The 230,686-nt window shown below is 37.1% G+C and carries 233 protein-coding genes, 3 tRNA genes and 3 pseudogenes (1 of these 239 cut by a window edge); 54 read left to right on the top strand and 185 right to left on the bottom strand.

Features of this window, described 5'->3' with window-relative positions:
- The 3 genes in view from CVS84_RS01185 to CVS84_RS01175 are tightly spaced (each overlapping or abutting the next) and all read right to left on the bottom strand, a layout consistent with a single transcriptional unit that may run on beyond the window.
- On the bottom strand, positions 1-377 hold the 5' end (the start) of the coding sequence (locus tag CVS84_RS01185) for a sodium-dependent transporter (protein WP_107690833.1). 976 nt of this gene lie to the left of the window's left edge; 377 of the gene's 1,353 nt are visible here — the first part of the coding sequence; it begins with the start codon at positions 375-377; the stop codon falls past the left edge of the window.
- The gene (locus tag CVS84_RS01180) at positions 377-1,708 is read right to left on the bottom strand and encodes a sodium-dependent transporter (RefSeq protein ID WP_107690832.1); all 1,332 of its coding nucleotides are present in this window, start codon (positions 1,706-1,708) and stop codon (positions 377-379) included. Before CVS84_RS01180 ends, CVS84_RS01185 begins: the two co-directional genes overlap by 1 nt.
- Positions 1,705-3,051 (bottom strand): sodium-dependent transporter, encoded by a 1,347-nt coding sequence (locus CVS84_RS01175; protein WP_107690831.1) that lies wholly within the window; start codon positions 3,049-3,051, stop codon positions 1,705-1,707. Before CVS84_RS01175 ends, CVS84_RS01180 begins: the two co-directional genes overlap by 4 nt.
- A 205-nt stretch (positions 3,052-3,256) precedes the next feature.
- Between CVS84_RS01175 and CVS84_RS01170 the strand changes: the two genes are divergently transcribed.
- From CVS84_RS01170 to CVS84_RS01160, 3 genes are all read left to right on the top strand, one after another.
- Positions 3,257-3,559, top strand: a complete 303-nt coding sequence (locus CVS84_RS01170) for a F0F1 ATP synthase subunit C (protein ID WP_004317263.1) — start codon at positions 3,257-3,259, stop codon at positions 3,557-3,559.
- A gap of 45 nt (positions 3,560-3,604) precedes the next feature.
- Positions 3,605-3,689 (top strand) — tRNA-Leu (locus CVS84_RS01165).
- Between the two features lie 54 nt (positions 3,690-3,743).
- A complete protein-coding gene (locus CVS84_RS01160; protein WP_107690830.1) occupies positions 3,744-4,607 on the top strand; it encodes a VIT1/CCC1 transporter family protein in 864 nt (287 codons plus the stop codon).
- Here the strand turns inward: CVS84_RS01160 and ribD are convergent.
- From ribD to CVS84_RS01100, 12 genes are all read right to left on the bottom strand, one after another.
- On the bottom strand, positions 4,604-5,665 hold the full coding sequence (ribD, locus tag CVS84_RS01155; protein WP_107690829.1) for a bifunctional diaminohydroxyphosphoribosylaminopyrimidine deaminase/5-amino-6-(5-phosphoribosylamino)uracil reductase RibD: 1,062 nt from the start codon (positions 5,663-5,665) through the stop codon (positions 4,604-4,606). The two genes, CVS84_RS01160 and ribD, sit on opposite strands and share 4 nt — an antisense overlap.
- 15 nt (positions 5,666-5,680) lie before the next feature.
- A complete protein-coding gene (locus CVS84_RS01150; protein WP_107690828.1) occupies positions 5,681-6,232 on the bottom strand; it encodes a hypothetical protein in 552 nt (183 codons plus the stop codon).
- 11 nt (positions 6,233-6,243) lie between these two features.
- Positions 6,244-7,893, bottom strand: a complete 1,650-nt coding sequence (locus tag CVS84_RS01145) for a formate--tetrahydrofolate ligase (RefSeq protein WP_107690827.1) — start codon at positions 7,891-7,893, stop codon at positions 6,244-6,246.
- Position 7,894: 1 nt separating this feature from the next.
- On the bottom strand, positions 7,895-8,311 hold the full coding sequence (gene rimP, locus CVS84_RS01140) for a ribosome maturation factor RimP (RefSeq protein ID WP_107690826.1): 417 nt from the start codon (positions 8,309-8,311) through the stop codon (positions 7,895-7,897).
- Positions 8,304-8,669 carry a 30S ribosome-binding factor RbfA gene (gene rbfA, locus CVS84_RS01135; protein ID WP_107690825.1) on the bottom strand — a complete coding sequence of 122 codons (366 nt, stop codon included), beginning with the start codon at positions 8,667-8,669 and terminating at the stop codon, positions 8,304-8,306. The genes rimP and rbfA overlap by 8 nt, the downstream gene beginning before the upstream one ends.
- Positions 8,666-11,314 (bottom strand): translation initiation factor IF-2, encoded by a 2,649-nt coding sequence (infB, locus tag CVS84_RS01130; RefSeq protein ID WP_107690824.1) that lies wholly within the window; start codon positions 11,312-11,314, stop codon positions 8,666-8,668. Before infB ends, rbfA begins: the two co-directional genes overlap by 4 nt.
- Positions 11,301-11,555, bottom strand: a complete 255-nt coding sequence (locus tag CVS84_RS01125) for a hypothetical protein (RefSeq protein ID WP_087578467.1) — start codon at positions 11,553-11,555, stop codon at positions 11,301-11,303. The genes infB and CVS84_RS01125 overlap by 14 nt, the downstream gene beginning before the upstream one ends.
- A 21-nt stretch (positions 11,556-11,576) precedes the next feature.
- Positions 11,577-12,461, bottom strand: coding sequence for a homoserine kinase (gene thrB / locus CVS84_RS01120; protein ID WP_107690823.1), 885 nt, complete (start codon positions 12,459-12,461; stop codon positions 11,577-11,579).
- Between the two features lie 8 nt (positions 12,462-12,469).
- The gene (locus tag CVS84_RS01115; RefSeq protein ID WP_107690822.1) at positions 12,470-12,832 is read right to left on the bottom strand and encodes a glycoprotease; all 363 of its coding nucleotides are present in this window, start codon (positions 12,830-12,832) and stop codon (positions 12,470-12,472) included.
- An 80-nt stretch (positions 12,833-12,912) separates the two neighbouring features.
- On the bottom strand, positions 12,913-13,797 hold the full coding sequence (gene lpxC, locus CVS84_RS01110) for a UDP-3-O-acyl-N-acetylglucosamine deacetylase (protein WP_107690821.1): 885 nt from the start codon (positions 13,795-13,797) through the stop codon (positions 12,913-12,915).
- Positions 13,798-13,859: 62 nt separating this feature from the next.
- Positions 13,860-15,230: a M23 family metallopeptidase gene (locus CVS84_RS01105; protein WP_107690820.1), complete on the bottom strand. Its 1,371-nt coding sequence runs from the start codon at positions 15,228-15,230 to the stop codon at positions 13,860-13,862.
- A gap of 61 nt (positions 15,231-15,291) precedes the next feature.
- Positions 15,292-16,122 (bottom strand): prephenate dehydrogenase, encoded by an 831-nt coding sequence (locus CVS84_RS01100; protein WP_087576682.1) that lies wholly within the window; start codon positions 16,120-16,122, stop codon positions 15,292-15,294.
- 89 nt (positions 16,123-16,211) lie between these two features.
- Here CVS84_RS01100 and bamA point away from each other — a divergent pair, with 89 nt between their 5' ends.
- The 7 genes from bamA (at position 16,212) to recO (ending at position 22,879) form a co-directional block, all read left to right on the top strand.
- Positions 16,212-18,467: an outer membrane protein assembly factor BamA gene (gene bamA, locus CVS84_RS01095; protein WP_107690819.1), complete on the top strand. Its 2,256-nt coding sequence runs from the start codon at positions 16,212-16,214 to the stop codon at positions 18,465-18,467.
- Positions 18,468-18,596: 129 nt separating this feature from the next.
- Positions 18,597-19,511 (top strand): acetyl-CoA carboxylase, carboxyltransferase subunit beta, encoded by a 915-nt coding sequence (gene accD / locus CVS84_RS01090; RefSeq protein ID WP_107690979.1) that lies wholly within the window; start codon positions 18,597-18,599, stop codon positions 19,509-19,511.
- A 2-nt stretch (positions 19,512-19,513) separates the two neighbouring features.
- On the top strand, positions 19,514-19,969 hold the full coding sequence (locus CVS84_RS01085) for a 23S rRNA (pseudouridine(1915)-N(3))-methyltransferase RlmH (protein ID WP_107690818.1): 456 nt from the start codon (positions 19,514-19,516) through the stop codon (positions 19,967-19,969).
- 10 nt (positions 19,970-19,979) lie between these two features.
- Positions 19,980-20,336, top strand: coding sequence for an RNA polymerase-binding protein DksA (gene dksA / locus CVS84_RS01080; RefSeq protein ID WP_035167251.1), 357 nt, complete (start codon positions 19,980-19,982; stop codon positions 20,334-20,336).
- 9 nt (positions 20,337-20,345) lie between these two features.
- Positions 20,346-21,344, top strand: a complete 999-nt coding sequence (locus CVS84_RS01075) for a uroporphyrinogen III synthase HEM4 (protein WP_107690817.1) — start codon at positions 20,346-20,348, stop codon at positions 21,342-21,344.
- Positions 21,341-22,264, top strand: a complete 924-nt coding sequence (locus CVS84_RS01070; RefSeq protein ID WP_107690816.1) for a tRNA dihydrouridine synthase — start codon at positions 21,341-21,343, stop codon at positions 22,262-22,264. Before CVS84_RS01075 ends, CVS84_RS01070 begins: the two co-directional genes overlap by 4 nt.
- Positions 22,265-22,879 (top strand): recombination protein RecO, encoded by a 615-nt coding sequence (gene recO / locus CVS84_RS01065; RefSeq protein ID WP_103573423.1) that lies wholly within the window; start codon positions 22,265-22,267, stop codon positions 22,877-22,879.
- A 269-nt stretch (positions 22,880-23,148) separates the two neighbouring features.
- On the opposite strand, the gene CVS84_RS01060 is transcribed toward recO, so the two are convergent.
- The 27 genes from CVS84_RS01060 to CVS84_RS00930 form a co-directional block, all read right to left on the bottom strand.
- Complete coding sequence (locus tag CVS84_RS01060; protein ID WP_107690815.1) at positions 23,149-23,907, bottom strand: tRNA 2-thiocytidine biosynthesis TtcA family protein; 759 nt, start codon at positions 23,905-23,907, stop codon at positions 23,149-23,151.
- On the bottom strand, positions 23,904-24,587 hold the full coding sequence (locus CVS84_RS01055) for a 5'-methylthioadenosine/adenosylhomocysteine nucleosidase (RefSeq protein ID WP_107690814.1): 684 nt from the start codon (positions 24,585-24,587) through the stop codon (positions 23,904-23,906). The genes CVS84_RS01060 and CVS84_RS01055 overlap by 4 nt, the downstream gene beginning before the upstream one ends.
- Positions 24,584-25,513 (bottom strand): ACP S-malonyltransferase, encoded by a 930-nt coding sequence (fabD, locus tag CVS84_RS01050; protein ID WP_107690813.1) that lies wholly within the window; start codon positions 25,511-25,513, stop codon positions 24,584-24,586. Before fabD ends, CVS84_RS01055 begins: the two co-directional genes overlap by 4 nt.
- Before the next feature lie 9 nt (positions 25,514-25,522).
- Positions 25,523-26,125, bottom strand: a complete 603-nt coding sequence (locus CVS84_RS01045) for an FKBP-type peptidyl-prolyl cis-trans isomerase (RefSeq protein WP_223154487.1) — start codon at positions 26,123-26,125, stop codon at positions 25,523-25,525.
- A gap of 56 nt (positions 26,126-26,181) precedes the next feature.
- Positions 26,182-27,024, bottom strand: coding sequence for a tetratricopeptide repeat protein (locus CVS84_RS01040; RefSeq protein WP_107690812.1), 843 nt, complete (start codon positions 27,022-27,024; stop codon positions 26,182-26,184).
- Positions 27,025-27,041: 17 nt separating this feature from the next.
- A complete protein-coding gene (locus CVS84_RS01035; RefSeq protein WP_021090913.1) occupies positions 27,042-27,548 on the bottom strand; it encodes an OmpA family protein in 507 nt (168 codons plus the stop codon).
- 64 nt (positions 27,549-27,612) lie between these two features.
- Positions 27,613-28,869, bottom strand: a complete 1,257-nt coding sequence (tolB, locus tag CVS84_RS01030) for a Tol-Pal system protein TolB (protein WP_107690811.1) — start codon at positions 28,867-28,869, stop codon at positions 27,613-27,615.
- A 15-nt stretch (positions 28,870-28,884) separates the two neighbouring features.
- Entirely contained in the window at positions 28,885-29,841 is a 957-nt protein-coding gene (locus tag CVS84_RS01025) for a TonB C-terminal domain-containing protein (protein ID WP_107690810.1), read from the bottom strand.
- A 1-nt stretch (position 29,842) separates the two neighbouring features.
- Positions 29,843-30,241: a biopolymer transporter ExbD gene (locus CVS84_RS01020; protein ID WP_021090535.1), complete on the bottom strand. Its 399-nt coding sequence runs from the start codon at positions 30,239-30,241 to the stop codon at positions 29,843-29,845.
- On the bottom strand, positions 30,242-30,826 hold the full coding sequence (locus CVS84_RS01015) for a MotA/TolQ/ExbB proton channel family protein (RefSeq protein ID WP_051288435.1): 585 nt from the start codon (positions 30,824-30,826) through the stop codon (positions 30,242-30,244).
- Positions 30,827-31,216 carry an ATP synthase F1 subunit epsilon gene (gene atpC / locus CVS84_RS01010; protein ID WP_021090667.1) on the bottom strand — a complete coding sequence of 130 codons (390 nt, stop codon included), beginning with the start codon at positions 31,214-31,216 and terminating at the stop codon, positions 30,827-30,829.
- Positions 31,217-31,234: 18 nt separating this feature from the next.
- Complete coding sequence (gene atpD, locus CVS84_RS01005; RefSeq protein ID WP_107690809.1) at positions 31,235-32,632, bottom strand: F0F1 ATP synthase subunit beta; 1,398 nt, start codon at positions 32,630-32,632, stop codon at positions 31,235-31,237.
- Positions 32,633-32,643: 11 nt separating this feature from the next.
- Positions 32,644-33,531, bottom strand: a complete 888-nt coding sequence (gene atpG, locus CVS84_RS01000; RefSeq protein ID WP_072593822.1) for an ATP synthase F1 subunit gamma — start codon at positions 33,529-33,531, stop codon at positions 32,644-32,646.
- A 9-nt stretch (positions 33,532-33,540) separates the two neighbouring features.
- Positions 33,541-35,058 carry a F0F1 ATP synthase subunit alpha gene (gene atpA / locus CVS84_RS00995; RefSeq protein WP_087584640.1) on the bottom strand — a complete coding sequence of 506 codons (1,518 nt, stop codon included), beginning with the start codon at positions 35,056-35,058 and terminating at the stop codon, positions 33,541-33,543.
- Positions 35,059-35,072: 14 nt separating this feature from the next.
- Complete coding sequence (locus tag CVS84_RS00990) at positions 35,073-35,603, bottom strand: F0F1 ATP synthase subunit delta (protein WP_107690808.1); 531 nt, start codon at positions 35,601-35,603, stop codon at positions 35,073-35,075.
- Positions 35,603-36,115: a F0F1 ATP synthase subunit B gene (locus tag CVS84_RS00985; protein WP_087584638.1), complete on the bottom strand. Its 513-nt coding sequence runs from the start codon at positions 36,113-36,115 to the stop codon at positions 35,603-35,605. Before CVS84_RS00985 ends, CVS84_RS00990 begins: the two co-directional genes overlap by 1 nt.
- A gap of 9 nt (positions 36,116-36,124) precedes the next feature.
- The gene (locus CVS84_RS00980) at positions 36,125-36,547 is read right to left on the bottom strand and encodes a FoF1 ATP synthase subunit B' (protein ID WP_107690807.1); all 423 of its coding nucleotides are present in this window, start codon (positions 36,545-36,547) and stop codon (positions 36,125-36,127) included.
- Positions 36,548-36,642: 95 nt separating this feature from the next.
- A complete protein-coding gene (locus tag CVS84_RS00975) occupies positions 36,643-37,503 on the bottom strand; it encodes a ParB/RepB/Spo0J family partition protein (RefSeq protein ID WP_107690806.1) in 861 nt (286 codons plus the stop codon).
- A gap of 15 nt (positions 37,504-37,518) precedes the next feature.
- Positions 37,519-38,301 (bottom strand): ParA family protein, encoded by a 783-nt coding sequence (locus CVS84_RS00970; RefSeq protein ID WP_107690805.1) that lies wholly within the window; start codon positions 38,299-38,301, stop codon positions 37,519-37,521.
- Positions 38,298-38,933, bottom strand: a complete 636-nt coding sequence (locus CVS84_RS00965; RefSeq protein ID WP_107690804.1) for a biotin--[acetyl-CoA-carboxylase] ligase — start codon at positions 38,931-38,933, stop codon at positions 38,298-38,300. The genes CVS84_RS00970 and CVS84_RS00965 overlap by 4 nt, the downstream gene beginning before the upstream one ends.
- Position 38,934: 1 nt before the next feature.
- Positions 38,935-39,723, bottom strand: coding sequence for a bifunctional hydroxymethylpyrimidine kinase/phosphomethylpyrimidine kinase (gene thiD, locus CVS84_RS00960; RefSeq protein WP_107690803.1), 789 nt, complete (start codon positions 39,721-39,723; stop codon positions 38,935-38,937).
- Between the two features lie 23 nt (positions 39,724-39,746).
- Positions 39,747-40,652 (bottom strand): methionyl-tRNA formyltransferase, encoded by a 906-nt coding sequence (gene fmt / locus CVS84_RS00955; RefSeq protein WP_107690802.1) that lies wholly within the window; start codon positions 40,650-40,652, stop codon positions 39,747-39,749.
- A gap of 16 nt (positions 40,653-40,668) precedes the next feature.
- A complete protein-coding gene (locus CVS84_RS00950) occupies positions 40,669-41,004 on the bottom strand; it encodes a GDP-mannose dehydrogenase (protein WP_107690801.1) in 336 nt (111 codons plus the stop codon).
- Positions 41,005-41,050: 46 nt separating this feature from the next.
- Positions 41,051-42,109 carry a GTPase ObgE gene (gene obgE, locus CVS84_RS00945; protein WP_107690800.1) on the bottom strand — a complete coding sequence of 353 codons (1,059 nt, stop codon included), beginning with the start codon at positions 42,107-42,109 and terminating at the stop codon, positions 41,051-41,053.
- 225 nt (positions 42,110-42,334) lie between these two features.
- Positions 42,335-42,592, bottom strand: coding sequence for a 50S ribosomal protein L27 (gene rpmA / locus CVS84_RS00940; RefSeq protein WP_002942569.1), 258 nt, complete (start codon positions 42,590-42,592; stop codon positions 42,335-42,337).
- Between the two features lie 11 nt (positions 42,593-42,603).
- Positions 42,604-42,918, bottom strand: a complete 315-nt coding sequence (rplU, locus tag CVS84_RS00935) for a 50S ribosomal protein L21 (RefSeq protein ID WP_021090648.1) — start codon at positions 42,916-42,918, stop codon at positions 42,604-42,606.
- Between the two features lie 107 nt (positions 42,919-43,025).
- Positions 43,026-43,988 carry a hypothetical protein gene (locus tag CVS84_RS00930; RefSeq protein WP_107690799.1) on the bottom strand — a complete coding sequence of 321 codons (963 nt, stop codon included), beginning with the start codon at positions 43,986-43,988 and terminating at the stop codon, positions 43,026-43,028.
- A gap of 132 nt (positions 43,989-44,120) precedes the next feature.
- On the opposite strand from CVS84_RS00930, the gene flhB reads away from it, so the two are divergent.
- A complete protein-coding gene (gene flhB, locus CVS84_RS00925; protein ID WP_107690978.1) occupies positions 44,121-45,194 on the top strand; it encodes a flagellar biosynthesis protein FlhB in 1,074 nt (357 codons plus the stop codon).
- 51 nt (positions 45,195-45,245) lie between these two features.
- Here flhB and CVS84_RS00920 read toward each other — a convergent pair whose 3' ends face one another.
- The 7 genes from CVS84_RS00920 to CVS84_RS00890 form a co-directional block, all read right to left on the bottom strand.
- Positions 45,246-46,913, bottom strand: coding sequence for an anaerobic C4-dicarboxylate transporter (locus CVS84_RS00920; protein ID WP_087585498.1), 1,668 nt, complete (start codon positions 46,911-46,913; stop codon positions 45,246-45,248).
- 342 nt (positions 46,914-47,255) lie between these two features.
- Positions 47,256-47,331, bottom strand: a tRNA-Phe gene (locus CVS84_RS00915).
- Positions 47,332-47,493: 162 nt separating this feature from the next.
- Positions 47,494-48,264, bottom strand: a complete 771-nt coding sequence (locus CVS84_RS00910; RefSeq protein ID WP_107690798.1) for an energy transducer TonB — start codon at positions 48,262-48,264, stop codon at positions 47,494-47,496.
- The gene (gene exbD / locus CVS84_RS00905) at positions 48,239-48,622 is read right to left on the bottom strand and encodes a TonB system transport protein ExbD (protein ID WP_107690797.1); all 384 of its coding nucleotides are present in this window, start codon (positions 48,620-48,622) and stop codon (positions 48,239-48,241) included. The genes CVS84_RS00910 and exbD overlap by 26 nt, the downstream gene beginning before the upstream one ends.
- Positions 48,609-49,037, bottom strand: coding sequence for a TonB-system energizer ExbB (gene exbB / locus CVS84_RS00900; RefSeq protein WP_021090579.1), 429 nt, complete (start codon positions 49,035-49,037; stop codon positions 48,609-48,611). Before exbB ends, exbD begins: the two co-directional genes overlap by 14 nt.
- A gap of 134 nt (positions 49,038-49,171) precedes the next feature.
- The gene (gene waaF / locus CVS84_RS00895; RefSeq protein ID WP_107690796.1) at positions 49,172-50,116 is read right to left on the bottom strand and encodes a lipopolysaccharide heptosyltransferase II; all 945 of its coding nucleotides are present in this window, start codon (positions 50,114-50,116) and stop codon (positions 49,172-49,174) included.
- On the bottom strand, positions 50,113-51,156 hold the full coding sequence (locus tag CVS84_RS00890) for a glycosyltransferase family 4 protein (protein ID WP_107690795.1): 1,044 nt from the start codon (positions 51,154-51,156) through the stop codon (positions 50,113-50,115). Before CVS84_RS00890 ends, waaF begins: the two co-directional genes overlap by 4 nt.
- Before the next feature lie 119 nt (positions 51,157-51,275).
- Between CVS84_RS00890 and polA the strand changes: the two genes are divergently transcribed.
- Positions 51,276-53,912, top strand: a complete 2,637-nt coding sequence (gene polA / locus CVS84_RS00885) for a DNA polymerase I (RefSeq protein WP_107690794.1) — start codon at positions 51,276-51,278, stop codon at positions 53,910-53,912.
- A 75-nt stretch (positions 53,913-53,987) separates the two neighbouring features.
- Here polA and CVS84_RS00880 read toward each other — a convergent pair whose 3' ends face one another.
- The 14 genes from CVS84_RS00880 to ileS all read right to left on the bottom strand — a co-directional run bounded on the left by CVS84_RS00880 (position 53,988) and on the right by ileS (position 70,285).
- On the bottom strand, positions 53,988-54,386 hold the full coding sequence (locus CVS84_RS00880; RefSeq protein ID WP_234411877.1) for a DUF2809 domain-containing protein: 399 nt from the start codon (positions 54,384-54,386) through the stop codon (positions 53,988-53,990).
- A gap of 379 nt (positions 54,387-54,765) precedes the next feature.
- Positions 54,766-55,854 (bottom strand): succinyl-diaminopimelate desuccinylase, encoded by a 1,089-nt coding sequence (gene dapE, locus CVS84_RS00875; RefSeq protein WP_107690793.1) that lies wholly within the window; start codon positions 55,852-55,854, stop codon positions 54,766-54,768.
- An 8-nt stretch (positions 55,855-55,862) separates the two neighbouring features.
- Positions 55,863-57,602 carry an EAL domain-containing protein gene (locus CVS84_RS00870; protein ID WP_234411876.1) on the bottom strand — a complete coding sequence of 580 codons (1,740 nt, stop codon included), beginning with the start codon at positions 57,600-57,602 and terminating at the stop codon, positions 55,863-55,865.
- A 249-nt stretch (positions 57,603-57,851) separates the two neighbouring features.
- The gene (locus CVS84_RS00865) at positions 57,852-60,056 is read right to left on the bottom strand and encodes an endonuclease MutS2 (protein WP_107690791.1); all 2,205 of its coding nucleotides are present in this window, start codon (positions 60,054-60,056) and stop codon (positions 57,852-57,854) included.
- Complete coding sequence (locus CVS84_RS00860) at positions 60,053-60,397, bottom strand: hypothetical protein (RefSeq protein WP_107690790.1); 345 nt, start codon at positions 60,395-60,397, stop codon at positions 60,053-60,055. Before CVS84_RS00860 ends, CVS84_RS00865 begins: the two co-directional genes overlap by 4 nt.
- Positions 60,391-60,708, bottom strand: a complete 318-nt coding sequence (locus CVS84_RS00855; protein WP_107690789.1) for a hypothetical protein — start codon at positions 60,706-60,708, stop codon at positions 60,391-60,393. The genes CVS84_RS00860 and CVS84_RS00855 overlap by 7 nt, the downstream gene beginning before the upstream one ends.
- Entirely contained in the window at positions 60,708-62,015 is a 1,308-nt protein-coding gene (gene murC / locus CVS84_RS00850) for a UDP-N-acetylmuramate--L-alanine ligase (protein ID WP_107690976.1), read from the bottom strand. Before murC ends, CVS84_RS00855 begins: the two co-directional genes overlap by 1 nt.
- Before the next feature lie 86 nt (positions 62,016-62,101).
- Positions 62,102-62,455 (bottom strand): MmcQ/YjbR family DNA-binding protein, encoded by a 354-nt coding sequence (locus tag CVS84_RS00845; RefSeq protein ID WP_107690788.1) that lies wholly within the window; start codon positions 62,453-62,455, stop codon positions 62,102-62,104.
- Between the two features lie 74 nt (positions 62,456-62,529).
- Positions 62,530-63,324: a carbon-nitrogen hydrolase family protein gene (locus CVS84_RS00840; RefSeq protein WP_107690975.1), complete on the bottom strand. Its 795-nt coding sequence runs from the start codon at positions 63,322-63,324 to the stop codon at positions 62,530-62,532.
- Positions 63,317-63,508: an exodeoxyribonuclease VII small subunit gene (gene xseB, locus CVS84_RS00835; RefSeq protein WP_004317712.1), complete on the bottom strand. Its 192-nt coding sequence runs from the start codon at positions 63,506-63,508 to the stop codon at positions 63,317-63,319. The genes CVS84_RS00840 and xseB overlap by 8 nt, the downstream gene beginning before the upstream one ends.
- A 3-nt stretch (positions 63,509-63,511) precedes the next feature.
- Complete coding sequence (gene metX / locus CVS84_RS00830) at positions 63,512-64,618, bottom strand: homoserine O-acetyltransferase MetX (RefSeq protein ID WP_107690787.1); 1,107 nt, start codon at positions 64,616-64,618, stop codon at positions 63,512-63,514.
- Positions 64,618-66,066: an IMP dehydrogenase gene (gene guaB, locus CVS84_RS00825; RefSeq protein WP_107690786.1), complete on the bottom strand. Its 1,449-nt coding sequence runs from the start codon at positions 66,064-66,066 to the stop codon at positions 64,618-64,620. The genes metX and guaB overlap by 1 nt, the downstream gene beginning before the upstream one ends.
- A 4-nt stretch (positions 66,067-66,070) precedes the next feature.
- A complete protein-coding gene (gene gatA, locus CVS84_RS00820; protein WP_107690785.1) occupies positions 66,071-67,429 on the bottom strand; it encodes an Asp-tRNA(Asn)/Glu-tRNA(Gln) amidotransferase subunit GatA in 1,359 nt (452 codons plus the stop codon).
- Between the two features lie 99 nt (positions 67,430-67,528).
- Positions 67,529-70,285, bottom strand: a complete 2,757-nt coding sequence (ileS, locus tag CVS84_RS00815; RefSeq protein ID WP_107690784.1) for an isoleucine--tRNA ligase — start codon at positions 70,283-70,285, stop codon at positions 67,529-67,531.
- A 95-nt stretch (positions 70,286-70,380) separates the two neighbouring features.
- On the opposite strand from ileS, the gene CVS84_RS00810 reads away from it, so the two are divergent.
- The 3 genes from CVS84_RS00810 to CVS84_RS09425 all read left to right on the top strand — a co-directional run bounded on the left by CVS84_RS00810 (position 70,381) and on the right by CVS84_RS09425 (position 72,156).
- Positions 70,381-71,478: a CinA family protein gene (locus CVS84_RS00810; protein ID WP_107690783.1), complete on the top strand. Its 1,098-nt coding sequence runs from the start codon at positions 70,381-70,383 to the stop codon at positions 71,476-71,478.
- Positions 71,479-71,801: 323 nt separating this feature from the next.
- Positions 71,802-72,011: a hypothetical protein gene (locus tag CVS84_RS09580; protein ID WP_234400086.1), complete on the top strand. Its 210-nt coding sequence runs from the start codon at positions 71,802-71,804 to the stop codon at positions 72,009-72,011.
- Complete coding sequence (locus CVS84_RS09425) at positions 71,995-72,156, top strand: hypothetical protein (RefSeq protein ID WP_159070058.1); 162 nt, start codon at positions 71,995-71,997, stop codon at positions 72,154-72,156. Before CVS84_RS09580 ends, CVS84_RS09425 begins: the two co-directional genes overlap by 17 nt.
- A 49-nt stretch (positions 72,157-72,205) precedes the next feature.
- Here the strand turns inward: CVS84_RS09425 and CVS84_RS00800 are convergent, their stop codons facing one another.
- The 18 genes from CVS84_RS00800 to CVS84_RS00715 form a co-directional block, all read right to left on the bottom strand.
- Positions 72,206-72,781, bottom strand: a complete 576-nt coding sequence (locus CVS84_RS00800; RefSeq protein ID WP_199906089.1) for a hypothetical protein — start codon at positions 72,779-72,781, stop codon at positions 72,206-72,208.
- An 11-nt stretch (positions 72,782-72,792) separates the two neighbouring features.
- Positions 72,793-73,056 (bottom strand): hypothetical protein, encoded by a 264-nt coding sequence (locus CVS84_RS00795; protein WP_107690782.1) that lies wholly within the window; start codon positions 73,054-73,056, stop codon positions 72,793-72,795.
- Positions 73,037-73,717 carry an ABC transporter substrate-binding protein gene (locus tag CVS84_RS00790; RefSeq protein ID WP_107690781.1) on the bottom strand — a complete coding sequence of 227 codons (681 nt, stop codon included), beginning with the start codon at positions 73,715-73,717 and terminating at the stop codon, positions 73,037-73,039. The genes CVS84_RS00795 and CVS84_RS00790 overlap by 20 nt, the downstream gene beginning before the upstream one ends.
- Positions 73,718-73,783: 66 nt before the next feature.
- A complete protein-coding gene (locus tag CVS84_RS00785; protein WP_159070057.1) occupies positions 73,784-74,638 on the bottom strand; it encodes a TPM domain-containing protein in 855 nt (284 codons plus the stop codon).
- Positions 74,638-75,231 carry a LemA family protein gene (locus CVS84_RS00780; RefSeq protein WP_107690779.1) on the bottom strand — a complete coding sequence of 198 codons (594 nt, stop codon included), beginning with the start codon at positions 75,229-75,231 and terminating at the stop codon, positions 74,638-74,640. Before CVS84_RS00780 ends, CVS84_RS00785 begins: the two co-directional genes overlap by 1 nt.
- Before the next feature lie 100 nt (positions 75,232-75,331).
- Positions 75,332-80,380, bottom strand: coding sequence for a retention module-containing protein (locus tag CVS84_RS00775; protein ID WP_107690778.1), 5,049 nt, complete (start codon positions 80,378-80,380; stop codon positions 75,332-75,334).
- Positions 80,381-80,814: 434 nt separating this feature from the next.
- Positions 80,815-80,905, bottom strand: a tRNA-Ser gene (locus tag CVS84_RS00770).
- A 116-nt stretch (positions 80,906-81,021) separates the two neighbouring features.
- Positions 81,022-81,261 (bottom strand): helix-hairpin-helix domain-containing protein, encoded by a 240-nt coding sequence (locus CVS84_RS00765; protein ID WP_107690777.1) that lies wholly within the window; start codon positions 81,259-81,261, stop codon positions 81,022-81,024.
- An 88-nt stretch (positions 81,262-81,349) separates the two neighbouring features.
- The gene (pyrF, locus tag CVS84_RS00760; protein WP_107690776.1) at positions 81,350-82,030 is read right to left on the bottom strand and encodes an orotidine-5'-phosphate decarboxylase; all 681 of its coding nucleotides are present in this window, start codon (positions 82,028-82,030) and stop codon (positions 81,350-81,352) included.
- On the bottom strand, positions 82,027-82,422 hold the full coding sequence (gene nusB, locus CVS84_RS00755) for a transcription antitermination factor NusB (protein ID WP_021090843.1): 396 nt from the start codon (positions 82,420-82,422) through the stop codon (positions 82,027-82,029). The genes pyrF and nusB overlap by 4 nt, the downstream gene beginning before the upstream one ends.
- 1 nt (position 82,423) lies before the next feature.
- Entirely contained in the window at positions 82,424-82,894 is a 471-nt protein-coding gene (gene ribH, locus CVS84_RS00750) for a 6,7-dimethyl-8-ribityllumazine synthase (protein WP_107690775.1), read from the bottom strand.
- Between the two features lie 50 nt (positions 82,895-82,944).
- Positions 82,945-84,081, bottom strand: coding sequence for a DUF262 domain-containing protein (locus CVS84_RS00745; RefSeq protein ID WP_107690774.1), 1,137 nt, complete (start codon positions 84,079-84,081; stop codon positions 82,945-82,947).
- Positions 84,078-84,929 carry an adenine-specific methyltransferase EcoRI family protein gene (locus CVS84_RS00740; RefSeq protein ID WP_265094305.1) on the bottom strand — a complete coding sequence of 284 codons (852 nt, stop codon included), beginning with the start codon at positions 84,927-84,929 and terminating at the stop codon, positions 84,078-84,080. The genes CVS84_RS00745 and CVS84_RS00740 overlap by 4 nt, the downstream gene beginning before the upstream one ends.
- Positions 84,905-85,300: an adenine-specific methyltransferase EcoRI family protein gene (locus tag CVS84_RS09705; RefSeq protein WP_107690772.1), complete on the bottom strand. Its 396-nt coding sequence runs from the start codon at positions 85,298-85,300 to the stop codon at positions 84,905-84,907. The genes CVS84_RS00740 and CVS84_RS09705 overlap by 25 nt, the downstream gene beginning before the upstream one ends.
- Before the next feature lie 36 nt (positions 85,301-85,336).
- Entirely contained in the window at positions 85,337-85,660 is a 324-nt protein-coding gene (locus tag CVS84_RS00730) for a DMT family transporter (RefSeq protein WP_107690771.1), read from the bottom strand.
- The gene (locus CVS84_RS00725; RefSeq protein WP_107690770.1) at positions 85,657-85,986 is read right to left on the bottom strand and encodes a DMT family transporter; all 330 of its coding nucleotides are present in this window, start codon (positions 85,984-85,986) and stop codon (positions 85,657-85,659) included. Before CVS84_RS00725 ends, CVS84_RS00730 begins: the two co-directional genes overlap by 4 nt.
- On the bottom strand, positions 85,976-86,782 hold the full coding sequence (gene kdsA / locus CVS84_RS00720) for a 3-deoxy-8-phosphooctulonate synthase (protein WP_107690769.1): 807 nt from the start codon (positions 86,780-86,782) through the stop codon (positions 85,976-85,978). The genes CVS84_RS00725 and kdsA overlap by 11 nt, the downstream gene beginning before the upstream one ends.
- A gap of 10 nt (positions 86,783-86,792) precedes the next feature.
- Positions 86,793-87,683: a DMT family transporter gene (locus CVS84_RS00715; protein WP_107690768.1), complete on the bottom strand. Its 891-nt coding sequence runs from the start codon at positions 87,681-87,683 to the stop codon at positions 86,793-86,795.
- Positions 87,684-87,835: 152 nt separating this feature from the next.
- Here CVS84_RS00715 and der point away from each other — a divergent pair, with 152 nt between their 5' ends.
- The 6 genes from der to CVS84_RS00685 all read left to right on the top strand — a co-directional run bounded on the left by der (position 87,836) and on the right by CVS84_RS00685 (position 95,299).
- Positions 87,836-89,224 (top strand): ribosome biogenesis GTPase Der, encoded by a 1,389-nt coding sequence (der, locus tag CVS84_RS00710; RefSeq protein WP_107690767.1) that lies wholly within the window; start codon positions 87,836-87,838, stop codon positions 89,222-89,224.
- On the top strand, positions 89,205-89,726 hold the full coding sequence (locus CVS84_RS00705; RefSeq protein WP_107690766.1) for a shikimate kinase: 522 nt from the start codon (positions 89,205-89,207) through the stop codon (positions 89,724-89,726). Before der ends, CVS84_RS00705 begins: the two co-directional genes overlap by 20 nt.
- A gap of 531 nt (positions 89,727-90,257) precedes the next feature.
- Positions 90,258-91,220, top strand: coding sequence for a tryptophan--tRNA ligase (trpS, locus tag CVS84_RS00700; RefSeq protein ID WP_107690765.1), 963 nt, complete (start codon positions 90,258-90,260; stop codon positions 91,218-91,220).
- Positions 91,221-91,232: 12 nt separating this feature from the next.
- Positions 91,233-91,673 carry a copper resistance protein CopD gene (locus tag CVS84_RS00695; protein ID WP_107690764.1) on the top strand — a complete coding sequence of 147 codons (441 nt, stop codon included), beginning with the start codon at positions 91,233-91,235 and terminating at the stop codon, positions 91,671-91,673.
- Positions 91,674-91,682: 9 nt separating this feature from the next.
- The gene (gene serS, locus CVS84_RS00690) at positions 91,683-92,927 is read left to right on the top strand and encodes a serine--tRNA ligase (protein ID WP_107690763.1); all 1,245 of its coding nucleotides are present in this window, start codon (positions 91,683-91,685) and stop codon (positions 92,925-92,927) included.
- Entirely contained in the window at positions 92,927-95,299 is a 2,373-nt protein-coding gene (locus CVS84_RS00685) for a tetratricopeptide repeat protein (RefSeq protein WP_107690762.1), read from the top strand. The genes serS and CVS84_RS00685 overlap by 1 nt, the downstream gene beginning before the upstream one ends.
- Positions 95,300-95,332: 33 nt before the next feature.
- Here CVS84_RS00685 and CVS84_RS00680 read toward each other — a convergent pair.
- The 16 genes and pseudogenes from CVS84_RS00680 to selA all read right to left on the bottom strand — a co-directional run bounded on the left by CVS84_RS00680 (position 95,333) and on the right by selA (position 112,951).
- A pseudogene (locus CVS84_RS00680) lies at positions 95,333-96,582 on the bottom strand (DUF2920 family protein).
- A 29-nt stretch (positions 96,583-96,611) separates the two neighbouring features.
- On the bottom strand, positions 96,612-97,190 hold the full coding sequence (locus tag CVS84_RS00675; RefSeq protein ID WP_107690761.1) for a hypothetical protein: 579 nt from the start codon (positions 97,188-97,190) through the stop codon (positions 96,612-96,614).
- Between the two features lie 8 nt (positions 97,191-97,198).
- Entirely contained in the window at positions 97,199-97,693 is a 495-nt protein-coding gene (locus CVS84_RS00670; RefSeq protein WP_021090806.1) for a TlpA family protein disulfide reductase, read from the bottom strand.
- On the bottom strand, positions 97,683-98,372 hold the full coding sequence (locus CVS84_RS00665; protein WP_054196145.1) for an ABC transporter ATP-binding protein: 690 nt from the start codon (positions 98,370-98,372) through the stop codon (positions 97,683-97,685). Before CVS84_RS00665 ends, CVS84_RS00670 begins: the two co-directional genes overlap by 11 nt.
- Before the next feature lies 1 nt (position 98,373).
- Positions 98,374-99,516 (bottom strand): ABC transporter permease, encoded by a 1,143-nt coding sequence (locus CVS84_RS00660; RefSeq protein ID WP_107690760.1) that lies wholly within the window; start codon positions 99,514-99,516, stop codon positions 98,374-98,376.
- Positions 99,503-100,795: an ABC transporter permease gene (locus CVS84_RS00655; RefSeq protein WP_107690759.1), complete on the bottom strand. Its 1,293-nt coding sequence runs from the start codon at positions 100,793-100,795 to the stop codon at positions 99,503-99,505. Before CVS84_RS00655 ends, CVS84_RS00660 begins: the two co-directional genes overlap by 14 nt.
- On the bottom strand, positions 100,792-102,171 hold the full coding sequence (locus tag CVS84_RS00650) for a Fe-S-containing protein (RefSeq protein ID WP_107690758.1): 1,380 nt from the start codon (positions 102,169-102,171) through the stop codon (positions 100,792-100,794). Before CVS84_RS00650 ends, CVS84_RS00655 begins: the two co-directional genes overlap by 4 nt.
- Before the next feature lie 50 nt (positions 102,172-102,221).
- Positions 102,222-102,743, bottom strand: coding sequence for an iron transporter (locus CVS84_RS00645; RefSeq protein WP_084041674.1), 522 nt, complete (start codon positions 102,741-102,743; stop codon positions 102,222-102,224).
- A gap of 20 nt (positions 102,744-102,763) precedes the next feature.
- Positions 102,764-104,704, bottom strand: coding sequence for an FTR1 family iron permease (locus CVS84_RS00640; RefSeq protein WP_107690757.1), 1,941 nt, complete (start codon positions 104,702-104,704; stop codon positions 102,764-102,766).
- A 260-nt stretch (positions 104,705-104,964) separates the two neighbouring features.
- Positions 104,965-105,525 (bottom strand): formate dehydrogenase FDH3 subunit beta, encoded by a 561-nt coding sequence (gene fdh3B, locus CVS84_RS00635; RefSeq protein ID WP_087579576.1) that lies wholly within the window; start codon positions 105,523-105,525, stop codon positions 104,965-104,967.
- 11 nt (positions 105,526-105,536) lie between these two features.
- A complete protein-coding gene (locus CVS84_RS00630; RefSeq protein WP_234411885.1) occupies positions 105,537-108,191 on the bottom strand; it encodes a formate dehydrogenase subunit alpha in 2,655 nt (884 codons plus the stop codon).
- Positions 108,192-108,251: 60 nt separating this feature from the next.
- Positions 108,252-108,446: pseudogene (locus CVS84_RS09755) on the bottom strand (hypothetical protein); the annotation flags it as partial.
- A 77-nt stretch (positions 108,447-108,523) separates the two neighbouring features.
- Entirely contained in the window at positions 108,524-108,730 is a 207-nt protein-coding gene (locus CVS84_RS00620; protein WP_107690755.1) for a twin-arginine translocation signal domain-containing protein, read from the bottom strand.
- Between the two features lie 284 nt (positions 108,731-109,014).
- Positions 109,015-109,755: a thioredoxin domain-containing protein gene (locus tag CVS84_RS00615; RefSeq protein WP_107690754.1), complete on the bottom strand. Its 741-nt coding sequence runs from the start codon at positions 109,753-109,755 to the stop codon at positions 109,015-109,017.
- 53 nt (positions 109,756-109,808) lie between these two features.
- A complete protein-coding gene (selB, locus tag CVS84_RS00610) occupies positions 109,809-111,629 on the bottom strand; it encodes a selenocysteine-specific translation elongation factor (protein WP_107690753.1) in 1,821 nt (606 codons plus the stop codon).
- Positions 111,626-112,951 carry an L-seryl-tRNA(Sec) selenium transferase gene (gene selA / locus CVS84_RS00605; RefSeq protein WP_107690752.1) on the bottom strand — a complete coding sequence of 442 codons (1,326 nt, stop codon included), beginning with the start codon at positions 112,949-112,951 and terminating at the stop codon, positions 111,626-111,628. Before selA ends, selB begins: the two co-directional genes overlap by 4 nt.
- A 154-nt stretch (positions 112,952-113,105) precedes the next feature.
- Between selA and CVS84_RS00600 the strand changes: the two genes are divergently transcribed.
- The 3 genes from CVS84_RS00600 (at position 113,106) to CVS84_RS00590 (ending at position 116,216) form a co-directional block, all read left to right on the top strand.
- Positions 113,106-114,779, top strand: a complete 1,674-nt coding sequence (locus CVS84_RS00600) for a 4Fe-4S binding protein (RefSeq protein WP_107690751.1) — start codon at positions 113,106-113,108, stop codon at positions 114,777-114,779.
- Positions 114,772-115,485, top strand: coding sequence for a molecular chaperone (locus tag CVS84_RS00595; protein WP_107690750.1), 714 nt, complete (start codon positions 114,772-114,774; stop codon positions 115,483-115,485). Before CVS84_RS00600 ends, CVS84_RS00595 begins: the two co-directional genes overlap by 8 nt.
- Before the next feature lie 131 nt (positions 115,486-115,616).
- Complete coding sequence (locus CVS84_RS00590; protein ID WP_107690749.1) at positions 115,617-116,216, top strand: DUF6803 family protein; 600 nt, start codon at positions 115,617-115,619, stop codon at positions 116,214-116,216.
- A 39-nt stretch (positions 116,217-116,255) separates the two neighbouring features.
- Here the strand turns inward: CVS84_RS00590 and CVS84_RS00585 are convergent, their stop codons facing one another.
- From CVS84_RS00585 to gltX, 6 genes are all read right to left on the bottom strand, one after another.
- Positions 116,256-116,936 carry an MqnA/MqnD/SBP family protein gene (locus CVS84_RS00585; protein ID WP_107690748.1) on the bottom strand — a complete coding sequence of 227 codons (681 nt, stop codon included), beginning with the start codon at positions 116,934-116,936 and terminating at the stop codon, positions 116,256-116,258.
- Positions 116,933-117,205: a barstar family protein gene (locus CVS84_RS00580; protein ID WP_107690747.1), complete on the bottom strand. Its 273-nt coding sequence runs from the start codon at positions 117,203-117,205 to the stop codon at positions 116,933-116,935. The genes CVS84_RS00585 and CVS84_RS00580 overlap by 4 nt, the downstream gene beginning before the upstream one ends.
- Complete coding sequence (locus tag CVS84_RS00575; protein WP_107690746.1) at positions 117,202-117,708, bottom strand: ribonuclease domain-containing protein; 507 nt, start codon at positions 117,706-117,708, stop codon at positions 117,202-117,204. The genes CVS84_RS00580 and CVS84_RS00575 overlap by 4 nt, the downstream gene beginning before the upstream one ends.
- 9 nt (positions 117,709-117,717) lie before the next feature.
- On the bottom strand, positions 117,718-118,344 hold the full coding sequence (gene upp / locus CVS84_RS00570; RefSeq protein ID WP_107690745.1) for a uracil phosphoribosyltransferase: 627 nt from the start codon (positions 118,342-118,344) through the stop codon (positions 117,718-117,720).
- Between the two features lie 84 nt (positions 118,345-118,428).
- Positions 118,429-119,682, bottom strand: a complete 1,254-nt coding sequence (locus CVS84_RS00565) for a malic enzyme-like NAD(P)-binding protein (RefSeq protein ID WP_021090804.1) — start codon at positions 119,680-119,682, stop codon at positions 118,429-118,431.
- Positions 119,679-121,058, bottom strand: coding sequence for a glutamate--tRNA ligase (gene gltX, locus CVS84_RS00560; protein ID WP_107690974.1), 1,380 nt, complete (start codon positions 121,056-121,058; stop codon positions 119,679-119,681). The genes CVS84_RS00565 and gltX overlap by 4 nt, the downstream gene beginning before the upstream one ends.
- Positions 121,059-121,128: 70 nt before the next feature.
- On the opposite strand from gltX, the gene CVS84_RS00555 reads away from it, so the two are divergent.
- Entirely contained in the window at positions 121,129-121,959 is an 831-nt protein-coding gene (locus CVS84_RS00555; protein ID WP_103644339.1) for a peptidylprolyl isomerase, read from the top strand.
- Between the two features lie 92 nt (positions 121,960-122,051).
- Here the strand turns inward: CVS84_RS00555 and CVS84_RS00550 are convergent, their stop codons facing one another.
- Together CVS84_RS00550 and yedE are read right to left on the bottom strand one after the other, a co-directional pair.
- On the bottom strand, positions 122,052-124,148 hold the full coding sequence (locus CVS84_RS00550; protein ID WP_107690744.1) for a TonB-dependent receptor: 2,097 nt from the start codon (positions 124,146-124,148) through the stop codon (positions 122,052-122,054).
- Positions 124,149-124,456: 308 nt separating this feature from the next.
- Positions 124,457-125,515, bottom strand: a complete 1,059-nt coding sequence (gene yedE, locus CVS84_RS00545; RefSeq protein ID WP_107690743.1) for a YedE family putative selenium transporter — start codon at positions 125,513-125,515, stop codon at positions 124,457-124,459.
- 135 nt (positions 125,516-125,650) lie between these two features.
- On the opposite strand from yedE, the gene CVS84_RS00540 reads away from it, so the two are divergent.
- A complete protein-coding gene (locus CVS84_RS00540) occupies positions 125,651-126,850 on the top strand; it encodes a molybdopterin molybdotransferase MoeA (RefSeq protein ID WP_107690742.1) in 1,200 nt (399 codons plus the stop codon).
- Positions 126,851-126,867: 17 nt separating this feature from the next.
- Positions 126,868-127,869, top strand: a complete 1,002-nt coding sequence (locus tag CVS84_RS00535; protein WP_107690741.1) for a TerC/Alx family metal homeostasis membrane protein — start codon at positions 126,868-126,870, stop codon at positions 127,867-127,869.
- Between the two features lie 120 nt (positions 127,870-127,989).
- Here CVS84_RS00535 and CVS84_RS00530 read toward each other — a convergent pair whose 3' ends face one another.
- The 9 genes and pseudogenes from CVS84_RS00530 to CVS84_RS00490 form a co-directional block, all read right to left on the bottom strand.
- Positions 127,990-128,553 (bottom strand): MotE family protein, encoded by a 564-nt coding sequence (locus CVS84_RS00530; protein ID WP_107690740.1) that lies wholly within the window; start codon positions 128,551-128,553, stop codon positions 127,990-127,992.
- Entirely contained in the window at positions 128,553-128,975 is a 423-nt protein-coding gene (locus CVS84_RS00525; protein ID WP_107690739.1) for a flagellar export protein FliJ, read from the bottom strand. The genes CVS84_RS00530 and CVS84_RS00525 overlap by 1 nt, the downstream gene beginning before the upstream one ends.
- The gene (locus CVS84_RS00520) at positions 128,972-130,222 is read right to left on the bottom strand and encodes an adenylosuccinate synthase (RefSeq protein WP_107690738.1); all 1,251 of its coding nucleotides are present in this window, start codon (positions 130,220-130,222) and stop codon (positions 128,972-128,974) included. The genes CVS84_RS00525 and CVS84_RS00520 overlap by 4 nt, the downstream gene beginning before the upstream one ends.
- Before the next feature lie 2 nt (positions 130,223-130,224).
- On the bottom strand, positions 130,225-131,091 hold the full coding sequence (locus CVS84_RS00515; RefSeq protein WP_021090725.1) for an ATP phosphoribosyltransferase regulatory subunit: 867 nt from the start codon (positions 131,089-131,091) through the stop codon (positions 130,225-130,227).
- Complete coding sequence (locus tag CVS84_RS00510; protein ID WP_107690737.1) at positions 131,091-135,185, bottom strand: diguanylate cyclase domain-containing protein; 4,095 nt, start codon at positions 135,183-135,185, stop codon at positions 131,091-131,093. The genes CVS84_RS00515 and CVS84_RS00510 overlap by 1 nt, the downstream gene beginning before the upstream one ends.
- A gap of 146 nt (positions 135,186-135,331) precedes the next feature.
- Positions 135,332-135,960: pseudogene (locus CVS84_RS00505) on the bottom strand (NAD(P)H-dependent oxidoreductase).
- A 94-nt stretch (positions 135,961-136,054) separates the two neighbouring features.
- Complete coding sequence (gene selD, locus CVS84_RS00500; RefSeq protein ID WP_413784316.1) at positions 136,055-137,077, bottom strand: selenide, water dikinase SelD; 1,023 nt, start codon at positions 137,075-137,077, stop codon at positions 136,055-136,057.
- Entirely contained in the window at positions 137,074-137,673 is a 600-nt protein-coding gene (gene yedF / locus CVS84_RS00495; RefSeq protein ID WP_107690736.1) for a sulfurtransferase-like selenium metabolism protein YedF, read from the bottom strand. Before yedF ends, selD begins: the two co-directional genes overlap by 4 nt.
- A 151-nt stretch (positions 137,674-137,824) precedes the next feature.
- Positions 137,825-138,772, bottom strand: a complete 948-nt coding sequence (locus CVS84_RS00490) for a formate dehydrogenase subunit gamma (RefSeq protein WP_107690735.1) — start codon at positions 138,770-138,772, stop codon at positions 137,825-137,827.
- Positions 138,773-139,113: 341 nt separating this feature from the next.
- Between CVS84_RS00490 and CVS84_RS00485 the strand changes: the two genes are divergently transcribed.
- A complete protein-coding gene (locus CVS84_RS00485; RefSeq protein WP_107690734.1) occupies positions 139,114-139,710 on the top strand; it encodes a DJ-1/PfpI family protein in 597 nt (198 codons plus the stop codon).
- A 78-nt stretch (positions 139,711-139,788) separates the two neighbouring features.
- Here CVS84_RS00485 and nspC read toward each other — a convergent pair whose 3' ends face one another.
- Positions 139,789-140,928, bottom strand: a complete 1,140-nt coding sequence (gene nspC / locus CVS84_RS00480; protein ID WP_107690733.1) for a carboxynorspermidine decarboxylase — start codon at positions 140,926-140,928, stop codon at positions 139,789-139,791.
- An 83-nt stretch (positions 140,929-141,011) separates the two neighbouring features.
- Between nspC and CVS84_RS00475 the strand changes: the two genes are divergently transcribed.
- The 9 genes from CVS84_RS00475 to CVS84_RS00435 all read left to right on the top strand — a co-directional run bounded on the left by CVS84_RS00475 (position 141,012) and on the right by CVS84_RS00435 (position 148,450).
- Positions 141,012-141,233 (top strand): MoaD/ThiS family protein, encoded by a 222-nt coding sequence (locus CVS84_RS00475; protein WP_087585430.1) that lies wholly within the window; start codon positions 141,012-141,014, stop codon positions 141,231-141,233.
- A gap of 1 nt (position 141,234) precedes the next feature.
- Positions 141,235-141,669, top strand: a complete 435-nt coding sequence (locus CVS84_RS00470) for a molybdopterin synthase catalytic subunit (RefSeq protein ID WP_103579706.1) — start codon at positions 141,235-141,237, stop codon at positions 141,667-141,669.
- A gap of 11 nt (positions 141,670-141,680) precedes the next feature.
- Positions 141,681-142,142, top strand: a complete 462-nt coding sequence (locus CVS84_RS00465) for a molybdate transport repressor (protein ID WP_087576576.1) — start codon at positions 141,681-141,683, stop codon at positions 142,140-142,142.
- A 241-nt stretch (positions 142,143-142,383) separates the two neighbouring features.
- On the top strand, positions 142,384-144,234 hold the full coding sequence (locus CVS84_RS00460; RefSeq protein WP_107690732.1) for a TonB-dependent receptor domain-containing protein: 1,851 nt from the start codon (positions 142,384-142,386) through the stop codon (positions 144,232-144,234).
- Between the two features lie 11 nt (positions 144,235-144,245).
- The gene (locus CVS84_RS00455; RefSeq protein ID WP_103579709.1) at positions 144,246-145,211 is read left to right on the top strand and encodes an ABC transporter substrate-binding protein; all 966 of its coding nucleotides are present in this window, start codon (positions 144,246-144,248) and stop codon (positions 145,209-145,211) included.
- On the top strand, positions 145,208-146,005 hold the full coding sequence (locus CVS84_RS00450) for an ABC transporter permease (RefSeq protein WP_107690731.1): 798 nt from the start codon (positions 145,208-145,210) through the stop codon (positions 146,003-146,005). The genes CVS84_RS00455 and CVS84_RS00450 overlap by 4 nt, the downstream gene beginning before the upstream one ends.
- Positions 146,005-146,694 (top strand): ABC transporter ATP-binding protein, encoded by a 690-nt coding sequence (locus CVS84_RS00445; RefSeq protein ID WP_103587321.1) that lies wholly within the window; start codon positions 146,005-146,007, stop codon positions 146,692-146,694. Before CVS84_RS00450 ends, CVS84_RS00445 begins: the two co-directional genes overlap by 1 nt.
- A complete protein-coding gene (locus CVS84_RS00440; RefSeq protein WP_107690972.1) occupies positions 146,687-147,793 on the top strand; it encodes an NnrS family protein in 1,107 nt (368 codons plus the stop codon). The genes CVS84_RS00445 and CVS84_RS00440 overlap by 8 nt, the downstream gene beginning before the upstream one ends.
- Positions 147,794-147,904: 111 nt before the next feature.
- A complete protein-coding gene (locus CVS84_RS00435) occupies positions 147,905-148,450 on the top strand; it encodes a YceI family protein (protein WP_107690730.1) in 546 nt (181 codons plus the stop codon).
- Positions 148,451-148,753: 303 nt separating this feature from the next.
- On the opposite strand, the gene CVS84_RS00425 is transcribed toward CVS84_RS00435, so the two are convergent.
- The 4 genes from CVS84_RS00425 to CVS84_RS00415 form a co-directional block, all read right to left on the bottom strand.
- Positions 148,754-149,173, bottom strand: coding sequence for an NTF2 fold immunity protein (locus CVS84_RS00425; protein WP_107690729.1), 420 nt, complete (start codon positions 149,171-149,173; stop codon positions 148,754-148,756).
- Between the two features lie 27 nt (positions 149,174-149,200).
- The gene (locus tag CVS84_RS00420; RefSeq protein ID WP_107690728.1) at positions 149,201-149,584 is read right to left on the bottom strand and encodes a hypothetical protein; all 384 of its coding nucleotides are present in this window, start codon (positions 149,582-149,584) and stop codon (positions 149,201-149,203) included.
- Positions 149,585-150,142: 558 nt separating this feature from the next.
- Positions 150,143-150,400, bottom strand: coding sequence for a hypothetical protein (locus CVS84_RS09420; RefSeq protein WP_159070056.1), 258 nt, complete (start codon positions 150,398-150,400; stop codon positions 150,143-150,145).
- A 29-nt stretch (positions 150,401-150,429) separates the two neighbouring features.
- On the bottom strand, positions 150,430-151,641 hold the full coding sequence (locus CVS84_RS00415) for a saccharopine dehydrogenase family protein (protein ID WP_107690727.1): 1,212 nt from the start codon (positions 151,639-151,641) through the stop codon (positions 150,430-150,432).
- Positions 151,642-152,085: 444 nt separating this feature from the next.
- On the opposite strand from CVS84_RS00415, the gene CVS84_RS09500 reads away from it, so the two are divergent.
- The 3 genes from CVS84_RS09500 (at position 152,086) to CVS84_RS00405 (ending at position 153,529) form a co-directional block, all read left to right on the top strand.
- Positions 152,086-152,361 carry a hypothetical protein gene (locus tag CVS84_RS09500; protein ID WP_199906088.1) on the top strand — a complete coding sequence of 92 codons (276 nt, stop codon included), beginning with the start codon at positions 152,086-152,088 and terminating at the stop codon, positions 152,359-152,361.
- Positions 152,339-152,743: a hypothetical protein gene (locus CVS84_RS09495; protein ID WP_199906087.1), complete on the top strand. Its 405-nt coding sequence runs from the start codon at positions 152,339-152,341 to the stop codon at positions 152,741-152,743. Before CVS84_RS09500 ends, CVS84_RS09495 begins: the two co-directional genes overlap by 23 nt.
- Before the next feature lie 63 nt (positions 152,744-152,806).
- Positions 152,807-153,529 carry a tetratricopeptide repeat protein gene (locus CVS84_RS00405; RefSeq protein WP_107690726.1) on the top strand — a complete coding sequence of 241 codons (723 nt, stop codon included), beginning with the start codon at positions 152,807-152,809 and terminating at the stop codon, positions 153,527-153,529.
- Here the strand turns inward: CVS84_RS00405 and CVS84_RS00400 are convergent.
- On the bottom strand, positions 153,522-154,163 hold the full coding sequence (locus CVS84_RS00400) for a non-canonical purine NTP pyrophosphatase (RefSeq protein ID WP_107690725.1): 642 nt from the start codon (positions 154,161-154,163) through the stop codon (positions 153,522-153,524). The two genes, CVS84_RS00405 and CVS84_RS00400, sit on opposite strands and share 8 nt — an antisense overlap.
- Positions 154,164-154,276: 113 nt before the next feature.
- On the opposite strand from CVS84_RS00400, the gene CVS84_RS00395 reads away from it, so the two are divergent.
- Both CVS84_RS00395 and CVS84_RS00390 read left to right on the top strand, forming a co-directional pair.
- Entirely contained in the window at positions 154,277-155,578 is a 1,302-nt protein-coding gene (locus CVS84_RS00395; protein WP_107690724.1) for an MFS transporter, read from the top strand.
- A complete protein-coding gene (locus tag CVS84_RS00390) occupies positions 155,575-156,711 on the top strand; it encodes an NAD(P)/FAD-dependent oxidoreductase (protein WP_107690723.1) in 1,137 nt (378 codons plus the stop codon). The genes CVS84_RS00395 and CVS84_RS00390 overlap by 4 nt, the downstream gene beginning before the upstream one ends.
- A 212-nt stretch (positions 156,712-156,923) precedes the next feature.
- Here the strand turns inward: CVS84_RS00390 and CVS84_RS00385 are convergent, their stop codons facing one another.
- The 6 genes from CVS84_RS00385 to CVS84_RS00360 form a co-directional block, all read right to left on the bottom strand.
- Entirely contained in the window at positions 156,924-157,562 is a 639-nt protein-coding gene (locus CVS84_RS00385; protein WP_107690722.1) for an HAD family hydrolase, read from the bottom strand.
- Positions 157,563-157,636: 74 nt separating this feature from the next.
- A complete protein-coding gene (locus tag CVS84_RS00380; RefSeq protein ID WP_107690721.1) occupies positions 157,637-158,653 on the bottom strand; it encodes an OmpA family protein in 1,017 nt (338 codons plus the stop codon).
- Between the two features lie 153 nt (positions 158,654-158,806).
- The gene (gene rpsI, locus CVS84_RS00375; protein ID WP_021084780.1) at positions 158,807-159,196 is read right to left on the bottom strand and encodes a 30S ribosomal protein S9; all 390 of its coding nucleotides are present in this window, start codon (positions 159,194-159,196) and stop codon (positions 158,807-158,809) included.
- A gap of 2 nt (positions 159,197-159,198) precedes the next feature.
- A complete protein-coding gene (rplM, locus tag CVS84_RS00370; protein ID WP_002939292.1) occupies positions 159,199-159,627 on the bottom strand; it encodes a 50S ribosomal protein L13 in 429 nt (142 codons plus the stop codon).
- Between the two features lie 80 nt (positions 159,628-159,707).
- Entirely contained in the window at positions 159,708-162,527 is a 2,820-nt protein-coding gene (locus CVS84_RS00365; protein WP_107690720.1) for a RecB-like helicase, read from the bottom strand.
- On the bottom strand, positions 162,524-164,869 hold the full coding sequence (locus CVS84_RS00360) for a PD-(D/E)XK nuclease family protein (protein ID WP_107690719.1): 2,346 nt from the start codon (positions 164,867-164,869) through the stop codon (positions 162,524-162,526). Before CVS84_RS00360 ends, CVS84_RS00365 begins: the two co-directional genes overlap by 4 nt.
- A gap of 150 nt (positions 164,870-165,019) precedes the next feature.
- Between CVS84_RS00360 and CVS84_RS00355 the strand changes: the two genes are divergently transcribed.
- Positions 165,020-165,607, top strand: coding sequence for a flavin reductase (locus CVS84_RS00355; RefSeq protein ID WP_085657824.1), 588 nt, complete (start codon positions 165,020-165,022; stop codon positions 165,605-165,607).
- Positions 165,608-165,730: 123 nt separating this feature from the next.
- Here CVS84_RS00355 and CVS84_RS00350 read toward each other — a convergent pair whose 3' ends face one another.
- The 26 genes from CVS84_RS00350 to CVS84_RS00225 all read right to left on the bottom strand — a co-directional run bounded on the left by CVS84_RS00350 (position 165,731) and on the right by CVS84_RS00225 (position 189,088).
- Positions 165,731-166,201 carry a FixH family protein gene (locus CVS84_RS00350; RefSeq protein ID WP_107690718.1) on the bottom strand — a complete coding sequence of 157 codons (471 nt, stop codon included), beginning with the start codon at positions 166,199-166,201 and terminating at the stop codon, positions 165,731-165,733.
- Positions 166,194-166,763: a hypothetical protein gene (locus CVS84_RS00345; protein ID WP_107690717.1), complete on the bottom strand. Its 570-nt coding sequence runs from the start codon at positions 166,761-166,763 to the stop codon at positions 166,194-166,196. Before CVS84_RS00345 ends, CVS84_RS00350 begins: the two co-directional genes overlap by 8 nt.
- A gap of 106 nt (positions 166,764-166,869) precedes the next feature.
- The gene (locus CVS84_RS00340) at positions 166,870-167,082 is read right to left on the bottom strand and encodes a DUF4006 family protein (protein ID WP_103579726.1); all 213 of its coding nucleotides are present in this window, start codon (positions 167,080-167,082) and stop codon (positions 166,870-166,872) included.
- Positions 167,082-167,945 carry a cbb3-type cytochrome c oxidase N-terminal domain-containing protein gene (locus CVS84_RS00335; protein ID WP_103576747.1) on the bottom strand — a complete coding sequence of 288 codons (864 nt, stop codon included), beginning with the start codon at positions 167,943-167,945 and terminating at the stop codon, positions 167,082-167,084. Before CVS84_RS00335 ends, CVS84_RS00340 begins: the two co-directional genes overlap by 1 nt.
- Positions 167,933-168,145 (bottom strand): cytochrome c oxidase, cbb3-type, CcoQ subunit, encoded by a 213-nt coding sequence (locus CVS84_RS00330; protein ID WP_081004420.1) that lies wholly within the window; start codon positions 168,143-168,145, stop codon positions 167,933-167,935. Before CVS84_RS00330 ends, CVS84_RS00335 begins: the two co-directional genes overlap by 13 nt.
- Positions 168,146-168,151: 6 nt before the next feature.
- Positions 168,152-168,817: a cytochrome-c oxidase, cbb3-type subunit II gene (ccoO, locus tag CVS84_RS00325; protein ID WP_054196092.1), complete on the bottom strand. Its 666-nt coding sequence runs from the start codon at positions 168,815-168,817 to the stop codon at positions 168,152-168,154.
- Positions 168,817-170,304, bottom strand: a complete 1,488-nt coding sequence (gene ccoN / locus CVS84_RS00320) for a cytochrome-c oxidase, cbb3-type subunit I (protein ID WP_035167282.1) — start codon at positions 170,302-170,304, stop codon at positions 168,817-168,819. The genes ccoO and ccoN overlap by 1 nt, the downstream gene beginning before the upstream one ends.
- Positions 170,305-170,396: 92 nt before the next feature.
- Entirely contained in the window at positions 170,397-171,080 is a 684-nt protein-coding gene (locus CVS84_RS00315) for a response regulator transcription factor (protein ID WP_084041627.1), read from the bottom strand.
- A gap of 78 nt (positions 171,081-171,158) precedes the next feature.
- Positions 171,159-171,824, bottom strand: a complete 666-nt coding sequence (locus tag CVS84_RS00310) for a sulfite exporter TauE/SafE family protein (protein WP_234411875.1) — start codon at positions 171,822-171,824, stop codon at positions 171,159-171,161.
- A gap of 1 nt (position 171,825) precedes the next feature.
- Positions 171,826-172,944, bottom strand: a complete 1,119-nt coding sequence (gene carA, locus CVS84_RS00305; protein WP_107690716.1) for a glutamine-hydrolyzing carbamoyl-phosphate synthase small subunit — start codon at positions 172,942-172,944, stop codon at positions 171,826-171,828.
- Positions 172,944-173,495, bottom strand: coding sequence for a DUF507 family protein (locus CVS84_RS00300; RefSeq protein ID WP_107690715.1), 552 nt, complete (start codon positions 173,493-173,495; stop codon positions 172,944-172,946). The genes carA and CVS84_RS00300 overlap by 1 nt, the downstream gene beginning before the upstream one ends.
- Before the next feature lie 49 nt (positions 173,496-173,544).
- On the bottom strand, positions 173,545-173,985 hold the full coding sequence (locus CVS84_RS00295) for an isoleucyl-tRNA synthetase (protein WP_107690714.1): 441 nt from the start codon (positions 173,983-173,985) through the stop codon (positions 173,545-173,547).
- Between the two features lie 287 nt (positions 173,986-174,272).
- Entirely contained in the window at positions 174,273-175,076 is an 804-nt protein-coding gene (locus tag CVS84_RS00290) for a DNA-methyltransferase (protein ID WP_107690713.1), read from the bottom strand.
- A complete protein-coding gene (locus CVS84_RS00285) occupies positions 175,073-175,594 on the bottom strand; it encodes a PD-(D/E)XK nuclease superfamily protein (protein ID WP_107690712.1) in 522 nt (173 codons plus the stop codon). Before CVS84_RS00285 ends, CVS84_RS00290 begins: the two co-directional genes overlap by 4 nt.
- Entirely contained in the window at positions 175,591-178,854 is a 3,264-nt protein-coding gene (carB, locus tag CVS84_RS00280) for a carbamoyl-phosphate synthase large subunit (protein WP_107690711.1), read from the bottom strand. The genes CVS84_RS00285 and carB overlap by 4 nt, the downstream gene beginning before the upstream one ends.
- Positions 178,854-179,609 (bottom strand): rod shape-determining protein MreC, encoded by a 756-nt coding sequence (gene mreC / locus CVS84_RS00275; protein WP_107690710.1) that lies wholly within the window; start codon positions 179,607-179,609, stop codon positions 178,854-178,856. Before mreC ends, carB begins: the two co-directional genes overlap by 1 nt.
- Positions 179,599-180,636: a rod shape-determining protein gene (locus tag CVS84_RS00270; protein ID WP_021090637.1), complete on the bottom strand. Its 1,038-nt coding sequence runs from the start codon at positions 180,634-180,636 to the stop codon at positions 179,599-179,601. The genes mreC and CVS84_RS00270 overlap by 11 nt, the downstream gene beginning before the upstream one ends.
- Positions 180,637-180,645: 9 nt before the next feature.
- The gene (gene clpX / locus CVS84_RS00265; RefSeq protein WP_107690709.1) at positions 180,646-181,878 is read right to left on the bottom strand and encodes an ATP-dependent Clp protease ATP-binding subunit ClpX; all 1,233 of its coding nucleotides are present in this window, start codon (positions 181,876-181,878) and stop codon (positions 180,646-180,648) included.
- Positions 181,878-182,666 (bottom strand): acyl-ACP--UDP-N-acetylglucosamine O-acyltransferase, encoded by a 789-nt coding sequence (gene lpxA / locus CVS84_RS00260; protein ID WP_107690708.1) that lies wholly within the window; start codon positions 182,664-182,666, stop codon positions 181,878-181,880. Before lpxA ends, clpX begins: the two co-directional genes overlap by 1 nt.
- A 21-nt stretch (positions 182,667-182,687) precedes the next feature.
- Positions 182,688-183,134, bottom strand: a complete 447-nt coding sequence (fabZ, locus tag CVS84_RS00255) for a 3-hydroxyacyl-ACP dehydratase FabZ (RefSeq protein ID WP_004317884.1) — start codon at positions 183,132-183,134, stop codon at positions 182,688-182,690.
- Positions 183,135-183,284: 150 nt separating this feature from the next.
- The gene (locus tag CVS84_RS00250) at positions 183,285-184,358 is read right to left on the bottom strand and encodes an epoxyqueuosine reductase QueH (protein WP_107690707.1); all 1,074 of its coding nucleotides are present in this window, start codon (positions 184,356-184,358) and stop codon (positions 183,285-183,287) included.
- Between the two features lie 26 nt (positions 184,359-184,384).
- A complete protein-coding gene (locus CVS84_RS00245) occupies positions 184,385-185,134 on the bottom strand; it encodes an ATP-binding cassette domain-containing protein (RefSeq protein WP_107690706.1) in 750 nt (249 codons plus the stop codon).
- A complete protein-coding gene (locus CVS84_RS00240; protein ID WP_107690705.1) occupies positions 185,131-185,811 on the bottom strand; it encodes an ATP-binding cassette domain-containing protein in 681 nt (226 codons plus the stop codon). The genes CVS84_RS00245 and CVS84_RS00240 overlap by 4 nt, the downstream gene beginning before the upstream one ends.
- Positions 185,808-186,608 (bottom strand): ABC transporter permease, encoded by an 801-nt coding sequence (locus CVS84_RS00235; protein ID WP_107690704.1) that lies wholly within the window; start codon positions 186,606-186,608, stop codon positions 185,808-185,810. The genes CVS84_RS00240 and CVS84_RS00235 overlap by 4 nt, the downstream gene beginning before the upstream one ends.
- Positions 186,605-187,543 (bottom strand): ABC transporter permease, encoded by a 939-nt coding sequence (locus CVS84_RS00230; RefSeq protein WP_107690703.1) that lies wholly within the window; start codon positions 187,541-187,543, stop codon positions 186,605-186,607. Before CVS84_RS00230 ends, CVS84_RS00235 begins: the two co-directional genes overlap by 4 nt.
- Positions 187,544-187,555: 12 nt before the next feature.
- Positions 187,556-189,088: an ABC transporter substrate-binding protein gene (locus tag CVS84_RS00225; RefSeq protein WP_107690702.1), complete on the bottom strand. Its 1,533-nt coding sequence runs from the start codon at positions 189,086-189,088 to the stop codon at positions 187,556-187,558.
- A 175-nt stretch (positions 189,089-189,263) separates the two neighbouring features.
- On the opposite strand from CVS84_RS00225, the gene CVS84_RS00220 reads away from it, so the two are divergent.
- Entirely contained in the window at positions 189,264-192,572 is a 3,309-nt protein-coding gene (locus tag CVS84_RS00220; RefSeq protein WP_107690701.1) for a DUF748 domain-containing protein, read from the top strand.
- Here CVS84_RS00220 and CVS84_RS00215 read toward each other — a convergent pair.
- Positions 192,569-192,973 (bottom strand): hypothetical protein, encoded by a 405-nt coding sequence (locus tag CVS84_RS00215; RefSeq protein WP_103583286.1) that lies wholly within the window; start codon positions 192,971-192,973, stop codon positions 192,569-192,571. The genes CVS84_RS00220 and CVS84_RS00215 overlap by 4 nt on opposite strands.
- Positions 192,974-193,087: 114 nt before the next feature.
- Here CVS84_RS00215 and CVS84_RS00210 point away from each other — a divergent pair, with 114 nt between their 5' ends.
- The 8 genes from CVS84_RS00210 (at position 193,088) to CVS84_RS00175 (ending at position 198,387) form a co-directional block, all read left to right on the top strand.
- Positions 193,088-193,291, top strand: coding sequence for a tautomerase family protein (locus tag CVS84_RS00210; RefSeq protein WP_107690700.1), 204 nt, complete (start codon positions 193,088-193,090; stop codon positions 193,289-193,291).
- The gene (bcp, locus tag CVS84_RS00205; RefSeq protein WP_107690699.1) at positions 193,288-193,773 is read left to right on the top strand and encodes a thioredoxin-dependent thiol peroxidase; all 486 of its coding nucleotides are present in this window, start codon (positions 193,288-193,290) and stop codon (positions 193,771-193,773) included. The genes CVS84_RS00210 and bcp overlap by 4 nt, the downstream gene beginning before the upstream one ends.
- A 9-nt stretch (positions 193,774-193,782) precedes the next feature.
- Entirely contained in the window at positions 193,783-194,424 is a 642-nt protein-coding gene (locus tag CVS84_RS00200; protein WP_107690698.1) for a thiol:disulfide interchange protein DsbA/DsbL, read from the top strand.
- 104 nt (positions 194,425-194,528) lie between these two features.
- Positions 194,529-195,443 (top strand): branched-chain amino acid transaminase, encoded by a 915-nt coding sequence (locus CVS84_RS00195; RefSeq protein WP_054196075.1) that lies wholly within the window; start codon positions 194,529-194,531, stop codon positions 195,441-195,443.
- A 17-nt stretch (positions 195,444-195,460) separates the two neighbouring features.
- The gene (locus tag CVS84_RS00190; protein WP_107690697.1) at positions 195,461-196,579 is read left to right on the top strand and encodes a prohibitin family protein; all 1,119 of its coding nucleotides are present in this window, start codon (positions 195,461-195,463) and stop codon (positions 196,577-196,579) included.
- Between the two features lie 2 nt (positions 196,580-196,581).
- A complete protein-coding gene (hisIE, locus tag CVS84_RS00185) occupies positions 196,582-197,316 on the top strand; it encodes a bifunctional phosphoribosyl-AMP cyclohydrolase/phosphoribosyl-ATP diphosphatase HisIE (RefSeq protein WP_107690696.1) in 735 nt (244 codons plus the stop codon).
- Complete coding sequence (locus CVS84_RS00180) at positions 197,306-197,836, top strand: DUF2393 family protein (protein WP_107690695.1); 531 nt, start codon at positions 197,306-197,308, stop codon at positions 197,834-197,836. The genes hisIE and CVS84_RS00180 overlap by 11 nt, the downstream gene beginning before the upstream one ends.
- A complete protein-coding gene (locus CVS84_RS00175) occupies positions 197,836-198,387 on the top strand; it encodes a DUF2393 family protein (protein WP_021090969.1) in 552 nt (183 codons plus the stop codon). Before CVS84_RS00180 ends, CVS84_RS00175 begins: the two co-directional genes overlap by 1 nt.
- 121 nt (positions 198,388-198,508) lie before the next feature.
- On the opposite strand, the gene CVS84_RS00170 is transcribed toward CVS84_RS00175, so the two are convergent.
- The 24 genes from CVS84_RS00170 to mqnP all read right to left on the bottom strand — a co-directional run bounded on the left by CVS84_RS00170 (position 198,509) and on the right by mqnP (position 215,531).
- Positions 198,509-199,171, bottom strand: a complete 663-nt coding sequence (locus tag CVS84_RS00170; protein WP_107690694.1) for a hypothetical protein — start codon at positions 199,169-199,171, stop codon at positions 198,509-198,511.
- Positions 199,168-200,505: an amidophosphoribosyltransferase gene (purF, locus tag CVS84_RS00165; RefSeq protein WP_107690693.1), complete on the bottom strand. Its 1,338-nt coding sequence runs from the start codon at positions 200,503-200,505 to the stop codon at positions 199,168-199,170. The genes CVS84_RS00170 and purF overlap by 4 nt, the downstream gene beginning before the upstream one ends.
- Positions 200,506-200,627: 122 nt before the next feature.
- The gene (locus CVS84_RS00160; RefSeq protein WP_107690692.1) at positions 200,628-200,822 is read right to left on the bottom strand and encodes a hypothetical protein; all 195 of its coding nucleotides are present in this window, start codon (positions 200,820-200,822) and stop codon (positions 200,628-200,630) included.
- Positions 200,815-201,585 carry a 4-hydroxy-tetrahydrodipicolinate reductase gene (dapB, locus tag CVS84_RS00155; protein WP_107690691.1) on the bottom strand — a complete coding sequence of 257 codons (771 nt, stop codon included), beginning with the start codon at positions 201,583-201,585 and terminating at the stop codon, positions 200,815-200,817. The genes CVS84_RS00160 and dapB overlap by 8 nt, the downstream gene beginning before the upstream one ends.
- Positions 201,586-201,730: 145 nt before the next feature.
- Complete coding sequence (locus tag CVS84_RS00150; RefSeq protein WP_107690690.1) at positions 201,731-202,669, bottom strand: NAD(P)/FAD-dependent oxidoreductase; 939 nt, start codon at positions 202,667-202,669, stop codon at positions 201,731-201,733.
- A gap of 9 nt (positions 202,670-202,678) precedes the next feature.
- Positions 202,679-203,125 carry a hypothetical protein gene (locus tag CVS84_RS00145; protein ID WP_107690689.1) on the bottom strand — a complete coding sequence of 149 codons (447 nt, stop codon included), beginning with the start codon at positions 203,123-203,125 and terminating at the stop codon, positions 202,679-202,681.
- A complete protein-coding gene (gene trxA / locus CVS84_RS00140) occupies positions 203,125-203,439 on the bottom strand; it encodes a thioredoxin (RefSeq protein WP_012001054.1) in 315 nt (104 codons plus the stop codon). The genes CVS84_RS00145 and trxA overlap by 1 nt, the downstream gene beginning before the upstream one ends.
- 72 nt (positions 203,440-203,511) lie before the next feature.
- Complete coding sequence (locus CVS84_RS00135) at positions 203,512-203,853, bottom strand: YraN family protein (RefSeq protein ID WP_107690688.1); 342 nt, start codon at positions 203,851-203,853, stop codon at positions 203,512-203,514.
- 1 nt (position 203,854) lies between these two features.
- Positions 203,855-205,117, bottom strand: a complete 1,263-nt coding sequence (locus CVS84_RS00130) for a homoserine dehydrogenase (protein WP_107690687.1) — start codon at positions 205,115-205,117, stop codon at positions 203,855-203,857.
- Entirely contained in the window at positions 205,114-206,322 is a 1,209-nt protein-coding gene (locus CVS84_RS00125) for an LL-diaminopimelate aminotransferase (RefSeq protein WP_107690686.1), read from the bottom strand. Before CVS84_RS00125 ends, CVS84_RS00130 begins: the two co-directional genes overlap by 4 nt.
- A 9-nt stretch (positions 206,323-206,331) precedes the next feature.
- Positions 206,332-207,114 carry a hypothetical protein gene (locus CVS84_RS00120; protein WP_107690685.1) on the bottom strand — a complete coding sequence of 261 codons (783 nt, stop codon included), beginning with the start codon at positions 207,112-207,114 and terminating at the stop codon, positions 206,332-206,334.
- A complete protein-coding gene (locus CVS84_RS00115; protein WP_107690684.1) occupies positions 207,108-208,049 on the bottom strand; it encodes a phosphatidylglycerophosphate synthase in 942 nt (313 codons plus the stop codon). The genes CVS84_RS00120 and CVS84_RS00115 overlap by 7 nt, the downstream gene beginning before the upstream one ends.
- Positions 208,042-208,722, bottom strand: a complete 681-nt coding sequence (rlmB, locus tag CVS84_RS00110; protein WP_107690683.1) for a 23S rRNA (guanosine(2251)-2'-O)-methyltransferase RlmB — start codon at positions 208,720-208,722, stop codon at positions 208,042-208,044. Before rlmB ends, CVS84_RS00115 begins: the two co-directional genes overlap by 8 nt.
- 110 nt (positions 208,723-208,832) lie before the next feature.
- Positions 208,833-209,648 (bottom strand): 16S rRNA (cytidine(1402)-2'-O)-methyltransferase, encoded by an 816-nt coding sequence (rsmI, locus tag CVS84_RS00105; RefSeq protein WP_107690682.1) that lies wholly within the window; start codon positions 209,646-209,648, stop codon positions 208,833-208,835.
- A 3-nt stretch (positions 209,649-209,651) separates the two neighbouring features.
- On the bottom strand, positions 209,652-209,852 hold the full coding sequence (rpmE, locus tag CVS84_RS00100) for a 50S ribosomal protein L31 (RefSeq protein WP_002942443.1): 201 nt from the start codon (positions 209,850-209,852) through the stop codon (positions 209,652-209,654).
- Positions 209,853-209,935: 83 nt separating this feature from the next.
- Complete coding sequence (locus tag CVS84_RS00095; RefSeq protein WP_107690681.1) at positions 209,936-210,592, bottom strand: 16S rRNA (uracil(1498)-N(3))-methyltransferase; 657 nt, start codon at positions 210,590-210,592, stop codon at positions 209,936-209,938.
- Positions 210,593-210,994 carry a hypothetical protein gene (locus CVS84_RS00090; RefSeq protein WP_107690680.1) on the bottom strand — a complete coding sequence of 134 codons (402 nt, stop codon included), beginning with the start codon at positions 210,992-210,994 and terminating at the stop codon, positions 210,593-210,595. It lies immediately after the preceding gene.
- Positions 210,991-211,194, bottom strand: coding sequence for a hypothetical protein (locus CVS84_RS00085; RefSeq protein WP_087576526.1), 204 nt, complete (start codon positions 211,192-211,194; stop codon positions 210,991-210,993). The genes CVS84_RS00090 and CVS84_RS00085 overlap by 4 nt, the downstream gene beginning before the upstream one ends.
- Positions 211,194-211,775: a 6-pyruvoyl trahydropterin synthase family protein gene (locus CVS84_RS00080; RefSeq protein ID WP_107690970.1), complete on the bottom strand. Its 582-nt coding sequence runs from the start codon at positions 211,773-211,775 to the stop codon at positions 211,194-211,196. Before CVS84_RS00080 ends, CVS84_RS00085 begins: the two co-directional genes overlap by 1 nt.
- On the bottom strand, positions 211,775-212,530 hold the full coding sequence (locus tag CVS84_RS00075; protein ID WP_107690679.1) for a 7-carboxy-7-deazaguanine synthase QueE: 756 nt from the start codon (positions 212,528-212,530) through the stop codon (positions 211,775-211,777). The genes CVS84_RS00080 and CVS84_RS00075 overlap by 1 nt, the downstream gene beginning before the upstream one ends.
- Complete coding sequence (gene moaA / locus CVS84_RS00070; RefSeq protein ID WP_072593973.1) at positions 212,530-213,498, bottom strand: GTP 3',8-cyclase MoaA; 969 nt, start codon at positions 213,496-213,498, stop codon at positions 212,530-212,532. The genes CVS84_RS00075 and moaA overlap by 1 nt, the downstream gene beginning before the upstream one ends.
- Positions 213,499-213,636: 138 nt before the next feature.
- Positions 213,637-214,143 carry a DUF6115 domain-containing protein gene (locus CVS84_RS00065; protein ID WP_107690678.1) on the bottom strand — a complete coding sequence of 169 codons (507 nt, stop codon included), beginning with the start codon at positions 214,141-214,143 and terminating at the stop codon, positions 213,637-213,639.
- Positions 214,144-214,152: 9 nt separating this feature from the next.
- Positions 214,153-214,674 carry a hypothetical protein gene (locus CVS84_RS00060; RefSeq protein ID WP_107690677.1) on the bottom strand — a complete coding sequence of 174 codons (522 nt, stop codon included), beginning with the start codon at positions 214,672-214,674 and terminating at the stop codon, positions 214,153-214,155.
- A complete protein-coding gene (gene mqnP, locus CVS84_RS00055; protein ID WP_107690676.1) occupies positions 214,671-215,531 on the bottom strand; it encodes a menaquinone biosynthesis prenyltransferase MqnP in 861 nt (286 codons plus the stop codon). Before mqnP ends, CVS84_RS00060 begins: the two co-directional genes overlap by 4 nt.
- A gap of 105 nt (positions 215,532-215,636) precedes the next feature.
- On the opposite strand from mqnP, the gene CVS84_RS00050 reads away from it, so the two are divergent.
- Together CVS84_RS00050 and miaA are read left to right on the top strand one after the other, a co-directional pair.
- A complete protein-coding gene (locus tag CVS84_RS00050) occupies positions 215,637-216,851 on the top strand; it encodes an FAD-dependent oxidoreductase (protein ID WP_107690675.1) in 1,215 nt (404 codons plus the stop codon).
- Between the two features lie 2 nt (positions 216,852-216,853).
- Positions 216,854-217,729, top strand: coding sequence for a tRNA (adenosine(37)-N6)-dimethylallyltransferase MiaA (miaA, locus tag CVS84_RS00045; RefSeq protein ID WP_107690674.1), 876 nt, complete (start codon positions 216,854-216,856; stop codon positions 217,727-217,729).
- Positions 217,730-217,758: 29 nt separating this feature from the next.
- Here miaA and CVS84_RS00040 read toward each other — a convergent pair whose 3' ends face one another.
- From CVS84_RS00040 to CVS84_RS00005, 8 genes are all read right to left on the bottom strand, one after another.
- The gene (locus CVS84_RS00040; protein WP_054196048.1) at positions 217,759-218,751 is read right to left on the bottom strand and encodes an iron-sulfur cluster assembly scaffold protein NifU; all 993 of its coding nucleotides are present in this window, start codon (positions 218,749-218,751) and stop codon (positions 217,759-217,761) included.
- 17 nt (positions 218,752-218,768) lie between these two features.
- The gene (locus CVS84_RS00035) at positions 218,769-219,959 is read right to left on the bottom strand and encodes a NifS family cysteine desulfurase (RefSeq protein ID WP_107690673.1); all 1,191 of its coding nucleotides are present in this window, start codon (positions 219,957-219,959) and stop codon (positions 218,769-218,771) included.
- 414 nt (positions 219,960-220,373) lie between these two features.
- A complete protein-coding gene (locus CVS84_RS00030) occupies positions 220,374-221,732 on the bottom strand; it encodes a thioredoxin reductase (RefSeq protein ID WP_107690672.1) in 1,359 nt (452 codons plus the stop codon).
- A gap of 3 nt (positions 221,733-221,735) precedes the next feature.
- Positions 221,736-225,407, bottom strand: a complete 3,672-nt coding sequence (locus tag CVS84_RS09490; protein WP_199906086.1) for a hypothetical protein — start codon at positions 225,405-225,407, stop codon at positions 221,736-221,738.
- Positions 225,408-225,431: 24 nt separating this feature from the next.
- Positions 225,432-228,983 carry an Mbeg1-like protein gene (locus CVS84_RS00020; protein WP_159070055.1) on the bottom strand — a complete coding sequence of 1,184 codons (3,552 nt, stop codon included), beginning with the start codon at positions 228,981-228,983 and terminating at the stop codon, positions 225,432-225,434.
- Complete coding sequence (locus CVS84_RS00015; RefSeq protein ID WP_107690671.1) at positions 228,984-229,610, bottom strand: tRNA 2-selenouridine synthase; 627 nt, start codon at positions 229,608-229,610, stop codon at positions 228,984-228,986. It abuts the gene before it with no gap.
- Between the two features lie 147 nt (positions 229,611-229,757).
- Complete coding sequence (locus CVS84_RS00010) at positions 229,758-229,895, bottom strand: diadenosine tetraphosphate hydrolase (protein ID WP_107690670.1); 138 nt, start codon at positions 229,893-229,895, stop codon at positions 229,758-229,760.
- Positions 229,896-230,519 (bottom strand): tRNA 2-selenouridine synthase, encoded by a 624-nt coding sequence (locus CVS84_RS00005; RefSeq protein ID WP_107690669.1) that lies wholly within the window; start codon positions 230,517-230,519, stop codon positions 229,896-229,898.
- Between the last annotated feature and the right edge of the window lie 167 nt (positions 230,520-230,686).

Raw genomic sequence — 230,686 nt, 5'->3', positions numbered from 1 at the left:
TCTATATCAGCTGGAAGACCGCTAAATGAGAGTGTAAAGTACTTAAATACCCAGCCAATGATAACTATATAGTAAGATGAGATGATGGCTGCTGTCACCATAGCTAAAATTCCTACTATCTGCCATAAATTTTTATTTTTTGGAGCGAGTTTTCTAAAAGCATTTACACTGTCGCTTTCGCTAAGCTTGCCAATACTAAGCTCCGCCATAAAGATAGGCACACCTACTAGAAAAGTTATCAAAAGATACAAGATAATAAACGCTGAACCGCCATTTTCACCGACCATATATGGAAATTTCCACGCATTGCCAAGTCCAACAGCTGATCCTGCAACTGCTAAAACATAACCTATTTTAGAAAACTGTTCTTTTGCCATTATGCAATCTCCCTTACTAGCACCACAAAAACTAGAACTGGTGCTACAAACCTTATTAAAAAATACCAAATTTTAAAAACAATCTCACCCATATAAGGCAAGAATAGCTCTTTTAAAAGCTCAAATTTCATAAAGTATCCAACAAAAATGGCAAATATAATGCCACCAAGTGGGAGCATAATGTTTGAGCTAAGATAATCAAGCAAATCAAAAAAACTCTTACCAAAAAATGTAAGTGCTTCTTTAAAAACGCCAATACCGCTTAACGCACATAAAATTCCCAAAAGATAAACTACGGCACCGACAATGATAATTGATCTATTTCTACTAAATCCCAAGCTTTTATTTAAGAAAAATATAAATGGCTCGACTAGCGAAATAACCGATGTTATACCAGCAAAAAATAAAGATGTAAAAAATGCAAAAGCTAAGAAATTTCCAAGCAAACCAAGCTTTGCAAAAAGCGTTGGAAGCGAGATAAATGCTAACCCTGCACCCTTTGATGGCTCTGAGCCAAATTCATAGGTGAATGTAAAAACTATAAGTCCTATAATTACGCTAATAATTATATTTGCAAAGACTACATAAAGCGATGAAGTAAATAAATTTGTATCATTGCCTAGGTTTGATGAGTAGGTTAAAATGCAGCCAATGCCAATACACATCGTAAAAAAAGCTAAGCCAAGAGCATTTAAAATAGCGCCTTGATCTATCTTTGAAAAATCAGGTACTAGTAAAAATTTAGCCGCCTCATCAAATCCATTCATGCCAAAAGAGTAGCCAAGCATAAGCAAAAGCAAAATAAAAAGTGCTGGAATAAGATATACATTTATACGTTCTATTCCACTTTTTATACCTTTTGTAAGTATAAAAAAGTAGGCAAAAAAAGCGATGCTAAAATATAAAATTTGCTCCTCTATGCCCTTTGAAGTAAAATTTACAAAAAGCGCTTCTGAGCTTGCCATATCTTTTGGAAGCTCACCAAGACTTAAGATAACGTATTTTAAAACCCAGCCGATAATGAGCGTATAAAAAGATGCGATGAATATCCCGGTCACCATCACAACACCAGCAAATTTCCAAGAATTTGCCCCCTTTGTAGCTAGACTCTTAAATGCCCCAACCGTATCAAGGCGTGAAATTTTGCCCATTGCCATCTCAGCAAAAAATATACTAAGGCCAACAACAAAAGCAAAAAATAGATATATAAGAATAAATGCTGAACCGCCATTACTACCGACCATATATGGAAATTTCCATGCATTACCAAGGCCAATAGCCGCTCCAATGATAGAAAGAACAAAACCAACTTTACTAAATCTATCCATCATTTACCTGCTATTTGATAGATCATGATGGCACAAATTGCGATTGGTACGATGTATCTTAAAGCAAAATACCAAATTTCAAAAAATACTTTTCCCATAAATTCGCCAAAGAGTAGATGTAGGCTCTCTTTTTTAAGTTTATAGCCAACAAAAAAACTAAAAATTATAGCACCTATTGGCATCATTATATTTGAAGTAAGAAAATCAAGTGCATCAAAGACTGGCTTACCAAAAATACTAAAGATATTAGCCGTCTGCGCATAATATGAAAAAATACAAAAAAGGCCTAAAATATAGACAAAAATTCCAATATAAACAAGAGCCATTTTGCGTGAAATTTCAAATTTTCTAACCAAATAATAAGCAAATGGTTCTATCATCGAAACAGCACTCGTGATACCTGCAAACAAAAGCGATATAAAAAATGCAACCGCCATAACGTTGCCAACGAAGCCAAGCTTTGCAAAAAGCGTGACAAGCGAGATAAAGATAAGACCCGGCCCACTTGCCGTGCTATCAGCTCCATAAGCAAATATAAATGTAAAGACCACAAGTCCCATCATAATGCCTATTAAAATATTTATAAATATTATAGAAAGCGTTGATTTTATAAGATTTGTCTGCTCTGGTAAATTTGCAGCGTATGTCGGTATGACGCCAACACCCATAGATAGCGAAAAAAACGCAAGTCCAAGAGCCTGTAAAATCACATCTGGTGTGATCGCACTAAAATTTGGTACAAATAAAAATTTAGCCGCTTTCACAAAGCCATCGCCCATGCTAAGCGCGTAAAAAAGCATACAAACAAGTAAAACAAAAAGGCTTGGCATCATCCATATATTTAGCTTTTCTATGCCACTTTTTACGCCTTTTGAAACGGCAAAAAATACCATTAAAAAGACTAAACTAAAGCAAAGCACACTACTAGTTAAGTCATTTACTAAAAGGGTATTAAACTGCGCTGCTGCTTCTTTAGTATCAGCCAAAAGCGGCGAAAAACTAAGATAGATATACTTTAAAATCCAGCCAATAACTACCATATAAAACGAAGCTATAAGGATCGCACCAATCATGAAAAAGCCAGAGAGTGACCACGCTTTTTTATGCTTTGGAGCAAGCTTATAAATAGAGCTTACGACGTCGCTTTCACCAAGCTTTCCTATACTAAGCTCCGCTAAAAACGCCACAAATGCGATAGCAAATGTAAGGAGCAAATATAAAATTATAAATGCTGAGCCGCCATTGTTTCCTACCATTGTAGGGAATTTCCAGGCATTGCCAAGACCCACAGCAGAACCAGCCATCGCAAGAACAAAGCCTATTTTTGAAAATTTTTCATTTATCATTGATTGCCTGAGATTAAGAATAAATTAAATTTTTCAAAGATAGCATAAAAAAACTTTTATTTTTCTAAGCCAAGAATTTTTTATGGGCAATTTAAATTTTTAGTGTTTTTATTTGAAACAAAGTTTTGTTTTTGTAATATTACGGCTCATAAAGTTTAAGTAGGGGACAGATCCGAAAGAGCTTTAAAATTTTAAAGGAGCAACGATGAAAAAGATCGTGTTTTTAATTCTTGGTCTTGCTGCATTTGCATTTGGCGCTGATGGCGAGATGATTAGATCATATTCAGTTATCGCTGGTGGTATTGGCCTTGGCCTTGCAGCTCTTGGTGGTGCTATTGGTATGGGTAACACAGCTGCTGCGACTATCAGCGGAACAGCTAGAAACCCAGGCGTTGGTAGCAAACTTATGACTACAATGTTTATCGCTCTTGCGATGATCGAAGCACAAGTTATCTACGCACTTGTTATTACACTTATCGTTCTTTACGCAAACCCAATGCTTGGCTAAGCGTAAAGCTTAAATTTAGCCCCTCTTTGGGGCTTTACTCTTTTTGCGATCATGGTGGAATTGGTAGACACGCTATCTTGAGGGGGTAGTGCCGCTAGGTGTGCGAGTTCAAGTCTCGCTGATCGCACCATCTAATCTTACACTTCAAAGTCCAAAATCTTACAAAATTTAAAAAGGGGAATTTATGCTAGATAAAAAGCGTGCTTTAAAACAGCTACAAAATGAAGCAGATGATACCGCTATCTATACATTACTCGAAGCTAGTGAAAAAAGTGAAGAAAATAAAAAAATACTTCGTAAATTAATCACTGAAGAAAAACGACATTATGCTTTTTGTCAAAAGATAACAGGTGAGAGCAGAACTGCAAATTTATTCAAAGTTATCTTCTATACGATACTTGTTAAAATTTTTGGTACATCTTTTACTTTAAAATTTATGGAATCACGTGAAGAAGACGCAGAGCAATTTTATCTTGATATCGTTGATGAGTATCCTGAAGCTAAAGATATTTATGATGAAGAAGTAAATCATGAAAATAATTTAATTTCTATGCTAAAAGATACAAAACTAGTCAATGCTGGCGGCATTGTTCTTGGTATGAATGACGCATTAGTTGAGCTAACTGGCACGCTAAGTGGCATCGCTCTAGCTTTTTCAAATACAAAATCAGTTGGTGCGACGGGCCTTATCATGGGCATTGCAGCTGCTCTTTCCATGGCTGGCTCAGCATATCTTGAGTCAAAAGAAAATCCAAGTGACGAGATCAAACCGCTTACCTATTCGCTCTATACAGGTGGTTCGTACATTATAACAACAGCGTTTTTAATACTTCCATTTTTTATCTTTTCAAGTAGTATTTACGCTGTCTTGTCGATGTTTTTCTTTGCCTTTGTTGCCATTATCACTTACAACTTTTACATAAGCGTAGCAAAAGAGCTTAAATTTTTGCCAAGAGTGATTGAGATGTGCGTGATAACTTTTGGTGTTGCGATCATTTCATTTGGCATTGGCTTTTTAGTCAAGCACTATTTTGGCCTAGATATTTAATCCAAAATTTCATACCAAGTGTAGATATCGTCTCCAAACTTCCCACTAAATAGTGGTTTTAAATTTAGATCAAGGCTCAAGTTTTTACCATCCTTAAAATTTGAGCTTTGATAGATAAGCAGCCATTTCACGTTTGCCAGTTTGCCATCTTTTGCAAGCTTTAAAAACTCGCCAGCTCCTTCAAACATGCAAAGTCCTTTTAGATTAAGCTCTTTTTGAATGCTAACTTTGCGCCCTAGCACATTAAAAAGTGGTATTGTCTTATCAAATTTATTACTTCTTGAGTAGATTATGACATCTGGGTTTTTGCCGCCACTTACTAGCCTACTATCAAGCTTTGGGCGATCAACTCGCACTGTGTTGCCGCCGATCACTAGCGTATCTATGACGCTTCTTAGTTTATGGACGTGCGTGCGGCTAAGCTCATTTGTGATGATGCCGCCACTCGCCACGCCGTTTTTACTGAGAGCGATTTTTAAAAACCTAAAGCCACCATTTTGATAGGCCAAAAATGGCTCAAGTAGCTTATCACAACGCTCTTTTAAAACGCCAAATTTAACTTTTATACCAGCGCTTTTAAGCAAATTACCACCGCCACTTGCTACCTTATTTTCATCGTAGCTACCTATTATCACCTCGCTAAAGCCAAGCTCTTTTAGCAAATTTGCACAAGGTGGCGTTTTACCATGATGCGAGCAAGGCTCAAGAGTGACGTAGGCTTTTGCATTTTTTAGTAAATTTGAGTGGTTATTTAGTAGAAATTCGTAGGTAAATTTTGGCTCTAAAAGGTCAAATTCGCCCTCTTTTTTATTAGAGCTAAATTTATCATTATACGCTTTTATAAAATCATCTTTAAATTTTTCACTTTTTTTACAAAGTGCAAAGAGTATCGCTGTGGGTTCAGCATGTAAATATCCAGCCTTTTCATGAGCCTTGCAAGATAAAATTTGCCCATTTTCATCAAGAATAAGACATCCAACGGCTGGATTTGGATAGGTCAGGATCTGAAATTTCCAAGCCTCGCTCAAAGCAAGATCCATGTAAAATTCGTCGTTCATCTTAGCAGACTATTTTTATTTTCCTATATCTTTTATCTCATCAACAAGAGTTTTTGAGATCAAGTCGATATCGGTCGGCTCATCCTCCGCATCCCACCTAAATGCAGCAATCTCTGCCAAAACAGCGATCTCTTTAAAATAGCTATATTTCGTTGTAGAGAGTGGTACAGCGTAAGAGACCAAAAGCCTATCAGCGTTATCATAAATTTTCACGCTGTAGCGAAAGTGTGGCTTGTTTAACGCTTTACCACCCCAGTTAAACCATCTTTCATAGTCCATTTGTATTTTTATCTTGAAGCTATTTTCGTCCCCTAAAATACCCTGCTCTTTTAAATGTTTGTTTATAAATTCCACAAACTCATCACGAAGTTCGCTTTCATTTTTATAGTTAGTGTTGTGCTCATATCTAGTTGGTTGATTTGTCAATGTTAGGTTAAAATCACTAACAATGTATTTAGCCAGGCCTTTTTGTATCGGCGTTGGCTCAACATTATATTTATATCTTCCCCCACATCCAACGAAGAAAACACTTAAAACTATTAAAAAGAGTATTTTTACAAATTTCATATTTTCTAAATTTACGACAAGCCGTCGATCTTACCGTCTGCGTCTATCTTCATATTGACAGCGGCTGGTACTTTTGGAAGTCCTGGCATCAGCATGATCTTACCGCAAACTGCGACGATAAAGCCAGCTCCCGTTCTAATATCAAGGTCTTTTACGCTAAATGTAAAGCCCTTTGCTCTACCCAAAAGCTTCGCATCGTCACTAAATGAATACTGAGTTTTTGCGATACAAACTGGCAAATGGCTCAAATTTAGCTCTTTTATCATCTCCAGCTTTTTAAGAGCGGCCTCTTCAAAGACCACCTCACTAGCTCCGTAAATTTCCTTGGCAACCTTTTCTATTTTAGTTTTCGTATCATCGCTCATCTCGTATGTGAAATTTATCTTGCTTGGCTTATCGCATGCTTTTAAAACCAGCTCAGCAAGCTCAAGTGCGCCTTTGCCACCTTTTAAGAAATTCTCACAAACTGCCACTTCTACACCAAGCTCACGGCAGTAATCTTTTACGAATTTTATCTCTTCTTCAGTATCAAAGCCAAATTTATTAAGCGCCACGACTACATTTTGCCCAAATTTGCCTTTTAAATTTCCGATATGCCCGCCAAGGTTTTCGATACCTTTTCTAAGAGCACTCATATCTGGTTTTGTTATCTCGTCTTTATTTGCTTCGCCGTTATATTTTAGCGATCTGATCGTACTTACAAGTACTACAGCACTTGGCTTAATGTCTGCGATCCTGCACTTTATATCTAAAAATTTCTCCGCGCCAAGCTCCGAGCCAAAGCCAGCTTCTGTGATGACGTAGTCAGCTAAATTTAGAGCTGTTTTTGTCGCGATGACGGAATTGCAGCCGTGTGCGATGTTTGCAAATGGGCCGCCATGCACGAGCGTAGGTGTGTGCTCAAGTGTTTGAAATAAATTTGGCTTGATCGCATCTTTTAAGAGTATGCAAACAGCGTCTTCACAGCCTAGATCACGCACGTAGATAGGCTTTTTATCGCTATCATAGGCGACCATTATGTTTGCCACGCGCTCTTTTAGATCTGATAGGCTTGTTGCTAGACAAAGCACAGCCATGATCTCGCTTGCAGCGGTGATGTTAAAGCCATCTTCTCTTGGCACGCCGTCTGTTCTGCCGCCCTGACCCACGGTAATAAATCTTAGCGCGCGGTCGTTCATATCCATGCAACGCTTCCATAAAATTTTTTCGATTTTTAGTGGGTTTTCTTGATAAAGACTATTGTCTATCATCGCCGAGATAAGATTATTTGCCGATGTTATAGCATGAAAATCGCCAGTGAAGTGTAAATTTAGATCTTCCATCGGCGCAAGCTGCGAGTAGCCGCCACCTGCCGCTCCACCCTTTATGCCAAAAACTGGTCCAAGAGATGGCTCACGAAGTGCTAAACAAACCTTTTTATTAAGTGAATTTAGTGCGTCGGCTAGACCGATCGACATAGTCGTTTTGCCCTCACCGTATGGGGTTGGGTTAGTAGCGGTAACCAAGATGAGCTTTGAGTTTGATGGCTCAAGTCTAGGGGAAATTTTAGCCTTAAATTTTCCGTAAAGCTCGAGCTCGTCTTCGCTTAAGCCTAACTTTGCGGCAACTTTACTGATGTGTTCTAGCTTTGTTTGGTGAGTTATCTCGATGTCGCTTAGCATTTTACCACTCCAAATATGTTTTTGCTTTTTTTATCTCACTGATGTTTATCTCAAAAATTCCCTCTTCGTTTTCAACTGCAATGTTCTCTTCATCTGCTTTTATGAGTCTTCCTGTAAATTTATCAGCCTCGGTTTGAACTTTCACAAGCTCGCCAACACTCGCTTTAAAATGAGACGGCTTACTAAGTTTTCTTTCAAGACCGGGTGAGCTAACCTCTAGGTTGTAGTCTCCACTAACTGGCGGGGTCACGTCAAAAATAGGTGAGAGCAGACGGCTCACTTTTTCGCAGTCATCAAGACTCACTCCGCCATTTTTTGTGATGTAAACTCTAAAAATAGCCCTGCCGTTTTCATTTGCGATCTCGCTGTCGTAAAGCTCTACGCCGCATTCGCGTACTAGTTTGTCTAAATTATCCATTTTTGTTTAAATCCTTTGAAATTTTATCAAACAACTTATCCATATGGTTTTGATACTCTAATCTATCGTCAAATTTAAAGTGAAAATTTGGGCATCTATACCAGCCCTCAGCTGCCATGCAGTGGTTTTGCAAATGTCTACAAACTCGCTTTAAATGCCCCAAGATATACTCTTGTTCACGCTCGTCAAATGCCATTTTGTCAAGATATACAAAGGCGTCATATCTGCCCTTTTTGCACTCGACATCAGTGACACAAAGTCCTTTTAAAATGTTATCTTCTAGAGTAGCTAGAGCCTCTGGTATGAGCTCTTTTAGCACGCTCTCTGTTCTCATACGCTTTATTTCGTTAGCGTTCATAGAGTAGCTTTCTCCTTGACTTCTTTGAAGCTTTCGATATAGTCGTTTTCTCTAATATCGTTGAAATTTTCGATACCAACGCCACATTCATAACCTTTAGCAACCTCTTTGATGTCATCTTTGAAGCGTTTTAATGAGCTTACCAAGCCCTCGTAAACGACTACACCTTCTCTAATAAGGCGAATTTTTGCCCCTCTGTTTATAGTACCCTCAGTGACGATACATCCAGCGATAGTGCCAACTTTTGGCACATGGATCACTTGGCGAACCTGCGCTTGACCAAGCTGCTCTTCTCTAATTATCGGTGACATTAGTCCGCCCAAGATCGCTTTCACATCGTCAATTAGATTATAAATAACGTTGTAAGTTTTAATCTCAACGCCGCTCTCTTTTGCCTTTTCTTTTATCTCGCCAGTTGGTCTTATGTTAAAACCAAGGATTATACAGTCTTCGCTCGCACTAGCAAGTGCTACGTCGCTTTGCGTGATGCCGCCAACACCAGAGTGGATGACATTTACTCTGATCTCATCATTTGCAAGTTTTTCTAAGCTTGCTTTTAGTGCCTCAAGTGAGCCACCAACGTCAGCTTTGATGATGACTGGGAGCGTCTTTAACTCACCTTCAGCGATCTTAGCACTAAGCTCGTCAATACTAACTTTTGTGCTCTTGCTAAGCTCTTTTTGGCGGATATATTCAGCCTTTTTCTGTGCGTATTCACGAGCCTCTTTATCAGTTTTTACACCTATTAGCGTCTCGCCAGCCTCTGCTATCTCGCTAAGACCTACTATAACACCGCATTCACCTGGTTTTATATCTTGCAAAGGTTTACCTTGGTCATCAAGTAAGCTTCTTATCTTTCCATATGCAACGCCAGCTACGACAGTATCTCCAACATGAAGTGTACCATTTTCAACGATAATAGTAGCTACTGAACCACGGCCTTTTTGAAGTGAGCTCTCGATAACAGTTGCTTTTGCATTTGCCTTTGGATTTGCTTTTAGTTCTAAAAGGTCAGCTTGTAAAAGTACGATCTCAAGTAGATCATCTATACCCATGCCTGTTTTTGCAGAGATTGGCACAAATTCATACTTTCCGCCCCACTCTGTTGGCATGACATCAAGCTCAGCAAGACCAGTCTTTACTAGGTCAGGATTTGCCGACTCTTTATCCATTTTATTTATAGCGATGATTATTGGCACACCAGCGGCTTTTGCGTGGCTAACCGCCTCTTTTGTTTGTGGTTTTACACCATCATCTGCCGCAACAACGATGATAACTATATCAGTTACGCCAGCACCCCTTGCACGCATAGCAGTAAACGCTTCGTGACCTGGAGTGTCGATAAATGTGATATTTTTGCCGTTTTTGTTTACCATGTAAGCACCGACATGCTGAGTGATACCACCAGCCTCTCCTGCTGCTACGCGTGATTTTCTTATATAATCAAGCAATGAAGTTTTACCATGATCAACGTGACCCATGATGGTTATGACTGGTGCTCTTGGCTGGAGATTTTCATCGTCTTTTATCTCTTCTTCATAGGCTGCTACGTAGTCAAATTCTTTTTGATCATCGATGATATTAACCTCTACATTAAACTCATCAGCCAAAATTTCGATCGCATCTTCATCCAAAAAGTCATTTTTTGTTGTCATCATGCCAAGCATGAAAAGCTTACCAATAATCTCGCTTGGCTGTTTGTTTAGCTTTTCAGCAAATTCATAAACACGAATTTCTTTTGGAATATTTATAGATGTCACAGCTTCATTGTTTTGTTTATTTTCAGGCTTTTTGTGTTTTTTTCTAGCTCTTCTTTGAATGCCGCCTTCGCCAAATGAATTTATCGTATTGTTGACCGTAGTTCTCATAACATTTGGCTGTTTTGTCTTTTGAGCTGGTGCTGGTGTTGGGGTTTTAAAACTAAAATCAGGAAGAACAACTACATCTTCATCTTCTAACACGATGTCACCAAAGTCACTTCCGCCAAGCAGATCCATCTTCTGGGCGCTATCCTTTTTACTTGCGACAACTACTTTTTTATCTTTTTTCTTTTTCTTAGCTAAATTTTCATCATTTGCTGAAAACATACTTTTAAAATCGCTTATGTTAGCTATGCTTGGTTCAGGCTTTTTCTCTTCTTTTGTATCAATTGGCGCTTCATAGTCTTTTTTCTTTTTTACTATCACAAGGCCACGTCTTTTTTGAGTCACATCAGCCAAGCTCTCTTTTGGTCTTGGAGCTTCGACTTGTTTTTGCTCTACTTTGATTTCTTCTTTTTTAGGCTCAATTTTTTGTTTTTCTTCTAAAATTTGTGCCTCTTTCTTAGGCTCAGCTTTTACCGACTTTGACTCAGTTTTAGTAGTAGCTTTTTTAGGTTCACTTTTTTGTTTTTCTTCTTTTTTTACTGACTCTTTTTCTACTTCTTTTTTAGGCTCTTTTTTTGGCTTAGGTTCACTCTTTTTCTTTTTAAATTTATCTGGTATCACGCCAGTTTGAACATATTCATATATAGCTTCGGCCTCTTCAAGGCTAACTGCATTTGAGTGAGTTTTGACTTTCAATCCTAACTCTTGAGCTTTTTCTACTATCTCTTTACTTGGATAGCCAAGCTCGTTTGCGATCTCTGAAATCCTAACATTGCTCATTTAAGAGTATCTCCTTTAACTTCGGTGTATCACAAATAAAAGCACCTTTAGTTTGTTTATCAATTATTTTTTTTAAAATTTTTATATCTTTTTGCATACATTTGTCGCACAGATAAAAGCTACGACCATTTCCCTTGCCATGCTCTAAATTTTTACCTACCAAGCGGTATCTTTTTAGCAAGCTCTGAGAAATTTTAATTTTACAAGCGACACATGTCCTTACAGGATTATTTTTGTTCATTATATCTTTTTAAACTTGTTTTTAGCTTTGCGTAATTTCGTATCCATCGTTATCAAATGAAAAAACCTCAACCCTAAAATCACTAAATTTACTCTTTAAAATATCTTGTAAATTTTTAGCATCATCTTTGTAAGCGATATTTAAAAAGCTTGAGCCTGAGCCTGAAAGCGTGCTCATTAAAGCACCATTTTCATAAGCTACTTTTCTAACTTCAAAAAGCTCTTCTAAAGCATGCATTCTACGCTCTTCATGCATCAAATCTTTGCTTGCTATTTTTAAGAGATCATACTTTTTCTCATAAAAACAAGATGTTAAAAAAGCAGCATGAGATAAGTTATTTACACACTCTTTCATCGTATAGTTCTTTGGTAAAATTTGTCTTGACGAGGATGTACTCATTGGCTTATTTGGGATAACAACTACTGCCTTTATCTCGTCGCTTAAACTTATTTTATTTGCGTAAACATTGCCATTTTTTACGATCGCGCTGATAAATCCACCGTGAACCGCTGGCGAGATATTATCAGGATGGGTTTCGTAGATGATGGCTTTATTTAAAACTATCTCTTTGCTTGCCTTAAAGCCAGCCATTTCGTATGCTGAAGCAATGGCTCCAACGATCACAGCGGAGCTACTGCCAAGTCCCCTTGAAAATGGGATATTATTTTCAAAAACGACTCTAAAATTTTCATTTTTACCAGTTAGCTCAAAAAAAATTTCATTAAAAATACTTAGGAATATGTTATTTCTCTTTAAATTTACACTTCCACTGCCTTCGCCGTTTATCGACACTGAGCTAAATTTTGCTGACTCGATTTTCACGCTATTAAAAAGCTTTAAACTAAGCCCCAAAGCATCAAAACCAGGGCCCAAATTCGCACTTGTTGCAGGCACTAAGATATTCAAAATTTCTCCTAAACTGCTTGGATGATATAATCTGGAAGTGTATCTGAATTTAGTTTTAATTCATCTAAATTTAAAGGCAACCTAAATCCTACTGGCTCTACTTTTTCAAGTAAAATTTTGCCATCTTTTAAAACAAAGCTTAAATTTTTATTTGCTCTGATCGCTTGGCTGCCATTTAAGCTAAAGCCGCTAACCGCATAAAATTCGCAACCCTTTGCCAAAGAGAAAGTCTTTAAAATAACATAGGCCACCTTTAACCCCATAAAGCTTCCAGGCGTATTTGCATAGATAATTTTTGTGATATTAAATTTAGACGATAAATTTTCTAAGATTTTTATCAAAGCTTCACTGACATGTTCATCAGTCGTAATTTCATCAAATTTTACGCCGTCTTTATATACTCCAACTAAAAGCGGAGTAGATAAAGAGACAACTAAAATTTCAATATTTTCTATGCAAATACCTTTTGATACTCTTTTAGAAGTTCACCATTTAGAGTTGCGATCTCGTAGTTTTTCTCATCGGACATCAAAGCAAGAGTTAATTTGTGATTTAGATCGTGGCTTCCAGCAAATGCTGTATAATCGCCCAATAAAGGTGCTCCAAGCAAACTTAAATCACCAATCGCATCTAAAATTTTGTGCCTTACAAACTCATTTTCAAATCTCAAACCTTCTGGATTTAGGATATGTGTATCATCGATTGCCACAGCATTATCAAGCGATGCACCAAGAGCTAGATTTTGAGCTTGTAAACGTTGTAAATCTTTCAAAAAGCCAAAAGTCCTAGCACGAGCTATATTTTTTATAAAAGAGCTTTTACTAAAATCAAAAACATATCTTTGTTCACCAATAACTGGATGATCAAATTTTATCGTATAGTCAATTTTTGGACTTCTTGAAGGTGAAGTTCGTACAAATTTAGAACCCTCAACGACTTCAACTTCACGTCTAACAAGAATTACTTTTTTACCGGCATCAAGATATCTTATGCCAGCCTCATCAAGTAGCATGCAAAAGCTTATCGCACTGCCATCCATGACTGGAATTTCATTTGCATCAACAGAGATTCTAATATTATCAATGCCATAACCATTTATGGCTGACATTAGATGCTCAATCGTACTAATAAAGCCCTTTTCATTGCCAACAACGGTTGCCATCTGCGTATTTATCACATTTTTAGGTTCGGCTTTAAAACTAATACCAAGATCTTCGCGGTGCAAAATAATACCAGAATTTGCATCAAGAGGTTCTAGTATAAGTCTTATCGGCTCACCTTTATGAAGCCCTATACCAATGGTCTCAACGCGTCTTGCGATAGTAGTTTGTTTCAAGAATTTTCCTTATATTTTTAATCCGCTTATGATAGCACTAAAAAATCAATTTTGCAAATTTTTTAGTTCTTGTCTATCATCGCTTTTGCAGCATCTAAGACACTTGTTATATTGTCTTTTATCCACTTTTTATCCATCCATTGTTGAGGTCTTACCTCTTCACCTTGGACTAAAATTCCAAAGTGAAGGTGATCACCAAGTGCAAGACCGCTAGTTCCAGTAGTACCTATTTGATCACCAGCCACCACCATATCGCCCTCTTTTACTCTAGCGCTTGAGCAGTGTCCATAAAGCGAATAAAGCCCAAATCCATGATCGATCACAATATTTAATCCATAAATTCCATTTTCAGATGCAAGTACGACACGGCCGGCATTGCTAGCTATTATAGGAGCTGCAGCCACACTTGCAAAGTCTATTCCCATATGCCATGATTCGCTTACTTGCTCGTTATTATATGTATAGTATCGGTGATCGGCGAAGTCAGCCACTTTTTTACCATTTCTTAGTGGATAAAATGGTGTCACACTAAAGCCAGTTAACATCTCATCGCCAGGATTTGTAGTAAGTGCTGTTATTTTTTCTTCGTTTGAATTTCTAAGCGTTTCATTGACAAATCTCATTTTCTCAAGTCTTGAAAGTGCGCTTGGATCTTTTGCATATTGATCTGTTAAATCAACTATCTTACCATCTAAAAATCTATCATTTAATGCAATAGTTGAAGTTTTATACTTTACATTTTCGTAAAAATACCTAACATGTGACTTGCTTTCATTGCCTGCAAAGTCTCTTGCAATGACCTCTGCGCTAAAATTTTCAACCTGAACTGGCCAAGCAACTAGTGCTGCATAAAAGCCCTCTTTATAAAATGGTACAGCTTTAAATTTCTTACCAAAATTTGTCTGTACATAAACCTCTTTTAGCTGATTATCAGTTGCTCTAAAGACCACAACCGCGCTACCACCTTTTGAGATAGAATAAGACTGCGAAAGCACGTAAAGATCAGGTTTTGAAGTATCAAGCACCACTTCAACCTTTTTACTAGCTTTGTTGCCAGTAAAAAAGCTCCATTTACTAGTATCTACAGCTTCGATATTCATCTCATAGGTATCTTTTTGAGCAAAAAAGCCAGTCTTTGGAAAGGTTAAATTTACATCAAGCTCGGTACTTGGATTTTGTATGATTTGATTTAATAAATTTAGATCATTTTTCCCATCATTCATACTAATTCGTACAAATTTTATACCGCTATCGTCTTTAAATTTGATATTCATTGGGGTTCTAAGATTCCAATAAACCTTATCAGCAACACCGATTATCGGCTCATTTCGCTCAAAATCTTTTGACATCAAAGCATAGCCAAAACCACCGGCTAAAATTAAAATTAGCAAAAGCACAACAATACCAAAACCACCAATTCCACGTCTATACATATATTTTTACCTTAAATTTTATTTGCGAAATTTTACATTTAATCAATAAATTTTTAGTTAATTACAAAATTTCTCTTACAGCCCTAGCGTCGCTCATCCAGGCAAAAAGTTCATCCCAGCGTTCATCCTTGATGAGATCTTTGCACAAATTTAGCTCTTTTTCAAACATATTTATAGCTTCAACAACATTATTTTTATTTTGCTTAAAGATATCGCTCCACATAAAAGGCGAACTCTTTGCGACACGTATCATACCCTTAAATGTAGGTCCGCCAAGCGCTACGATGTGCCTTTTATCCTCTTCTTTTAAAATCCCACTTGCAAGAGAAAATGCAATCGCATGAGGCAAATGCGAAATAAGACCCACGTGATGATCATGTTCTTTCGCACTCATAAAAATGATCTTCATACCAAGGCAAGAAAATAACTCCACGCTTCTTTTTACATGTTTTTCTGCGCTCTCAGCAAAGTCACAAACGATAACAGTTGCTCCTGTGTAAAGTGATTTAAAAGCAGCCTCTGGACCAGAATACTCAGTACCTGCCATCGGGTGAGCTGGGATGAAATTTTTACGAATTTTTTCTGGCACAGCCTCGATTATCTTTTGTTTAGTTGAGCCAAAATCAATAATAGTTGTATCTTCGCTAATGTCAGCTAAATTTTGCACGATGCTCACGATAGCCTCGACTGGCACAGCCAAAAAGATGATGTCACACTTCTTTTTCATCTCGTCAATGCTTAAAATTTCATGTACCAAGCCAAGCTCTAAAGCCTTTTTGCTATGATTTTCATCTTTGTCGTATCCGCTAACACAAGAGATTAATTTTTCATCTTTTAATGCTAGCCCAAGTGAGCCACCCATAAGACCAAGTCCGATGATACCTATTTTCATAAAAAACCTTCAAAATTATAAAATTTAAATTTATTAAAAATAAAATATGATATTATACGCACTTATACTAAAACCCTAGGTTAAATTTAATGAAAAAGAAATTATTTTTATTAGCATTAGCTTTCAGTGGCCTAAGCGCACAAACAATCCAGTCAATAAATTTTAAAGGCCTAATTCACCTTTCGCCTGAAGTAGCAAGCCAAATAATGGGCCTAAAAGTCGGTCAGGATCTGACTCCAAAGCTTAGCGATAAGGCGATCACAAATTTATATAAACAAAATTATTTCGACGATATCTACATAGAAGATACAGGCAATGGCAATCTTCTAGTAGCTGTAAAAGAGAAACCAAGTGTTGCTAGAGTCGATCTAAAAGGCGTCGTAACAAATGACAAAACTGCCATAGAGTCGTTAATCAATATCAAACCAGGCAATATGTACGATGAGCTTACAATAGAAAAAACTAAAGAGAGAATTCGTCAGTATTATGAGTCAAAGGGTTATTTTGATACCGTTGTAGACGTAGAAAAACAACCAGTTGCAGACAACGACAGCTCACTTTTCATAACACTCAACATAAACCGCGGCGAAAATATGATAATCAAAAATGTAAATTTAGTCGGTGCAAAAGAGTTTGATTATGACGACATTGAGCCAGTAGTTGCAAACAAAAGTAGAGAATTTATGGGTTGGCTTTGGGGTAGAAATGACGGTAAAGTTAAACTTTTTGAGCTTGAAAATGATCCAGCAAGAATACAAGACAAATATTTCCAAAAAGGCTATTTGGACGCGACTATTTCGTCACCTTATTTAAATTCATCGTTTGATAACTACACAGCTGATCTTACTTATTATGTTCATGAGGGTGAGCCTTATAAGGTTTCAAATGTAAGTATTACAGCACCTGAAGAGCTAGATCTTGACACTAAAAAGATTATAGATGACTTTAGGCTTGAGGCTGGTGATACGATGAACTCAGCAAGACTTCGCCAAGATATGAAAAAGCTCGATGATATGGTAGCTGACAAGGGTTATGCGTTTGTAAAAGTCTATCCAAAGACTGATAAATTTGATGAAAATAAAACTGTCGATATTGACTATGAAGTCGATCCTGGCGAAAAAGTATATATAAGAAATGTTCAAATTTCAGGAAACGACAGAACTGTTGATCGCGTTGTAAGACGTGAACTTTATCTAACTGAAGGAAATTTATATAGTAGAACCGACCTTCAAGACTCAAAAGATGCACTAAAAAGAACAAGCTACTTTGATGATGTTGAGATAGAAGAAGATCCGGTTGATAAAAATACAGTTGATCTAAAAGTAAAAGTAAAAGAAGCCTCAACTGGCTCAATAAGTGGTGGTATCGGATACGGCAGTAGTGACGGACTATTATTAAATGCAGCACTTTCTGACACAAATATCTTTGGTTCTGGTCTTCAAGGGCAAATAAGCGTAGATAAGAGCGACAGAGAGCTTTCAGGTCAGATAAGTCTTACAAACCCAAGAATTTTCGATTCAGAGTATAGCCTTGGCGGAACACTCTATGCAAATGACTATGACTGGAGAACATATAAAGAGAGAAGCTATGGTTTTAGCACAACACTAGGTAGAAAACTAACTAGAAATTTAAGCGCATCACTTACTTACAACATTGAGCAAAGCAAAATTACTTTAAAAGATGATGAGCTAAGAGATATCAACACAAAAACCAAAAAAGAAATTTATAGAGAAGGTAAAGCTATAAAAAGCGCCATAACTCCAGCTTTAACATATAATAGCACCGACGATTATTACTTGCCAAGACGTGGCATCATAGCTAGCACATCATTTGAGATAGCTGGGCTTGGTGGCGATATAGACTTTATCAAAAATCGTACAAATTTTAACTACTACCTAGGCCTTAGAGAGTACATCGACTACGATCTTATCTTAAGATATAAAGCCAGCTTTGGCAAAATTTGGGAAAGAGGATATACTCCGATCAACGAAAGACTTTACCTTGGTGGTATAAGAAGCTTACGTGGTTACGAAAGCAGAACCGTATCTCCAAAGGTAAAATATAATGGCGACTACTACGAATATGGCGGCGAAACTTCGTTTAATAATTCAGCTGAAATAAGCTTCCCTATAATAGATCGTGTCAAAATGCGTGGTGTTGTATTTTATGACTACGGCATAATCGGTGAGAATAGCCTAAATGAGATAAAAAGATCATCAGTTGGCACTGGCATTGAGTGGATAACTCCTATCGGACCACTTCAACTAATCTTTGCAAAAGCTCTTAAACCTAAAGAGGGCGATGATACAAATACATTTGAGTTTACTATCGGAAGACGCTTCTAATAAGATACTTTGAAGGGGCTAACTTACCCCTTCAAACCTCTACAAATAAACAAACTTTAAGTCATATAAGAAAAAGCAAGGCTAACATTAGATATAATCCCACAATTTTTAATATAAGTGGGTAAAAAGATGAATTTCTCAGACATTTTTTCAAAGATAAGAAAAGCTCAACCTCGTCCAGAAGAAGCACCTACGCACTGGGTAAAATGCGATAATTGTCACTCACTGATGTACTACAAAGAAGTTGAAGCTTGTTTTAATGTATGCCCAAAATGCGGCTATCATATGAGATTAAAAGCCACTGATCGCATAAATTTGATCTGCGACGAAGGTAGCTTTGTAGAATTTGACGCAAATTTAAAACCGGTAGATCCATTAAATTTTGTTGATAAAAAATCATACAAAAAAAGAATCACAGAAAATAAAGAAAAAACAGGACACACAAGCTCAGTGATATGTGGCGAAGGCAAATGCGATGGGCAAGAAATCCAGCTAGTTGTTTTTGACTTTGGCTTCATGGGTGGTTCGCTAGCTTCAGTTGAGGGTGAAAAGATAGTAAGAGCGATAAAACGAGCGATAGAAAAACGCCAAGCTTTAGTCATAGTGAGTGCTTCAGGTGGAGCTAGAATGCAAGAGAGCACATTTTCTTTGATGCAAATGTCAAAGACATCAGCCGCTTTAAAACTACTTGATGAAGCAAAGCTGCCTTATATCTCAATACTTACTGATCCGACAATGGGTGGCGTTAGTGCTTCTTTTGCTTGGCTTGGAGATCTAATAATCGCCGAACCTGGCGCATTAATAGGCTTTGCTGGTCAAAGGGTCATCAAACAAACCATTGGTGCTGATTTACCAGAGGGATTTCAAAGAGCTGAATTTTTGTTAGAACATGGCTTAATCGATGCTATTGTGCCAAGAAGCGAACATAAAAAATATATAAGCAATATGGTTAAATTTCTCACAAACAATAAGACAATACATCAAAAAGATAACCAAGATGAGAGTGGAAGCAACTTTGAACTAAAACTAAAAACCAAAGGCTAAATTTGGAAATTTCAGTTTTTAGCATTCAAAAATCATCACGTGATAACTTTGAAAACGAGATACAAGAATATATAAAAATGAGTGCAAAATTTGCCAAGATAAATGATAAAGTCTTTTTCAATGAAAAAATAGCAAAAGCTCAAAGTGCTGGAAAAAGCGAAGCATTAAGAGCCTATGATGAAATTTATGAGCCAAATTTAAAAGGCTTTTGCGTAATGCTTGATGAAAATGGCTTGCAACTTGATAGCCAAGAATTTGCACAAATTTTAAACTCAAATTCACAAATTAACTTTTTCATAGGTGGAGCTTATGGCCTTAGCCAAAATTTAAAGAATAAAGCACAAAAAATCGTAAGTTTGAGCAAGATGACGATGGCACATAAGATTGCCAAGCTTATACTTTTTGAGCAAATTTTTAGAGCACTTTGCATAAATGCAAACCACCCATATCACAAATAAAGGAATATAAATGACACAAACTGAGCTAAATTTTTTTAAAAAATTACTTGAAGAAAGAAAATTACAGATCAAAAAAAATATCTATGATTCATCTGTTGAAGTAAATGGCTTAAGAGATAGTGGCGTAAGCGATGAGTTTGATATAGCCTCAGTAAATACAGACCAGCTAATAGAGCATTCGATCTCGACACAACAAAGAGCGGAGCTATCAGAAATAGATGAAGCACTAGAGAAGATAGCAAATAAAACTTATGGAATTTGTGATATGTGTGAAGAGGAGATCAGTATACCGCGACTAAAAGTAAAACCACATGCAAAATACTGCATAACTTGCCGTGAAATAATCGAAAAAACAGCAAAAAACTAAGGAGAAAACATGAAAACTAGAAAATTTCTCGTCTATTGCATAATCTACATAGTAGTTGTTGCAGGACTCACTTATTCTCTTAATAGTTCTGATTACACATTTGAGCTTTTAGGCCAAACTATAACTTTGCCAATTGCTATTTGGGTCGCTCTTCCAGTAGCTGTTTTAGCACTTCTTGCTCTACTTCATATCGCTTATCATGGATATGCTTTTTATAGATATAAAAAATGGATCAAAAAAGATAGCCAGCTTTATAAAGACTTAGCTAAAGAGACGCTTCTTGGCTTTGAGAGCAATAAAGACTTCAAAACCGACACTTACAAGATCGCCTCACAGCTTACTCGCTCTATCTCACCAGTAGGCGAGCTTAAAGATGTCGGTGTAGATGATGCTGAGATAAACAATATCTTACAAACTATAAAAAGTATAAAAAATAAAGAGATCGTCGATCTAAAGAAATTTAGACTAGCAAAAGATAGCAAGTTAAATATCCTAAATGAGCTAAATAAAATCGAGCAACTACCTACTTACTATCTTGACATACTTAAAAACCAAGATCAAAATGAGAGCCTTAAAAAAGCTGCATTTGATAAACTCATAAAAGTAGCTTCTTTTAGCGAGATCAAAAGATTAAATTTTGAACTAGCAAGTGAAGATATAATGCTTATTATTACCCGCTTTGTAAATGACGAGATTGATCTAAGCAGTGATGAAATTTTTGATCTTTTAAACAACGCAAAAGTGACAAAAGCTCAATACGATAAAGCCGCTGTAATGCTTAAAAATAAACTAAAACCAGATGCATTTATTGGCATCTTTGAAAAACTAAAAAGCATCCATGCTGACGCTGATGAGGCTTACGTATATGCACTGTTTGAGCTTCAAATGCTTGATAAAGTAAGAGAAGCTATCGAAGGTAGCGATCCAGATGAGTTTAAAGAGATAAAGGTCTTGCTGTTTTTACGAGATAACGGCAAAATGGTGCCTAGCTCGCTATTTTTTAAATGATAGACTTTAGCAAAAAGCCACTTTTCTTAGCGCCACTTGCTGGCTTTTCTGACTTGCCACTAAGAAGCGTAGTTAAGAAATTTGGCTGTGATGTCACTGTTAGCGAAATGATCAGTGCAAACGCTCTAGTATATGAGAGTAGTGACAAAACGCTTGAAATGATTAAAAAATCCCCAAATGAAGAGCCTTACGTCGTTCAGATAGCTGGTAATGACACAGAAAATATAAAAAAAGCTGTGCAAATCATCAATAAATTTGATGGAATTTATGGGCTCGATCTAAACTGTGGCTGCCCCGTACCAAAGGTCGTTAGACAAGGAGCAGGCTCAGCCTTACTAAATGATCTTGATAAGCTTCAAAATATAATCTCAGCCATAAAAAGCGTCTCAAACAAAGAGAGTCTGAGTGTTAAATTTAGACTTGGCTTTAACGATAAAAATGAAGAGAAAATCGCAAAAGTCTGCGAAGAAGCCGGTGCAGACTACATCGCGGTGCATGGGCGTACAAGAGCTGGCGGATACAGTGCAAAGGTTGATTACGAAGCGATCGCTAGAGTAAAGGCGAGTGTAAAAATTCCAGTCGTTGCAAATGGCGATATAAATGCACAAAATGCAGATGAAATTTTAAACCTTACAAAGTGTGACGCCCTAATGATCGGTAGAGCAAGCATCGGTAGCCCTTGGATATTTCACGAGATAAAGACCAAAACTAGCGTAGATAAGACACTAAAACAAAAGATCATACTAGCTCACTTTGATGCGATGATCGAGCACTACGGCGAGCACGGACTTTGCATATTTAGAAAGCATTTGCACCAATACAGCAAAGGCATAGATGGCGCAACAACATTTAGAAACGATGTAAATTTCATCAAAGACGCGACAGCGATGAGAGAGCGCATAAGGGAGTTTTTTGCCTAGATGCAAGGCTATATCCTGCGCGTGCAAAAGGTCAGAGACGAGGACCTTTTAGTCTTTGTCCTAACGCCAAATTTGCTTGTAAAGTCATATAGATTTTTTGGTGCTCGCCACTCAAACATCATGACTGGCTACAAGATCGACTTTGAGCTAGAGCAAGAGGCAAAATTTCTACCAAAGCTTAGAAGCATACTTCATCTTGGCTTTAAATGGCTGTTAGAGCGTGATAAACTCATCATTTGGCAGCAGTTCATGCGCCTACTTTATGATCATCTAAAAGAGGTCGAGCAGCTTGATGAAATTTATTTTAATGAGCTTGATCGCTGCGCCAAACAGATGCAGCTACAAAATCCAAAACGCCTTATCATCGAAAGCTACGTCAAAATTTTAGAGTATGAAGGCAGGCTTCACAGCGAGCTTGAGTGCTTTATCTGCGATGAGGAGATAGAAAGCGAGCTTTGCCTAACTCGTGGCTTTTTACCCTCTCACAAGCACTGCCTTGATAGGAGCGAATTTGACGCTAGCAAGATCAAAAATTTCTTTGATACAAAAAGTACGATCGAGCTAAATGACGATGAGATAAACCGACTTTATAAAATTTTACTTGACGGACTTTAAGCTATAGCTTGCTATTTTAAATAGCTATTTCTTAATGTTTAAAACACATGACTATTTTTTAAGCTTCAATTTTCTAAGTTATAAAATTATAACCAGTAGTTTTTGCACTAAATGCTTTTGTATTTGCTGTATATGATAGTTTTGATTTATGTATAAGTACAAGAATTTCATCTATTCATACATTTTTTATTTATTTTGACAGAAGCCAATTAAAATAGAAAAATTTATAGCTTACTTCTTGGGATTAGTCCCAAAAAGCAAGTAAAATTTTACTCTTCACTACTGCTATTGAGAGCAAAAAAAGTATCAGTATGAATATTTTCAAATGCTGCTTTTAACGAAGTAAAAAGTTTTGGATTTTCTTTTTCTAAGGTTGCTAAAAGCTGTTTGGTTTCATATCTAGCATGCGGCATCTTTACGTCAAATCTCATCGCAGGACATGCTTCATCACCGATGACTCTCAATTCGTTTTTGATAGCATTTTCGCGAAGCTGTCTCTCGCGAACGAAGATAAATGGCCTAATAACCGTGATTCCATTTTTTGCAGTATATTTTGGAGCAAGCGTCCTTAGTGCACCATTATATATAAAGTTCATAAAAAAGCTCTCCGCTGCATCGTCTAAATGATGAGCAATCGCGAGTTTATTAAAACCATGCTTTAAGGCGTAAGTATAAAGATAACCTCTTCTCATACGAGAAAAGAAACTACAAAAACTAGAATTCTTACGGATTTTCTCTTTTGAAATTTCAAAGATTGAGCTATCTATCACTTCATGCTCTATTCCGTGCTCATTGCAATGCTTCGTAAGATAAGCGTAGTCCTCACCCATGCCGTAGCTTAGTGTTACTGCTTTAAACTCAAATTTCTCAGGTGTAACGTTTTGGATATGCTTTAGTACGTGAGCTAGTGCGAGGCTATCTTTACCACCGCTAAGACCAAGCAAGATCTTATCTCCGCTCTCTATCATCTTGTATCTGGCATTTGTCTGACCAACTTGCCTAAGAAGCCTTTTACTAAGCTCTATCATAAATTTTCTACCATTTCAAGTATAAATTTTGCACTAACATTTGCTGAATCTTGCAAAAATTTATCAAAGTCAAACTCTGCTGCATCACCAGCTCCATCGCTGATAGCTCTTAGTATAAAAAATGGCACACCAAGTGTTTCGCAAACTAGTGCAACGCTAGCACCTTCCATCTCGGTAGCGCTCGCATTAAATATCTTTTTTATCCAATTTTTCTTTTCATTATCGCAGATAAACTGATCTCCAGTCGCAATAATACCAGCGCTTAAGCTCATATCTTTTTTATCAGCTATCTTTTTTGCCAGTTCGTTTAGCCCTTCATCGCTTTTGACAAAGATACTCGTGCCTGGCACATAGCCATAAGGATGGCCAAAAGCCGTAATATCAAGATCATGTTGCACTAAGCTAGTAGCATAAAGCATATCGCCTATTTTTAAACTCTCATCAAGTGAGCCAGCTACACCAGTAAAGAGTAACTTTGAGGCCTTAAATTTTTCTACCATTAAAGTTGCCGTTATGGCTGCATTTACTTTGCCTATCTTTGAATAGGCAATGACTAGCTCTTTTCCTTTATAGTTTGCTAAGTAAAATTTATTATTTGCATATTGAATAGTTTTATATTCACCAACCATTTCAAGGATCGGCGTTATCTCTTCTTGCATAGCTCCTAGTATCGCTATCATCTCTCCTCCAAAATTTTCACAACTTCTTCAAGACTTGCCATATCGGTAATACTATAAGTTGGCTTTTCGGTAATTTTTTTATTAATGCCCTTTAGCGTAGTAGCGCCAAGCTCGATAAAACAATCAACATTATTTTCATAGTTTTTAATGCTTTGTTTATAGCAAACTGGTTTTATTAGCTGCTCTTTTAGTAGGACTAGCGCTTCACTTTTATCGGTATAAATTTTAGCATTTACATTTGAGACAACTGGAGAAAATTTGGTAGCCAAAGTACTCTCAAGCTCGCTTGCCAGTCTAACACTAGCAGGCTCAAGTATCGGGCAATGGCTCGCTACTGACATATTTAAAAGCATTGCTCTTTTTGCGCCAGCTTCTTTAAATTTTGCTTCATAGCTAGCAAGATCAGCTCTTACACCAGCGACAACGATTTGTCCATCGCAGTTGTAGTTTGCAGCATAAATTTGTAAGCCTTCTTCTCTTGCTTTTTTACAAATTTCTTCAACCATTTCATCACTAAGTCCAAGAACTACCATCATGCCGGCATCTTTACCAACACAAGCTTCTTGCATAAATTTACCACGTAAATTTACAAGCCTAATCGCATCAATAAAGTTAAATGCTCCACTAACTGCAAGAGCGGTAAATTCTCCAAGTGAGTGCCCAAGACTAAATTCTGGTTTTTCTTTAATAAAATTTGAAAAAGCCAAATAAGTCATTAACGAGTTTAAAACAATAGCTGGCTGAGTAAATTCTGTTTTATCCAACTTATCGTTTTGTGTAAATAAAAGCTCTTTGTAATCAATGCCAGTGTCATTACAAGCATCATTTAAAAGTAGTTTAGCAGTAGAAAAATTTTCGTAAAAGTCTTTTCCCATACCAATACTTTGCGAGCCTTGGCCCGCAAAAACAAAAGCAATTTTTTTCATTTTAGCTTCTTAATGATGGTGATGTCCGTGTCCACCGCAACCGCAACCACCATCCTCGTGTCCGTGTCCATGCCCATGTCCATGACCCCCGCAGCACTCATGTTCATGCTCATGATCGTGACCACCGCAACCGCAAGTATGAGCCCCGGCTACCATACCTGTTGCTTTTTCATCTTCTGTCGCATCTCTGACTTCTAAAACTTCAACATTAAATAACAAATCTTTACCAGCATATGGGTGATTAAAATCAACTGTTACTTCGTCATCTTTGATCTCTTTAACAATAACACGAACGCTTGAGCCATCCTCATTTTGACCAAAAAGTTCCATTCCTTCATGCAAATCTATACCAGCAAATTGCTCTTTTGGTAACGACTGAATGGCTTCATTATTATATTCACCACAACCCTCTGCTGCCTTTACGCTTATAGTTGCTCTTTCGCCTGATTTTAATTTGCTTACTTCTTCTTCAAGCTTTTCTATAATATGGCCATGCCCTGTTATAAATGAAATTTGGCCACCTTCTTGCATGTTTGACTCTAAAATTTCACCAGTGTTAGCATCTTTTAGTTCGTAAAACATAGTTATAACTTGATCTTTACTCACAATAATCTCCTTAGATTTGGTTTTTTGATTAATGTGGGATTATATCTAAAAAAGATTAAAATTTAGTTTCTATTGGGAGAGGCTTTGGCTTCTTTGCTATCTGGATAACCGACTTTTAAAGCCTTATAAAATCTATTTGCACTTTGCGTATCACCTATCTTATCAAAGCTTATAGCTGTGTGATATAGAAGTTTTGGTGTATAGTCAGCCTTATCTTCGTCCTGTATACTTTTTTTGTAGTATTGTATAGCTGTGCTGTATGATTTTTGACTGTAAGCAACTTCACCTAAATAATAATTTGTTGCCCCAGTTTTATAGCCTTTTTTATTTAAATATTCAAAATATTCAGCTGCTTCTGTGCTATTGCCAGAATTTAAAAGTTTAATGCCATCAGCCAAAATATCTTTATCGCTTTTTCCACTAAAATTTGAAGTTGGCTTATTTTGTTGTTTTGGATTTGTATTTTGCTTTGGTTGGGCAGTATTTTTATCCATTATTGCACCTAATTTATTTAAGGCAGCAGTAATATTCTTGTAGTTTTTGTCTTGTATATCTCTAGTTTCATCAACATAAGCCTTCAGTGATGTCAAACTTACACCAGAATCACTTATGCCCCCATTTACCTTCGTCTCTATATCATTTATTCTCTGCTCAAGCTTATTCATTCTAGCACTCATGCTCTCAATCAAGCTTTGCAAACCTTGAAGTTGTTCTAAAACACTATTCATATTCTCTTCAATATTTTGAACACTTCGCTTATTATTTAGGGTAGCTTTTTCATTGTCAGTTAGACCATATGGATTCGCACTATCCATATTGCCTGCATCAAAAGCTGAAATTTCTTGGCCGGAGGTAATAGAGATAGTGGCTCCAATTAGAGCCACTACAATTATTTTTTTATTCATTATTATTTAATTATAAATTATGGAAGTACTTTGAAATCTGCACGTCTATTTTGAGCATCGCAAGCTTTTGTTTTGTCTGTACAAACTGGATTGCTTTCTCCAAAGCTAACTACAGCGATTCTATCAGCACTAACGCCATTTCTTACAAGAGCATCTTTAGCACTTTTAGCACGTTTTAAACCAAGAGCATAGTTATACTCATCTGTACCCCACTCATCGCAGTTACCTTCTACTTTTATAGAAAGAGCTTGAGCGTCAGCTTGGTTGAATACTGATGCATTTGAGCTAACAACACCTTGTTGATCAGCTTTGATATTAAATTTATCAAAGTCAAAGTATACACTTTTAACTTGACTCTCGATATTAGCAATAAGAGCTGCTAATCTATCAGCATCACTCATGCTACCTGAATTGTCTGCAGATTGATTTGAATTTGAATTCATATCAACTTCAGGGTTTTTTGAGCTACAACCGCTCAACAATAAAGTTGCAACTGCAACACTTGCTAGAACTACTTTTTTCATTCCTTATCCTTTTTTAGAAATTTGGTCGAATTATATCACAAAAATTTTAAATTTTATCAGAATCTTACCAATCTATAGACTGAATTTTTCCTACTTTTAAAGGAAACTGAAAACTTCTGTTTTCATTTAACCTAACAACCCCTAGTGAACTTTGACCGCCAAGCTCTTTTATAAAGACGACACTTTGCCCATCGCTTGAGAATCTTGGATAGTTATTTTTGCCATTTGCTGTAAGCTGGCGTATAAAATCCGTTTGAGTTGAAATTAGATATATATTAAAACTACCGCTTGCTTCTCTACTTGAATAAACAACATAATTTTCAAATGTGCTTACAGAGTTGTTATTCTTACCATGAAATACCATTTGTTCAACGCTTCCACCAGAAATCGCTGGGGTTGCAAAAACGTTAGGATAACCAAGCCTATCTGATACAAAAACTATCTTACTGTCATTATCTACAAAATTTCCATTTACATCTATACCTGGATAATTAGTAATCTGCGTCAAATTTTTACTATTTGTATTATAGATAAAGATGTCTGGTTGATCTTTTGGTGCCATAGTTAATAAAATTTTACTTCCATCCTTACTAACATCTGAGGCTATAAGCATGCCAATGCTATCAATTATCTTTGTTTTTGTACCAGAATTTAGATCATATCTAAATAAAGTTGGCTTATTATTCACATAAGATGTATAGTAAAATTTACTTTGATCGGCGCCTGCCCATTTTGGGAAAATGTTTAGTCCGCCACTTACTATAGTCTTTTGATATGTAAGTGTATAATCAGCAACTATGATAGAGCTTTGGCGAGCTGAAGTATATTTTGAAAGAATAATAAATTTTTCCATCCAGCCAACTGGTGGTAAATTTAGCTCATTAGTAAGCTCAACTATACTTTTATGCGCCAAAAACGGATACTTTGCACCGTCTGGCATAGTGTAAACTTTCTCATACCTTGTGGTTGCTGTTTTAGCATTTATCAGTTTTACTCTTAAAGTAAGAGGCGAGCCCATAGAGCCTTCAAGAGCATATCTAAAGATAAGCTCGACGCCTTTATCACTCATTGTATTAGTAGTCGCATCTCCTTCATAGGTAGAAAGCACATGATCTTCGATTACTTCAAAATCGGAACTAACCTTTAGATCTCCTAGCATGATTTTAAAGAATTTATCTTTAAAACCCATATCGCTAACAGCAGTTGTTGCATCTTGCAAAGCTATCTTTGGCAAGGCAATACCTTGATTTACAACAGATATGGTTGCATCAGCAGCATAAAGCCCTAGAGCAACACATAAAAAAAGAAAAATTTTCTTCATCTCTACTCCATAATTTTATAAATTTTGATCTATTTTATCTTCTAAATTTAAATTAAAAGTAGTGCTTTTGTCTGGATTGAATGGAAATTTCTCCGTTGTAAGTTTTTCTAAGCACTCTCTTACTTTTGCGTTAAATTCTTCATTATATGATAGCTCTAAAATTTCATAGCTAAAATTTCCGCTCTGATCTATCATAACTTTAACTTTAGCTAAATTTGCAGAATCGGCCTTATAGCTTTGCCATCTTCTTTGAATTTGTTTTGTTATTGCACCCATTAGTGGATCGTAAGTACCAGTAGATTGTGATTTTGGAGCAGTTGGATTTTGATCTATCTTTAAACTCTTTATTATATCACTAGCTTCTTTTGCGGCTTTTGAACTAGAAGCTTCGCTTTTTTTACGGCTTTGCACTTTATTTTCGGCCTTTTTTATACCATCATCTTTTTTGAGTTTTGTAGGGTCTATGTCACTAAAGAGGTCTTTTATATTTGGCTCTTTTGGTTTTGGCTTTTCAACTGGCTTTGGTGTAGGCTTAGGCTCAGGTTTTGGCTCTGGCTTAATATCTTCTTTGGGTTCTTCACTTGGTTTTAAAATTTCTGGTTTTGGTTCTGGTTTTTTAGGCTCAGGCTTTGGCTCTTCTTTTGGAGGAGTTGGTAAGCTTGGGGTAGGTAATGGTTCATCTGGTACAACAGGCTTATTTGTAGTCTCTTGTTTATCTTCTTCAGATTCCTTTTTAGGTTCAGGCTTTGGCTCTTTAACTACTTCATCTGCTTGTTTTGGAGCTTTAATGGTTTGATCAACTTCTCTATCAACCATAACCACATCCATAATAGCATCTTTATCATCGGTATATTTTTTAGGAGGTTCTGCAAAAAAAGTAAGCTTTATAAACAAAACAAGTATAATAATAACGTAAATACAAGATGCTACAAGAAACGAACTAAGCGTTGGAAATTTAACTTTATTTGACATTTTAACCGTTTGTCTCTAAAGCTACTTTATTAAAACCAGCACCTTTCAAAGTCTTTAATACAAACATAACATCATCGTATTTTAAATTTTTATCAGCTTTTATATAGATAGGCGAGGTTTTATCGTATTTTGTACTCATTAATGCGATATTATCGGGAAACTCAGCAAGGCTCATAGTGCTTTGATCAACTCTAACTTGTCCTTGCGAATTTATAGATACTATAAGGTCTTTTTGCTTAGATGTTGAAGTTTTCGCCTTTGAACCATCCGGAAGAGTAATATCCTCTTGATATGTTATGGTTGGCATAGTAACCATTAAAATGGCTAGTAAAACAAGCATAATATCAACAAGAGGAGTTATATTTAGCTCTGGTGTCTCATCGGTAAATTTAACGGCCATTTATAGTATCTCATCATCTTTTTTAAGTGCTATCATTACATCAGCCTGACGCTCAATAACACTCATTAATTCATAAGCTTTTCTTTTTATGAGTAAGTTAAATGTATATGCTGGGATGGCAACAAAAATTCCGCAACCAGTTGCAACAAGTGCCTCTGAAATAGCTGGAGCGATAATACCAAGTGATGAACCTCCACCATTTCCAAGCTGTGAAAATGTCTCTAAAATAGAAACAACGGTTCCAAAAAGACCGATAAAAGGCGAAGTAGATGCTATTACACTTAGCCACGTTAGCCCACTTGTAGCATTTTTCTCGGCTATACTTATACATACGTTTAGTTTTTCTCTTGAGATCCTTCCATTTGCACATTTTCTCAAAGACGAATCATTTGGAATATTTTTAGCACCCATGAGCAATGCTTCAAGTGCATTTTGCTCACGTTTTTGCCAAGCTCCAATACCAGCCATTCTTGAAAAAAGAATTGTGAAACTAACTATAAAATATATTGACAGCCAAGTTAAAACAATAATTGTAATAAAACTGCTTCTTTGAATGTAATTTAAAAATAAATCTATACCGCCCACTTATCTAGTTCTCACTACATTTTCCATTTTAGATATAGTTGCTGCAAAAGCATTTGTATCACTACTCATGCTCTCTATCAAATTTCTAGCAGCTTCCAATGAATTTGCAAGCTCACTTTCACTATCACCAGAGACGTAAACCGCACCGTCAGCAAGTATTACTACCTTACCTTCGTCAATCTTTGCATAGCCCCAGTTAATCGCAACAACATCATGTTTTTTATTTTTATGTTCTATATCTATAATACCTGCTTTTAAAAGAGATATTAATGAGGCATGGTTTGGTAAAACACCAAACTCACCCTCGCTACCTGGAAGCACTACACTGCTCACGTCATCATTAAATATCTGACCTTGAGGAGTTACGATCTCTAAATGTAATTTATCCATTACGCTTCCTTTTTAAATTTAAGCCTTAAGTTTCTCAGCTTTAGCTAAAGCCTCATCTATATTTCCAACCATATAAAATGCTGCTTCTGGTAAATGGTCATATTTACCCTCTAAAATTCCCTTAAAGCCAGCAATATTTTCGTCAAGACTTACATATTTACCAGGGCTACCTGTAAATACTTCAGCAACAAAGAATGGCTGAGATAAAAATCTCTCGATCTTTCTTGCTCTATCAACTGTTAACTTATCTTCTTCGCTAAGTTCGTCCATACCAAGGATCGCAATGATATCTTGAAGATCTTTATATTTTTGGAGCACAGCTTGAACGCCGCGAGCTACCTTATAGTGATCTGCTCCTAAAATTTGAGGATCGAGCATTCTTGATGTTGAATCAAGCGGATCAACAGCTGGATAGATACCTTTCTCTGCGATCGATCTGTTAAGAACTGTTGTAGCATCAAGGTGAGCAAAAACAGTTGCAGGAGCTGGATCCGTAAGGTCATCAGCTGGAACGTAAACAGCTTGAACGGATGTAATTGAACCTTTTTTAGTTGATGTAATTCTCTCTTGGAATTTACCCATCTCACTTGCAAGAGTTGGCTGATAACCAACAGCTGATGGGATACGTCCAAGTAGAGCTGACATTTCTGCGCCTGATTGAGAAAAACGGAAGATATTATCGATAAACATCAAAACATCAAGCCCCATCTCATCACGGAAGTACTCAGCCATTGTAAGACCAGTTAGTGCGATACGGTTTCTTGCTCCTGGTGGCTCATTCATTTGACCATAGCACAAGGCAACTTTATCCAAAACATTACTTTCTTTCATTTCGTGATAAAGGTCATTTCCTTCACGAGTTCTCTCACCAACGCCTGCAAATACAGAATAACCGCTGTGTTTAAACGCAACGTTGTGGATAAGCTCCATAATAATAACCGTTTTACCAACACCAGCACCACCAAATAGACCTACTTTACCGCCCTTTGCGTAAGGAGCTAGAAGGTCGACTACCTTGATACCAGTTTCAAAAATTTCACTTTTTGTGCTTTGCTCTTCAAATGGAGGAGGATCGCGGTGGATAGACCAGTGCTTATCAAAATTGATACCCTCACCCTCGTCGATCAAATCGCCAACTACGTTAAAAATTCTACCCAAAACTTTTTCACCAACTGGCACACTTATAGGTGCACCAAGCGATTTAGCCTCTAAGCCACGAGTCAGACCCTCACTCATATCCATAGCTATCGTTCTAACTCTATTATCACCTAGGTGAGCAGCAACTTCTAATATTAGTTTATGTTTCTTGCCCTCAACCTCAAAGAAAACTTCGATAGCTTCATTGATCTTTGGCAAGTAGTCATTAAAGTCAACATCGACCACAGGGCCCATGACTTGACTAATAACACCCTTCATTCATACTCCTTTTATTTCATTGATTCAACACCACTGATGATCTCAATAAGCTCAGTGGTAATAGACTCTTGTCTTGCTTTATTGTAAGCAAGATTTAACTGTTTGACGCGTTGTTTAGCATTGTTTGTTGCATTATCCATAGCTTGCATTCTAGCGCTGTGCTCAGCCGCCAAAGAATCAACCAAAGCATAATACATACTATACTCAAAATACTTATTAAGCAACTCGTCCATAATCTTAGTATAGTTGTCTTCTGGTTCAAATTCCATCAAAGAATTTGTCTCAACCGCAACTATTTTAGACGGCTCAATAGGCACAATATCATTTACTCTAATCTCTTGAGAAATCATATTTTTATAGCCATTGTGTATTAGTACGACCTTATCTGTTATGCCGTTTGTAAAGTCATCAATGGCATCTTTTATGATATTTTGAGCTTTTTCATATGTAGGAGAAGAGCTAGCTCCGACGTAAGTCTCAAGTAGTTCAACGCCTTGAAAATTGAAAAATTCTATGCCTTTTTTACCAACAGCTCTTAGTCTTACTTTGATCTTTTTGGCTTTTAGCTCATCAATCATGCGCCTAACTGTCTTTATAGTCTGGACGTTAAAGCCACCGCAAAGTCCTTTATCAGCCGTCACAAATATAATATCAACCTTCTCTACACTTTTCGTTGTATTAAAGAATTTACTCTCAGTCATAACTGAAGCGTATTGATTGATCTTATAAGCTATCTCTGATAAAACCTCATTGATCTTAAGTGCGTAAACTCTAGAGTAGCGTGCAGCCTCTTCAGCTTTGCGAAGCTTGGCTGTAGAGACAAGCTTCATCGCACGTGTCGTCTTTTGAGTGTTCTGGACGCTCTTGATCTTTCGTTTTATATCTTTTAAATTTGACATATCTTAGCCCTAGTTAGCGGCAAAAGTTGCTTTAAAATCTTTCAACGCTTTATGTAAAATTTCTTCTACTTCTTTATCAAGAACCTTTTTAGTTCTGATTTGCTCGAAAATTTCAGGGTATTTTGCCTCGATATATGGATATAGCTCAGCTTCAAATTTTGTTACATTTGCAGTTGCAACGTCATCCAAATAACCCTTAGCGCCAGCAAATATGATAACTACTTGATTCTCAACTGGGAGCGGAGAGTATGGAGGTTGTTTTAGTACTTCAACCATCTTTTGACCACGCTCTAGTTGTTTTCTTGAGCTTTCATCAAGGTCACTTGCAAACTGAGCAAATGCTTGTAGTTCGCGGTACTGAGCAAGGTCTAGTCTTAGTGTACCAGAAACTTGTTTGATAGCTTTGATCTGAGCTGCACCACCGACACGAGATACAGAAAGACCAACGTTGATCGCTGGGCGGATACCTGAGTTAAATAGGTCACTCTCAAGGAAAATTTGACCATCTGTAATAGAAATAACGTTTGTTGGAATATAAGCTGAAACGTCGCCCGCTTGTGTCTCGATAATAGGTAGAGCTGTCAAAGATCCAGCGCCTAGTGCGTCATTTAGCTTACTTGCTCTTTCTAGAAGTCTTGAGTGAAGGTAGAAAACGTCGCCTGGATAAGCTTCACGACCTGGTGGTCTTCTTAGGATCAAAGACATTTCACGGTAAGCAACCGCGTGTTTTGATAAGTCATCATAGATGATTAGCGCATGGCGAGAGTTGTCTCTAAAATATTCACCCATTGTTACGCCAGCATATGGAGCAAGGTATTGAAGCGCAGCTGCATCGCCAGCACCAGCATTTACAACTATCGTGTAGTCCATAGCACCGTACTCTTCAAGTTTTTTAACGACTTGAGCAACGGTTGATTGTTTTTGACCGATAGCTACGTAGATACAAATGACATCTTGACCTTTTTGGTTGATGATAGTATCTATCGCAACTGTTGTTTTACCAGTTTGGCGGTCGCCGATGATTAGTTCTCTTTGACCTCTACCGATTGGCACAAGTGCATCAATCGCTTTGATACCTGTTTGAAGTGGCTCATGAACGCTCTTTCTAGCCATAATACCTTTTGCTTTTTCTTCAACAAAGCGAGATTCGGTAGCTTCAATTGGACCTTTTGCGTCGATTGGCTCACCTAGTGAATTTACAACACGGCCGATCAATGCGTCGCCAACTGGCACACGTAGAAGTTTTTTTAGTCTTTTTACAGAGCTTCCTTCTGTGATACCGCTAGTTTTTCCAAGGATAACTATACCAACACTGCTCTCTTCAAGGTTAAGAGCCATGCCCTTTTCGCCACTTTCAAACTCAACCATCTCACCAGCCATAACGTTTTTCAAACCATAAACGTTAGCAACGCCATCAGCGACTGAGATGACTTTACCAGTCTCTTCTACATCAACACTTAAATCAAAATTTTCAATACGCTCTTTGATTATCGTGCTAATTTCGTCAGCTTTAATTTTTGCACTCACGCTTTCACTCCTTTTTAAATTGCTTTTAATATATATTCACTCATTTGACTTTTTAGTCTATCGATAGAGAAATTTACCTCGACACCTAAATCACCTAACTCAATTTTTACGCCGTTGTAATCGCTCTTTGAGCCATCAAGCTTGATCCTAGAGTTAAATTTCTTAGAGAAATTCTCTTCTAGAGCTTTTAACTGATCAGCGCTTAGATCAAAATTTCCAATAACCTCGCCACGATATGTATTTTCAAGCAAAGATTGCTCTATCTTTATCTCGTTTAAGATCGCTGGGATAAGCTCCAGTCTTTTATTTGTGCCAAGAAGCTTAATAAAATTTGTAAATTTGACATCTTGACTTTTAACCAAAGATAGTACAAAATCAACCTTTTGTGAGGCCTTTAAAGTAGGCAAATTTATAATGCTTTTAAATTTATCGCTAGCAAAAGCTGCTGCCAGCTCTGATAAATTTTCAACAAATATATTAAGTTCATTTGATTTTACGTCGCTTAAGATCGCTTTTACGTATTTTTTAGCTACTACTTCATTCATTAGCTAACCTTTTTAAGTATGATATTTATAAGCTCTTTTTGATCGACTTTTAGGCTATCGCTTGAGAAAATGTCGCTCAAAATTTCATTTACAACGCCTTTTGTCATCTTGCGCTCTTCAAATTCTTTTTGCTCTTTGTAGCTCTTTTGAAGATTTGTTATATCATTTTGAGCATCACTTTTAACCTTAGCAGCTAAATTTAAAGCCTCTTTTTTAGCAGTTTCGATTAAAGAGTTTGCATTTTGCTTAGCCTCTTCTACACGTTTTAGAGCGTCATCTTTTTTGGCCTTAGAGTCACGGAGTTTTTCTTGGATACTTTCAAGCTTGTTTGAGATCCTGTCAATTCTGCTTTGATAAAGAGCTTTTAGTGGCTTAGCTGCAAAATATACCAAAATAGCAAAGAAAAGTAAGAAGTTTAGCGTTCTCTCTACTATATCGTAATTTGTTCCGCCATGCCCACTAGCATAAGCTAGAAATGGAAGTGCTAGAAAAAATAAAATTTTTATCTTCATGAAATTCCTTTAAATTTTAGAGAGCTTGGCATTTAAAGCCGCTCTAAGTTCAGGTAGTTTAGCTGATAGATCTGCCTTTAAGTTATCTTTCTGAGAGCTTAGAGCATTTAAAAATTCATTATAATTAGCCTCTAAACTACTCTTTACGGCATTTACTTCTTTTAAAGACTCTTCTTTTGCCAAATTTAAGGCTTCTTGCCTTATTTTATTGGCCTCAGTCCTTGCGTTTAATATAATCTCTTCAATCTCTCTTTCATGAACACTTAGATCACTTGCATTTTTACTAGTACTCTCTTCATCATTTTTTATAGAGGCATTTCTGTCATCTATGAATTTGAGCATTGGCTTATAAAGCAAGGAATTCAAAATAGCGATCAATACCAAGAAAACGACAGCCGTTAAAAGCATCAATGGCACATCTATTTCTAACATCCACTCTCCTTATTTTATCATTAAGTTTTATTTAATATTCAAATTAAAGTCTGATTTTACAATAAATTACTAAAAATAAAAATAAATTTGTAATTCTATTTTAGCTTAGCTATAAATTGTTCTATCTCCGAAATCTCATTAAATTCTAATATTAAATTTTTAGATTTTACTTTTGTCTTTATATTTAAATTTTTAAAAATTTCTTGTAAATTTGATAACTTTCTGCTCATTTCCTCTGAAATTTGAGCCTTTGGCTCTTTTGTTTCTTCTTTATTTTTTATCTTTTTTACCAAGACTTCTGTCTCTCTAACGCTTAGTTTTTGCCCGATGATCGTATCAACGACCATTCTTTCTTCTTCACTACTAAGTCCCACGATCACCTTTGCGTGGCCTTGCGTGAGCTTGTCTTCTTGTAAAAGTTTTTGCGTGTAGTCGCTAAGAAGCAAAAGTCTCATTGTATTTGTTATCTGAGCTCTGCTTTTATGAATGATATTTGCTAGCCCATCCTGCGTGATTTTATACTCGTTTATGAGCTCTTTGTATGACTTTGCGAGTTCGATTGGATTTAAATTTTCACGTTGTATGTTTTCGATAAGCGCAAGCTCTCTTAAATTTTGAGACTTGATATCAGCGATGATTGCCTTTATCTTGCTTGCTCCAAGCATCTTTGTAGCGCGGTATCTGCGCTCACCGGCTATTAGCATATAGCCATCATCTTTTTTGATGACGATTATTGGCTGGATCAGTCCGTGCCTTTTAATACTGGCACTTAGCTCTTTTAAAGCTTCCTCGTCAAAATGTGTTCTTGGCTGGTATGGGTTTGGTAAAATTTCATCTATATTTATCTCTTCGACTATCTCAGAGTCATTTAAATTTGCAATCTCTTTGCTGTAGGCTTGCTCTACATCTTCAAGTATCGCGCTAAGTCCTCGCCCTAATCCACCTTTTTTAGCCATTTTTTTCCTTAATTTTTAGTTTAAAATACAATATGCCAAATTTTGATATGCGATCGAGCCAGGCGATTTTATATCATAAAGTATCACCGGCTTACCAAAACTTGGGCTTTCAGCAAGTTTCACATTTCTTGGAACGACCACAAATTCATCCTTGCTGTCCTTACTCTTAAAGAGCTTATTTTCAAAATGCTGCTTTAAATTAGCAATCGTCTCTTTTGAGAGATTATTTTGCGAACTAAACATAGTCGGTAAAAAGCCCTTTATATTTAGCTTTGGATTTATTGTCTTCTTAATAATCTTAACCGTATTTAAAATTTGAGCCAAACCCTCAAGTGCATAAAATTCGCACTGAATCGGGATGATAACACTATCACTTGCACTAAGAGCATTTATCGTAATGCTACCAAGTGCCGGAGGACTATCGATGATGATAAAATCATAATCGTTTACAATTTCTGAAATTTTATTTTTAAGGATTAGTTTATAGTCCTTATTTTGATCGTTAAATTCTTGCTCAATACCGACAAGTCCGATGTTTGATGGAGCTAAAAAAAGTGTTGGGATCTCAGTTTTTAACACGATTTGCGAGAGCTTTTTTCTATCTGTTAAGACGTGATAAATGTTAAACTCATAGTCACTTCTGCTAAAACCAAGTCCGGTTGTCGCGTTTGCCTGTGGATCGATATCTATTAATAATACTTTTTTTTCAGCAACCGCCAGTGATGCGGCTAAATTTACGGCTGTTGTAGTCTTGCCAACACCGCCTTTTTGATTAGCTATTGTTATTATCTCGCTCATCTTAAAGAATATACCTTTTCCCCATTTAGTAAGATCGCTCCATCCTCGCAAATTTCAGCATCCTGAAGTGAAACAGCTCTATTTGCAATATGCGTAATAAAACTTTTTGACTTGCAAAAGTCTATCCTAAATTTGCTAAAAATTGGCTTCCATAAAATCTTTTTATCAAGCATGCTAACAAATCCCCAAACTAGCTCATCTACGCTAGCTTTTATGTCTAAAATACCCGCATTTTCGGGCGCGCTCATTAAATTTATCCCCATGCCACAAATGTAAATTTCATCCACTTTATTTGTCAAAGTGCCGCCTATTTTACGCTCGTCCACGTAAAAATCATTTGGCCATTTTAGCCAGCACTTTGAGCCAAGCTCACTCAAGACTTCACGCATCAACATAGAAAAATATATCGAGATCGAGGGCGGAGGTATATCGTTTGGCAACTCATCTTCACTTATGCAAAATGACATAAATAAATTTCCACCAAGCCCCTCCCAGCTGTTGCCACGGCTACCGACCCCTTTTGTTTGATTGTACGCCACAATCATGTGCGGGGGCTTTATCTCGCCGTTTTTTAGGGCGTCTATCAAAAATTCCTGCGTCGAAGGCAGACTTTGGAAAAACTCAACCTTCAAATCACACCTTAAATTTATAGAAGTGATTTACCGGATTTTGTCCGCCGCCGATAATAACAGCGTTTTTAATAGCGTTAAAGATATAATCATGAGCGTTTTTCACGCTATCTTTTAGGTTAAGACCATTTGCTAAATTTGACGCGATCGCACTTGATAGTGAGCAGCCTGAGCCGTGTGTCGCAGTCGTTTTTATGCGCTCATCGCTAAAAATTTCATATTCGCTGCCATCATAAAATATATCAAGCGACTTGCCATCAAGTTCGCCACACTTTAGATAGACGCTCTTTGTGCCAAATTTCAAAAGCTCCTTGCAAGCCTCTTTAAGCTCACTCTCGCTCTTTAGTTCACGCTTTAAAATTTCGCGCGCTTCAAAGATATTTGGCGTGATTACGCTTGCAAGAGGGAAAAGCTCCTCCACGATCGCATCTTTTGCAGCGCCCTCTAGCCAGATATCGCCATTTTTACAGCTCATAACTGGATCAAGCACGACTAGCGGTGAATTTTTGATCTCTCTTAGCGTTTTTGCTACGCATTTTATGATCTCAACGCTTGGAACAACGCCTATTTTTATAACATCAACTCTTATATCATCAAATATCGCCTTGATCTGATCCTCGATGAGCTTAGTATCAACTAGCTGCATGCCAAAAATGCCCTTTGTATTTTGAGCAGTAACCGCCGTGATCGCTCCCATCGCATATACGCCGTGTGCTATAAAGACCTTTATATCAGCTAAAACTCCAGCTCCGCCACTTGGATCAACCCCTGCTATACTTAGCGCATTTTTCATAGATTCTCCTATAAATTTGATTTTTACTCTATCTTGTCGCCAACGCTAAGACGTTTGCCATTTATATATGCTTTTGCGTTTGTTGGCTTTTTACTTGGCTCTTGAAGCTCGTAAATTTTGACCGCTCCACTCTTGCAAGCAACCACAACATGGTCCTTTTCTACACTCAAAATTTCTCCGCTTTTGCCACTTTTTTCGCTTAGCGCAAGCGATAAAATTTTTAGTCCACTTGCCAAATAAATCCCGGGCCAAGGTGTGAGCGCACGAAATTTATTATAAATTTGCCCCGCATCTTCATCAAAGCTAAAAAGCCCGTCGCTCTTGCTTATTTTTTTACAGTGCGTAGCTTGTGCGTCATCTTGCTTTTGTGGTTTTAAATTTTCAAAATTCTTAAGCACTTTTACGATTAGCTCACCGCCAAGCTCGCCTAGCTCACTAAAAAGTTCGCTTGACATTTTACTCTCGCAAGGTGTGTAAGCAAAATCAAGCATGTCGCCCGTGTCGAGCCCCGCATCCATCAGCATCGCCGTCACGCCAGTTTGCTTCTCACCTGCTAATATAGCGCTTTGTATAGGGCTGGCACCTCTATATTTTGGCAAGATTGAAGCGTGCAAATTTATACAAGTTGCTACGTCAAGCACGCTTTGAGGCAAAATTTTACCATAAGCAGCTACTACAATAAATTTAGGCTCAAATGCCTTTAGCTCGTTAACCACCGCCTCATCTTTTAGCGTATTTGGAGTAAAGACTAGCACGCCTGCTAGCTCGTTTTGCGCGTAAATTTTAACCTCGCTTGGGGTTAAAATCTGCTTTCTACCAACTGGTTTATCAGGCTGGGTAAAGACCGCTTTTATATTAAAGCCAGCTTCTTTTAGGTGCCTAAGTATCCTAACGGCATAATCAGGCGTCCCCATAAAAACTACATTCATCACTTTCCTTTAAATTTCAACGACTTTTATTTTGATCTACGTTTTTACTGCCAGTCAGCCAAGAGGCGCATGGATCTTCCTGCCAGTCAATCTTTTGAAATATCAAACTTCCTAGCTCATTAATGCTAATTTTGCCACTACGATCAAGATCCAGCCTCTTAAATTCCTCACTAGTGCATAGATCTGGTGCTATTTTTAGCGCTGATGGCACTTTGCAGGACGTCCACTCATCTAAATTTAGCGTGCCGTCGCGATTATTATCATTAAAATCCAAAAACATATACGCTGGATCGGCTGGATCGCAGCTATATGCACCAAGGTAAAATAGCATAATGTAAAAAATTTTCTTCATCTTATATTCTTAAATTTCTAAGTTCAAAGCACTAAAAAGTCTCAACTCAAAGCCCTTTTTTTAGTAGCTCAAGCAGTGCAAATTTAAGTTCGTCGATGTTCTCGTTTGTCGCTGACGAGATCGGCAAAACAAAGTATGGTTTTTTGGCATCAAAGCTGTATAGGTCTTGCTTATAAACAAATTTACCAACTTGATTTGGCTCTAAATTTATGCTTTTCATAAATTCGCTTATATTTTCATCTAAATTTTCAGCCGCATCGACTCTGGTTATAGCGACCGCAAAGTCCCTACTAGCAAGCACGCTTGAAAATTTAGCGACCTCCTCTTTTAGCACGCTAAACTGCTCGCTCATGCTTCTGTAATTCGCACTATCTATCATAAAAAGCAAAATTTTATTTCTCTCGATGTGCTTTAAAAACTGCACGCCAAGCCCGCGCCCTTCGCTTGCTCCATCGATAATGCCTGGGATATCGGCCATGACAAAGCCGCTAAACTCATCGACCTCTACAAGTCCGAGCTTTGGTGTAAGCGTGGTAAATTCGTAGTTTGCGATCTGTGGTTTGGCGTTTGAGACGGCTGAAATGAGGGTTGATTTGCCGACATTTGGGAAGCCAACAAGACCCACGTCAGCTATCAGCTTTAGCTCAAGTCTTACTTCAATACTCTCTTCAGGCATACCTTTTTGTGCGTATTCTGGAGCTTGATTGATAGAGCTTTTAAAGTGAAAATTTCCAAGTCCGCCTTTACCGCCCTTTAAAAATAGCGTCTTTTGGCCCTCGCTAACTATATCACAGAGTAGTTCATTTGTCTGTGCATCATAAACAGCTGTGCCAGGAGGGACTATTAGTTCTAAATTTTCGCCCTTTTTGCCGGTCATTCGCTTGCCCATGCCAGCTTCACCATTGCCAGCCTTCATAGCTCTTTTACCCTTATAATTTGCTAAAGTATGGGTATTGTTGTCACAAACAAAATAAACGTCTCCGCCATCTCCGCCATCTCCGCCATCAGGACCGCCTAAAATGACGTGTTTTTCACGGCGAAAACTCACAGCTCCAGCTCCACCATGCCCCGAACTTAGAGTCAATCTTGCACTATCTATAAACATTTTTTACCTTAAATTTTTTATTTGGATTATATCCAACTTTACTGAAATTAAATCGTGATATCTTGATTAAAATAAAGCAAATATAAACACCATGAAGCTCGAAATATAGAGTTGTGATTGATTTAAAATTTCTCTTAAATAGCTATTTGAAAAATTCTAAACACTAAATAAAAATTTTGATTTTTGAATAATTTTAAGAAAGAAAAGGGGCGATTGCCCCTGAGATTATGCAGCTGGATAAACAGATACTTTTTTTCTGTTTTTATCAAGTCTTTCAAATTTTACAAAGCCATCAACTAATGCAAAAATAGTGTGATCTTTGCCAAGACCTACGTTATTTCCAGCGTGAGTTGCTGTTCCTCTTTGGCGGATGATTATATTTCCAGCACGAACGAACTCACCACCAAATTTTTTAACACCTAATCGGCGTCCGATACTATCACGGTTATTTTGGGTTGAACCCTGACCTTTTTTGTGTGCCATATCTTATCTCCTTAAGCTGCGATACTTACGACTTTTACACGTGTAAATTGTCTTCTAAAGCCGCGTTTTAGTTTTGAGTCTTTACGTCTGCGTTTTTTGTAGATAACTACTTTTTTGTCTTTGCCTTCATTAACGACCTCAAGAACAACTTTTGCACCCTTAACAAATGGCGCACCTACCTTTACTTCGCCGTCATTTACAGCTAAAACTTCTGTAATCTCAACGGTTGATTTAGCTTCAGCACTAAAGTGATCTAGCTTAAGGTACTCGCCCTCGCTAACACGATATTGCTTACCGCCATGCTTAAATATAGCGTATTTTGACATACTCTACCTTTCTAAAATTTGGTAAGACCAAAAAGCACTTTTTTGCAAAAGATTTATGGAGCTTTGTTGGTTGTAAGGTGTGAATATTAGCCAAAAGTTTATAAATTCTACTTTAATGCTCCTGATTTTATGATCTCATCGGCTAAATTTTTAATCATCGCATCGTGGTCCATAAAAAATGTCTTATCATTTGGCAAATAAGGCTGATGTATCAGAGTTTTAGCTACTGGCACATTTAAGATAATATTTATCAGTTCAAACTCAGGTGGCAAAACAAAATAGAGTTTTGGCTTAGGAATTTCATTTTGAAAGAGCCTCTTTGCGTAAAATTTACTGAAATTCTCGTTCTTTGGTAGCTTGATCTCTTTAAAGAGCACAAGCGGTAAAAAGTAGCGTGCCAAAGCGTGAAGTCCGTGTGCGAAAATGTAGAGGCGTTTTTCAAATTTAGGTGCATCTGTCCTACCAAATGTAGAGCAAAATTTCTGCAAATGCTCACTCATAGCGGCCGTATCTTTTTCATACAAGGCAAGCACAAATTTAATCGCCTCTTTTTCGTTTGTTGGCTTTTTAGACTCTGCAAAAGTACGGGCTTTTTCTAAGGCAGGGGTAAGTAAATTTTCATCTTGCCAAAGCATCGCCGTGAGCAAATCGTGCGTAACACATAGAAATTTATAGCCGTTTTTGCTAGGTGGTAGGCCTTTTGGAAAGATCCGTGTCATACCATCTGTGTCACCGCAAGCGATAGCAAAAAATGCCGGTATGAGCCTCTCACACTGATCGTATCCACCACTACATCCTGGGAGTAAATTTAGCTTAGCGTATTGAAAAATGAGATCATTTAGTGCCTCAGCGTCGCCCTCAGCTAGGCACTTTTCAAGGTAAATGTCGTAGCATCTAGCTCTTGAAAAAGAGAGTAATCGTATGAGCTCACATAAAAAGTCGTATTCGTTTAAATTTTTCTCTTTTATTTGGTCGTAAATGCTTGCATACTCGTCTAAAAGTAGCTCTTCATCGCTTTTTGGTAGTTTTTTGGTTTTGAAAATATTAGGCAAGCCTTCTAAAAATGACATTTTGTGTTTCCTTATTTTTGCTAATTTTAGCCAAAAACACCTAATTTTCCACGTGCAAAAAGGTGGCTTTACGGATAGTTTAACCGCATTTTGGCTATAATCGCCCCAAATTTAAGCAAGCTTAGGATAAAGATGGCAGGCGAAGATCAGGAAAAAACCGAAGAAGCGACCCCCAAAAAGATAGAAGATGCCAAAAAGGACGGCAACGTTCCCAAAAGTCAGGACCTAGCTGGGTTCGTGACCCTAGTTATTGCTATTGGCGTACTACTTGCAATGCTAAATTTTATGAAAGAACAGATCATCTCACTTTATATCTACTACTCAAAATTTATCGGTCAGCCACTTACCTTGCCAACTGTAAAAATGATCGTCGTAAATACATTTGCAAGGTCACTTCTTATGATACTTCCAGTTTGTATCTGTGTGGCGATCGCTGGTGTCATTGCAAATGTAATGCAGTTTGGATTTATCTTTACCACAAAACCCATAATGCCAAATTTTGTCAAGATAAACCCACTAAAGGGACTAAAAAATTTATTCTCAATGAAAAAAGTGATAGACAGCATTAAAATCGTACTAAAAGTTAGCATCGTCTTTGGTGTTGGATTTTATTTTTTCTTGCAGTTTATAAAGGAGTTGCCACACACGCTCTTTTTCTCTATGTTTGATCAGCTTGCTTGGCTAAAAGAAAAGCTCATCATTCTTGTTAGTGTCATGCTTTTTATACTTTTCGTGATAGGACTTATCGACCTTCTCATCGTGCGTTTTCAATACTTTAAAGACCTTCGTATGAGCAAGCAAGAGATAAAAGATGAGTATAAGCAAATGGAAGGAGATCCGCAGGTAAAAGGCAGAATTCGTCAAGCACAAATGCGTGCAGCCAAGCGTCGAATGATGCAAAATATCCCACAAGCTGACGTAGTCATCACAAACCCTACTCACTACGCCGTGGCGATAAGATATGATAAAAGTCGCGACGAGGCGCCGATAATACTTGCCAAAGGTGTTGATTTTTTAGCATTGCAAATCAAAAAAATAGCTGTTGAAAATGGTGTGCAAATTTATGAAAACCCACCACTCGCAAGAGAGCTTTATAAAATTTGTGAAGTCGATGATACGATACCAGCACATCTTTTTAGAGCCGTGGCCGAAGTGCTAAGCTTCGTTTATATGAGCAATAAACAAAAATTTAAAGATAAGCTTTGATAAATTCTGCTCTTGCCACTAGAAAATACTAGCAGCAAGAGAATTTATATATTATAGGTATCCAAAAGCGGTTGCAAAAATATAGCCAAATATACAAGAGGATATAACACCAATAAGACCCGGAATGATAAAGCTGTGATTGATAACAAATTTACCAATATGTGTCGTACCGCTTCTATCAAACTGAATAGCTGCAAGGTCGCTTGGATATGTTGGCAGGATGTAGTATCCGTAGCAAGCTGGCGCAAAAGCTAGAATGATAGCAGGATTAACATCGATATTTAAAGCTAATGGCACAAATGCAACCAAGGCTGCAGCTTGAGAATTTACAAATTTTGAGATAATCAAGAGCATAACCGCATAAGTCCAAGGGTGCTCTTTTACGATGCTTCCTAGCGCCTCTTTCATCATCGGAGTATGCACTGCAAACATAGTCTCAGCCATCCAAGAGATACCAAATACTGCAACAAGAGCGATCATACCTGATCTAAATATCTCGTTTTTACCGATCTTACTAGCATCTGTTGGTGTAAAGATTAAAATGATAGCGCCAGTTAAAAGCATGAAAATTTGGATGACATGAACCATGCTTAAGCTCTTTGAAGATGCTTGTTTGTTGCTTATATTAATGTAAGCACCTTGGAATTCTTCTTTTGCGCCTTTTTCATTTATATATGTTACTGCACCATCAGCTGTGCGAGTAAGAGTTTGATTTGCATCTTTGCCGATGATTTTGACTGATTGAGCTTTTTGATTGGCATTTAGCTTATCGTTTGCTACTTTTAGCTCAGCCGCCTCTGTTTGGATGCTAGCGTCTTTTATTTTTAAGGTTTTTAAGACTTTTTGCTCAGTTGGAAGGTTAGCTATTACTTGAACGACCGTTGCGTCTTTGTAAGTAGTCCAGCTTGGACGAAGATCTTTAAAATATCCAAGAAGCGCAACTACAAGAATAGAGCCTAAAAATATCCACATTGCAGCCCATTGATAACCAGGAAGCTTTTTGCCTAAAAGCGTCGCACTATCGCCATAAACATATTTTTTAAACTCAGGATCTTGAAGCTTTGTTTGAAAGACTTCGTCTTTATCAAGATCTTTACCTCTAAACCAGCTAAAAATTCCTACCGCTAAAACACCGCAGAATGTTGATGGAATCGTAATCTTTAAAAGATCTAAATATCCATCAAAGCCAGCTAAGTGAGTTTTAGCATTAATAAGAAAGCTTGTAAGAGTTACAACAGCAACTGAAACTGGACTTGCTATGATACCCATTTGTGAAGCTATCGAGCTTGCTGCCATTGGACGCTCTGGACGGATACCATTTTTGATAGCAATATCATAAACGATAGGAAGCACAGTATAAACAACGTGTCCAGTACCGCATAAAATAGTAAGCGTACATGTTACAAAAGGAGCCAAGATACTTACATATTTTGGATTTTTTCTAAGTATAGTTTCTGCTATTTGAAGCATAACATCAAGACCACCACTAGCTTGAAGCGTAGCACTTGCCACAACAACAGCAAGGATAGTTAGCATAACATCAATAGCTGGCTTACCAGGCTCGATATTAAATCCAAAAACAAGAACTATAAGACCGATGCCGCCTAGCATACCAAGTGCGATACCGCCTTTTTTAGCTCCGTAGAACAAACAGATAAGGACAATGAGAAGCTGGATAGCAAACTGCATGCCTTCACTTAAATTCATGAGAAAATCCATGAAACCTCCTAAGTTAATATAAATTTAATCAAGATTATATCTCTTATGGATTTAGATTAAACTTATATTTTAAGGATGATTTGATATAAATATAACATTTTGATTAATAAGGCTTATTTAGGGTAAATCTTTATAAGATTGTCTTTTGCAAAAATTTATTTGACCTTGCAGATTTTATTAATCCTAGAATGTATAAGACAAAAATAGCATTGTTATATTTTAAATTTATTAATAATAAAAATTTATTTAAATTTTATAAATAACCTAGAAAAATAGCATAAAAGCCTTGTAAATACAATATTTAATGTAGCTAAAAAAGATTGATGTTTAAGGAAAGGTTAATGGTGGTTAGAGGCAGAATCGAACTGCCGACACGCAGATTTTCAGTCTGCTGCTCTACCGACTGAGCTATCCAACCACTCGTTAAAGAAAGTCAGATTATACATGTTTAATATTTAAAGCAAGTTTAAAATACACACTTTTTTAAATAAAATAAGTTATGTTTTTCTGTTTTGGCTTGAAATATAAAAGAAATTCTACAAAGCAGATAATAAATTACGAGCTTAAATAAGCTTGTAATTTATTTTAGTGTATATGAAATAGGAAAGCGCAGATAACGATCTTGTTTAGGTTTTGGAAACTCAGAACTTGCTCTTTGAATATTTTCTAAAGCACCATTATCAAGCGACTCAAACCCAGAGCTTTTACTAACTTTAAGTTCATCTATGCTGCCGTCTTGCTTGAGTAAAAACCTAACTTCTACAACTCCTTGATGTTTCATACGTCTAGCATTATTTGGGTAACTTTTATGCCTCTTAACTGCGATTATAACCTTCGTAAAATCTTCGTCACCTTGTGAATTTGATAAATTTAGCTCAGGTGTTACATTTTGAACTGGAGCTGCAGCGATAGACTTGTTATTGGCTGGCAAATTTGTATTTACACTAGCTGGCGGTACAATAGGCTGCACTGGCTGAGCAATTACCGGTTCAGGCTTGGGCTCTATTTTTTTCTCTTTTTTAGGCTCTACTTTTTTTATTTCACGCTTTGGTTTCTCCACCTTTTTAGGTTCAGGTTTTGGTTCTGGCTTTGGCTCAGGTTTTGGTGGCTCTGGTGGTGGAGCTGGTGGAGTTGGCTCTGGGATAAGCATTTGCTCCGCTATTTGAGGTGCTGAGACTTGCGGCACTGGAGTAAATGAATTAAGAGCTATTTTTATCGGCTTTTGCTCAACTATTTTTATCTCATCAAAATTATGTGAAAGCAAAAAATATACTGCTGCTCCATGCACTACAAGCGAAACAGCTAAGCCGCTGTAATTTGAAATTTTATTCAGAGATTGTTTGGATTGCAAAATTTTCGTGGCCCTTCTCTTTTAATATATCAATTACTTTAACAAAGCTATCAAATTTCGAATTTTTATCGCTTTTTAGTTCGATCAATGTCTTTATATCAACCACATTTAGCTTATCTTTGAGTTCATTCTCAGAAATTTCTACATCATCTATAAAAAATTTATTATCCTTATCAATTACTACGCTTACCTTTTTATCGTCCTCTTTGCTTTGCTCAGCACTGTTTGCACTTGGAAGATCAATAGCTATCTTGCCTTGAGCAATAAAAGTCGAAATGCTAAGCACGATAGCAAGCAAAACAAGCATAATATCAATAAATGGGACAATATTTAACCCATCTTTTTTATTTAGACGCATTTTCAGCCTTGTATCTATTTAGCATTACATCTACTTTTCTGACAAAACCATTGTAAATCATCAAAGTTGGTATCGCCACAAGTAGTCCAAAAGCAGTTGCTTTTAGCGCAAGAGAGAGGCCGACCATTATGCTTTTAGTATCGATTCCACCTGCCATACCCATATCATAAAATGTGATCATAATGCCAGCAACTGTACCAAGAAGTCCTACATATGGTGCATTTGAGTAGATAATGTAAAGCGTGGTTAAATTTTTGGTTAGTGCTTCTTCAAGCGCTTCAATACTTTTGTAGCCTTTTATATCAACGCGTGAGTAAAAAATAATACGCTCAATCGTATACCAAAGTACAAAAAAACTCATAATGCCTAAAATCGCAATAATTACATGATCAATGTGATGTTTAATTAGCTCCATAATACCTTCTTAGTAAAAATTTTTGCGTGATTATAGCTATATTGATAACCAATGTCAAATATTTAGTAAAAATGTAATCAAATAAAAACTAAAATTTTTAATTTTGTATGTATATATTTAATATTTTTAGAATTTCAAAAATTTAATTTCTTTCTTAATAGCTCTATTTCAGTGATGACCATTTTTGGAGTAAGTTCCTTCATGCAGGCATGTGTTTTTATGGGACACACTCGCTTCATGCATGGCATACACTCTAAATTTAAGTGCACTATCTTTGAACTTTCATCTTGCCATGGGCTAGTCTCTTTAAATTTTGTCGGTCCAAAAAGAGCCACAAGTGGCACTTTATAGGCAGCTGCGATATGCATAGGACCACTATCATTTGTCAAAAAGATGCCATTTTTTATAGAACCTATGACCTCGCAAAGCTCTTTTATGCTTGTTTTTCCGGCCAAATTTTCACATTTCATACCATTTTGTAAGAGTATTTGCTCGATTTCATTGCAAATTTCAAGCTCAGCTTTTGAGCCAGTGATCTTTACATCAAATTCATCTTTAAAGTGCAATGCAACCTCTGCAAAATAGTGAGGATACCACCTTTTGGCACTTCCGTAGCTAGCACCTGGATTTAGCACAAGGAGCTTTCGCTCGCTTTTTTTAGCTTCATAATAAATTTTTAGTTCGTTTGAAATTTCTTTTAAATTTAGACTTTGCTTTATGAAATTTAGATATTTTTGCACCTGATGCAAACTCTCGCTACTCTTTTTAAAGCAAAATTTTTGCGTTGCTTTTAGAAAAAATAGCAAAAATTTACTAGCAAACGAGCTTCTAAAACTAATAGCGATATCAAATTTTCCAAGCTTTCTAGCTGTTTTTATAAGGCTTAAATATCTTGAGTTTTGCTTTTTACTATCGTCAATGACTACTTTTTCGCACTTTGGATGTGATTTGTAAAGCTCACAGGCCACGTAAGAGCCAAAAAATACAATATTTTTAGCATTTTTACTTAAATTTTCTATCGCTGCGCTCGCCATCACAGCATCTCCAAGCCAAGTTGGAAGCTCTATAAAAACTCTCACTTTTGCTCCAAATTTAGTACTTCGTTTATGATTTCAAGAGTTTTGCTTGCATTTTCTTCTATACTAAATTTTTGCGAAAGTAAAAATGACTTCTCTTGCAGCTCTCTCATCATGTCATTATCATTAAGCACCTGCTCCACTAGCTCCAGTATACTTTCATCATTTGGTTCACGCATGATAAAACGATTTTCTAAAATTTCAGCAGCTCCATTTTGAGCCGTTGTAAAGACAATATTTTTAAAACTAAGCGCCTCTAAAACGACATTTGAAAATGGCTCATAGTGTGTTGGAAATATAAAAATATCGCTTGCTTCATAAAATTTGGCAGTCATTTTTTGCTCACCTGTAAAAAATGCATTTATCTTTAGCTTTTTTGCTAGCTTCTTATATGAATTTAAATTTTTATCTTTGCCTACTATTAGCGCATTTACTGGCGTTTTTAGCTTTGAGACAAGAAGCAAAAAGTCCTTTGCTCCTTTTCTTTTAAAGCCATTTCCTACAAAAAGCACAATTGGTAAATTGTAATCGAGTCCAAATTCTTCGCATACGCTAAGTTTTGCTTCTCCTTTTTCTACCTTTTGTGGCAAGTTTATACCGTTGTAAATGGTAACGATTTTTGACTCATCGATACCGTAAGCTGAAATAATTTGCTCTTTTATGTAGTTTGAATTTGCGATTATCTTTTTAGAATTTTTAAAGCAACGTTTTTCTAGATATGGATAGACAAAATTTAGAGGATTAACCCACCAAAATGGCTTTGTGGCACGATAAATTTTATGCACGCCGTCCCCTGCTCTATAAATATCTGCGCAGCTCACTCGCTCCAAGCTAAAATATATCTCATCACTTTGTTTTTGGCGTTTTACTTGTGCGTTAAATCTCAAAGCCTTTTTCCATGACGAGATCCTAGCCTCTCCTAGATATGAGCGTATAGATGTGTCTATACCTACGTCTTTTAGGGCTTTAGTAAGCCTTCTTAAATAGCGTTCGGCACCACCGACTGCATTTGGATTGATACGTAAAAAAACTATTTTTTTCATGACCTCAAAGCTTTTTGTTTTTGTGATTTTTTATTTGTAATGTCCGCCATAATATCAAAAATTTTTATAAATCAGCCTATTTTTTGCCTAAATTTCATAAAATTACACAAAGGATAAAAATGAAAACACTTACGATTATTGACACTTTTGGCTTCTTTTTTAGGCTCTACTACGCCATGAGCGGACTTAAAAACCGCGAGGGCAAGCCAAGCGGTATGATAAGTGGCTTTGCAAATTTTATAGCAAGCCTTAAGGATGAATACCAAAGCGACTACCTTATCTTCGCACTTGACAGCAAAGGCAAGACCTTACGTCACGAAATTTTAGGTGATTACAAAGCAAATAGAAATGAGCCGCCAGCTCAGTTAAAAGAACAGCTTCCAGTTTGCATAGATATGATAGAAAAAATGGGGCTTTACAGCCTTAGCCGCGAGGGCTACGAGGCCGATGACATCATCGCAAGTGCGGTTAAATTTTGTAAAGACAAAGATATATTTGTGCGAATAGTCACCCACGATAAAGACCTCTATCAGCTCATAGAAGATGGCAAAGTGAGCATCTACAGCCCACAAAGCAAGATCGATCACGATAGTGCTAGCTGCTTTGAAAAGTACGGAGTTTATCCAGCACAGGTAAGGGACTTTCTAGCGATCGCAGGCGATAGCTCGGACAACATCCCAGGTGTCAAAGGCATCGGCGCAGTTGGGGCCAAGAAGCTTTTGGCTGAGTATGGGAGCTTAGAGGGAATTTATGAAAATTTAGCCCTTCTTAGAAATGAGCGCACTAAAAATATGCTAACCGCCGCAAAAGACGAAGCGTTTTTGAGCAAAAAGCTAGCCACGCTATTTGACGATGCAGTTAGCTCGTTTGATCTTGAACACTCGAAATTTCCAGAGCAAAATCCTTTGATAAATATCTCAGAAATTTTAAAAGAGTATGATCTAAATAGGCTTCTTAAGAGCTTACAAAAAGAGGAAAGTGTCGAGTTTAAACTAGGCTTTAGAGCAAATTTACTCCTTGATGAGGCTAGCATAGAAAAGCTCTTATCAGACATCACGCCAGAGACCATCGTCGCATTTGACACGGAGACCACAGGTGTTGATAGCAGGGGTGCAAAGATTGTTGGATTTAGCTTTTGCTTTAACGATGAGGACGCCTACTACGTGCCGATAGCTCACAACTACCTTGGTGCGCCGCAGCAAATTAGCCTAAAATTTGCCACTTGGGCGATAGGGCAAATTTACAAAGGCTGCGTAATTGGACAAAATTTAAAGTACGACTTTGAGATAGTTAAAAATAACCTCGGTCTAAACCCACCTACAAATTTTAAAGACACGATGATACTTGCTTGGCTTAGCGATCCAAACTCGAGTGTCGGCATGGACGCACTGGCAAAGAGACTTTATGACTACGACACAATAAAATTTGAAGATATGGTCAAAAAGGGGCAAACTTTTGGCGATGTGCCTCTAGAAAATGCCGCCAAATACGCGAGTGAGGACGCTTGGATAACGCTTAAATTTTATAAAACTTTTTTAAACACGCTTGATAAAAATTTACTAGCCCTTGCCGATACACACGAATTTCCTTTTATCCTTACGCTTTTTGACATGGAGCAAAACGGCATCAAGATAAATGAAGCTAAGATGCAAAAGCTCATCCTTGAAAACGACACAAAACTAAAGGCACTAACAAGTGAAATTTACGAGCTAAGCGGCGAAAATTTCAACATAAACTCTGTCAAACAACTTGGTGTCATACTTTTTGAGCACTTGAAGCTTCCAACCAAAAAGAAAACAAAAACAGGATACAGCACCGATGAGAGCGTGCTAGCAGAGCTCATAGACGCCCACCCAGTGGTGGAGAAAATTTTAGCCTACAGGGAGCTATATAAACTGCAAAGTACCTACTGCGAGCCGCTTTTAGCGCTTGCGAAAAAGGATGAGGGCTCACGAATTTACACGAGCTTTTTGCAAACTGGTACAAGTACTGGCAGGCTTTCAAGTAAAAATCCAAATTTGCAAAATATCCCAGCTCGTGGCAGCCTTGCAAAGGATGTCAGAGAGTGCTTTGAGGCGCGTGAGGGCTATAGCTTTGTAGGGCTTGACTACAGCCAGATCGAGCTTAGACTGTTAGCTCACTTTAGTCAAGATCCTGCGCTACTTGAAGCGTTTAAAAATGACGAGGATATCCACGCAAGGACTGCTGTTAGCATATTTGGCAGTAGTGATGGGCAAAATAGAGCCGTGGCGAAGAGCATAAATTTTGGCCTTATTTACGGCATGGGCTCAAGTAAGCTCGCAAATCAAGTAAATATCACAAGAGCCGAGGCAAAAGAGTATATAGAGCGCTATTTTAAGGCTTTTGAGACGATTAAAGAATTTTTAGAGGGGATAAAAATCTCAGCTAAAAACGATGGCTTTGTGCAGACGCTGCTTGGCAGAAGGCGCTACTTTGACTTTAAAAGTGCTACACCTATGCAAATAGCCATGTTTGAGCGCGAGGCTGTAAATACGGTCTTTCAAGGCTCAGCAGCCGATCTAGTCAAGATGGCGATGGTAAAAGTTAGAGCAAATTTAGATGAAAATGCGAAAATGTTGCTTCAAATCCACGATGAGCTGATATTTGAAGTAAAAGACGAGGTTGCACAGGAATTTGGCAAGGCGACACAAAAGACGATGGAGGAAATTTACACGCTAAATGTGCCGCTTAAAACATCGCTAAATATCGCCAAAAACTGGGGTGAGCTAAAATAGATAGATAAATTTTACTCGAGATTTTAAGATGATTGGCTAGTGCCTCATACTTAAAAATAAAGTTGTGGTTTATTGCTATATCCTTGGACTTTTATACTTTTGTAAAAGGCAAATGATATCAGTCAAATAAGCTAGCAAACAGCCTAGTGCGTAACATACGATGTCGCTAACGTCAAATGTTCCGCCAAAGACTATGCGTATTATTAAATTATGAATATCTAAAATTTCAAGTACTTTAAAGTATTGTAAAATTTCTATAGATAGCGAGAAGATAAATATTTCAAATGCTAAAATTTTTGGTGCAGTTTTAAATATAGCTCGTCCAAATGAGTAAAGCATCACCGTAACTAGCACATCACCCAAATAATGACGCACGAAGCCACCTTTAACAAAAGCTGCGATATAAATTTCGATTGCTAAAATCACGACTGCTACGACCAAAAAGGACAATCTAGCTCGCAAGCTATGTCTCATTTTCTCGTATTGAAAAGATTTGTATATTTTTCGTTTTACTTGCATTTTTTTATTTATTTGAAATTTTACTTTTTTACAAATTAGAAATGATATCCATACCATCTTTAAAGCTAGGATTGTGCTGGATATATTTTTTGCCCACAAATGTATTTATAACTTCTACCATATGCTCATTAAAAAGAGTATTTCATTAGGTTTTACTTGAAATTGCCAAAACCCGGCTACTTCATGAATTATAATAGATAATAGCAATATTGCCAAATAAAGAAAATTTCTTATTTTTAAAATTCTTTGACAAAAATATTAATCAAAATAGCTTTTGAAAATATTTTTTAGACAATTAATAACTTTTTGATTTAAAAATAATGAAATTTATGGATTAAAATTTTTCTATCAAATCTTTAAAAATTTCATAAAGTTTATTTATTTCACTGATGCTGACTCGTTCGTTTTTGGCGTGTATACGATCGTTTATCACGCCAAATTCTATCGCATCTACGCCAAATTCAGCAAAGTGCCTTGCATCACTCGTACCACCCTTTGTATTTAGAACCGGTGTGACACCGGTAATTTTTGCGACAGAGGCCATTAAATTTTTTACGATTTTGCTATCTTTATTTATTAAAAATCTCTTTGAGCTTTGTTTTATGCTAAGCTCGTAATCAAGCCCTTTTAAAACGCCTCTAAGATAGCTCTCAACGTCATTTACGTCGGTTAAATTTGAGTTTCTCACATTAAACATTATGCTAAGCTCGCTTGGCGTGACGTTGCAAACTTGCATACCGCCTCTAATATCAGTTACCACAATCTTGCTTGGACTAAAAAATTCGCTCCCAGCGTCCATATCGTGATTTGCAATCCTGCTTAAAAGTGGAGCTATCAAATTTACCGGATTTACACACTTTTCAGGATATGCCACGTGCCCTTGAATGCCCTTTATCACGATCTTGCCATTTATTGAGCCACGTCTGCCAACTTTTATGCTATCACCAAATTCTTTATCGCAAGTTGGTTCAGCCACTACGCAAAATTTTGGCAAATCATTTATTTCGCGTAAATATTCAAGTGCTAAAGGCGTGCCATATGTGCCATCGCCCTCTTCGTCGCTTGTTAATACGAGGCTTAGCTTCCCATCAAATTTTGCATCTTTAGCAGCGCAAACAAAAGCAGCCACGCCACTTTTCATATCCTGTGCGCCTCTTGCGTAGATGTAGCCATCTTTTTCATATGGTGTAAATGGCTCGCTATCCCAGCCCTCACCTGGAGGCACGACATCAACATGCCCTGCAAAAGCTAGATGCTCGCCATCACCATAAATTTTAGAAAGTATGAGATTTTTGGTGCCATTTTTTTCTATAAATTTCGCCTCAAAATCAGGTAAAAATTTAGCGATAAACTCTAAGCTTCCAGCATCATTAGGTGTGATAGAGCGAAAGCTTAAAAGCTCTTTTAAAAAGTTAATTACCACTAAGAGCCTTATGAGCCGGCACGCTCTGGTGCACCAAAATAAAAGCCCTGAAACTCATCTACGCCGATCTCTTTACAGATCTCAAATATCTCTTTTGAATGCACATATTCAGCAATAGTTTTTATACCAAGGTCTTTTGCAAATGCCACGATCGCACTTGCGATAGAGTGTGAATCTTTATTTATGTCTATATCTTTTATAATAGAGCCATCGATCTTCACGTAGTCAGGCTTGATCTTTATAATGTAAGAAAAATTTGAATATCCTGAGCCAAAATCATCGATAGCGATCTTTGCACCCATGCTTTTTACACGCTCGATAAAATTTGAAACTCTCTCTAAATTTTTAAGCTCTTCATCTTCAACGATCTCAAATACTACTCTACCAGCAACATTGTGCTTGTTCAATAAATTTAAAACAAGTGAGCTAACATCACCATCGATCATATCTCTACTGCTTAAATTTATAGAAAGTACTAAATTCTTATCCTCTACAAGCTGCTTAAAACACTTTACAATGAGTTGTTTCTCAAGATCAGCATAACGCTTAATACGCTTTGAGATATCTAAAAAGACATTTGGTGATATAACATCACCTCTATCCAAAAGCCTTATCAAACATTCATATTTTACAGGTACCTTTTGGTCATTAACTATCGGCTGAAAATAAGGAACAATATTGTTATTTATAGTAGCGTATTGTATCAGTTTGGAGCGTTCTATTTGAGTTGCGTATTCCTCTTTTTGATTTAGCCCTTTAAAATAGCAAACATAGTCTTTATCTTGCTCTTTTGCCGTTTTTAACGCTATTGTTGCTTTTCTTAGTGTTTGGTCACTATCAAGAGCAAAGCCTATTGTACTATGTATCTCGATACCTTCTATCTCTCTGCCATCTTCATCGACTATACTTAGCATACGGCCTTTAAAAATTTCTATCAAATCTTCAACCATATCTTCATATCTATCGATAAAGCTATCGCTATCTTCTACCAGAGCAAACCTATCTGCTTCTATACAGTAAGCCTTCATATTCTCATCTTTAGCAAATTCACTGATCAAATCAGCCATCTTTACCAAAATCTGATCACATGCAAATTTACCGTAAAAGTCATTCATCTTGCCAAAATCGTCAATATCTATAAGCACTACTTTAGGATTTTCATAGCTATTAATATCACGCACCAATGCTGTTTTATTTAAAAGTCCAGTCATCGGATCGATATAAAGCTTTTCTCCAAGCTCTTCTATCTGTTTTTTAGTATCTGTTTTTAATGCGTTATAGTTATTTTTTTCTTTTATGTACTTGACCGCATACCATATACAAGTAGACAAAGCAACTATTGCGCCAACGAAGCTTAAGATAAATGTTAAAGCCATATTGTTTAAAAGCCACTCAAAAAAGTACTCATCATGCGTGCCAGTAATACGCTGATCGACCTTTCCTTTAAAGCCTAATATATACTCTCCAACTGGCACAAACATACAAACTTGAGCGGCGTTTTCTGGCAAAATTTTTGACCAAAAATAATCTTTTTGGAAATTATGAGCAAAGATATTTCCACAGCTTTTATCGTTAAATTCTTGATTTATTATTCTTTTATCTGAAGACGCTACGACCTTGTATCCATTTTTATTATCATCCTTTAATAAAAGGACATCACCCATAGCGCTATCGTTAATGTAAGATTGAAAATTTGCGACATCATATTTGCTGACATTTTTGAAATAATCAACATATTGATATGTCAAATAATCAACTTTCTTTCGAAGATTAAAACCATTTTCAGCAGAAGCATTATTAAATTTAAAATAAAAAACTGCCAGGTTTTCGACTAAAAAAATACTTCCCAAAACAAACACTAAACCTATAATCGTTTTAGTGATATTTAGATTTTTACCCGTTTGATCGTCCTTGTTACTCAAAAGTTACTTCCCTTATTTTGTGTACTCGTCCTGATTATATCAACCTTAAAATAAATTTTAACTTTTGGGAAAAAGTTAAAGCCTGACTATTTTAGCTCCATATCCGCCTTGATTTGCCGGTGCGTCAAAAAATTCTTTCACACTTGGATGCTCTTTTAAGAAATTTTTAACAGCAAAGGCGAGCTTGCCAGTACCGATGCCGTGAAATACGCTAACCTCATCAAATCCCATAACAAGACTATCGGAGATAAATTTATCAAGCTTTGCTATCGCCTCGTCAGCTCTCATGCCATGCAGATCAAGCGAGAGTGAGGCTGTCTTTGGTTTATCTACATTTAGGCTAACGCCACCTTTTTTAGGTAGCTCCACTTCGTTACCATTTTTTCTTAAAAGCTCTAGTGGCACGCGTAAATTTATGCCATTTGACTCGATCATCGCGTCATTTTTAGAGATGCTTAAAACCGTGCCTTTTATATTTTCATATTTCACTCTATCGCCTACTTTTAGGCTCTCGCGCTCAGTTTTTTTAGGCTTAACGATGGCAGCTTTTTTCTCATTTGCCACGTTTAGCGCCCTTTGCTTGTCTTTTATCTCTTTGAAATTTATAACAGCTTTTGCCGCATTTATCGCTTCATAATACTCTTTTTCAAGGCGCGAAATAGTCGCATTTAGCTTGATCTCATTTTTCTCTTTTAGCTCTTTTTGCTCTTCAAGCAAGCGCTCCAGCCGCTCCTCTTTTGCCGTGACCTCTTTTATCCCCTCATCAAGCTTGGTTTGTAAATTTAGCGTCTTTGTGATGATCTCGTTTAAATTCTCTTTATCTTCGCCGTAAATTTTCTTTGCCTGCGCCACTAAATTTTGAGATATGCCGTATCTTGCCGCCGTTTCAAAGGCGTAAGACTTGCCGATCGTGCCTTTTAAAAACTCAAATTTAGGCCTTTGAGCCGCCTCGTCGTAAAGTGCCGCCACTAGCTCAACCTCTTTATTTTTAGCTAGCAACATCGCAAGGCGCTTGTGGTGGGTCGTGATGATCATTTTGATATCTTGAGTGATAAGGCGCTCTATCATGACACCATACAAGCTCGCAGCCTCCTCAAAGTCGGTACCAAGCTCGATCTCGTCGATGCCTATGATGATCGATTTTTTAGTAAAAAGCCTTGCAAAGTGCACCATCCTGCCAGCAAAGGTCGAGATATCGTTTTTCACACTTTGCGGATCTTCTATGATCGCGTCAAATTCTTTAAAAGAGCCGATGCTTGAGCGATTTGCATCGATACGCATAGGTAGTAAATATTTTGCAAGCAGCGTGGCTGAGATGATAGATTTTAAAAGCATCGACTTACCGCCAGCATTTACGCCGGTAATGAGAAGCACTTTTTTACCAAAATCCACACTCACGCTCTTTGGGTTTTTAAGCGCTGGATGAGCAAATTTCTCAAGCTTGATAACGTGCGAGCTATTTGGCAAAACAAACTCATAGTCAAGCGACCTAGCCAAATTTACACGCGCCTGATATGCGTCAAACTGATCAAAAGCGTTATTTATAAATTTCAAAAAGAGCAGGCTCTTGTTCATCTGTAGGCTAAATTTCTTGCAGTGTTCAAAAATAATCTCCTCTTTTCTATCAAGCAGCTCGCTTTGCTCCTTTTTTAGGCGCTCGGTACTTGCAGGTGCAACGTAGAAGTAGCCGCCTGAGCTTCTAGCGATCACAGTGCCTTTTAGGGCGTGATTAAAACCGCCACGTACCAAAAGTGCCTCTTGCGAGTTGATATAGTGCGTCTGGGTATCGACTAGATAGGGTGTGATGTGCTTTGAGTAGATGAGCTTTTTAAGCTCGGCGTCGATCTGGCACTTTTTCTCGCTAAAAGCCTGCTTTATCGCGTAAAATCTCTCATCCACACTGTCGCTAAACTCGCCGTTTTCATCAAAACTGTTTGCCATCTGGCTCATCGCATCAGGAATTTCAGCTTTAGCGATCCATTCGCCAAGCCTGCCTTCAAATTTTTGCTTTTTTAGATATGAAAAATACTTAATAATCTTTGCAAACTCGTAAATTTCACTGATGTGAAGCACCGCTTGCTTGCTAAGTCTCATAAGTGCGTCATCTAAATTTTTTATCTCGTCTGGTGCCTTGAAATCATACTTGGAAAGTTCGTTTATGTTTTCAAAGTGAATTTTGTTGTCGCCTTGTAAAAATAGCGGTTTTTGCCTTGCTAAAAAGGAGTGAAATTTATCCAAATACTCGTTTAGATCAAGCTTTGCAAATATATCCTGAGTCATTGTTCGCAACTTTTTATCGGCACTATTACGCCTGAGAGCTCGCTAAATTCTCTTTTAGCCAAAAATGACGCCGTGCCAAATTCGTAGTTAAATTTCTCAGCGCTCACGTTATATTCGCCGCATTTTAGTGTTTTGCCCTGTTTAAAATCGCTAACTAGCTTTGAGATGGCATCCTCGTTTTTTGATAAATTCTCCTCGTAAAAATAGACGCAAACAAGGATCACTACAAGTACCGCACTAACGAGCGCTTTTATGCCTTTGCTAATCTTTTCATCTTTTATCGCCCAGATCGCTCCAAAAAGTACGATCAAGCCAGCGATTAGGATCAAATTTCTTACCATTTTACGCCTTTATATTTTGCGATTAGCTCTTTGTAAATTTCTGGATGTGGCTTGATCTTTTCTAAAATTTCAGCCATAACCTCACTGATATCTTGTTTTTCAACTAGCAAGCAAACAGCCATATACGGGGCATTTGGCAGCATATCTTTTATCTGAGCGCTACTTAGCTTTTGCTCCCTTGCAAGCGCTATCATGATATCTTTTTTGCCTAAATTTATAAGGCTTGAAATTTCATCCTCGCTTAACTCTTTTTCATTTATCTCTTTTAAAATTTCATTTTCATCTTGAGGCTTGAAAGTGCTTAGATCCATTAGTAGCCGCCCCTTAGTTGCACGCTGATATCGCCCGCTCCAAAACCGACCACTATGCCGTCACTTAGGCGGTTTTTCACGCCAAATTCATCTGTAAATTCTATACCCTCTTCAACCCTCTCGACCTTGTCGGTAAAGATCGGGTTATACTCGCTAAATTCGCTCTTCATATCAACTTCGATCGGATTTTCTCCGGCTGCATAAACTGGCAATATAACAAGTTCATCAACGCCCTTAAAACACTCTTTAAAGCCAGGTAAATTTGTGCTAAGTCTTGTGTAGCGGTGCGGCTGAAATATCGCTGTGACGCTGTTTATGCCTAAAATTTTGGCGTATTCAAAGACTGATTTTAGCGTCGCTTTTATCTCGGTTGGATGGTGTGCGTAGTCGTCTATTAGAACGAAATTTTTGTTTGCACAAAGTATGTCAAAACGCTTTTTTATGCCTTTAAAATTTAGTAAATTTTCTCTGATATCTTTAAGCGGTGTCTCGTGCATCGCAGCAAGAATAGCCAAAGATGCGTCTATAGCGATGTGCTCGCCCATGCCAAAGGCTTCAAATTTGCCTAAATTTTTAAGATTAAAGCTGGTGTATGGCTGATAGTCTCTTACAACCATCGTAAGCTCGGTGATGTCGGTGCTTGGATAAAGCCTGATCGCATCAAGCTTAAGCGTGCTTAAAAACTCGTCCTCAGCGTTTATCACTCTAACCTTCGCGCGCTCCAAAAAGCCCTTGTAGGCTGCGTAAAATTTAGCTAGATCGTAGTCGTAGTGTTCCATGTGCTCTGGCTCTGCGTTTGTAACAATGGCTAGATATGGGTTTGAGTTTAGAAAGCTTGAGTCGCTCTCATCTGCCTCAAATACGACGTTGTCACTCTTTGCGTAGCGCATATTTGAGCCAAACTGCTTTGAGATGGCGCCGATGATGACTGAGCCCTCTATTAGGCTTGCTAGCATCGCTGAGGTGGTGCTTTTGCCGTGTGCGCCAGCTACCGCAAAGACACATTTATCCTCAAGCACATAAGGCAAGATTTCTTTTCTAGAAAAACACTTTATGCCTTTGTTTCTGGCCTCCACTAGCTCGATATTGTCCTCTTTTATCGCGGCTGAGTAGACCACAAAGTCTTGGTCTTTTATCGCCTCTTTACAGTGCGGTGTGATGACCTCGATGCCTTCATTTTGAAGCTCAAGAGTCGTCTTGCTCTCTTTGATGTCACTACCACTTATCTTGTGGCCTTTTTCGTGTAAAAATCTAGCGATGGCTGAGATACCGATACCGCCAATGCCTATGAAATGGACTTTTTTGATCTCATTGTTTAGCTCTTGCAAATTTTATCCTTAAGTTTTTCGTGATTTTAACAAAAACTACTAAATTTAAGGCTGAAAAATGGCTTTTATTTACTTAGCTCAAAGCTTTCATCTATCAGGTCAAAGACGGTTTTTTGTGAGATTTTGGAGTTTAAATTTACACTTATCCAGTGCTTTTTGTTCATGTGATAGGCTTTAAAAATTTGCTGCTCATCGACTAGTACCATGCCTAGATCAGGGCTACATTTTAGATTTAAAACCTCTGTCACTTCGTCACTTTCAAGCCCAAGCTTGCTAGCGCTTATCTCCATAAGCAGTGCAAACCACTTCTCATTTTTCTTATGACGAAAGGCGCTAATTTTTGGATATTTTGGGAAAATTTGCTCGCCTAAAACGTCAAATTTCTCTTTTATGTATCTCTCAACGTCACTTCGTTTCAAAATTCACTCCAAAATTCCTTTAAAGAGCACTCATTCTTGTTAAGCTCGCTTTCCCGTCCAGTTACGGCCTTCTTTCATCTTTTAAATTTAGCCTCTATATGCATAAAGCCCCAAGTGCTTCTAGCTTCGCTAAGCTCCTTTTTGCTAAGCTCATCGACCATCATCTCTTCATTTTTACCAAGCCTATTTTTAACTTCACCAAACGGATTAATAAGCATCGAATCGCCGTAAAAGCTCCACTGCGCATCGTCACTTTTATTGCTTCCTACGCGGTTTACGCGGAGCACGTAGACGTTGTTTGTAAAGGCCCTAACCTTTAAAAGTTCCTCCCAGCGCGCCTGAGAAAAAAATGTACAAGCCGTTGGCACGAGCACGATATCAACCTTTTTAGCGCTCATATAGGCCCAGCACACATCAAAGTGCGCCTCATAGCCAAACATGACGCCAACCTTAAATTTATCGTAGGTAAAAATAGGCAAATTTAGCTCATCGCTTGTGTTATTAAAGAATTTCGCCTCATTCCAGTGAGCGTAAGGCATGAGAATTTGCTGATCATATAGCTTTACTTGTGTTGGGGTAAATTTAGCTAGACTTTTAAAAATTTCCTTGCCTTTTAGATTTACAATGGGTGCAACGATATTTAGATCATACTTTTTTGCCATTGCAAAAAGAGCCTCTTTTTTGCGCTCGCTTTGCTCTTTTATAAGGCTTTTTGGCATGCTAATGAGCTCTTTAAAAAAGCTATTTAGCACATATTCACCAAGCACAACCAGCCTTGCGTTTTCATCCGCACAAATTTTTAGGTAATAATCAAGCCTAGCCTCGCTTAAGGGCTGCGTTGGTAGCTGAAGAGCACAAATTCTACTCATCATCCACCTGCTTTATGCTAAGTTTTGCATTTTCTAAAATTTCTCTTGCTTCATTTAAGAGCTTTTTACCCTGCTCGTGCAGCTTTATGCTATTTTCTAGGCTCACATCATCTTTGTTTAGATCGTTTAAAATTTTATCTGCTAGGGCTAATTTTTCTTCAAAGCTTTGCTCTTTTTGCTCCATTTTCTATCCTTTTAATATATTTTTTATATATCCATCAAATTTTTCTATTTCGACCAAAAATGCGTCGTGGCCGTAGTTGCTATCTATCTCTACAAATTTTGTCTTCAACTCTCGCCCCATCTCACAAAGTGCGTCATAAATTTCTCTCATACAGCTTGGCGGAAAGAGTAGATCGCCTTTGAAAGCGACTAGATGCAAATTTGCTTTTATTGGCGCAAGGGCGTCTTTTAGGTTATCATAGTGTCTTGTACAGTCAAAGATGTTCATCATTTTTACAATATATAGGTAGCTTAGTGGATCAAACCTCTTTGGGAAGTTGTAGCCGTTGTACTCCATGTAGCGATCCACCTGAAAGCGCCCAGAAAGCTCGTAAAGACCGTCAGTTTCTACGTAGTTGCGTCCAAATTTCTCATCCATGCTATCAGGGCTTAAAAAGCTGATGTGGCCTGCCATCCTGCCGTAAGCCATGCCTTTTAGGCCGTTTTGTCTTATAAATTCTGCGTCGTACTCGCCATTTTTGAAATTTTCATCGTTTAAAATGGCTTCGATAGCTATTTTGTTAAAGGCTATCGCCCAAGGCTTGGTCTGATAGGTACTTGCAAGCATGACGATATCTTGCGCAAACTCTGGAAACTCGATAGCGTAACAAAGTGCTTGCATACCGCCAAGACTGCCGCCTATCACAGCTCTTACTCTTGTAATACCAAGCTCGCCAAATAGCCTCATTTGCGCCTTTACGACGTCGCTTATGGCAAGGACTGGGAAATTTAGCCTATACTCTTTGCCACTACTTCTATCCACACTTAGTGGCGAGGTCGAGCCAAAGCACGAACCTAGGATATTTACGCAAATAACATAAAATTTATCTGTATCGACCGCCTTTTTGCTGCCTATTAGCCCGTCCCACCAGCCAGCTTTCTCATCGCCTGCGTATGTGCCAGCAGCGTGATGCGAGCCAGTTAGGGCGTGGCAGATCACGATAACGTTACTTTTATCAGCATTTAACGTGCCGTAAGTCTCATAAATAAGCTTAAAATTTGATAGCATACGGCCACTCTCAAGATAGAGTGGCTCGTTAAATTTAATAGTTCTAGTTTGCAGGTCTAACACTAATTAACTTTGTAGTTTGGTGCCTCGTGAGTGATAACTACGTCGTGGACGTGACTCTCTTTAAGTCCAGCACTAGTGATCTCGACAAATTCAGCTTTTTCTTGAAGAGTTGGGATATCTTTTGCGCCAACATAGCCCATTGCGCTTCTTAGGCCGCCTATTAGCTGATGTATCACATCTTTTATACTACCAGCAAATGGCACACGACCCTCGATACCTTCAGGTACTAGCTTATCTTGTGCAGTGCCCTCTTGAAAGTAGCGGTCCGAGCTACCCTTTGTCATAGCGCCTATTGAGCCCATACCACGATATACTTTGTACTGGCGACCTTGGAATGTTATAAGCTCGCCTGGACTCTCCTCACATCCTGCTAGCAAGCTACCTGCCATGACGCATGCTGCACCTGCTGCAAGGGCTTTTGCCACGTCGCCTGAGTATTTTAAACCACCATCAGCGATAACTGGGATGCCATATTTCGCTGCTTCGCTTGCGCAGTCGTCAATCGCTGAAATTTGAGGCACACCAACGCCAGCAACGATCCTTGTGGTACAAATAGATCCTGGTCCAATGCCCACTTTTATACCGTCTGCTCCTGCTTCTGCTAGGTCTTTTACAGCCGCTGGGTTTGCGATGTTGCCAGCTACGACATCGACTTTAAAATTTGCTTTTACCTCTTTTAAAGTATCGATAATACCCTTTGAGTGGCCGTGAGCTGAGTCGATGACGATGACGTCTACACCAGCATCGACAAGTGCTTTGGCGCGATCAAGCTGACCAACACCAATAGCCGCAGCCACGCGAAGTCTGCCGTAGCTATCTTTGTTTGCGTTTGGATACTCTTTACGTTTTTTTAGATCTTTTATGGTGATAAGCCCGTCAAGTCTGCCGTCTTTATCGACGATAGGTAGTTTTTCAACTCTATTTTGGGAGAAAATTTTCTCCGCATCATCAAGCGTACAACCTTTTGGCGCAGTGATAAGTGGTGCTTTTGTCATGCGGTCTTTTACCAAAGTGCTCATATTTGTCTCAAATCTAAGATCGCGATTTGTTAAAATTCCTATTAGTTTGCGGTCTTTATCAATGACTGGAACGCCTGAAATATGAAGATCTGACATAAGGCTTAGAGCTTCAGCCACGGTCGCTTCTGGATTTATAAAGATAGGATCGATGATGACGCCACTTTCGCTTTTTTTAACGCGTTTGACCTCTTTTGCTTGGCTTTCGATGTCCATGTTTTTGTGGATGACGCCGATACCACCGAGCCTTGCCATCATGATAGCAGTTCTATGCTCAGTCACCGTATCCATCGCAGCAGAGACGATCGGGATATTTAGTGTGACGTTTTTACTGATCCTGGTTTTTACATCAACTTGCTTTGGCAAAATTTCAGAGTATTGCGGTACAAGAAGCACATCCTCAAATGTTAAAGCTCTCTTTACTATCTTCATATTTTTATCCTTTTATTAAATTTTCTAGGCTCTTGGCACCATTTATCAAGGTCTGTTCATCCCATGCTTTTGCGATGAGCTGGGCGCTCACGTTTAAATTTTGATCATCTTTGCCAACTGGCACAGAGATGGCTGGCAGACCCGCTAAATTTACGCTGATAGTGTAAATATCGCTTAGATATGCTTGTAGTGGATCACTGTGGGCTCCAAATTTATAGGCTGTACTCGGAGCTACTGGCATAAATATAAGGTCATTTTCTTCTAAAATTCTCTCGTATTGAGCTTTTATATGCGCTCTTGCTTTTTGCGCTTTGATATAGTAAGCATCGTAATATCCGCTACTTAGCACAAAGGTGCCAAGCAAAATTCTTCTTTTTACCTCTTCGCCAAAACCCTCAGAGCGTGAGTTTATATATAGCTCTTTTAAATTTTTAGCATCAGCTCTTCTGCCGTATCTTACGCCATCATAGCGGCTTAAATTTGCGCTTGCCTCTGCAGTTGCTATTATGTAGTAGGTTGCGACGTCGTATTTCGAGTCTTCAAAATTTGTGTAAGTTACACTATGACCGTGTGATTTTAGCTTCTCGATCGCTAAATTTAAAGCAGCTTTTGTCTGCTCGCTTGCGTTTTCGACATAGTTTTTAATGACGCAAATTTTTAGTTTTTTGTTGCCATCTATCTTGTCGCTAACGCTTACAAACGGCACATCTGCGCTTGTGCTATCTTTTGGATCATGTCCAGCGATCGCGTCATATAAAATGGCTGCGTCTTCTACGTTTTGAGCGATAGGGCCAATTTGATCAAGGCTGCTTGAATACGCGCCAAGGCCGTATCTACTCACTCTGCCGTAAGTTGGCTTAAGTCCTACACATCCGCAAAATGCTGCTGGCTGGCGGATCGAGCCACCAGTATCGCTACCAAGTGCTGCGACTGCAAGACCGGCTGCAACTGCTGCTGCCGAGCCACCGCTACTGCCACCTGGGACGTGAGCGTGATTTAGTGGGTTTAGTGTTTTGCCGTAAAATGAGCTCTCAGTCGTGCTTCCCATCGCAAATTCGTCCATATTTGTGCGGCCAAATGGAGCTAAATTTTTACTAAGTAGCTTTTCTATTACGGTTGCATTATAAGGTGCTACGTAGCCTTGTAAAATTTTTGAGGCACTTGTTACATTCCAGCCTTTTACTTGGATGTTATCTTTTATAGCGATAGGCACGCCCTCGCCTAGTTTTGCGATCTCTAAATTTGCTAGCTGCTCGACATAAGCGCCAATCTCTTTTTCTTTTATGATCTTTGCCTCAAGCTCGGCTCTTAAATTTTTTATCTCTTCAGCTGAAAATTTCAAAGCTTCTTTTAAAGTTACCACTATTTTTATCCTTTAAATTTATTAACCAAAAATATGCCAAACAAGCTAACAACGACCACCGCAGCGATCGTTGCTATTATGATAGTTGCGCTTACTGGCTCACTTAGCACTTATGACCTCTTCGCATCTTGGGCATAGCGCATCTTCTTTGCTAGCATTAAATTTCCAGCATCTTGGGCATTTGTGAAGGTTGCTTGCTATGATCTTAAATTTATCGCCCTCAAGCTCAAACTCGGCTAGTGGCTCGCTATCGTCGTAAGGTCTAACCGAGCTTACCATATAAAGATCAGCCACTTCGCGCTCGTCGTAGCTTGTGATGTTGTGGCTAGTTGTCTCTAGGCTTAGCTCTAGGGTTGATTTTATCTTTTTGTCCTTCTTAAGAACGTCCACGATCTCGTTAAATTTCTCCCTGCTGGCAAAAAGTAGCTCATCTTCAAAGCTAAGATCAAATTTGATCGGCTCATAAACTAAGTCAAACGCGTCTTTTGCCTCGCCTTTGATGATATTTGGAGCATAGTCCATCACCTCATCGACGGTGTAAGTAAGCGTTGGAGCGATGAGTGGCAAAAGTGCCTTTGTGATGATCGCCATCGTACTTTGAGCTGATCTTCTTCTCGGTGCGTCTTTTGCGTCGCAGTAAAGTCTATCTTTGCAAACGTCAAGATAGACGCCGCTAAGATCGGCTGATAGGAAATTTAAAAGGATGTTAAAGCCCTTTGAAAAGTCATAATTTCTAAAGCAAGCGCTCGCCTCGTCAAAGACCTTTTTAGCACGAGCTAATATCCATTTATCAAGGATGTTAAACTCTGTATTTAGGCTCTCAAGATCATTTACGTTTGCTAGTAAAAAGCGGATAGTGTTGCGGATTTTGCGGTATTGCTCGCTAATTTGCTTTAATATATCTTCGCTTATTTTTAGGTCGCTTGAATAATCACTCATACCAACCCAAAGGCGTAAAATTTCCACGCCGTGAGTCTTAGCCACGTCTTGTGGAGCGATGACGTTGCCCTTGCTCTTACTCATCTTCTCGCCCTTAGCATCGACAGTAAAGCCGTGAGTTAGGATGCTCTCATAAGGTGCGTGAGAATTTATAGCTGTGCTTACTAGAAGCGAGCTTTGAAACCAGCCACGGTGCTGATCTGAGCCCTCAAGATACATGCTTGCGGGGTATTTGCCAGCGTCGTAGTTGTTGCTTTGCAAGACCGCATGCCATGTCGAGCCACTATCAAACCAAACGTCAAGGATATCCATCACTTTTTCTAAATTTTCAGCTTTGTATTTTGAGCCTTTTGGCAAGAGCTCATCAACGCTTAGCGCCCACCACGCATCAGCACCCTTTTCTTTAAAGATGGCTGTGATGTGGTCTAAAATTTCACTATCAAATATAACTTCTTTTGTCGCTTTGTCTCTGAAAAACGCGATCGGCACGCCCCAGTCACGCTGACGAGAGATACACCAGTCTGGGCGATTTTCTATCATCGAGCCTATTCTTTTTATGCCCACGCTTGGGTAAAATTTAACCTTTTCAAGCTCTTTTAGCGCTGTTTGTCTAAGCGTTTTGCCACCTAGTTTTGGCTCGTCCATAGCTATAAACCACTGCTTTGTAGCTCTATAAATAACAGGTTTATGCGTCCTCCAGCAGAATGGATAAGAGTGTCTAAATTTAGAAACACTAAGTAGATTTTTGCCAAGTAACTCTAAAATTTTCTCATTTGCTTTAAAGATGTGCATACCGACAAACTCGTCTACCACGTCACTTCCAAATAGTCCGTGATGCTTCAAGCTCTCATCGTAGCAACCACCATCATCAACTGGCATCAAAATTTCACTAAAGCCATATTTCAAACATACGTAGTAGTCGTCCTCGCCGTGTCCCGGAGCTGTATGAACAAGTCCAGTACCGCCGTCCATCATAACGTGATCGCCTAGTAAAAATTGCGACTTTCTGCCGTTTAGTGGATTTATCGCGTGAGAGTTTTCAAGCAGGCTTGCTTTAAACTCTTTTTTGATCTCGCCCTTGCTTAGGCCGCTCTCTACGATACTCTCAAGCAGAGGTTTTGCAAAGATCAAATTTTCCGCAGTTAGGACGTAAATTTCATCTGGATTTAGGCTTATGGCTTGGTTTGCTGGCAGTGTCCAAGGCGTGGTCGTCCAGATGACAGCGCTTGCCTCTTTTACACCAAGCTTTTCTAGCGCGTCGTTATCAAGACCAAAGGCTACATATATCGAGTAGTCCTCTTTCTCCTCGTACTCGACCTCGGCTTCAGCTAGTGCTGATCTAGCTGCCCAGCTCCAGTAAACTGGCTTGCTTCTTTCTATCAAAAGGCCCTTTTTAGCGATCTCACAAAGTGCTTTGTAGATGTCAGCCTCAAACTCAAATTTCATCGTCATGTATGGATTTTCAAAGTCGCCGATGATGCCAAGACTCTTAAACTCATTGCGCTGGATATCTATAAATTCTCTCGCGTGCTGCCTGCAAAGCTCCCTAATCTCGACCTTGCTAAGCTCTTTTTTCTTATCGCCAAGCTTTACTTCGACTTGCTGCTCTATCGGCAAGCCGTGGCAGTCCCAACCTGGCACGTAGCGAACGTTTTCGCCGTAAAAATAGTGCGTTTTTGTGATGATATCTTTTAAAATTTTATTTAACGCATGGCCGATGTGAAGGTGTCCGTTTGCATACGGAGGACCGTCGTGAATGTTGAAATTTTTAGCCGCATTTTGGCGGTTTTTCTTCATTTTTTCGTAAACCTTGCGATCTTCGTACCATGATTTTAGTCTTTGTGGTTCATTTTGTGGGAGATTTCCGCGCATTGGGAAATTTGTCTCTGGGAGTAAAAGTGTCTCTTTGTAGTCCATTTTTTACCTTGATTTTAAAATTTGCTAATTTTACACCTGTGCTGGTTAAATCACACTGAAAAATAGTATAATGAGGCAAAAAAAGGAGCTTAAAAATGAGACAAAGTATCTTAATAATAGGCGAAGATCTTGAGATAAATAGAGAATTTCTAAACTACATTTTTCAAAGTTACGAGGATCATTTTGGCGAGCTTGGAGTGGTTAGTTTTGCTCCAAAAAATAGCAAAGAGCTACCTTTTATAATAGAAAATTTATCAAAAGATTACGACTTTGTAAGCATTTTTGGCTCAGATGAAAATTTTGCCATCGCTGCAAAGATTATAGCGACTCTAACTGGGGGCTCGCTCGAGCTAAAAGATAACACGACACTTGCACTTAAAGATAGCTTAGACTACTCAAAAAATAGCTTTTTAGCCAGCCTAAATAACGCCCAGATAAATCTCATAAAAGCTAATCCAAATGAAGAGCTAGGCGAGTTTCTCACCGAGTACGAGCCTGATTTTAGCTACTTTCACCTAATAGACATCGACGCAGATAGCGCTAAGATCCTTATGCTGCCACTTGCTAAAACTTACGAGGTTGATATTACTCTTGCACAGACCCTGCCAAATTTGATACTAGTAAGGGCAAAAAGTAATAAATTTGGCCAGATTGAGAGCTTTTTACAAGGTGTAAAGACGCTATTTTCACAAAAATTTATCCCACAAAAAGATGTGATCAAATTTGTAGCAAAGAGGCTCATACAAAAGGGGCTTAAAATTTCATTTGCCGAGTCTTGCACAGCTGGGCTAGCAGCGGCTAAATTTGCAAGATATGGTGGTGTTTCAGCTAGCTTTGATGGCTCCTTGGTAACCTACGCAAATCACATAAAGCACGAGTGGCTGGGTGTCGAGGATGAAATTTTAGATACCTATGGCGCCGTGAGCGAGCCTTGCGTAAAGGAGATGGTAAAAGGCACACTAAGCACTACAAATGCGGACTTTGCACTTGCGATTAGCGGTATAGCAGGACCTGGTGGGGGCACAGCCAGCAAACCAGTTGGCACGGTCTACGTGGCAGCCGGAGATAAAGACGGTAACATCGAGGTTGAGAGGCTTCTTTTAAAAGGAGATCGCAACTACGTTAGAGAGCAAAGCGTTCTGAGCGCCTATCTATGCCTACTTCGCCTAAAAAGTGAGATATTTTTCGCATAAATTTGACTTTACTAAAAATTTATAAAAGTCTTACGCTAAATTTAATGAGCCAAAATAAAATTCGTCAGCGATTTTCTAACAGAAGATCAAAAATAAAAAGCCAAATTTGGGAGGCTAAAGATGTTTAAAAAGATATTGTTTCTAGCCGTTGGTGCGTTATTTGCATTTGGTGCTCTAGTTCACAAGCAGGCGAGATAAAAGCAAGCGACTCACCCTTTGGTTACGCTAGCATTGGTGCAGAGCAAAATTTTGGCGGATACGCCGGTAAAGAGAGTAAAGAAGTCGTCGTAAAAGATAGGCAAGAGCTCGTAAAATACGCTCAAATGGGTGGTTACGTCATCTATGTGGATGGGCTCATAGACCTTAGCGAAGGCAAGATCCCACAAAATGGTAATAGCGATGGGCTGGATAAATTTATAAGTGAGATTAGCGGTGGCGAGTTTAGCTCTTATGCCAAATTTATGCAGGCTTACGGCGCCTCATGCCGTACAATTTTAGTAATTCATAAGTGTATTTTTGAAAGAGGTAAATAAAGCTTTCAAAAAGGGCAGTATTTGCAAAAAGCTAGACAAATCGCTATTTAAGCTGCCATATAAATTTGATCTCATTTCAGCCTCAAACGTCCAAAACAAGGTAAATAAAAACGCAGCTACAGGCGAACTAGCCGCTACAAGATAAAAAATCAAAGCCCCGAACTAGACAAGCCGCTTGGGGCCTGAAAATCAAACTAAATTTTTATATTTTTACAAGATAAAACGCTGGCAATCAGCCCATATATCAGCACGCAAAGGCTAACACTTAGTCCAAAGACGCTAAGAGCCGCGGTTTGGCTAAAAGATAGAGTAAAAAACGAGATAAAGCTCGTAATAAATGCGCAAAATATCCCATAAATTCGCTCCTTTTCGCTAAGGCTATCATTTAGCGCAAATATCATGTAATCAATCCCAACAGCACTTGCAAGTATGAGCCCAAAGACGCCAAAGATGCTTAAATTTACGCCAAAAATGGCAAAGATAAAGAGCGTAAGAAGTACACCAAAGATGATGACACCCATCACAAGTGCCGAAATAAGCGCACCAAAGTAAAACCATAGCAGTAAAAACGCGACTACAAGTGCTGCCATTTTTAGCTTCAGAGCAAGCTCTTTTGCCTGAGTTAGACTCTCATTTAGCGAATCAGCAAAATTTAGGCTAAAAGCGTTGTGGCGAGCAAGCACCTCATCACTTGCCACCCCTTTTACAAAGCCGCTCACGTAAGCCACACTTGCATTTTCATCAAGGACAAATTTTTTAAAATCCTTCATCGTTTTTAGAGCTAAAATTTCTTTTTTAAATTTTCGACTCTGACCTTTTCTTTTGAAATGACCAAAACAGCAATATTTTCTTTATGAGAAAGACAGATTTTACCTCGCACCTTTATTTTAAATTTTAAGTAGCGAGATATTTTAAATGAGTTTTGTTTTATTAAATTTGGATATTTTTTTACTCTTCTGCAATCTTTTTTATCTAGCATTTTAGGGCTAAATTTCTCACCGCAAAAGCTGATAAAAAGATGAATTTCACCCCTTTTTATAGGCATTTAATCTCTTTTTATAATTTTCATCAAACTCTAAGGCTTTTTCAAACTCAGCAGTAAATGCTCTAAGACGATCATTTTTTTGCTGGTTTTCATCACCAAATGATCTAATACGTGACGTAAAAGTAATCTCATCTTTTCTAAAATCAGCCTCTTTTAGATCAAAGTTTAAATTGCTCATTTTGCTATTTAAGATATGCAAGGCACATTTTCTTGGTCCCAAGATAAAATTTTGCCCATTTAATGGCTTTAGGCTTCTTACTAAAATGCCACCATAAAGCGATGGCTCGCTTTTAAAAGATATGTCAAAGCCAAAGTTGTGAAAGTAAATCTCTCCTGCCTCGCACTGTCTTTTGTAGGTATTTGCGTCAAAACAAGTATAGATTTCAAGCTCGCTAAATTTATACTCTTTGCCAGAAATAATTAAAACTTTACTTTGTATAAGCTCGCATAAAAAACTCTGAAATTTCTCATCAAAAAACTCTTTAAAACCAGCAGTCCCAACTATCTCTTGTTTTATATTTTTATCTAAATTTTTAAAGTTATTTTGTTTAAGCAGATCAAATTTTTCTTTATCAAAATGACTTTGCTCTAAAAATTTACTAAGCACCTCCACTAAATCAAATTTAGCAAAATGGCTTTTAAGTAGCTCGCCAGCTAGCATCTTTGCTCCTAAGTTTTTATATATTTTAAAGGGTTTAAGCTTTACAAGCTAATCTTTGATAAGAATTTACCAGCTGCCGCTTGCCCCACCTCCACCGAAACCGCCTCCGCCGCCACTAAAGCCACCACTTCTTGAACTGCTTGAATGGCCGCCGCCACTGCTATTTGAGTCTGATCTATCACGCCTAAAACCACTATGTGCATTTTTGCTTTGAGTATTTCTTTTAAAAGCATTTTTTAAAATAATAAAAAATATTACAAACACAACGGCAAAGACAATGAAGTAATTTTGCACGCCAAAAAATTGCTCAAATACCGTAGATATCAGTCCTGCAAAACACGCACTAAAGCCAATTCGCATAAAAAATTTACCTAAAAAGCCAGAGACAAAACACGAGATCATGCCAGCAAAAAAGGCAACTATTCCAAATGGTATCTCTTCATCATCACTCACACTTTCAAATTCTTCACCACTAGCCACTTTTATGATGGCTCTTATGCCATCTATCACACCACCACCCATATCTCCTTGCTTAAATTTAGGTACTATCACATCATTTATGATCTGGCTTGATATAGCGTCAGTTAGCACACCTTCAAGCCCATAGCCAACTTCTATACGTACTTTTCTCTCGTTTGGAGCGATTATTAAAAGCGCTCCGTTACTGCTTTGTTTTTGTCCCAGCTTGTAGCCTCTAGCTATCTCAAGAGAGATCTCTTCTATACTTTTATTTTCTAGTGATTTAAGCGTCACGATAGCAATTTGTGTCGTACTATTTTGCTCGTAATTTTGCACCAAGCTTAAAAGCTCAGCCTTCTCATTTTTAGAGAAAATTTGGGCCTCATCATTTATCTGCTCGTTAAAATTTATGGCAAAACAAAAGCAAAATGTAAAAAATAAAAGAGTAAAAATTTTCTTCATCATTTCTCAAATGAAACTTTTGGATTTATCTTCTCTTCGTTACTTATTTCAAGATTTTGTTTTGGCTTTAGCTCAGGATAAAAAGCACTTGCTATAAATTTATTTGGAAAGCTTCTAAGGGCTACGTTATACTCTTTTACAGCTTCGATATAATCATGCATTGCTACACTTATGCGGTTTTGCGTACCTTCAAGCTGACTCTGAAGAGATAAGAAATTTTGATTTGCTTTTAGCTCCGGATAGTTCTCACTAATTGCCATAAGCCTACCAAGTGCCAAGCCAAATGAGCTTTGTGCTGTCATAAATTCTTTCATCTTAGCTTCATCGCTAAGACCACTTGCATCAACGCTTACTTGCATGCTCTTGCTTCTAGCATTTGCCACATCTTCAAAAATTTTTTGCTCATGAGCTGCGTAGCCTTTTACAGTTTCAACCAAATTTGGCACAAGCTCGGCTCTTCTTTTATATTGATTTAACACCTGCGACCACTTTGCATTTACATTTTCATCAAGTGCAACAAATGAATTTATATACTTAAAAGCACCAAAAGCAAGTGCAGCAATAACTATAATAACGGCTATTAAATTTTTCATATTTTCTCCTTTAAGGAGCAAATATTAGTAAAACAAGACTTAAAAAATAATGTGAGTTTGAGTTTGAAATGAGTGCGAATTTACGCACTCATTTTGGGGATTAAAGATCGGTGTGGATTTTGTCGTCTATTTGGATATGGATAGTTTTTCCATTTATTTGATCTATGCTTGAGTAGCCTTTAAATCCAGCAGTATCATATGAATGATCTTCGGTCCATTTATGAACTAGATCAACTTTTGTGATTTTATTGCCATTAGCATCAATATTACCGCCTTTTATCTTAAGCACCGTATCAGGATTATCAGTGATATCAAGGATGTTTTGTGCATTAAATTTGATCTTTGTTTCTCCTTTAAGCTCAAGGTTTTCAAAGCTTTCCACTTTTGAATCAAGATTAGTAATGCCTCTAAGATCAACTATTTGCTTATCAAACACCAAAGTATCATGACCTTCGCCACCTTTCATATCTTTACTTGCGTCAAATTTAACCGTATAGTTTTCAACGCCTATATGAAGTGGTTTATAAGGCTCGTAAGACTTGGACTCTAAGCCATCTGAAGTTTTAAGTGAGGCTTTAACATTTAGATCATAGGCTGATCTTGCATTGATATCAAGCTCTTGGTCAAATGTACCTTTTGCTATATCTGCAGCCGATAGAGTATATGTTGCAGTCTTGGTTAGTGCATGGTTGTCTGGATTAGTGTATTTAAACTCTACCGTATCCCCTTCTCTAGCATCTTCATTAAGATAAACTTTAACCGTAGTAGATCTCTCGCCACTTTCTGAGGTTTTTATATCTTTATTAAACATGATACCTCTTATAGCATCGATTTCAGCATGTGCCGTATCACTTACTGTTTTGCTCTCACCAAATGTGTCAGTTAGAGTAACTTCAGCTTTTGTTTCTTTACCAACTGCGATAGTAGCATCAAGTTCAAGTGGATTATCCCTACCTAGTGTAATCGGATGCATAGGATCTGCTATATTTTTTAAAGTAGTTTTACCATTTACATCTTTTCCTATAACTTCGTAATGATTAGTCAAGGTAGATCCATCAGGATTTGTTATCTTAACATCTATCTTATCGCCTACTATAACACTTCCTGGGATAGAAACATGAACCTTTGAAATTTTACTACCTGACTCATCTCTTGAGATAATGCCATTGTCATTTTTATCAGCAACTATGCTTACACTTAATCCCGCTTCACTTAAAGGAGCAAGTTTAGCTTTTGCTTCGCTACTAGTTGTAGTCTCAGCACCATTTGTTATAGTAGCTACTGCACTAGTTTCACGACCAGGAAGCATAGCAACGCCAGGAATTTTTATAGTGTTATTTTCTAGTTCATGTGGAGTATGAGTAGTATCACTATCATCTGTTAATGAAATTTTACCATTAGCAGTTTTTGAAACTGTATAAGTTATGGTTCTAGACCCTGTTGTACCATTAGCTTGAGGTTCTTTTATTGTTACTGCTACCTTATCACCATTTGTGACATTATGCGGTACCTGAACACTTATAATTGTCTTTTTTATATCATTGTCCAAAATAGCTTCATCTCTGTCTATTACATTGTCTCTACTTGCATTATCTTCAACAAATTCAATCTTTAAATTTTTAGTATCTACTGATTCTAATGTAGCTTTAGCTGTCTTTGTTACTCCATTTATAGTAGCTTCAACCACTGCTGGATGATCTTTATCTATATGAACATCAGAAATTTTTAGTTTATTTCCTGGCTCAAGTGCGACAAGGCTGCCACCTGCATCTTTTATAGTAACGTTTGTACCATCATTTGAAGCAACGGTATAAGTTTTCTCTGCTCCACCATTTACCTTGACTTTTATAATACCACCGCTATTTACAGTAGTTGGAATTTGAAGTGTTGCCGAAGTGGTATTTAATTTTCCATCCTTCATGGCTTCATCTCTACTTAGAACACCATTTCTATCTTTATCCTCATCAATAAATAGCCTAAAGCCTGTTCCAGAGCCGCTACCTTGAGCATCAAGCGTAATATCGCTATTTGTCTCAACCTTATCAGCACCAGTATTATCAGTAACTTTGGCATTAATGATAGTCTTATGATCTTCTGTTAAGCCAAGTGTATATTTGACCACCTTATTGCCATCAGCATCATCGGTAATATCAAGCTCTTCACTGCCATTTTTGGCTATCAATTTGCCGTTATTATCTTTTACTATCTCATATGTCTTAGTTGTTTTATTATTTGGTGTGTCTTCGTTATGTGACTCTACTATTAATTTATCACCTAAAACAAAATTTGAAGGAAGCTTGATAGTTGCTGTTGTTGTGTCTTCGTTGTGATCACGATTTGCCTCAGCATTATATAAGATGCCATCATTATCACTATCTTCATCAAAAGTGATTTTCATATCATTATTAAGCGTTTCAAGAGTGTTATGATTTTGTGCTTCAGCTTTTTTACCACCGCTTGCATCGGTAGTCTCAGTAGTTACATTGATGGTCTTGCCAGCAATGATCTCTACGCCAGGAATTTCTATCTCATTATTCTTTGTGGAATTTGTAGTAATAGTTTCTTTAGTGCCATCGCCTTTTACATGTTCTAACTTTATTTCTCCATTTAGATTACTTATAACACTATACTTTTTTGGAGTACCATTATCTATTTTTACAGTTACCACATCACCAGCTATAACATTGTTTGGCACTTTTACTACTACTGTCGTTTTATGTAGGTCACCATCTGCATCTTTACTCTCTGCCCTCGTTAAAGATACGTTACGGTCAGCGTCCTCTTTGAAATATACTGCCATATCGTTTATATTTGAGATAGTAACCGTGCTTGTATCTTCTGCATGCTGAATACCATCTTTATCTTTTATCTCAGCTGTTACTTTAGTTTCTAGACCAGTTGCTGTCTTAATGCCAGAAATTTTAAAGCTTCTACCATCTGTTTCTGTATCTATTTTATTGCCATCGCTATCTTTTACAAAGAACTTACCATTATTATCTTTTCCAATAGTGTATTTTATTTCTCTAGCAGTAGCTTCATTTGGCTCTTTTATAGTTACAGTTAGCTTATCACCATTTACTGCATTTTTTGGAAGCTTGATAGTGACTGTTGTACTATTAAGATCACCATCACTCATAGCTTGCTCTCTACTCATACTCCTATTGCCATTAGCCTCTCCAAAGATAACTTCAGGTTTTTTTACATATTCTAAACTGGCCGATACTTCTGACTCATTTATAGATGTATGTCTATTTGGATTTAAATTTGTAACTTTGGCCTTAATAGTCGTATCTTCTCCATGCTTTAGTTGGATACCAGAAACATCAATGGTATATTGATTGTCGCCTGATTTTATCGGTGTTAAAACATTGGAAGTTCCATTCTCTGTTACACTAGTCACAACACCTTTACTATCCATATGTATAGTAAATTCTCTTGTATAAGTTTTAGATGGATTATTTACAGGATCATCAGGATCAGGTCCAGTAATAGTTAGCGTAAGCTTATCGCCATTATCAATTTTATTTGGTAGAGTAATCCTTGCTGTGGTTTTATTTACTTCATTATCATCAGTACTTTCTTGTCTTGAAATTTCATGAAGAGTCTTTTCTTCTGGTAATGTCATTTCTAAATTTCTACCAATAGGCATTACACTATCTTGATCTGACTCTTCACTTTTTCGAACATTGTTTTTATCTACCACATGAACACTAGCTGATGTTCTTACATCTGGAAATATCGGAAGAGAGGTATTTACTTTTTGATTATCAATCATCTCTTGTGTAAGAGAAATTTCTTTTGTTGTATCTTGCTTAGTTAGTGGATCAGTATAAGTTATAACGATCTTATCGCCAATAACTACATCTTTTGGTAGAGTTATTTCTACTGTCGTGCTTCTAAAGTCGTTATCTTGCTTATTTTCATTATCATATAGATAGATATTATCATCTGTATCTTCAGTAAATTTCAAAGTCGGTTTTACATCAAGAGTAGTAGAGTCGCTTGCAGTTGTGCTTCTCATCGTGTTTGTGCTATCTGCTACATAAGCTTCTACTTTTGAAGGCTTACCGTGCTCAACTGGCATATTATCTATCTTATATCCATTATCTATTATGTTTTGATCAATAGATACATTTCTAACCTCGGTTGTGCCATTAGGCTTTGTTAAAGTCACGTGAAGCACATCTCCGACAATCACATCTTTTACAGTTATAAGGACTGGAGTTTCATTTAATTTGCCATCTTTAGCATTTTCAGTATATGTTAATAGATTATTATCAGGGCTGTTATCTTCTGTAAATTTAACCTCTGGAGCACTAAAGCCACTTGAAGTTACGCTATCTTCACTTCTACCACTAACATTTCCTTGAAAATTTGTAATAGTTGCATCAACTTTTGAAATTTTGCCAGTCTGTATTGGTGCATCAAACTGATAACCATTGCTTATGATAGTTGGAGTGATAGGAATTGTTTTATTTTCAGTATTACCATCTGGCTTAGTTATAGTGATATTTAGTATATCTCCAGCCCTTACTGTGCCATCATTTGGAATTGTAATAAGAACTTTTGATGTATTTAAATTTGTATCACGTGCATGCTCAACCCTGCTTAAAGTACCATCGTTATTAAGATCGCTTATAAAAGTTACAAGAGGATTGCTTGGGATTATAGTATCATCTCCGCCATTGTATCCGCTTATTGGGCTATCGTATGATGCAAAAGCTCTGTTTGTATCACTTAAATTTCTATATGTTGCATTAATGTTTGAGTAGTGACCACCCTCAGCAAATTTAGCATCACCCAAGCTAACGCCATCTCCACCACCAGCAGCAGTATTTCCACCAGCTGCGGTCTCTTCAAGTTTTGTTAAATCTCCACCATTTAAAATAGCATTTTGTAAATCACTAACATCTGCCAAGCCTTCCGTGCCTATAGTACTTTGATTTAAAGCAAGTGTATCATTGCCTACGATCGTAATCTCTTTTCCATTATTTGAAACGATTGTTATTTTATCAGCAGCATCACTTGTCTTGATGCTCTCTCCCATATAAAGGATGTCACCTACTTTTAGCTCTCTCTCATTTCCGTTTTGATCGATAGCGACCGCCTTGCCACTAATGAATTTTACTACTCCAGCTTCTTTAGCCAAGATTACTCCTTATTATTATTTTTGTATTATTTAAATTTTTACGTGATTATATACTATCTTTATAAGATATAACTTTATATGAGAAATTTTATCTTTTAAGAAAAAAATATATTAATTAAATATATAAATTCCAAATGTCAATAGTTTGTAAAAAGCGAATTATAAGCTTTTATCAAAAAATAGCTTTTTGATTGTCAATATAATTAAACAAGCAAAATATAATGCTTTTTATAATAAAAACTTAATTTAAGATATTTTTAATTAGTTTGAAACAACAATATAACCAAAAAAATCATAATTTTTCAAAAAATATGCGATTGTCATGAAATTTTACTTATACAGTTAAGCAATTTTCTAACGCAGAAATTTTATATAAAGATGTTCAAAAAAATAATGTTAAACAATAATAAAAATTTATGATTATCTATAAGTAGTGGCGGACAGAGAGGGATTTGAACCCTCGAGCCCCGATTAAGAGCTGCACCCTTAGCAGGGGTGTGGTTTCAGCCACTCACCCATCTGTCCATAAAAAGAAATCGCATTATAATTGAACACCGCTGATATCTTGCTTAAATTTGCATTTCACAATTATAGCACTCAGATAGAGAATCTAAAAATAAAAATTTATAAATTTAGCCCTTCTAAGCTAAGGCCACCGTTTCAACTTGGTTTTTGTCTAAGCGCGGCGTATTGGCATAGTAGTAAATCATACGATAAACATTGAGAAAGTATCCATTACTACCGAGATCAAGCGCCTTTGTGTGTTCAAACATCTCGTCCAGAACCGCAACCTTTAACGAAGCAATGTCTGTGTAGCCGAGCGCCAGCAGATCGGTCTCTGTCGCTTCGCCAACATAGGGGATTTTCTTAAAATCACTCAAATTTAGTTCCTCACTTCGCTTTGATGTCATCTTCACGCAACATTTTGTAAAAAAGCTTAGTTAAAACCACTTCACACAAGTTCAAATTTTAATTTTGCTCCAAAATTCGTTCACAAATTTCTCTTGGATTTGCATTTTCATAAATCGGCCTGCCAACAACGATAAAGTCGCTACCTTCTTGCTTTGCACTCACTAAGTTTGCTACTCTTTTTTGATCTCCAGCGCTCTCGCCAAAAGGCCTAACACCAGGGCAAAGGGTGATAAATTTCTCATTTGTTACATCTTTGATGAGCTTACTTTCAAAAACAGAACAGACCATTCCATCAAGTCCTGCTTCAAAACTCATCTGGCTAAATTTTCTAACGGCTCTTGCGATCGTATCATTATAAACAGCGTCAAACTCGCTCTCACTAAAGCTAGTAAGTGCCGATACTGCGAGCACCAAAGGACGATTCCCAAGACCAGCTAGCCTATCCATAACTGTCTTCATCGCGCGTTTACCAGCGCTAGCATGCACATTTATCATATCTACGCCGATTTTTGAGACGACTTCGGCCGCATCCGCCATCGTATTTGGTATATCATAGAGCTTTAGATCAAGGAAAATTTTAAAATTTCCAAGTCCTTTTAACCCTTCTATAAATTTTGCCCCATCCCTAAGATAGCTTCTAAGCCCCACTTTTAGCCAAAGATCAAGCCCTTTTAGCTCGCTAGCAAGGGCTAAATTCTCTTCACGACTAGCCATATCAAGTGCGACGCAGAGCCTCACAGATCGCCCTTTAGCTTATCAAGTACACCGTTTATAAATTTTGGTGCCTGATCACTTCCAAGTTCTTTCGCAAGCTCGATCGCTTCGTTTATGATAACAGCCTTATCCGTTTGGCTAAATTTCATCTCATAAAGTCCAAGTCTAAGGATGGCAAGTTCAGTCGCACCAACTTTGCTAAAATCGCCGTCTTTTAGATATGGCTTTAAAATTTCATCTAGTTTTTCTTTATTTGCGAGCACCTCTTTAAAAGTCTGCTGCGCCTCACTTTTTCGCTCGTTTCTTATCTTTTTCTCTTCTAAAAATTCCTCTTCAAATGCAGCAGTTACTGGATTTATCTCATTTGAGTATAGTAGCGAAACGACGGCCTGCCTAACCTGATGACGAGTCGCCATTTTACGCCTCCAAATTTTTATATAAGCTTAGCATCTCGATTACGCCCGTCATCGCTTCAAAGCCCTTATTTCCGGCCTTTGAACCCGCTCGCTCGATGGCTTGCTCGATGCTATCTACCGTTAGCACGCCAAAGGTCACCGGTTTGCCGTACTTTAGTGTGACGTTTGCGATGCCCTTGGTGGTCTCAGCGCTCACGTAGTCAAAATGAGGCGTAGAGCCGCGGATCACCGCTCCCACGCAGCAAATAGCGTCAAATTTGCCGCTAGCTAGGGTCTTTTCAAGCGCCATAGGTATCTCAAATGCGCCAGGCACCAAAATGAGGCTCAAATTCGCCTCGTCGCCACCGTGACGCAAAAACGCGTCCCTCGCGCCCTCGACCAGCCTATCGGTGATGATGTGGTTAAATCTCGCGTTAATGATAGCGATCTTCTCGCCGCCTTTTAAAGCCAAATTTCCTTCGATTATTTTCATGATTTTCCTTCGTTAAAATTTATTGCAATTCTAGCGAAAAGTTACATAAATTATCTATTTCCCTTTTTTCTATTACACTCTACACAGAGCATTTGGCAGTTTTCACGAACGGTTTTTCCACCTTTACTCCAAGGTATTATATGATCTGCATCCATTTGCTCTATCTCAAATTTTTGACCGCAGTGAGGGCAAATCCCGCCTTGATTTTCATAGGTTTCACGCTTTATATCATCATCAAAAGCGCGCAAATTTAAAAATTTCTCATCATCACTTAAAACGTATTCATATATCCCCTTTTTATTATTAACTTCGCTATCTTTCATGAGAAGTGAAATTTTTTCTTCCAGCTCATTTGCATCAAGGGATTTATCTTTAAATTTATTATAAAGAAATCCCCACTCAAGTCCCTTCATTTCTTTACGGTAGTTAGAAAATTTTGCCTTTACCCAGTCGATGACGCCGCTAAAATAAAGCCACAGTTCGTCAGCGTTTTGCGCACTCGTTTGTTTTTGATGAGCCATATATTTTTCTATATCTTCGGCAGCCTTTGAGCCAACTTTCCACGTTATTACCCTTTCTAAAATTTCTTGTCTTATAGGATCGTCTTTAAAATAACTACTACCTTTTTGTGCAGCTAAACAATTTCTTTTACTAAATTTTACCTTCGCATCGCTTAGCCACTGACTAGTAAATACCGCGTTTCTTAGCTCCTGATCACTTAGTTTTTCGCCGGCTATATTTATAGTTTTAAACCATTCTAGCTTCTCGCTGTCGCTACCCTCGCAGATGTAAATCATAAGCTCATAGTTTAAAAATTTTTCTTTTTTATCATCAGGCATCGTGTGAAAAGCCGTTACACTACTTGCCCACTCAGCTTTAAACGCCATTTTATCGAGACTAAAATCACCATTTACGAAGTCGCAAATACTGATAGTTCTTTGTTGACCATCAAGCACTTCATATTCGTTTTCACCGTTTTTGACCCAGTACATCGTATTCAGCGGGAAACCCCAAAGGCAAGTGTTTATCACAGCATCTCGCTGTTTGTCGCCATAGACAAATTCGCGCTGATATTTTGGACGGATATTTAAAGCTCCGCCATAGCCTATAACCTGTCCATTTTCTTCATCCCTGACGTAGCCATTTACTAGTTCTCTTATAGTGATTTTCTTTAACTCAATTTTCACTTTGTCTCCTTTTTGGGCATTTTATTTTTAATCAAAATTCGTGCGTAAATACTTGAATATAATTCACCAGTTTCATAGTCTTTAAAGGCTGGTTTTTTATCAGTTTGTGGATTAAATTTGCGATACAAAGTCCCTTTGGCATTAAATGTAAATTTACCAGTAGGAATTCCTTTTTTATCTAAAATTTCCATTCTTTTATTGCAAGAAAATTCTATTGAGCCAACAATTCCAAGTGCATTAATCTCAAATTGTTGTGGATTGTATTTATCTAAAAACGTTATGGGTACACCCATCGCGCCTTCGTAATCCATCGGAATTTCTATAGTTTTATCGACGTTTATCGCGTCGTAATTATCGTATTTTGGGTATTTTTGCGGATCAAAAGTATAGATAGTTTCTAAAATTTCGTTACGTTTTTTATGAGGCAAATTTGTAAACCAATTTACACCAGAAACCCTTATCATTCCTTCTATATGATGACTTGCGGTTGCATAGTCTTCGTAGTGTATGTTTATAAAATGCGCTGCGCCACCTTTAAAACCGTATCCTAGCCAAATTTGGTTATCCTTTATGAGTTTAAAAATTTCCTTGTAAGTTATGGCATTTTGATGACCAATAATTACAAACTTTTTATCATATTCAACTAGTTGCGCGACATATTCACGAAATAGCGAAAATGGAGGATTTGTTACTACGATTTCAGATTGTTTAAGAAGTTCTATGCATTCAGCGGAACGAAAATCCCCAGCTGGATAATTTTCATCATGATTTAGTAAATTTGGTTTTAAACGAGCGATAAATTCATCTATTTTCGCTCCGTCACTTAAAATTTCGCCGTTTTCATCCACACCTTCATAGATAAAATAGCTCGATTTCTCAGACGCGGCGCGCTCGTCTCTCTCTCTCTCTCTCTCTCTCTCTCTCTCGAAGCTTCACTATCAAACAAAGTTGGATTTTTTAAAGTCGAAAATTCTTCTCCACTTGCATTTTTATAGCAGGTAGTCACAAGTCTTTTAAGCCCAAAAAGATAAAAGTTGTAGGCAAAATATTTAAAGAAATTTGACTGCTTCGGGTCGTCGCAGTTGCAAAATACGACCTTGTCTTTAAAATGCTCTTTGTAGTGCCTTAGTTCATTTTGTATATCGTTAAACTGCGTGTAAAATTCATCGTTTTTACCGCTTTTTGCTTTATGTAAATTCGCATTTTTACTCTTTGCCATTTTACCTCTTAAGTTTTTGTATTTTTAGAATTCTAATTAAATTATTTTTAACATTATCGCGCTTAGCGTTATTAGCGATAGATAAAACGCCTTTTGCGCGCTCATTTTTTCGCCGTTAAAAATCACTCCGACGCCCACGGCTCCGATCGCTCCTATACCCGTCCAAATCGCGTACGCTACCGACATCGGCATCGCCTGCATCGCGTAGCTCAAAAGCCAAAGCGAAATGGCGAAATTTGCAACTAAAATCAAAAAAATCGCCGCCTTTTTTACGCCGAAGCTTTTTTGAAATTTGGTTAGAAAAAACACGCCCAAAACCTCGCAGCACCCGGCCGCCAAAAGAGCTAAAACGTGCGTCAAGATTTTAGCCTTTTTAACCCAAGCACGCCCGCGATCAGCGTCGCTATGAAAAATAGCCGCAAAGGATCTGGCGTCTGGCCGCTCGCGCGAAATTCGCTAACGCTTTCGGCGACCACGATAAAAAATGCTCCAAATCCCACAAATACGGTATATGCAACGCTAACGGGCAAATATTTCATAGCCTTCATAAACGATACGAAGCTAACGCAGACTAACGCGGCAGTAAGCGCGAATCCTACGGCGTTTTGGGCGTGTTTTAGCCCGTACGCCCAGCCGCATTCGGCGACCGCGCCGCCTAGTACCCACAAAAAGCCCTTAGTTTGCATCGCCCAGGGCGTCTTTTATCTTAAAAATTTGAGCGATATTTGCGTCTAGCTCGTCCAAATTTAGCATATTCGGTCCGTCGCAAAGCGCCTCGCAAGGATTTACGTGCGTCTCGTAAAAAAATCCGTCCACGCCCGCAGCTGCCGCGGCTCGCGCTAGATAAGGCACAAATTTCGCGTCCCCGCCGCTTTTTTCGCCAAGAGCGCTTGGCATTTGTACGCTATGAGTAGCGTCGAAAATCACCGGCGCATATTCGCGCATGAGCACTAAATTTCGCATATCTACGACCAAATTTCCATATCCAAATGTACTTCCACGCTCCGTTAGCCACACTCCGTTTTGCTTGGCAACCTCGTATCCATCGCCCATTACGCCGCGCGTTTCTAGCACTTTTTTGACCGAGTGCTTCATAGCAGAGGCGGCTAAAAACTGCCCTTTTTTGATATTTACCACGGCTTTTGTCTTAGCCGCAGCCACTAGCAGATCGGTTTGGCGGCACAAAAACGCCGGGATTTGTAGTACGTCGGCTACTTCGCCTACGGGGCAAGCTTGATAGCTCTCGTGGATATCGGTTAAAATTTTAAAACCGAATTCCTTTTTTACCTTAGCTAAAATTTCGCACCCTTTTTCAAGTCCGGGCCCGCGAAACGAGCTTATACTCGTACGATTTGCCTTGTCAAAGCTTGATTTGAAATAAAAATCTATCCGCTTATCTTCGTTAAATTTAACTAGCCTTTTTGCCACGTCAAAAACGAGTTGTTCGCTCTCGATGACGCAAGGCCCTGCTATTAGTATCATTTTTTCTCCTTTATTTTTCTCTAACAACTAAAATTCCACTAACCACGACAAGTATAATACCTACAAGCGCTAAGTGATTTGGTAACGCATCGCCCATAAAATAGCCAATAATAAGTGTAAAAATAACGTCTGCGTAGCTAACTGCAGCGATCACTCCAGCCTTTTTACCAACCGCAAACGCCTTTGTCATGTACGACTGAAAAAAATATCCACTAAGTCCCATTAGCAAGATAAAAACAACGTTATACCAGCTTGGCATGCTAAATTTTGAAAACAAAAAATCAAGTGGCTCATAGGTGAAAAATTCTGCCAAACCCATGCAAATAAGTGGCAAAAACGAGCCCCAAAGCATAAAACTTAGCACGATGATATTTGTGCCATAACTTTTATTTAGCTCCTTTACGCTTGTGTATGCTATTGCCGCACCAAGACCACTCCAAATGCCGATGATATCGGTCTTATTTATACCTAAATTTGGCTGGATAACAAGCAAAATTCCACCAAATCCCAAAAATACAGCAAACCAGCCAAGTGAGCTTAGACGCTCTTTGAAAATAAAGGCTGCGAGGATGGCTGTAAAGATTGGATTTGTCTTTTGAAATGTAAAAGCTGTGGCCAAATTTACATGAGCGACATTGTAAAAAAAAGCAAAAAGTGCGACCGTGCCGACAAAGCCACGAAACATTAACAAAAAAAAGTGTCCACCAGCTTGCTTAAATGGAAATCTATAAATGGCATAAATAACAATAAAAAGGCCTATTAAATTTCTAAAAAATACAACTTCGATAGATGGCATATCTTTGCTAAGATACTTTGCAAATGCGCCAGTAACAGCAAACATAAAGCAAGCAAAGAGCATATAAAAAATGCCAAGATGCGAAATATAAAACCTTTTTAACATCACATGACCTTTAAAATTAAAGTAGCCATTTTAATGAAAAGTGGCTTAAATTTTGGTTGATTTTTTCTTTTATTTTGGCACTTTTAAGCAAATTTTTATACTTTATATAAGTCAAAAATTTGTATAATCAGCCATCATAAAAAGGACAAAATTTGCAAAAAGTAATATTAGTAGGCAAGCCAAATGTCGGTAAAAGCTCACTTTTTAACCGCCTAGCAAGAAGACGCATCGCCATAACTAGCGACGTTAGCGGCACGACAAGAGATACGAACAAAGCTAAGATAGAGGTTGAGGGTAAAGAGTGCATATTAATCGACAGCGGTGGCCTTGATGATAGTAGCGAGCTTTTTAAAAATGTAAAAGCAAAGACCTTGGCAGAGGCTAGAAATTCAGACGTCATTTTATACATGGTCGATGGCAAAATGATGCCAGATGACGAGGATAGAACCATTTTTTACGAGCTTAGCAAGCTAAATTTACCAATCGCACTAGTCATCAATAAAATTGACAGCAAAAAAGATGAGCAAAGAGAGTGGGAATTTATAAGCTTTGGTGCGAAAAACACCTTTGGAATTTCCGTAAGCCACAACACTGGCGTTGATGAGCTTAGCATGTGGCTGGCAAAGCACATTGAAGATAAGGTGCAGATAAAGGCCGACACAAGCGAAGATTTTGATGATTTTTTAGAAAACTACAATGACGAGGGTGAGCTTAGCGACGAGGTAAACTATGAGAGTAAAAACATCAGAGTTGGCATCATAGGCCGCGTAAATGTTGGCAAAAGCTCACTTCTAAACGCCCTTGTAAAAGAGAGCCGTGCTGTCGTAAGCGACGTGGCAGGCACTACGATCGACCCAGTCAATGAAATTTATGAGCATGACGGTAGGGTTTTTGAGTTTGTCGATACTGCTGGCATTAGAAAACGTGGCAAGATCGAGGGCATCGAGAGATACGCACTAAATAGAACTGAGAAAATTTTAGAAGAGACAGACGTGGCACTACTCGTGCTTGATAGCTCTGAACCGCTAACCGAGCTTGATGAGCGTATCGCTGGTATCGCATCAAAATTTGAGCTTGGCGTCATCATCGTGCTAAACAAATGGGACAAAAGCAGCGAAGAATTTGACGAGCTTTGCAAAGAGATAAAAGATAGGTTTAAATTTCTATCATATGCGCCGATCATCAGCATTTCGGCTTTGGGCGGCAAAAGAGTGCATAAAATTTATCCACTCATCATTGAAATTTACAAAAACTACACCCAAAAAATCCAAACTTCAAAGCTAAACGAAGTGATTGGTGAAGCGACCAAGGCGCATCCACTGCCACGAGATAAAGGCAGAGTTGTGAAAATTTACTACGCAGTGCAGTTTAAGACCGCACCTATCATGATAGCGCTTATAATGAACCGCCCAAAGTGCCTGCACTTTAGCTACAAACGCTATTTAACAAACAAACTTAGAGAGAGTTTTAACCTAACTGGCGTACCTATCGTGCTAATCCCTAAAAAACGTGGAGAGAGCGATGAAAACAAAGAACAATAATATCGTTTTGATAGGATTTATGGGCGTTGGCAAGGGGACGACTGCAAGGGCGCTAAGCAAGGCGCTAAAGACGATGAATCTTGACTGCGACGACTTACTGGAAAGCTCACAGAATATGAAGATAAAAGCTATCTTTGAAGAGTACGGAGAGGAGCATTTTAGGCAGCTTGAAAAGGATCTGGCTAAATTTCTAGCCACAAATGTTAAAAATGCGATTATCTCAACAGGTGGAGGCTTTGCGAGGGTTAAAAATTTAAAGAAAATTGGCACCGTGATCTACCTAAAAGCAAGTTTTGAAGCGATCATACAAAGACTAAAAAATAGTAAAAATAGCGAGAAAAAGCTCGCCAAACGCCCGCTTTTAAGCGATCTAAAAAAAGCTGAGGCGTTACATCTGGAGCGAGAGGAGCTTTATGAGAAAAAGGCTGATTACATCGTCGAAGTCGAGGGTAAAACTCCAAAGCAAATCGTAAAGGAGATAAGGATGCTTTTAAAAATTTAGTTGTAAAGTGGCATGAGTGCTGCTTGCAATGATAAATTTCAAGATCAGGCTAGATGGCCATCTGGCGTGGTGTTAAAATTTGAAATGTTTGAGCTAAATTTAACGTTTTGTAGTTAGAAATTTTGGCGAAGTATCGTAAGATAATTTTTTGCTTCACTTTATTCGCAATGCTAAAACGACGAGAGTTGTGTGATAAAAAATTTTAAGATTAAGCTGGACTAAAAAGTCTAACGTGATGTTAAAATTTAAACGTTTTGGCAAAGATTTTTTGTTTAGGCGAGGCAAAATTTTGTTTTTAAGCAAAGGCTAGACGCATAATCTGCCAGTTAAATTTTAAGATTAGATTAGATACAAAAACTCTAATGTAACGTTAAAATTTAAAAAGTATTTTTAGCGAAGTATCGTGAGATGATTTTGATAGTTGTGTAGAAATTTTAAGCCGAGGCTAGACACATAGTCTGCCGAAAGCTTAAAATTTCAAATCTCTATCAAAAGCGCTCACGAGAAAAAGCCAAAATTTGAAAGGATAAGATGAGAGTATTAACCGGCCTCCAACCCTCCGGCAAACTACACCTTGGCAACTACTTTGCCTCGATAAAGCAGATGGTTGATATGCAAGAGCAAAATGAGATGTTTATGTTTATAGCAAACTACCATGCGATGACGAGCCTTAGCGAGGCCAAAGCCCTAAAGCAAAACACTTTTGAGGCTGCGTGTGCGTTTTTGGCACTTGGAATTGATCCAAATAAAAGTATATTTTGGGTGCAAAGTGACGTTAAAGACGTGCTTGAGCTTTACTGGGTGCTAAGCCAGCACACGCCTATGGGGCTTCTTGAGCGCGCACATAGTTACAAAGACAAAGTCGCAAAAGGCCTTAGCTCGCACCACGGACTCTTTAGCTATCCAGTTTTGATGGCAGCTGACATTTTGCTTTATAATGCGCAGGTTGTACCTGTAGGCAAAGATCAGATCCAGCACGTAGAGATCGCACGTGATATAGCTATTAAATTTAACAACGAACATGGAGAAATTTTTACATTGCCTGAGGCGAAGATTGATGAAAATGTCGCCACCGTGCCTGGTACAAACGGCGAAAAGATGAGCAAAAGCTATGGCAATACAATCGACATTTTTGCCGATGCTAAAACGCTTAAAAAGCAAATTTCTAGCATCGTGACAGACGGCACACCGCTTGAAGAGCCAAAACAGTGGCAAAACTGCAACGTCTATAATATCGCCAAACTTTTCTTAGACGAGAGTGGGCAAAAAGAGCTTCAAGCTAGATATGAGCGTGGTGGCGAGGGTCATGGGCACTTTAAAGCTTATCTAAATGAGCTTATTTGGGACTATTTTAAAGATGCGAGAGAGAAATTTGAGCATTATCAAAATAATCCTGGCGAAGTGTCTGAAATTTTAGAAATAGGAGCCAAAAAGGCAAGTAATGTTGCTCAAACAACAATAAAAAAAGTTCGTGAAGCAGTCGGAATTTATTAATAAAGGAAAAATATGCAAAATTTATATCCATACGCACAAATAATTCATCTTTTTTGTGCAATCATTTTTGTTGGTTACCTCTTTTTTGATGTAATCATTTTTAAGGCAGCTTGTAAAAAAATGCCACCTGAGCTTGCTCAAAAGGCAAAACAAGCTATCGGTTCAGTTGCTATTAAGATAATGCCACTTTGCATCTTACTTTTAGTATTAACTGGAGGCATGATGATGAGTAGCTGGGTCGGATCAAAAGCTGGAGGCTACTTTGAGACAAATTTACAAATCATTTTTATGATCAAATTTTTCTTAGCGATGCTAATCGTAGCTGCGGTTATAACAAATTTGAGCTGCAAATTTATATTTAAACGCCCTAGCCCGCTTGGCAACATTCACCCATTTGCGCTAACAGCGGCAGTTTTTATCGTACTTTTTGCAAAAGTTATGTTTATGGTTTAAGGATATAGGATGATAAATTTAAAACTACTCGAGACAAATTACGATGAATTTGTAAAAAAACTTGAGGGAAAAAATGTAAAAGCTGGGCTACTTGACGAGCTTTTACAAACTTTTAACGAGCTAAAACAAAAACGTAAAGCACTTGAAAATTTCCAAGCGATCCAAAACGCAAAGAGCAAAGAGCTTGGCATAAAGGCAAGAGCTGGCGAAGATGTAAGCGAGCTTAAAAATGAGCTAAATTTAAACAAAGCTGCCCTTGCTGATGCTGATGAGATCGTTAAACAATATGAAGAAAAGCTTGAGCAAATTTCATTTAATGTGCCAAATATCACCGATGATGACGTGCCATTTGGTAAGGACGAAGACGATAATGTCTGCATCAAAACGGTGCTTGAGCCAACTAAATTTAGCTTTACGCCAAAAGAGCACTGGGAACTAGGTGAGAGCCTTGGTTGGCTTGACTTTGAAAGGGGCGCAAAGCTCTCAGGATCTCGCTTTACCGTGCTTCGTGGCATGGGAGCAAGGCTAAGTAGAGCACTTGTTAATTACATGATCGACTTTAACAGCGCGCGTGGCTTCGAGCTTGTAAATATCCCTTATCTAGTAAGCTCAAATACACTTTTTGGTACTGGCCAGCTGCCTAAATTTGAAGAGGACCTTTACAAAGTACGCGACGAAGACCTCTACCTCATCCCAACTAGCGAAGTACCTGTGACAAATTTATACAATGACACGATCATTGAAGCTGAGCAGCTTCCTATAAAGATGACTTGCTACTCAGCATGCTTCCGCCAAGAGGCAGGCTCAGCAGGACGTGACACAAGAGGTATGATCCGCCAGCACCAGTTTGAAAAGGTCGAGCTAGTAAGTATCACAAGACCTGATCAAAGCGAAGACGTGCTAAATGAGATGGTATCGTGCGCAAGCGATCTACTAACTAGCCTTGGACTTCCTCACCGCCATATGCTTCTTTGCAGTGGCGATCTTGGCTTTAGCGCGGCAAAGACGATAGACCTTGAGGTTTGGCTACCTGGTCAAGGTAAATATAGAGAGATTAGCTCTATTTCCAACACTCGTGATTTTCAAGCAAGGCGTGCAAAAATTCGCTTTAAAGATGGCAAGAAAAATATGCTTGTAAATACACTAAATGGCTCAAGTCTAGCTGTGGGCAGGACCCTTATTGCCATCATGGAAAACTACCAAAAAGCAGATGGCACTATTGAAATTCCAGAAGTTCTTAAAAGGTATATGTAGTGGCTGAAGAAGAGGTTGTAGTTTTAAAACCACCTGGCGAGCAAGCAGAGCAAGAAGCGCCTGAAGAGGCAAAAACCGAAGCGCCTGAAGAGATCGTCTCGCTTGAGAGTATCGCAAATGAGGGTATACTACAAGATGAAAGCATCCCAGAGCCAATCCCTGTAAAAAAAAGCAATAAAAAGCTCTTTATAATAGCAGGCGTGGTCGCTCTAGTGCTTATTATCTTGATAGTGGTTTTGCTAGTTATCTTGCTAAAGAAAGACAAAAAAGAGAACATAGATGCTGCAAGTATCGTAAAAAATATAGAAAACAACTACCAAACGCAAAATTTCGGCGCTTCAAAGATCGATGAAATGATAAATAAAGCCAATCAGCTCTACGAGCGTGGAAATAAATTTGAAGCGTTAAAAATTTATGAAAACATAGCTGTTTATAACCAGTCTCTCTCAAACTACAACCTCGGTGTTTCGCAGATGAAACAAGAAAGATGTGATGAGGCGATCGTATCTTTTAACAAAGCTATAACCGATAGAGAAAACACAGCGGTTAGTGCGATAAATGCTGCCGTTTGCTCGCTTGAGCTAAATAACACCAAAAATTTTAAATACTATATAGGACTTGCTGATTCATTTTTGCAGTATGAAAACAACTCGCCACTTTATAGCTATTACTACGCGCTTATAAACTACTATAAAGGCAACTATTACGAGGCGCTTCAAGCACTTTCTCATCCAAATACTGCAGATTATAAAAATGAGTATGCCTATTTAAGTGCAAAAATTTTATCACTCCTTGGAGATGATGAAAGAGCAATAGCTAAGCTTGAGAGCCAAAAGGCGTTTAAGGCCGACTTCACGCTAGCACAGCTCTATGCAAGACTTGGCAAATACGACAAGGCAAGGGATTATTTAACAAAAGCTTCCAAAAATACGCCAAATATCGATCTTATCAAGATGACTGAGGCGCTAATTGATCTAAAAACTTCTGACTACGGCGACGCGGCTGCATTTATCAAAGATGTTTACGACTACAATACTTCTTTGCCAAGTAAAATTTACAAGATAAAAACGATACTAAAGCCTGATCTTTTTGATGTCAGCCTAGCTCAGGCACACTTTAGTGATGATATGTTTTTTGATAGAACAAGACGCTATGAGACGCTTTTTTACTTCGCACCTTACAAGGTCTTTGACGCAAAACAGAGTATCGAGCAGATAAGAAAAGGCGGCGTTAACGTCTTTTTAGACGACACTTCAGCAGCAAATGACTATCTTAGCCAAAGTGCAGCTGCTTCAAAAGTAAATGCAAAACTTAGTGAAGCTATTGCAAAAGCACTAAGCTACCGCTTAAAAGAAGCAAATAAAGAGTTTGAAGAGCTAGCTAGTACTTATCCAAATCACTCTATCTTACAATACAACCTTGCTCTAAGCTACGCTCAGCTTGGAAATTTTAGCCTTGCAGCAAAGCACTTCATAGCAAGCTATCACCAAGATGTAAATAACCATCTTGCAGGTATTTTTGGGGCGATTTGTCTAGATATAAATAGAAATTTAAACCCAAAACTCATTGAAGAGATCGGCGAAAATTTAGAAAATGACAAGAGTTTAAAGCCTGTAAATTTATATGCCTCGCTTCTAAGCCTGATTAGCGGCAACCAAAGTGCGATGATAAGATGGCTTGAAGAGCCAAAAGAGCAGACAATGCTAAATTTAGCCTTTGATATCATCATCGCAAAAGTAACAAACAATGACGAGCTAATGGCAAAGAAAGCTGATGAACTACTAAAAATTTTGCCAAATGATATTATTGCAAATATCTTAAATTTTATCTCGAAAAACAAAGAGCAAAATGTCAAAGAGTATGCAAAAGCGATACAAATTCACTTTAATGGTAAGCAGCTTGATTCAAACGCTTTCTATCACGGTGCTGACATCATCAAAAAGCAATACATCAAGCTACTTCAAATTTCGGGCCTACTTACAAGAGAGCGTGATAAGTTAAGAGCCGAGCTAAAAAATGCTCCAAAGAATATAAATTTAATCCAAACTCTAGCCTATGTCGATATCTTTACAAACGATTTTGAAGAAAGCTATAAACTTTATAATCAAGCAATCGATGAGTTTAAAGTAAATGACGCTAGCACATTATTTTTAGCATCTGTGGCTGCGACAGGAGCTGGAAAAGTATCAAACGCAATCGCGCTTTTAGAGCTAACAAAACTAAATGATGCTAGTGCTATCGAAAATAGAATAGCTCTTGGCCTAATGTATCAGCAGATAGATAATATAAAAGCAGCTCTTATACAATACAGCAAAATAGGAAATGTTGAGTATGAAAGCGAATTTTACGACTTTGAGATAGATAATGACTGATAAAAACTAGGTCTTTATGGGCCTAGTTAAATACTAAGCAATATCTAAAATTTCAAGATTTATTTGATCTAAGACTTCACTAAATTTATAGATCGTATCGCCGCATTTATACTCAATACTCTTGCTGCTCTTCTTGTTTTTTTGAGATAAAATTTTCTCCATCATACTGGGAAGCTCTTTTTGTAAAAGTAGTTTATAAGACATCCCCATTCCATGCGTTAGAGACTTTATAAATTTGCCATCAACCTCACTCTCATCTTTTATCATATGTAGTGTTGCGTTAAATTTAAGCTTCTTAAGAGCCTCGTAAAGCTCGATTTTATCCTTTGCTGGAGCTATTTCTTTATCGAAAATACAGTGATAGCTCACGTAAATTGGCTTTTTATAGCCGCTTTGAACATTTAAATGATATAAATTTAGGATATTTCTTATCTCTTCTCTTGCGTCAATAAAATAGTATGGTGATTTTTCATTAAGTGTCCAGTAGGTCTTATTAAAAAAATAAATATATAAATTTTGATACAAAGTGTCAGTGCCAAAACAAAAATAGTTAGTAAAATTTATCTCTTTACCAAAGCCGATAAGACGCCATAAAAATATGGCATAAGAGCTATTATCTATCACGGCATCAACTAGCCATGGAGCGATCTTAGCACACATATGTGCCAGATATCCACCATGTGAGCTGCCTACCATTATCACTGGCAGATGTTCAAATTTGGCATTATTTATATATTTTTTTGTATAAAGCACAGCATTTAGCACATCCATTGCTTGCATAACGCCAAAATTTTGATATTCATTTTTTGTTGGCACCATCGTAATGCTAGCATTTAGTCTAAAATCAGCCGGCAAAATACCTCTCTCTTTTCGAATAGTAATCTCTTTGCTGAGAAATTTAAGTAGCAAATCAACCTTCTCGTGGCAGTCGATACTTTTTAGATCAATTGGTAAATTTATACCTATGCTTGATAGTTCTCTTGTTAAGATTTCGCGATCTATATCATCAAGTCCAAATTTCGCTCCAAGCTGTGGGCGGTTGCCTATGCAGTGATAATCCACACTAATGCATGCAACATCTCATAAGTCTCTGCCATAGACCGAATAAGATTGGCTCTATATCCAAGGTCAGAGTCTTCTCCAAGCCCAGGGATAATCACCAAAATGGCTTTTGCATCCTTGGCATCGTCATAACAGGAATAAAAGGAGAGAGGAGAGCTTCTTTTTATACCAAGTTCAATATCATCACAAGATGAAATTTCATAGCTTCCATCAACTAGCATTTAAATCCTTTTAAATTTACTAATTTCTCCTATTTTTGCGAGACATTATAAAAAAAGCTAACGATCTGTTTTGCTAGACGTTCTTTAAAAAACGGCCAGATGTAGCTTGGCGAATAGACATTGCCAGCTTGCATAAGTGAGATATTTGTCGCCTTTTCGCCACCATTTTTTGGACGCACTAGCACGCTTACTTGCATATGATAAGTATAGCTATTCGTGCTAAAGTCATCATCATCGTAATAGCCAAATGGGAAAAACATCGAGTAGCCAAAACCAAAGCTTGGTCTACCAAAGTCATATCCCATGCCCATTGAAAATCTAGGATCTCTTTTTATTATCCTAGAAAAGCTTTGCACATCGCCAAGGATGATGAAGTCGGCATTTTTGATATTTGGCTCGTTTCTAAAGCCAGCCTTTGCAAATTCGCTTAAAATTTCAGCATTTACATCTTGCCCGGTCGCACTATTTTTAAAATTTACATAGACGCTTTTGTTTGCTTCATTAAGCGTAAAAAAGATCGGGTCGCTCGTTTTGACCGAGATGTTTGGAGTGCTACTAGCACATCCAACAAAAAATACCACTAAGACAAATAAAAAGAAATTTTTCATATTCACTCCTACAAGAGCGATCTTATAGCACTTTCAAGTACACTTTTTGGTGTAAGACCGATAAATTTTGATCGCATCTTACCATCTTTATCAAAAAAATAGATAACTGGCACGCCCATGACGCCACCAACTGCCTTGCTAAAGTAATCAACTGAAACCTTATCGCTCGTAGTTTTAAAGGTAATGTTGTGCTCTTTTAAAAGCTCAATATCTTTATCAAAGCCTTTACTAGGTCCTAAAACACCAATGAATTGAACCTCTTTACCATACTCTTTTTCAAGTGTATTTAGATCAGGTATAGCGGCCTTGCACACTCCGCAGTCCGTACCAAAGAAAAATAGCATATATGGCTTATCGCCTATCTTTAGCCTCTTTTCCGTTGGAAAAAACTGCGTATCAATGCCGCTTGAGTCATTTAGCGTGATATGATGCTTTTCGTACTGCTTGACGCAGCCCATAACTAGGGCTGAGACTAGACATAAAAATAAAATTTTATATCTCATTTGGTACCTTTGGATTTTCAATAGTGCGAATTTTCTCTAGCTTGCCATGTCTTAGATAGACGATCTTATCACCATACTCGCCAAGATCAGGGTTGTGAGTTACTAGAAGTATCGTCTTGCCATCTTTTCTTAGCTTGCAAAATAGATCAAGTATAACTCTTTCATTTGCTTCATCAAGGTTACCAGTTGGCTCATCTGCTATTAAAATTTCAGGATCGTTTATGAGCGAGCGTGCGATACAAAGGCGTTGTTGCTCGCCACCACTTAGCTGACTTGGTCTGTGCGTTAGCCTGTGAGAAAGACCAACTGCCTCAAGTGCCTTTTTAGCGTCCTCTTCATCAACTGAGCTGTGATAGTACTGAGCGATCATCACATTTTCAAGAGCGCTAAGATATGGCACTAAGTGAAACTGCTGAAAAATAAGACCGATCTTTTCACGTCTAAATTTAAGTGTATCGTCAGCATTTAGATTGCTCGCATCATCGCCACCAAGCATATAAGTACCACTACTTGGAGTATCCATTAGAGAAAGGATATTTACAAGCGTACTCTTACCACTACCACTTGGCCCCATTACACTGACCCACTCACCTTTTTTAACCTCAAAATTTATATCATCAAGTGCTTTAACATCGCCAAAAATTTTACAAATATTTTTTAATTCTAGTGCATTTTGCATATCATTCTCCTCTTAATGTATCTGCCATTTTATTATTAAGTGCCCGTTTGATCGGATAAAATGCTGCGATCGCTGCAAATAAAAGCGATATTATCACAGCTACTGGGATGCTTAAAATTCTAAAATCAATACTAGAATCAAATATCGCATAACCTAAAATTTGAGCTAGTAAATATCCTAAAAATGCACCAACTAATGCTGAGATGAGCGCTGTCACAAATGTCTCAAAGCCAAATAGCTTTAATACATCCTTTTTGCTTGCACCTATGGCTCTTAGAAGTGCGATCTCCTTTGAGCGAGAGAGCAAGATAGCACTAAGCGTTGTGTTTACGCACATTGAAGTAATGAGCAAAATAACAAGGCTAACAAGTGCCATTAATAGCTTTATTTTCTCCAAAATATAGCCCTCAGACTTTGAGACCTTTGCCACTGGTTTTGCAGCTATTTCATCATTGCTTATAGTCTTTGCAAGCGATGTTATCTCGTCAAAGTTACCAAGCACAACAGTTTCAGCATAGTTTATTTTGCCAGCTTTATTTGAAATTTTTTGAGCCAAAGATAGTGATGTGATCAAAAGCGCATCCTCTTTGTCGCCACTTGCGACTACACCTTTTATCTTTACATTTATGCTCTCATTTGAGCCAATGGCGCGAATTTCTATATCATCGCCTGCTTTAAAGCCAGCCTGACGAGCAAGATCAACGCCTATTAGCACATTTTTATCGTCAAAATCGACATTTATCATCGTTCCATCTCTAACATCTAAAAATGGTTTAACTTTTTTTAGATTGCTAAATTTTGTTCCCATGACGATAGCATTTGTTGGACCGATATTTGCCTGAGCAAAGAGATAACCGCTCTCACCAAGAAGCTTATCTTTTGGCACTTTAGCGATCATTTCATTATAAGTTTTTTCACTCATATCATCGCTTGTAGCCATATCTTTTGGAGCAAAGATCATATTTGCGCCATAAGTTTTTAGCTCACGTGAGACCTTTGAGTCTATGTCAAGATAGACATTGACAAACGCAGCACACACGCATGCTCCAAGTAAGATAGAGATTACGATGACCATTACTCTTGATGAGCCGTTTTTTAAACTTTTATAAATTGTATTGTAAAAGAATTTGCTATTTGCGGTCATATAGCACCTCCGCAGGTAGTAAATTTATGACATTTCTCATTGGCATTAGCGAGCCAACGACTGAGATAAGTAGGGCAAATGCCACGCTAATTGGTAGCACGATCCAAGCTATGCCTATGCCGTGTGAGAAGATAATGTAAGACATCACGTAGCTTAGCGCGTATCCTAAAAATGCTCCAGTGATACCTGCAAAAAAGGCAACCACAAGGCTCTCGCTAGCAAAAAGGGCGTAAATTTCAAAGTTACTTGCGCCTATGGCTTTTAAAAGGCCGATCTCTTTTTTACGGCGGTAAATTTCACTTGTCATTAGCGATGTTATGCCAATGGCTGAAACCACAAGAGCGATGATGCTAACGATACCCATTAGGCTTTGGATTTTCTTTACTATGTTACTCTCAGCATCACTTACTTGAAGGCTAGCTTTTGCGCTAACGTTTGGTAAATTTTCTTCTATCTGAAATGCGATCGAGCCTGCGTAAGCCGAGCAATACCATTTGTCGTACTCTGCACTATCAAGGTTGTCTAAATTTCTTCTTGCCTTTAACGATAGGTCATTTTCTGGGATTGTCATAGCTGATACTTCAGCCTTTGTGTATGAGTTTGCATGCCCAGAAAGATCTCCAGCAAGCTTTAGTGAGCCAACTAGCTTATGTGTCTCGTCACTAGCTCCTTTTAAAATTCCAACTATTTTAACCTCTCTTGTACCATTTTTGCCCACAAGACTAAGCTTGTCGCCAACCTTTAAATTTTTAGCCTTAGAAAGTTCTTCGCCAACTAAAATTTCATCCATACTTTCATCTTTTGGCCAAACACCCTCAACGCCCCAAAATCCATACAAGCTCTTAACGCCTGTGCTAAATTCTGGCTCATCTTTTAGACCGATATTTTTATCAAAATAGGTTCCTTCAAAGGCAAATTCAATTCCTTTTTCATCTTTAACTTTTGCCTCTAAAAACGGCGCAAAAGCAACGATATTGTTTCTCCAAAAGATCTCTTTTATCTTATAGATATCAGCCTCTGGAAGTAAATTTTGTGATTTTAGTGGGGTGAAATTTTTACCCTCGATCTCGATGCTTAGGCTCTCACCTCGTGGCAAAACAACGATATTTGAGCCATATCCTCTAAGCTCAGTTGCTACTTGATCACCGATTTTTAGCGTGATATTTAGCATGCAAGCTATCAAAAGAGCAGCTAGTAGTATGGTGATAAATGCCATCGTCTTTTGCACCTTTGAGCCCGTGATCGAGCTTTTTATCATTCTTAGTTGCATATTTTTCATTTTAACGTTCCATTTATTTCTACATATTTTTCTGGATTTGCTTCAAATTTCGCCTGAGTTTCGTTATTTTCAAAGAAATATGTGCGTCCGTAGTATAAATATGATCTTGAATCAAGGTTGCTCACTTTTTTGCGACTAACTGGGTCAAGCACCATTTTTTCGACAACCTTACTAAAGAAATTTGCTCCATCTGTAATAGTTTTATAATCAACTATGATATTTTTGCCATCGAAGATAAATGGCATTGGTATCGGATTGCAACCACCTTCTTTGCCAACTGATGGCAAGAAAATTCTAACATTACAAGAGATACAAATAAGGTCATTTCCTCTTTTTATATAACCCATATCGCCACAAATCATACAAGAGTCAAAGACGATAACAGGCGAGACGCGGTCGCTAAAGCGGTTTAACAAGAAAAATCTTATCTGCTTACCCTCATCTGTAATATAAGCAAATCTGTGAAGTTCATTATCTTTTAACATATCAACATCAAATATAAATTTATCTCCCACTGGCTCAACCAAGACTGGCTCTGAAATTTCAGGTGGACGAGATGCGTAAAGATCATAATAGAGAGAAAATCCAAGTGCTATCAAAATACTACAAAATGCAAATTTTGAATTATCAAAAATATTTTCCCTAATGGCTTTTGTAAAGCGGTATTTGATAGAACCAAATTTATTTTTATCAATACTTTTTGGCATAAAGAAAAGTGCGGTGATGCACAAAAGTAAGATCACAAAGATATAAAAATAAGTACCAAATTCTGATACATAAATACCTTTTGCACTAACAGATAGAATCTGAGAGTTTAACTCACTACTTATTTTTAAAGCTCCAGCACGCAAAAGCTCAAGTGCTGTCTGAGAACTTCTATCAATTAGCAAGAAAACTAAAGTGATAATAGCTAAAATTTTAGCTATTAATGGAGAAATGCTAGATTTTAAATTCGAAATAAAAAAGAATAAAAATACGAGCAAAATCATTGCAAATATCATTAGAAAGAAGCTAATGACCGAAAGCGTATCTAGTAGCTCACCACCAAATAGCGGGAATAACACACTGCTTGAACTATAGCCAAAGCCAAAGCCGATGCCTAAAATAAAAAACGTTACAATTTTTGCTATCTTAAGCTCAAGAAATATCCATAAAATGCTAATTAGTAGAAAAACTAGCGTCACTGAATCGATGAAAATTTTAAACTGATCATCAACAAGCGCGTGACGAGCAGCTTTAAAGATAAGCACACCAGCAACAACACCAAGAAATGATGGTAGGAAGATCGTTTTTAAACTTTTGCCATTGTTATTTAAGGCAGCAAAAAGCGTAAATCCAAGGAGGGCTAAAAAGACCTGATAGAAATAAATTGACATAACTAAACCCTGTGAGAATTTTTTAAAAGGGGCGAGAACGCCCCTGGTGATTATTTAACAGGACCACCTGTCCATTGAAATTTATAAGTTGTTGTGAAAGGCTCAAACCATTTACCAACACCGCTCTCTTTGTCAGCGTGACGACCAAAACCTTGTTTTTCTGGATTATCAATGTGGAATTTAAGCTCATAGTTGCCTACGCCTGTATCCATTTTTACGTTAGCACCATAGTGTGGGCCATCGCTTGCAACCATTGGCATAAAGGTACCTTTTTTAACTTTGCCGTTATCAAGGTTTTTTAGCTCGTAGTTAATCTTTAGGTATGGGATCCACTCACCTTCGCCAAAGCCGTTTTTATTACCAGCAATAGCGTGTATGTCAGCTTCTAGGTGAAAATCAGCTAGGCTTGGAGCTAGGTCAATACCCTTTGGTTCCATGTCGATTGGTTGCAAATAAACTGCAGCTATCTCCATGCCATTAGCCTCTACAGGCTCACCGATTGGATGCTCTCCAGCAAGTGCAAAACCAGCTGCTAGGCTAAGTGCTAGGGCTGAACTAAGAATTTTATTCATATTCTCTCCTTTAAATAAGATTAATTTTTATTTTGTTTTGATTTCATAATAACGATGCCAATAACAAGGGCAAGTACCATAATGATTTGAGGCACTAAACTCTCATAATATGGCTGAAATCCTAGCCAGTCTCTCATCCAGTCAGGGAAGCTAAGTCCATTTATGATAGTTGGGATGAAAATTTTACCTTCAACTAGTTCGCCAACACCCTTGCCAACAAAGACGATCGACATGTAAAAGATGATCGCTGATGTAAATATAAAAAATGGTTTAATAGGAATTTTAACAGCGAAAATTTTAAATAAGAAATAGACTATCAAAAGAACTATAAGACCTACAACAAAGCCAGCTGCGATCATCGAGTAGCCAGCTGAGTCTTTTGCGTCAAAGATAAGTGCCTGATAAAATAGAACTGTCTCAGCACCCTCTCTAAATACTGCTAAAAATACAGTCCACCAAAGCGCTGTGCTCGAGCCACTTGAGATAGACTCAGATACATGTGATTTGATGTAGTCGTTCCATTTTTTAGCGCCAGCATTTGAAAGAAGCCAGAAACCAACATAAAATAGAAGTCCCACTGCAACAAGCATCGTGATGCCTTCCATAAGCTCTCTTTTTTGACCTGCTGCCTCGCCAAAGATGACGTTCATGATCCACGCCATGACAAAGCTTAAGATGACAGCCACGCCAACTGAGCTATATACGACCTTACCCATAGCTTTTGCATTGCCGGTTTTTACAAGGTATGCAACAACGGCTGCAACGATGATAAGAGCTTCAAAGCCCTCTCTTAAGATGATAGTTAGCGCCCAGATAAATAGCGTCCAAGGTGAGCTTGAACCATTAGTTTTCTCAAGTGCGGCTGCTAGCTGAGATGACATTTTGCTTGCACTTTCTTGAAGAGTTTTTTCATCTGCACCTGATTTCATAAGGGCTACAAGATTGCCAAATGTAGCTTCAATAGCTGTTTTTAAATTTACATCTATTGCACCTACTTTATTCTCCATGCCGCTACCTTCAAACTCATCAAAGTAGATGTCTTGGATATCGCCCATGGCTTTTTTTACATCACCATTTTTATAAAGTGTGATAGCAGCTTGAATTTTGTCGTTTATGTTTTGAACGACTTTGGTATAATCTACACCACTATCTTCTTCAGAAGCTGCTTCTACATCGCTCATATCAACTTTTGCAAGTTTTGCAGTATCAGCTGGAAGTTTTGAGATTGCCTCATATGCCAGCTTTTTGATCTCATCTAGCTTGGTTTTAAAGTCATCTTTGCTTATACCATTTGTGATGCCGCTGATCGCTTCGCCCATCTTTCTTTGGATGTCAGCATCTATGCTTTTACCATTTTCTATATGCTGGCGAATAGCGATTTCAAGTTGAGTATTTCTGTAGTCTGTAAATTTAGCATCTTGGATAGCATTTTTAGCATCATCTTGCTTATCACTCTCATAGCTTGCTATTGCTTTATCTAGATCGGCTGATAAATTTGTAAATGCTACCTTCCACTCAGGGATAAATTTAGAAGTATCATAGTCAGTTGCAGCAGCTTGAGCTGGGCTGTCTGAATACTCACCAACTAGCCTATGTCCTTTTAAAATAACTGGTAGAACTTCAGCGATCTCGCTATTTATCTGATCTATTCTTTTTTGCACATCATCTGGTGCTTCGCCTGCTTTTATCGCCTTTCTGATCTCGCCAAATTGCTTCTCCATAGAGTAAGCTTTTTTCTGACCTAAATTTATTCTAATGCCAGCTTCAACATCTTCAAATAAGCCAAAATAAGCATTTTGAGTATCACTGACCGCTTGTTCAATATTGCCCGCTCTATACTCTGTTATTACTTTTTGTAGCGACTCTTTTATCTGAGCTGCGACCTGCTCGTAATCCTCATTTTTTGCTATAAGCCAAATAGGCAACAACATAATTAGCATAAATTTTAAGAATTTATTCATTAAATAAACCACCTGTGAGATTTTTTTGAACCGAATATTACCAAGGCTTTACTTTGATTAAAATAAAAACGATTATCATAAAATAGAGCAAATTGAGATAATAAAGAGAAATTTGTCTTCAAATAGCCAATTTTAAATAGTTTTAGAAATTTTCTAATGTAAATTTAAAATTTATCTTTTGAATAAAAAATAGTAGCTTTATAAAAAATGAAAAGGTTTTAAGTTTAAAATTTAAAGGAGAGCAAATGCTCTCCTTCTTGTTAGGCATTTAGTCCGGTATTTCTTAGCATAACACGTTTGCGATATACGTTTGATACTTCAGCCGCATCTCCAACTAAAAGTGCATTTGTAGCACAAACAGCCGCGCACATAGGCACTTTTCCTTCGGCCATTCTATTTTGACCGTATAGTTCTCTCTCCTCGTGTGAGTTTGTTGGCTCTGGACCGCCTGCGCACATTGTACATTTATCCATAACGCCTTTTACGCCAAATGCTCCATCTTTAGGGAACTGTGGTGCACCAAACGGACAAGCATATAAGCAGTAACCACAGCCTATACATATATTTTTATCGTGAAGCACGATGCCATCAGCTCTAATGTAGAAACAATCAACCGGGCAAACTTGCTCACAAGGTGCATCAGTACAGTGTTGGCATGCAATGGTAGTTGAAACCTCTTTACCTTCGATACCATCGTGAAGTGTAATGACCTTTCTTCTATAAATTCCCACTGGAAGTTCATGAGCAGAAGAGCAAGCAACTTGGCAACCATAGCAGCTGATACATCTGTTAGTATCTACAAAAAATTTCATTCTTGCCATCTTATCTCTCCTTACTCTTTACCCATGGCGTCTCTCTCGCCATATTCATGGAAAAACGATGTTTTAAATGTATTTTCCTCAGCTTTTTCTATACGGCAAAGACCTGCGTTAAACTCTGAAATTTGAGTAACTGGATCAAATCCATAGTTAGTAACAGTGTTATAACTTTCACCAATAACATAAGGCTTAGTGCCCTCTGGATAGCGAGCTGAAAGATCAACGCCTTGCATAATACCAGCGAAGTTGTATGGCATACAAATTCTATCTGGAGTTACCATCTGGCTGTGATAGCATCTTACTTTGATCTTTGTGCCTTGTGGGCTGTGGATCCACATCATATCGCGGTCTTTTATGCCGTATTTTAAAGCTAGCTCTGGGTTAACATTAGCAAACATCTCTGGCGTAATAGCTGATAGATATTTACTGGTTCTTTCGATCATACCAGCACCACTTAGGTTTACGACACGTTGCGTACTAAACACGATTGGAAATTCTTTCGACCAATCTTTTGCTTGTTGCTCTGACTTAAACTTAGTAGAAACACGGAAATTTCTAGCTTGATCATCAAATGTCGGATACTTTTGAACAAGATCCCAGCGTGGTGAGTGAATAGGCTCTCTATGTTTTGGAATAGGATCGAGGAATTCCCAAACGATAGCTCTTGCCCTTGCATTACCATAAGGTACAACACCTTTTTCACGGCATTTTTCAAAGATAATACCACTATAATCCATGCTCCAGCTTGGTCCCATCTTAGCTTTCTCTTCTTCAGTTAGAGTTATACCTAAGACTTTTTCTATATTCTCTTTTGTGATTTGTGGATAGCCACCTTTTATAGCTGAGCCAACAAGTGTTGTCTCTTCGCTAGCTAGCTGACTAACGCCATTATGTTCGAGTCCAAAGCGATTTCTAAAGCCTGAACCACCTTCAACATAAGGTTTGCTCATATCATATAGTATTGGAGTTCCAGGGTGTTTTTCATCCCATGCTGGCCATGGTTTACCGTAGTACTCGCCTTTGACTTCACCGCCAATACCTATTAACGTATCTGGATCAAATTTATCCCAGTTTGCTTGATGGCGTCTAAACATCTCGGCTGTTCTACCACCATAACCTATAGAATTTCCAATTCTTGCTATCTCATTTGTCGCATCATCAGGCCATACAAAATCATCTTTTACTTGTTTTATTTCACGATCTACGATACCCATTTTCATGCCTCTTACGTATTCATCGTAAAAGCCAAATTTCTTAGCAAATAGGAACATCACTTCGTGATCGCCCTTGCTCTCATAAAGTGGATCAACAACTTTTGTTCTCCATTGTCCTGAGCGGTTTGTAGCACTTAAGTGACCTTCATTTTCAAATGCAGTCGCTACTGGCAAGATATAAACGCCATCTTTTCTATCTGAAAGGATAGAAATTTCATTTACAAATGGCTCAGCCACAACGATCATATCTAGTTTTGAAGCTGCTTCTTGAATTTTAGCTAAGTGTGCCATAGACGTTAGACCAGTTCCTTGAACCCAAAGAACTCTTAATGCGCCACTACTAAATGTGTTCTCCTCTTTCAAGACGCCTTGCCACCATTTTGAAAGTGACCAGCCTTTTTCGTTTCTCCAGTTTCTATCTTCTGGATGTTTAGGATCGTGGTAATAATACTCTTCAAAGACTGTGTTTTTAACAGGAGTGCCGCCTTGTTTTGGCTCTTTTGTTGAGACCGCAAAGCGTTTAATAAATTCGTCATAATCAACGCCCCAGCCTTTGCAGTAATATTTCCATGCTGCATCAGTTAAGCCATAATACATTGGCAAGCTATCTGAAAGGTTGCACATATCAGTTGAGCCTTGAACATTGTCGTGACCACGAATGATATTACAGCCACCACCTGCTTTACCCATATTTCCTAGAATTAGTTGAAGGATAGGTAAAATTCTTGTATTTGATGTACCAACTGAGTGTTGAGTGATGCCAAGTGCCCAAACAACAGTACCTGGTTTTGTGCGAGCTAGAATGTCTGCAGCTTTTAGTAGCTTATCAACTGGTACTCCAGTAACATCAGATGTAACCTCTGGTGTCCAGTACTCAGCCTCTTTTCTTATCTCATCAATACCGTAAGTTCTATTTTCTATAAATTCTTTATCTTCCCAGCCATTTTTAAGAATAATGTGGATAAGACCATAAACAAGTGCAATATCAGTTCCTGATCTTTGTCTCAAATAAAGATCAGCATGTGCGGCTGTCTTTGTAAAATTTGGATCAGCTACAATCACTTTTGCATTGTTTCTATCTTTTGCCTGTAAAGTGTGCTTCATGCCACCAACTGGGTTTGCCACAGCTGGGTTTGCTCCAATGATAAATATACATTTTGAGTTTGCAGCCATATCTCCAAAGTGGTTTGTCATCGCGCCATAACCCCAAGTATTCGCCACACCGGCGACTGTTGCGCTATGTCAAATTCTTGCTACGTGGTCGTTGCTGTTTGTGCCCCAAAATGCACAAAATTTTCTAAAGTAATATGCTTGCTCGTTGTTAAATTTCGCAGATCCTAAGAAAACAACACTATCAGGGCCATCTTCTTTGCGGATCTGAAGCATCTTATCGCCGATCTCATTTACAGCTTGATCCCATGAAATTCTTTGCCATTTACCATCAACTTTTTTCATAGGATATTTGATGCGTTGTTTACTGTGTGTAAGATCGATCTGATCGATACCTTTTGAGCAGTGTGAGCCCTGAGATATCGGATGATGCATCGCCATATCTTGACGAACCCAAACACCATCTTTTACCTCAGCCTCGATACCACAGCCTGCTGAGCAAATAGAACAAATCGTTCTAACCTTTTTTGAGCCAGGGAAAGGATTTTTTATCTCCTCATCACTTGCTTTTCTTATCGTTTCATTTTCTCCAAAAGCCATTGTGCTTCCAGCACCAAGTGCGGCTAGCTTTAAAAATGAACGTCTTCCTATACGTGCATCACTCATGGTTTTCTCCCTTAGTAAGCGATTTTATAGTAGGTTTCCCAGTTCTTGCTTTTTTTATAAAGCACCTCTTTTTTGTTTGACTTGCCAACGACGACACCATTGTCATCAGGAGTTAAGTCGTCACTAGTCACTTTTGCTACGGCTGAGACTGCTAGTACACCGCCGGCAGCACCGACTTTTAGAGATTTTTTTAGAAAATCTCTTCTTGATCCTTGCATTTTTTCTCCTTAGCTCTCAAACTTAAAAATTTGAGAAATTTGGTTCCGTAATATGTAAAATTTGCATATTTAGAGATACTAAAATATTGCAAACAGTCTATTTCAGGGCTTTTAGAGCCTAGAATTAAACTATGTAAATTTAGCATATTTATAAAATAATAAAAGTAAATATATAATATTAGTTATATTTATTAAGTATTTATTAAAAATATAGTTAAATGTATTTTAAAATTTAAGAATTTTTATTAAAAGAAGAAATTCTAGGGAGAGATCCCTAGAAAAGATTATTTTAGATCACTTTTGTTTATGATAAATGGTACTGATCTAACGCCAGCTGAGAAATATTTTTTACGTAAAGTATCGATCTTGTCGCTCTCTTCTTTGCTAACATTTTTTTCATCCACGTTATAATCCTCAGAAAAATACTTTCTTAAAATTTTAACCTTATCGCTATCACTTTTTGCATTTTTTATATCTTTATAGATCAAAGCACTTTTTTGTAAAGATGATAGTTCATGCACTGGAGTTAGGATGATTTCAACGTTATTGTCTTTTAGCGTAGTTTCTATCTTTGCTAGCTCGGCTCTGCAATATGGGCATTCAGGATCTGAAAACATGATAAGAGTTGGCTTTTTGCTATCATTGCCAAGAGTTACAACATTTGTCTTGTCTTCATTTTTATAAATTTTAGCTAGTGATTTTACTAAATCAAGTGCTGCTTTTTCTGCGATAACCTTTTTTTCTTCAGCTAAATAAGACTTTTTCTCCTTTAAATTTACAACATCAGGAAACATAAGATCGCCCTTAACAAAAGTCACATCTTCTTGAGACATATCTCCTTTGCTAAATTTTAAGCTTACTTTTTCTATATCATCTAAAATTTTAGTGCGTTCTACGACTTTTACATTAACACCATCGATATTTTGATTTTTAAAAACTTCTGAGTAAAAATCTTCTATTTGCTTATCGCTTGCTGCCATTAGGCTAGTTGCCGCTAATATTGAGGCCAAAACCACTTTTTTCATTTTTTTCCTTTTTAAAAATTTGGCGGATTATATTTGCTTTTTGTAAATGAATACTAACCACGAAAGACTCTATCATTTCCTTGCTTCATTATGTCACTCTCAAGGTCAAGTTGCTCAAGATAAGCGATTACATATTTTCTACTTAAATTTAGTGCATCCTTAGCATTTGTGACATTTACAAAGCCTTGATTTTTGATGATCTCTCTTAGCTTATCAAGTGCCATTTTTAGCGAATTTCTAGTGATAAAAAGATTATGCTCCAGCCTTACAACTCTACCCATTGCAGTTAGTTTTTTAAGTGCATTATCGCCACTTAGCCTATCTATTTCCAGCTCATCATATATATTATAAGGCGCCGTTGGAGCTAGCTTTCCGCTTTCTAAAATTTCATAAATTTTCTCTTCAAGCCTTACTTTTAGTTTGCTTATATCAATGCCTTTTTTTGTATAGACGCCATCATTTTTAGAGATTAAGTTTATACTTTCAAGCTCATCAAGTGCTTTTTGAGCTAAATTTTGACTAGCCCAAGCAAGCTTTAGGCTTATACTTTGAGCTGAGAAAACGGCAAATTCATTTTTTTCTATCATAAATTTAACCACAGACTTTATCCGCTCAACCGCGCTTAGATCGTAGATATTTAAAGCTTTTTCATCGACAAAGACATTTGAGACTTTTTTAGCCACATTTACTGCCTCTTCGTGATTTAGACCAAATCTTTGATAAGAAGAGATGATGCCAAAACCATTTTTGTGAGCCTCTTTTAAGATAGAAAAGGCTCCAACAAAATCATGCTTTAAAAGTGCAGCCAAAAAGAGAATTTTACCAGCCTTTTTTAGTGGCTCAAGCACAGGATTTAGCACTCTGCCACCTCCTATCACGCGTGCGTCCGAGATAAGCACAAATACCTCGTCAAATTTCAAAAACATATCGCTTTGAAATTTAAAGGTAACAAAGTAGCTATCATCTTTTTGGCTAAGGATTAGCACCTTTGCAGGCACATTTTTAGCTCCTACGCAAAAGGTTACGCTTTGCGAGTGGATGAGATTCTTAGCAGTTACGACCGCATCAACCTCTCTAAATCCCCTAAAATAGCCTTTTTTACTAAGCAACTGCCCCTTTTTTAGCTCATTAAGCTCAATGCCAGTTAGATTTAGCGCCACACGGCTACTAACTCCTGCGCTATCTACGAATTTATCATGGCTTTGCACACTTCTTACTAGCACCTCTTTGCCAGCGTCATAGTTAAAAAGCTTCTCATTTTTACTAACGCTTCCCTCTATAACGGTGCCAGTTACGACATTTCCGATACCTTTTAGGCTAAAAACCCTATCAATGTAGTATCTAAAAACGCCCTCTTCATCGCGTTTTTTAGCTCTTAGCGTAAAGAGGTAGTTTCTAAGCTCGTCGATACTTGCCTTATCCTTTATACTAACGGCAAAAATTTCTAAAATTTGCAGGTTTTTAAATTTAGAAATTTCATCTCTTATCTCTTTTTTTCTTAAATTTATAGTCGCTTCATCTACGAGGTCACACTTAGTAAGTGCCACGATCACGGATTTTACGCCAAGGAGATTTAAAATTTCAAGGTGCTCCAAGCTTTGAGGCATAAGGCCGTCATTTGCCGCTACCACAAATAAACACGCATCAAAGCCATACGCGCCACTTATCATCGTTTTTATGAGATTTTCATGTCCTGGCACGTCGATAAATGCGATATTCTCATCATTTTTACTTAAATTTGAAAAGCTTAGATCAATCGTTATACCACGCTTTTTCTCCTCTTCAAGATTATCCCCCTCAAAGCCATTTAGCTCCTTTATAAGCGCGGTTTTTCCATGGTCGATATGCCCTGCTGTTCCTATTATTAAACTCATTTTTCTTCCGTTTCATTTATTATTTTTATTAGTTCATTTACATCTTCATCTAAAAGCGTTCTTAAATCAAGCAAAAATTTATCATTTTCTATGCGGCCGATCACCTTTTTTTGCCTAAATTTCTGCTCATTTAAAACTGCATCTCCACTAACCGCCAAAGCCACGCTTGGAATTTTTTTATTTGGCATCGCACCGCCTCCTACAAAGGTTTGTGAGCGAACGATTTCTAGCGATGTTTTTAGATTCTTATTTATAAAATTTGCTAAGTTTTCAAGCTCTTTTACGCTTTTGTGAAGTAGTTTTTGTGTTGTGATTAGCTCAAATTCTTTATTTAAATAAGCTTTCATGCTCTCAGCCAAAAGCGAAATGATCACTTTATCTACGCGAAGCATTCTTAAAAGCTGATTTTTTCTAAGCTTTGCGATGAGCTCTTTTTTGCCAACAATGATGCCACACTGCACCGCACCAAGCAGCTTATCGCCACTAAAGCTAACTAGCGAAACATCTTTTAAATTTTTTAGATCTGGCTCATTTTTATCTAAGTTAAACGGCAAATTTCCGTAAAATCCACTGCCAAGATCAAAATAATCTATCAAATTTTGCCCACATGCCAATTTGCTTAGTTCATTTACTGTAACCTCTTCGCTAAAACCCACAATGTCAAAATTTGAGCGATGAACCTTTACAAGCATCGCCGTATTTTCACTAATTGCCTCTTCGTAGTCTTTTAGCTTAGTTTTGTTTGTCGTGCCAACCTCTTTCAAAAAGCAGCCCGCATTTACCATCACCTCAGGCACTCTAAAACTACCGCCGATCTCGACTAGTTCGCCTCTACTAACGACGACTTCTCTGCCTTTTGCAAAGGTATTTAGCACTAAAAATACTGCACTTGCGTTATTATTTACGACGATAGCGTCCTCAAAACCAAAGGCCCTTGCTATTAGCGAGCCAACGTAGTCATATCTGTTGCCACGGCTGCCTGTTTTTAGGTTGTATTCAAGGTTAGAATATCCTGTGATTACCGGAGTTGCACGGCTTAAAATTTCTTTATTGATGACGCTTCTAGCAAGGTTTGTGTGAATGGTTACACCAGTTAAATTTAGCACTCTTTGAAGGCTTGATTCATTAAATTTATGATATTCGTTTAGGATTAAATCTATTATTTCTTGCAACGCAAAATTTGCATTTTCATTTAAAATTTTAGCTCTAACTTCATTTAAAATTTGCCTCGCAAGCAATGTGACTAAATTTATATCAAATCCTGAAAATGCCTCGTTTTTTATGATCTTATCAACTTGTGGGATATCTCTTAAATCGCTCAATTCGTGCTCCTAGTAAGTTAGTTTTACCAAGCCGTGATTTTAACATAAAAAATATTATAAATTAAACCTTAGAGCAAAAAGGAACATATAAAATTCAGAGTCCATTAATCCCATTAATATTAAAATAAGTACGTTTTTGATAATAGGAGAAACAATGAAAGAATTTGGCTTTTATAACGATTTTGACGATACTTTGATGCTAAATGAACAAATAGAGATCAATAATGAAAATGGCGACTATCTAGTCTCAAACTCACCAAAGCTAAAAGCAAATGTCATCGCACCTGAGATAAATTTTTACCTAAAAAACACAACCGCAAGCGTCTTAGAAAAAGCTAAAAATACACTTTTACTTTATGAAGCAAGAGCAACTGCATTTGACATGGCAAAGGATGTCGACTATGAAAAAGAGGTTGGCAAAAATGTCGTAATAGTTAGCAACTCAGGCCGCGAAGAGCTAGCAAATTTACTAAAAGAAAATGGCTACAAAGTCATTGAACTCACGCACTTTGAAGTAAAATTTATATACGGTGCGGCTGGTGAGCTAAGCGTTTTAGTACTTAGAGCAAACGACGAATTTGAAGTTGATTGCGACTTTTTCTTGGTTGAAAACGCAAGGGATTATATGCTAAAGCAAAGCGGCTGTTACGAAATATCTTGGCTAAAAGACGAAGCTGTGCTTAAAATTTTAAATGAAAAAACTCCAAAATTTAGATACAAAAGCTTTACGCAGTATGACTCGTCAATATGCCAGTATCACGAGCGCAGGACTGAAATTTGCGGTCGTTGTGCCGAAGTTTGCCCAACGGTTGCGATATTAAAAGAGGATGAAACAAAGCACCTTGTCTTTTCACAGATAGACTGCACAAACTGCGGAAACTGTATCAGCGTCTGCCCTAGCGGCGCACTTGATTATACTCTAATGCCACAAAGCTCATTTGCCGCTGTGGCAAAGCTTTATAAAGGCAAGATTGCACTCATTGTGCCTGAAGAGATAAATTTAGAAGATCTTAGAGTTAGCCTACCAGAAAATGTCCTACCTTTTGCCATTTCAGCTGCACATTTTCTAAGCCAAACGCACTTTTTGACACTCCTTCAAGAAAGTGGTGCGAGTGTGATTTTATTTAGCAAAACTCTTGGCAAAGGCGAAAAAGACGCTATTAGCATCTTAAATCAAATTTATGAGCTTAAATTTAAAGAGACGGCGATCTATCACGCTAAAGATAAAAATGAGCTTGAAGATGCGCTCAAAAAAGCAAAATTTATAGCTGACTCACAACACACTATAAACGAATATGCCTTGCCAAAAAGAGAAATTTTTGCAAAAAGGCTTGAGTTTTTAGTAGGCAGCGAAGATCTTGGCGTGGTAAAAAGCGGCGAGATGATAAGATACGGCGATGTCAAGATAAACACTGATAGCTGTACGCTTTGTCTAAGTTGCGTTGGCGCTTGTAACGTAAGTGCGCTAGTGGCTGATAAAAAGACAAATTCGATTTTATTTAATCCAAGCGTCTGTACAGCTTGCGGATACTGCGAACTAAGCTGTGCTGAAAAAGATACCATAAGCCTTGAAGTTGGAAAAATTTCTCTTAAGCCTGAGTTTTTTACATATAATGAGCTAGCACGAGATGAGCTTTTTGCCTGCGTTGAGTGCGGAAAAGAGTTTGCGACTAAAAAAGCGGTCGAAAAGATCGCAACTATAATGCAACCAAGATTTGGCAACGATAGGGTCAAGATAAAAGCGCTTTACTGCTGTGCTGACTGTAAGGCCAAACTAATGGTTCAAGCCCAAATAAACGCGATGAAAGAGGATTTATTAAATGGATAAAAACATCATAAAAGCAAGATCATATTTTTACGAATTTCTAGCATATCCTATGTTTTTTTACACAAATGATGAGAAATATGCAAGGTGGAAAGAGCAGTTAAGATACTTAAGCGCAAATCCTTTAAGCGAGGATAGTGATGCTGCATTTAAAAATTTAGATAAATTTAGCTTTGAAGAATTTTCAAAAGAACAAAATGACGTTCTTTTTGGCTTTACAAATATCCCCTTAAGCGCTTCATTTTATGAAGAGGGCAGAGATAACGGAGCAGCTAGGCTTAGGGTTATTGAATGTTTAAAACTAAGCCCATATAGACGTGATAGCGAGCTTTGCAAAGATAGCGAGGACTACGTTGGATTTATATTTTTAGCGATGGCTACATTTTTAAAAGATGAGTTTGATGATGCAAGAAATATTAGCAATAAGCTATTTTCTGAAACTTTAAATTTATTTGTAGATGAGTTTTCTCAGCTACTTTCAGCTCACAAAGAGGCAAATTTCTTTAAATCATATACTATTATTTTAAAAGATTTCATCGATCTTGAACGCTCTATACTAAACGTAGAAGCACCAGCTAAACCAAAAGGCGATAGTGTCGCTATGGCGGCACTTAAGAAAGAACCATTTCAAAGTAAGATGCCAACATTTAAAACCAAACTTCATTGGGAAGAATTTTCTCCAGTCATCTCACACGAGTTTAAAGACTAGCTTAAATTTACTCTTAGCCTGGCTAGGAGTAAATTTAACATCCGCTTAAATACCGCAACTATTCTTAATATTTTTTAACTATCTTAGTCCCTTGGTAGTAAATTTTTTTAAAATTTTACAAAGAATTTACAATGGTAATGACACACTACATGGAGCTTTTATCACTTGATCAACCTTACAATCTAATCCTCTACATGGTGATACCTATGGGGCTTGCTGAGCTTTTAGTGGCGATGGAGTTTTTCACGATGTATCACATGGATAGCGGCAAAAATGCTGGCTTTAAAGCTGTTAGTAAATTTGTTGGCATAGTGCTTGGGGTCTATTTTACAGCTCTTGTGATCTATTTTTTAGCAAAAATTTATCCATCTATAAAATGGCGTGGATATGCCGATGTCATCGCTATCTACTCATATCTCATCGGCGTCATCCCACTTCTTGGCATCGCCCTTTTAGAGCTAAATTTGATCTATAAAAACGCAAGCGAAAAGGCAAAACTAAAGCTTCACTTTTGCCTGCTCATATTCTTTTTAATCGTCGGATACGTCGCGATGATACTTGGCATGGTTGGTCCTACCATAACAGGCTACAAGGCTGAAAACGGCGCGATGGATGTGCATATGAATATGCAAATGAATATGCCAGCAGATACGCCGATGCACGATCACCACAAGATGATGATGCAAAATATGAGCTATGATAACTCAACTAATATGCATATGCATCACTAAATTTAAAAGTTTCTTGGAAGTTGCTAAGCAGCTTTAGATTTAATTCTTTTTTGCTGCTTTTAATAGTCTATTTTCTTTAAAAAATTTTTGGAGTGATTTTTGCTCTTTTGGACCTATTTTGTAGCTTATAAATTTAAGATACCACTTGATATCTTGCTCGTTTATGTCGCGGCTTTTAGCATACTGGGCTAAGATATAGTTTGGGATCTTTACGTTTTTTTGCAAAAATTTTGCGACCAGTTTTTTGTAGAACGAGCCATTTTTTACGTAAGAAAATCTACCAAAAACAAAGGGCAAATTTGTCTTTTCGTGCCAAATTTTGCCAAGATCATAAAAGTACTCTTTGCCCTCGCTTAAGTATGCCTTTAGCGCCCTGTCGCCTATGATCACCTCGCCATTTAGTTTAAGCACCTTGGCCAGGGCGTTTGAGCTGGCTGAGGCAGGATCTGGCTTTGGGGCTGAGTTCTTGCGCACAAGCACGCTTTTTACATCTTTTTTGGCGACTATTCCAAAATTTAGCTTCTTTAAATTTGCCTTTTTGCTAGCTATGCTTGAGATCACCGCGGCGTCGATCTTTCTAGCGTTTAGCGCCCTATTTAGCTTGCTTGGCACGCCCTTTTTAAACTCGATCGCCTTTTTTATCTGAGAGCTTAGTGGGGCTGATTTTAAAAATACGTGAAATGGGAGTAAATTTAGATAATCAATCTTTCCAAATATCATTTTTCATCTTTTACAAGCTCAAATTTAACCATCTCGTTTTCGTTGCAAACGTCGCGAAATAGCTGAGTTAAGCTCTCTTTCATACCATTATCCAAAGCATTTTCATTTTTTAGCTTTATAAGCGTTGGCTCATTTATCTCGCAAAGGCAGTCAAAGAGCGCGTCTAAATTTTTGCCGTAGTACTCTGGCAGGTTAAATTTCTTAGCAAAATACTCATGCATCTTCTCTTTTTCAGCCATCTTTTTGGCATCTAAGATCACGCTTTTCATTGCATCCTCTTCTCATAAAGCAGGTAAAAATGCTCGTAGTGATCGGGCGTATAGTAGATAAGCCCGTCGTTTGAATATAAAATTCTCTCAGCGCCGCGCCTGCCGCCTTTGTAGTTTACGTCGCACTCAAACCACTTTCTGCCATCAGCTTCAGGTAGCCTCTTTTCTCTGTTTGAAAATCTATCTCCGCCGATACTTTTGCCACCGCTTATCTGCCATAAATTTCCACTTTTTGCATCCCAGCCAAGATCAAGTGCCTCATTTTTGGTTATGAAATTCTTTGGTAGCTTGTTAAATTTATAGATATAAAGAGCGACCTCATCTTTTGAGGTGTATGAGCCGTTTTCTGCGAGACTCTGGCTCTTTTGTCCCTCTTTGTTTAGTTGCTCAAGTAAAATTTGAGCGTTTTTATTTGCTTCACTACCATTATTTGAAAAGAAAAAAGTGCCAACAATAATAGCAATGATAAAGGCGACTAAGGCTGGCAAAAGTCTTTTATTCAAATTTAGCCCTTAAAGCGTGTTAAAAACTCTATCGCCAGCATCACCAAGACCTGGAACGATATAGTTTTTCTCATTTAGTTTCTCATCAATCGATGCCGTATAGACCTCGACGTCTGGGTAAATTTTGCTAAATCTCTTTAACCCCTCAGGTGCGGCGATGATAGAGATAAATTTGATCTCTTTAACGCCCTTTTCACGCAAGAACTTAACCGCGTCTATCGCCGTGCCGCCAGTCGCAAACATAGGATCGATGATGATCGCCATGCGCTCTTTTGCGTCTTTTGGAAGCTTTGCGTAGAAAAACTCAGCCTGAGCGGTCTCTTCGTTTCGCTGAAAACCCAAAAAGCCCACACTCGCATCTGGGATGATAGTAAAGACACTATCAAGCATACCAAGAGCAGCCCTTAAAATAGGACATATCATCACTTTTGTAGTAAGTCTCTTTGCATTTGCCACCGCAACTGGGGTTTGGACTTTGACATCTTTTACCTTTAAATTTCTAGTCGCTTCAAAGATCATAAGGTAGCTGATCTCATCAACTAGCATGCGAAACTGAAAAGGCTGGGTATTTTTATCACGTAGAATGGTTAATTTATGCTCGATCAGTGGGTGCGAGATGAGCTTCACGTTTTGCATTTTTTATCCTTAAATTTACTATTTTTACAGGGTTTATCTTTACAAAATGCCAAAAAGAGTTTAGCCCAAAATTTGGGCTAAAATTTAAAATCCTTTTGCAAGTTTGGCTTTGTAAGCCTCAACATCAAAATCTTTTACTCTCGCTACGCCATCTTCAACAGCAGCTTTTGCAACTGCTGGAGCGACTGCTGTTAGCACGCGTTTATCAAATGGTTTTGGGATGATGTACTCTTTGCCAAATTTTAGCTCGCTAACGCCACTTGCTTTTAAAACTTCAGCTGGTACTGGCTCTTTTGCAAGCTGTGCAAGCGCTCTAGCCGCAGCCATTTTCATATTTTCAGTGATCTTTTTAGCTCTAACGTCAAGCGCACCTCTAAAGATGAATGGAAAGCCTAAAACGTTATTTACTTGGTTAGGATAGTCGCTTCTGCCTGTACCCATCATAACGTCACTTCTTACAGCCTCAACATCCTCTGGATAAATTTCAGGCACTGGATTTGCAAGAGCAAAAATTATAGGCTCTTTATTCATAGATGCGACCATCTCTTTTGTAAGAACACCAGGCTTACTAAGACCTAAAAACATATCAGCGCCATTCATCGCATCAGCTAGAGTTCTGTCCTCAGTTTCAAGCGCGAACTCTACCTTTTCAGGCGTTAGATCTGTTCTTTTTGAGTGAATTACGCCTTTACTATCTATCATCACGATGTGTTTTGCACCAAGCGCTTTATACATCTTCGCGCATGCAATACCAGCTGCACCTGCGCCGCTAACTACGATTTTTATCTTAGATATATCTTTGCCAGAAATTTCCATCGCATTTATCATACCAGCGCTTGTTATCATCGCTGTGCCGTGCTGATCGTCGTGCATGACTGGGATATCGACTGCTTCTTGAAGCTTTCTCTCGATCTCAAAGCACTTTGGAGCACGGATATCTTCTAAATTTATACCACCAAATGTCGGAGCAAGAGCCTTGCAAATCTCAACGATCTTATCTGGATCATGCTCGTCTAGCTCGATGTCAAAGGCATCAACGTTTGCAAATTTTTTAAATAAGACTGACTTTCCTTCCATAACTGGCTTGCCAGCGATAGCACCGATGTCGCCAAGCCCAAGAACAGCTGTGCCATCTGTGATAACGGCTACCAGATTTGCTTTATTTGTATATTTATAAGCTAGTTCATTATCAGCTTCTATCTCTTTGCAAGGCTCTGCAACGCCAGGCGTATAGGCCATTGAAAGGTCTCTTGATGTCTCGCAGGGCGTCTTTACCTTTATCTCAATCTTACCGCCTATGTGGTAGTTTAGTGCTTCTTCTTTAGTTACATGTGTCATTTTTCTTCCTTTAATAAATTTTGTATTCTATTTTTCGTCTCGCTACTGCCCACTACTTCAAGCACTTCAAATATGCTTGGACTCACGCTTGAGCCAGTTAGCGCTATCCTTAGAGCCTGGGCTAAGTCTTTTAGTTTTAAGCCATTTTGCTCTAAAAATTTATTTGTTAGCTCCTCATAGCCCTTTGCGTCAAGGTCACGATCTAAAATTTGAGCAAATTTAGCCAAAATTTCTTTGCTATTTTCATTTATAAATTTAGCCCATGCTTTCTCATCGTAGCTTTTTGGAGCGTTGATGATCGCATTTGCGCTGTTTGCCATCTCGATTAATGTCTTTGACCTCTCACGGAGCGAATTTAACAGTAACTCACCCTTTGCCAAGGCCTTAAAATCTACGCCAAACTCAAGCATATCATGAGCTAGTCTCTCATAAGGCAAAGTCTTTATGTAATGAGAATTTAGCCAGTCAAGCTTTTGAGCGTTGTAGGTGCTTGAGCTTTTGTTGATATCGTTTGGATTAAAGTATTTAAGCATATCCTCAATAGTAAAAATCTCATCATCGCCGTGGCTCCAGCCAAGACGAACAAGAAAATTTAAGAGCGCTTCAGGCAAGTAGCCCATCTTTTTATACTCCATAACGTCAGTCGCGCCATGTCTTTTACTAAGCTTTTTGCCATCCTCGCCGTTTATCATAGCGACGTGATAAAATTTTGGTACCTTAAAGCCAAGTGCCTCGTAAAGAACGATCTGTTTTGGGGTATTTGAGAGATGATCATCGCCGCGGATGACGTCCGTTACACCCATTAGTGCGTCGTCTATTACGACCGTGAAGTTATAGGTCGGTGTACCGTCGCTTCTTGCGATGATGAAGTCATCTAATATGTCTTCAACCTTAAATTTAACCTCACCCTTTATGCCATCGTGTATGACGATCTCGCCGCTAAGCGGGGCTTTTATACGGATGACTGGCTTGATGCCAGCTGGAGGCGTGCCAGTAAAATCTCTATATCTATTATCATATTTTGGGCGCTCTTTTCTAGCCTCTTGGCTGGCTCTAAGCTCCTCAAGCTCATCCTTGCTCATATAGCATTTATATGCTTTGCCTTCTTCAAGTAGTTTTTTAACATACTCTTTGTAAAGATCAAACCTCTTTGACTGATATGTCACTTCGCCGTCGTGATCAAGCTTACACCAAGCAAATGCCTCTTTTATGGCTTGCGTGGCCTCTTCTGAGTTTCGTTTTAGGTCAGTATCTTCGATACGAAGTAAAAATTTTCCATTATTAGCTCTTGCATATAAATAATTATAAAGGGCTGTCCTAAGTCCGCCTATATGTAGGTATCCAGTAGGCGACGGAGCAAATCTAGTAACTATCATTTTGTGCCTTATTTTTATGTTATAATTGCCCAAAATTATATTTACTAAATACTTAAATAAAGGTTTTATTATGAAAAAATTGCTCTTTTTGGCTGCTGGCATGCTAAGTGCTTTAAATTTATATTCGGCTCAGATGATAAACGGTATCGCAGCTATTGTAGAGAACGAACCAATCACGCTTTATGAAGTTTATAGCTTGAAAGAACAGCTAAGAGCTAGCGAACAAGATGCTTTAAATTTACTCATAAGAGATAGGCTCGAAGATGCTCAGATAAAAAATTTAAACATTAGTGTAACGCCATTTGAGCTAAACGATAGAATCGAATCGATCGCAAAGCAAAATGGCATGACAAATTCGCAGTTTAGAAGCTCTATCCAAGCTCAAGGCATGGACTTTTTGGAGTTTAAAAACAACATAGAAAAAAAGATGCTTCAAGAAAAGCTTTATAAAAGCATCTTGGCTGAAGCTGGTAAAAATGTAAATGAGCAAAAAGCAAAGATGTATTTTGATGCTAATCCTGATAAATTTAAGGTCTTTAGCGCTGCTAAAGTGGTCCTTTATAGGGCAAAGAATCCAGAAGAGCTAGAAGCTCAAAAAACAAGTCCATCACTACTTAACAGCGTACGAACACAAGAGCTTAGCCTAGACTATCAGAGCATAGATCCAAGACTAGCTGCCATCATAGCTGGTACAAATAATGGAGAATTTACCCAAATACTACAAGGCGCTGATAGTTTTGATATGTTTTATGTAAAGGAAAAAATAGGCTCATACACTCCAAGCTTTGCAGACGTTAAGGATAATGTTATAAACGAGCTTTATCAAGGTGAGCAAGAAAAACTTATGGCTGATTATTTTGATAAACTCCGCGCAAAAGCAAAGATTCAAATTTTAAGATAACTTCAAATTTAGCCATCTTTGGTGGCTAAATTTCTCCAAATTTCACATGACAAAAGATTACACCGCCAAAGAGAAGGCAGTGTAAATTTTAGTTAAAAAGTGTAGTGCATATTTAGCATAAACGATCTCTCATCGCCAGGTCTTGAATCAGAACGCCAGTATTTTTTATTTAAGATATTATTTATCGCTAGTGTTATTTGAGCATGTTCGTTAAAGTTATATCCAGCACTTGCATCAAATCTAGCAAAACCAGGAAGATGTTCGTCTATGACTCTACCATTACTTGTGCGGTAGCTATATCGTTTAGAGTATCCTGTTACGCCACTTTCGACATACCATTTGTCGTTTTTAGCATATCTTAAAAAAACATTGCCCTGCCAGTTGGTTGTATTGTTTAGACTAAGTCTTTCGTTTAATGGATTTGATTTATCACTTGCGATAATAGCTCTCATATATCCAAGAGAGCTTCTTAGATATAAATTTTCATAAATTTTACCCAAGATATTTAACTCTATACCACGACTTCGCTCTTTACCACGTTGTGCCCAAGTATATGGATCATTTATAGGATCTGGTCTATATCTTATATTGTTATGCTCGATCTGAAATATCGCTAAGTTTGAGCTAAATCTATTATCAGCCCATGTGCTTTTTAAGCCGATTTCATATTGCTCATTATTCTGCGGTTTTAGATCAAGCATCGTTGTATCGCCTATACTTATACCTATATTTCCACGGCCGCCGTATGGAGCAAAGCTCTTTGAGTATGAAGCGTATGCGGTATGTTCTGGCAAAAAGTCCCACAGCAAGCCAACTCTTGGACTAAAAGAGTGCCCTTTGTAGCTATTTGTCATATCTGCAATATTTCTTGTTTTAAACTTATAAAAGTCAAACCTTCCACCAATAAGTAGCCTATATTTGTCGTCTAAGCTTATTAGATCCTCGAGAAATACTCCATTATTTATGGCTTTATGCTTATTATCAGTATTAAGTGGTATGTAGCCCACACTACCCCAACTTGATCTTGATGCATATGGATTTATAGTTACATTTTTTGCACTATCAAACCAAAGCCTTGGATGACGAGTTTCTACGCTGTTGTCGTATCCAAAAGTAAGATTATGCTTAAATCTTGTAAATTCAAGCTCTTTTGTAAGTGTTATAGCATTTGAGAGTGTGTCGTTATCAGTTTGTTGTTTAGCATAGTTTTGCTTTAGTCTATTTCCGGGCATGATGGTACCACTAAAATAATGGTCAAAATTTTGACTAGCTTTTCTATAACCAAAAACCCATTTTAAATTCATGTCCTTTACTAACTCTGCATTTAGCTCGGTACGAAAGAAATGAAGCTTATCTTCAACAAAGTCTCCATCATGAGAAAATCCCTTTGCATAGTCGATACCAAGCTTGTCATAGACACTTTTTGTTGGCATTCTATCAGGTACACGCCAAGCATTATCATATGTATATTGCGCCTCAAAACTAACCGTTCCGCCATCATTTGTCACGATAACGCTTGGACTTATCATAAAATTTTTATATTTTACGCCCTCTCTCCATGACTTTCCACGTTCCATATCAGTCGTTAGTCTTGCGGCTAGTTGATTATTTACTACATGGTTTACATCTATACCACCGCCATATCTACTCCAGCTACCAACCCTACCTGAAAGCTTATAAACAGGCATAAAATTTGCCTTCTTGCTAACTAGATTTACAACTGCGCCGCCATCACTTCTTCCATACAAGATCGAAGCTGGCCCTTTTAAAATTTCAACTCTCTCAACATTTGCTGTACTGCGTCTTATCTGACCAGAGTCTCTAACGCCATCTCTATATATATCGCCACCATCAACACTAAAGCCTCTTATCTTGATGCTCTCGCCTCTCATATCATAGCCTGCATCAATACCAGCATTTCCTTCTAGGATACTTGAAAGATCATTTGTGCCGTAGTTTCTGTTCTTTTGTATATCTATATTTTCGATAGTTTGTGGCGTCTCTTTGTTACTAAGCCCATTTCTATTGATATCCGCACTATCATACGCGATATAACCTTTTAGGGTATTTTGCTCCGAGATACCTTCCACCTCGATAGTTGGTAAAACAACTGAATAATCACTGTTATTTGTATCTAAAGCCCACAGCGAGCTAAAGATCAGTGATGAAGCAAGTATACTAAACTTCATAGAATTCCTTTAGATAAAATTAAAATCGATATTCTATATCAAAATAGCTTAAAATATTTACGTTATATTGATACTTATTAAACTTTGCTAATTTATTGTTAAAATTTAGTTCGATTTAGAATTATCGTTTGCCATATCTTAAAACAAAATGCATTACTATTGCCGCTAAAAAATTTTAAGATTAAGGCTAGTATTTTAATGATCACACATCAACGTGAGCTTTTTGAACTTTTTGATGAGGTGGTAGATATAAAAGTGGTAGATATAAAAAGTGAGTAAATTTGACTGCAAAAGCAGCCAAATTTATATTATGCTTTTTTAGTAAAAACTCCAACATAAATAGCGTAGATAAAGCCGATCGCTACGGCATATGGAGCGTAAGGAGTGATGCCAGCTCCTGAGCTTGCAAGTATGAAGTTATGGCTTATCGCAGCGCCTGCTCCCATGCCTAAAACAAATACAGCTGAGCTTAAATTTCCAGCTCCCATTTGCACTAAATGTTTGCCTGGGCAGCCATAGCTTAGGCTAAAGCAAAGACCAGCCAAGCTCATGCCAAGGAAATTCCAAAGAACATCATTATGAGCGATAGGTTGAGCTTCAAAGCCAAATTTATATTGTCCAAGAGCTAAATTTGTGATACTAGCAAAAACGATGATAGATACAATGCCATAAAACATTGAAAGATCGCGCTCAAAAACTTTGCTAATCGCTCCAACTGAGCAAAATTTACTTCTTTGCATAAAAATGCCAATAACAATGGCACAAATAAGTGAGATAAAGATATTTGCGTGCTGTGAGCCTGGGCCTTTTTCTGAGCTAAATAAAGCACCATTATCGCCAAGCTTTAAGCCAAAGACAAGGGCTATTAAAAGCAAAATAGCAATGATTAATGGCAAAAACGCAACTGGTTTTGTAGTGACATCATTTTCAGGTATGACGTAACCATTTTTCTTGAAAAATCGTCCAACAAAAACTCCAGCAAATAGACCGACAAGACCAGCAATAGCAGTCATATCTCCTCCGCCAAGACGCAAAAACGCTCTCCATGGGCAACCCAAAAAGATAAGGCAACCAATCATAGCAAACACGCCTAAGAAGAATCTAGAAAATGCCGCACTGCCTGATACTGGAGTGAAATTTCTATTCCAAAGCATACTGGCTAGAAAGCCTCCGATGATAAGACCTAAAATTTCTGGCCTTAGATACTGCACGACCTTGGCTTGGTGAAAGCCAAGAGCACCTACGCTATCCCTTAAAAAGCAAGCCGCACAAACGCCCATGTTTGCTGGGTTGCCAAAATAAACAAGCACTGGGCCAAGAATGCCAAGACTTGCACCTGCGATGATGTAAAGCACTGTTTTATTCATGAATTTTCCTGTGTATAGGGTAAAATCAAACTGATTTCTTAAACGACATTTTAATAATCATTAAATAAAACAAAGATTAATTTTTTTAAGAGCGAAATGGATAAAATATGCAAAAATTTCATAAAAAGGATAAAAATGAAAGATTTTATGAGTTATGCAGATAGCCTAAAAATTCTAAAAGATACAATAAATGAGTGGGAAAAGGTCGAAAAAGTAGCCATCACGGACGCACTTGATAGAAATATCGCCTACGATGTGACAGCCGCTGAAAATTACCCAGCAAAGCCAGTTTCAGCGATGGACGGCTATGCTTTTGCCTTTAAAGACGGTCTAAGCGAGCTTGAGCTCATCACAGACCTGCCTGCTGGAAGCGACAAAGGACTAGTCATAGAGGGTAGTAAATGTGTAAAAACTTTCACTGGCTCACTAATGAGCGAAGGCACTGATACACTTGTACCGGTAGAAAATGTCGAAGTTAGCGGCTCAAAAATAATCATCAAAAAGAGCGTGCCAAAGGGTTTTGCCGTGCGCGAAGTAGGAGAAAGCTACAAAAAAGGTGAAATTTTGATCAAAAAAGGCACACGTCTAACCTACGCCGAGATAGCACTTCTTGCTGAGCTTGGTGTCTTTCACGTAAGCGTTTTTATACGCCCAAGAGTTGCGATACTAGCGACTGGCAGCGAGATAAAAGACCTTGGCGAGCCATTAGAAAATCCAGCACAAATTCACAGCTCAAATCACGTAGGTATCGCTATGCAGATACGCAAAATGGGCGCAGAGCCGGTCCTTTGCGAGATCGTAAGAGATAAGGCCGAGCTTGTCGAAAGAGCGATCATAAACGCACTAAAATCAGCTGATATATTAGTGACGACTGGTGGCATAAGTATGGGGGACTATGACTTTGTAAAAGGCGCTTTAAATGAAAATTTTAGCCTTATCATCGAAGGTGCTGCAATAAAACCAGGTCGTCACATCAGAGTGGCAAAGTCAGGCGATAAATATATCTTTGCGCTGCCTGGATTTCCGTACTCGGCAATGGTTATGTGTGTGCTTTATGTGAGGGTCCTAATAAATGCGTGGTTTGGTCAAGAAGAGCCAAAGATCACGGCGATAATGGATGAAGACTATAAAAAACGCTCACCATTTTTAGAATTTACAGCTATAAATTTAGAAAATCGTGAAGGAAAAAATTTTGTAAACCTAAATGGCAAAAAGCTTGGCAGTTCAGCGATCGTAAATAATTTAACAAACAAAGCCGCACTTTTAATGATCCCAATGGATAAAGAATTTCTCAAAAAAGGCGAGATAGTAGAAGTATTGATGATGCCTTGTTAAAATTTTAAGGATAAAAGTTGAACGCATTAGAAATTCAAACAATTATAGTTTTTCTCATAATGGCATCACTTGCCTTTGGAATAGATCTTTTTGCTCATAAACATGATGAGAAAATTTTACTAAAACATGCTGGCATTTGGTCTATCTTTTGGATAGGAGTTTCAGTACTTTTTGGCATATATTTATATTTTGAGCGAGGCAGTGAAATAGCAAGTCTTTATTTTGCAGGATATGCGCTAGAAAAGTCGCTCTCAGTAGATAATCTTTTTGTGATGATGGCGATTTTTTCATGGTTTAATATACCTGAAATTTATCGCCACAGAGTGCTTTATTTTGGCGTTATAGGAGCTATGATATTTAGGCTCATCTTTGTAGCCGTAGGTACGATGCTTTTTGCCATCTCGCCTTGGATGGAGCTAATATTTGCAGCAATAGTCGCATATAGTGCTGTAATGATGATAAAAAAAGATAAGTGTGATGAGGATATAAAAGATTATTCAAACCACATAGCTTATAGGGCAGTTTATCGCTTCTTTCCGGTTTTACCACAGCTTTTTGGACATAGTTTTTTTGTTAAATTTAGCGAAATTTCTAAGCAAATTCCAGATAGTCAAAAAACTACTCTTAACGATCAAATTTTAAGGCTAAAAGCCACTTGGATAGCAACACCATTATTCTTGTGTCTTTGCGTGATTGAGCTAAGCGATGTGATATTTGCTTTTGATAGCGTTCCGGCTGTCATTGCTGTGAGTAAAGATCCTGTGATTGTTTATTCAGCGATGATATTTGCGATACTTGGGCTAAGAACGCTTTATTTTGTGCTTGAAGCACTCAAAAATTTTTTAAAGTATTTAGAAATTTCTGTGATCGTGCTTTTGTTTTTTATCGCAACAAAGCTGGCTTTAAATGCGACTGCTCATATCTTTCATATCGGTTTTGAAATTTCTGCACAAATTAGCCTTTTTATCATTCTAGTCATCCTTGGAGTTGGGGTGCTAGCAAGTTTGGTTAAAAAATAGCCACCACAAAAGTATGCAAGCTAAAGTTAGGCAAGCTTAAAATCAAAAATTTATAAGCAAGTGCTTTATATTTTGGTGTCTAAATTTTTTAGGATTTTGCTTGCTTGTGTAAAAGATTGATTACTGAATATTTATGCTGCCGGCTGGAGTTGGCATATCACCTTTTTCATCAGCAAATGGTGGCCCTTTTTGAAGCAAAGTGGTGATCTCAGATGCTACTTTTGGATCCATTTTCGCCATGATAGTTGATATCTTTTTGGCATCAAGAGCATAAAGTATGGTGGCTGCGTTTGATCTAGGCATTTTAGAAAGCACCTCAGCTGCCGCACCATCTTTCATCTTAGAATACGACTCATTGACTTTATCACTAGTCATTGTGCGAAGTTCTTTTAAAATTTTCTCATTTTTGGCGACCACTTCATCGATCTCTTTGCGTTTTTGTTCGATCACTTTCATTGTCGCATTTAGATCAGCTTCTTTTTTGGCAAGCCTTTTATTATTTTCTTCATAGGCTGCTGCCGAGCTTGCGCGAAATACCTCTAAAGCTTGGCGCTGTTCATCTATGATCTCAAGTTCCTTTAAAATTTCTTCTTTTCTAGCTTCAAAAATTTGCGTACAGTCAACTGGTACTTCAAAACAAAATGCAAAATTTAAAATAGTTAAGAGTAATAAAACCGCTCTCATCACAACTCGCTCTTAGCTGTAAATTTCATCACCGCAAACTCATCAAGTGCAAGTGCTTCGGCCTTTTGTATACGTTTTATCTCTTTTTTAAACTCTTCTTTTTCTAGATATTTCATCTTTTCGTACTCTAAATTTGCATTTTTATATTTATATTCGTAATGCGAAACCTCTTTTTTAGCTATTTCAAGGCTCTCTTTGCAGGCATTTAACTCTTGCCTTGCTATCTTTATAAACTCTAAATTTTCCTTTAGCTCACCTATATTGCCACTTTTTGGCAAGCAAAACTCCTCAAGCTTTGCTCTTAAATGTACTAAATTTTCTTCAAAATTTCTTACATTAAGCCTAGCAACGGCAAGCTTTGCCTCTACCTTATCCATCTCTTGTTTTTTTACGCGGACGATAGAGGTAAATTTGCTTTTCATCTAATGATCGTATCGCTTCTTTCAGGGCTTGTTGAGATGTAGCCGATCTTTACGCCAGTTAGCTCTTCTATTCTCTTGATATAAGCTCTTGCATTTGCTGGCAGATCTTCATATTTGCTTATACCTTTTACACTATCCCAGCCTGCAAGTTCTTCATAGATAGGAGTTGCATTTTCAAGATCTGTCGGCATATAATCGATAGTTTCACCATTATATTGATAAGCTTTGCAAATTTTTACCACCTCAAATCCATCAAGAACATCAAGCTTCATAAGTGCATAAGTATCGACACCGTCAAGCCTTGATGCGTATTTTACACTCACAGCATCAAACCAACCACAACGTCTACGGCGGCCTGTTGTTGTGCCAAATTCCTTACCGATATCACACATCTTATCGCCATTTACGCCTTTATCTTCTGTCGGGAAAGGGCCAAAGCCAACACGAGTTGTGTAAGCTTTTATAACACCTATTACTTCACCGATTTCTTTTGGATTTAGTCCAAGCCCTGTACAAGCACCTGCACTTATAGTATTTGAGCTAGTGACATAAGGGTATGTACCATGATCGATATCTAGGAGCGTGCCCTGAGCGCCTTCAAGTAATACCTTTTTATTTTCATCAAGTGCCTTCCACACTAGGTTTGTAGTATTTGCGATAAATGGAGCCAAAACCTCTTTATATCTTTTTAGCTCTTCAAGCAATTCATTCTCGTTAGGAATTTTTACACCAAGTGCGTCAAATACGCATTTGTTTGTCTCAAAATCATGCATTAAAGCATCGCACAAACGCTCTGGCTCAAGTAGTTCGCCTACTCTGTGACCGCTTCTACTTATTTTATCAGCATAAGTTGGTCCAATGCCTTTTCCAGTCGTACCGATTGCTTTTTCGCCTTTTAGTCTCTCTTTTGCTTGATCGATTTGGCTATGGTAGCTTAGATTTAAATGTGCTTTATCACTAATATAAAGTCTTCCCTCCAAATTTTCAAACTGTGCCATTTCAGTGATTAATACTTCTGGGCAAACAACAACACCATTGCCAATGATATTTATGATATTTTTGTGTAAAATTCCGCTTGGAACAAGGTGCAAAGCATATCTAACGCCATCAACCCAGATAGTATGGCCGGCATTATGGCCGCCTTGTGAGCGACAGATCATGTCATAGTTTAGTCCTAGCATATCAACTATCTTGCCTTTGCCCTCATCACCCCATTGAACTCCAACTACTAAATCAGCCTTTCTCATTCTTACTTCCTTAAATTAATTTTTTCTTCTATCAATGCATCCGTATAAACAGCAAAACCACTATTTATTTTTCCGTCTATTTCGTAGCTGCCGCCACTTGCTATTATGCTGTTATTTCTTAAAAATCTAAAAAATAAACTATCGTAATATCTCATTTTCGAGTAATATAGCGGAACTATTCTTAAATTTTTATATTCTAAAGCGCTGGCTAAATTTCTCAAATTTTCAAGCGGTTCTTTTAGTTTGCTTGGAGAAATTTTAATCACCTCATCCAGCTCATCAACTGACTTTAAAAGAGCAAGAGCACTTAGCCATGGAACATTTTGAGATAAAATTTTTTCCATTTGCCCATTTTCAAAAATTTCAATAGGCACGCTTAAAATTTCACAAATCACTCTTGGAATTTGTATATTGCTCACTTGCAAAAATGTATCCATTTTTAGCTCATTAAGAAGCTTTGCTACGATATTTATGCTTTTTAAAACATCATTTTCACCGATTAGTTCGGCTCCGATTTGATAAATTTCTTGGCTTGGATAGCGAAAGACTGGCTGGATATAAAACCATCTTTTTGATTCGTTTGCCTTTAGTCTTCTAAGCACGATCCTTACAGTATCTACCGTGCTATCAGCTCTTAGACTTATCTCGTGATTTAGGCTATCGCTAAAACGTAAAAGATTTGTAGCATCTACACTTAAATGCTGGTGATATGAGAAAAATGGCGTTACGATCTCGCTAAAGCCTTCATTTTCTAAAATTTCACTAGCTTTTTGTTCGATCTGCCTCTTTAGCTTTGCGCTACTGGCAAAGTATAGCTTGCTTCCATTTGGGATTTCGTGCTCATAAACATTTAAAGCATTTTCATTCATTATTTATTCGCTCCACTCAAATTTAGATCATTATCGCATAATAAAATTGCCTCATTAGCTAAATTTATTACGTTCTCTTTGTCTATTTTTACAAGGATCGTATCTAAAATTTCAGCTAATTTTTCATTTATTATTCTGATATCATCTACTTGATTTGCTATTTCGTCTTTTAATTTTTCGCTTACTTTTTCATCGCATTTAAGCAAATTTATCAAACGAGTCATAAGCTCTTTTGCACCTACTATTTTGCAAAGCATATTGTAGTTCTCATCATCTTGAAAATTTCTTACATTTAGCGGAGATGATAGAGCAAATTTAAATTTAAGCACATCATCCAGGCTAAGCTCTGGCGCAAAAAGCCGTCCTTGAAATCTACTAAAGCCAAATCCAACAAAAATTTCAAGCATGCTTTTATCTTCTAAATTTTTTATCATGACATCAAAATTAAATGTATCTGATACATACTTTATCATACGTATGGTCTTTAGCGCTTCTACTGAGTCAAAAATTTGTTTGCAAAATCTTTTATCTATATTAAATCTATTTGTTTTTAACATACCTAAAGCTTCTACCGAGCCTGAATAAGACGCAAAATCATCAAGCGAAAAGCTAACGCCTAGTTCCTTATAAGCATCGATATATCTAACAACATCATCTAAATTTACGCCACTTGCGGAGTCAACGATGTCTATGATTAGTCCATTAGCGTCTAGCTGCTCATCTTCTAAAAGCTTTTTAAATTTCTCAAAAAACTCAGAAGTCATTAGCTTTTTAATGCACAAATTTACTCTAACTTTTGCATTTATTCCCTCTTTTAGCCATACAGCCCTAGCTTTTAAAGCATCTTTTAGCGTAAATAATGCGATAGCGACAACTGCTTTTGAGCCTTTTGCAAGCGGTAAGAAGTCTGATGGCCTTAATATCTTATCGCCATTTTTCCATCTAATAAATGCCTCAAAACTGCTAACTTCCCCGCTTTTTATATCAATCTCAGGCTGATAAAGCAAGAACATCTCGCCAGCATCGATAGCTTCAATGATCTTTGAGTCATCTCTATATTCATTTTTAAAGTATGTATCTTTTTTCGAATTAAATACATAATATTTATTTTTTCCATTAAGCTTTGCTTGATACATAGCCCAATCGGCTCTTTCAATTAGATCATCAACGCTAAGCGCATCGCTACTTAAGCTAATACCAATACTTACGCTAAGTTTTTTCTCGTCATCATCAATAGAAATTTTACTCTGACCCACTCTTAAGATGTTTTCAGCAGTTTCGTAAATTTCTCCCAAATTTTCATAAGGCATAGCGCCTATAAACTCGTCTCCGCCTATTCTTGCAAATATTCCTTGTTTTGGAAAAATTTCATCTATTTTTTTTGAAATTTCTATTAGGATTTTATCGCCTACTTGATGTCCGTATCCGTCATTTATCGATTTAAAATTATCAAAATCGACATAAAAAGCTGCTATTTTTAAGCTTTTTTTCGCTTGTTTTAGCAGATTTTCTAGCTTATTAAAAAGTAAAAATCTATTTGGTAGCCCAGTCAGCGTATCGTGATACGCGATAAATTCGAGATACTCTTTATTGTAGCAATCATCATTTGCGCTTGAAGCTAACAATATATATCCCTCTTGATCGCCAAATGCGTTTAAAAGCTTGCTTATACTTATGACTTCGAGTCTATTTTTGCTTCGAACATCATGAATAAGACCTTGCCAAAAGCCAGTTATTTTAAGTGAATTTAAAATTTCATCTTTAATATCTTTTAGTCCGTTTTTAAAATTTATTATATCTTTTGAGTAAATTTTCTCTATAAAATTTTTATCTCTAGAAATGTTAAGCGTATCGAAAAAAGCGTCATTAGCATCTATGATCCTAAACTCATCATCAAGCATAATAATTTGCTCTTTTGCATATGAGAAAATTTTTGCTAAAAGGTCTTGATAAGAAAAAAAGCTATTTTGCACACTAAGATCTTGCATTGTGCCCTTTATAACGCTTGCTTCACCATCATAAAAAGCTATTGCTTTTGCTCTAATCCTTACATAAATAATCTCTTTATCAGCCCTATAAAAACGCACTTCGCCATCATATACTTCACCTTTTTTTATAAGGTCAAAAAAGTCCTTAAAGCTTACAAATTCATCTACAAATATAGTTTTTGCGCGTTCAAAATTTATACTCATATCCCCATTTAATGCATATCCGAGCGACTTGGCAATAGCATTTGGGATATAAAGCGTGTTGCTTTTTTTATCCCATGAAAAGACAAGCGCTTGGCTTGCCCAAAGTATGCTTTGAAAATATTTTAATTCAGCATCATATTTTTCTTGCAACTTTGCTATATCACTTAAGTCATTAAAAAAGTAGATGATCTTTCGCTCTTTATCAGCACCATTATCAATAAATTTTACTTTTATCTTAAATGGCGTTTTGTTGTTTTCATTTGTTTGCATATTGGCTACGAGATTTATCTCGCTATTTTTGCTACCTTTTTCAAAGAATTTTTTAGATTCATTAGAAACATTTACAGCAAACTCATCTAAACTTTCAGGGCTTATTAGATCTTTTAAATTTATAAGCTTCTTATCTTGCGGGACTTTGAAGATACTATCGATATTTTGAGTACTTCTTACGATAGAAAATGGGTCGCTGCTTAATGCTTCTGCTATTACATTTGGCGATAAAAACGAATAATCATTTATTGCTTCGTTATCCTTTTTCGTAAATTTTTCATCGTCAAGCTCGTGTATAAGCATAAAATTTAGCCTAGAATCCCTTAGCTCGATCTGCGACTCTTGTAAAAATCCCTCTTTAGTGCTGCCATCTTTTGTTTTTAGCTTGATTTTAAAACTCATATCGCTATTTTGAGCGTCTTGTTTCATTTGCATAAACAATGCAAAATCGCCATCTATTAAATCATTTAAATTTAGCTCTATAATCTCATCTTTTGTGTAGCCAACGGAAGATAAAAATGCATTACTAGCATCAATAATATCGCCGCTATAAGCATCATAAACTACTATTTTCAAAAAGCTTTGTTCAAAAATATAGCCAAATCTACTTTTGTATTCTTCTAGTCCGGCAGTTGCTTTTTTGGTTTCTATTTTTAGCTTGTTTATTCCATTTTTTATATCTTCAAATTCTGTTATATTAAGGCTTCGTCTTATCTCATATTCATCACCATCTAAAGTATCTCTTACCTCTTTTAAAGCTGGCATTATCCTATTTTTTATAAATTTTACATCTCTAACCCATAAAAATATGGAAGATATAAAACAAAAGATCGATAGCCAAAATAACACAAACTGCATAAAGATATGAAAATGCTTCGTTGAAGCGGTAATAACAAAAATTTTATACTCTGGCATATAGCTTATGAGATAAAAGCCCATATGGCTTAAAGAAAATATTATTTTATCCTCTTTAAACTCATCGCCAAGACTCACATAAGGCAAAAACATCGATTCATCAAATTTTTTATAAAACTCATCTCTTGATAAATTTCCATATTTATCTACCAGATAAGCATAAGTTTTGCTTTTCTCATCGTAATCTACATTGGTGTAGTTTTGTAAAAATTTTATATCAATTTGAACTAAAATGCTGCCTCCATTTTTTAGTCCATAAGATGCATAAATGTCTCTAAAACGACTGTTTTTATAAACTCGATCTGATACTGTAAATTTCCCAGCATCTGTCTCGTTTAAACTAAGCCAAGATAGATCCTTTTCGGCTATGTCATCAGCACCTAAAAATCTCTTTGAATAGATTAAATTTCTATTTTTATCAAAAACGTAAAAAGCTATATAAAGATCGTTTTTTGTTGAATTTTTATCAAATAGCATATCACTAAGACCTGCTTCAACCATTTTTGATTTTAAAAATAGATCATTTTTTATTATAAAAAAGCTATTTGAGATTGATGATTTTATATTTGAATTAGTTGAGCTAAGGTCATACTTTATATCGTTCGTACCAGCACAAACTACAAATAATGCTAAAAATATAAATGAGAGTAAAAGTAAAATAGACTTTGTATAAAACATTTTTACTATTTGAAGGCTGGTTTTTTGTTTCTCAAGCACGATAGACACCTCGTTAGTTTAGGTTTTGGCTCTGATTTTATCCCATTTTTACTTGATTTGGGTTTATAAAGGTAAGTATTTATTTAGAATTTATTGATTTATTTAAAATTGAGCCAAAAATTTATTTAAAATTTGGCTCAAATATCTTAATAGATCCAAGTAACGATATCAGAAATTTCTCTGCGAAGTTTTTTGGTTGTGGATTTAGGCGGTAGCCAAATGGCACCATAATAGCCACTCTTTGAAAGCTCTCATCAAGCCCCAAAAGTTCATTTAGAGCATGTCTATCAAAGCCTTCTATCGGGCAACTATCAATGCCCAAACTTGCAGCTGCATTCATCATATTTGTGGCGATTATCATGCATTGTTCATGTGACCACTGAAATGTTAGCTCATCATCATTTTTAAAATTTGCTAGCAAAAAGTCATGATAAAATTTTTGCCTTGCAGCAATGGCTTCAGGATCTTTGTTGGTATTTCTAGCGATTATTTTATTAACGTAGGTGCTTCCAAATTTTACCTCTTTGATCTTAGCTAAAACGACAACTAAATGCGAGCAAGATGTGATTTGCGCTTGATTCCATGAAAGAGCTTTTATTTTTTCTCTAAGCTCTTTATTTTGAACGACTAAGATATCCCACTGCTCAAGACCAGTTGAACTAGGGCTTAACCTACCAGCTTCTAGTATAAAATCAAACTCTCCAGCACCGATTTTTTTGCTTTCGTCAAAAACCTTGCAAGCATGACGAAATTTTAAAATTTCAAGATAATTCATCATCTCTCCTTTTGTAGTTTTTGAAATTATAGAATGGTTAAGTAAATTAAAAGATTTCACTAACGCAATGAGATAGCATGCTATCTTTAAAAATTTATCTTAAAAATATACCAAACTCACTCTTTGGCACCGCAGAGCCAACAATAGCCGAGCTTTCATAACCTACTTCTTTTAACCGTTTTACTGCGAGCATCGCATCCTTTTCACCAACTGCAAGCAAAAGTCCACCTGAAGTTTGTGCATCAAATAGCAAAATGTCAGCTTCTTTATCTACAAAATGCTTTGCAAATTCGCGGTTTTTATAGCTTCCTTCTGGAATGATGCCCATATCTGCAAATTCCTTTGCACTAGCAATGATTGGTACGTTTTTTTCATAAATTTCAAAACTGATCTTTTCATTTAACATTTCGCTTAAATGCCCCAAAAAGCCAAATCCAGTCACATCAGTGGCACCGTAAACTTTAATACCATCAAGTGCCTTTAATGCATAAAAATTTAGCTGTGCCATGATAGTTGCAGCCTCTTTTATCTGTTCCATGCTTAATAAATCAGCCTTTATTGCTGTACTTAAAATACCGCTTCCAAGGGGCTTTATAAGTATCAAAACATTGCCATTTATAGCTGTATTATTTGCCCAAAATTTATCAGGATGCACCTTTCCAGTAATGCTAAGCCCATAATACATCTGCTGTGTCTCGATCGTATGCCCGCCAACTATAATGCCACCACACTCTTTTACTTTATCGGCTCCACCTTGTAAAATTTCTCCTAAAATTTCAGGTGCCAAGTTGCAGCTATCAAAGCCTACGATATTTAGAGCATTTATCACCTCACCACCCATTGCAAAGACGTCGCTTAGGCTATTTGCAGCAGCGATTTGACCGTAGATAAATGGATCATTTACCACAGGCGTTATAAAGTCAAGCGTTTGAACCAATGCAAGGTCATTTGAAATTTTAAAGACACTCGCATCCTCATTAGAATTGGTGCTTGAGAGCAGATTTGGATGAGATAAATTTAAACTACTAATCGTTTTGTTTAGACCCGACGGGTCAAGCTTAGCAGCTCAACCAGCGGCTCTAACGAACTGCGTAAGCTTTTTGTCGTGGTAGATCATAATTTGATTTGCTCGTGAGTTGAGAGTATGTCGATGATCTCATAAGCATTTGAAATTTCGCCAATCGCAAGATCACTTACTAGCTTATAAGCCTCCAAGCAGCTTCCGCAGCTTAAAATTTTAACACCAGCAGCTTCAAGATCTTTAAGCGGCTTAAAGCTTGGGTGTGAGCGGTTTGCAGTCATCTTTACAGCGTTATTTACGCAGATTATTATCTTTGGTTTTTTCTCAACTTGAAGAAATGCTCCTAAGAATTTTGATAGTAAATTTATTCCTACTTCACCACTTCCTGCGCGCTCGTCGTTTAGATAGAGCACTTTTTCGCTTTTTGGTGTGATATCGCAAACAAACTCATCAAAATTTGTAAGCTCAAGCGCATTTTTGTCTTTTGTAGCTAAAATTTTAGTCTCATTGCCATTGCTTTCTAGGCTAAAGTTTATATTTTGATTTTTTAAAAATCTTGAAATATTTTCTTTTGGGGCTAGTGCATTTACCAAAATTTCTAAGCTTTCGCCTTCGCTTAAACCATCAAGTGCATTTTTTGTCATTATGACTGGTTTTGGACATTCTAAATTTCTACAATCAATTGTTGTCATGATTTTTCCTTTTGCAATTAGTATTTCAAACCTTGAAACTAGTTTGGATTATAGCCAAAAAAATATTAATTATTTTAAAAATTTTAATGTATAAATTTGAGATAAAAGAGAGCTTTGACCTCGCTTACTAGCAAGGTCAGAGTAAAGTTAATTATTTTAAATTTGTATAAGACTTTTCATAATCAGATACTGGAATTTTATTCTCTCTAACGAGCTCTTGATACCAGTAGTGATGAAGAACATAAACTTCTTCTTCCTCTTTATATCCAGTAATCATCGACCAAATAGCACCATGAATAGCAATAGCTGCCATATAGATATGAACTAGGAAAAATACTGCACAGACTATACCAAGGCAGTTGTGTATAACTACGCTATATCTTAAAAGGTCGATCTGTGTTATGCCAAGCCATGTAGCAACTGCTGGCTCTTTGAAGTCTAAGAAATACATAATCGCACCAGTGATGATCATCACGATACCACCAGGGATAGCGATCCAGTACCATGCTTTTTGACCAGCATTAAATTTACCAGCCGGAACAGGTCTCTTTTTCTTTGATAAATAGCCACCAACTATCATCATCCATCTGATATCATAAATTGCCGGAAGCATTCTCTTTGTCCAGGTAAATAACATAGGAAGCACAGAAACAGCAAAGATCACAGTTGCTGTATCGTGCAAGTATCTACAGAAACGCACAAATGTTCCACCGCCAAGCTCTGCACCCCACATGATGATGATACCAGTTGGAACCAAAACCATCCAAGAGATCGCAGCTAGACCGTGAGCTACACGCTCAATCATTGAGAAAGCATATACTTTTTTGCCATCGTGACTGAAGTGTTTTGGTCCGATGATCAAAAAGTGTAGCACGAACGCACCGATGACCGCAAGGATAATACAGAGCGCACCTATGGCAAAGTAGTCGTTACCTTGGATAAAAGTAAATATCGGACCCCAGCTATGCTCATAAGGCTTGATATTTTCTATCCTCTGTGCTGCCCAAATGGTGCTGTCAAATTGATTGACGCCAGTTGGTCCCTCAATGGCCATTGCTGCAACAGACAATGTAAAAAGTAGAGTAAGAATTCTCGTCATTTTATTCCTTTATTTGCATAAAACTTAATGATTTGAGCTTTTAGTTAAATATGCTAAAATCACATAGTTATGCTGTTTTGGTTGCTATTATATCAGAGCTAATCACAAGTAAACCTTAGTAAAAAAAATTACTAATAATTTAATAAAATATATTTAAGTTTTGTTAATTTTCTACTAGAATATACCTAAAAATTTATTATCTAAATTTTAAAAACAATTTTCAGTTATCTCAATTTTTTAGATAAAAATTCTTTAAAAATTTATATTTTTCCCTTTATTTCTTAAAAATTTAAACTAAAATATCAAAGTATTTTTGAAATTTCTATCCAAAAGGCAGAGCAATGAATCTATTTTGTCTTCTTTTTGATGATTACGAGACACTTGATCTCATGGGTCCTGTAGAGTTTTTAGCAAGAGTACCTGGAATAAATCCAAATTTTGTATCGTTTAATAGTAAAGTAATAAAAAGCAAGCAAGGATTTGAAGTAAGAACAAAAAAGTTGGTCAATTTACCAAACAATAGTATTTTGCTGGTACCTGGTGGTCAGAGCACAAGGATTTTAGTAAAAGACAACGAGTTTATATCACATCTTAAAGAGTGTGTTTTGGCTTCAAATTTTTGCCTTAGTGTTTGCACTGGCTCAGCTTTGCTAGCTTGCACTGGAATGCTTGATGGGCTAAAAGCCACATCAAATAAAAAGTCGTTTGAATGGGTAAAACAGTACCGTGATGCCGTAAAATGGCAATCACACGCCAGGTGGGTAAAAGATGATAAATTTTACACGGCTTCAGGCGTGGCCGCCGGCATGGATATGGCTCTTGGCTTCATAAGTGATCATTTTGGTAAAGAATTAGCTCAAAATATCGCAAATGAGACTGAATACAACTGGCAGAAAAGCTCAAAGATAGACAAATTTGCCAAAATTTATGGATACTAATCTGTAAAAATTTTATAGATATAAATACAAATGAGCTTTTAGTATTTAGCAGCCAGAAACTAGCCGCAACACCAGCTATTAGTTTCTACGCCTATACTCTTCGTAGTCTAGCTCTCTAATCATCTTTATCTCGCCATTTTCTTTTAAAAGCAGTAGATCAGGCAGTTTTATGCCGTTAAATGTCGTATTTTTTACGATAGTGTAGTGAATTTGATCTTCAAAGATGACTCGGTCATAGATTTTTAGCTTGCTATCAAATTTATACTCCGCATCGCCCGCTTCAAGCCCTACTATATCGCCAGCTAGGCAGGTATTGCCGCCAAATCTATAAGCAAATTTGCCATTTTCACTCTCGCCCCTAACGGCTGGACGGTAAGGCATAAGCACGGTATCAGGCATGTGTGCCTCGGCCGAGGTGTCAAGGATAGCAATATCTTTTTCGTTATGCACGATGTCAAGTACGCTGCTTATCAAAAAGCCAGTCTGCCAGCCAACCGCCTCACCAGGCTCCAGATAGACCTCTACGCCGTACTTCTCGCGGAAGCGCCTAACTATCTTTATAAGCAGCTCCACGTCGTAATCAGCCCTTGTGATATGGTGGCCACCGCCCATATTTATCCACTTCATCCTTGGGATAAACTCCCCAAATTTCTCTTCAAATGCCTCTAACACGGTTTGTAAGCTACTCGCACTCTCTTCGCAAAGTGCGTGAAAATGAAGCCCACTAATGCCATCAAGAAGCTCTGGCTTAAAATTTTCTCTTGTGATGCCAAGCCTGCTAAATTTGCCGCATGGATTATAGCTGTCAGTTGGGGCTAGTGAGACTTCAGGATTTACGCGCAGGCCGCAGATGATACCATTTTCTAGGGCAATACCCTTAAATTTTTGCCACTGCGCAAAAGAGTTAAATGTAATGTGCTTTGAAATTTTTAAAATTTCATCGAAATCCTCATCCTTAAAGGCTGGACTATAAGTATGAATCTCGCCTTTTACGTATTCGTTTGCAAATTTTGCCTCGTGAAGTCCGCTACAAGTCGCACCATCAAGATAAGAGCCAACCATATCCATCACTCCGCTAAATGCAAAACCTTTGAGTGCGACTAAAATTTTGGCTCCGCTTTGCTCTTTTACGTACCTTAAAAGCTCTAGATTTTTACGTACTTTTGCCTCTTCACAAACGTAGGCTGGGGTTTTTATGCTCTTTAAAATTTCGTTCATTTTTGCTCGCTTTTTAAATTTTTAAATAAGTATATCTAAATTTATTTTTAAGTAAAATCAGCAAAAATCTCAAAGGATAAAACGTGATAGAGATCGAATTTCTTGGGCCTATCGGGCTTGAAAATATAAAAGTAGAGGCAAAAAATTTAGGCGAGATAAAAGAGGCTTTAAGCCAAAAAGAAGAGCTTAAAAAATGGCTAAATATCTGTGCGGTTGCCGTAAATGACGAGATCGTAAGCGATATAAATTTCGCTCTTAAATCAGGCGATAAAATTTCTATTTTGCCACCAGTTTGTGGGGGCTAAGATGCAAATTTATAATGGAAGCTTGGACGTTCAAAGCATCACAAACGAGTGGTATGAACGCTTTAAAGATAAAAACTGCGGTGCACTCATCACTTTTGTTGGGATCGTAAGAGAGGAAGGTGGCATTTCGGCGCTTAGCTTTGATATTTATGAGCCGATCCTTAAAAAATGGCTAGAAGCTTGGGAAGAGCGAGCCAAAAAAGAAAATGCCTACGTACTCTTTGCTCACTCAAAAGGCGATGTGGCAGTGCATACGAGCTCTTATGTTGCAGGCGTTGTGAGCCCTCAAAGAAAGGTTGCGCTAAGGCTTATAAACGAGTTTGTCGAGGACTTTAAGGCAAATGCGCCGATCTGGAAATATGACGTGATAAATGGCGAGAGAATTTATGCAAAAGAGCGCAGCCAAGCGATAAATGGTGCTGGAATTTTAGCTTAAAAGGAAAAATGATGATAACAAAAGAGAGTAAAAAAGATGTATTTTGGGCGCTAGCCTTTGGGCTTGGACTTTTTATATTTAGCATCATTGGCTACTTTTATCTAGCTCTTGGCACAGCGTCTCTCTTTGGTATCATCATTGGCGCTCTCTCAGCGTTCTTTTGTGTTAGAAAAATTTTTCAAAACAACTTTTTACGTATTGAAGATGATGGATTTATTATCACTAAAGGCTCAAAAAGTATAAAATTTTACTTTAAGGATATCGACGAGATCGCCATTAAGAGTTTTGGCGATAAGAAAAAAGTCGAAACTTTGAGTGTAAAATTTAAGAAAAACCGTCTTGATAGAGATGCTTGCTTTGGGTTAGTGCAACCACTAGGTGATGATTTGATCATCATTTTTGACAAATATGAACTCTCGAAATTTACCATTTCAAAAGAGCTAAGAGATAGGCTTAATAATTTTAGAGCCTAACTAAATCAATCCATGATCTAAAAATTTTTATATAACAATTATCAAAATTTTATACATCTTTCACATTAAATTTACACCATTTAGCTACTCTTGCAAAAATAAAATCAAGCATTTTATCTACAATAAGCTCGTAAATGTGGATTAGAAATTTAAAAGATGACTTACATCAACTTTTATAAAGGGTTTTACTACTACAATTATGATAAAAGAAATCATAATTATATCTTTAAAAGGAGTTTACATGAGGCCTATTTTAAGCCTAGCAGTTCTTTCATCACTGCTTCTAGCAAATGAAGCAAATTTAGACATTATAAAGCCTATTAGAGAATTTGCACCGCCACCAGTCATCACGCCAAACGTTGCACAAAGTGCCTTTGTGGAAAATCAATTTGACCGCACTCAAAGAAGCGAATATCCATTTGTTACAAATTTGCTTGATAACTCAGCTGATATGTTTCATATTTCGGCTGGAATGTATGGCAAAAGCTTTTACAACTCATCGCTTTTTAAATATCGTGGCGCAAATTTTTACACCATTTTAAATGCAAATTTCACCAAAGCAAATAATTATAAAGATGGAAGTGGCAAAAGATGGGACTATGGCTACAATAGGCAAGGCCAAAGCGCTATCTTAGGCTTCGTGCCAAATGATCTTAGCGAGCTTAGGCTTACGTTTTTAAGGGATAATATTGATAAAGATAAGCAGCCAGAACATGCGATGGATGCTTTTAAAACGACAAGAAAAGTTGGCAAACTAAATATTCGCTTAGGCGAAGAAGATCTTTCAAATACGCTAAATTTTGAACTTATCCTAAAAAAGGTTGAGCGAAAAGCTGATAATTTTCATCTAAGAGATGCCACTCCAAATGTGAAAGTGGATTTAAAAAGGAATATATTTGAGGCAAATTTAAAGTATGATGTTGATTTTTCAAGCTTTCACAATCAAATAGGCGCTGGCTTTGAAAAAGATAAACATGACGGCAAAAGATACATGAAGCAAGGCAATAACTGGGTCTTTAACGGATACAGATTTGCTGATGTTAGAAATGATAAATTTATGCTCTTTGACACACTTGCTTATAAATTTAATGAAGCAAACGAAGCTTCTCTTGCCTTAAAATATGAAGAGCAAAGAAGCAAGCTTAACGGACTTGATACTAAATATTCTGCACCAAATCCAGATATTAGCACGACTCGCGGGCTACTTCGTAAAATTTATGGTAAAGACGTAAGCGATAAGATCAAAAAAGACGCCTTTAGTGCAAGTTTAAAATATAAATTTACACCAAACGACAAGGATAGCTACTTTGCAAAACTTGAGAGTTTATCTCGCTTGCCAAGCAATATGGAGCGTTTTAACGCACTTTATGGCGCAGGCGATAACGGCTGGATAGCAAATCCAAATTTAGAGCCAGAAAGACACAATAGAGCGATTCTTGGCTTTAAATTTGGTAGCCAGTTTTACAAAGAATACCTAAACTCTCTACAAAACAAAGATGCATTTGGTTTTAGCGGACATTTCATCGCTGATAGCGTTAAAAATTTGATTATTTTTGATAGACGCCACTCAAAAGCTGCTATGCCGCTAAATAAAAATGCTGTCATCTCAAGAAACGTTGATGCAACGCTTTATAGTGTAAATTTCAATACAGAATATAGTTTTGCAAGGCACTTTGGCTTAAAAAGCTCACTTTACTACAACTACGGACAAAACAAAACCGATGGCAGACCGCTTTATCAAATAAGGCCTTTTGAGGCAAATTTTGCATTTGACTACAAAGACTATGCAAGCTTTGGTAGCTACAACCTAGGCACTGCACTAAGACTAGTTTCAAAGCAAACTAGAGGCGATTTTAGCAAGCAAAATGGTCTAGGTATCGACAAAAAAGAGGCCGCAAAAGGATTTGGCTTGCTTGATCTTTATGGCGGCGTAGAGTTTAAAAACAAAGTCGGTATAAGATTTGGTGTAGCAAATTTATTTGATAAAGATTATGCAGAATTTATCAGTGGTGATCACGTAGCAGCACTTGATCCGGTAGTCGTTCATGCCCCTGGCAGAACATTTTTCATTAGCTTTCACAGCAGTTTTTAAAGGAGAAAAAGATGCTAGATAGAAGAAAATTTTTAGGACTTAGCACAGCTTTAGGCGTTAGCGCATTTGCGCCAAATTTATTTGCAAAAGAGAGCTTTACTATGTGGGGCGCGCCAGCAATCCCAAGCGTTATCATGGCAGTTGCTGCACTGCAAGGGGAGTTAAATAAAACTTATGATGTAAGCCTAAACATCTGGAAAACACCAGATCAGCTTCGTGCAGGCGTCGCTAGTGGGGATATTAAAGTCACGATGTCGCCATCAAATGTCGCTGCAAATTTAAGAAACCAAGGGCTTGATTTTGCGATGTTAAATTTGCTGACTCTTGGCGTTATGAACGCTATGGTTAAGGATGAAAAGATCAAAAATTTAGAGGATTTTGTAGGCAAAAAGCTAATCATGCCGTTTCGTGGCGATATGCCTGATCTTGTCTTAAGAGCGCTTTGCAAAAAACGAGGCATAGACGTTAGCAAAATAGACATTACCTATACAGCAACGCCGCCTGAGGCTCTGCTTTTATTTTTACAAAAAGATTTTGACATTTTAATAGTCCCACAACCTCTTGGCGAAGCGACTATTTTGCGTGGTAAAAAAGCAGGCGTTAGCGTGCATTATTCAGTTGATTTTCCAAAAATTTGGGGCGAGAGCTTTGGTACAAAACCGATAATTCCAATGGCTGGCATTATCGTAGAAAGAGGCTTTTACGAGAAAAACTTAAATCTATTTGATACGCTTCATAGCGATCTTAAAAATGCACTTTCATGGATACTTGAGAACAAACAAAGTGCAGCAAAGATAGGCTCAAGCTACTTGCCAGCTCCAGAAGTAGCACTCGCAAATGCTTTTGACAAGGCAAATCTAACAGTAACAAAAGCAAATGAACTACAAAATGAGATCATGGCGTTTTTTGAAGAAATTTATCAGTTTAATCCAAAATTTCTAGGTGGCAAGATGCCTGATAAAGGTCTATTTTTATGATACTAATTGATGGCATTAAAAAAGATCGCTCAAGCTTTTTAAAAATAATTGACTATTTTTGGGGTGGATTTAGCGGATTTGCCGTAGTTTTTTTGATCTTAGCCATTTGGCAAGTGGGAAGCGAGTTTAGCTCCCCACTCTTGCTTCCGTCACCAAAAGATGTATTTTTAAAAGCCTGTGAAATTTTAAAAGATTATAAAAACAGTGAGATAAATATAACGCTTTGCAGATCACTGATTGGAGTTTGCTCGGCAACATTTTTTGGTATATTTTTAGGGCTAATAGCAGGTAGTTTTAAAAGCTTTGCGGCCTTTTTAAAGCCTGTTATCACCTTGCTTTTGTCAATGCCACCAATTATTTGGATAGTACTTGCTATTTTTTGGTTTGGATTTGGAAATTTTAGCACCGTTTTTACTATCTTTATAACCGTTTTACCGCTTACTTTTGCAAGCTCAGCAGTTGCTATGAGTAGCGTAGACGAGGAGCTAAAAGAGATGTTTGATGCTTATCATTTAGGCTTTTTAAAAAAGATAAAACACCTTTATATCCCACATCTTACAAGCTATATCATAAGCTCTGTTAGCGTAGCTGTTGCAATGGGCGTAAAGATAGTAATAATGGCTGAGCTACTAGGCGCAAATAACGGCATGGGAGCAAAGATAGCAAATGCAAGAGCAATGCTTGAAACAACCGAGGTAATGGCGTATGTTCTTTTAAGCATCACTCTTATCATGCTTTTTGAGTACCTCATCATCGAGCCATTAAAAATAGCTCTGATGCCTTGGAGAAGATGATGCTTGAACTTAAAAATGTAGAGTATGAAATTTTAAGAGATAAGGTCGTAAGGAATTTTAGCCTAAATGTAAAAAGTGGCGAGGTAGTGACGCTTTTTGGGCCATCTGGATGTGGCAAGACGACGATACTTCGGCTTATTAGCGGACTAAATGAGCCTAGAAAAGGGGAAATTTTTAATAAATTTAAAAAGATGACATATTTTTTTCAAGAAAATCGTCTGCTTACATGGAAAAATGCTCTTGAAAATGTGCTTTTGGTTATGGATAAACCAGACATTAACGCTGTTTTAGAGCTTTTTAAAAAGGTTGGACTAAGTCAAAAGGACACTTTAAAATACCCAAGCGAACTAAGCGGCGGTATGAGGCAAAGGGTAGCTTTTGTAAGAGCGGTCGTGACAAAGCCTGATCTACTTTTAATGGATGAGCCTTTTTCTGGACTTGATTATGATATGAAAGAAATTTTAATTGAGATTATTGGCCAAAGAGTAAGTGAAGGTATGAGCGTAGTTCTCGTCACGCACGATAGAATGGAAGCTGTGAAAATGTCAAATAGAATTTATTTCCTATCAAGTAAAGGCGCGGTCATACAAAGAGAACTTGAAATAGACAAAGATTTCAAAGAGCGTGATTTTACGTTTATTAGCAAGATGATAGATGAAAATTTCAAAGGTCAAATTTATTATGATTAATAACTTTTTTACTCATCCTATGAGGATATTTTTCTTAATGAGTGCCGCCTGTGCGGTGCTTGGTGCTAGTGTGTTTTTTACTCCAACTGATTTTGTGAGTTTGCATAAATTTATATTTTTGCAACTTTTCTTAGCGCTTGCTTATGCTGGATTTTTGCTAACTGGACTAACTGATTGGACAAATTTTCAAGCATCTTTAAAAATACACGCCTATATATTATTTTCACTCTTTTTCATAAGCTTTATATTGGCATTTTTTAGCCTATTTTTAGCACACTGCTTTATCGCTCTTTTTTGGCTTTACTTGGTTTTGCTTTGTGTTTATATGATCTGGCGAGATAAAAATGATGATCAATTTGGCGTGCTTGGCTTTTTGTTTGGTATTTTAGGCTTTGAAATTTATTATCTAATAAGTGGCAACGAAAAATTTTTAAATTTACAAGTTTTTATCCACGTGATCGCTATTTTACTCATCTCGTACCGCGTTAGTGTTGTACTTGGAAAAGAAGCGCTAAAAAGAGAAAAAGGTATGGATGAAGCTGTTTTTGTGCCAAATTTTATCTATAAAAATATCGCTATTTGCTGCGTTTGTGCTTTTTTGCTTTTAAATATATTTTTTGAAGCAAGCTTAGGTGTCTATTATGCTGCGATAGCTTGTGGAAGTGCGGTACTTGCAAAGCTTAAAGAGTGGCACTATAAAGAGCTTTTTAGGCATAGCTTTGTGATTTTATACTATTTTATGCAGCTATTTTTAGCACTTGGTTTTTTAGGCATCGGCTTTAGCGGTATTTTTGAGCTCCATCTTGAAACAAATTTTATACATCTAATAGCGATAAATGCAGTGATTTTTAGCGTAATGCTTATATTTAATGTCGCAGGACTTCGTCACAGCGGGCAAGAGCTTGAGTTTTTACGCCTTAGTAAAATTGCCTTTATTTTAGTTCTTTTAGCTGGCGTTAGTAGAGGAATTTTGGCTTATTTTTGGAGTGGCTTTTACATTCATTTACCAGCAACACTCATAGCAATCGCTTTTGTTTTTTGGCTCATAAATTTTTATGCGATCTTTAGGGATAACGATTTTAGCGATGATCCAGAGTAAGAAGCTATTAAAAATTTATTCATTAATTAAAAAGAGATTTTAAGTCTTTTTTGAAGTAAGTGGGTATATAATTTGCGATATTTATTATCAATATTATAAAAAGGATACTTTATGAACAAACTTACTTCTGTTGCTTTAGCAGCTTCATTTTTTGCAGTTTCAGCTCTTGCATTTAGCGTAGAAGGTGAACCAAAGGTAACATTTACTGGTTACAAGCTAGCAAATAAAACAGCCGTACCAGGTACTTTTAAGACGATAAATTTTAAAAGTCAAGAAAATGCAAATTTTGCTGATTTTTTAAAGAGCTTTGAATTTAAGCTTGAGCCAAAAGATATCGATACAAAGCTGCCTGACCGCGATAAAAGGATTGGCATTATTTTCGATGCCAAGGCAGTAGATGGTAAGATCGTAGCAGTAAATGGCGACGATAAGGCCGGAGAAATAGATGTTGAGCTTAGCATAAACGGCAATTCAAAAATTTTTAAAACAAAATATGAAGTGCAAAATGGCAAGCTAGTAGCAAAATTTTCGGTTGATCTTGTAAATGATTTGAAGCTAAATGAAAGCTTTGATAAATTTGCCGCTGCCGCCAAGCCATTTCATGGTGGAAAAAGCTATCCAGATGTAGATGTTGGCTTTGAAGCAGTGATAAAATAACTTTCAACTTCGGCGCCAGTAAGTTAGCTTGCGCCGAAGTTACCTCTTTATCCTAGTTTCTTATTCTGTGATGCCGAAAAATCGAAGATGACGGATTTTTCATACAAAAAGGCGGTAAGAATACGAAATTTTATTTTAAAGATATCGACAAAATCGGCATCCCCGAGATAGACGCCAAGCACAAAATTAGTGTTTCAAACATAAAATTTAAAAAAGGCAGGCTAGCATATGGCCTCATGCAGCCTAGCGGCGATGATAACGCTGTGATATACGACAAATACGAGCTCTCAAAATACGAAATTTTTAAAATTTTAAAGCAGAAATTTGAGGCGCCAAACGCCAAAAAGCGCCCGAGTTAAACCGCCTAGCGCATTTTATAACCCGCATCCAGCCGCCGTCCATGTCTTGCTGCTTATCTACGAGCCAGCGTCCGTCCTTGCGTATGAGCAAAAAACGCCGCGCAAAACCGTAGCCGTCTTTGGCATAGACGTAAAATTTATTTTTCGTTTCGCTCTCAACGTCCGTTAGCTCGTATCCGCCGTAGGTGCCGCCGTCTGCTTGCGAAAACCATACGAACTCGCGGCGATAACCGCTACGCTTGGCGGGCGTGCAGTATCTAGCAAAGAGCTCATCAAGCATACGCCTCGCCTCGTCCTTATTTTCATCGCAAGCCTTGCGGGCGGCAAATTTTTCCCATTCGCTCATAGCCGCGAAAAACTCCAAAAGCGCGCTTTGCGCCGCAGCGGCATCCTACGGATCCGGCCTGTTTTTGCTGATTTGAAAATCTCTTTGCGCTTGCTCAAATTTAGCGATCTGCTCCTTGCTAAAGCGCTCGCCGCCGATATGAAATAGGATTTTTGTGTCCGCTACGGCTAACAACCCGGCAAAACTAACGCGCGTATCTACGATGCGTAAAGATTTTAGGCTAGGAATTTGCGCGATCGCCTTTAATCCCTTGTCGGTAATGCCGACGTTTTGGATATCGATGTGCTTTAGCTTAGCGTGCCACGCAAAGTATCTAAAGCCCTCGCCGCTTATTTTTTCGCTATTTTCTAAAGATAAATACGAAAGCTTAGGCAAACGGGCTAAATACTCAAGCGACGCGTCCGTGATAGCCGTAGCCGCAAAGCCCATATTTACGAGGCCTTTTACCTCGCAGATGGGCGCACTATCTCATCGCTTAGCGCGACGTTTTCGTAGCGATAACCCTTACAGCATCGCGCGCTTACCGCATCTAGGGCTTCTTGCATCGTGATTTGCTTCATATTTTCTCCTAAATTTAGCTTAGATTTTAACATACGGGCTTAAATTTGAGGATAAATTTACGGCAGATAAAAAAGCGAAATTTGACCTAGCCGGCGGCGTCAAATTTGATTTTTGGTTTTGGCGACCCAAAATTTGCGAATTTGATTAAAATTTGAGTCAAATTCGCAAGGCTAAATTTATTTATTAAAATACGCAGCAAGCGCGCTTAGCACGACTAAAAAGATAACGAAGTTTTTGGAGTTTAAATTTTTCCTTTTGTTATTATTTGAGCGGGTACAGAGTTTGGGCGACTGGAGATTGAGAGCTTTAAATTTACTCAAAGTTTCATTGATAAAATTTGCGCGATTGTAGCTAAATTTAAACGCTTTTTGGCGTGGAAGCTTAAATTAAATTTGACATAAAATTTGAATGCAAGTGGGGTAAAATTTAAACTAGAAATTTTAATGCGGCAGAGCAAGGCGCGGTATTTTTTGCCTTAATCAAGACGGATTTAAATTTTACGACGGAAGCGTATATGAAATACGTGACCGAGTAAAATTTAAATGCAAGATTATAAGGCAAAGTATCGTAAGATGATTTTAAATGTTTTGAAGTAAATTTCGTCCCAAGACTAGACATATAGTCTGTCGCAGGGCGAAATTTACGTTCTGCTTGTAGTTGCGAGCAAGGTGAAGCAAAAATCATTTAAAAGCGCTCGCGAGACAAGCCTAAATTTAGACTTCGTATCTTTCTCCAGGTTTCATTTCTATCATCTCCCACGGCAAGCCCTGCTTATTTAGCTCATCCATGAAAGGTTTAGCGTCGAAATTCTCCATATTAAAGACGCCCTTGCCACTCCAAATGCCCTTTGCTACCATCATCGAGCCGATCATCGCAGGTACGCCCGTCGTGTAGCTCACTGCCTGCGCGCCCGTCTCGGCGTAGCAAGCCTCATGGTCGCAGACGTTATAGATATAGACTTGACGCTCTTTGCCGTCTTTTAGGCCACGTATTACGCAGCCGATGTTGGTTTTACCTTTCGTGCGAGGGCCTAGAGACGCAGGATCAGGCAGCAAGGTCTTTAAAAACTGTATCGGCACGATTTTTACGCCGTTGTGTTCTACCTCGTCGATGCGCAGCATGCCGACGTTTTCTAGGCATTTCATGTGAGTTAGGTAGCTCTGTCCGAACGTCATAAAAAAGCGGATTCGCTTTAGCCCCTTGATGTTTTTAACGAGGCTTTCTAGCTCCTCGTGATAGAGCAGGTAGCTGTCTTTGACGCCTACTTTTGGGTAGTTCCATTTGAACATTATTTCCATCGGCTCGGTCTCTTTCCACTCGCCACGCTCCCAGTAGCGACCCTTTGCGCTTACTTCTCGCAGGTTGATTTCTGGGTTAAAATTCGTCGCAAACGGATAGCCGTGATCGCCTGCGTTGCAGTCTAGGATGTCGATCTCGTGGATCTCGTCAAATAAATTTTGCTGTGCGTAGGCGCAAAATACGTTCGTCACGCCCGGATCAAATCCAGAGCCAAGAAGCGCCATCGTGTTTGCGGCTTTAAACTCGCCGTCCTTCGCCCACTGCAGCTTGTATTCAAATTTGGCGGTGTCTGGGTGCTCGTAGTTTGCGGTGTCGATGTATGGGATACCGGCGCGAGAGCACGCGTCCATCAGCGTTAGGTCCTGGTACGGCAGCGCGACGTTTAGCAGTAGCTCGGCGCCCGTTTTTTTGATTAAATTTACGACCGCGTCGGTGTCGTCCGCGTCGATCTGGGCGGTGCCAATTTGCACGCCTAGGCGATCTTTTATAAATTTAGCGATCGCGTCGCACTTGCTTTTGGTGCGGCTTGCAAGGGTGATTTTTGTAAAAACGTCTGCGTTCATCGCGCATTTTACGGTCGCGACTTGGCTCACGCCGCCCGCGCCTATGATTAAGATATTTGACATTTGGGCTCCTTAAAATTTTAGTGATTTTAGCAAAGTTAATATTAATTTTAAGAGACGGGGTGCAATTAATTATAAAGTTGGATATGTCCGGCACAAAGTCTAACAAGAAAGACAAAAAGCAGATAGCACTAACACAGATAAGTAGCATATCGATTGCCGGCGACAGAAAATTAAATTTACCTCCTGACAACGCACGATGAATTTTCTCTCAGATTCTATTTTTTAATTTGAGATAGGCTGTATAAGAAATAAGCTTAAATTTTTTAGGTTTAATTTTGTCGCTAAAATTTGAGTGCCTAAATTTATTCTAAAGCGTACAACGATACATTATTAAGTTAGCTGTTTTGGGTATAATCAACATATTTAAATCTAGGAAAATATAGCAACCAATTTAAAAAACTTGGATGGATTAGCGCCTGGCAAGAAAACGCAAAAAGAGCAACAATGATTGAAAATGGCAAGCAAAGACCGAATGAAAAAGAGGTAGAAGCATTAACTCTTTTTTATAATAGATTCTATTTTTTATATGATGAAATTTCTAATGAAAATTTTAAAACTCAAGAGCCATGCTTTAGATTTTATAGACTCAGAGAAGCATTTTCGGTATTTAAAGAGATTTCTAATTATGAACCAATTAAAGAATATTTAAAGTGGATGAAAAAAGGAGGACGACCTTTTTTTGAAGGATTGATTGCCGATGATCTATTTAGTTTTATTTAGAAGCCTCTTATTGCACTTTCCTATTTTTGACACATGGGATGAAGTATATATAAATAAAAGTCTTGCCACTTGGGATAAGGCTGGGCAAATAAATAAATTTCTCATCAAGGCAAAAGAATATAAAATTGATGATAAATCAGAGGTCAAATATAGAATATGGGAAGTAAAAAAGAAAAAAATGACTTATTTTTCTGTTAAATTTCCCAGTGAATACAATGAAATAACAAATATTTATCTAAAAGATATAATCGCAGAAGAGATGGGTATGAAATTTTGCATGGCGCTAATGAGGCAGATAATTGATACTCAAATCGAAAATCCAGAAGAAGACATAAAAATAATGTCACAAGTTTATTTGCCAAGAAATAATAATGATTTATGAGGCAATACTGAACAAAATTTGCCTTTAATCGCTACAATAGCGCGAAATTTTAAAGGTAAAAAGATGAAGAAAATTTTGCCATTTTTAGCGCCTATTTGCCTCTTTGCAAGTAGCTGCGACGAGCTGGTGCAAGAGAGCGTGAGGGAGTTTTATAAAAGCGATAGAAATTTGGCTCGCGCCATAAATTTAACCGAGCAGGCGACTGATGTCTGCTTAAAAGAGGGCAACACCGAGCAAGCGATCACTTCGCTCATAAATGGCGCTAGCATGTGCATGGTAAATAAAGAGCCACAAAAGGCGTTAGAGCTCTCACAAAGAGCCCTAGAGCTTGCGGCAAACGTTAGCGGCAAGCTGCTACTAGCTCGCTCTTATCACAGCCTAGGTGCGGCACAAAAGGCGCTAGGCAGATACGACGAAGCACTTGCTAATTTTCAAGAAGCTCTAAAAATTTATGACAACGCGCCAAATGCCTCAATGAACGACGAACTCATCTGTATAAAAGGCATCGCTAGCGCCTACTACCTAAAAAACGACTTTGACAAAGCCCACGAAAACCACCTTTTAGCGCTAAATTTACTTGATATCACGCCGGAGTTAAGTGGCAACGAGCTTGTGCGATCAGAGCTTTTAGTAGAGCTTGCTAACGACCTAGCAAAGCTTAATCAAAAGGATGAAGCTACCCAAAACTACAAAAAAGTGCTTGAAATTTTAAATGGAAAAGAGCAAAATCCTCGCGCACGGGATCTTTTAGAGCGAGCCAACAAAGGACTAAAAGAGCTTAACTAAAGTTTTTCTTTAGACTTTTTAGCACGAAATTTGCAAGCTCAAGCCCCTTTGAACGGTGAGAAATTTTAAGCTTCGTCTCATTATCTAGCTCGCCAAGCGTTTTAGTAAAGCCATCTGGGATAAAAAGTGCGTCATAGCCAAAGCCGTTTGTGCCACGCTCCTCATCTATCGCTTTGCCATACATAAAGCCATGAGTTGTGTAGTCGCCAAATTTTGAGCTAATAGCGATACAGGCGGTGTAGTGAGCTGGTGAGCTCTTTAAATTTAGCGCCTTTAGCTTGCTAATTAACTTTGCTCTGTTGTTTGCGTCATTTGCGTTTTTACCACACACCTTGCCATTTTTATCAAGGTCAAAATAGCGAGCTGAGTAGATCCCCGGCTCACCACCAAGTGCATCCACGCTAATGCCACTATCATCGCTAAGAGCGATAAACTCATTATCAAGCCCCTGCTCTTTAAGCTTTGCAAAGACAGCTCTTGACTTTATGAGCGCATTTTGCTGAAAAGTGCTGCCATCTTCAACGATCTCAAATGGCTTTACAATCTCGCTTAAGGCGTAAATTTCATAGCCTTTTAAAAACTCTTTTATTTCTTTTACTTTGTCTAAATTTGACGTCGCAAGCACGATCTTCATTGCAAGAGCTCCTTGATTTTTGGGCGTATTTTACAAAAAAGTAGATTAAATTTTTAAATTTAAATTAGCGTTAAAATGATAAACTTAGTCCTTTTAAAAATAAGGAAAATTTTATGTTAAAAAGCGTTTTACCACTATCTTTTATCATAGCAAGCAGATTTTTAGGTCTTTTTATAGTTTTGCCAGTGCTTAGCCTTTATGCCTTAAACTTACGCGGAGCAAACGAGTTTTTAGTAGGGCTAATAGTAGGTGTCTATGCGATCTCACAAATGATATTTCAAGTACCTTTTGGAGCGCTCTCGGATAGGATAGGACGCAAAAAAACATTAACGATCGGACTTTTGGTTTTTATCATCGGCTCAATAATTTGTGCACTTACAAGCGATATTTTTACCATGCTATTTGGTAGATTTTTACAAGGTGTAGGTGCTATCGGAGCAGTTGCGACTGCGATGATAAGTGACTATATAACAGAAGAAAAACGTTCAAAAGCCATGGCGATAATGGGTGCTTTTATAGGGCTTAGCTTCACGCTTTCGATGGTGCTTGGACCGCTTCTTGCTAGAAGTTTCGGGCTTTCAAGCCTTTTTTACCTAAGTGCCGCTCTTAGCCTACTTTGCATTGTACTTCTTTATACCGTTGTGCCAAAAGAGATAAAAGTGAGTGCCAAAAGTGAAAAAGTGCCATTTGGTAAGCTGTTTTTACAAAAAGACTACATGATCATAAATTTCACCTCTTTTATGCAAAAGATGCTAGCAAGTATCGCATTTTTGGTGATCCCTATCGTTTTGGTAAAAGAGTATGGTTACGAAAGTAGCGAGCTTTACAAGGTCTATACACTTGGCGCCGTGCTTGGCTTTTTGGCTATGGGGCTAGCTGGCGCCCTTGGCGATGGCAAGGGACTTAGCAAGGTCATCTTGATAGCTGGTACGCTGCTTTTTGCTCTAACCTACACCATTTTTGCCATTAGTTTTACACTTTTTATCTTCGTTTTGGGAGTTGCTATATTTTTTATAGGATTTAACCTTCACGAGCCCATTATGCAATCAACTGCAACAAAATTTGTAAAATCCTCACAAAAAGGCTCAGCCCTTGGTGTATTTAATTCATTTGGCTATCTAGGAAGCTTTGTTGGAGGTGCATTTGGTGGGTATATCTTGCACGCCTTTGGCTTTAAAGTACTCGCCATCATCTGCGTGGTGCTTTGCGTGATCTGGCTTGTTTTACTCTTTAGCCTAAGCGATCCAAGAATTTTTAAAAACATCTATCTAAGCCCTGAAGTAAGCTTAAATTTAGAGTTACTAAATAGCCAAAAAGGTGTAGTCGATTATTACAAAAACGAGAAAAATCAAGTGATCAAATTTGACTCTCGCCTAACAAGCGAGGCTGCTTTAAAAGAGAGCTTGAAGTTTTGATCTATGACGTCATCATCATTGGTGCCGGTGCTAGCGGACTATTTTTAGGAGCAAATTTAAAGGGTAAAAAGGTTGCCATCTTAGAAAAAAATAGTAGTGCTGGCAAAAAGATCCTAGCAAGCGGTGGAGGCAGATGCAACATCACAAACCGCTTTATAAGCGCTAAAAACTATCTTGGAGAGCAAAAATTTATAGAGCAAATTTTAAAAGTACTGGCTCCAGATCAAATTTTAAAATTTTTTAGCGAGCTTAAATTTATTGAGCAAAAGCAAAATCAATTTTTCTGCGATAGCGGCGCAAAGAGCGTCTTGAGCGTACTTTTAAAAAGGCAAAATACAGAAATTTTTTACAATAAAGAGGTTCTTGGTGCTAAAAAAGTAGATGAAATTTTTGAAATTTCAACCAAAAGTGAAAAATTTAGAGCCAAAAATTTAGTCGTTGCAAGTGGAGGATTAAGCTATAAAACCCTTGGCGCGAGCGATATTGGCTATAAAATAGCAAATGATTTTGGTATTGAGACATCAGCTCTTGCACCTGCACTTGTCGGGTTTAGCGTGCAAAAAGATGAGTTTTGGTTTAAAGAACTTAGTGGCGTTAGCCTAAACGCCGACGTGGAGATAAATAGCAAAAATGAGAGCCATAAATTTAGTGGAGACTTACTTTTTACACATAGAGGCATAAGCGGACCAGCGATACTAAACACCTCGTTATTTTGGCAAAAAGGTCGAATTTGTATAAATTTTTTACCCAAATTTAATGAGAAAAATTTAATAAATGGCAAAAAGCAGCTTAGTTCGGTTTTGCCCTTGCCAAAGAGATTTGTACTGGAGTTTTTAAAAAATTTTGGCTTAAAAGATAGAGCTTTTTATGAATTTAGCGATAAAGAGAGACAAATCATAAAAAGGCTTTTTGCTTATGAATTTGCCCCGGCTGGCACGTTTGGCTTTGAAAGAGCGGAAGTTACAAAAGGCGGTATAAAGATTGAATTTTTAGATGAAAATTTACAAGCCTCTAACATTAAGGGGCTTTATTTCATTGGTGAGGTCTTGGACATCACTGGCATGCTTGGCGGATATAACTTACATTTTGCATTTGCAAGCGCTCTAAAGGTGGCTAGGGTCTTAAATCTATGATCTCCTAGAAGTTAGCTAATTTTTAGACAAATTTTCATATTTTAAATAAGATAGATTTACTATGAAAGTAGGCTTTTAAAGCAAATTTATTTAGAGTAATTTAAATATTTAAAATATTTTAAAAAGATTTTGGAGTAAATTTTATAGCTAAGCAAGCTAAACGTTATGTTGAATTTAATTTAAAATATAAGCAGTTTAGGAATATTAGATTATTAAACCTCTTTTATAAAGTTAACGGCTTCAAATGGATTTGAGAAAATATGTTTACTAAATTTCTCCAAATCACTCTTTTGACCATACCCACAAGTTAGACCCACGCCTGCAACAAAAGCAGCTTGTGCAGCCATTAGATCCATAATGGTATCACCTATCATAAATGCATTATTTTTATTTTTATTAAGTCTAATTAAAGCCAAATTTATAGGCTCTGGATTTGGTTTTGGATTAGTAACATCGTCTCTTCCAATAACAGTTTTTATATATTTCATAACTCCTAAATGCTCAAGCAAGATAATAGAAAATTTTGAAGTTTTCGTAGTAACTATACCCACATCAGCAAAGCTACTTGCCTCATTTAGTGCTTCGTTTGCATAATCTAAGAGTACCGTCTCATCAAGATAAATTTTTTCATAGCAAGCTTTATACTCTTTTATATAGCTATCAATTAAATTTTTGCTTGCACCAAGTCTTTCAAACATTATTTCAAGCGGATGACCAACCAAAGACTTTAATGTATTATGGTCTGGCTCTTTTTTACCATGAGATAAGAAAGCTCTATCAAATCCTTTTAAAATAGCAGAAGTCGAGTCAATAAGTGTACCGTCCAAATCAAAAAGTATGGTTTTTTTCATTATTTTCTCCGTAGAAATAAAAAAGGGCCTAGCCGAAGCTAAGCCCCTAAAAGAAGTAACCTTAAATAATAAGATTATTTATTGAAAGTAGCTTCAACGCGTCTATTTTGCGCGCGGCCTTCTTTAGTTTTGTTTGTAGCAATTGGTTTAAGCTCGCCGTAGCCAACTGTTGAAATTTTATCCTCGCTTACGCCATAGCCAGCAAGAACGTCAGCTACTGCTTTTGCTCTTTTTTCAGATAGTTTTTGGTTATAAGCTTCTGCACCTACGCTATCAGTGTGACCAGCAAGTACAACTTTATAATCTGGGTGTTCGCCCATAAAGTCAGCTACTTTTTTGATCTCAGCTGCATATTTTGGTCCGACTTTGTAGCTATCAAATGCAAAGTTAACATCTAGATCTCTAAGAACGATAACTTTTTCACATCCTCTTTCATCAACAACTACGCCAGCTGGAGTGTTAGGGCATTGATCTATATCATTTGGCACGCCATCATTATCATCATCAAGAACTGGAGTTGCTGCTGGAGCTGCTGCCACAACTGGAGCTGCTGCCACAACTGGAGCTGCTTTTGAGTCAAGACCGATACCAAAGCCTAGTGAATAGAATAGGTTATGATCAGCATGTTCAAATTTGATAGCGTCTCTTGCTTCTGCTTTAAGAGCAAATCTATCAGTTACTTGATATCTTAAGCCAAAACCATATTGGCCAAAACCGCCATCTTCATTTTTAACAAAAATAGCTGGAACATCTTCATAACCAGCACCAACTAAGCCATATAGACTAACTGGTCCAAAATCAACTATATCTTTTACAAGATTTGCATGATATCTAAGAACTCTTCCTTCTCTTGTTAAGCTACCTGTTTTTTCTTTTGCTTTTTGAGTGTAATCAACACCAAGTTCTACTTGATCAAAGAAAAAATCTTCAAGATTTCTAGCAGCTCTAACACCAACGAAGTTATGGTCTTTTACACGTAAATTTCCCTCTGGGTGAACACCACCAATAGTTGGAGTAACTTCATAATTATATGCTGCGTTAGACGCAAAAACCGCTGTTGCGGCAACCATAGCTAAAGCAATCTTTTTCATATTTAGAATTCCTTTCTTAGGATTTATTTTAAAGTGGTTACATTTTAACTGAATAAAATTTAACCGACTCTAAATCATAATTTAATTAACAATGTAAATTTGAAATTTACACAACTTAAATTTTGCAAATGCAAAAGCACTTGCAAAAATTCATTAACGTTTAGAGAATTGTGGGCTTCTTCTAGCCTTTCTTCTACCAAATTTCTTACGCTCAACAACACGAGAATCTCTAGTTAGCAAGCCTTTTGGTTTAAGTGCTGCTCTAAAATCAGCATCCATGTCAGCTAAAGCACGTGAAATACCGTGTCTTAAAGCCTCAGCTTGTGCTGAATAACCACCACCTAAAGTTGTAGCTACTACATCTATTAAACTCTCTTGTTTAGTAACTAGAAGTGGCTGAATTACTTTAAGCTTTATAGCTTCATGTCCACCAAGCCAAGTATTAAGATCCATACCATTTACTACGATTTTACCGCTTCCAGCTTTTATCCAAACCTTTGCTACGGCAGTTTTTCTTTTACCAGTTGCATAAACTTTTGCCATAATTATTTTCCTTCTTTTTTAGCTATTTGTGCCGTATGAGGATGCTCACTGCCAGCATAAACTTTTAGTTTTTTTATCATCTCTCTTCCAAGTTTAGTTTTTGGAAGCATTCCACGAACAGCTAATTTAAATAGTTTTTCTGGCTTATTTGCTATCAAATCGCCAAATTTTTCACTTTTTACGCTACCAAAATATCCTGAGTGCCTGTGATAAAGTTTATCTTCAGCTTTGTTATTACCAGTAAATTCTACTTTTGAAGCATTTATGATGATAACATAGTCGCCACAATCTACGTTTGGCGTGAAGCATGGTTTGTTTTTGCCACGAAGTATAGTTGCTACCTCAGTTAGCAATCTACCAAAACGTTTACCAGCTGCATCAACAACGATCCAGTCTCGTTTAACTTCGTTTGGCTTTGTTATTTTTGTCATTTTCTTACCTTTGCCAAGTTAATTTTTGAGTTGTGATTGTATTTAAAGAATGCTTTTATAAAGCTTAAATTAAGTAGCATTTAAACTTCAATATATGAAATTTTTCCATTAAGAGCGTAGAAGATGACGGCGATTATACTATGCTTTGGATAAAATTTACTTAATGCCTCTTTGTATTCTCCAACTTGTTTTTTATTTTCCTCAATATTTTTATCTGTCGTTTTATAGTCAATCACGCAAATTTCGCTCTCTCCAATACAAAATAAGTCCATTTGTTTTAGTTCGTTTTTTACTTTAAATGGCTGCTCTTTGTAAATTTCTTTATCCTTTATACACTCTAAAAATTTTGGCTCATTTATTAGCATTTTTGCCCGTTTAAAGGCATCTTCAAGTCTATCAGGTGAGAGAAATTTATAAAATTTATTTAGCATTAAACTTTTAGCTTTTAAAAGCGAATTTTCATCAAATTTTTCACTCATCTCGAGCAAATAGTGAAATGCTAAACCAAAATAGATTGCCTCTAAATTTTTACCGCTCGTTTTTTGCTCTCTTGCCTCTACATCTTGCCTTTCTATCTTTAAAATTTCAGGCATTTTTTCATCTTTTGTAGCCTCTTTTTGCTCGCTCTTGCTAGGCAAAATTTTGCCAAAGCTAAACTCTTTTAGATCAAGATAGTCGTTTACTTCGCTTTTATCACTTCTAGTATAAAAAGAAAAAAAGCTAGGACTATTTCCACTTGGAGCGGCTTGTTTAATGATAATAAGCGACTTTGTAGCTCTAGTGAAAGCAACGTAAATTTTATTGATATTTTCTTGCTTCTCAAGCTCTCTCATTTGCTCTAACACGCCAGCATACTCAGGGTCAAAATTTTCTCTGCCAGAAATTCGGCTTTTTACTATCCACTCGCCTTTTTCGCTATATTCTGTTATAAAGTTTGAGTCATCGCCCCTGCCCTTACTCATCATATCACAAACTATCACGTGAGCAAACTCAAGCCCCTTTGACTTATGCACGGTCATCACTCTCACGCCGTCACTGCTTTTTGGGCTGATTTTAGAGCTGAAATTTTCAAGATTAAAGATAAAATCGCTTAAATTTTTATAGCTACTACTTAGCTCAAAAAGCCTTAGAATATCAATATCAGCCATATTTATGTATAAATTTTTAGCTAGATAAAATAGGCTTTTTGTCGCACTATCTTCGGCTTTTATTTTTAGCCTTTTAGGATTTGTATCTACAAGTGCTTTTACATTTTTTTCATAAATTTCTTCACCAAAAAGACAAAATTTCGAATACTCGATGATCGCTGCAACAAACGGTGTTCGCTTTAGCTCCAAGGTGCCTTCATTTATGCTTTTTATCCCCTCACTGCTAAGCACCTCTGAGATGAGGCTGATGTCACTATTTTTCCAGCAAAGCACAGTTATCTCACTTGCATTTACGCCAGCAGCAAGTAGCTCTTTTACTTGTAAAACGACTGCACCCGCGATATCTTCGTAACTTAGCACACGCAAGTAGCCATAGTCATCTTCCTTGACCTCAAAATAAGGACACTCGCCACTTACTTTGTAGCTTAGTTCCTTATCTTTTTTAGCTGGCTCTTGTGGCTCAAAGCTAAGCCCATATCTATGATAAATTTCTTCAAAAATAGCGTTATTAAATTTCACTAAAGCCTTTAAACTGCGGTAGTTGCTAGGCAAATTTTCCACCAAAATTTGCTCAAATTTCTCTCCAAGCTTATCGAAAAGCTCTTTTTTACCGCCCCTAAATTTATAGATACTCTGCTTCGTATCTCCAACATAAAAAAAGCTTCCAAGTCCGTTTTGTCCGTATCCTGAAACGATTTCAGTGATAATTGGCAAGATGATCTCATATTGGATCACATTTGTATCTTGAAACTCATCTATCAAAAGGTGATTTATGCGGCCATCAAGCCTAAAGTAAAGCACATCTTTATCAAAATTTTCAACCAAAAGCTTAAAGACCAGCTTATTTATATCAGCAAAACTTAAAGCGTTTATCTCTTTATTTAGCTCTAAATTTGAGTATTTATAAACGTTTAAGAGCTTGCTAAAGCCGCTAAGTCTGTATCTTTCAACCTCCAAAATATACTCTTTTGCCGCCTCTTTTAGCTCGTTAAAGAGCCTATCAAGTTCACTTGTATAAATTTTACTAAAAGTGCGGTAATCTAGGCTCTCTCTTTCAAAGACCTTATTTTTAAAAAGCTCAAATAAATTTTGCTCACTAAATGTCTTTTTGGCCGTATCGCTAGCACCATTTTGCAAGGCTATATGCTCATTTATCTCCTTTTGCGCTGCTCTTACCTTGCTATCATCTGGATAGCTTGCACCACTATCTTTTAGCTCACCACCAAAGCTCTCATAAAATTTAGCCAAAGTCTGCGAAAAACTCGCCTCTTTTTGGCTTGAGATTATCATCATGAGTGCAAGCTCACTAAGAAGCTTTTGATCTTTGCTTGCCTCTTTTACAAATTTTTTCCACGCCAGGTCTTGCAGACTATCTTGCACGCTGTAGTCAGGACTAAGCCCTAAATTTTGACTAAATTTCTTTAGAATTCCAGAGAAAAATGCATCAAATGTATAAATTTTTAACTCACTTTGCAAAAACCTATCAAGCTTCTCATCGCGTCTTTTTATGACCTCATCTTGGCTCAAACTAAGCTCTTTGCAAAGCTTATCAAGCTCGTCTTTTTTGTTTTGCAAGTCCAAAAAAGTTGCGATTATGCGCTCTTTCATCTCATTGGCCGCTTTTTTGGTAAAGGTTAGAGCGATGATCTCGTTTATATTTTCGCCTCTAAGCACCAAAGCGATATAACGAACGCTTAAAGCGAATGTTTTCCCGCTTCCAGCACTTGCTTTTAGGGCTAAAAAATCTTTCATAACTCTCTCCTACAAAGTATGGCATACTCGCAAAATTTACAAGCTCCGCTCTTTCTTTCAAAATTTATCTTAGTATTATTTATACTCTTTAGATTTTCTATCTCGGCCTTTAGATCATCCACACTTTTCTTCGAGCTGATAAGCACAGGTTCATTCTTCAGGGCAAAATAAGCACTTTTTACCTCGCTACCATAAAGTACTTCATAAAATGCAAGCTGAAGCGAGTTCGCATTTGCCTCACCAGTTTTATAATCAAGTATAAAAGGCTCACCATCGGGGCTAGCATCGATCCTATCGATAATGCCTTTTATCTTTACATCACAAAAATCACTCTCTATATCTTTTTCACACTCAAGCACCCTAAAGCCAGCACTTAAGCGTTCATTTTCAAACTCTGCGTATTCTTTAAATTTCTGCGACCAAATCTCAAGCTCAAGCGAAGAAAAATCTTGCTTTGCAAGTATTTCTTTAAAAATAGCCAGATCAAAGGTATTTTTTTGTCTATAAAAATCACTTGTGTAGTATTCATAAAGCGCCTTATGCACGCTATTTCCCTGCTTAGATCCTGGCTCAGTTGCTATTGCTTTTGCTCCTTTTATACCAGCTATCTTTGCGTAATAATACTTTCTTGGGCAAGCTAGAAATAAATTTAGTGTAGAAAATGATAGCGGTTTAGTGAAAAAATCATGCTCCAAAATGATCTCATCATCGCTTAAATTTAGGCTTGTACTTCCTTTTAAAAATAATTTTAAGTACGCCTCGTCACTAAATTTCTCATCTTTTATTGTTTTGAAATTTTTAAAAAATCTTGAAGGAATACTCTCTTCATTTAAAACACAGCTTATGGCGACCTTTTTGGCATTATTTATAAGACTTTCGTAGTAAAATCTCTGCAAATTTTCACGCTCAAGGTAGCTTATAAGCCCTGCTTTTTGCCTCACTTTTGAGTTTAAAAACATCTCATTTGTGCTTCTTGCTGGGATAAAGTTATCATTAAAATCAACTATGATCACACCATCAAATTTCATTCCGCGACTCTCTAACATGCCCATGACACTGATCTTTCCGCCACCCACATCATCGATGCTAAGGCGCGAGATATTTAGCAAAAAAATTTCACTTAACTGCTTTAAGCTAAAGCTAAAATACCTACATAAATTTTCAATCCTAAAGAGCTCAAGCGCAAGCTTTTCTTCGCATCTTGGCTCATTTTCAAGCATTAAAAGCTCGTCTATTAGCTCTTTAAATTTAGTAAAGTCGCAAAGGTCAAAATAGCTTGATTTAAATTTATTAAAAAGCTCTTCGCTTACGCCAAGTGTGTTCAAGATAAAGCCAAGCTCCTCGTAGCTCTCACACTTACTTTGATCAAAAACCGGCCTTGCCTCTTCATTGATCGCTCTTGTAATGTAAAAAAGCGTCTCATAAAATTTTGTATCTTTAAAGCTCTCGCCCATAGCGTAGTTAAAAATTTTATTGCTATCATGAAGCCTTAAAATTTCACTAAAGCTCTCATCTGGCAATATGACAGCGATGTTTTCAGGCTTTATACCCTCACGCACAAACTCGCTCGCCTTTACCATAGCGTAGGCACATTGCAGGCTTCTAGTCGCAAATCGCTTTTCTAAAACTGGCTCAAATTTTTTGATATTTTCTAAGCAAATTAGCTCATTTGTCTTTAAATTTAGCTCATATTTTTTGTAATTTTCAATCTCGCTAATAGCTGAAATTTGCTTTATTTTATTGATTAGCTTTGTGTTGAAAACACTGGTTTGAAAGATAATTTTTAGCGTAGTTAGCTTTGAGATTTTCTCTAAAATTTCCCACTCAAATTCACTTAAAATGCCATCTATGTGCAGTGAAATTTCACTAAAGCTTCTGATATAGCCTTCATTAATGGAGTAAATTTTTGGCAAGGTTATATCATCGTAGAGATTTTCTCTATCAAGCAAGCTCTCATACTCTTTTAAAACCTCTTCAAGTATGTTTAAATGCTCCTCAAAATTAGCGTAAATATCGTTAAATTTGATCTCAGCGATACTCTTTTTACTAATAGCTAGCTCTTTAAAAAATGAAAAAAGATAGTCATTATTTTTCAAAAATTCAAAAAACTCAGTTGGAATTTTAAGAACCGAGTTTGCCTTTTTGACACTGGCACAGGCTCTATTCATAAGCACTAAAGCATAGGTGCTATCAATCTCAAACCTACCGTCTACATAAACTACCTTTTTATAAAACTCAGCGATACTTAGGCTTTTTGGGATTAGCTCATCATTAAAACTTGCATTAAATTCACGAATCTTACGCGAGTTTGTAAATACAAAAAGTTGGTTTAGGTTATGCATTTTTCTCTCTTAAATTTTTAAGCAATGATAGCTAAATGCTGATAAAAGAGCGCTTTTTACGCTTAGGTAAAGCTTTAAATTTTTATCTAAATACATTAAAATTTTAAGCCTTAAAGAGCCAAAAGCTACAATCACAAAAAAGAAGCAAAAATGCATAAAGAGTTAAACAGACAAGGTTTTTACTATGGCTTTCCGGTTTTGCTGGCTACCACAAAAGATAAAAACGCAAACGATGATATCACGGTGCTTTCATCTTCTTGGACGTTAGGAAATACAGTGGTACTTGGCATAGGCATTGAAAATCAAGGCTTTAAAAATATCAAAAATGGTTCAGATATCACGCTAAATTTATGTGACGAAAGCCTGCTAGAAGCTGTGCAAAAAATGGAAAAACTAACTGGTGATAGTAACGTGCCAGAAGAAAAAAAGAATCTTGGCTACACCTACGAGCACGATAAATTTAAGGTGGCAAATCTCAGCAAAGAGCCTGGCATAAATGCAAAAACCGTCAGGATAAAAGAGTGCAAGATACAGATAGAAACGGTTGTAGAAAAGATAGAGTTAAAAGAGTGGTTTAGCATCGTTACTTGTAAGATTACAGGCATTTTTGTAGATGAAAATTTACTAAAAGATGAAAAGATAGATACGCAAAAATGGCATCCACTAATCTATAAATTTAAAGAATATGTCGGCACTTGCGAGCGTTTGGGATTAAATTTTGGATTTAAAGAGATTTGATTTATAGTTTTATTTGATAAAAACTTAGTATTTTGGTTTTAAATTTAGCCAAAAAGATTAGTTTATTAAAATTTAAATCTAGCTTTGAAATCTTTCCCAGATACCAAAGCTACGATTTTAAGATCATTTTGTGACATTAAGATCAAATTTATAATACCTTGTATCATTAGTGTCACTTAGCCTTAAAAGTAGCTGCCACCTGCCTTCTTGTAGACTTGTTTCTTCGCTTACTAGATCATTTTCTTGCCATGAAGCTCTTAAAATTTTATTTTCTTTATTTGTCTGTGGGCGAGTGAGTAAAATTTCATATTTTAAAGCTGAAATTTCTCCTTTTTTAGGAGTTAGATGAAATTTAAACTTAGCATTTAGGGCATTAAAATTTGGCTCAAATTTTAGATCAAATTTCTCATCAAAGCGTTTTTCACTCTCTTTGATAAAGGTTATGTTTTCATCGACATTTTGGTAGCTTTGCATATAAGAGCTATCCATTTCGACTGGATGTTTCAGCGCTATGATGATCGTTGCTGCGCAAGCGATAATGATAGCAATGAAGCTAAGCACGATAGCATAAGGCCAAAAGGTTTTTTTATCCATTTTTTACCTTTTTATAAAAGATAACAATTATAAAAAATGCAACCAAACCATAGATGAAAAATCTTAAAAAATTTAACGTAGTTTTATTTGAATTTCCAACACTACTTTCAAGCTGTAAATTTAAGCTAGATGCGATTTGCTCGGCGATATCTGCGTAGCCGTTTAAGATAGCGGCGTTATAGACGTCTTTGCCATTTTTTGAAACTAAAATGGGGATGATGGTGCCTGATTCTGGATTAGGACTTAAAATTTGCTCCTTGTTAAAGAGCTGTGAGGTTTTGCTGTCGGCAAAAATTTCTACCTTTTTTTTATCTCTGATAAGAGCTAAAAAGGCATAAGGCGAGCTAAGATTTTGCTCTTTAAAAAGAGCTTCTAGCTCACCATCTTTATATACGCCAACTGCTAAATTTATACCGCTTTTTGCATAAAGCTCACTGCCGATCTCGTTTAGCTTTACACTTACTTTTTGGCTTAGAATTTCATCATTATTTATCACAAAATTTGCTCCCAAAGCCAAACTTTGTGAGAGCAAAAATATAAAAATGAGTATAAATTTTCTCACACCTAGCCTACAAAAAGGTGGTTTGATGTAAGCACTGACCACGCACAAATAGCCCCTGCAACAACTATAAGCAAGATTATGGCTTTTTCTATTATGCCTAGCATCACTACTCCTTTATAATGACGTGTTTAGCGTTATCAACGCTCTTCATCTCAATGTTACTTGCATCTTTTAATGAGTAAGGTTTGGTTGCTACATCTTTTTGCAAGCCAATACCAATATAAGTAAGTACGCCAAGGATAGATAGCAAAAGCAAAACTGCCACCAAATAACCGCTAATGCCATTTAAAGCAAAGATGTTTCTATTTTTATTTTCCATTATTCGCCCTTTGATAGCGATATGACATATTCGCCAACTGCTTTTTGTTGTATCTCATTTAGTCTGCCGTCATTAAATTTAGGCATAACACCGATGTTGCCGTTTTTACCACGATTTAGTACATCTACGATAAACTCACTTGAACCATATTTACTAAGATCAGCCGACATACCATCCATGCCTTTGCCGTCATCTCCATGACAAGCTGCACAAGCTACGTAAAGCTCTTTTCCCATAGCTACTAAATTTTCATTTTTTGTACTTTTTATAGCACTTATCTCTTTTGCAACATAAGCTGCGATAGCCTTTGCTCCATCAGCATCGGCTAGCCCTGCTGGCATCTCACCCATAGGATAATCAAGCCCTTTTGAGCCATTTAGTATCGTATCGACTATTCCTTGTTCGCTACCCCAAATTTGTAAATTTGCAGCTTTGCCACCAATGCCATCGCCTGTGATGCCATGACATGCTGAGCATTGCACCAAAAATACGCTCTCCCCCATAGCATGAAGCGTTTCTTTGCTTGGGTTTGCATACTCTTTTTCAAATTTAGCGTTTGCTTCTTTTACTTCTTTATTATATTCACCGATTTGTGAGTAAGAATTTAGTGGATAACCAAGTAAATAATACCAAATAGCCCAAACAAGAGTTAGTAAAAAAACTATCGCCCAACCAAATGGAACTGGGTTTTTATACTCGCCTATCCCATCCCAGTTGTGCTCGCTAAGCTCTACGCTTTCATCTTTTTTAACTTTCATTTGACCAACATACTTGCCAGCTACAACGACAGTTAGTACGATAATTAAGATGGCACCTATTAACGCAAGTAAATTTATATTATCTTCTAAATTTAGCCATTGCATACGCTCTCCTTTGTAGCCTTTTGCTCTAAAATTTTACTACCGATCTCATCATCTAGGGCTAATTTCGAATACTTCTCATAATTTCTTCTACCTTGCTTTTCACTTTTGTAAAGGTGAAAAAAATAAGCGTACAAAGTGATAGCTAAAAATGCTGTCAAAATAAAATAGCCATAAGCTTGAAGTTCTCTAATATCCATTATTAACTCCTATTTTAGGCTATTTAGATAGGCGATAAGTGCCACGATCTGGCGAATTTCACCCTTTGCAAAGGCACTTTTTACTTGCTCATCTTTCATATTTTCAACGATACTTGCAGCCTGCTCTTTCACGTTAGCATTTGCTTGCTCAAAAGTACCAAGAGCTGGCATATCTTTCTCATCATAAGGTGTGTTAAAGACCTTTTTAACAGTTAGTGCTTCAGCGTAAGCAGTCTCTATGTCAGCATTTTTCTTAAATAAAAATGGATATGCTGGCATGATCGAACCTGGCACAACAGAGGCTGGGTTTAACATATGATTTTCATGCCAATCTGTCGTTCTATAATTACCCACACGCATAAGATCTGGGCCAGTTCTTTTTGAACCCCAAAGATGAGGGCGATCATAAGCAAATTCACCACTTAGCGAGTACATGCCGTATCTATCAGTCTCTGCCTTAAACGGACGTATCATCTGTGAGTGGCAAGTATTGCAACCATTTTGTATATATATATTTTTTCCAGCAAGCTCTAAAACTGTATAAGGTTTTGTACCCTCGAGTGGTCTAGCTCTATTTGCAAAGTCGGGTAAAATTTCTACCACGCCAGCGTAAGCTATGACAATAAAGACGCAAACTGCAAAAAAGAATGGATTTTTTTCTAACCAAGCAAACATCACATCACCTCCGCATTGGCTTTAGCACCGCCCATAGGCGTTGCACTTTTTGGCTCTGCCAAAATAGCTTTAGCAGAAGTTGATTTGTAGATATTGTAAGCAAACATCAAAAAGCCAATCAAATACAAAAGCCCACCAATAGCTCTAATGTAATAATAAGGTATAAGTACTACAACAGTATCAATAAATGAGTAGAGTAAATTTCCATAGCTATCAGTTGCTCTCCACATCATGCCTTGCGTAATACCAGCAATCCACATAGAAGCAAAGTATAAAACGATACCTGTTGTTTGTATCCAAAATTGAGCTTCCATTAAGGATTTTGAATAAATTTCGCGCTTAAAGACACGTGGCGTCATATGATAAAGTGCTGCCATAGTCATAAAACCAACCCAGCCAAGTGCACCATCATGTACGTGTCCTGGCACCCAGTCAGTATAGTGAGCTAGTGCATTTACAGATTTGATAGCCAAGATAGGGCCTTCAAGAGTTGAAAACATATAAAAAGTTGAAGCTAAAATCATAAATTTAATAAGCGGGCTCTCGCGAAGTTGTGTCCATTCGCCTTTCATTGTAAGAAGCATATTAATAGCTGAACCCCAAGAAGGTAAAATCAAAACAATAGAAAAAACCGAACCCATAGTCTGCATCCAATCAGGCACAGCAGTATATATTAAGTGGTGACCGCCAGCCCAAAGATAGATAAACATAAGGCCCCAGAATGAAAATAACGAAAGCTTATAAGAAAAAATAGGCTGTCCGCTCTCTTTTGGTAAGAAGTAATAAATTTGGGCAATGATCGCTACTGTAAATACAAATGCAACTGCGTTATGACCGTACCACCACTGAACCAAGGCATCATTTGAGCCAGCATACATCGAAACTGAATGTAGCCATGAGCCATATCCACTAACTAGCCTTGTTGGAATTTCCATGTTATTAAATAGATAAAGCATAGCAACGCCAAGAAATGTAGCAATGTAATACCAAACTGAGATGTAAAGTGTCTTCTCGCGGCGTATACCAATAAGTCCAAATATACTTACGCCCCAAAGCACCCAGACTACTACTACTGCGATATCTAGTGGCCACTCAAGCTCGGCATACTCCTTAGATGTACTCTCGCCCATAAAAAGTGTCACAACAGCTAGAATCATAACAAGTATATAAAGCCAAAAATGAAGCTTACCAATGAACATCAAAAACGGAGATTCACTCATTGATACTTTTAAAACACGCTGTCCAATGTAATACCAAGTGGCAAATATACCAGAGAGCATAAAACCAAAAATGATACCGTTAGTATGAAGAGGACGCAATCTACCAAATGCCGAATACTCACCAGCTATATAGTTTAGATCAGGACAGGCAAGCTGAAAAGCCACCAAAACACCAATAGCCATGCCAACAATACCAAAAAATATCGTGGAGAACATAAAGAGTTTTGCCACACTATAATCATAATGTAGCAACTGGGATGGTCGCATAAATTTTCCTCCTAGTTAAATTTATATTAATTTTCGGTTATTTTAGAGTAGAAAAACTATAAAAAAACTTAATTAATATAAATTCTCTTTTACTAGGAGAGTCTTCTGTCTATTTTGTAACCAAGTCCAGGAACATTTTTTATAAAATTACTACCGACTTTATCTCTAACACGTTTAACAAAGGTCCTAATAGCAGCCTCTGTTACGCTCTCACCGACCCAAACAACATTTTTTATTTCATCGTGAAGCACAAGCGTACCAAGTCTTTTTATGAGTAAAGATATAAATGCAAGTTCTTTTTTTGTAAGAGAAATTTCAACACCATCTCTGATAAGCACACGTTTTATTTTATTAAAACTATATCCATTTGTAACCTGAATAATATTTGCTGTTTCTATCTTATTTTTAGCAACATTTTCTAAAGTAACCAAAAAATCATCAAGATCAATCGGCTTTAAAACGTATTTATCAATACCGACATCTATCGCTTTTAGAAGTGTTTCTTTTTCACTATTTGTGCTAAAAACTATAATAGGTGTATCTTTTGAAATTTCTTTAATGCATTTAGCCATATCAAGACCATTCATTATAGGCATAAAAACGTCTGTTATAACCATATTTGGATTATATTTTTTAAATTTCTTAAGTCCTTCATCGCCATTTTGAGCAGTGATAACTTTTTCAAATTTATCTCGCATAACTTCTTGTACTATTTTTTTACCATCTCCCTCATTCTCAACGATAAGAACAGTTAGATTATTAAGAATCTTGCTCATTTATTCTTCCTTTTTGGTTATATTTATCAAACATCATAAATTTTGACACAATTAACAATTATTTCTCTTTTTTTTATCTTAAGCATTTGCTCTATATCCTAAGAATGATAGATAAATTCCATTTATTATCATTATGCTAGCTGAGATCTTAAACATTATGTCTTTAAATTTTTCATTTAAAATTCCAAATACAAAGCTAGCTAAAAGCATGGCTGGCAATGTACAAAGACCAAATACAAGCATTATAAAAGCCGAATCAATAAAATTTGCACTTAAAATCCCAAGTGCTAAAAAGTAATAAACCACACCACAAGGCAAAAAGCCATTTAGAAAACCAAGTAATAAAAAATTTGCTAAATTTTTCTTTTGAATCCTTGTTTTTGCAATTCTTACTACAAAATTAAGCGCCTTTTGATTCTCTACAAATTTTAAAAGCTCACCCCTAAAAAGTAAGGCAATACCGATAAACGCGATCACTAAGCCAACTATAAAAAATATAAGACCTCTTGCTTGCATGTTAAAGCTAATGGCCGCTCCAAAGGCACCAAACAAAGCTCCTAAAACCACATAAGCAAAAATTCTAGCTAGACTATAAAGCGTACTTAGCATTAGAATTTCTCTCTTGCTTTTGCCTTTAAAAAATAGAGTCTGTAGGCTCAAAAATCCACTACACATACCTACACAATGACTAAAGCTACTTAAAAATGCAACTGAGACAATCATGTAAAGGTTTATATTTTGCATCTTATAAAATTTCTAAAAACCGCTTAAATATATATTTACTCTCGCTTGGGCCACCACTTGCTTCTGGATGGTGCTGAACTGAAAAGATCGGATAGTCTTTGTATCTCACGCCTTCGATTGTGTTGTCAAATAAATTTCTATGAGTCACAACAGCTACTTCTGCGATACTTTCAGGTACGTTGTAGTTGTGATTTTGTGTTGTTATCTCGATCGCTTTTGTCTCTAAATTTAGCACTGGGTGATTTGCTCCATGCTGACCAAATTTAAGCTTATATGTCTCGTATCCAAAGGCATTTGATAGTAGCTGATGTCCAAGACAAATGCCAAATATAGGTATCCTAGCCTCAATCATCTTTTTGATCTCACCTATTTCGGCCTTTAAATTTTTTGGCTCACCAGGACCATTTGATAAGAATACTCCATTTATCTCGCCATTTTTAAATTTTTCTATCAAAATTTCAGCCTTAGTGTCGTGTGGCACAACAATAACCTCAAGGCCGGTTTCACATAGCTCGTTTAGGATATTTCTCTTTACACCAAAGTCAAAAACAGCTATCTTTTTACCAATACTTTTTAGCGGCTTATATGACTTTAAATTTCTATCCCAAGCGCCTTTTTTGTGCTCATATTCATCCATCGCACTAACTGTTTTTACGTAGTTTATATTTTCGATACGCCCGCTACTTTCAAGCCTGCGTTTTAGCTCATCTTTATCACTTATCTGCGTTGAGATATAAGCCATCAAGGCACCTTCATCACGTAGCATCTTTGTAAGGTATCTAGTATCAATGTCATAAACACCAAATTTACCTTGCTCTTCGAAAAATTTTCCCAAAGATTTTTGCGAACGGTAGTTTGACGGGGTCTCGTTGTAGCTTCTCATTATAACGCCACTTGCATGAATTCTAAGACTCTCCATATCGTCTTCGTTTATACCTACTATGCCTATTTCTGGCATAGTAAAGACGATAAACTGACCAGCATAGCTTGGATCGCTCATGATCTCTTCGTAGCCAGTCATTGAGGTATTAAAGACGAGCTCACCTGCACACTCGCCGTGAGCACCAAAAGCTTTTGCTTCTAAAAAAACACCATTTTCAATATAAATGTAAGCTTTCATTAAAGCATGCCTCTTTTTTTAAGCTCATCTTGATATAAACGCTCAAAGACAAGATCATATTCATCAGTTCCTGGGATTAGCTTATGTTTATAATTTTGTATCATTTCATAAACATCATCTTCTATCTTCTCATAGCTTTTTAAGTACTCGTCTATTGAGTTATAAATCACATTTTTTACACGATTTTCAGATACATTATAATCAACAAGACCACTCTTCCAAATAGTTTCAAGCACTTTGTGAGCGATATTACTAAATCTATCTTCGTGGGTTAAGATTACATCAAATTCGCCTGCAAGCTTCTTTTTGACGAGCCAAAACATATTTTTACGGTCAATTTGCATAGTTTGCATCTCGTCTTCATTTTTCTCCAAAAGCTCATTTACTCGCTCATCTAAAGCTCTTTCTTTTTGAATATCGACTATTAAAATTTCACTTGTTTTTGCTACGATTGGCTCAATGCCTTTATTTAGTCTTACGAAACCACAATTTAGAAGATCTATTGCTATTTTATGTGAAATATACGGAACGTGTGGGAGTTTTAAACGCATTTTAAACCTTTAAATTTTTATGCCATTTTAACTAAATAAAGGTAAAACTTTACTTTGAAATTTTAACGACTTTATTATTATCGCTTCTTAAAAAATAAATTTCTCTTCGTCCATCATAAAGTATCTTTCCATCAGTCTTTTGCTCATTTTCTAAATTTGATGAGATATCTAAAGATAGCGATTTACTCATAAAATAATTCTCTCCTAAAGTGCGTCCAAAGTCAGGATACCAACTAAAAGCACAAACTATCAGCAAAACTAAATAAAAGGCTCTAAAAATTTTTCTAAAAGGCGCGTAAAAAAAGCAATACCCAAATATAAAAAATACGGGCAAAAGCCATAAGAAAGGCACGTTATCAACAAAAATAACATTAAAATACTCGCTTATACCATAGTAAGAAAAGTAGTTGTTGTAAATTCCAACAAATAGCGTAAAAATAGGAGCAAGGACGAATATAATACCCGCAAAAAAAGCATTTAAAATTTTCATAATCTCTCCTTTTGAGTGAGATTATATTAAACATAAGCTTTAATATTACTAGATTGATGAAAGCTAGACTAAAATTCAAAGCAAAATGCCATATATGGACATCTACTGCTTCCAGCAATACTTTAAAAACAGTTTAGCTATAAGCTAAACTGCCTTAAATTTATTATTTTTTAGATAAATACTCTTGCAAGCTTTTTACTTCAAGTGCTTTGCCAGTTTGAACTGCACTTAGCGACTTAACAGCTGCGAGTGCTGCACGGATCGTTGTAAATCAAAGCATATTAAACCTAACCAAATTTTAAGCTCTCAAGCATTTTTATATCACTAAATTTATCTCTAAAATTTATAAAATTTGCTTCTAGCTCAGCCTTTCGCTTAAGTGCAATATCTATAAATTCTTGCTCTTTTTCAATACCTATAAAATTTCTACCTAGTAAATTTGCAGCTATACCAGTTGTTGCAGAGCCTGCAAATGGATCACAAATGACACTATTTTCATTACTTGCCATCAAAATAAGCCTTATCAAAAGCGAAAGTGGTTTTTGTGTAGGATGCTTACCACATGCTTTCTCCCAAGGAGCAATCGCAGCAAAACTCCACACATCTTTCATCTGCTTATCTCCATTTATCCGCTTCATAAGCTCATAGTTAAAGATGTGTTTATGTCTCTCATCTTTTCTAGCCCAAATGATCTGCTCGGTGCTATGGGTTAGATACCTGCAGCTAAAATTTGGCGGAGGATTGGTCTTTTGCCACGTAATTATGTTTAAAATTTTATAATCAAGCTTTTGAAGTGCCCTGCCGATAGAAAATATGTTGTGGTATGTCCCACTTATCATTATGCTGCCATTGTCACTAAGTGATTGCTTAGCAAGCTTGAGCCATTTTAGGTTAAATTCATCGATCTCATCTATATTTGTGCCCTCATCCCACTTACCTTTATTTACGCTAACTATCTGCCCGCTTTGGATGCTAAGCCCACCATTTGAAAGAAAATACGGTGGATCTGCAAAGATAAGGTCAAACTCGCCTTTAAATTTAGCTAGTTCATTAAAGCAGTCGCCATTTATGAGCTTAAAGATATCTTTCATGGTATTGGTAATCCCAAAATTTGAAGTGGAATATATTCAAAATAATACTTACATTTAACACACAAAATATAATCTAGAACATCTTTGTATTCTTTCTTTCTAAACCAATTACTAAGTAAATAAATGTATTCAACTTCCATATTTAAATGAGAAAGTAATTTCTGATATTGCTTTTTCTTAAAATCACATGTTTGTAGCTTTTCATCAACTGAACCAGCAACTCTTTGAAATTTACATTCTATTATAAAAAACGTATTATTAACAATAACGTAAATGCTATCGTCTGGCAAGAGACGTTTGGATATGATAGTAGCCCAATCAATACCTTTACTTTTTAAAAAATCATAAAATTTATATTTTTTAAAAATGCTAGCAATATATTTACCTTTATAAAAAACATTCGAGTCTTTATCTATCTTGTAATTACGTTGTTGTGATAAAAAAGTCGCCAAATCAACTTTACCTTCAAAAATTAATCCAGTTTTTGTATTTGAACCACCTGTTCCACCTAATATCATTTACTACTCCTTAGATACTCTTGTAAGCTTTTTACCTCAAGCGCTTTGCTAGTTTGAACTGCACTTAGTGACTTAGCAGCTGCGAGTGCTGCACGGATCGTTGTAAAATATGGAATTTTAAATCTAAGCACATTTTGGCGGATCTTTTTGCCGTCATCTACACTTGATTTTGTATCGCTTGTATTTATAACAAGTGCGATGTCGCCGTTTTTAAGCCTATCTTCGACGTTTGGTCTGCCCTCGCTTATCTTATAGACAAACTCGGCCTCCACGCCAGCTTCGCTTAAAATTTTATGCGTTCCGCCAGTTGCGATGACGCTAAAGCCAAGTGCTATTAGCTCTCTTGCAAGGTCTGGCGCATAAGATTTGTCGCCGTCAGCTAATGTCAAAAATACCCTACCCTTGCTTGGTAAAGTGTTGCTCGCAGCGATCTGACTCTTTGCAAATGAGCTTGCAAAATCGTGACTGATACCCATAACCTCGCCCGTACTCTTCATCTCAGGACCAAGGATGAGATCGGCGCCACTTAGCTTGTTAAATGGCAATACACATTCTTTTACACAAATATGCGAACTTACGCGAGGTTTTAGGATGTCGCCGTCCTCATAAACAACCCTATAATCATCATAAAATTTAAGTGCCTCACGTAAATTTCCCTGCCACATAACTCTTGTTGCTACCTTTGCCATAGGCACGCCAGTGGCCTTACTCACAAACGGCACGGTTCTGCTCGCGCGAGGATTTACCTCGATCATATAAAGCTCGTTTTCATAGATAGCAAACTGGATATTCATAAGGCCAACGACACCTAAATTTAGCGCGATATCTCTGGTTTGCTTCTCCACTTTTTTTATCATTTCTGCGCTTAAACTCATCGGTGGCAATATGCAAGCTGAGTCGCCAGAGTGAATTCCGGCCTCCTCGATGTGCTCCATTATAGCACCTATATATACCTCTTTGCCGTCACATATCGCGTCTACATCGAGCTCTTTTGCGTCTTGTAAAAATTTATCAAGTAGCACTGGCGAGTGGTTGCTAACCTTTACCGCCTCACTCATATACTCTTTTAGCTCGCTCTCGTTATGCACCCTTCTCATCGCCCTACCGCCTAAAACGTAGCTTGGGCGAACGAGTACTGGATAGCCGATAGTAGCAGCTTTTTGCAAGGCTTCTTCTAAACTAGTGGCGGTGTCGTTTTTAGGCTGAAGGACGCCTATTTTATTTATAAATTCGCTAAATTTCTTTCTATCCTCGGCCACATCGATCACTCTTGCGGTTGTGCCGATGATCTTAGCGCCGATCACGCTTAGGCGTTTTGCAAATTTAAGCGGAGTTTGGCCGCCAAAATGCACGATCACACCATCTGGCTTTTCGCGCTCGATGACTGATCTCACGTGCTCAAAATCGATCGGCTCAAAGTACAAAATATCGCTCGTGTCGTAGTCGGTTGAGACGGTTTCTGGGTTACAGTTGTACATTATCGTTTTTACGCCAAGGTCTCTTAGTGCGTAGCTTGCGTGCACGCAGCAGTAGTCAAACTCTATACCCTGGCCGATCCTGTTTGGACCGCCGCCTATTATCATCACCTTTTTAGCGTCTTTTGCTAGCTCTTTTTTAGGAAATTTAGTGATATTTGTGGTTGAGTAAAGATATGGGGTTAGCGCCTTAAATTCGCCAGCGCAAGTATCGACCTCGTTGTATTCAAGCTCGATGCCAAGCTTCTGCCTAGCAAAATAGATATCATTTTGGCTAAGCTCAAGATCGTCTTTTTCATTTATAAGCACAGCTATCATCTTGTCTGAAAAGCCCATGCTTTTAGCCTCTCGCAGTAGCTCTTCGTTGTTTAAGATATCCATATCGATCTTATCTTCAAATTTAACTATCTCATAAATTTGCTCCAAAAACCAAGGATCGATCTTGCTAAACTCATGCACCTCCGCCACGCTAAATCCATCTCTAAAGGCTTGCGCTAGATATAAAATTCTCTGCTCGTTTGCATTTCTGATGCCATAAACCAAGGCATTTTTTTCTAAATTTAAGCTATTAAATCCGCAAAGATCGCGCTCTAGGCTGCAAAGCGCTTTTTGGATACTCTCTTTAAATGTCCTGCCAATGGCCATAACCTCGCCAACTGACTTCATCGCAGTGCCTAGATATGGGTTTGATCCTGGGAATTTCTCAAATGTAAAACGTGGGATCTTTGTCACGATGTAGTCAATCACCGGCTCAAAGCTAGCAGGTGTGCCAGTGATGTCGTTTTTGATCTCATCTAGGCTAAAACCAACTGCAAGTAGTGTCGCGACCTTTGCGATAGGATAGCCAGTAGCCTTACTTGCAAGGGCTGAGCTTCGGCTAACGCGTGGGTTCATCTCGATAACGATCATGCGACCACTTTTTGGGTCTATGGCAAACTGCACGTTACTGCCACCAGTATCAACGCCGATCTCACGAAGTATGGCAAAACTAGCATCACGCATAGCTTGATACTCTTTATCTGTTAGCGTTAAAGCTGGTGCGACCGTGATACTATCGCCTGTATGCACGCCCATTGGGTCAAAATTTTCGATCGAGCAGACGATGATGCAGTTGTCATTTCTATCTCTAATAACCTCCATCTCGTACTCTTTCCAGCCAAGCAAGCTCTCTTCTATCAAAATTTCATGTATTGGGCTTGCGTCAAGGCCGGTGTTGGCTAGCTCTTTAAACTCATCCATATTATAAGCCACGCCGCTTCCTGCACCACCAAGCGTGTAGCTAGCTCTTATGATGAGCGGAAAGCCTATCTCATTTGCTGCATTTAGCGCGTCATCCATGTTGTAAGCATATCTACTCTCAGGCAGGTCCATGCCGATCTTTTGCATAGTTGCTTTAAAAATTTGTCTATCTTCGCCTTTTTTTATCGCTTCTGGGTTTGCACCAAGAAATTTGACATCCTTTAAAAGGCCACTCTCAAAGACCTCCATAGCGGCATTTAGCGCTACTTGTCCACCCATCGTTGGCAAGATGGCATCAATATTTTCTTTTTCGATGATCTTTAAAATGCTATCTTTTGTGATCGGCTCTATATACGTTGCATCGGCGAAATTTGGGTCAGTCATAATGGTGGCTGGGTTTGAGTTAATGAGCACTACGCGGTATCCAAGCTCTTTTAGCGTCTTGGCTGCTTGCGTGCCTGAGTAGTCAAATTCGCAGGCTTGACCGATGACGATAGGGCCTGAGCCGATTAGTAAAATGGTATTTATATCTGTTCTTTTTGGCATTATTTTTCCTTTGTTACAACGTATAGGTAGTTTGGTATGTTTAGCTTTGCATAGGGCTCTACTATCACGCTTTGATAGGAGCTCTCTTTTAAAATTTTACTCACGCGCCCTACTGGCACCCCACTAAAAAATATCCCGTCAAGTCCGCTCGTAAAGACCTCATCGCCCTCTTTTGGGCTGAGCCATTGTGGGATAAATTTCACCATTATTTGGCCTTGATTTCCATGCGCGACGCCTGGAATTTTCTCATTTCCTATATAGACTGCAAATATACTTTTTGGATCATTTTGCAAGTAAGCTAGTGGCTTGCCATCTTTTGCGATGACGATACCAGCACTATTTCCTTGATAGATGAGTCCATAAATTTTATTTGGGTCGTATCCTTCAAACTCACTTATCCAAATTTTATTATAATCCCCGATATGCACGTAGCTAAGCCCTTTTACAAGCTTTACAGCTGGGGCATAGGCAGTTGAGTTTTTATCTTTTAAAATTTGATTTAGCTCGTTCGCAAAAGTAGAAAGAAGCGTGGCTGAGCGCTCTAGCTCTTCATTTTGCGCTCTTAGCTTTTCTATCTCACTAGCCTGCCTAAAATACTCGTTTATATAGTCTTTCACGCTTTTAGCAAAATTGTCGTATGAATTTGTAGCATAGTTACTAAACCCGATAGAAAGATTACTTAAAATTTCTCCCTTGAAAACTGAGGCCGTAGCAAGCAATGCTATAAAAACAAAAAGAACAATCTTACTCTTCATTTGTCAGCTGTTGTAAAAGCCCAATCTCTTCAAGTGCCTTGCCCGTTCCTCTAGCAACCGCGAGAAGTGGCTCATCTGCTACAAAAACTGGAAGTTTAACGATATCAGATAAAAATTTATCAAGTCCTCTAATAAGCGCTCCGCCGCCAGTTAGTACGATACCAGTCTCCACGATATCGCCAGCAAGATCAGGCGGCATCATCTCAAGTACGGTTTTAAGCGCATCTGCGATCTCTTTTAGTGGCTCTCTCATCGCCTCTCTCACATCTTCGCTAGTTAGCTCAACTCTACTTAAAAGACCACTTACCTGGTCGCGACCTTTTACCACTACGCTTAGCTCTTTTTCAAGCTGCACGGCAGAACCTACGGCAATCTTTATCTCCTCGCCAGTTCGCTCGCCTATTAGTAGGTTATATTTCTCTTTTATGTAATTAACAATGCTAATATCAATCTTATCGCCAGCTGTGCGGATTGATTTTGAGATGACTAGACCACCAAGCGAGACAACACCTATCTCAGTCGTACCACCACCGATATCAACTACTAGGTTACCTTGTGGCTCACGAACTGGTAAATTTGCGCCAATCGCTGCTGCCATAGGCTCTTCGATCAAAAATACCTCTCTTGCACCAGCACTTAAGGCACTTTCTCTAACGGCCTTTCTTTCAACCTGAGTTAGTCCATAAGGAACCGAGATGATGATTCTTGGGCGTAAAAAGCTTTTTCTTTTATGAGTCTTTTCTATAAAATAGCGTATCATGCGCTCGGTCATATCAAAATCTGCAATAACGCCATCTCTCATCGGCCTTATCGCCTCAATATCGCCTGGAGTTTTTCCGACCATCTCTTTTGCGGCATGCCCGACCGCTAAAATTTTTTGTTTGCCATATTTTTCACGTCTTACTGCAACAACAGAAGGCTCGTTTATTATTATGCCTTTATCTTTTACCAAAACAAGTGTATTTGCCGTACCGAGATCTATGCCCATATCACTTGAGAAAAAACCTATAACCTGATCTAAAAACATCTATTTCCTTTACGCTATTTTCTTATCGTGTTTTATTAAAATTGGCTTTGCCTTATCTTTTACAGTCTCTTTTGAGATAACAATATCATACTCTTTTAACTCTGGCAGCTCATACATTATGTCTGTCATAAGCTCTTCCATTATACTTCTAAGCCCTCTAGCCCCGGTTTTTCGCTCGATAGCTAAACTTGCTATCTCTTCAAGTGCTTCATCATCAAATTTAAGTGTAGCACCGTCAATCGCACAAAGCTTTTGGTATTGTTTTAATATCGCATTTTTTGGCTCAGTTAAAATTTTTACCATATCTTCTTTTGTTATCTCGTTCAAAGTAGCTACTACGTGAAGCCTGCCAATAAGCTCTGGAATGAGGCCATATCTTACAAGATCGTCTGGCTCAAGTAGGCTTAGTAAATTTTCTTTTTCATTTTTGCCACGTTTTTCTTGGTTAAACCCAAGTACATTTTTACCAACCCTTCTCTCGATAATATCAAGAAGTCCGTCAAATGCACCGCCACAAACAAATAAAATATTTGTCGTATCTATCTGGATGAAGTCTTGGTTTGGATGTTTTCTGCCACCTTTTGGTGGGATATTTACAACACTTCCTTCGATGATCTTTAAAAGTGCTTGCTGTACGCCTTCACCTGAAACATCCCTTGTAATGCTTCTATTTTCACTCATTCTAGCGATCTTATCAATCTCATCTACAAAAACAATGCCCTGCTCCGCCTTTTTCACGTCGCCATTTGCAGCTTGCAAGAGCCTTGTTAAGATGTTTTCAACGTCCTCGCCGACATATCCAGCCTCAGTTAGGCTTGTGGCATCACAAATTGCGATAGGCACATCTAAAAATCTCGCTAAAGTCTGAGCCATCAACGTCTTGCCGCTTCCAGTTGGGCCAACAAGTAAGATGTTTGATTTTGAAATTTCAGTATCGTCTTTGATGTCGCTTTGTTTAAAAATTCTCTTATAGTGGTTATATACGCCGACACTAAAGACCTTTTTAGCCTTGTCTTGACCGATCACGTAGTTATCAAGTACCGCTTTTAGCTCCTTTGGTGTGAGCTTTTGATACTCTATCGTTTCGCCGTTTTTACTCTCTTCTACGCTAGTATCTCCATGTATCATATCGTATGCAGCAGCGATACAATACTCGCATATATAGGCATTTCCTTCGATATCAGCGAGTAATCTTCTCTCGGCAGACTCAGCCTCTCCACAAAAATTACACTTTCTAGCCATTAATCTCTTCCTTTTGCAAGCGGAATTCCTCTTGTTGTTTCTAATATAAATTTACACATTTTCTTCACGTTTTCGTCGCTGGTTTTTGAGATCAGTTCGTTTGCTTGATCTTTTAGGCTGATGCCTTGATTAAACAAAAATTTATAAGCGCGAACTAGCTCTTCAACTTGCTCTTTGTCAAATCTACGCCTAATGCCAACTAAATTTAAGCTTCTTATATATGCTCTGTTGCCCTCAGCTAGGCAAAATGGCACAACATCTTGACTAAGCGCGCTTGCACCTGCGATCATACAGCTCTCACCCACTCTAACAAACTGATGAATAGGCGTAAGACCGCCCACAACAGCATAATCACCAAGCTCGACGTGACCTGCTAGAGTTGCGTTATTTGCCAAAATGACGTTGCTGCCTATTATGCAGTCATGCGCGATGTGAGAATACGCCATGATAAAGGCGTTATTGCCGATCCTTGTTATACCATCGCCCTTATGCGTACCTGAGTTTATCGTGCAAAACTCACGTATAGTTGCGTGCTCGCCGATAATAACGCCGGTATCAATCTCATCTTTATAGCTGATATCTTGCGGGATGTCACCCACAATCGCGTAGCTAAATACACGAGAGTTATCGCCGATCCTCGTCTTGCCAAGCACCCTTGCGCCTTGCTTTATTGTGACGTTGTTGCCAAGGACCGCATCTTTACTTACAAACGCATAAGCCTCGATATTTGCGTCATCTCCAATGATCGCTCCATCTTCTATAACGGCTGTTTGGTGGATATTTTTCATTGTATCTCTTTTTCTTAAAGCCTATTTATCGACTATCATCGCTTTTAGTTCAGCCTCGGCGCATAGCACATCATCGACATATGCTTTGCCCTCAAGCACCCAGATATTTCCTTTGTGTTTTAGCACGTTTAGTCTATACTCTAGCCTATCTCCAGGGCGGACTGGATGGCGAAATTTTGCTCCGTCTATGCTCATAAAATAAACCACTTTATTCTCGATACCAGCCTGATGCTCGTCGCTCATACTCTTAAACGCTAGCACGCCACCAGCTTGTGCCATGCCTTCAATGATCATCACGCCAGGATAGATCGGGTGACCTGGGAAGTGCCCCTGAAATATCGGCTCACCAATGGTTACATTTTTATAAGCGACGATATTCTTAGCTGGCTCTAGCTCGACAACTCTATCGATAAGCAAAAATGGAAATCTATGTGGGAGAATTTTTTGAATTTCTACGACGTCTATCACGTTTTAGCCTTAGTAATGTAAATTTGTGGCGATTGTAACAAATTTATACTAAGAAAAAAATTATTAGCCTCTTTTAAAAATCTCTAAATTTCGCCTTATGTGGCAAAAATTTAATTCACTGCTTTAAGATAAATTTTATAAACTCACCTCTTAGTCTAAAACCAAAATTTCTTCGCTATCGTTATAAAAAACAGCCTTTGCGTAAATTTCGTAGCTACCCTTTTTGACCTCATCTAAGATAATGATAGGATTTTGCGAAAATTCTCCGCTTATATCACGGCGAAATTTCATCTCAGCGTCAAGCTCGAGCGGCCTTTTGCAAAGCTCATCAATGCTTTTAAATTTGCTGTTTGTAAATTTATTAAAGCGATCTATACTCATAAAGATTGCACCCTCTTTTAGCTCATCGTCCATTTCGCAGGAATTTTCTACATTTAGCTTTAAATTTTCTCTTTTAAAGCCAGAGTAGAGCACAAAATAGCTTGGTATCACAGCGTTTTGAAATTTCACACTAGCGCGCAAAAGCCTGTAGTTTAAAAACCTTCTTCTAAAAAGGTGAAATTTCTCACCTCTCGCCTCGTACTCGCACACCTTTTTATAAAGCTCAAGCCTAGCTTCTATGCTGCCATAAAGTGTCCTTGCGTGCAGCTCGCTCATTAGCTCACTTTGGGGCAAATTTTGCGAGTCGCGCTGTTTTTTTAGCGCAAAGACGCAGCCGCAATAATTTTGGTGATAGAGCTTATCTTTTTTAGCGAGGATAAACTGCTCGCTTGTGCCGCCATTTTTTCTATAATCAACTGCGACCGCCTCCAAATTTGAGCCAGCTACCGCCTCATCAAGCGCCTTTTTAAGCTGAGAAAAGTCCTTTTTTGGGCTCATCAAAAGTGTCGTCGTGATCTTACCAAGTCCTAGCTCAAGTGCCTTTTTAGCGGAGTCTTTCATACGAAAGTCAAAGCAGTACTCGCACCTTTTGCCCTTTTCTGGCTCATCTTCAAGTCCCTTTGTGCCACTAAGCCACGCTTCGTAGTCGTATTCGCCGCATATTAGCTCGATACCTAGCTTCTCGCAGCTTCGCTTCACGTCCTCAAAACGCAGTAAAAATTCGCTATATGGATGTATGTTTGGATCGTAAAAATAGCCTACTATTCGTTCATTTGGAAAGTCTTTTCTTAAGCGTTGTAAAAAATAGTGGCTATCGACCGAGCAGCAGATATGAACTAGCAAATTTGACCCTTTTTGCTTGCATTATATCAAAGATTATTTTTATAAATTTTTGTAGCATCGAGGTATTTTTTAAGGACATTTTGGCTTTCAAGATCATCAAATTTACCCCACGCTACTTGCTTGCCAGCCTCGATTATTAGCACCTTTTGCGCTATCTTCATCGCGCTTAAGATATCGTGCGTGATAAAGATGATACTGATCTTTTCATCTAAGCTTAAAAGCAAATTTATGATCTTTTGCTTTGTCTCGTTGTCAAGTCCGCTTGTTATCTCATCGCAGATTAGGATTTTTGGCTTTGAAAGAAGCGCTAGCAGTATCCCAACCCTTGTCGCCTCGCCGCCACTTAGTTGAGAGGGGAATTTTTCTAAAATTTCATTTTTTAAATTTAAATTTGACATGAGTTCTTTGAGCTCATTTTCGCTAAAGCTAAGCTTAAGATATGACCTCACGTGAGCGATCGCGGTTTTTACTTTTAGCGCTGGATTTAGGGCTTGTTTTTGGTTTTGCAAGATGTATCTGATATCTTTTTTTAGCTCATTTTTGTCCGTGATCTCTTCATTGTTTATATAAATTTTGCCCCCACTTTTTGGCTCGCTAAATGATATGAGCTTTGCAAGCGTGCTTTTACCACTGCCACTTTGGCCCAAAATGGCTAAATTTTCGCCATCATCAAGCTCGCAACTTATCCCCTCTAAAAGGTGCAACACTTCAGCTCTAGCGTTAAAATGCTCCTTAAAGCTTAAACTTTTTGAGACGTTTTCAAGCCTTATTTTCACGCATTTTCCTTTAAATTTAGCCGCCCATCTCTCATCTGCCAGATCTCATCACTAAGATAGTTCGTTAGCGCCTCATCATGCGAGATAAAGATGACGCTCATCTTGCCCTTTAGGCTCTCTAAGATGCCCGCCACGTGGCTACCGCTAATGCTATCAAGCCCGCTTGTTATCTCGTCGCAGACTAAAATTTTTGGCTTCAGGCAAAGCGCCAGAGCGATCTGCACACGGCTCGCCTCGCCGCCACTTAGCTCGTATGAGTATTTGTGCCAGATGAGATTAGCATTATCTAGCCCAAACTCCCTAAAATAGCTAAATGCAAGCTCTTTATTTGATTTATTATCGCCGCCAAGATAGGCATTAAAGTGATCACCCACGTTTAAGAGCGGATGAAGGCTGGCGATAGAGTTTTGAAAAACGAGCGCAGCAACCTTTTTTCGGTACTCTTTTAGCTCATTTTGGCTAAGTTTTAAGATATCTTTTTTATAAATGCTAAAATTATCCGCCCTCACTCTAAAATCATCATCAAAAAGCCTTATTAGGCTCTTTGCAAAGAGCGATTTACCACTGCCACTTTCACCTGTAATACCTATAAATTTACCCTCACTCATCTCAAAATCAATCTCACGCAAAAGCTTCTTATCCTTATAAAAAACGTTTAAATTTTTAATCTCTATCATATTTTTATATTGCCATTTTTTGAATTTGATGTGATGATTGATGTTGCAAGGATGAGCAAAAAGAGCGTCACGCCAGGGAAAAGCACCATCCACCAAGAGCCAAGAAAAAGCGCCTCTTTGCTCTCATTTAGCATGATACCAAGGCTTATTTTATTTGCGTCGCTACCCACGCCAAAAAAGCCAAGTGTGGCCTCCATGACGACTGCGTTTATCGCATTTATGCCAAAGATACTAACTATTAAATGCTTTAAATTTGGCAAAATTTCAAAGCAGATCAGGCTAAATTTGCTAGCCCCATTTATCACGGCCTGCTCGGCGTAGTCGCACTTTTTATTAAGTCTTAGATTTTGCATAAAAACTTTTGCGCCCTGCATAAACGAGCAAATGGCTATGATAAAAGAGGTGATAAGTATATCTCCACTACTAAATGAGCTAAAAAGCATGATAAAAACGATGTTTGGGATGCTTAAAAAGGCATCAAGCCCCTTGTCAAAAAGGCTCTCGTAAATTTTGCTCTTACTCGTGCCAAAATATGCGTAAATGAGCGAGAAAAACGTCGTTAAAAAGCCAGCTAGCAGCAAGATAAGAAGCGAGTTTTTAAGCGCATAGGCCACTCTTATGAGATTGTCCCTGCCTAGGATGTCAGTGCCAAAGATGTGTTCACCACTTGGGGATAAATTTACCGCCATAAAGTCAGTGAAATTTGGCTCAAATTTAGAGAAAAACGGCGTCACAAAAGCAAATGTGACAAGCGCTAAAAATACAAAACAGGCTAGGAAAAATATGACTTTTCTCATAAATTTCTCTTATCTGCCAAGATGGCAAAAATTTTAGCCAGTAAATTTGCAAAAACAACAATAACAGCCGTTAGCAAAATGGTCGCAAGTGCGACTGGATAGTCTTTGGCGATCACTGCATCAAGGCCAAGCTTGCCTATGCCTGGAAATGAAAAAATGCTCTCAATGACGTATGAGCCTGCAAAAACGCCAGCCACAAGTGTAGCGAAATAATAGACTATATCGGTGCTTGCGTGCTTTATGGAGAAAAGATAAATTTTGCCGCGCCCCAAACCTCTAGCGTGAGCTGTTTGGATAAAGTCAGCGTTTAGGCTTTGATTTAGTCTGTCTCTTACAAATTTCACATTTGCGCCAAGGTGTGGCAAGATAATGGCAAGCGTTGGCAAGATAATAAATTTAGCCCCAACCCCGCTAGATCCTAGCTCGTTTGCCCCAGAGCTTGGCAGCAAATTTAGATAGACGCTAAAGATCGCTATTAGTACGAGCGCAATGTAAAAATGCGGCAATGAAGCCAGCAAAAAGGAGCTAAAATTTATAAAGATATCGGCAAATTTATTTTTATAAATAGCGCTTAAAAATCCTAAGAAGAAGGATAAAAAAACTATCAAAAAAAATGAGGCGAAAAATAAGATAAGCGAGTTTAAAAGCCGCTCTTTAATTAGTAGAGATACGCTCGCTCCGCTTACAAAACTGGTGCCAAAATCCCCTGCGACAAAATGAGCTAGCCATCTAAAATACTGCACAAAAAAGCCATCTTTTAGCCCCAAATTTTCTAAAATTTGCTCTTTTATAGCCACGCTTAGCGCTTCACTCCGCAAAAACATCGCGTCAGTGACGTTTCCTGGCAAAAAATATATGAGCAAAAATAGAAAAAATGAGATGAAAAACAGCAATCCAAGGTTTGAGATCGCTGTTTTTAAAATGGTTCTAAACAAAGTTTTTATCCACTACTTTACTTGCCACTCTCTTATGTTCCATAAAAATCCAGCTCCATGGTGACCTAAAATTTGCGTCTTTATGCCTGAAATTTTCTTGTTAAAGACGAGCGGATAGTCAAGATAGACTATGAAAATGTAAGGTGGGTTTTCATGAAGCGCTTTCAGAAATTCTTTATAGTGCTTTTTCCTAAGCTCCACATCTTTTGTATATCTCGCGTTTTTTAAGGCCTCATCGGCGTTTGCGTCCTTGTAGTGGCTAAAGTTCCAGCCATTTTCATTTATGCTCACATCGGCAAATCCGCCAAAAATTCTATACGTATGAAAGTCTGGATCAAATGGGCTTCCCCAGCCGATCACAAAACTATCTACCTTACTTAGATCAAAGGCTGTTTTTGGCTTTGCGTAGGCTTTGGCTTTTACACCAAATTTCTCAAACTCGCTGCTTAAAATTTTGGCTAGATTGACCCTTAAAACGTCGTTATTAAAGGCGTAGATATCAAAGCTAAGCTCTTTGCCATCTTTTTCAAAAAAACCAGCTTTGTTTTTCTTAAAGCCGCTCTTTTCAAGTAGCTCTTTAGCCTTTTGCGGATCGTAGCTAAATTTAAACTCGTCGTCGTTTGCAAAGCTTTTTTCTATCGGATTGTTTGCAACGCTTGCATATCCGTGGAATAAATTTTTAACTATCTCATCTTTATTGACCGCGTAGTTTAGGGCTATCCTTACATTTTTATCTTGAAAAAGAGGATCTTCAAAGTTAAACATCAAAGCCCTATAGTCCGCGCTTTTAAACTTAAGCAGGTCAAGTTTTTTATCATCTTTTATGAAATTTACCCCTGTTGGAGAGATGAGCGCGACGTCGATCTCACCGCTTTTTAGGCCTAAAAGTCTTAAATTTTCATCGCCGACAATTTTAAAAAATACCTTTTTGATCTTTGGCTCGCCCTTGTAAAATTTCTCATTTGCCACAAACTCTAAACTCTCATCTTTTTTCCATTTTACTAGCTTGTATGCGCCAGTTCCTACTGGAACCTCGTTAAATTTATCAGTCGAGATATCTATGCCCTTTAGGATATGCTCAGGCAACACGCCAAAACTAAGCGCATCAAGAAACGGCGGAAACGGCTCACTAAGCGTGATCTTGACCTTATAATCCCCTAAAATTTCAACGCTTTTTACCACCTCGTAGTTTGAAATAGCTGGCGCGTTTAGCTTCTTATCTTGAGCTGCTTCAATGGTAAATTTAACATCCTTTGCGCTAAATTTCACCCCGTCATGCCAAAAAGCATCATCTCTTAGCTCAAAAATATACTCCAAGCCATCTTCACTCACCTGCCAAGACTTAGCAAGCTCTGGCACTACATGGCTATTTTCATCGTGGATAGTAAGACCAGAGAAAACCAGCGAAAGCGTAGGATCGTGATCCTCGTCGTAGAGTGGATTTATACGAGGTGTTTGCTCCTCGATAGCGACCACAACGGCATTTTCATTTGCATAAGAAAGAGTGCCGAACAACAGAAAAAAGACAAGCAAAATTTTCTTCATCACTGCATCCTTTGTTTAAAAGGTATTTGTGAAATGGTAATACGAATTTTATAAAAGTATTATTAACTAAAATGTAAATTTAACGTCTAAAAATTTAGAAATTTCTAACTAGAATTTAACCTTATTTAAAGTAAAATCAAAGTTTATTTTAGATCACTTCAAGGTAAAAATTTAAATGAATAAAAATAAAAAAATAGCCCTAATTTCAGGTATAAGTTTAGTTTCACTTTTGCTTATTTATACTCTTCTTGGATTTTTTGGAGTACCTTATGGCATTAAGTATATCGTTCCAAAGTATCTAAAAGACTACAACGCAACACTTTTTGTAGCAGACGCTAAATTTAATCCATTTACCTTTGAACTAAATGCCACAAACACCGAGTTAAACACTACTTCGCCACTTTTTAGCACAAAGCAAATCGACATCAAGCTAAAGCCATTTTCTATCTTTAAAAAATTAGTTGAAGTTGATATTTTTAGGCTTCAAGAGCCAAATGTCAAAATTTTACGAGATAAAAATTCAAAATTTAACTTTAGTAATTTTATAAACGATGATAACGCAACTACCGAAGATAACAGCACTAGCTCTATAAATTTTGCCCTAAATAACGCAAAAATCATCAAAGGCTCATTTTCATATATTGACCAAAATTTAACAAAGCCATTTAACGTAAATTTTGATGATATAAACTACGAGCTAAGCTCGCTAAATACGAAGAAAAATAGTGCAGGCAGCCATATTTTTGACTCAAACTCGACTCTAGCTCACAAGATCGATCTAAATGGCGATATCAAGCTAAATCCCCTAAAAATCGAGGGCAATATCAGCATAAAGAACTTTAGTATCGATCCAGTGGCGATTAGCTTTATCGATAATGACACACTAAATCTTAAAAATGCGGTCATAAATTTAGGAATAAATTACACTTTAATTACCGATGAAAACGCTACAAATATAAATTTAAAGGATAGCTTTTTAAATGTAAAATCGCTAAACATAGATGAGGGCAAAAACGAACTAAGTCTTGGTGAGCTAGAGCTTCCAAAATTTGATCTATCAAGTAAGATAGCAGACAAGATAGATGCTAAATTAGAGTTAAATGCCATAAATTTAAGCGATGTGTCATTTAAAAATGCAATAACAGCAAGCTTAAAATCACTAAATTTAAACGATATTTCACTTTTAGCAAATTTAAATGAAAAAAGTGAGCTAAATGCGACAGCTGCACTAAATAGCATAAATGCAAATGCCCTAAAAATAGACGAAACCAGTAAAAATTTAGTAAATCTAAAAGATATAAATGCCTCAAATTTAAATGCAAATTTAGCAAATAATAAAACCACTCTAACGCTTGAAAAAATAGCGTTTGATGGTATCAATGCTCCACTTAGTAAAAATGCGAATGCAAATGTAGCAGGGGCTAAAATCTCAAACATTAGCTTCGCTCAAGATACCAATAAAAGCCTTGCAACTCTTGATGAGATTAGTATAAATGGTATAAATTTAAAGGCAAAAAATAAAGAGATTTTAGATATCGCTAATGTGCTTACAAAAACGATCAAATTTGATATTTTAAATATGGCTTTGAGTGCTGAGAATATCGATGTAAATAGACCAAAATTTAACTCAGAGTTAAATGATAGCGGCTTAAGCGTGATAAACCAGCTTGGACTTGGTGAGAAAGAGCCGGCAAAAACAGCTAATCATCGCACTAAAACTAAAAAAGAAAATACATCAGCTTCAAAAAGCAAAGAAAATGAGTTTAAATTTGATATAAAAAATATCAATGTAAATAATGCTAGTATCGCTTTGACGCATCTTTTTGAAGGCGAGAAGATCACTCATAAATTTGATAATTTGTTTGTAAAAATAGCAAATTTAAGTAGCGATTTTAGTAAGCCATTTGACGCGAAAGTGGATATAAAAAGCTCGCAAAAGCTAAATTTGGACCTAACCTCAAAGATCAAACTTGAACCACTTGATATAACTGCTAAAATCAAACTTGAAGATAAAAATTTGCCAAAATATTTTGCCTACGCAAAGCCATTTTTAGAGGCAGACCTTTCAAGTGGAGAGATGAGTGCAAACGCCGAGCTTCACTATGCAAAAGATATAAAAGCGGATGCAAAGCTTAGCGTAAAAGATATTAGATTAGATGATAAAAATAAAGAAAAGCTAATCACGTTTAAAAGTTTAGAAGTGGATAAAATTTCACTTTTTAAAAATAATCTTGAAATTACTGGAGTTGCTTTAAATTCGCCGTTTATCAAGGCTCATCTAAGTAAAGAGCGCGAATTTAATCTAAGCAAAATCGTAAAAGAATATAAAAATAAAGTCCAAAATGAGCAAAAAACTGAGAGCAAAAAGGCAGCTAGTAAAAAAGATGACGAGCTAAATTTTAGTATAAAAAATTTCTCACTTAATAATGGCGAGGTTGATTTTTCAGATGCGTCACTATTTATGCCATTTGCTACGAAAATTTCAAATCTAAATGGCAAGCTAACTGACATCGATAAAAAACGTCCAAGTTCAGGCGAGTTTAAAGGCACAGTTGGCAAAAATGGCTTTTCTCAGATTACAGCAAAACTATTTCCTTTTGAATTAAAGCAAAATACTAATATTAAGCTTGATTTTAAAGACATCGATCTAATCGACATAACGCCATATAGCGGACAATTTTTGGGTTATAAAATAAAAAAAGGTAAGTTAAATTTAAATCTAAATTATAGCGTTGTTGATTCAAAACTAAACGGCTCAAATCTTATAAATTTTGACACACTCACACTTGGAGAAAAGGTTGATTCAAAAGATGCTGTAAATTTGCCACTTTCGCTTGCTATATTGATATTAAGCGATCAAAATAATCAAATAAATATCGACCTTCCAGTTGAGGGAAATTTAGACGATCCTGACTTTAAATATGGCGGTGTCATTTGGGCTGCTGTTAAAAAACTCTTTGCAGACATTACGTTAGCTCCGTTTAGATTTTTGGGTAATGCTCTAGGGCTTGGCGGCAAGGATCTTAGCTCTATTGATTTTCTTGCTGGAAGCAGCGAGCTAATAAGCTCAGAAGCACCAAAAATAGCTGATTTTATAAAATTAACCACTGCAAAGCCTATGATGAAACTTAGCATCACGCCTACTTACTCTGAAATAGATGTGCTCTACTTTAAAGAAAAAAAGCTTGATCAAAAGATAAATCAAATAATCGCCTCAAGTGGCAAAGATTATATTACCGTGCTAAATTCTCTCGTTCCAAACGCTAAAGATAAAAGTGATAAGGCCTTAAGAGAAGAGGCAATAAAAGCTATCGAAGTGGATAAGGAAAAACTAGTTGAGCTAGCAAATGAGCGTGCAAATGCAGTAAAAGAAGCACTCATAAAGGCTGGGCTTGAGACTGGCCGCATAAATGTAAATGATGCAACAAGCTCAGAGCCTAAGCAAAACACCTACGCAAGTGTGCTTATGGGAGTGGCGAACTAAATTTCATTTATCTCACTGCTTCTTGCGTTGTAAACAAACCAGCTAAGAAGCATGAGCATCATAAATGCGCCAAAAACTAGGCTTGCGTAAAAATATAAGCTAAAGCCTTCGCCTAGTAAATTTGCATTGTGAAGAGCTATCATAACACCAGCAAGTGAAATTAAATAGCCAATTAGCTTAATGATAAAAATTTTTGGATTTACAAGGATGAGTAAAAGCCCGCAAAGCATGACACTAAGGGCTATTTGTAAATTTAAAATGTCAGCTTGAGCACTTGAGCCAAATGTCAAAAAACCAAGCAAAAATATGACTAAAAACATCAAAACAGCATAAACTATCCTGTTTCGTCCAAAGCTATACATAAAACAAACAAAGCCTTTGTTATGTTTGTTGTAGTCCATTTTTCGCTCCTAGTAACAAGTTTTTGTATTTTAATGCCAAATTCTTAAATAAAGGCTTTAATCTGAAATTTCACTCATTTTGGCTAATATTTTACATCTTAAAAAGGAGCAACAATGCCTTATGTTAATATCAAAATAGCAGGCCCAGAGCCGACAAAAGAACAAAAAGATCAAGTTTTTAAAGAGGTGACTGAGACGCTTGTAAGAGTGCTTGGCAAGAAAAAAGAGGCGGTGATGATTTTCATAGAAACTCACGATGCTAGCAACATCAGCGTAGGTGGCGAAAGCGTAGAAGATAAGAGAAAGGGGATGAAATGAGCGAAGATATGGAGAGAAAGATAACGCTTGAAGTTGGCGACAAAGCGCCAGAGTTTGAAGCACTAAATCAAGATGGCGTAAAGGTCGCACTAAAGGACTTTATAGGCAAAAATGTAGTGCTTTACTTCTATCCAAAAGATAACACTCCAGGCTGCACAACTGAGGCTTGCGAATTTAGCGCAAACTACGATCAGTTTATCAAAAACGATACAGTTATAATCGGCGTTAGCCCAGATAGTGTGAAGTCTCACGTTGGCTTTATAGCAAAGCAAAATTTAAAGCACATTCTATTAAGTGATGAGGATAAAGAAATTTCAAAGCTTTATGGCGTTTGGCAAGTTAAGAAAAACTATGGCAAAGAGTATCTTGGTATCGCAAGAAGCACATTTGTGATCGACAAAGACGGCAAGATAGTTAAAATTTATAAAAGCGTAAAAGCCAAAGACCACGCCGCAAAAGTGCTAGCTGATCTTGTAAAATAAGGAGCAAAGATGAAGCTTATAAAAATGCTAATTTTAAGTGCGTTTTTTGCGCTAAATTTATCAGCACTAACTGAAGGTGTGGAGTATCAAACTCTAGTAAAACCGCTTAATGTGCCTAAAAACTCGGTCGTTAAGGTCTTTAGCTACGACTGCCCACACTGCTATAAATTTGACCGAACGATTACAAAAAAGCTGATGTCAAAGCTTGAAGATGTGAAATTTATCCCATATCACCTAAGCACAAAAGGCAAGCTTGGCGAGACCGCGAGTAAAATTTTTGCCGCTCTTATATCGATAGATGAGGCAAATGGCACTGATCTACTAAGCGATGAGTCAAAATTTAAGCAAGCAAAATTTGCGATCTATAAAGCAAGACATGATGAAAAAGATGATTTTAATGATGGCAAAGACAAAGAGAGATTTATAAATTTAGCCCTTAAAGCAGCTCACGTGAGCAAGGACGACTACGAAAAAGCACTAAATAGCGACCGAGCAAAAGAGCTTTTAGACGCATGGTTTGCCTCTTATGATGTTGCAAGTATTAGCGGTGTGCCAGCTTTTGTAGTAAGCGGCAAATACCTAATAAATTTAAGCGCAGCTTCATCAATCGACGAGATGGCAAAGATCATACAAGAGCTTTTAGATAAGTAGTTTTGGCGGGTAATATCTGCAAATTTTGGTATTAGAAATGTAAATTTAAAGCAATTTTAGATAAACTCAGACCAAAATTTCTAAGAAAAAAGAAAGGTTTAACAATGAATGCTTCAGAATTTATCTGGATGGATGGAAAATTAGTTAAATGGGACGATGCAAAAGTACACGTTCTAACTCACTCTTTACACTATGCTAATGCCGTATTTGAAGGCACAAGAGCTTATAAAACAAAAAAAGGTCTAGCTATTTTTAGACTTCAAGATCACACAAAAAGGCTTTTAAGATCAGCGAAAATGACTGTTTTAAATGTACCTTACACTGAGGAAGAGCTTGAAAAAGCACAAATAGAGCTTCTTCGTGCAAATAAATATAATGGCAATGTTTATATCCGCCCACTTATATTTTTAGGATACGGCGTAATGGGTGTAGCTCACACAAAAGCACCGGTGCAAACTGCTATCGCTTCATGGGAATGGGGTGCTTATCTTGGCGATGAAGGCCTAGAAAAAGGCATCAGAGTTAAAATTTCAAGCTTTGCCAAACTCGCACCTGCTGCTCAAATGAACAGAGCAAAAGCTAGCTCAAACTATTTAAGCTCACAAATGGCAAACTACGAGGCAAAAGAGGCTGGATACGACGAGGCACTACTTCTTGATAGTGAGGGCTTTGTGGCTGAGGGTCCTGGCGAGTGCTTCTTTATCGTTGAAAATGGCGTTTTAATCACTCCACCAAATGACAACAGCCTACTTAGCATCACTCAAGATACAGTCATAAGACTTGCTCACGATCTTGACATCGAAGTAAGAAGAGAGCGCATCACAAGAGATCAGGCCTACACAGCTGACGAGGCATTTTTCACAGGTACTGCAGCTGAAGTAACACCGATAAATAGCATAGATAACCGCATCATTGGTAACGGAGCTAGAGGTGAAGTGACAAAGAGACTACAAAAAGCTTATTTTGACGTAGTTTATGGTCTAAACAAAAAGTATGAATCATTTTTAACATATATTTAAAAATTTAAAGGAACGAAATGCCCGCTGATTTAAACGATTATTTCAATAAAAAAAAGCCAGGTAATGACAACAGAGGCTCAGGTCAAAATAGTGACAAAGAGCCACCTTTTAAAAAGGATTTTAAAATACCAAATCTACCAAGTGGTTTTGGTAAATTTGGAGCACTTGCCTACATTGTAATTGCAATTATTGCTATTTTTGCTATCACACAGCCATTTAAAGTGATTCACTCAGGTGAAGTTGGCATAAAGTCTACAGCAGGTAAATATGAGCCAAATCCTTTACAACCAGGCTTTCACTTCTTTTTACCTTTTATCCAAGATATCATCATCGTGGACACCAGAGTTAGGATCATAAACTATACTTCTGGCGAGGATATGGGCGAATCAATGCAAAAATCATATCAAGGCGTTGGCGCTGGAATTTTACGTAAAAATTCTATTTCAGTACTTGATGCTAGGAATTTACCAGTTAGCATTGATATTACTGTGCAATACCGTTTAAATCCAGAAAATGCCCCTCAAACTATTGCCTCTTGGGGTCTTAGCTGGGAGAGCAAGATAGTTGATCCTGTCGTTCGTGACGTGGTTCGCAGTATCGCTGGTAAATATACAGCAGAAGAGCTTCCAACAAAGAGAAACGATCTAGCAAGACAAATCGATGATGGCATAAGAAAAGACATCGACTCTCAGCCAAATAAGCCAGTTGAGCTTTTAACAGTCCAGCTTCGTGAGATCATCTTGCCTTCAAAGGTAAAAGAGCAGATTGAGCGTGTTCAGATCGCAAAACAAGAAGCTGAAAGAACAAAATACGAAGTAGAAAGAGCAAATCAAGAAGCCTTAAAACAAGCCGCACTTGCAGAAGGTACCGCTAAAGCTGCTATCATTGAAGCAAAAGGTAAGGCTGATGCCATTAAAATCGAGGCTGATGCAACCGCATATGCAAACAAAGAGGTTGCAAAAAGCGTAGATCAAAATCTACTAAATTTAAAGCAAATCGAGACGCAAAACAAATTTAACGAAGCTCTAAAAGAAAACAAAGATGCTAAAATTTTCTTAACACCTGGCGGAGCTGTGCCAAATATCTGGCTAGACGCAAAAGATAAAGCAAGAGCTAGCTCAGTAAGCGAGAGATAAAAATGAATAGCGTAACAAAAAGTATAGACTGGAAAAAAGTTGGTGGATTGCTTCCGGTAGTGGTTTGCGATCATGCCACAAATGAAGTTTTAATGCTTGCCTACATGAATGAAGAAGCATTAAATTTAAGTCTATCTAGCCGTTACGCTCACTACTTTTCACGCACCAAAAATAGAATTTGGAAAAAAGGCGAAGAAAGTGGTAATACTCAGGAGATAAAAGCTGCTTTTTTGGACTGCGACAACGATACTTTGCTTTTAAAAGTGATTCAAAACGGAGGCGCTGCTTGTCACACTGGAGCAAGGTCGTGCTTTTTTAATGAAATAAATTTACATGACAGCAAAATTTTAGATACAAAAGTTGAAGTCAAAAAAATAAATTATGGTGTGCTTGATGAGCTTTACCATGTGATAGAAGATAGAAAGCTAAATGCTAACCCTGAAACTTCATATGTGGCAAGTCTTTTTAAAAAAGGTGAAAATCAAATTTTAAAGAAAGTTGGCGAAGAGGCTGGCGAATTTATAATGGCCGCAAAGGATCTTAGTTTCGCAGAAAACTCAAAGCAAAATGAGCAAAAAGCAAAAGATGATCTGATCTATGAAGCAGCCGACCTTTGCTTTCATGCACTTGTAGCACTTTCAGCCCATAATATCCATCCAGATGCTGTAAAAAACGAACTTGCCAGGCGTTTTGGCATGAGCGGCATTGAAGAGAAAAGATCGCGAGATGTTAAATAGCATTAAGCACAACTTGCTTTTTGTATTGCAAAATGCAAAGCTCATTGATTTTCTAACCTATGGCTGGATATTTTTAGCATTTATACTAATTGTGCTTTTAGGAATTTTTATCGCGATAAAGTCGTGGTGGCAGATAGGATTTTTATTTATTTTGGCTGCTTTTTTCGGACTTTTTGTAGGTAATTACTACGTAAACAAATATATAAATGAAAATTTAAGACCAGTTAGCATAAGCAAAATAACCACCAAGCAGCTTCAATATGTTGATGCACTAATGGTTGATTTTAATATTACAAATAATTCAAATAATGCACTTAGTATCTGTAAAATCGAGCTTGACTTCTATCTAAGCTCAAGGCAAAATATGAAAGATTTTTTTAACTCACTTAATCCATTTGCTAGAAAAAGAATCATCTTAAACGAGGAATTTTTGCCAAAGCAAAGCATTGAGGTTAAAGATTTTATCAATGATTTCGCATTTATAGACTACAATATCTCTAAAAAAGTGGAGTGTTTTTGATGAGCTCAGCATATTTTACGATCGTTCATATTATCGTTCTTTTTGCGATTGCTCTGCTTTCCATTTTATTTCTTGTTCTCTCACTTAGAGCTGAGCGAAAGTTATTTTTATCACTATTTTTTACAAACATTCTAGTCTCAACCACACTTGCTGTTTTTTTGATGCTAGTGCTTGATAAATATACAAAAAAAGGTATGCTCGAAAATGTAAAAAGTGAGCGAATTTTGCGAAATGAGAGTATTGTTTTTAAGGGGCAAGTGAGAAATATCGGTAAATTTACAATTAGCAACTGCACGCTGACAGTCAAACTAATCAATCAACCGCTAAATAAAAATGACCTTGGTGGGGAAGCATTTTTTAAGCCAAGTGGGCTTTCATTTTTCTCATGGGTTCTTGGTACAGATAAGGACGAGAGGCCAAATACAGTTGAATATAAATTTGATGTAGCCAAAAATTTACCAAAGCAAAAAAGCACACCATTTACCGTATATATGCCATATCCGCCTTATTTTAAAAATGGCATGAATATCACAAAACTAAATTGCTACTAAGTCAAATTTAAAGCAAATTTTTACAAATTTCATAGGATAAAACGTTAAGTCTTAGTTTGATTTTAGAGTAAATTTTATCTTTTTAGCATCTGCAATAAACACGATTTTTTAAGTTAAAGTTTTAAAAAGTACAAAGTATGTCAAGTAGCCTACCCAATTTTTGTAAGTCATTTAAGAAAAGTTGCTTTATTTTTTGTGTAAATTCTTTTGCTTCTTCAAGGATTTTAGTCTCGGCTATATTATAAACAAACTCTTTTTTTAGGATCTTTGCACCTTTTTTATAAAAGAAATTTGCCTCTATTAAGCTTGCAAAAAAGCTATCATCTCTTAAATAGTAGTTTGTTGCTACATTTACATGCACTGGCTTTTGTAACAAAAAATCGCCACAAACACTATTTTGTGAGCTAAATTTAACGCTCTCAAGTACATCAGGCCTTATCTCATAAAATTTTATCTCATTAGCTTTTTTTAAAGCTAGTATATCACTTGATTTATTTAAATTTATAGAGCTATTATTTACCTCAAGTACGTTTATAGTACCCTTTGCAAGCGAATAAGCATTTAAAATCTTATCTTCTGCTAAAAAATTTACTACACCAAAAAATGGCACACTAGCATTTTGTTCTACAAAATTTTGAACGGTTTTTATTTGTAGCTGCTGTTTTGTGCCATTTATCTCATAGTAGCTTACGTAAATAGAAATTTCGTCTTTTTTGCTTGGATTCTTTTGTGAGCAACCACTAAAAAATAGTGCAACAAGCAAAAAAATTGCTAAATTTTTCACTTTATGAAATAGTCACCATCAAAGCTTACAAGCGAATATCTTCGCTCATTGCCGATACTTTCTTTAAGTTCGTCTATACTTAAAAATTCTAAGCTATCTGCGCCGATATATTCTTTTACTTCCTCTGCGTTTTTTTTAGAGCTTATTAACTCTTCAAAGCTTGGCGTATCGATACCGTATCGCTCAGGGTATTTAAGCTCAGGGCATGCGACTCTAAAATGAATCTCTTTAGCGCCCGCATGTCTTAAAAGATCAACCACCTTTTTTGAAGTAGTACCGCGAACGATACTATCATCGATAACAACGATACTTTTACCCTTTAGAACCGATGACATAGGGTTAAGTTTTAGCTTAACTTTTAAATTTCTCATCTCTTGGCTTGGCTCGATGAAGGTTCTACCCACATAGTGGTTTCTAGTGATAGCTAGCTCAAATGGGATTTTGCTCTCATTTGCGTACCCAAGCGCTGCTGGTACTCCGCTATCTGGTACAGGTACGACGAAATCTGCTTTAATTTTGCTCTTTTTAGCTAGTACTTCACCCATTTTTTTTCTAACTTCATAGACGCTTTTACCTTCTATCACGCTATCTGGGCGAGCAAAATAGATATATTCAAATGCGCATATTCTAGGATCTGGCTCATAAATTTGAATGCTTTGAAACTCACTTTTTCCATGTTCAAAGACTATCATCTCACCAGGCCTGATATCTCTTATAAAGCTAGCCCCCACAAGATCAAAAGCACAAGTCTCACTAGCTACGATATATCCACCATCTTTTAGCTTGCCAAGGCTTAGTGGCCTAACACCCCAGCGATCTCTTATGGCAAAGGTTTTATGGCGTGACTGGATAAGCAGACAATAAGCACCTTTTATCTTATCAAGTGCTGCAATAATACGGTCCTGCAAGTGTTCGCTATGGTTTCTTGCGATTAGATGGATGATATTTTCAGTATCCATATTTGTCTGGAATATCGCACCATCCTTAATAAGCTCATCTCTAACCTCATCTTTATTTACCAAATTTCCATTATGGACTATCGAAATCTGCCCCAAAGAGTAATTAGCGGCTATTGGCTGGGCGTCACGACCTGAGTTTTTACCAGCCGTTGCATAGCGGTTGTGACCGATCGCCATATCACCTTTTAGTGATCTTAAAATTTCTTCATTAAAGACCTCTGTAACTAGGCCATTACCCTTGTGCGTAGAAATTTCTCCGTCATCACAAACACTAATGCCACTCGCCTCTTGGCCGCGATGCTGCATAGAAAATAACGCATAATAGGCAGTCTTTGCTGCATCTTTAGAATTTATAATACCAACTATTGCACACATTTTTTTCCTTTAGTTTTCATCATCTTTGTAAATTTCAAGAACATTTTTGTAGTTAAACTTGATCTCATCGCCAGCATTTAAACAGCCTTTTGAAATAGTTCATTGTCTAAAATGCCGGTAAATTAGCCGTTATTTGTCTCGTTAATGACCACCCACATGCGCTCAACCTGAGCAAACTCATCATCTTCAAATCTAAATATAAGCTTTACTATATCACCAGTTCTTAAATTTTGGCGCTTTTCATGCTCTGGCATGTAGAATTTATCACCAAATTCTAGCTTGTAGTTCTCTACATCATCAAGCACAAATTTAATCATCAAGCCCTAAACTATCATCTATCGAGTAAAGGCCACTATTTTGATCTTTTAGCCAAATAGCAGCCCTGATCGCACCTTTTGAAAAGGTTGCCCTACTCGTTGCGGTGTGATTTAGCTCTATAAACTCACCGTCATTATAAAAGCCAACCGTGTGGCGACCTACCACATCTCCACCACGAAGTGCCATGACTGCGATCTCGTCTTTGCTCCTAGCCCCTACCATACCGGCTCTACCAGTTACTAAAACATCTTTTAAATTTAAATCTCTTGCCTCAGCTACACTTCCTGCAAGTGTCATCGCAGTGCCACTTGGAGCATCTTTTTTGTGCCTGTGGTGTTGCTCTACGATCTCTATGTCAAATTCTCTTAATGTTTTTGAAGCAATCCTTGCAAGGCGGTTTAGAACAGCCACACCAAGACTCATATTTGTTGCATAAAGAATAGGCATAGCCCCTGATGCCAGGTGGAGCAAATTTTTCTCGTCATCATCTAAGCCGGTTGTACCGATAACTAGTGGTTTTGGATTAGTTCTAGCGTAGTTTAGCAGTGCTACCGTAGCCTCTTTTTGGCTAAAGTCGATTATTACATCACACGCTTCAAAAAATTTAGCAAAGTCATTTGTCAAAAGATCGCTACTTAAATTTTCAACCTCATTTTTTTGGCTAAAAGCGATGCTTAAAGTGGCATCTTTCTCATCTTTTAAACAAGAAATGATACTTTGAGCCATCTTTCCACTAGCACCATAAAGGCCTATTTTTACCAAAATTTATCCTTTGATTTTTGGTGAAATTTAACATAAAATTTATTATAGATAGATTACAAATAGGCTTTAAAAATACGTATAAAATCAAAAATTTGATAGAAAAAAAGAAGAAAAATTTAGCCAAAAAATTGGCTAAATTTGAGTATTAATGCAAGCTTTCTATATAACTCATAGCGCTAAGTGCAGCCACTGCGCCATCACCTGCAGCTACGATGACTTGCTTTGGAGCGTCCTCTCTTATGTCGCCCGCTACAAAGAGCCCTTTTAGGCTAGTTTGCATCTTAAGGTTTGTCTTAACCTGTCCACCATCAACCATCTCGCAGATAAATTTGCCATTTTCATCTTTTAAAATTTCGTTATTTACATTTAGTCCGACAAATGTAAAAATTCCTGGCACATCAAGCACACGCTCGCCATTTTTGGTATCAAGTACGATCTTTGTTAGGCCCATTTTATCGCCAAGTGCCTCTTTTATCGTCGCACTTGTTATAAACTCGATCTTTTCATTTTTTCTAGCTTTTTCAACCGTAGTTGGCGCCGCTCTAAACTCTTCACGTCTATGGATTAGATAGACTTTTGAGCAGATATTCGCTAGATAAAGTGCCTCTTCAACGGCTGTGTCGCCACCGCCAAGAACAGCTACCTCTTTATTTTTGTAAAAAAATCCATCGCATGTTGCGCATGTGCTAACACCTTTGCCAAAGAACTCATCCTCGCCCTTAAAGCCAGCACGTCTTGGAGTTGAGCCAGTTGCTACGATGACAGCCTTTGCCTGCTCGCTCTTACCGCCCTCAAGTAAAATTTCAAAGCTACTGTCGCTGTTTTTTCTAACACCAACGACGTTTGCCCACTTATGAACTAGTCCAAATGCACTACACTGCTTCCACCAAGTGCTCATAAAGTCAAAACCGCTCTCGCCAGGGGCTTTTTGGCCTGGGTAGTTTTCTATCTCTGAGCTAGAGGTGATCTGACCGCCAGGCTCGCCTTTTTCAAACATTACAACATCTTTTAGTCCGCCTCTAGTGGCGTAAAGTCCGGCGCTTAGTCCTGCTGGACCGCCTCCGATGATCGCTAAATCAAGCATAAATTTCCTTTATTCTAAAACATTTATGGGCGAATTTTGTTTGTAAATTTCGCCCCTTTGATGAACTATCTCAACACTACTTGGAAGCTTTGTAATGCTCAAATTTTGCATCAGCTCCAAGACCGTATTAATATCCGAGCTTATATATTTTAGTGTTGAGTTTGACTCATATCTTTTTTGAAAGATATCGATTGCCACAACTGTTTCATTTTTGATTGGTAAAATTTCGTTTAATTTTGATTGATTTGAGCTGAAGATTAAAAGCGTGTATTTTGGCTCTTTTGGAGTGAAAATTTCGCTTTTTTCGTAAAAAACTAGCTTCGCAAAATCAACAAATTTATATTGTGAAAAACGATAGTTGCTATACGCAAATGCAGCTGCTATCATAGCTGCACCAAAAAATGAACCAAATATATATGTAAGAGGAAGTAGGCTTCCTCTTCTTTTTTCGCTCATTAAAGAAGCGAATTTAGTTTGTCAGTTAAGGCTTGTTTTGACTGTGCACCGACCATTTGCTCAACTAGCTCGCCATTTTTGAAAAATAGCAATGTTGGGATCGATCTGATGCCAAACTCAACTGCAAGATCTTGCACTTCGTCAGTATTTACCTTGCAAATTTTTGCTTTGCCATCAAAGTCTTCAGCAAGCTCTTCGATCACTGGAGCTAGCATACGGCAAGGTCCGCACCATGGAGCCCAAAAGTCTACTAAAGCAACGCCTTCTTTTGTAACATCAAAATTTTCTTTTGTAAGTTCGATGTATTTTCCCATTTTTTCTCCTTATTTTTAAAATGTGGCAATTATACAAATTAAATTTAAATTTTATCTAAATAATAAATTTTATTATAAACTAATATTTTCTATCAGTTCTAATTTTTCATTTTTTATGACGAGTAAATCGACTTGAAAATCTCTATTTGGCTCATTTTTCATCATATAAAAATTTATAGTTTTTAAAATTTTTATATATTTTGCCTTATTTAGTCTATATTCTGCTTCATATTCTCCGTTAGTTGCTTTTACCTCTATAAAGTGCAAAATTTTATCTCTACTTAGTGCGATAATGTCGATCTCACCAAATTTAGAGTGAAAATTTCTCTCTAAAATGACAAAACTAAGCTTTTGTAAAAATTCACACGCCCTATCTTCTGAGCTTTTGCCAAAGAGATGCTCTTTTAACCCCAAGCTACTCCTCGATCCTCATCATAAATGGCTCTTCTTTTATATACTCTTGCTCTTTTAAAATTTCAATTGTTCTTCTTACATCAGCCTCAAGACTCGTATGTGTCGTAAAAAACAATACCGCAAATTCGCTCTCATCTTTTGGTTTTTGAAGTATGCTATCAATCGATAAGTTATTTTCGCTCATTAAATTTGTAATCTTTGCTAGCACACCCATTTTATCCTCGACTTTTAACCTAAAGTAGTACTTCGTCTTTATCCTGTCGCGGTCAAGTAGCTCAAGCGTATTTAATTCAAAAGGTGCTTTATATCCAAGCATTGGCGATTTGCTATCTCTTGCGATGTCGATAAGATCGCTGATCACCGCGCTTGCCGTTGCATCGCCACCAGCTCCAGGTCCATAGTACATCGTCTCGCCAACGACCTCGCCAACGACACTGATCGCATTTGTCACACCACTTGCCTTTGCTATCATTTTATTTTGCGGTACAAGTGCTGGATGTACGCGTAGCTCGATTTTACCCTCGCTTTTTTTGGCAATTGCTAGAAGTTTTATTGAGTATTCGAAATCTTTTGCGAAAAATATGTCTTCTGGCGTGATGCCTTGAATCCCTTCGATCAAGATATCCTCTGGATCGCCATGCACACCGTATGCGATGCTTGCCAGTATAAGAAGCTTATGAGCCGTATCAAAGCCTCCCACATCAAAAGTAGGATCAGCCTCAGCGTATCCTAGCTCTTGAGCCTTTTTAAGAGCGTCTTTAAAATTTGAACCCTCATCCATCATCGAGGTTAGGATAAAGTTACTAGTTCCGTTAAGTATGCCATTTATACTAACGATGTGATTTGCGCTTAAGCCTTCCCTTAAAGCTCTAATGATCGGCACGCCCCCAGCCACGCTTGCTTCAAAGCCAAATGGTATATTTTTGGCTAAATTTTGCAAAGCATATCTGTGATAGGCAAGAAGTGCTTTGTTTGCAGTGACGACTGCTTTTTTGCGTTTTAAAATTTCGCTCACCACTCTAAAAGGCTCTTCCACACCACCCATAAGTTCGACAAAAACGTCGATATCATCGCGGTTTATAACGCTATTTATATCGTTAGTTAAAGGGATACCAGCATCTCTTTTTTTATTTAAATTTCTGACCACTCCAACGACTGGCACTATCTCCTCGCCACTTCTTGCTGCGATTAGCTTTTTATTTTTTAGTAAAATTTTAGCAACTGACTCGCCAACGGTTCCAACGCCCAATATCGCTACATTCATTCAAATTCTTTCAAATATTTTTTTATATTTCTTGCTGCTTGTCTTATTCTATTTTCATTTTCGATAAGAGCTAGACGCACATAGTCGTTTCCGCCCTCGCCAAAACCAATACCCGGACTAACTGCGACTGATGCCTTTGTAAGAAGCTGCTTTGAAAACTCAAGGCTGCCCAGATGACTAACTTTTGGTGGTAGTTTCGCCCAGATAAACATACTAGAACTTGGCTTTTTAAGCTCCCAGCCAGCCTGGACAAAGGCCTCTATCATCACATCTCTTCTTTTTTCATAAATTTGGCGTATCTCTTCAACACAGCTTTGATCGCCATCAAGTGCAACTGTGGCAGCCACCTGGATCGGCGTAAACATACCGTAATCAACCCACGATTTTATCTTTTTAAGTGCTGCACAAAGTCTTCTATTTCCACACATAAAGCCAACTCTCCAGCCAGCCATATTATAGCTTTTTGAAAGAGTATAGCACTCGACTGCGACATCTTTTGCGCCATCGACCTCAAAGATGCTTGGCGTTTTGTAGCCATCAAAGGTAAGATCAGCGTAGGCGATGTCAGATATGACGTAAAATCTCTCTTGTTTTGCGATGCTTACAAGGCGCTCGTAAAAGCTCTTTTGCACAGTCACAGTCGTTGGATTGTGAGGAAAATTTACGACTACATATTTTGGCTTTGGTGAGCTAGCGTGTATAGTTTGGATCAAATTTTCAAAAAATTTATTTTCATCTAACTCAAATTTATCATTATAGTGAAGTGGCATCTTTGCGACACTTCCGCCAGCAAATAAAAACGCTTGCGTGTGTATTGGATAAGCAGGATCAGGCACGATAGCCACATCGCCTGGGTTTATCACGGCTTGAGCTAGGTGAACAAAACCCTCTTTACTACCCATCGTGGCGACTGCTTCGGTATCTGGGTCTAAATTTACGCCGTATTTTCTCTTATACCAGTTGCAAATAGCAAGGCGGAGCTTGTAAATTCCAGCACTGGCTGAGTAGCCGTGAGTCTTGTCCTTTTGTGCGCTTTCACATAGTTTATCGACAATGTGCTGTGGCGTTCTGCCCTCAGGATTACCCATAGAAAAGTCGATGATGTCCTCGCCAGCTCTTCGTGCAGCCATTTTTATTGCATTTACTTCGGCAAAAACGTAGTTTGGCAAACGCTCAATTGTATTAAATCTTATCTCATCAAACACTGCTTACTCCTATTTTATAAGCTTGATAATTATCTCATTTTTTATATTATTTATATCAACATTGTCGCTAATTAATGCGTATTTTGCGCCTATTGCTAAATTTATAGAAACGGCGGTTTTTGCTTGCTCCTCTTTTATAGAGTCAATCTGATTTAAATTTTTATCATAAATTCTAACAAGTGGCATCCATCTATTTGACTCTTTTGACGCGATATCCAGACTACTTGCACCCTCAACATCAACAAAATAAGTACCACCGCTTTTTAAAAGTGGAGTCTCTTCGTCAAAATTTACCTTTGTAGCCTTAAGGATCATATTCTGAGCATCTAAAAATATCTCTAAATTCCCATCAACCCTATCAAATCCTAAAATTCTAAAACCGCTTTGACTAAGTGCTAAGCTTAATAAACTTGGATCTATTCCACCATTTTTTATGGCTGAAATTCCATAAGAAATTTGATCTCCATTTTTTAAAGAATTTATCCTTGAAATACTTATGTTGGCATCATCCAGAGTTGAATTTATTGATTTTACAAATAATGTAGAAGGAACCTTTTGCTCGCTTATAAATTTTAAATTCAAACTATTTGAGCCAAATGAAATGCTATCGTAACTTGAGTTTTGTTTTAATCTTGATACTAGCTCATTGACATTGAGTGAGCCATTTTGGTCTAAATTTTCTAAAGAAATTTGCACATTTTCAACATTGCTTAAAGCACTTGCACTAGTTTGTAAGCTAAAAGCATAGGCAAATACACTAAAAGCGGTGAAAATCGCTATTTTTCTTACCAAGATTTGCCCTTGTTAAGTTCTACAAACTCATCATAGCTCACAAATTTCATCTCTCCATTTTCTACTAAAAATCTAGCTGGACGGCTTGGATTGTATTTTGTCACCTTATCGCCGATCTTTAGCTCAATGTTGCCATTTCCACAAACCACAAGCTGTCTTTGGTCTAAATTTATATTTATGCTTTTACTTGTGTCGTTTGATACTTTTTGACCATTTTCAAGATTAATTATCCCTATCCAGACACGTTGTTTTGGTGTAATAACCGCCTCATTTAGTGGCTTTGTAATGTTTTGCTCTATCTTAGGAGCTGGCTGAGCTGCCATGCTTGGCTTCACAGCATTTTGCTCCATGTTTGCAGGACTTGTTGTCACATTTTGCTCAACTGGAGCTGAAATTTTCAAGTTTGATGCGTTTGCCTCTATTTTAGGGCTATTTTGAGAGATGGTGATATTTGTATCGATGATATTTTTCTTCACCTCATTTACTATGCTTGACTGCGAATAGCTCACGCTTTTATTCTCATCATTTAAAAATGATAAAAAATTCTCGATATATTTGTAAGCATCAAAATGATATGCCCCACCAGCGATAATAGCTAAAATGATGAGCCAAAATAAAAATCCAGCACCGCCACTACCGCTTTGTTTTTGTATGGTAATATCTTTTGGAGTGTAAGAAGAAATTTTTGGAGTAACTTTAGTTTTGTGACTCTCATCTGGAGTATTTTCTTGCATAAAGGCATCATATTCAGCTAGCAACTCGCTCAAATCAACATCATATTCACGTTGTAAAATTTTGGCATAGCCTCTAATATTTAAACGTGATAATTTTTCAAAATTTTTATCAAAAATATATTGTAAAAATGTAGGCTCAATATGCGTTTTACGTGAAATTTCCTTTATACCTATCTCTTTTAAATTTTCAATCTCATTCATCTATCATCCTGTCACAAATTATTGCAAAAGCTGCACTTACATTTAAGGAGTCCCAGCCCTCTTTTAACTTTATACCAATACACTCATCACACTTCGCTAGAGCCTTTTGCGGTATGCCTTCGCCCTCTGAGCCCATCACCAAAGCTCTTTTACCAGCAAACTTCATCTCTTTTACGTTTTTGCCATCACTTGCTGTTGCATAAATTTTAAAACCAAATTGCTTTAGTTCATTTAATAAACTAAGTCCGTCTTCAAAAATCGCTATTGGTATCTCATAGGCAGCGCCACTACTTGATCTTAAAACGCCTTGCATATTTATACTTTTTGCCACTATCACAAGGCCTTCGCAGCCTAGAGCATAGGCACTTCTAGCAATAGCACCGATATTGCCAACATCGCTTATACCGTAAAGAATGGCGATAAAATTTAGCTTTTTAAGCTCAGCAATGTCTGAAAATTCAAACTCACTAACATTTGCTAAAAAACCTTGATGGTTTCCACCGCGAGCTAAAGACTGTGCTTTTTGATTATCCACGCGAATGATCTTTTTGCCTGTGCCACAAATTTTAGAGAAGAGTTTTTTGTCACACTCTTTTGAGAGATATATCTCTTCTAATATCTGTGGTCGCTTGTTCAAAATATGTAAAAATAGTTGTTTTCCGTATATTATCATGGTAACTTATGGTAGCTAAAGTCAATTAAAATTTAACTTATTTTTGTATGTAACTAGAGTAAATTTTACACTTTCGTTTTAGTGTCACTAGTAGTTTTGTAGCCTATAATTTAAGCTTTCGTAAGCTCATCATATATCTTTTTTACATCTTCTCCAGTTATTTTATTAAGCAATTTTGCTTTTACTTTTGGAGCAAGATCAAGCGAAAGTATCTCATCTTTTGTGATATTTTGAGTGGCTGTTTTGTCACTTTTTGAGATGACGACTGTCCACTCTCCACTTAAATTTGCTTTTTCTAAAATTTGGACTAAATTTTTGGCTCTATCCTTAAATTTAGTCTCAAATTTTTTGGTGGCCTCTTTTATAGCAAAAATTTCTCTCTCAGGTTCTAAATTTGCGATGCTTTGCACCAAGCTTAATATACGTTTTGGGCTTTCATAGATCACGGCTGGATAGGCTAAATTTAAAGCATTTTGTATAGCCAAAGACCTATCTCTGCCAGTATTTGGCAAAAAGCCTAAAAAGACAAATTCCTTATCGCAAAGTCCGCTTGCAACTACACTTAAAAGTGCAGCATTTGCTCCACTTAAAATTTCATATTCAATGTTATTTTTTTGAGCATATCTTACTAGGCTAACACCTGGATCGCTGATACCTGGCATACCAGCATCGCTCATGTAGGCTACATTTCTGCTAAAAAAATTATCACTTAAATTTGTGAAAAAGTCATCTTCGTTATGAGTATGAAGCGGGATAAAATTTGAGATATTTATATTTGCGTCAAAGCGTTCATTTAGCAAGTTTATAAGACTTTTGCAGACTCTTGTATCTTCGCAGATAGCTATCTCGCATTCACGCAAAATTCTAATCGCACGAAGCGAGATATCTTCTAAATTTCCTATTGGAGTAGGAATAAAGTAGAGCAAGGCTTATTTTTGAGCGTATTTTTTCTTAAATTTCTCAACACGGCCAGCACTGTCAACTATCTTTTCGCTGCCTGTGAAAAATGGGTGGCACTTGTCACAAATGTCAATTCTGATTTCGCTTTTGTTTGACTTTGTTTTAAAAGTGTTTCCGCAAGCACAAGTTACAGTGCAATCTACGTATTCTGGATGGATATCTTTTTTCATCATTTTTCCTTTATTATTTTTGGGCTAATTATCTACATTAAAAGTTGCTGATTATATAAAAAGAAATCTAAAAATCAAATAAATTAAGCCAGGAATTTTGCAGCCACTGAGATAACCGCGGTCTGTGATCTTAAAATGTTTTTAGTATTTAGGCAGTAGCTATTTTTAAATTTAGCTGTCTCATCCTCGCTAAATCCACCCTCTGGACCGATTATTAAAAGCTCGTCATCTTTTTTTTCATTTAAGCTTTTACCACCAAAATTTATAGCTGAGACATTTTTATAAACACTCATTAGCTCGTCCAAATTTTTATAAATTTCAAACTTCATTAGTGAAGTTCGTCCGCACTGCTCGCAAGAGAGAGCATTTATGTAGTTTAGCCTTTCAATATCTATCTTAAAATTTGCTTGAGAAAATTTAGTATAGACAAAAGCTATTTTACCAACGCCAAGTTCGTTTAAAAATGGCAATGTCTTTTCGACCGTCTTTGGATCGACGATAGCCCAAGCGATCGTAAAGTCGAATTTTTGCTCACCATTTGAGCTGGCAAAAATAAGGCTTAAGCTCGCACTTCGCCTATCAATCTCATCAATTTCATAAATATACTCTTTAAAGTCTCGTAAATTTCTAACACTTATTCGCTCACCAGCTTGCATTCTTCTAGCTTTTAGGTGCAAAAAAGCTTCATTTACTATCTTTAAGTTTTCATTACCTGCATTTTTATCATATAAAAATTTCATCTAAATCCCTGCAACTAAGACTAAAATAAGATCACAAAAACCCTTAATAAGGGCGAATTTTTTAAATTTTTCTAAGTCGCCATTAGCTGCATAAATTTTTAATCTTTTAAAACCTATGGCACTAAGTGCGATTAAAGTTATTAAGATAATTAACATTTTTATGGCATTAAATTTAAACTCATATCCATAATATGCCCATAAAATAAGTCCGGTTAGCACAAGAAAACTAAGTAGCATATGATAAATCGGTAAAAAATATCTTATACGAAGCACATAATTTTTACTATTGCTGCTAAACTGAGTAAGTATTAAATAAAGTATATTACAGGCAACTAGTGCATAAAAAAATATCACATGAAAAGGCAAAGTGTATGCAAAAAGCGAGGAGAGATGTTCGTTCATTTCTTATCTTTAGAAGGCTCGTTCTCTTCGACGACTGGCTCAGGTGGAAGTTGTTCATCGATTGTGACATTTGCGTCTGGTTGGGCTATGGTCACGTCACTCGGCACTGGCTCGCTAATATCATTTTTAGCCTCATCTTTATCTCCACAACCCGCAAATAGACCAGCTATAAATAAAAAAGAAGTTATAATTTTTTTCATCAAACGTCCTTTGGAATTTCTATTTTTAATCTATTTTTCATTTTCTCGAATAAATTTTTATCTTCCCACTCTTCTATGATAGCATCTGAAAATTTTATCTCATCTAGCTTTATCTCGCCCATTTGCGAATTTACGGCGTCCTCTTTAAAGCACTGTGCATAGCCAGTATCAGTCTCATGCACGATAATGCTATGAAGCTTCACTTCACGCTCACCGTTATTCATCACGCTAAGTTCAAGCAGTCGCTCTATCATAACAAAAAATATGCGGCAAAACTGCTCTGCACTTGGATTTAGCGGGATCTCGATCCATCTTGCCGAGTGCTTTTTTAGATCATTTTTATACTCATCATTATCGCCTGAAAATATTGTCGTAGCGTGATCAAAACTATCAATGATCGTTTTTATGTTTTGCTTCATTAAACCAAAATCATAAACCATGCCGGCGTTATCAAGAAAATTTGAACTAAGTAAAATTTCAGCCACATAGCTGTGTCCGTGGATGCTAGTCCTGCAACGTTTTGAGCTACAAAATCTCACAATATGTGCATTTTCAAATCTAAAAAGCTTTCTAATAATCATCAAACACCCTCTTTATCACTCCAAAGCCTAATGTGAATGCGTTCCGAATAGTTAAACCCATACTTTATGGCAAATTCTGCCGTCTTTAAAGCATTTTTACTAAGCCCTGCTCTATCTGCACCCATCGCCATGCACCAAACTGGCAAATTCACTTTGTTTTTTATATTCATAATCTCATGTAGCTCACTATCGTCGCAACAAGATAGCACAAATTTTAAAAAGCTGCTTTTTGCATTATTTTTAATAGCCAAAATGGCATCTAAATTTATGCGTTTTTGCTCGTTAATTCCACTATTTGCTAGCTTTACACCGAGTGCAAAATGGCAATTTCTATAAATTGCAAATTTATCAAAATCAACAAAGATAGTGCCATTTGTCTCAAAATGCACCTCGTAGTCTACAAGCAAATTTTTTACCAAATTTATAAAATTTTCATTTTTGTGCCAAATGAGTGGTTCGCCGCCTGTTAAAACAATGATAGGTTTTTGCTTTAGGCCTTTGCAAAGCCCATCAACTAAGCTTAAAATTTCATCTGCGTTGTATGTTTTGTGATCAAAATGCCCTTTAAAAACAGCCCTTATACTATCGCATCCTAGTAGGCTTTCACCGGTTTTTAAAGACTTTGTTTGCACGCCAAAGCCAGAACAGTTTAGGTTGCAACCTAAAAAGCGTAAAAATATGGCGAGCCTGCCTTGGTAAGCTCCCTCGCCTTGAATACTTAAAAACGCCTCAACTAGCTCTAGCTCTTTGCTCATCAACCACCAGTTTGATAAAAGGCACGCGAAGAGGTTTCATTGCTAGCACCTATTGCCCATTTGTTCTCTTTTGGCTTATTGGCTAGCACTTGCCTTAAAATTTCACTTGCAGCTACGATATCACCTTTTTCAACCGCTTTTTTGATGCTAAGAGCCTCTTCAAAGTAAAGGCAAGGTATCAAAAGTCCCTCGGCACTTAGTCTGATGCGGTTACAACTCTCGCAAAAGTCGTGCTTGTGTGGATCTATGATGCCAAATTTATAACCATCATCAAGCCTATAAATAGACGCAGGCGCATTTGGCAGTTTTCCATCTTTCGTGACATTATATTTTTGTGAGATGATTTTTAAAATTTCATCGCTACTTAGCCCTTTTAGATCATCTTTAGCGTGTGAATTTTCCATATACTCAATAAATCTGATCTGAGAATCTCTAAATTTAGCAAACTCGAGCAAATTTATAAGCTCATCATCATTTACACCTTTTAGTGCGACAGTATTGATTTTTACCTTTAATCCAGCATCATGAGCTGCTTCAAAGCCAGCTAAAACTTCGTGCAAGACACTTTTTTGTGCGATAAATTTAGCCTTTTGCTCATTTAGCGTATCAAGCGACATATTTATGCGCTTTAGTCCAGCGTCTTTTAGCCTTTTGGCAAAGTGCGAAAGCATATAGCCATTTGTAGTAAGTGCTAGATCGATGTCTGGATTATAATCACTTATCATCTTTATAAAAACGTCTAAATCTTTACGTACAAGCGGTTCACCACCAGTGATTCTTATCTTTTTTATGCCTTCATCAATAGCCACTTTTACAAATAAAAATAGCTCCTCAAAGGTTAATAAATTCTCTCTTGGCGTCCAGCTAAATGGCGTTGTAGGCATACAATACCTACACCTAAAGTTGCAACGCTGAGTTACAGAAATCCTTAAATAATCAACAACCCGACCATATTTATCGATTAGCATAAAGCACCTTCTTAAGCTTGGTTAGAGCTTTTTATAATTTTTTCAATTATATGTTAAAAGATTTAAATCAAAATAAAAATTTAAGCCAATTTTTGTAGTCTAAGAGTAGATTAGTCTTTTTAAAATTAGCCTCTAAATTTAGGCTAATTTATGAAATTTAAGCACAAACTCGACTCGTCCCATTCCAACATGAAGGTCCTTTGCGATCATCGCTGCACTTTTTCCGTCTTTAAACATTTTTAAAATTTGCTCTTCTTCATTGATGACGCTTGGTGCGATTTTATTAATATCTCTTGTTCGCTCTTCAAGACTAACTATCCTATCTTTTTGCTCTGTTGCAAAATCATCAATTACTCGCTCGATGCTCTTAATCGCACGAATTATTGGCACAATCTTCTCATTTATTTGCAAATCAATATTTTCTTTTATCTGTTTTTTAAGTGGCTCATATTGTTCACTATTTTTAAACGCCTCACCCTCAAGCATTGAAATTTGCTTTTTTAGATTGAAATTTTCTTGCATAACGCTTTCTATCGCTCGCTCAAATCTCGCAAATTTTTTATTTGCCTCACTATCTTTTATCAACATTAAAGCTACTATTATCGCCAAAACGATACCAAAGCCTAAAAAAATATAAATTTCCATATTTTTCCTTTACGAATTCGCTCTCATTTCTCTTATCATTACACGCTCTCTAGCTGTTACGTAAGCGTTCCAGTCGGATTCATCCTCTTCGTGCATATTTTCTATCTTTGCTAAGTTTTCACTAACAGCTCTTAAATAAAGACTCAAATTTCTCTTTGGAAAGATAGGCATAGCAATCCTTGCGTAGTAAATTTCATCTTTTATAAATTTTTCTTCGCTTATTTTTATATATGTAAAGCCGATTTCTTCGATACTCGTCCTCTCTTTTAGTGGCAAATATTGCTTATGTTCGTTTTTAATGTAATCACTCAGAACATCGACTTTTCTGTGAAGCTCAATTAGTAAAGTTAATAAAACTTGATCGCTCTCTTTGGTTTCGCCACGTGATTTAGCTCGTTTTAGCCAAGCGCCAAGCGCGTCCTCTTCGCCCGGCAAGATAGAGTCAAACTCTCTTTTAAATTTCTCACTCCCATCTTTATCGGACTCAAATTCCATATCAAGAGGTGCTTTAAACAGCTTAATCTCGCTCATAATACGCTAATCCAAACAAAGATAAAAAATAAAATTCCCAAATAGCCATTTAACGTAAAAAATGCTCTATCTATCTTGCTAAAATCGCGTCTTACGATCCTATGCTCAAAAAATAAAATAACGCCACTTACTAAAATTCCAAAAAATGCCATCGCTCCAAGTCCAGCTGCCCAAGCAAAAAGTAGCCAAAATATAAAAGCTAAAGCGTGAAAAATGGCCGATAAAAAAAGCGTAGCCTTGTCGCCATAAATAGCTGGTATGCTAAAGAGCTTATTTTCTTTATCAAATTTCATATCTTGAAGCGAGTAAAGCAAGTCAAATCCAGCTACCCAAAATGTCACACCAAGGCAAAGTAACACGCTCCAAAGCGGTATAGCAGCACTCACTGCGACCACACCAGCGATAGGAGCAAGACCTAGGCTAAGACCAAGCACCAGGTGTGCTAGCTCGCTAAAGCGTTTAAATAGCGAATATCCACCAAGAACAGCTAAAATAGGAAAACTTAGCCAAAATGCGAGCGAATTTATAAAATAAGCGCATACAATAAAAATAAACGCATTTGCCACGATGAAAAGCTGCATATTGCTCCTGCCGATACGACCATCAACGCTTGGGCGGCTTGCAGTTCGCGGATTTAGCTTATCGATATCTTCATCTTTATATCTATTAAAAGCCATAGCAAAATTTCTAGCACTAACAGCGCAAAAAGTACCTAAGATAAGCAGTTTTAAGCCAAACCAAGCCGAGCCACTTTCTATCTTACTAGCAACTATCATCGCAACAAAAATAAAAGGCAGAGCAAAAACAGAATGCTTAAAAACGATAAGTTCAGCAATAACTTTTAATTTTTCTATCATTTGATAAATTTCCATTTTCTTTAAAAATGGTTGATTTTACACCATTTTGCTTTAAATTTGAATTTATATTATCATTACAAGATTAATTTAAAACAAAGGGTTATTATGGGCAAAGTAGCGATTATTGGAGATAGTTTTAGTGCGTTATTTACGGCTTACGAATTAGCTAAAAAAGGTGAAGAAATTTTAATTATTAGCAGCCAAAAAGATGATTTTACAAATGGAATTTTAGTACCCTTTGGCACACACGCTCTTGCAAAAGATGGAGCAATATCTAGCTCGTTTATGGGGCTAGTTAGCAAAAAAAGTGAGCTTGATATAAGTATTTGCTTAAATGAAAATTTTAGAGCTTGGATGACAAATTTTACACTTAAATCAACCAAAGCTCACGACAAAAAGATGCAAATTTTGTTTTCAAAATTTGGCAAGAAAAGCTTTGAAATTTTAAGAGATTTAAGCAACAAATATCCGCAGATAAATTTCGATGAGAGCGGCGTTTATCTACTTTTTAGCAATGACGAAAGCTTTAAAAAAAAGCTTAATGAGACAAAGGTTGCCCATAGCGAGCAAGAGATTTTAAGTATAGATAAAGAGCTTGCAAATTTTGGGCTAATAAATAAAAACATAAAAGGCGCTATAAATTTAGCCAACAACGCAAGTATTGATACAAATGAGCTAAAAAAAGCTTTGATAAATGAGCTAAATTCTCTTGGGGTAAAATTTATAAATGATGAAATTTATGAGCTAAAAACGCAAGGGCAAATAGTGCAAAAAGCTACCGGCAATAACGGCGAATATGAGGCTGATAGCTTTGTGATCGCTTCAAAAAATTTAGAACTTTCAAATAAACTAGGCACGAGCTTAAATGCGATTTTGGCTAAATTTTATACTATTGATCTTAGTCTGAATGAAGGGCAAATCCCTAAAAAACCAATCATTTTAAATGATCTATTTGCCAAAATTTATCCAACTAAAAATGGCGTTACGATTATTACAAATTTACAAGTCGGTGCTATCGATACGCTTGTTAAAACTGAAAAGATTAATGCATTTTTAAATGAGCTAAAGATACATCTTGGTATAAGCGAGCTAAAAGAGCCTAGTTTTAGGGCAAACTACGTGCTTCTTAGCTCAAACGATAAGCCGGCTCTTGGACGCGATAACATATATAGTAACTTGATCTATAGCCAAGCTTATGGACTAAATGAGCTTAGCTTTGCTCCGTATTTTGCCGGTGTTTTGGCAAGTCTTATAAAAGATGGCAAAAATAACGAGGAAAATGATGAAATTTTACTCTTTAGCTCGTTTTACGAGGGCTAGACTTGTTTAAAGAATTTGCAATAATTGGCACCACGGCAAGCGGCAAGAGCGATCTTGCATTTGAGCTTGCAAAGGAGCTTAACGGCGTCATCTTAAGCCTTGATTCGCTTACACTTTATAAAGAGATAGATATCGCCAGTGCAAAGCCAAATAAAGAGCAGCTTGAAACTATAAAGCACTTTGGTGTAGATGAAATTTATCCTGATGAAGAATTTAGCGTTGGGGCATTTTTTGAAATTTATAAAAATGCAAAGGAATTTGCGCGCTTACAAGACTGTCCACTCATCATCACAGGAGGCAGCGGCTTTTATCTAAAATCAATGCTTAGCGGACTTGCGCCAGATGTGCCAAAATGTGAGCTAAATTTAAGCAATGAAGAAATTTATGAGCTAGCTGTAAAAATCGATCCTGAGTTTGCAAGTAAATTTAGTCAAAATGACTCTTATCGCCTCGAAAAGTGGTATCAAATTTATAAATTTAGTAGCCAAATTCCAAGCATTTGGCTAAGAGAAAATACTAAAGAGAGCATCATAAAAGAGCTAGCGATATTTGAAATTTTATGGGACAAAGATGAGCTTAGAACTCGCATCGCAAAGCGAACGAAAAATATGCTAGATGAGGGCTTGATAGATGAGGCGAAGTTTTTATTTGACAAGTATAAAAGCGAGCCAAAGCCATTAAAATCAATAGGTCTAAAAGAGTGCAAGCAGTTTTTGGAGGGTGAAATTTCAAAAAGCGAGCTAGAAACGCTTATCGCCACGCACACAGCCCAGCTTGCTAAGCGTCAGAGAACCTTTAACCGATCGCAGTTTGAGAAGAAATTTGTGGGCGATTTGAATCAAATTAGAAGTGAAATTTTAAAATTCTTAAGAGAATAAAAACTAGCCCACAAGGGCTAGTTGATAAATCAAATAGGCATAACCCTAATTTTTGGGCTTAAGCTCTCTTGCAAGACATTTTCAATCGCGTAAAGAGTGCCAGTTGAGCCACTCGCACAGCCTGAGCAAGCACCAAGATAGCGGATATAAATATCAGTATTTTCGCCGTTATCATTTCTGATATCTAAAATTTCTAAATTTCCGCCATCCATCTCGAGCATTGGGCGAATTTCTTTATCTATGACAGACTCGACTGCTTTTAACTGCCCTACCATCGTCATATTTTCAAAGCTAATGTCACCTAAAGTGTGATTTGCTTGAGCATTTGCCTGAGCTTCGATCTTCTCACGCTCCATCTCAGCCCTAGTATCACGCAAAATATCCACCAAATAATATTCTCTTTTTTCATGACCACCAGGCTTTACACAAGACTTGCAAAACGCACCAGCTTTGGTGTATTGCGTGATCTCCTCTACTGTGTGAAGGTCATTTAGTCTTATCACTTCTTTAATCGTACCAAGGCTTACCCTAGCGCACTCGCAAACGATGATCTCATCTTCAAAATGCTCTGGGTCTATGCCTTTATAGCTTGCAGCTGCTGCTTTTATAACATCATACGCCATAACTGAGCAGTGCATCTTTTGGGGTGGAACTGCTGGCGTTTCTGGATTGTCGCGCATAGCCTTTTCGACATCAAGGTTTGTGATCTTGACTGCTTCATCAACTGTTTTGCCGATACAAAGCTCAGCCATCGTATCAGAGCTAGCTATCGCTGTGCCACAGCCAAAGCTTTTAAATTTAGCATCTATTATTTTATCTGTCTTTTCATCAACAAGCCAGTATAGCCTAACCGCATCACCGCAGCTTTCTGCACCAAAGTCGGCCACAATAAGCTTTGCGTTTGCCTTTTTAGCATCTTCTTCGGTTATCTCTCCCATAAATTTAGGATTATTCATCCTGTCTTGCACTACCTTAGAATACTCATCCCAGATAGAGCCTCCGATCAAATTATTCTTTGCCATGTTATTTCCTTTAAATTTTATAATCCACTCTTATGCCATTCTGGGGCGTAGGCAAATGTACTAGAGATACCTCTTAGTCTATTTACTGCTTTTGTTATGTGCTCGATCGCATAATCAATCTCTTCTTCTGTATTAAATCTAGAAAGAGACAATCTAAGTGCGGTGTGAGCCAGCTCTTTATCTGCCCCTATGGCCTCCATTATTGGGTTACTCTCTAATGTTTCACTTGCACATGCTGAGCCAGTTGAAGCTGCGATACCAGCTTTGTTTAGATCCCAAAGCATCGCTTCGCCTTCAACGCCTTTTATAGAAGCCAAAATGGTATTTGGCACACGTTGTTCTTTTTTTCCTACAACGCTAACGTCAGGAATTTGTAAAATTGCATCTTCAAGCTTATCACGCAAACGGCGAACATGAGAGTGCTCATAATCCATAAATTTATTTGCCAGTTCAAGTGCTTTACCCATGCCGATGATACCAGGAACATCGAGCGTGCCACTTCTGCGTCCACCCATGTGCTCACCACCATGAAGTAAGCTACTTAGTGGCATGCTATTTTTTATAAATAGTGCTCCAACACCCTTTGGTCCGTGAAATTTATGCGCAGAAAAGCTTAAAAAATCAACATTAAGGTCTTGAACATTTATCTTTATCTTACCAACTGCTTGAACCGCATCCGTGTGGAATAAAGCTCCATATTCATGAGCAATACTAGCAAGCTCTTTTATAGGAAAGATCATGCCAGTTTCGTTATTTGCACTCATTATAGAAACAAGTACTACATTCTCATCCATTACAGCTCTTAACTGTTCTGGAGTGACTATGCCATCGTTATTTACATCTAAAACAGTAAGCTCTACGCCATATTTTTCTAAAAATTTACAAGTCGCCAAAATAGCTGGATGCTCAACTGCGGTTGTTACGATACGCTTTTTCTCGCCAGTTGCTATTTTGTCAAAGTAGATACCTTTTACTACCCAGTTGTTGCTCTCAGTCGCGCATGAAGTAACAACGATATCATCGCTATCTTTTGCGTTTAGTCCGGTGTAGAGTTGATCTAGCGCTGTTCTTAAAGCTGGATGTGTTTCAGAGCCAAATTTATGAAGCGAATTTGGATTGCCGTATTTTTCACAAAAATATGGCTTCATAAGCTCAAAAGCTTCAGGATCAACCATTGTTGTAGCGTTATTGTCTAAATATACTCTCAAATTTAAAACCTTAATTAGGATAAAAAATATCCTTTTTATTTTTGATGGGATATTATAACAAAAAAGTTAAAAGCAAGTTTAAAAATACGCTTTAATTTTTTCAAAATTTAGCTCATTTTGATATTAAAATATATTGAAATTCTTTATCAGAATTTGTATAGATCGCTATTTGCGATTTTTCTTATAAAAAAGTCTAATTATCTCTTAAAATTAATTTATTTTTTTAAGTTAATAGTGTGATAAATATATTGCCTGCGTGCATTACCTTTTTATAGTTTTCTTCTAGTTTTTCATATGAGGTTTTATAAAGTTCTATTAGGTCGGTTACCATATAGATGCCTATGTCTTTGATTGTAGTGGCTTAATATATTTATATTTGGCCCCGTTTGGAGCCATAGATATTAAATTTATTATTTAATCCTTTATATTATGCTCTTTTGCATAGCTTAATATCTTTTGCCTGAGATCTTCAGGAAAACTTTCTCTATACATCACTGGTGTTAGAGGGTTTAGCTTTTTATCTAATTTACCAGCCTCATATAGTCTTGTTAGCTCTTCTGGTGTGTTATAGTATGGTGCATTAGGATAACCTTCAGGTGGAGTTAGAGACATTATTTTGGCTTCTAGGAGGGTGGAGTCGATGTAGAGACTTAAATCGCGATCGTCCCATGTGTTTGGAAAAGCATACTCATCAAATTTATCTTGGTAAAATTTCATTTCTTTATTTACATAGCTCACAAATTCTTCCCTTGTAGTCTCGTTTGCATCAAAGTCTCTAGGGTCTAGTAGTTTTCCTTCATCTTCTACTAATTTTCTTAAATGTCTATGAATTGAACCAGAAGTATTTTGCGCTACCCCACCCCTATTAAAATCCATCACGAAATAGCTTCCTACTATCTCATCAAGATAGGGCATCATGCCATATTCATCTAGTGGGGGATTTTTATATAGTTTAAGAATTTTTTCGTAGGTGTCTAAATTTTTATTTACTCCAACTGTATATGTATAGTATTTAAAGCAATCTGCTAATACATGTAATGCTTCTACTTCTCCTAGTTGGGCTGCTAAAAATACTGCTTGAAATTCTCTTGCTTTAAATCCACCTTCATTTCCATTGCCTAGTGATTCACTATCTCCTAATACTCCAGCACAAATTCCCCACTCTCCTATAAATAGTTCTGATTTAAGTGTATTTTTATTTCTATCTACTTCATCATAAATTTCAGTGTATTCAGGCTTTGTTAGTTTGCCATTGCTATCTACTCTACCTATAGCATCTTCTGGGATATCTACCATAGTGCATTTTAGATTGCTTCTTTTTACTAGATAGATATATCTATCTCTTTTATCTTTTAGACTTTCATAATAAGCTTTTTCTGTTTTAGTCCAAGGGGCTATCTTGTTTGAACTTGATTTATAGCTAATATCTAGCCAAGGCTTAAATGATAGATAGTCTGTTTGACCTAGAGAATTTGGTTTAGGATTATAGTGTAGTGGTTTATAGTCTTTATATGGAGATGAGTCTAGGATGGAGCGGGAGTCTAGGACTAGTTTAGCTGCAAGATCTGGAGCTAGCTGTCTATTACTATCATGCTTTGCAACTATTAAATTTGTATTTTTATCAAATTTTACCTCTCTACCGTTAAGTGCTATAACCGTATACGTATTAGTATTATCCATTAAATTTCCTTTATCTTGTAATTTTCCTTTGCTTATTACTGCTACTACTATGACCGCTAAAAGAGTTATGATGATAAATATGATCTTCTTCATAGCTTATCCTATATATAGACCATCTTCCATTATTATGGTAGTAGCTAGGCGACCTATTAGGCGAGGAGGAATTACCTTGTCTCCCTTGTCCTCGTTGTTTATCTTACACCCCACATACATACCCTTTACATTGTTGTTTCCTATTACATCTAATGCCTTTAGTAGTCTTCTTGATTTATTATCTACTTCACATACATTGGTATTTAAATTTCCATTTTTAAAGTCTTCTAGTATCTCCATAGCTTCGTTGTATTTGTCTATTGGTAGGGCTTGTTTTGAGGTGCTTTTATTTGCTTTATACATCTCATAAATTTCATCTCTTTGCTTTATATCTATTGAGTTTGATGGACTTATTGTTAGCAATGTTTTAACTCCTTGTAGCATAAGCTCTTTTGGTGAATATGCTAGTTTTTTATTTCTTTTGTTAAGGTTATTAAAGAACTCTTCATCAGTTTTATTATCTGTTCTTAGCTCATCTAGGCATAGATAAGATATCATAGTATCTAGACTTATATCTTTAGATAGATTAGAGTCTAGTTTGTTTGTAGTGGTATTTATATCATAGTAGAAGAAGTTATGATAGTCTAGTCCTCCACTAGATAGTCTTCCTCCTATAATAGTTCTTTTTAGATCTATATTTATAAAAGATGAGTATATCTCTATAGGGTAGTAGGTATATTCACTTGTTTTATTTGAATAAGGTTCATAAGATATATTCTTAACAGCATAGGTATCATTAAATTTATTTGTGAAATACTTATGAAGTATTAGTTCATAAGATCTTTTTTGTTGTTCGTAGTTGTTGATGAAAAAACTATCTACTAAAAAGCCAAATCCAGCTTGTATTAAAGTTTCTGCATAAGTTTTTAAGCTATTTTTTAAAAAATTTTTACCAGCACTTATAGCTATTTGTCTTTTTACATTTATGCCTACTTCAAATTCATCTATCCATTGTTTTGTTTTTTTTATGCTGTGTTTGGATTTTTTTTTGTTATCTACATATATATAGAGAAGTTGGTTGCCTTTTACTTTGACCACTCCAGCAAATGCTGTTTGTTTGATTTTTTTCAAGGCTTTTTTGTTGTTTTCGTGAACTAGTTTTGCAACTGGCGCTTCGCCTAGCATACTAAATACTTTTAGTTCTCCTATTAGCTCCATAAAAATATTCTTAAAGATATTGCCTTTACCACCTGAGAACACAGCGTCAATTACTTTTTTCATTATATCGTCAGACTTGTCTATGAAAAAGCCATAAAATGGAAATATATCATATAGGGCATCATCTAATGTTGATGTTAAAGATAGATCTATAGTATATTTATACTCATCATCGTCTATCTGTTTAATATACTTTTCAAAATTCTTATCATCTATGCTTTCTCCGTCTATGCCGGTAGAATTTTTAAGAAGCTCTTTTAGCTCATTATAGGAGTCATCGTCTAGTATATTTTCACCATTTCTTACATGGCTTTGCTCTATTTTTTCTACTATCTCTTCTATGCAGATAGCATCTTGTTCTTTTTTTGCTTCTTTTGTTTGCTTGAAGAAGTAAATAGGCACAATAGCATTATTTTCTTGTATATAATATGTATTTTCGTAAAGAACATTAAGTGTTTCACCAAATATCTCTAGTGTCTCATAGTTTGATGAAAGATATGAAAATTTTAATCCTTTTTGCTTAATAATAGAGCTATCAAATATCTGCCTTATGACATAATAGCCCATCACTAGAAGAAATATTTTTGTAGCAGGGTAGTAATAATGTGTCCTTATAGAAACTTGATTGTAAGATTCATCAGCTATTGCTTCAAAACTCTCCATCCCTTCATTAGGCATTTTAAAGTATTGGTTTAAAAAATAAGCCACTTTATCATGTTTCAAGTTTGAATTTAAGCCTGAAAAGAAAATTTCAAATTCCTTTATATTGGCTTTTAAAAATTCCTCTTCATTATTAACTATCTCTTCCATATCTTTGGCGTTTTTAAAGTGTCTATTTATGCGACCTAGATATAAATTTGCCTCATTAAATTTTTTGTATTTTGCGTTAAAAGTGGTGTTTAAAACCTCTACTGATTTTGCGTCACTTCCATGAAAATTTTTGACACCTTTCATATATGAGTTATACTCCTCTATATCCTTTTCAAATTTTGCAAGCCTAGAGTTAATAACTCTCGTAAAAGGGCTTAAACTTAAAAGATAAAGGTCTTCATCGTTTTTGGCACCTATTTGTATAGAGTACTGACTATAGTCTTTTACATTGCCTACATTTTTGGGATCAACTATCTTTTTACCGCTAACTCTGTTTATACTATCTTCTATCTTATAGCTTAAGATGTTTTGTATAAGGTGCTCGTTTAGCTTTGCATTTAGCCTTATGGGGGCGTTTGAGACGACAAGATAGTTTTTAGAGATGCCGCTACTATTATTTGTATTGTGAGTATTGTCTTTTGTTGTTAGGGATTTGTCTTTTAGGAGATTTGCAAATTTGAAAGAGTTAAAAAATGGATATTGCATATAGACAAAATTTGCTCTATTTGCGATCACGCACTCTTCTATCCTTTTAAGTAAGCTCTCTTCGCTATTGTTCTTGTCGTTTTTACATATAGATATATTTTTAGACTTGTCTACATTTTCATTTTTGCTTACTCTAGCGTCAAATAAGCTTTGCTCATCGCCCTCTAAAATAAAATCAGAACAAATACCAATATACTCATCATAATTGCTCTTGGCTTTAGTGGCTGTTATATCAAAGCATGAAAAATCTATAAATTTTCCACTTTTTTGATCGTTATTTGTAAAAACCAATATATTATTAAACGACACTGTATTTAATAGACCTAGTATAAAGCCAAATTTAGTAGCTAGCAAGCTAGCGGCTGGACCAGAAAACGCGTAAAAGCCCCTTTTGTTTAAAAAGTCAATTATATTTGTAGTAGTAGTTATCGCCTCTGGAGCTGCCAGCAATAAAGCTAGCGGCTTAAATGATCCTTTTATATCGCTTATGTCGACAAGATTGATTAGAAATTTTGTGATCTCTTTTAAAATATATTTATTGCCATCATCTGAAGCTTTTTTGAGATTTTCTTTTATATTTTTAAAGCTCTCTTCTATGGCTTTTACGGTTTCATCTCTTTTATCAAAATTTTCACGACTTAGTATTGTATTGGTTTTGTTGATTAGCGAATTTTTTAGCTTATCTAATATAGCCTCAAAATTTGTCTCTATATTTTTATAGTTAGATACCAACTGGCTAGATGCATCGTCAAAATTTTTAATCTTATTGTCTTTGCTTCTACCATTATTTGCAAGTTCTATTAGCTCTTTTACGAATTCTGCTATTACATCTTGTTCTTTACTAAGAACCTCTACATCTATATCAATATCTTTGATTGTTATCTTATTGGTTGTGTTAACAGCTTTTTCGCTTTTAAATAAATTTGACTTTTCTAAATACTTATATGTTTTTATAAGCACATTTTTATTGGCTTTCTTGTGATTGTATAGCCTCGCGATTGTCTTGTTATATAAAGCATCTCCATTTAATATATTGGTATCATGAAAATGGTTTAAATCGCGACAATAAAATGTTATGTTTTGATATTTGTCAGCAAAAACATCAAATGCGTCAAGCAAGTCTTCTATACTTCTAATAATTTTTGTATTATCTAATCTCAAGAACGATCCCTCTCTTTAAATTTATCAACTAACAAGCATTACAAAGCTAGTTGTGTTTATGTCATTTGTATAGCCACTATCTAGCCCTTTAGCTATCTCAAGCTCTATGCTTTTAGCTCCAGTTGGAGACATAAAAACATAAGTGTAAGTACGTCTATTCTTTTCTATATTAGAACTATTAAATTCATCTAAACTGGCAAAAAAGCCTACCCCACTTTCCGGGCTATTTGCCTTTTTGTAGTTCTCTTTATCAAGAGAGCTAAAATTCTTTGGAACTACAAATATCAAATTCAGTTTATCCACTCCATATCTTAGTTTAAATTCTTTGATGTCATAACGCTTATCGTCATAATTATCCGCTAAAAGAGCCTTTAAATTCTTATCCTCTACGTCTCTTCCCTCGTCTAAATTGAGTTTGATCTTGCTAAAGCCATTTTTATCTTCAAATTTTTTATCAAATAGATAATAGGTAGTTACCAAAAGATTATCTATTTGAGAAGCAAAAGCTTTTATATGAAGTCTGATCAATGGCTTATTTAAATTTGGATTTTGTACGGCAAGGTTATTATTCTCAAACATAGGATTACTTAAACTATGCTCTAGTTTTAGTTTATTCTCTTTTTTTATGCACCTTAGCGAAGAACCGGTGTTGCTTAGGCAGTTTGGCACTAGATCTTGCATTACAGCGTAGTGATCATTCATGCTTTTTAGACTAAGTGCTGATCTTGGTACATAAGCTACTATGACGCATGGGGTCCTAGCAGAGCAGCCTACTATTGGTGAGTTTATAAAATCAACATCAAGTATCACGCCTTGATCGTCTGATCTTATACTCCTGCCCGCTCTACTTTTTAAGATCACATGACCGCCATGTGGGCAAATGATAGTGTCGTCTTCTATGACAGGGCATGAAGTTGCAGTGGATGAAATTTCTTTAGATTGATTATCTTTTTGTAAATTTTGCCTTTGATTTAAATTTGAAAGAGCCTCTTTGGTCTTTTTGCTCATTGGTTTTAGATTGATATTTAGACTCTTATTTAGTAGTGAATAATTTAATATATTTGCTTGAGAATTTCTATAAGCAACATTTAGCCTTCCTATATCTTTATCCTCATCTCTTGGCTGATGAGTAAAATTTAGAGGGATATTCTCATCACTATTATATTTTTCGTCTTTAAAATAAAGTGGATAATCCTCCTCTTCATTAGCTTTAGACAAAAGAGCAGAGTTTAGATATATTCTTTGATTCATATTTTTACTATCTAGCTTAAATATCTCCTTTAATACCTCAACATCGACTATACTTTTATCCACTGCACTTACACTAAGGGTATCGTTGTTTTTATAAAAGATACTTCCCACGCTCTCATTCATAAGAGCTTTTATATCATCGGTTGCTACTTTATTATTGTAAGCTACATCATCATTATTTTGAGCGGATTTATTATTAGCTATTACTATGGCTTCATCGCTAGAGCTTATGTCCTTAGAGTCTATGCTAGCTAAAAAATTTTCATTTTCTTTTAGCTTTACTAGATCCGCGTATTTTAGATTTATTATGCTCTTTAGCATATCTATTCTATCTTTTACGAAGATGCTAGCCTCTGCTATATCCACTCTATTATCTCGTAGTATCGTTATATTTTTATAGATATTTTTGCTATAAGAGAAATATTTGCCAATTTCATTTACATCTATCTTTTTTTCAAATACAAATAAATTCAAAGCACAAATTGCCACTAGCATATCTATATCGCCAGCTCTAGCATCACTTACTATCTTTGTCGCATCTAGTTTATCTAGATCATCTATATCTAGTATCTTTACTAGATGTGCCTCTTTGTTGCTATTTTTATCTATGATGCTGCCTAAATTTTCTATTATATACCCGACCATATCTTGCTTAAAATTTTCATCACCAAATTTGCCATATTCGTAAAAGAGATTTAAATAAGCATAAAAGATATATAAAGGCGTATCTAGCATAGAAGCATCGCTTATATCATCTATATTTACATTCAAATTTAACTTCGATCTTATGCATTTTAGTTTAAATTTAAGCGACTGGATATATTCATTTAGATAATCAAGTGCTTCAGCTATATCTTTACCCTCTATCTTGGCTTCATTTTCTTTGTTTTCCAAGAGATAACACAACATATATAAAACCAAAACGCTCTCTTTTAAAAAGTGAGATCTAATCAATATATTCACCAAGTGCCTATTCTCAGTATTTTCATACTTTACTTCGCCAGTTGTATCTATGCCTAGCTTATAGCCTAGATCAGATATTACTGAAAATGTAGGTTCTATCAAAACAGCCACATCTTTCGAAAAGCTATCTTCATCTCTATTGATACTTTGTTTAACGCTCTCTATGTGATGTATCTCTATGTCTATATCTTTTTCTTTGCTAGCTTTATTTATATTAGAGCTAACCTTTTTATCTGCAAGAGTCTTTTGAGCCTGTTCATTATTTTTAACCACATCTACATATTCGTCTACGCTGCTCTTATCATCTTTAAAGCCAAACATACCTTTTATCTTGTTAAAGACTGAGCCTACCATCTTTCCTATAAAGCCATCTTTGTCTATGACCCTTGCTATCCATCTTGCACCTTTTGCTATGGCTTTGGCTACAAAGCTAAGAAGCCTTAAGCTCCAAGTAAAAGCTGAAGCTAATATGCCACCATAAATTCCTGGAGCGTTATAGGTATAAAGTTCTTTTACTCCGCTATCTTTAAAAGTTACTGCATATATTTGAGCTAGATGACCACCTAATGAGTGACCTGATAGGATGATGTCTTTGGCGGTGTTATCTAAACCACTTAAGTTTTGACTATGAGAATTTATAGCTTCTTGCATAGAGGACTGAAGTGATTTTAAGGCAGATATTTGCATAAGCGCTCTTGATGTGATAGCCATAAAGGCATCATCTAAGAGATCGTTTATTTTCATCTCTGTTCCTCTAAAGCCTATTATATAGTTTGACTTAAGCGTATCATAAAATATAGTTGAGCTAAAACCTGATTTTTGATTAGGTATGTGCTTTACTAGCTCATAGCGATTAACAAAAAGTTTTGTGCGAGGGGAGAGGGATTCAGTGGTGTAGAAAATTTTAGGATTAGCTTTATTACCATTTTTATCAGCTGGAGTTGTAATAAATCTTTTAACATTATTTTCTAATTTTTTTGGTTTTTCATTTTCTTCGCTATTGGGATCTTTTACAAATTTATCTGCCATAAATCTAGCTTCTATACAAAGGGCATAAGCAGTAGGGTCACCTAGTTTACAATTATTTAGCCTTGATTGTTTGGTTTGATTGCTTTCTGTTATCTTATCTCCTAAATGTATATTGTCAGAATATCTCCAAATAGGCTTTTTCTTTTCATCTTCTCTATAAGAATTTACAATATTTTCAGGGACATTATCTTTACCAAATTTATCATAAAGCTCATCAAGTCCATTTCTTTCATTCTCAAATACATTATGGAGCATTGCATAACTTGCATCAGCTATATCAATATAGTCTTTAAAGCAATTTATTAGCTCTTTATTTGATTTTTTTGTTTGCACTTACTTGTCCTTGTTTGCTTTTATAAATTTATTGTTTATTAGAATGAATTTGTTTCCACCTGGTATAAAAATTCTCTCTTCATCTTTAAATCTAATTCCCATTCCTTCATCTCCAAATAAGCCATATTTGGTTTTATAGTATGTATAAGACATTGATAATTCAATAGGCACTATTTGATTATTATCTTCATAGAAGCCCACTAATATTGGTCTATTTGGTGACTTCTTATAATTATCACTACCCATAAGCTCTTTTATTTTATTTATATACTTTTCAGGAATTTCTGCTTTTTTACCAGTATCTCTTTCATAATCTAGCCAACTAGTATAATATTTTTTACCATTTGAGAGGGTTTGAGGATATTTCTCATCAAAGCCTTTTAAATTCTTTCTCATTTCAGCATCGGTCGTAGAAGCATTTATTATTTTTAGTTCTGCTTCTCTTCTTAACTTTTCTTTAATTTCTATCTCTTTCTCAAATTTCTCATCAAATATATATACTCCACCATATTGTTTAGCCAAGTTTTCTAGTTCAGAGTTACTTATCTTTTTATTTGCTTGATTAGCTGAGCAAGCTATTAAAAATATACTTGTTAGAAGTAAGAGTGTTATAGCTAGAAATTTCATTGATTATCCTTTTATGTTTGAAATTTTAGTTTGGATATTTTATTGTTATTGTATTTATAATATTATTAATTTATTATGTGCTGTTTGGGGTTTATTAAAATTTATTATGCAGATAAAAGTTTATTTCAAGTATTTTTATAGCTTACTTCATTTATCATAAAGCTCATCAAGTCCATTTCTTTCATTCTCAAATACATTATGAAGCATTGCATAACTTGCATCAGATATATCAATATAGTCTTTAAAGCAATTTATTAGCTCTTTATTTGATTTTTTTGTTTGCACTTACTTGTCCTTGTTTGCTTTTATGAATTTGTTGTTTGTTAGAATGAATCTATCTTTACTAGTTCTTGTTACAAAATTTTGTTTACTTAATTTAAAACCCCTTCCTTCGTTACCATATAAGCCATAGCTGGTCTTTACATATGTATAAGATACTCTTACAGTTACAGGTATAGCCATATCTTTGTCTTCATATAGATAAAGCATTAGCAATTCTGGTCTTTGTTTGCTAAAATCATCTCCGATAAATTCTTTTATCTTATTTATATAAACTTCTGGTACTTTGGCTTCTTTGCCAGTTTGGTTTTCATAATCTATCCAACGAGTGTAGTATTTTTTACCATTTGAGAGGGTTTGAGGATATTTCTCGTCAAAGCCTTTTAAATTCTTTCTCATTTCAGCATCGGTCGTAGAAGCATTTATTATTTTTAGTTCTGCTTCCCTTCTTATCTTTTCTTTAATTTCTACCTCTTTCTCAAATTTCTCATCAAATATATATACTCCACCATATTGTTTAGCTAAGTTTTCTAATTCAGAGTTACTTATCTTTTTGTTTGCTTGATTAGCTGAGCAAGCTATTAAGAATATACTTGTTAGAAGTAGTAATATAAATGCGGTAAATTTCATAAATAAATTTTTAAAATAAATAATCAAAAATCTAAGAATTTGTGAGGGGGTAAAGAAAATGAGAGTGAAAAAATTTAGCGCACATTTTTTGAAAGCCCCTAAAATAGGCTCTTAAAAGGCTCTCACTCTCAGTTGTAATGCAAGAATTCAGCTAAGACAAAAAATCC

Source organism: Campylobacter concisus, from assembly GCF_003048575.1.
GTDB lineage: Bacteria > Campylobacterota > Campylobacteria > Campylobacterales > Campylobacteraceae > Campylobacter_A > Campylobacter_A concisus_U.
This window is presented reverse-complemented; position numbering and strand designations above follow the sequence as displayed.

What these genes read in the sequence shown, in the direction of transcription:
- CVS84_RS01180 (WP_107690832.1), bottom strand. Translation starts at nt 1,708, where the DNA reads ATGATGGATAGATTTAGTAAAGTTGGTTTTGTTCTTTCTATCATTGGA.
- CVS84_RS01175 (WP_107690831.1), bottom strand. Translation starts at nt 3,051, where the DNA reads ATGATAAATGAAAAATTTTCAAAAATAGGCTTTGTTCTTGCGATGGCT.
- CVS84_RS01170 (WP_004317263.1), top strand. Translation starts at nt 3,257, where the DNA reads ATGAAAAAGATCGTGTTTTTAATTCTTGGTCTTGCTGCATTTGCATTT.
- CVS84_RS01160 (WP_107690830.1), top strand. Translation starts at nt 3,744, where the DNA reads ATGCTAGATAAAAAGCGTGCTTTAAAACAGCTACAAAATGAAGCAGAT.
- ribD (WP_107690829.1), bottom strand. Translation starts at nt 5,665, where the DNA reads ATGAACGACGAATTTTACATGGATCTTGCTTTGAGCGAGGCTTGGAAA.
- CVS84_RS01150 (WP_107690828.1), bottom strand. Translation starts at nt 6,232, where the DNA reads ATGAAATTTGTAAAAATACTCTTTTTAATAGTTTTAAGTGTTTTCTTC.
- CVS84_RS01145 (WP_107690827.1), bottom strand. Translation starts at nt 7,893, where the DNA reads ATGCTAAGCGACATCGAGATAACTCACCAAACAAAGCTAGAACACATC.
- rimP (WP_107690826.1), bottom strand. Translation starts at nt 8,311, where the DNA reads ATGGATAATTTAGACAAACTAGTACGCGAATGCGGCGTAGAGCTTTAC.
- rbfA (WP_107690825.1), bottom strand. Translation starts at nt 8,669, where the DNA reads ATGAACGCTAACGAAATAAAGCGTATGAGAACAGAGAGCGTGCTAAAA.
- infB (WP_107690824.1), bottom strand. Translation starts at nt 11,314, where the DNA reads ATGAGCAATGTTAGGATTTCAGAGATCGCAAACGAGCTTGGCTATCCA.
- CVS84_RS01125 (WP_087578467.1), bottom strand. Translation starts at nt 11,555, where the DNA reads ATGAACAAAAATAATCCTGTAAGGACATGTGTCGCTTGTAAAATTAAA.
- CVS84_RS01105 (WP_107690820.1), bottom strand. Translation starts at nt 15,230, where the DNA reads ATGTATAGACGTGGAATTGGTGGTTTTGGTATTGTTGTGCTTTTGCTA.
- CVS84_RS01100 (WP_087576682.1), bottom strand. Translation starts at nt 16,122, where the DNA reads ATGAAAATAGGTATCATCGGACTTGGTCTTATGGGTGGCTCACTTGGG.
- bamA (WP_107690819.1), top strand. Translation starts at nt 16,212, where the DNA reads ATGAAAAAGAAATTATTTTTATTAGCATTAGCTTTCAGTGGCCTAAGC.
- accD (WP_107690979.1), top strand. Translation starts at nt 18,597, where the DNA reads ATGAATTTCTCAGACATTTTTTCAAAGATAAGAAAAGCTCAACCTCGT.
- dksA (WP_035167251.1), top strand. Translation starts at nt 19,980, where the DNA reads ATGACACAAACTGAGCTAAATTTTTTTAAAAAATTACTTGAAGAAAGA.
- CVS84_RS01075 (WP_107690817.1), top strand. Translation starts at nt 20,346, where the DNA reads ATGAAAACTAGAAAATTTCTCGTCTATTGCATAATCTACATAGTAGTT.
- CVS84_RS01070 (WP_107690816.1), top strand. Translation starts at nt 21,341, where the DNA reads ATGATAGACTTTAGCAAAAAGCCACTTTTCTTAGCGCCACTTGCTGGC.
- recO (WP_103573423.1), top strand. Translation starts at nt 22,265, where the DNA reads ATGCAAGGCTATATCCTGCGCGTGCAAAAGGTCAGAGACGAGGACCTT.
- CVS84_RS01060 (WP_107690815.1), bottom strand. Translation starts at nt 23,907, where the DNA reads ATGATAGAGCTTAGTAAAAGGCTTCTTAGGCAAGTTGGTCAGACAAAT.
- CVS84_RS01055 (WP_107690814.1), bottom strand. Translation starts at nt 24,587, where the DNA reads ATGATAGCGATACTAGGAGCTATGCAAGAAGAGATAACGCCGATCCTT.
- fabD (WP_107690813.1), bottom strand. Translation starts at nt 25,513, where the DNA reads ATGAAAAAAATTGCTTTTGTTTTTGCGGGCCAAGGCTCGCAAAGTATT.
- CVS84_RS01040 (WP_107690812.1), bottom strand. Translation starts at nt 27,024, where the DNA reads ATGAATAAAAAAATAATTGTAGTGGCTCTAATTGGAGCCACTATCTCT.
- CVS84_RS01035 (WP_021090913.1), bottom strand. Translation starts at nt 27,548, where the DNA reads ATGAAAAAAGTAGTTCTAGCAAGTGTTGCAGTTGCAACTTTATTGTTG.
- tolB (WP_107690811.1), bottom strand. Translation starts at nt 28,869, where the DNA reads ATGAAGAAAATTTTTCTTTTTTTATGTGTTGCTCTAGGGCTTTATGCT.
- CVS84_RS01025 (WP_107690810.1), bottom strand. Translation starts at nt 29,841, where the DNA reads ATGTCAAATAAAGTTAAATTTCCAACGCTTAGTTCGTTTCTTGTAGCA.
- CVS84_RS01020 (WP_021090535.1), bottom strand. Translation starts at nt 30,241, where the DNA reads ATGGCCGTTAAATTTACCGATGAGACACCAGAGCTAAATATAACTCCT.
- atpC (WP_021090667.1), bottom strand. Translation starts at nt 31,216, where the DNA reads ATGGATAAATTACATTTAGAGATCGTAACTCCTCAAGGTCAGATATTT.
- atpD (WP_107690809.1), bottom strand. Translation starts at nt 32,632, where the DNA reads ATGAAGGGTGTTATTAGTCAAGTCATGGGCCCTGTGGTCGATGTTGAC.
- atpG (WP_072593822.1), bottom strand. Translation starts at nt 33,531, where the DNA reads ATGTCAAATTTAAAAGATATAAAACGAAAGATCAAGAGCGTCCAGAAC.
- CVS84_RS00990 (WP_107690808.1), bottom strand. Translation starts at nt 35,603, where the DNA reads ATGAATGAAGTAGTAGCTAAAAAATACGTAAAAGCGATCTTAAGCGAC.
- CVS84_RS00985 (WP_087584638.1), bottom strand. Translation starts at nt 36,115, where the DNA reads ATGAAGATAAAAATTTTATTTTTTCTAGCACTTCCATTTCTAGCTTAT.
- CVS84_RS00980 (WP_107690807.1), bottom strand. Translation starts at nt 36,547, where the DNA reads ATGTTAGAAATAGATGTGCCATTGATGCTTTTAACGGCTGTCGTTTTC.
- CVS84_RS00975 (WP_107690806.1), bottom strand. Translation starts at nt 37,503, where the DNA reads ATGGCTAAAAAAGGTGGATTAGGGCGAGGACTTAGCGCGATACTTGAA.
- CVS84_RS00970 (WP_107690805.1), bottom strand. Translation starts at nt 38,301, where the DNA reads ATGAGCGAGATAATAACAATAGCTAATCAAAAAGGCGGTGTTGGCAAG.
- thiD (WP_107690803.1), bottom strand. Translation starts at nt 39,723, where the DNA reads ATGAAAAATGCGCTAAGTATAGCAGGGGTTGATCCAAGTGGCGGAGCT.
- fmt (WP_107690802.1), bottom strand. Translation starts at nt 40,652, where the DNA reads ATGAATGTAGTTTTTATGGGGACGCCTGATTATGCCGTTAGGATACTT.
- CVS84_RS00950 (WP_107690801.1), bottom strand. Translation starts at nt 41,004, where the DNA reads ATGAAGAAAATTTTTTACATTATGCTATTTTACCTTGGTGCATATAGC.
- obgE (WP_107690800.1), bottom strand. Translation starts at nt 42,109, where the DNA reads ATGTTTATAGATAGTGCAAGATTGACTCTAAGTTCGGGGCATGGTGGA.
- rpmA (WP_002942569.1), bottom strand. Translation starts at nt 42,592, where the DNA reads ATGGCACACAAAAAAGGTCAGGGTTCAACCCAAAATAACCGTGATAGT.
- rplU (WP_021090648.1), bottom strand. Translation starts at nt 42,918, where the DNA reads ATGTCAAAATACGCTATATTTAAGCATGGCGGTAAGCAATATCGTGTT.
- CVS84_RS00930 (WP_107690799.1), bottom strand. Translation starts at nt 43,988, where the DNA reads ATGTCATTTTTAGAAGGCTTGCCTAATATTTTCAAAACCAAAAAACTA.
- flhB (WP_107690978.1), top strand. Translation starts at nt 44,121, where the DNA reads ATGGCAGGCGAAGATCAGGAAAAAACCGAAGAAGCGACCCCCAAAAAG.
- CVS84_RS00920 (WP_087585498.1), bottom strand. Translation starts at nt 46,913, where the DNA reads ATGGATTTTCTCATGAATTTAAGTGAAGGCATGCAGTTTGCTATCCAG.
- exbD (WP_107690797.1), bottom strand. Translation starts at nt 48,622, where the DNA reads ATGCGTCTAAATAAAAAAGATGGGTTAAATATTGTCCCATTTATTGAT.
- exbB (WP_021090579.1), bottom strand. Translation starts at nt 49,037, where the DNA reads ATGGAGCTAATTAAACATCACATTGATCATGTAATTATTGCGATTTTA.
- CVS84_RS00890 (WP_107690795.1), bottom strand. Translation starts at nt 51,156, where the DNA reads ATGAAAAAAATAGTTTTTTTACGTATCAATCCAAATGCAGTCGGTGGT.
- polA (WP_107690794.1), top strand. Translation starts at nt 51,276, where the DNA reads ATGAAAACACTTACGATTATTGACACTTTTGGCTTCTTTTTTAGGCTC.
- CVS84_RS00880 (WP_234411877.1), bottom strand. Translation starts at nt 54,386, where the DNA reads ATGAGACATAGCTTGCGAGCTAGATTGTCCTTTTTGGTCGTAGCAGTC.
- CVS84_RS00865 (WP_107690791.1), bottom strand. Translation starts at nt 60,056, where the DNA reads ATGACTCAGGATATATTTGCAAAGCTTGATCTAAACGAGTATTTGGAT.
- CVS84_RS00860 (WP_107690790.1), bottom strand. Translation starts at nt 60,397, where the DNA reads ATGGTAAGAAATTTGATCCTAATCGCTGGCTTGATCGTACTTTTTGGA.
- CVS84_RS00855 (WP_107690789.1), bottom strand. Translation starts at nt 60,708, where the DNA reads ATGGATCTAAGCACTTTCAAGCCTCAAGATGAAAATGAAATTTTAAAA.
- CVS84_RS00840 (WP_107690975.1), bottom strand. Translation starts at nt 63,324, where the DNA reads ATGAGTAGAATTTGTGCTCTTCAGCTACCAACGCAGCCCTTAAGCGAG.
- xseB (WP_004317712.1), bottom strand. Translation starts at nt 63,508, where the DNA reads ATGGAGCAAAAAGAGCAAAGCTTTGAAGAAAAATTAGCCCTAGCAGAT.
- guaB (WP_107690786.1), bottom strand. Translation starts at nt 66,066, where the DNA reads ATGAAGATAGTAAAGAGAGCTTTAACATTTGAGGATGTGCTTCTTGTA.
- ileS (WP_107690784.1), bottom strand. Translation starts at nt 70,285, where the DNA reads ATGGACTACAAAGAGACACTTTTACTCCCAGAGACAAATTTCCCAATG.
- CVS84_RS00810 (WP_107690783.1), top strand. Translation starts at nt 70,381, where the DNA reads ATGAGACAAAGTATCTTAATAATAGGCGAAGATCTTGAGATAAATAGA.
- CVS84_RS09580 (WP_234400086.1), top strand. Translation starts at nt 71,802, where the DNA reads ATGGGTGGTTACGTCATCTATGTGGATGGGCTCATAGACCTTAGCGAA.
- CVS84_RS00800 (WP_199906089.1), bottom strand. Translation starts at nt 72,781, where the DNA reads ATGAAGGATTTTAAAAAATTTGTCCTTGATGAAAATGCAAGTGTGGCT.
- CVS84_RS00795 (WP_107690782.1), bottom strand. Translation starts at nt 73,056, where the DNA reads ATGCCTATAAAAAGGGGTGAAATTCATCTTTTTATCAGCTTTTGCGGT.
- CVS84_RS00790 (WP_107690781.1), bottom strand. Translation starts at nt 73,717, where the DNA reads ATGCTAGCTGGCGAGCTACTTAAAAGCCATTTTGCTAAATTTGATTTA.
- CVS84_RS00785 (WP_159070057.1), bottom strand. Translation starts at nt 74,638, where the DNA reads ATGAAGAAAATTTTTACTCTTTTATTTTTTACATTTTGCTTTTGTTTT.
- CVS84_RS00780 (WP_107690779.1), bottom strand. Translation starts at nt 75,231, where the DNA reads ATGAAAAATTTAATAGCCGTTATTATAGTTATTGCTGCACTTGCTTTT.
- nusB (WP_021090843.1), bottom strand. Translation starts at nt 82,422, where the DNA reads ATGGCGACTCGTCATCAGGTTAGGCAGGCCGTCGTTTCGCTACTATAC.
- ribH (WP_107690775.1), bottom strand. Translation starts at nt 82,894, where the DNA reads ATGAAAATAATCGAAGGAAATTTGGCTTTAAAAGGCGGCGAGAAGATC.
- CVS84_RS09705 (WP_107690772.1), bottom strand. Translation starts at nt 85,300, where the DNA reads ATGGCAAAGAGTAAAAATGCGAATTTACATAAAGCAAAAAGCGGTAAA.
- CVS84_RS00725 (WP_107690770.1), bottom strand. Translation starts at nt 85,986, where the DNA reads ATGCAAACTAAGGGCTTTTTGTGGGTACTAGGCGGCGCGGTCGCCGAA.
- kdsA (WP_107690769.1), bottom strand. Translation starts at nt 86,782, where the DNA reads ATGATACTAATAGCAGGGCCTTGCGTCATCGAGAGCGAACAACTCGTT.
- CVS84_RS00715 (WP_107690768.1), bottom strand. Translation starts at nt 87,683, where the DNA reads ATGTTAAAAAGGTTTTATATTTCGCATCTTGGCATTTTTTATATGCTC.
- CVS84_RS00705 (WP_107690766.1), top strand. Translation starts at nt 89,205, where the DNA reads ATGAAAACAAAGAACAATAATATCGTTTTGATAGGATTTATGGGCGTT.
- trpS (WP_107690765.1), top strand. Translation starts at nt 90,258, where the DNA reads ATGAGAGTATTAACCGGCCTCCAACCCTCCGGCAAACTACACCTTGGC.
- CVS84_RS00695 (WP_107690764.1), top strand. Translation starts at nt 91,233, where the DNA reads ATGCAAAATTTATATCCATACGCACAAATAATTCATCTTTTTTGTGCA.
- serS (WP_107690763.1), top strand. Translation starts at nt 91,683, where the DNA reads ATGATAAATTTAAAACTACTCGAGACAAATTACGATGAATTTGTAAAA.
- CVS84_RS00675 (WP_107690761.1), bottom strand. Translation starts at nt 97,190, where the DNA reads ATGAAAAATTTCTTTTTATTTGTCTTAGTGGTATTTTTTGTTGGATGT.
- CVS84_RS00670 (WP_021090806.1), bottom strand. Translation starts at nt 97,693, where the DNA reads ATGAGATATAAAATTTTATTTTTATGTCTAGTCTCAGCCCTAGTTATG.
- CVS84_RS00665 (WP_054196145.1), bottom strand. Translation starts at nt 98,372, where the DNA reads ATGCAAAATGCACTAGAATTAAAAAATATTTGTAAAATTTTTGGCGAT.
- CVS84_RS00660 (WP_107690760.1), bottom strand. Translation starts at nt 99,516, where the DNA reads ATGACCGCAAATAGCAAATTCTTTTACAATACAATTTATAAAAGTTTA.
- CVS84_RS00655 (WP_107690759.1), bottom strand. Translation starts at nt 100,795, where the DNA reads ATGAAAAATATGCAACTAAGAATGATAAAAAGCTCGATCACGGGCTCA.
- CVS84_RS00650 (WP_107690758.1), bottom strand. Translation starts at nt 102,171, where the DNA reads ATGTCAATTTATTTCTATCAGGTCTTTTTAGCCCTCCTTGGATTTACG.
- CVS84_RS00645 (WP_084041674.1), bottom strand. Translation starts at nt 102,743, where the DNA reads ATGAATAAAATTCTTAGTTCAGCCCTAGCACTTAGCCTAGCAGCTGGT.
- CVS84_RS00640 (WP_107690757.1), bottom strand. Translation starts at nt 104,704, where the DNA reads ATGAATAAATTCTTAAAATTTATGCTAATTATGTTGTTGCCTATTTGG.
- fdh3B (WP_087579576.1), bottom strand. Translation starts at nt 105,525, where the DNA reads ATGGCAAGAATGAAATTTTTTGTAGATACTAACAGATGTATCAGCTGC.
- CVS84_RS00620 (WP_107690755.1), bottom strand. Translation starts at nt 108,730, where the DNA reads ATGCAAGGATCAAGAAGAGATTTTCTAAAAAAATCTCTAAAAGTCGGT.
- CVS84_RS00615 (WP_107690754.1), bottom strand. Translation starts at nt 109,755, where the DNA reads ATGAAAAAAGTGGTTTTGGCCTCAATATTAGCGGCAACTAGCCTAATG.
- selB (WP_107690753.1), bottom strand. Translation starts at nt 111,629, where the DNA reads ATGAGTTTAATAATAGGAACAGCAGGGCATATCGACCATGGAAAAACC.
- CVS84_RS00600 (WP_107690751.1), top strand. Translation starts at nt 113,106, where the DNA reads ATGAAAGAATTTGGCTTTTATAACGATTTTGACGATACTTTGATGCTA.
- CVS84_RS00595 (WP_107690750.1), top strand. Translation starts at nt 114,772, where the DNA reads ATGGATAAAAACATCATAAAAGCAAGATCATATTTTTACGAATTTCTA.
- CVS84_RS00590 (WP_107690749.1), top strand. Translation starts at nt 115,617, where the DNA reads ATGGTAATGACACACTACATGGAGCTTTTATCACTTGATCAACCTTAC.
- CVS84_RS00585 (WP_107690748.1), bottom strand. Translation starts at nt 116,936, where the DNA reads ATGATATTTGGAAAGATTGATTATCTAAATTTACTCCCATTTCACGTA.
- CVS84_RS00580 (WP_107690747.1), bottom strand. Translation starts at nt 117,205, where the DNA reads ATGAAAAGCGTGATCTTAGATGCCAAAAAGATGGCTGAAAAAGAGAAG.
- upp (WP_107690745.1), bottom strand. Translation starts at nt 118,344, where the DNA reads ATGCAAAACGTGAAGCTCATCTCGCACCCACTGATCGAGCATAAATTA.
- CVS84_RS00565 (WP_021090804.1), bottom strand. Translation starts at nt 119,682, where the DNA reads ATGACACATGTAACTAAAGAAGAAGCACTAAACTACCACATAGGCGGT.
- gltX (WP_107690974.1), bottom strand. Translation starts at nt 121,058, where the DNA reads ATGATAGTTACTAGATTTGCTCCGTCGCCTACTGGATACCTACATATA.
- CVS84_RS00555 (WP_103644339.1), top strand. Translation starts at nt 121,129, where the DNA reads ATGAAAAAATTGCTCTTTTTGGCTGCTGGCATGCTAAGTGCTTTAAAT.
- CVS84_RS00550 (WP_107690744.1), bottom strand. Translation starts at nt 124,148, where the DNA reads ATGAAGTTTAGTATACTTGCTTCATCACTGATCTTTAGCTCGCTGTGG.
- yedE (WP_107690743.1), bottom strand. Translation starts at nt 125,515, where the DNA reads ATGAATAAAACAGTGCTTTACATCATCGCAGGTGCAAGTCTTGGCATT.
- CVS84_RS00540 (WP_107690742.1), top strand. Translation starts at nt 125,651, where the DNA reads ATGAAAGATTTTATGAGTTATGCAGATAGCCTAAAAATTCTAAAAGAT.
- CVS84_RS00530 (WP_107690740.1), bottom strand. Translation starts at nt 128,553, where the DNA reads ATGAGAGCGGTTTTATTACTCTTAACTATTTTAAATTTTGCATTTTGT.
- CVS84_RS00525 (WP_107690739.1), bottom strand. Translation starts at nt 128,975, where the DNA reads ATGAAAAGCAAATTTACCTCTATCGTCCGCGTAAAAAAACAAGAGATG.
- CVS84_RS00520 (WP_107690738.1), bottom strand. Translation starts at nt 130,222, where the DNA reads ATGAGAAAGGCTGATTTAGTAGTTGGAGTTCAATGGGGTGATGAGGGC.
- CVS84_RS00515 (WP_021090725.1), bottom strand. Translation starts at nt 131,091, where the DNA reads ATGAATGAAAATGCTTTAAATGTTTATGAGCACGAAATCCCAAATGGA.
- yedF (WP_107690736.1), bottom strand. Translation starts at nt 137,673, where the DNA reads ATGACAACAATTGATTGTAGAAATTTAGAATGTCCAAAACCAGTCATA.
- CVS84_RS00490 (WP_107690735.1), bottom strand. Translation starts at nt 138,772, where the DNA reads ATGACGAGAATTCTTACTCTACTTTTTACATTGTCTGTTGCAGCAATG.
- CVS84_RS00485 (WP_107690734.1), top strand. Translation starts at nt 139,114, where the DNA reads ATGAATCTATTTTGTCTTCTTTTTGATGATTACGAGACACTTGATCTC.
- nspC (WP_107690733.1), bottom strand. Translation starts at nt 140,928, where the DNA reads ATGAACGAAATTTTAAAGAGCATAAAAACCCCAGCCTACGTTTGTGAA.
- CVS84_RS00470 (WP_103579706.1), top strand. Translation starts at nt 141,235, where the DNA reads ATGCAAATTTATAATGGAAGCTTGGACGTTCAAAGCATCACAAACGAG.
- CVS84_RS00465 (WP_087576576.1), top strand. Translation starts at nt 141,681, where the DNA reads ATGATAACAAAAGAGAGTAAAAAAGATGTATTTTGGGCGCTAGCCTTT.
- CVS84_RS00460 (WP_107690732.1), top strand. Translation starts at nt 142,384, where the DNA reads ATGAGGCCTATTTTAAGCCTAGCAGTTCTTTCATCACTGCTTCTAGCA.
- CVS84_RS00455 (WP_103579709.1), top strand. Translation starts at nt 144,246, where the DNA reads ATGCTAGATAGAAGAAAATTTTTAGGACTTAGCACAGCTTTAGGCGTT.
- CVS84_RS00450 (WP_107690731.1), top strand. Translation starts at nt 145,208, where the DNA reads ATGATACTAATTGATGGCATTAAAAAAGATCGCTCAAGCTTTTTAAAA.
- CVS84_RS00445 (WP_103587321.1), top strand. Translation starts at nt 146,005, where the DNA reads ATGCTTGAACTTAAAAATGTAGAGTATGAAATTTTAAGAGATAAGGTC.
- CVS84_RS00440 (WP_107690972.1), top strand. Translation starts at nt 146,687, where the DNA reads ATGATTAATAACTTTTTTACTCATCCTATGAGGATATTTTTCTTAATG.
- CVS84_RS00435 (WP_107690730.1), top strand. Translation starts at nt 147,905, where the DNA reads ATGAACAAACTTACTTCTGTTGCTTTAGCAGCTTCATTTTTTGCAGTT.
- CVS84_RS00420 (WP_107690728.1), bottom strand. Translation starts at nt 149,584, where the DNA reads ATGGGCTTTGCGGCTACGGCTATCACGGACGCGTCGCTTGAGTATTTA.
- CVS84_RS09420 (WP_159070056.1), bottom strand. Translation starts at nt 150,400, where the DNA reads ATGATTTTTGCTTCACCTTGCTCGCAACTACAAGCAGAACGTAAATTT.
- CVS84_RS00415 (WP_107690727.1), bottom strand. Translation starts at nt 151,641, where the DNA reads ATGTCAAATATCTTAATCATAGGCGCGGGCGGCGTGAGCCAAGTCGCG.
- CVS84_RS09500 (WP_199906088.1), top strand. Translation starts at nt 152,086, where the DNA reads ATGATTGAAAATGGCAAGCAAAGACCGAATGAAAAAGAGGTAGAAGCA.
- CVS84_RS09495 (WP_199906087.1), top strand. Translation starts at nt 152,339, where the DNA reads ATGATCTATTTAGTTTTATTTAGAAGCCTCTTATTGCACTTTCCTATT.
- CVS84_RS00405 (WP_107690726.1), top strand. Translation starts at nt 152,807, where the DNA reads ATGAAGAAAATTTTGCCATTTTTAGCGCCTATTTGCCTCTTTGCAAGT.
- CVS84_RS00400 (WP_107690725.1), bottom strand. Translation starts at nt 154,163, where the DNA reads ATGAAGATCGTGCTTGCGACGTCAAATTTAGACAAAGTAAAAGAAATA.
- CVS84_RS00395 (WP_107690724.1), top strand. Translation starts at nt 154,277, where the DNA reads ATGTTAAAAAGCGTTTTACCACTATCTTTTATCATAGCAAGCAGATTT.
- CVS84_RS00385 (WP_107690722.1), bottom strand. Translation starts at nt 157,562, where the DNA reads ATGAAAAAAACCATACTTTTTGATTTGGACGGTACACTTATTGACTCG.
- CVS84_RS00380 (WP_107690721.1), bottom strand. Translation starts at nt 158,653, where the DNA reads ATGAAAAAGATTGCTTTAGCTATGGTTGCCGCAACAGCGGTTTTTGCG.
- rpsI (WP_021084780.1), bottom strand. Translation starts at nt 159,196, where the DNA reads ATGGCAAAAGTTTATGCAACTGGTAAAAGAAAAACTGCCGTAGCAAAG.
- rplM (WP_002939292.1), bottom strand. Translation starts at nt 159,627, where the DNA reads ATGACAAAAATAACAAAGCCAAACGAAGTTAAACGAGACTGGATCGTT.
- CVS84_RS00365 (WP_107690720.1), bottom strand. Translation starts at nt 162,527, where the DNA reads ATGAAAGATTTTTTAGCCCTAAAAGCAAGTGCTGGAAGCGGGAAAACA.
- CVS84_RS00360 (WP_107690719.1), bottom strand. Translation starts at nt 164,869, where the DNA reads ATGCATAACCTAAACCAACTTTTTGTATTTACAAACTCGCGTAAGATT.
- CVS84_RS00355 (WP_085657824.1), top strand. Translation starts at nt 165,020, where the DNA reads ATGCATAAAGAGTTAAACAGACAAGGTTTTTACTATGGCTTTCCGGTT.
- CVS84_RS00350 (WP_107690718.1), bottom strand. Translation starts at nt 166,201, where the DNA reads ATGGATAAAAAAACCTTTTGGCCTTATGCTATCGTGCTTAGCTTCATT.
- CVS84_RS00340 (WP_103579726.1), bottom strand. Translation starts at nt 167,082, where the DNA reads ATGGAAAATAAAAATAGAAACATCTTTGCTTTAAATGGCATTAGCGGT.
- CVS84_RS00335 (WP_103576747.1), bottom strand. Translation starts at nt 167,945, where the DNA reads ATGCAATGGCTAAATTTAGAAGATAATATAAATTTACTTGCGTTAATA.
- ccoO (WP_054196092.1), bottom strand. Translation starts at nt 168,817, where the DNA reads ATGTTTGCTTGGTTAGAAAAAAATCCATTCTTTTTTGCAGTTTGCGTC.
- ccoN (WP_035167282.1), bottom strand. Translation starts at nt 170,304, where the DNA reads ATGCGACCATCCCAGTTGCTACATTATGATTATAGTGTGGCAAAACTC.
- CVS84_RS00315 (WP_084041627.1), bottom strand. Translation starts at nt 171,080, where the DNA reads ATGAGCAAGATTCTTAATAATCTAACTGTTCTTATCGTTGAGAATGAG.
- CVS84_RS00310 (WP_234411875.1), bottom strand. Translation starts at nt 171,824, where the DNA reads ATGCAAAATATAAACCTTTACATGATTGTCTCAGTTGCATTTTTAAGT.
- carA (WP_107690716.1), bottom strand. Translation starts at nt 172,944, where the DNA reads ATGAAAGCTTACATTTATATTGAAAATGGTGTTTTTTTAGAAGCAAAA.
- CVS84_RS00300 (WP_107690715.1), bottom strand. Translation starts at nt 173,495, where the DNA reads ATGCGTTTAAAACTCCCACACGTTCCGTATATTTCACATAAAATAGCA.
- CVS84_RS00295 (WP_107690714.1), bottom strand. Translation starts at nt 173,985, where the DNA reads ATGAAAATTTTAAATGCTTTTTTTGCGGGTATTATATTCGTCCTTGCT.
- CVS84_RS00290 (WP_107690713.1), bottom strand. Translation starts at nt 175,076, where the DNA reads ATGAAAGATATCTTTAAGCTCATAAATGGCGACTGCTTTAATGAACTA.
- CVS84_RS00285 (WP_107690712.1), bottom strand. Translation starts at nt 175,594, where the DNA reads ATGATATTAGGTGGAACAGGTGGTTCAAATACAAAAACTGGATTAATT.
- carB (WP_107690711.1), bottom strand. Translation starts at nt 178,854, where the DNA reads ATGCCAAAAAGAACAGATATAAATACCATTTTACTAATCGGCTCAGGC.
- mreC (WP_107690710.1), bottom strand. Translation starts at nt 179,609, where the DNA reads ATGAAGAGTAAGATTGTTCTTTTTGTTTTTATAGCATTGCTTGCTACG.
- CVS84_RS00270 (WP_021090637.1), bottom strand. Translation starts at nt 180,636, where the DNA reads ATGTTTTTAGATCAGGTTATAGGTTTTTTCTCAAGTGATATGGGCATA.
- clpX (WP_107690709.1), bottom strand. Translation starts at nt 181,878, where the DNA reads ATGGCTAGAAAGTGTAATTTTTGTGGAGAGGCTGAGTCTGCCGAGAGA.
- lpxA (WP_107690708.1), bottom strand. Translation starts at nt 182,666, where the DNA reads ATGAAAAATATCCACCAAACAGCCGTTATAGAAGATGGAGCGATCATT.
- CVS84_RS00240 (WP_107690705.1), bottom strand. Translation starts at nt 185,811, where the DNA reads ATGATAGAGATTAAAAATTTAAACGTTTTTTATAAGGATAAGAAGCTT.
- CVS84_RS00235 (WP_107690704.1), bottom strand. Translation starts at nt 186,608, where the DNA reads ATGAGAAAAGTCATATTTTTCCTAGCCTGTTTTGTATTTTTAGCGCTT.
- CVS84_RS00225 (WP_107690702.1), bottom strand. Translation starts at nt 189,088, where the DNA reads ATGAAGAAAATTTTGCTTGTCTTTTTTCTGTTGTTCGGCACTCTTTCT.
- CVS84_RS00220 (WP_107690701.1), top strand. Translation starts at nt 189,264, where the DNA reads ATGAATAAAAATAAAAAAATAGCCCTAATTTCAGGTATAAGTTTAGTT.
- CVS84_RS00215 (WP_103583286.1), bottom strand. Translation starts at nt 192,973, where the DNA reads ATGGACTACAACAAACATAACAAAGGCTTTGTTTGTTTTATGTATAGC.
- CVS84_RS00210 (WP_107690700.1), top strand. Translation starts at nt 193,088, where the DNA reads ATGCCTTATGTTAATATCAAAATAGCAGGCCCAGAGCCGACAAAAGAA.
- bcp (WP_107690699.1), top strand. Translation starts at nt 193,288, where the DNA reads ATGAGCGAAGATATGGAGAGAAAGATAACGCTTGAAGTTGGCGACAAA.
- CVS84_RS00200 (WP_107690698.1), top strand. Translation starts at nt 193,783, where the DNA reads ATGAAGCTTATAAAAATGCTAATTTTAAGTGCGTTTTTTGCGCTAAAT.
- CVS84_RS00195 (WP_054196075.1), top strand. Translation starts at nt 194,529, where the DNA reads ATGAATGCTTCAGAATTTATCTGGATGGATGGAAAATTAGTTAAATGG.
- CVS84_RS00190 (WP_107690697.1), top strand. Translation starts at nt 195,461, where the DNA reads ATGCCCGCTGATTTAAACGATTATTTCAATAAAAAAAAGCCAGGTAAT.
- hisIE (WP_107690696.1), top strand. Translation starts at nt 196,582, where the DNA reads ATGAATAGCGTAACAAAAAGTATAGACTGGAAAAAAGTTGGTGGATTG.
- CVS84_RS00180 (WP_107690695.1), top strand. Translation starts at nt 197,306, where the DNA reads ATGTTAAATAGCATTAAGCACAACTTGCTTTTTGTATTGCAAAATGCA.
- CVS84_RS00175 (WP_021090969.1), top strand. Translation starts at nt 197,836, where the DNA reads ATGAGCTCAGCATATTTTACGATCGTTCATATTATCGTTCTTTTTGCG.
- purF (WP_107690693.1), bottom strand. Translation starts at nt 200,505, where the DNA reads ATGTGTGCAATAGTTGGTATTATAAATTCTAAAGATGCAGCAAAGACT.
- CVS84_RS00160 (WP_107690692.1), bottom strand. Translation starts at nt 200,822, where the DNA reads ATGATTAAATTTGTGCTTGATGATGTAGAGAACTACAAGCTAGAATTT.
- CVS84_RS00150 (WP_107690690.1), bottom strand. Translation starts at nt 202,669, where the DNA reads ATGCTTGATTTAGCGATCATCGGAGGCGGTCCAGCAGGACTAAGCGCC.
- CVS84_RS00145 (WP_107690689.1), bottom strand. Translation starts at nt 203,125, where the DNA reads ATGAGCGAAAAAAGAAGAGGAAGCCTACTTCCTCTTACATATATATTT.
- trxA (WP_012001054.1), bottom strand. Translation starts at nt 203,439, where the DNA reads ATGGGAAAATACATCGAACTTACAAAAGAAAATTTTGATGTTACAAAA.
- CVS84_RS00130 (WP_107690687.1), bottom strand. Translation starts at nt 205,117, where the DNA reads ATGAATGTAGCGATATTGGGCGTTGGAACCGTTGGCGAGTCAGTTGCT.
- CVS84_RS00115 (WP_107690684.1), bottom strand. Translation starts at nt 208,049, where the DNA reads ATGAATGAGATTGAAAATTTAAAAGAGATAGGTATAAAGGAAATTTCA.
- rlmB (WP_107690683.1), bottom strand. Translation starts at nt 208,722, where the DNA reads ATGATAATATACGGAAAACAACTATTTTTACATATTTTGAACAAGCGA.
- rpmE (WP_002942443.1), bottom strand. Translation starts at nt 209,852, where the DNA reads ATGAAAAAAGATATCCATCCAGAATACGTAGATTGCACTGTAACTTGT.
- CVS84_RS00095 (WP_107690681.1), bottom strand. Translation starts at nt 210,592, where the DNA reads ATGAAATTTTTATATGATAAAAATGCAGGTAATGAAAACTTAAAGATA.
- CVS84_RS00090 (WP_107690680.1), bottom strand. Translation starts at nt 210,994, where the DNA reads ATGAACGAACATCTCTCCTCGCTTTTTGCATACACTTTGCCTTTTCAT.
- CVS84_RS00085 (WP_087576526.1), bottom strand. Translation starts at nt 211,194, where the DNA reads ATGAAAAAAATTATAACTTCTTTTTTATTTATAGCTGGTCTATTTGCG.
- CVS84_RS00080 (WP_107690970.1), bottom strand. Translation starts at nt 211,775, where the DNA reads ATGATTATTAGAAAGCTTTTTAGATTTGAAAATGCACATATTGTGAGA.
- CVS84_RS00075 (WP_107690679.1), bottom strand. Translation starts at nt 212,530, where the DNA reads ATGAGCAAAGAGCTAGAGCTAGTTGAGGCGTTTTTAAGTATTCAAGGC.
- moaA (WP_072593973.1), bottom strand. Translation starts at nt 213,498, where the DNA reads ATGCTAATCGATAAATATGGTCGGGTTGTTGATTATTTAAGGATTTCT.
- CVS84_RS00065 (WP_107690678.1), bottom strand. Translation starts at nt 214,143, where the DNA reads ATGGAAATTTATATTTTTTTAGGCTTTGGTATCGTTTTGGCGATAATA.
- CVS84_RS00060 (WP_107690677.1), bottom strand. Translation starts at nt 214,674, where the DNA reads ATGAGCGAGATTAAGCTGTTTAAAGCACCTCTTGATATGGAATTTGAG.
- mqnP (WP_107690676.1), bottom strand. Translation starts at nt 215,531, where the DNA reads ATGATAGAAAAATTAAAAGTTATTGCTGAACTTATCGTTTTTAAGCAT.
- CVS84_RS00050 (WP_107690675.1), top strand. Translation starts at nt 215,637, where the DNA reads ATGGGCAAAGTAGCGATTATTGGAGATAGTTTTAGTGCGTTATTTACG.
- CVS84_RS00040 (WP_054196048.1), bottom strand. Translation starts at nt 218,751, where the DNA reads ATGGCAAAGAATAATTTGATCGGAGGCTCTATCTGGGATGAGTATTCT.
- CVS84_RS00030 (WP_107690672.1), bottom strand. Translation starts at nt 221,732, where the DNA reads ATGAAGAAGATCATATTTATCATCATAACTCTTTTAGCGGTCATAGTA.
- CVS84_RS00015 (WP_107690671.1), bottom strand. Translation starts at nt 229,610, where the DNA reads ATGAAATTTCTAGCTATAACACTCTTACTTCTAACAAGTATATTTTTA.
- CVS84_RS00005 (WP_107690669.1), bottom strand. Translation starts at nt 230,519, where the DNA reads ATGAAATTTACCGCATTTATATTACTACTTCTAACAAGTATATTCTTA.